The 230686-nt window shown below is 70.6% G+C and carries 167 protein-coding genes, 1 other RNA gene and 1 pseudogene (2 of these 169 only partly in view); 88 read left to right on the top strand and 81 right to left on the bottom strand.

Translation table 11 applies throughout. The annotated features are described in order from the left end of the window. The 7 genes from pheT to infC form a co-directional block, all read right to left on the bottom strand. A protein-coding gene (pheT, locus tag G6O68_RS01060; protein ID WP_165243891.1) for a phenylalanine--tRNA ligase subunit beta crosses the window boundary here: on the bottom strand, positions 1-374 show its beginning. It extends 1648 nt beyond the left edge of the window; the window shows 374 of its 2022 coding nt (coding positions 1-374); it begins with the start codon at positions 372-374; the stop codon falls past the left edge of the window. Positions 375-378: 4 nt separating this feature from the next. Next, positions 379-1950: an APC family permease gene (locus G6O68_RS01055; RefSeq protein ID WP_165243889.1), complete on the bottom strand. Its 1572-nt coding sequence runs from the start codon at positions 1948-1950 to the stop codon at positions 379-381. A gap of 11 nt (positions 1951-1961) precedes the next feature. Continuing rightward, positions 1962-2198, bottom strand: coding sequence for a hypothetical protein (locus tag G6O68_RS01050; protein ID WP_165243887.1), 237 nt, complete (start codon positions 2196-2198; stop codon positions 1962-1964). A gap of 73 nt (positions 2199-2271) precedes the next feature. Then, the gene (gene pheS / locus G6O68_RS01045; RefSeq protein WP_165243885.1) at positions 2272-3279 is read right to left on the bottom strand and encodes a phenylalanine--tRNA ligase subunit alpha; all 1008 of its coding nucleotides are present in this window, start codon (positions 3277-3279) and stop codon (positions 2272-2274) included. 11 nt (positions 3280-3290) lie between these two features. Beyond that, a complete protein-coding gene (gene rplT / locus G6O68_RS01040) occupies positions 3291-3689 on the bottom strand; it encodes a 50S ribosomal protein L20 (RefSeq protein WP_165243883.1) in 399 nt (132 codons plus the stop codon). Between the two features lie 111 nt (positions 3690-3800). Further along, positions 3801-4103 carry a 50S ribosomal protein L35 gene (gene rpmI, locus G6O68_RS01035; protein WP_165243881.1) on the bottom strand — a complete coding sequence of 101 codons (303 nt, stop codon included), beginning with the start codon at positions 4101-4103 and terminating at the stop codon, positions 3801-3803. A gap of 292 nt (positions 4104-4395) precedes the next feature. After that, complete coding sequence (gene infC, locus G6O68_RS01030) at positions 4396-4908, bottom strand: translation initiation factor IF-3 (protein ID WP_206107997.1); 513 nt, start codon at positions 4906-4908, stop codon at positions 4396-4398. Between the two features lie 345 nt (positions 4909-5253). Between infC and G6O68_RS01025 the strand changes: the two genes are divergently transcribed. Then, positions 5254-6228, top strand: a complete 975-nt coding sequence (locus tag G6O68_RS01025; RefSeq protein WP_240910896.1) for an NAD-dependent epimerase/dehydratase family protein — start codon at positions 5254-5256, stop codon at positions 6226-6228. Between the two features lie 79 nt (positions 6229-6307). On the opposite strand, the gene G6O68_RS01020 is transcribed toward G6O68_RS01025, so the two are convergent. Then, on the bottom strand, positions 6308-7390 hold the full coding sequence (locus G6O68_RS01020) for a peptidylprolyl isomerase (RefSeq protein ID WP_165243879.1): 1083 nt from the start codon (positions 7388-7390) through the stop codon (positions 6308-6310). A gap of 311 nt (positions 7391-7701) precedes the next feature. On the opposite strand from G6O68_RS01020, the gene G6O68_RS01015 reads away from it, so the two are divergent. After that, positions 7702-8679 (top strand): serine hydrolase, encoded by a 978-nt coding sequence (locus tag G6O68_RS01015; RefSeq protein WP_165243877.1) that lies wholly within the window; start codon positions 7702-7704, stop codon positions 8677-8679. Between the two features lie 36 nt (positions 8680-8715). Here G6O68_RS01015 and G6O68_RS01010 read toward each other — a convergent pair whose 3' ends face one another. The 5 genes from G6O68_RS01010 to G6O68_RS00990 all read right to left on the bottom strand — a co-directional run bounded on the left by G6O68_RS01010 (position 8716) and on the right by G6O68_RS00990 (position 12420). Continuing rightward, positions 8716-9120: a hypothetical protein gene (locus G6O68_RS01010; protein ID WP_165243875.1), complete on the bottom strand. Its 405-nt coding sequence runs from the start codon at positions 9118-9120 to the stop codon at positions 8716-8718. A gap of 16 nt (positions 9121-9136) precedes the next feature. Further along, complete coding sequence (locus G6O68_RS01005; RefSeq protein ID WP_165243873.1) at positions 9137-10123, bottom strand: GNAT family N-acetyltransferase; 987 nt, start codon at positions 10121-10123, stop codon at positions 9137-9139. 73 nt (positions 10124-10196) lie between these two features. Then, positions 10197-10505 (bottom strand): Rieske (2Fe-2S) protein, encoded by a 309-nt coding sequence (locus G6O68_RS01000; protein ID WP_165243871.1) that lies wholly within the window; start codon positions 10503-10505, stop codon positions 10197-10199. 156 nt (positions 10506-10661) lie between these two features. Beyond that, positions 10662-11537, bottom strand: a complete 876-nt coding sequence (locus G6O68_RS00995) for an RING finger protein (protein ID WP_165243869.1) — start codon at positions 11535-11537, stop codon at positions 10662-10664. A 118-nt stretch (positions 11538-11655) separates the two neighbouring features. Then, positions 11656-12420 carry a 4'-phosphopantetheinyl transferase family protein gene (locus G6O68_RS00990; protein WP_165243867.1) on the bottom strand — a complete coding sequence of 255 codons (765 nt, stop codon included), beginning with the start codon at positions 12418-12420 and terminating at the stop codon, positions 11656-11658. A 142-nt stretch (positions 12421-12562) separates the two neighbouring features. Between G6O68_RS00990 and G6O68_RS00985 the strand changes: the two genes are divergently transcribed. Beyond that, positions 12563-13333: a class I SAM-dependent methyltransferase gene (locus G6O68_RS00985; protein ID WP_165243865.1), complete on the top strand. Its 771-nt coding sequence runs from the start codon at positions 12563-12565 to the stop codon at positions 13331-13333. Between the two features lie 44 nt (positions 13334-13377). Here the strand turns inward: G6O68_RS00985 and G6O68_RS00980 are convergent, their stop codons facing one another. Beyond that, positions 13378-13782 (bottom strand): hypothetical protein, encoded by a 405-nt coding sequence (locus G6O68_RS00980; protein ID WP_165243863.1) that lies wholly within the window; start codon positions 13780-13782, stop codon positions 13378-13380. A gap of 168 nt (positions 13783-13950) precedes the next feature. Here G6O68_RS00980 and G6O68_RS00975 point away from each other — a divergent pair, with 168 nt between their 5' ends. After that, positions 13951-15369 (top strand): APC family permease, encoded by a 1419-nt coding sequence (locus G6O68_RS00975; protein ID WP_165243861.1) that lies wholly within the window; start codon positions 13951-13953, stop codon positions 15367-15369. A gap of 1 nt (position 15370) precedes the next feature. Here G6O68_RS00975 and G6O68_RS00970 read toward each other — a convergent pair whose 3' ends face one another. From G6O68_RS00970 to G6O68_RS00960, 3 genes are read right to left on the bottom strand one after another with little or no spacing between them, the layout of a single operon-like run. After that, positions 15371-16804, bottom strand: coding sequence for a BNR-4 repeat-containing protein (locus G6O68_RS00970; protein ID WP_206107981.1), 1434 nt, complete (start codon positions 16802-16804; stop codon positions 15371-15373). Positions 16805-16862: 58 nt separating this feature from the next. Continuing rightward, entirely contained in the window at positions 16863-18089 is a 1227-nt protein-coding gene (locus G6O68_RS00965) for a hypothetical protein (protein WP_165243859.1), read from the bottom strand. 9 nt (positions 18090-18098) lie between these two features. Beyond that, a complete protein-coding gene (locus G6O68_RS00960) occupies positions 18099-19445 on the bottom strand; it encodes a hypothetical protein (protein ID WP_206107980.1) in 1347 nt (448 codons plus the stop codon). Between the two features lie 162 nt (positions 19446-19607). On the opposite strand from G6O68_RS00960, the gene G6O68_RS00955 reads away from it, so the two are divergent. Then, positions 19608-21002 carry an SGNH/GDSL hydrolase family protein gene (locus G6O68_RS00955; protein WP_165243857.1) on the top strand — a complete coding sequence of 465 codons (1395 nt, stop codon included), beginning with the start codon at positions 19608-19610 and terminating at the stop codon, positions 21000-21002. 2 nt (positions 21003-21004) lie between these two features. Here the strand turns inward: G6O68_RS00955 and G6O68_RS00950 are convergent, their stop codons facing one another. After that, a complete protein-coding gene (locus G6O68_RS00950; protein WP_206107979.1) occupies positions 21005-22480 on the bottom strand; it encodes a hypothetical protein in 1476 nt (491 codons plus the stop codon). Positions 22481-22511: 31 nt separating this feature from the next. Beyond that, positions 22512-24305: a glycoside hydrolase family 15 protein gene (locus tag G6O68_RS00945; protein WP_165243855.1), complete on the bottom strand. Its 1794-nt coding sequence runs from the start codon at positions 24303-24305 to the stop codon at positions 22512-22514. A 227-nt stretch (positions 24306-24532) separates the two neighbouring features. Here G6O68_RS00945 and G6O68_RS00940 point away from each other — a divergent pair, with 227 nt between their 5' ends. Beyond that, positions 24533-25927: a Gfo/Idh/MocA family protein gene (locus G6O68_RS00940; RefSeq protein WP_165243853.1), complete on the top strand. Its 1395-nt coding sequence runs from the start codon at positions 24533-24535 to the stop codon at positions 25925-25927. 293 nt (positions 25928-26220) lie between these two features. Here the strand turns inward: G6O68_RS00940 and G6O68_RS00935 are convergent, their stop codons facing one another. The 3 genes from G6O68_RS00935 to G6O68_RS00925 all read right to left on the bottom strand — a co-directional run bounded on the left by G6O68_RS00935 (position 26221) and on the right by G6O68_RS00925 (position 29107). Further along, positions 26221-27534, bottom strand: coding sequence for a lactate racemase domain-containing protein (locus tag G6O68_RS00935; RefSeq protein ID WP_240910894.1), 1314 nt, complete (start codon positions 27532-27534; stop codon positions 26221-26223). A gap of 120 nt (positions 27535-27654) precedes the next feature. Continuing rightward, positions 27655-28056: an Imm7 family immunity protein gene (locus tag G6O68_RS00930; RefSeq protein WP_165243851.1), complete on the bottom strand. Its 402-nt coding sequence runs from the start codon at positions 28054-28056 to the stop codon at positions 27655-27657. A 259-nt stretch (positions 28057-28315) separates the two neighbouring features. Then, positions 28316-29107, bottom strand: a complete 792-nt coding sequence (locus G6O68_RS00925) for a hypothetical protein (protein WP_165243849.1) — start codon at positions 29105-29107, stop codon at positions 28316-28318. Positions 29108-29684: 577 nt separating this feature from the next. Between G6O68_RS00925 and G6O68_RS00920 the strand changes: the two genes are divergently transcribed. Continuing rightward, positions 29685-29957 carry a hypothetical protein gene (locus G6O68_RS00920; RefSeq protein ID WP_165243847.1) on the top strand — a complete coding sequence of 91 codons (273 nt, stop codon included), beginning with the start codon at positions 29685-29687 and terminating at the stop codon, positions 29955-29957. Between the two features lie 34 nt (positions 29958-29991). Here the strand turns inward: G6O68_RS00920 and G6O68_RS00915 are convergent, their stop codons facing one another. Next, entirely contained in the window at positions 29992-30840 is an 849-nt protein-coding gene (locus G6O68_RS00915) for a DedA family protein (RefSeq protein WP_165243844.1), read from the bottom strand. Positions 30841-31191: 351 nt separating this feature from the next. On the opposite strand from G6O68_RS00915, the gene G6O68_RS00910 reads away from it, so the two are divergent. The 6 genes from G6O68_RS00910 (at position 31192) to G6O68_RS00885 (ending at position 37784) form a co-directional block, all read left to right on the top strand. After that, complete coding sequence (locus G6O68_RS00910) at positions 31192-32763, top strand: CARDB domain-containing protein (RefSeq protein ID WP_165243841.1); 1572 nt, start codon at positions 31192-31194, stop codon at positions 32761-32763. A 313-nt stretch (positions 32764-33076) separates the two neighbouring features. Then, positions 33077-33862 carry an alpha/beta hydrolase gene (locus G6O68_RS00905; protein WP_165243839.1) on the top strand — a complete coding sequence of 262 codons (786 nt, stop codon included), beginning with the start codon at positions 33077-33079 and terminating at the stop codon, positions 33860-33862. Positions 33863-33942: 80 nt separating this feature from the next. Next, entirely contained in the window at positions 33943-35190 is a 1248-nt protein-coding gene (locus tag G6O68_RS00900; protein ID WP_165243837.1) for a hypothetical protein, read from the top strand. A gap of 142 nt (positions 35191-35332) precedes the next feature. Further along, entirely contained in the window at positions 35333-36346 is a 1014-nt protein-coding gene (locus tag G6O68_RS00895) for an energy-coupling factor ABC transporter permease (RefSeq protein ID WP_165243835.1), read from the top strand. Continuing rightward, positions 36336-36959, top strand: a complete 624-nt coding sequence (locus G6O68_RS00890; RefSeq protein ID WP_165243833.1) for an energy-coupling factor transporter transmembrane component T family protein — start codon at positions 36336-36338, stop codon at positions 36957-36959. Before G6O68_RS00895 ends, G6O68_RS00890 begins: the two co-directional genes overlap by 11 nt. Positions 36960-36962: 3 nt before the next feature. Continuing rightward, on the top strand, positions 36963-37784 hold the full coding sequence (locus G6O68_RS00885; RefSeq protein ID WP_165243831.1) for an energy-coupling factor ABC transporter ATP-binding protein: 822 nt from the start codon (positions 36963-36965) through the stop codon (positions 37782-37784). 22 nt (positions 37785-37806) lie between these two features. Here G6O68_RS00885 and G6O68_RS00880 read toward each other — a convergent pair whose 3' ends face one another. Next, positions 37807-38139, bottom strand: a complete 333-nt coding sequence (locus G6O68_RS00880; RefSeq protein ID WP_165243829.1) for a hypothetical protein — start codon at positions 38137-38139, stop codon at positions 37807-37809. Positions 38140-38173: 34 nt separating this feature from the next. Here G6O68_RS00880 and G6O68_RS00875 point away from each other — a divergent pair. Continuing rightward, positions 38174-39507 (top strand): annotated as a pseudogene (locus tag G6O68_RS00875) (IS701 family transposase). A gap of 49 nt (positions 39508-39556) precedes the next feature. Here the strand turns inward: G6O68_RS00875 and G6O68_RS00870 are convergent. Further along, entirely contained in the window at positions 39557-42706 is a 3150-nt protein-coding gene (locus G6O68_RS00870) for a serine/threonine-protein kinase (RefSeq protein WP_165243827.1), read from the bottom strand. 289 nt (positions 42707-42995) lie between these two features. On the opposite strand from G6O68_RS00870, the gene G6O68_RS00865 reads away from it, so the two are divergent. After that, positions 42996-44150, top strand: coding sequence for an HD-GYP domain-containing protein (locus tag G6O68_RS00865; RefSeq protein ID WP_240910887.1), 1155 nt, complete (start codon positions 42996-42998; stop codon positions 44148-44150). A gap of 60 nt (positions 44151-44210) precedes the next feature. Here the strand turns inward: G6O68_RS00865 and G6O68_RS00860 are convergent, their stop codons facing one another. After that, a complete protein-coding gene (locus G6O68_RS00860; RefSeq protein ID WP_165243823.1) occupies positions 44211-52322 on the bottom strand; it encodes an MG2 domain-containing protein in 8112 nt (2703 codons plus the stop codon). 462 nt (positions 52323-52784) lie between these two features. Here G6O68_RS00860 and G6O68_RS00855 point away from each other — a divergent pair, with 462 nt between their 5' ends. After that, entirely contained in the window at positions 52785-54716 is a 1932-nt protein-coding gene (locus tag G6O68_RS00855; RefSeq protein WP_261345581.1) for an LEPR-XLL domain-containing protein, read from the top strand. Positions 54717-54776: 60 nt separating this feature from the next. On the opposite strand, the gene G6O68_RS00850 is transcribed toward G6O68_RS00855, so the two are convergent. Both G6O68_RS00850 and G6O68_RS00845 read right to left on the bottom strand, forming a co-directional pair. Continuing rightward, positions 54777-58700, bottom strand: coding sequence for a serine/threonine-protein kinase (locus tag G6O68_RS00850; RefSeq protein ID WP_165243818.1), 3924 nt, complete (start codon positions 58698-58700; stop codon positions 54777-54779). Beyond that, positions 58697-59305: an RNA polymerase sigma factor gene (locus G6O68_RS00845; RefSeq protein ID WP_165243816.1), complete on the bottom strand. Its 609-nt coding sequence runs from the start codon at positions 59303-59305 to the stop codon at positions 58697-58699. Before G6O68_RS00845 ends, G6O68_RS00850 begins: the two co-directional genes overlap by 4 nt. A gap of 285 nt (positions 59306-59590) precedes the next feature. On the opposite strand from G6O68_RS00845, the gene G6O68_RS00840 reads away from it, so the two are divergent. The 3 genes from G6O68_RS00840 to G6O68_RS00830 are packed head-to-tail and all read left to right on the top strand — an operon-like array spanning position 59591 to position 62002. Next, positions 59591-60934 (top strand): AGE family epimerase/isomerase, encoded by a 1344-nt coding sequence (locus G6O68_RS00840; protein WP_165243814.1) that lies wholly within the window; start codon positions 59591-59593, stop codon positions 60932-60934. 7 nt (positions 60935-60941) lie between these two features. Then, the gene (gene pdxH, locus G6O68_RS00835; protein WP_165243812.1) at positions 60942-61580 is read left to right on the top strand and encodes a pyridoxamine 5'-phosphate oxidase; all 639 of its coding nucleotides are present in this window, start codon (positions 60942-60944) and stop codon (positions 61578-61580) included. Then, positions 61577-62002, top strand: a complete 426-nt coding sequence (locus tag G6O68_RS00830; protein WP_165243810.1) for an STAS domain-containing protein — start codon at positions 61577-61579, stop codon at positions 62000-62002. The genes pdxH and G6O68_RS00830 overlap by 4 nt, the downstream gene beginning before the upstream one ends. Before the next feature lie 18 nt (positions 62003-62020). Here the strand turns inward: G6O68_RS00830 and G6O68_RS00825 are convergent, their stop codons facing one another. From G6O68_RS00825 to G6O68_RS00815, 3 genes are read right to left on the bottom strand one after another with little or no spacing between them, the layout of a single operon-like run. After that, on the bottom strand, positions 62021-62794 hold the full coding sequence (locus G6O68_RS00825) for an amidohydrolase family protein (RefSeq protein WP_165243808.1): 774 nt from the start codon (positions 62792-62794) through the stop codon (positions 62021-62023). Continuing rightward, positions 62791-63573 carry an amidohydrolase family protein gene (locus G6O68_RS00820; protein ID WP_165243806.1) on the bottom strand — a complete coding sequence of 261 codons (783 nt, stop codon included), beginning with the start codon at positions 63571-63573 and terminating at the stop codon, positions 62791-62793. Before G6O68_RS00820 ends, G6O68_RS00825 begins: the two co-directional genes overlap by 4 nt. Positions 63574-63590: 17 nt before the next feature. Further along, positions 63591-66554, bottom strand: coding sequence for a PVC-type heme-binding CxxCH protein (locus G6O68_RS00815; RefSeq protein ID WP_165243804.1), 2964 nt, complete (start codon positions 66552-66554; stop codon positions 63591-63593). Positions 66555-66813: 259 nt separating this feature from the next. Between G6O68_RS00815 and thrS the strand changes: the two genes are divergently transcribed. The 10 genes from thrS to G6O68_RS00765 all read left to right on the top strand — a co-directional run bounded on the left by thrS (position 66814) and on the right by G6O68_RS00765 (position 77406). Next, a complete protein-coding gene (gene thrS / locus G6O68_RS00810; protein WP_165243802.1) occupies positions 66814-69024 on the top strand; it encodes a threonine--tRNA ligase in 2211 nt (736 codons plus the stop codon). Then, a complete protein-coding gene (locus G6O68_RS00805) occupies positions 69014-70003 on the top strand; it encodes a threonine/serine dehydratase (RefSeq protein ID WP_165243800.1) in 990 nt (329 codons plus the stop codon). Before thrS ends, G6O68_RS00805 begins: the two co-directional genes overlap by 11 nt. A gap of 27 nt (positions 70004-70030) precedes the next feature. After that, positions 70031-70372 carry a hypothetical protein gene (locus G6O68_RS00800; protein WP_165243797.1) on the top strand — a complete coding sequence of 114 codons (342 nt, stop codon included), beginning with the start codon at positions 70031-70033 and terminating at the stop codon, positions 70370-70372. 524 nt (positions 70373-70896) lie between these two features. After that, on the top strand, positions 70897-71343 hold the full coding sequence (locus G6O68_RS00795) for a hypothetical protein (protein WP_165243795.1): 447 nt from the start codon (positions 70897-70899) through the stop codon (positions 71341-71343). After that, positions 71340-72260, top strand: a complete 921-nt coding sequence (locus tag G6O68_RS00790; RefSeq protein ID WP_165244589.1) for a DUF1559 domain-containing protein — start codon at positions 71340-71342, stop codon at positions 72258-72260. Before G6O68_RS00795 ends, G6O68_RS00790 begins: the two co-directional genes overlap by 4 nt. Positions 72261-72318: 58 nt before the next feature. After that, a complete protein-coding gene (locus G6O68_RS00785) occupies positions 72319-73029 on the top strand; it encodes a PepSY-associated TM helix domain-containing protein (protein ID WP_165243793.1) in 711 nt (236 codons plus the stop codon). Positions 73030-73147: 118 nt separating this feature from the next. After that, the gene (gene dcuC / locus G6O68_RS00780) at positions 73148-74452 is read left to right on the top strand and encodes a C4-dicarboxylate transporter DcuC (RefSeq protein ID WP_165243791.1); all 1305 of its coding nucleotides are present in this window, start codon (positions 73148-73150) and stop codon (positions 74450-74452) included. Between the two features lie 138 nt (positions 74453-74590). Then, positions 74591-75088, top strand: coding sequence for a YajQ family cyclic di-GMP-binding protein (locus G6O68_RS00775; protein WP_165243789.1), 498 nt, complete (start codon positions 74591-74593; stop codon positions 75086-75088). Positions 75089-75248: 160 nt separating this feature from the next. Beyond that, positions 75249-76430, top strand: a complete 1182-nt coding sequence (locus G6O68_RS00770) for a hypothetical protein (RefSeq protein ID WP_165243786.1) — start codon at positions 75249-75251, stop codon at positions 76428-76430. A gap of 433 nt (positions 76431-76863) precedes the next feature. Continuing rightward, entirely contained in the window at positions 76864-77406 is a 543-nt protein-coding gene (locus G6O68_RS00765; RefSeq protein ID WP_165243784.1) for a hypothetical protein, read from the top strand. A 173-nt stretch (positions 77407-77579) separates the two neighbouring features. Here the strand turns inward: G6O68_RS00765 and G6O68_RS00760 are convergent, their stop codons facing one another. Together G6O68_RS00760 and G6O68_RS00755 are read right to left on the bottom strand one after the other, a co-directional pair. Then, positions 77580-78155: an REP-associated tyrosine transposase gene (locus G6O68_RS00760; protein ID WP_165243782.1), complete on the bottom strand. Its 576-nt coding sequence runs from the start codon at positions 78153-78155 to the stop codon at positions 77580-77582. Between the two features lie 111 nt (positions 78156-78266). After that, on the bottom strand, positions 78267-79220 hold the full coding sequence (locus tag G6O68_RS00755; protein WP_165243780.1) for an aldo/keto reductase: 954 nt from the start codon (positions 79218-79220) through the stop codon (positions 78267-78269). 210 nt (positions 79221-79430) lie between these two features. Between G6O68_RS00755 and G6O68_RS00750 the strand changes: the two genes are divergently transcribed. The 4 genes from G6O68_RS00750 to G6O68_RS00735 all read left to right on the top strand — a co-directional run bounded on the left by G6O68_RS00750 (position 79431) and on the right by G6O68_RS00735 (position 85286). Beyond that, complete coding sequence (locus tag G6O68_RS00750) at positions 79431-80087, top strand: HAD family hydrolase (RefSeq protein ID WP_165243778.1); 657 nt, start codon at positions 79431-79433, stop codon at positions 80085-80087. A gap of 17 nt (positions 80088-80104) precedes the next feature. After that, positions 80105-80815, top strand: a complete 711-nt coding sequence (locus tag G6O68_RS00745; RefSeq protein WP_240910886.1) for a CAAX prenyl protease-related protein — start codon at positions 80105-80107, stop codon at positions 80813-80815. A gap of 22 nt (positions 80816-80837) precedes the next feature. Then, positions 80838-82049 carry a rhomboid family intramembrane serine protease gene (locus G6O68_RS00740; RefSeq protein WP_165243776.1) on the top strand — a complete coding sequence of 404 codons (1212 nt, stop codon included), beginning with the start codon at positions 80838-80840 and terminating at the stop codon, positions 82047-82049. A 267-nt stretch (positions 82050-82316) separates the two neighbouring features. Next, on the top strand, positions 82317-85286 hold the full coding sequence (locus G6O68_RS00735) for a zinc-dependent metalloprotease (protein ID WP_165243774.1): 2970 nt from the start codon (positions 82317-82319) through the stop codon (positions 85284-85286). 113 nt (positions 85287-85399) lie between these two features. Here the strand turns inward: G6O68_RS00735 and G6O68_RS00730 are convergent, their stop codons facing one another. From G6O68_RS00730 to G6O68_RS00720, 3 genes are all read right to left on the bottom strand, one after another. Further along, positions 85400-85699, bottom strand: a complete 300-nt coding sequence (locus G6O68_RS00730; RefSeq protein ID WP_165243772.1) for a hypothetical protein — start codon at positions 85697-85699, stop codon at positions 85400-85402. Between the two features lie 137 nt (positions 85700-85836). Then, on the bottom strand, positions 85837-86931 hold the full coding sequence (locus G6O68_RS00725) for a heparan-alpha-glucosaminide N-acetyltransferase domain-containing protein (RefSeq protein WP_165243769.1): 1095 nt from the start codon (positions 86929-86931) through the stop codon (positions 85837-85839). A 47-nt stretch (positions 86932-86978) separates the two neighbouring features. Further along, the gene (locus tag G6O68_RS00720; protein ID WP_165243767.1) at positions 86979-89522 is read right to left on the bottom strand and encodes a heavy metal translocating P-type ATPase; all 2544 of its coding nucleotides are present in this window, start codon (positions 89520-89522) and stop codon (positions 86979-86981) included. 419 nt (positions 89523-89941) lie between these two features. Between G6O68_RS00720 and G6O68_RS00715 the strand changes: the two genes are divergently transcribed. Continuing rightward, positions 89942-90292, top strand: coding sequence for a hypothetical protein (locus tag G6O68_RS00715; protein WP_165243765.1), 351 nt, complete (start codon positions 89942-89944; stop codon positions 90290-90292). A gap of 157 nt (positions 90293-90449) precedes the next feature. On the opposite strand, the gene G6O68_RS00710 is transcribed toward G6O68_RS00715, so the two are convergent. Beyond that, on the bottom strand, positions 90450-90989 hold the full coding sequence (locus tag G6O68_RS00710; protein WP_165243763.1) for a DUF3568 family protein: 540 nt from the start codon (positions 90987-90989) through the stop codon (positions 90450-90452). A 371-nt stretch (positions 90990-91360) separates the two neighbouring features. On the opposite strand from G6O68_RS00710, the gene G6O68_RS00705 reads away from it, so the two are divergent. After that, complete coding sequence (locus tag G6O68_RS00705) at positions 91361-93247, top strand: 30S ribosomal protein S1 (protein WP_165243761.1); 1887 nt, start codon at positions 91361-91363, stop codon at positions 93245-93247. Positions 93248-93325: 78 nt separating this feature from the next. Here the strand turns inward: G6O68_RS00705 and G6O68_RS00700 are convergent, their stop codons facing one another. Next, positions 93326-94594: a DNA methyltransferase gene (locus G6O68_RS00700; protein WP_165243759.1), complete on the bottom strand. Its 1269-nt coding sequence runs from the start codon at positions 94592-94594 to the stop codon at positions 93326-93328. Between the two features lie 580 nt (positions 94595-95174). Here G6O68_RS00700 and G6O68_RS00695 point away from each other — a divergent pair. After that, entirely contained in the window at positions 95175-96011 is an 837-nt protein-coding gene (locus G6O68_RS00695) for a sigma-70 family RNA polymerase sigma factor (protein ID WP_165243757.1), read from the top strand. Here G6O68_RS00695 and G6O68_RS00690 read toward each other — a convergent pair. Beyond that, positions 95911-96768 carry a hypothetical protein gene (locus G6O68_RS00690; RefSeq protein ID WP_165243755.1) on the bottom strand — a complete coding sequence of 286 codons (858 nt, stop codon included), beginning with the start codon at positions 96766-96768 and terminating at the stop codon, positions 95911-95913. The two genes, G6O68_RS00695 and G6O68_RS00690, sit on opposite strands and share 101 nt — an antisense overlap. A 438-nt stretch (positions 96769-97206) precedes the next feature. Between G6O68_RS00690 and G6O68_RS00685 the strand changes: the two genes are divergently transcribed. Next, a complete protein-coding gene (locus G6O68_RS00685) occupies positions 97207-98193 on the top strand; it encodes a HEAT repeat domain-containing protein (protein WP_165243753.1) in 987 nt (328 codons plus the stop codon). Between the two features lie 453 nt (positions 98194-98646). Further along, a complete protein-coding gene (locus G6O68_RS00680) occupies positions 98647-100221 on the top strand; it encodes a hypothetical protein (protein WP_165243751.1) in 1575 nt (524 codons plus the stop codon). Positions 100222-100365: 144 nt separating this feature from the next. Here the strand turns inward: G6O68_RS00680 and G6O68_RS00675 are convergent, their stop codons facing one another. The 8 genes from G6O68_RS00675 to G6O68_RS00640 form a co-directional block, all read right to left on the bottom strand. Then, a complete protein-coding gene (locus G6O68_RS00675) occupies positions 100366-100818 on the bottom strand; it encodes a hypothetical protein (protein ID WP_165243749.1) in 453 nt (150 codons plus the stop codon). A 69-nt stretch (positions 100819-100887) separates the two neighbouring features. Continuing rightward, positions 100888-101598, bottom strand: coding sequence for a metallophosphoesterase (locus tag G6O68_RS00670; RefSeq protein ID WP_165243747.1), 711 nt, complete (start codon positions 101596-101598; stop codon positions 100888-100890). Then, positions 101595-104222 (bottom strand): DEAD/DEAH box helicase, encoded by a 2628-nt coding sequence (locus tag G6O68_RS00665; protein WP_165243745.1) that lies wholly within the window; start codon positions 104220-104222, stop codon positions 101595-101597. Before G6O68_RS00665 ends, G6O68_RS00670 begins: the two co-directional genes overlap by 4 nt. Positions 104223-104345: 123 nt before the next feature. Continuing rightward, positions 104346-106505: a YXWGXW repeat-containing protein gene (locus G6O68_RS00660; protein ID WP_165243743.1), complete on the bottom strand. Its 2160-nt coding sequence runs from the start codon at positions 106503-106505 to the stop codon at positions 104346-104348. A gap of 182 nt (positions 106506-106687) precedes the next feature. Next, the gene (locus G6O68_RS00655; RefSeq protein ID WP_240910885.1) at positions 106688-107491 is read right to left on the bottom strand and encodes an ExeA family protein; all 804 of its coding nucleotides are present in this window, start codon (positions 107489-107491) and stop codon (positions 106688-106690) included. A gap of 17 nt (positions 107492-107508) precedes the next feature. Further along, the gene (locus G6O68_RS00650) at positions 107509-108300 is read right to left on the bottom strand and encodes a CpsD/CapB family tyrosine-protein kinase (RefSeq protein ID WP_165243741.1); all 792 of its coding nucleotides are present in this window, start codon (positions 108298-108300) and stop codon (positions 107509-107511) included. Further along, positions 108287-108604 (bottom strand): hypothetical protein, encoded by a 318-nt coding sequence (locus G6O68_RS00645; RefSeq protein ID WP_165243739.1) that lies wholly within the window; start codon positions 108602-108604, stop codon positions 108287-108289. Before G6O68_RS00645 ends, G6O68_RS00650 begins: the two co-directional genes overlap by 14 nt. Positions 108605-109111: 507 nt before the next feature. Then, entirely contained in the window at positions 109112-110659 is a 1548-nt protein-coding gene (locus G6O68_RS00640; RefSeq protein WP_165243737.1) for a hypothetical protein, read from the bottom strand. A 580-nt stretch (positions 110660-111239) separates the two neighbouring features. Between G6O68_RS00640 and G6O68_RS32275 the strand changes: the two genes are divergently transcribed. The 6 genes from G6O68_RS32275 to G6O68_RS00610 all read left to right on the top strand — a co-directional run bounded on the left by G6O68_RS32275 (position 111240) and on the right by G6O68_RS00610 (position 123720). Beyond that, positions 111240-111959, top strand: coding sequence for a hypothetical protein (locus G6O68_RS32275; RefSeq protein WP_206107978.1), 720 nt, complete (start codon positions 111240-111242; stop codon positions 111957-111959). Between the two features lie 432 nt (positions 111960-112391). Beyond that, positions 112392-113888 (top strand): matrixin family metalloprotease, encoded by a 1497-nt coding sequence (locus tag G6O68_RS00630; protein WP_165243735.1) that lies wholly within the window; start codon positions 112392-112394, stop codon positions 113886-113888. Between the two features lie 129 nt (positions 113889-114017). Continuing rightward, a complete protein-coding gene (locus G6O68_RS00625; RefSeq protein WP_165243733.1) occupies positions 114018-116414 on the top strand; it encodes a hypothetical protein in 2397 nt (798 codons plus the stop codon). A gap of 239 nt (positions 116415-116653) precedes the next feature. Further along, positions 116654-118888, top strand: coding sequence for a glycogen debranching protein GlgX (gene glgX, locus G6O68_RS00620; RefSeq protein WP_165243730.1), 2235 nt, complete (start codon positions 116654-116656; stop codon positions 118886-118888). A 104-nt stretch (positions 118889-118992) separates the two neighbouring features. Then, the gene (gene treY, locus G6O68_RS00615; protein WP_165243728.1) at positions 118993-122076 is read left to right on the top strand and encodes a malto-oligosyltrehalose synthase; all 3084 of its coding nucleotides are present in this window, start codon (positions 118993-118995) and stop codon (positions 122074-122076) included. A gap of 66 nt (positions 122077-122142) precedes the next feature. After that, complete coding sequence (locus tag G6O68_RS00610) at positions 122143-123720, top strand: sulfatase family protein (RefSeq protein ID WP_206107977.1); 1578 nt, start codon at positions 122143-122145, stop codon at positions 123718-123720. Here G6O68_RS00610 and treZ read toward each other — a convergent pair whose 3' ends face one another. Continuing rightward, the gene (gene treZ, locus G6O68_RS00605) at positions 123721-125661 is read right to left on the bottom strand and encodes a malto-oligosyltrehalose trehalohydrolase (RefSeq protein WP_206107976.1); all 1941 of its coding nucleotides are present in this window, start codon (positions 125659-125661) and stop codon (positions 123721-123723) included. Between the two features lie 262 nt (positions 125662-125923). On the opposite strand from treZ, the gene G6O68_RS00600 reads away from it, so the two are divergent. The 7 genes from G6O68_RS00600 (at position 125924) to rpoN (ending at position 134529) form a co-directional block, all read left to right on the top strand. Next, positions 125924-127282, top strand: coding sequence for a hypothetical protein (locus tag G6O68_RS00600; RefSeq protein ID WP_165243724.1), 1359 nt, complete (start codon positions 125924-125926; stop codon positions 127280-127282). A gap of 515 nt (positions 127283-127797) precedes the next feature. Further along, positions 127798-128931: a prenyltransferase/squalene oxidase repeat-containing protein gene (locus G6O68_RS00595; protein ID WP_206107975.1), complete on the top strand. Its 1134-nt coding sequence runs from the start codon at positions 127798-127800 to the stop codon at positions 128929-128931. A gap of 802 nt (positions 128932-129733) precedes the next feature. Next, an RNA gene (gene ffs, locus G6O68_RS00590) (signal recognition particle sRNA small type) lies at positions 129734-129831 on the top strand. Between the two features lie 126 nt (positions 129832-129957). After that, entirely contained in the window at positions 129958-131814 is a 1857-nt protein-coding gene (gene dnaX / locus G6O68_RS00585; RefSeq protein WP_165243722.1) for a DNA polymerase III subunit gamma/tau, read from the top strand. 101 nt (positions 131815-131915) lie between these two features. Beyond that, positions 131916-132257 carry a YbaB/EbfC family nucleoid-associated protein gene (locus tag G6O68_RS00580; protein WP_165243720.1) on the top strand — a complete coding sequence of 114 codons (342 nt, stop codon included), beginning with the start codon at positions 131916-131918 and terminating at the stop codon, positions 132255-132257. A gap of 1 nt (position 132258) precedes the next feature. After that, on the top strand, positions 132259-132864 hold the full coding sequence (gene recR / locus G6O68_RS00575; protein WP_165243718.1) for a recombination mediator RecR: 606 nt from the start codon (positions 132259-132261) through the stop codon (positions 132862-132864). Between the two features lie 210 nt (positions 132865-133074). After that, positions 133075-134529, top strand: a complete 1455-nt coding sequence (rpoN, locus tag G6O68_RS00570; RefSeq protein ID WP_165243716.1) for an RNA polymerase factor sigma-54 — start codon at positions 133075-133077, stop codon at positions 134527-134529. A 75-nt stretch (positions 134530-134604) separates the two neighbouring features. Here rpoN and G6O68_RS00565 read toward each other — a convergent pair whose 3' ends face one another. The 9 genes from G6O68_RS00565 to G6O68_RS00525 all read right to left on the bottom strand — a co-directional run bounded on the left by G6O68_RS00565 (position 134605) and on the right by G6O68_RS00525 (position 144959). Next, on the bottom strand, positions 134605-135066 hold the full coding sequence (locus G6O68_RS00565; RefSeq protein ID WP_165243714.1) for a helix-turn-helix domain-containing protein: 462 nt from the start codon (positions 135064-135066) through the stop codon (positions 134605-134607). 466 nt (positions 135067-135532) lie between these two features. After that, the gene (locus G6O68_RS00560) at positions 135533-136540 is read right to left on the bottom strand and encodes a polyprenyl synthetase family protein (protein ID WP_165243712.1); all 1008 of its coding nucleotides are present in this window, start codon (positions 136538-136540) and stop codon (positions 135533-135535) included. A gap of 32 nt (positions 136541-136572) precedes the next feature. After that, a complete protein-coding gene (moaC, locus tag G6O68_RS00555) occupies positions 136573-137067 on the bottom strand; it encodes a cyclic pyranopterin monophosphate synthase MoaC (protein WP_165243710.1) in 495 nt (164 codons plus the stop codon). A 117-nt stretch (positions 137068-137184) separates the two neighbouring features. Then, the gene (locus tag G6O68_RS00550) at positions 137185-138789 is read right to left on the bottom strand and encodes an ArnT family glycosyltransferase (RefSeq protein ID WP_165243708.1); all 1605 of its coding nucleotides are present in this window, start codon (positions 138787-138789) and stop codon (positions 137185-137187) included. Between the two features lie 244 nt (positions 138790-139033). Beyond that, positions 139034-139609, bottom strand: a complete 576-nt coding sequence (locus G6O68_RS00545; RefSeq protein ID WP_165243706.1) for a helix-turn-helix domain-containing protein — start codon at positions 139607-139609, stop codon at positions 139034-139036. Positions 139610-140235: 626 nt separating this feature from the next. Further along, positions 140236-142278, bottom strand: coding sequence for a flagellar basal body P-ring protein FlgI (locus G6O68_RS00540; protein WP_165243704.1), 2043 nt, complete (start codon positions 142276-142278; stop codon positions 140236-140238). 231 nt (positions 142279-142509) lie between these two features. Further along, positions 142510-143247 (bottom strand): HAD family hydrolase, encoded by a 738-nt coding sequence (locus G6O68_RS00535; RefSeq protein WP_165243701.1) that lies wholly within the window; start codon positions 143245-143247, stop codon positions 142510-142512. After that, positions 143244-144617, bottom strand: coding sequence for a phosphoglucosamine mutase (gene glmM / locus G6O68_RS00530; protein ID WP_165243699.1), 1374 nt, complete (start codon positions 144615-144617; stop codon positions 143244-143246). The genes G6O68_RS00535 and glmM overlap by 4 nt, the downstream gene beginning before the upstream one ends. A gap of 141 nt (positions 144618-144758) precedes the next feature. Beyond that, positions 144759-144959 carry a hypothetical protein gene (locus G6O68_RS00525; RefSeq protein WP_165243697.1) on the bottom strand — a complete coding sequence of 67 codons (201 nt, stop codon included), beginning with the start codon at positions 144957-144959 and terminating at the stop codon, positions 144759-144761. A 275-nt stretch (positions 144960-145234) separates the two neighbouring features. Between G6O68_RS00525 and G6O68_RS00520 the strand changes: the two genes are divergently transcribed. From G6O68_RS00520 to G6O68_RS00510, 3 genes are all read left to right on the top strand, one after another. After that, entirely contained in the window at positions 145235-146473 is a 1239-nt protein-coding gene (locus G6O68_RS00520; RefSeq protein ID WP_165243695.1) for an FG-GAP repeat domain-containing protein, read from the top strand. A 121-nt stretch (positions 146474-146594) separates the two neighbouring features. Beyond that, the gene (gene pyrE / locus G6O68_RS00515; protein WP_165243693.1) at positions 146595-147176 is read left to right on the top strand and encodes an orotate phosphoribosyltransferase; all 582 of its coding nucleotides are present in this window, start codon (positions 146595-146597) and stop codon (positions 147174-147176) included. A 46-nt stretch (positions 147177-147222) separates the two neighbouring features. Beyond that, the gene (locus G6O68_RS00510) at positions 147223-147900 is read left to right on the top strand and encodes a hypothetical protein (protein ID WP_165243691.1); all 678 of its coding nucleotides are present in this window, start codon (positions 147223-147225) and stop codon (positions 147898-147900) included. Positions 147901-148022: 122 nt separating this feature from the next. Here the strand turns inward: G6O68_RS00510 and G6O68_RS00505 are convergent, their stop codons facing one another. Next, positions 148023-148223: a hypothetical protein gene (locus G6O68_RS00505; RefSeq protein WP_165243689.1), complete on the bottom strand. Its 201-nt coding sequence runs from the start codon at positions 148221-148223 to the stop codon at positions 148023-148025. A 912-nt stretch (positions 148224-149135) separates the two neighbouring features. On the opposite strand from G6O68_RS00505, the gene G6O68_RS00500 reads away from it, so the two are divergent. The 4 genes from G6O68_RS00500 to G6O68_RS00485 all read left to right on the top strand — a co-directional run bounded on the left by G6O68_RS00500 (position 149136) and on the right by G6O68_RS00485 (position 154661). After that, positions 149136-152030: a RecQ family ATP-dependent DNA helicase gene (locus G6O68_RS00500; protein ID WP_165243687.1), complete on the top strand. Its 2895-nt coding sequence runs from the start codon at positions 149136-149138 to the stop codon at positions 152028-152030. A gap of 25 nt (positions 152031-152055) precedes the next feature. Next, complete coding sequence (locus tag G6O68_RS00495) at positions 152056-152736, top strand: MgtC/SapB family protein (protein WP_165243684.1); 681 nt, start codon at positions 152056-152058, stop codon at positions 152734-152736. 23 nt (positions 152737-152759) lie between these two features. After that, positions 152760-153821, top strand: a complete 1062-nt coding sequence (locus tag G6O68_RS00490; protein ID WP_165243682.1) for an esterase/lipase family protein — start codon at positions 152760-152762, stop codon at positions 153819-153821. An 81-nt stretch (positions 153822-153902) separates the two neighbouring features. Further along, entirely contained in the window at positions 153903-154661 is a 759-nt protein-coding gene (locus G6O68_RS00485) for a sigma-70 family RNA polymerase sigma factor (RefSeq protein ID WP_240910883.1), read from the top strand. A 50-nt stretch (positions 154662-154711) separates the two neighbouring features. On the opposite strand, the gene bcp is transcribed toward G6O68_RS00485, so the two are convergent. After that, positions 154712-155176 carry a thioredoxin-dependent thiol peroxidase gene (bcp, locus tag G6O68_RS00480; RefSeq protein WP_165243680.1) on the bottom strand — a complete coding sequence of 155 codons (465 nt, stop codon included), beginning with the start codon at positions 155174-155176 and terminating at the stop codon, positions 154712-154714. A 207-nt stretch (positions 155177-155383) separates the two neighbouring features. Here bcp and G6O68_RS00475 point away from each other — a divergent pair, with 207 nt between their 5' ends. Continuing rightward, a complete protein-coding gene (locus G6O68_RS00475; RefSeq protein ID WP_165243678.1) occupies positions 155384-157012 on the top strand; it encodes a dipeptidase in 1629 nt (542 codons plus the stop codon). Between the two features lie 100 nt (positions 157013-157112). Then, positions 157113-157535, top strand: a complete 423-nt coding sequence (locus tag G6O68_RS00470) for an archease (RefSeq protein ID WP_165243676.1) — start codon at positions 157113-157115, stop codon at positions 157533-157535. Positions 157536-157846: 311 nt separating this feature from the next. Here the strand turns inward: G6O68_RS00470 and G6O68_RS00465 are convergent, their stop codons facing one another. From G6O68_RS00465 to G6O68_RS00450, 4 genes are all read right to left on the bottom strand, one after another. Beyond that, complete coding sequence (locus G6O68_RS00465) at positions 157847-158839, bottom strand: carbohydrate kinase family protein (RefSeq protein WP_240910882.1); 993 nt, start codon at positions 158837-158839, stop codon at positions 157847-157849. A 141-nt stretch (positions 158840-158980) separates the two neighbouring features. After that, positions 158981-159613 (bottom strand): SGNH/GDSL hydrolase family protein, encoded by a 633-nt coding sequence (locus tag G6O68_RS00460; protein ID WP_165243674.1) that lies wholly within the window; start codon positions 159611-159613, stop codon positions 158981-158983. A gap of 94 nt (positions 159614-159707) precedes the next feature. Continuing rightward, entirely contained in the window at positions 159708-161717 is a 2010-nt protein-coding gene (ftsH, locus tag G6O68_RS00455) for an ATP-dependent zinc metalloprotease FtsH (protein WP_165243672.1), read from the bottom strand. Between the two features lie 141 nt (positions 161718-161858). After that, positions 161859-162398 (bottom strand): hypothetical protein, encoded by a 540-nt coding sequence (locus tag G6O68_RS00450; protein WP_165243670.1) that lies wholly within the window; start codon positions 162396-162398, stop codon positions 161859-161861. Positions 162399-162640: 242 nt separating this feature from the next. Here G6O68_RS00450 and rsmG point away from each other — a divergent pair, with 242 nt between their 5' ends. Then, positions 162641-164089, top strand: a complete 1449-nt coding sequence (gene rsmG, locus G6O68_RS00445; RefSeq protein ID WP_165243668.1) for a 16S rRNA (guanine(527)-N(7))-methyltransferase RsmG — start codon at positions 162641-162643, stop codon at positions 164087-164089. Between the two features lie 150 nt (positions 164090-164239). Here the strand turns inward: rsmG and G6O68_RS00440 are convergent, their stop codons facing one another. From G6O68_RS00440 to G6O68_RS00430, 3 genes are read right to left on the bottom strand one after another with little or no spacing between them, the layout of a single operon-like run. After that, positions 164240-164770: a MogA/MoaB family molybdenum cofactor biosynthesis protein gene (locus tag G6O68_RS00440; protein ID WP_165243666.1), complete on the bottom strand. Its 531-nt coding sequence runs from the start codon at positions 164768-164770 to the stop codon at positions 164240-164242. A 25-nt stretch (positions 164771-164795) separates the two neighbouring features. Beyond that, entirely contained in the window at positions 164796-166220 is a 1425-nt protein-coding gene (locus G6O68_RS00435; RefSeq protein WP_165243664.1) for a DUF1501 domain-containing protein, read from the bottom strand. Between the two features lie 19 nt (positions 166221-166239). Beyond that, entirely contained in the window at positions 166240-169548 is a 3309-nt protein-coding gene (locus tag G6O68_RS00430) for a PSD1 and planctomycete cytochrome C domain-containing protein (protein ID WP_165243662.1), read from the bottom strand. 263 nt (positions 169549-169811) lie between these two features. On the opposite strand from G6O68_RS00430, the gene G6O68_RS00425 reads away from it, so the two are divergent. From G6O68_RS00425 to G6O68_RS00415, 3 genes are all read left to right on the top strand, one after another. Beyond that, positions 169812-171185: a HEAT repeat domain-containing protein gene (locus tag G6O68_RS00425; RefSeq protein ID WP_165243660.1), complete on the top strand. Its 1374-nt coding sequence runs from the start codon at positions 169812-169814 to the stop codon at positions 171183-171185. A gap of 73 nt (positions 171186-171258) precedes the next feature. Then, complete coding sequence (locus G6O68_RS00420) at positions 171259-172212, top strand: uracil-DNA glycosylase (protein ID WP_240910878.1); 954 nt, start codon at positions 171259-171261, stop codon at positions 172210-172212. 151 nt (positions 172213-172363) lie between these two features. Then, positions 172364-175528, top strand: a complete 3165-nt coding sequence (locus tag G6O68_RS00415) for a serine/threonine-protein kinase (protein WP_165243658.1) — start codon at positions 172364-172366, stop codon at positions 175526-175528. Between the two features lie 16 nt (positions 175529-175544). Here the strand turns inward: G6O68_RS00415 and G6O68_RS00410 are convergent, their stop codons facing one another. The 9 genes from G6O68_RS00410 to ptsP all read right to left on the bottom strand — a co-directional run bounded on the left by G6O68_RS00410 (position 175545) and on the right by ptsP (position 189040). Next, the gene (locus tag G6O68_RS00410; protein ID WP_165243656.1) at positions 175545-175952 is read right to left on the bottom strand and encodes a hypothetical protein; all 408 of its coding nucleotides are present in this window, start codon (positions 175950-175952) and stop codon (positions 175545-175547) included. Positions 175953-176029: 77 nt separating this feature from the next. After that, entirely contained in the window at positions 176030-176458 is a 429-nt protein-coding gene (locus G6O68_RS00405; RefSeq protein WP_165243654.1) for a hypothetical protein, read from the bottom strand. A 93-nt stretch (positions 176459-176551) separates the two neighbouring features. Then, the gene (gene ligA, locus G6O68_RS00400) at positions 176552-178573 is read right to left on the bottom strand and encodes an NAD-dependent DNA ligase LigA (protein ID WP_165243652.1); all 2022 of its coding nucleotides are present in this window, start codon (positions 178571-178573) and stop codon (positions 176552-176554) included. Positions 178574-178625: 52 nt separating this feature from the next. After that, complete coding sequence (locus G6O68_RS00395; protein ID WP_165243650.1) at positions 178626-182312, bottom strand: c-type cytochrome; 3687 nt, start codon at positions 182310-182312, stop codon at positions 178626-178628. 68 nt (positions 182313-182380) lie between these two features. Next, positions 182381-183964 (bottom strand): hypothetical protein, encoded by a 1584-nt coding sequence (locus G6O68_RS00390; protein ID WP_165243647.1) that lies wholly within the window; start codon positions 183962-183964, stop codon positions 182381-182383. A gap of 18 nt (positions 183965-183982) precedes the next feature. Beyond that, positions 183983-184756, bottom strand: a complete 774-nt coding sequence (locus tag G6O68_RS00385) for a cytochrome b N-terminal domain-containing protein (RefSeq protein WP_165243645.1) — start codon at positions 184754-184756, stop codon at positions 183983-183985. 36 nt (positions 184757-184792) lie between these two features. Further along, the gene (locus G6O68_RS32270) at positions 184793-186436 is read right to left on the bottom strand and encodes a Rieske 2Fe-2S domain-containing protein (protein ID WP_206107974.1); all 1644 of its coding nucleotides are present in this window, start codon (positions 186434-186436) and stop codon (positions 184793-184795) included. A gap of 372 nt (positions 186437-186808) precedes the next feature. After that, the gene (locus G6O68_RS00375) at positions 186809-187213 is read right to left on the bottom strand and encodes an NIPSNAP family protein (protein ID WP_165243643.1); all 405 of its coding nucleotides are present in this window, start codon (positions 187211-187213) and stop codon (positions 186809-186811) included. 51 nt (positions 187214-187264) lie between these two features. Further along, positions 187265-189040 (bottom strand): phosphoenolpyruvate--protein phosphotransferase, encoded by a 1776-nt coding sequence (ptsP, locus tag G6O68_RS00370; RefSeq protein ID WP_165243641.1) that lies wholly within the window; start codon positions 189038-189040, stop codon positions 187265-187267. Positions 189041-189488: 448 nt separating this feature from the next. On the opposite strand from ptsP, the gene G6O68_RS00365 reads away from it, so the two are divergent. The 6 genes from G6O68_RS00365 to G6O68_RS00340 are packed head-to-tail and all read left to right on the top strand — an operon-like array spanning position 189489 to position 197571. Then, positions 189489-191168, top strand: coding sequence for an Hsp70 family protein (locus G6O68_RS00365; RefSeq protein ID WP_165243639.1), 1680 nt, complete (start codon positions 189489-189491; stop codon positions 191166-191168). A 54-nt stretch (positions 191169-191222) separates the two neighbouring features. Next, positions 191223-191885, top strand: coding sequence for a Uma2 family endonuclease (locus G6O68_RS00360; RefSeq protein ID WP_165243637.1), 663 nt, complete (start codon positions 191223-191225; stop codon positions 191883-191885). Positions 191886-191888: 3 nt separating this feature from the next. Continuing rightward, on the top strand, positions 191889-193976 hold the full coding sequence (locus G6O68_RS00355; protein ID WP_165243634.1) for an Hsp70 family protein: 2088 nt from the start codon (positions 191889-191891) through the stop codon (positions 193974-193976). Then, the gene (locus G6O68_RS00350) at positions 193973-194881 is read left to right on the top strand and encodes an FHA domain-containing protein (protein WP_240910876.1); all 909 of its coding nucleotides are present in this window, start codon (positions 193973-193975) and stop codon (positions 194879-194881) included. The genes G6O68_RS00355 and G6O68_RS00350 overlap by 4 nt, the downstream gene beginning before the upstream one ends. A 6-nt stretch (positions 194882-194887) precedes the next feature. Further along, a complete protein-coding gene (locus tag G6O68_RS00345) occupies positions 194888-196363 on the top strand; it encodes an FHA domain-containing protein (RefSeq protein WP_165243632.1) in 1476 nt (491 codons plus the stop codon). Continuing rightward, positions 196360-197571, top strand: a complete 1212-nt coding sequence (locus tag G6O68_RS00340; protein WP_165243630.1) for a vWA domain-containing protein — start codon at positions 196360-196362, stop codon at positions 197569-197571. The genes G6O68_RS00345 and G6O68_RS00340 overlap by 4 nt, the downstream gene beginning before the upstream one ends. On the opposite strand, the gene G6O68_RS00335 is transcribed toward G6O68_RS00340, so the two are convergent. Further along, positions 197561-198793: a DUF362 domain-containing protein gene (locus G6O68_RS00335; RefSeq protein WP_165243628.1), complete on the bottom strand. Its 1233-nt coding sequence runs from the start codon at positions 198791-198793 to the stop codon at positions 197561-197563. The genes G6O68_RS00340 and G6O68_RS00335 overlap by 11 nt on opposite strands. Positions 198794-199129: 336 nt before the next feature. Here G6O68_RS00335 and G6O68_RS00330 point away from each other — a divergent pair, with 336 nt between their 5' ends. Next, entirely contained in the window at positions 199130-200176 is a 1047-nt protein-coding gene (locus G6O68_RS00330; protein ID WP_315852126.1) for a DUF1559 family PulG-like putative transporter, read from the top strand. Here G6O68_RS00330 and G6O68_RS00325 read toward each other — a convergent pair. Continuing rightward, a complete protein-coding gene (locus G6O68_RS00325; RefSeq protein WP_165243626.1) occupies positions 200170-201498 on the bottom strand; it encodes a replication-associated recombination protein A in 1329 nt (442 codons plus the stop codon). The two genes, G6O68_RS00330 and G6O68_RS00325, sit on opposite strands and share 7 nt — an antisense overlap. Positions 201499-201796: 298 nt before the next feature. Between G6O68_RS00325 and G6O68_RS00320 the strand changes: the two genes are divergently transcribed. Then, complete coding sequence (locus G6O68_RS00320) at positions 201797-204649, top strand: hypothetical protein (RefSeq protein ID WP_165243624.1); 2853 nt, start codon at positions 201797-201799, stop codon at positions 204647-204649. Positions 204650-204961: 312 nt separating this feature from the next. Continuing rightward, the gene (locus G6O68_RS00315; protein ID WP_165243621.1) at positions 204962-205603 is read left to right on the top strand and encodes a hypothetical protein; all 642 of its coding nucleotides are present in this window, start codon (positions 204962-204964) and stop codon (positions 205601-205603) included. Between the two features lie 225 nt (positions 205604-205828). Here the strand turns inward: G6O68_RS00315 and wrbA are convergent, their stop codons facing one another. After that, entirely contained in the window at positions 205829-206446 is a 618-nt protein-coding gene (gene wrbA, locus G6O68_RS00310; RefSeq protein ID WP_165243618.1) for an NAD(P)H:quinone oxidoreductase, read from the bottom strand. A gap of 145 nt (positions 206447-206591) precedes the next feature. On the opposite strand from wrbA, the gene G6O68_RS00305 reads away from it, so the two are divergent. Both G6O68_RS00305 and G6O68_RS00300 read left to right on the top strand, forming a co-directional pair. After that, entirely contained in the window at positions 206592-207014 is a 423-nt protein-coding gene (locus G6O68_RS00305) for a winged helix-turn-helix transcriptional regulator (RefSeq protein WP_206107973.1), read from the top strand. 95 nt (positions 207015-207109) lie between these two features. Beyond that, entirely contained in the window at positions 207110-208318 is a 1209-nt protein-coding gene (locus tag G6O68_RS00300; protein WP_165243615.1) for a sialidase family protein, read from the top strand. Here the strand turns inward: G6O68_RS00300 and G6O68_RS00295 are convergent. After that, positions 208272-210002: a hypothetical protein gene (locus G6O68_RS00295; protein ID WP_165243612.1), complete on the bottom strand. Its 1731-nt coding sequence runs from the start codon at positions 210000-210002 to the stop codon at positions 208272-208274. The genes G6O68_RS00300 and G6O68_RS00295 overlap by 47 nt on opposite strands. A 180-nt stretch (positions 210003-210182) precedes the next feature. On the opposite strand from G6O68_RS00295, the gene G6O68_RS00290 reads away from it, so the two are divergent. The 5 genes from G6O68_RS00290 to G6O68_RS00270 all read left to right on the top strand — a co-directional run bounded on the left by G6O68_RS00290 (position 210183) and on the right by G6O68_RS00270 (position 215468). After that, entirely contained in the window at positions 210183-210812 is a 630-nt protein-coding gene (locus G6O68_RS00290) for an RNA polymerase sigma factor (protein ID WP_165243609.1), read from the top strand. Continuing rightward, complete coding sequence (locus G6O68_RS00285) at positions 210805-212493, top strand: serine/threonine-protein kinase (RefSeq protein WP_165243606.1); 1689 nt, start codon at positions 210805-210807, stop codon at positions 212491-212493. Before G6O68_RS00290 ends, G6O68_RS00285 begins: the two co-directional genes overlap by 8 nt. Next, positions 212490-212771, top strand: a complete 282-nt coding sequence (locus tag G6O68_RS00280; RefSeq protein WP_165243603.1) for a tetratricopeptide repeat protein — start codon at positions 212490-212492, stop codon at positions 212769-212771. The genes G6O68_RS00285 and G6O68_RS00280 overlap by 4 nt, the downstream gene beginning before the upstream one ends. A 57-nt stretch (positions 212772-212828) precedes the next feature. Beyond that, on the top strand, positions 212829-213665 hold the full coding sequence (locus tag G6O68_RS00275; RefSeq protein WP_165243600.1) for a hypothetical protein: 837 nt from the start codon (positions 212829-212831) through the stop codon (positions 213663-213665). Between the two features lie 114 nt (positions 213666-213779). Next, the gene (locus tag G6O68_RS00270) at positions 213780-215468 is read left to right on the top strand and encodes a permease (RefSeq protein WP_165243597.1); all 1689 of its coding nucleotides are present in this window, start codon (positions 213780-213782) and stop codon (positions 215466-215468) included. 27 nt (positions 215469-215495) lie between these two features. Here the strand turns inward: G6O68_RS00270 and G6O68_RS00265 are convergent, their stop codons facing one another. Continuing rightward, positions 215496-216989 carry a DUF1501 domain-containing protein gene (locus G6O68_RS00265; RefSeq protein WP_165243594.1) on the bottom strand — a complete coding sequence of 498 codons (1494 nt, stop codon included), beginning with the start codon at positions 216987-216989 and terminating at the stop codon, positions 215496-215498. An 18-nt stretch (positions 216990-217007) separates the two neighbouring features. Further along, on the bottom strand, positions 217008-220469 hold the full coding sequence (locus G6O68_RS00260; protein WP_165243591.1) for a DUF1553 domain-containing protein: 3462 nt from the start codon (positions 220467-220469) through the stop codon (positions 217008-217010). A 206-nt stretch (positions 220470-220675) separates the two neighbouring features. On the opposite strand from G6O68_RS00260, the gene G6O68_RS00255 reads away from it, so the two are divergent. From G6O68_RS00255 to G6O68_RS00220, 8 genes are all read left to right on the top strand, one after another. Beyond that, a complete protein-coding gene (locus G6O68_RS00255) occupies positions 220676-223249 on the top strand; it encodes a c-type cytochrome (protein ID WP_165243588.1) in 2574 nt (857 codons plus the stop codon). A 286-nt stretch (positions 223250-223535) separates the two neighbouring features. Further along, positions 223536-224510, top strand: a complete 975-nt coding sequence (gene cysK / locus G6O68_RS00250) for a cysteine synthase A (RefSeq protein WP_165243585.1) — start codon at positions 223536-223538, stop codon at positions 224508-224510. 4 nt (positions 224511-224514) lie between these two features. Then, complete coding sequence (locus G6O68_RS00245; protein WP_240910875.1) at positions 224515-224988, top strand: Mov34/MPN/PAD-1 family protein; 474 nt, start codon at positions 224515-224517, stop codon at positions 224986-224988. A 91-nt stretch (positions 224989-225079) separates the two neighbouring features. Beyond that, on the top strand, positions 225080-225535 hold the full coding sequence (gene ndk / locus G6O68_RS00240; protein ID WP_165243581.1) for a nucleoside-diphosphate kinase: 456 nt from the start codon (positions 225080-225082) through the stop codon (positions 225533-225535). 36 nt (positions 225536-225571) lie between these two features. Continuing rightward, positions 225572-225880: a hypothetical protein gene (locus tag G6O68_RS00235; RefSeq protein ID WP_165243578.1), complete on the top strand. Its 309-nt coding sequence runs from the start codon at positions 225572-225574 to the stop codon at positions 225878-225880. 59 nt (positions 225881-225939) lie between these two features. Further along, complete coding sequence (locus G6O68_RS00230) at positions 225940-226161, top strand: hypothetical protein (RefSeq protein WP_165243575.1); 222 nt, start codon at positions 225940-225942, stop codon at positions 226159-226161. Between the two features lie 214 nt (positions 226162-226375). Beyond that, the gene (locus tag G6O68_RS00225; RefSeq protein ID WP_165243572.1) at positions 226376-227158 is read left to right on the top strand and encodes a hypothetical protein; all 783 of its coding nucleotides are present in this window, start codon (positions 226376-226378) and stop codon (positions 227156-227158) included. A gap of 579 nt (positions 227159-227737) precedes the next feature. Continuing rightward, a protein-coding gene (locus tag G6O68_RS00220; RefSeq protein ID WP_165243569.1) for an outer membrane protein assembly factor BamB family protein crosses the window boundary here: on the top strand, positions 227738-230686 show its 5' portion. 1572 nt of this gene lie beyond the right edge of the window; the window shows 2949 of its 4521 coding nt (coding positions 1-2949); its start codon is at positions 227738-227740; its stop codon lies off the right edge, out of view.

Raw genomic sequence — 230686 nt, 5'->3', positions numbered from 1 at the left:
AGCCGACGCCTCATCCACCAGGGGCTCTCGCCGACCTTCACGCCCGTCATCACGCGGGCCGTGAACCTCGGGCAGAGGTCGGCCGCCTCGACCCCGACACCGGCGAGCCTCTCGACGGGCTCGCCCGAGGTCCTCGGGGCGGCGGCCGGGATGCGGAGCGGCTTTTGGAAGAGGACCGAGATCTCGCGCGCCACGCCCAGGTGGCCCAGGCAGTCCGAGCGGTTGCTGGTGACCTCCAGGTCGATCGCCAGGTCGCCCCCGACGTCGTCGGTGGACTCGTGGTTCAGCCCGGTCAGGGCCAGGCGTTCGGCGAGGGCCTCCACGGGCATGTCGAGGCGGACGTACTCGGTGAGCTGGTTCCAGCTGACGATCATCGGGCTATTCGCTCGCGGGCTCGGGGCTCGACGGGGGCGTCGGGGATTTCGTCGTCGCGCTCGACGACCGGGCTCGGTCCCACAGGTAGTAGGCCGGCAGTCCCGCCATCACGATCAGGAAACCGACGCCAGAGGTCAGGGGCTTCAGGTAGAGGAAGTCGGCCACCAGCAAGGTCGCCAGGGCGATGTAGACGACCGGCGGCAGCGGATAGGCCCACGTCCGGTACGGCCGGTTCAGGAACCCGGCCTTCCTCCTCAGGACGATCACGGCGGCGACCATGACGAGGCAGAACGTCAGGTCCACCGGGATGATGTATTCCAGCAACTCGCTGTAGAGGTTGCCATAGACGGGCTCGCCGCTGACGGGGTGGGGCGTCACGGTCGCCGGCAGCGTCAGCAGGCAGGCCCAGATCCCCTGGGCGTACAGGGCCACGGCCGGGACGTGGTTGGCGTTGGTGCGGGCGGCCGCCTGGAAGAACAGGCGGTCGCGGGCCATCGCGTAGAAGACCCGGGCGCCCGCCAGGATCAGGCCGTTGACGCAGCCGAAGGTGGAGACCAGGATCGCCGCGGCCATGAGATAGCGGCCGCTCGGCCCGACCGCCGCCTCCATCGCCGCCGTCCCCACGCGATCCTGCGGGGCCCCCTGGATCTCCGGAAAGCTGAGCGAGACGAGGTAGGCCACGTTCGCCAGGATGTAGAGGACGATTACGACCGACGTGCCGAGGAAGAGCGCCCGGGGGAGCGTCTTGCCGGGATCGCGGGCCTCCTCGCCGACGAAGGTCACGTTGTTCCAGGCGGTCGAGGAGAACAAGGGGCCGATCATCGCCAGGCCCAGGAGCAGGACGACCGCGCCGAAGCCGTCGAACGGCAGGGGCTCGACGTAGTGCGCGGCCGGCGTCCAGCCGTTCGCCCAGGGGTCCCACCACGACGAGGTCCAGGCCGCGGCCTTCCCGCTCGCGCCGAGCAGGATGCCGACCAGGATCAGGCCGACGAGCGCGGCGGTCTTGGCGAAGGTGAACGAGTTCTGGATGAGCTTCCCGAGCTTCAATCCCCGGGTGTTGGCGACCGTCAGGACCAGGATCACCATCGCGGCCACGGCTTGCTGGCTGGAGAAGCGCAGGGCGTAGCGGCCGAGGCGGAGCGCGGGGAGCGCGTTCTCGGCGGAGACCGACGGGATGAAGACGCCCAGGAACTTGGCGAACGCCACGGCGACGGCGGCGATGGTCCCGGTCTGGACGACCAGGAACAACGACCAGCCGAACAGGAAGCCGACGACCGGGCCGTACGCGGTGCGCAGGTAGTAATACTGACCGCCGGCCTTGGGCATCATCGCCGCAAGCTCGGCCGAGGAGATCGCGCCGGCGACGGTCATCAGGCCGGCGAGGGCCCAGGCGGCGAGGAGCCAGCCGGGGGCCCCGACGAGGCGGGCCGACTCGGCGGAAGTGATGAACACGCCCGAGCCGATCATCGAGCCCATGACGAGCATGGCGGCGTCGAGCACGCCGAGGTCCCGGACCAGGGCCGGGGCCCGCCTGGCTCGGGCGGGCTTCGCGGGTTCGGGCTCCTCGGTCGTCATGGAGTCGACGCTCAGCCTTCCTGCTTGACGTATTCGGTGACGTCCGTGATCGCCTTCGTCAGCGACTGGCGCCGCCACTCGGTCAGCGCGGTGTCCATCGCGGCGGCCAGGCGGTTCGCGAGCAGTCTCGCGGCCTCCTTGGGATTCTGGCCCTCGGCGCGGACCTCGGGGAAGTCGTGGTGATGGACGCAGACGCCGTGCGAGGTCGCCCCGGCGGTCACGATCAGCGTGTCTTTGACGTCGTTCATCGGAGAGGCCCCTTGCTCGTTCGGTATGCCTTGCGAAGGGACCCGACGCTGCTTCGGGCCGGGCGCCGGGCGCTCAGAACTGGTCGAGGAAGCGGACGTCGTTCTGGTAGAGGAGGCGGATGTCGTCGATGCCGTGCCGCCGCATGCAGAGACGTTCGATGCCCAGGCCGAAGGCGAAGCCGGTCACCCGTTCGGGGTCGTAGCCGACGGCCTTGAAGACGTTGGGGTCGACCATGCCCGCCCCACCCATTTCAACCCATCGCCGGCCGCCGTGCCAGAGCATATCGACCTCGACGCTCGGTTCCGTGAACGGGAAGAACGAGGGTCGGAAGCGGATCTGCACGTCCTCGCCCAGGTAGCTCTTGGCGAAGAGCCGGAGGATCGTCTTGAGGTCCCCCATGGTGACCCCCTCGTCGACCATCAGGCCTTCGATCTGGTGGAACATGAACGAGTGGGTCGCATCCACCGTGTCGGGCCGGTAGACCCGGCCGATGGCGACGACCCGCACCGGGGGCGGCTGCGACTCCATCACGCGGATCTGGATGGTGCTGGTCTGGCTGCGCAGCATCGTCCCTTCGGACAGGTAGAAGTTGTCCAGGGGGTCGCGCGCCGGGTGGACCGGGGGGATGTTGAGGGCGTCGAAGTTGTGGCGGACGTCCTCGACTTCCGGGCCGCGGGCGACGGCGAAGCCGAACCGGCCGAAGATGTCGATCAGCTCGTCGGCCGTCTGCGAGAGCGGGTGACGGTGGCCGAGCCGGGGTGCGACCCCCGCCAGGGTGACGTCCACGCCGCCGGCGGCGACCGCGCGACGCTCGACGCGGGCCCGTGCGGCGTCGAGCGCCGCCTCGAGGGCCTGCTTCACGCCGTTGAACCGGCGGCCGTATTCCTTCTTGACGTCGGGCGCGAGCGTCTTCAGCCGCTCCTGGGCGGCCTTGACTCGGCCCTGCTTCTGGCCGAGATACTCGATGCGCGCCGCCTCGACGTCGTCGGGAGACCCGGCCGACCCGAACGCGCGAACGCCCTGCTCCTGGAGCCTGTCCAGCTCCAGGAGGGCGGGTTCCAGCGATTCCGTGGGGCTCATCGCAGCTCGATTCAGGCGGTCTTGGCCTGCTGACGGGCCTTGACCTGGGCCTCGTGCTTGTCCAGCTCGGCGCGGACCTTGGCGACGATGGCGTCGAAGGTCTCGGAGTCGAAGATGGCCAGCTCGGAGAGGCTCTTGCGGTCGAGGCTGATGTTCGCCAGCTTCAGGCCGTGGATCAGGCGGCTGTACTTCAGGCCGCGCATCTCGGCGGCGGCGCTGAGGCGGATGATCCAGAGCTTGCGGAAGTCGCGCTTCTTGGCCCGGCGGTCCCGGAACGAGAACATGCCGGCGCGGAGGAGGGTCTCCTTGGCCGACTTCAGCAGCCGCCCGCGGCCGCCGACGAATCCCTTGACGGCCTTGAACAGCCGGTTCTTGGCCTGACGCCGGGCCGCACCTTTTCTTGCACGCATGATTCAAAATCTCGCTGAGGGGCGCGACGGGATCCGGCGCCCGCTGAAAGGACTCGGGAAATCGCTCGGGAGCGGTCGCTGGGTCGGTTCTGCTCGGACGGGACGCTCAGGTCACTCGGCCACGGGGGCGGCCGCGGCGCCTTCGGCCTCGAGGCCGTTCTCCGCGGCCAAGGCGGCCAGGCGGGCGGCCTCGACGGCCTGCGGGTTGGTCGAGATGCGACGGCGGAGGGCCTTGCGGACGCGGCTGGCCTCGGCCGAGACGCCCAGCCAGCTCTTCTTGCGGAGCCGGCGGATCTTCTTCCCGCTCTTGTGGCTGTTCAAGTGCGAGGACCCGCAGCGCTTGTGCGAGACCTTGCCGGTGGCCGACACCTTGAACCGCTTCTTCATACCCTTGTGGGTCTTCAACTTGGGCATTGCGCTACCGTCCTGTCACCAGTATGTTTCGGTCGTCGCCCGGCCGGTGGTCGCCGGGGACGCCACGCCGCCGCGGAGTCGCCCCGCGTCGGGGGTCGGATCGGGTCGTCCCGCCCCGGCTGGGGGAGGCGTTGGGGGCCCAGGGCCGGCGCCGGGGGGACGCCGATCGGGTTCCGACGGCGGGCAAGCGGCCCATCGTAACAGAAGGCCGCCGCCGTCGTCCAGCCGGGCCCGCCCGGCACGCGTACGAAATCCGCGACGGGCGGGTCGGCGATCGAGACGGTCCCCGGGGTTACGCCCGGGGGGCCAGGATGGCGGTCATCCTCCGGCCTTCCATCGAGGGGGTCTTCTCCAGCTTGCCGACCTCTTCGAGGGCGTGCAGGACCTCGTCCATCACGCGCCGGCCCTCGTCGATGTGCGCCAGCTCGCGACCCCGGAAGAGCACGTTGACCAGCACCTTGTCCTTGGCTTCCAGGAACTCGCGGGCCCGCTTGACCTTGACCTCGATGTCGTGGTCCCCGGTCTTGGGGCGGACCCGGATCTCCTTGATCTGGACCTGGTGCTGCTTCTGCTTCGTCAGGCGTTTCTTCTGGGTGTACTTGAACTTGCCGTAGTCGATGATCTTGCACACCGGCGGCCGCTCGTTGGGGGCGACCTCGACCAGGTCCATCCCCACCTCGCGCGCGGCCTCGAGCGCCTTGTTCGTCGGCATGACGCCCAGCATGGCGCCTTCCGCGTTGATGACCCGCACGGGGGAGATGCGGATCTGCTCGTTGACCCTCAGTCCTCGCTCGATCGGTCCGATGACGTCCTCCTCGGGGACGGATGACAGAGATCGCCTCGCGGCGCGGGGGCCGACGCAGGCCCTCCCGTTTCGGACGGGCGGGCGGCCGGCTCCGAACGACCCCGGATGCGGCCCCCACGGCCGTCCGACCGGTCGTCACAAGGCAAACTAAACGATTATGCGCCGATCGTCCAGATGTCAACCCCGCATCCTCGATCGGTTCCCGCTTTTCCCCGCCCGGCCGGGCGTCCAGGAGCTTGGCGCGGCCTCGTCGATGCCGTACAACGCCCGATGGTGCCTCGTGGCCAGGTCCCGCGAGCCGGGGCTCGCGCCTGGCCCGGGACGACGCCGAAAGGAGCGAGCGGATTGAAGGTCTTGATGACGGGCGGCTACGGCTGCATCGGTTCCTGGGCGGCCAAGCGGCTGGTCGAGGCGGGGCATGAGGTCTGGATCTATGACCTCGTCGAGGATCCCCACCGGCTCGACCTGATCCTCGACGCCGAGGGGAGGGCGAAGGTCCGATTCCTGGCCGGCGACGTCGCCGACCGCGCGGCCGTGCGCCAGGCCGTCGAGTCGACCGAGGCGACCCACATCCTCCACCTCGCCGGGCTCCAGGCGCCCACCTGCCGGGCCGACCCGATCCGGGGGGCGATGGTCAACGTGATCGGCACCCTGGCGGTCTTCGAGGCCGCCGCCGACCTCCGCGAGCAGGTCGCCCGCGTGGTCTACGCCAGCTCGGCGGCGGTCCACGGCCCCCCCGAGGAGGGCTCGAACGGGCCGCTGGCGGATCGGATCCGCCTGGCTCCCCTGACCCACTACGGCGCGTTCAAGGTCTGCAACGAGCTGAACGCCCGGGTCTACTGGCTGGATCGCGGGGTCGTCAGCGTCGGCCTGCGGCCGTGGACGGTCTACGGCGTCGGCCGGGACTTCGGCATGACCAGCGAGCCGACCAAGGCCATCAAGTCGGTCGCGGTCGGCCGGCCGTACCGGATCAGCTACGGCGGCTACCAGGACCTGCAATACGTCGGCGACGTCGCCGACACGTTCATCCGGGGGCTGGAGGCCCCGTTCGAAGGGGCCGAGGCGTTCAACCTCCGGGGCGCGGTGGAGCCCATCGAGGCGTTCGTCGAGACGCTGGTCCAGGTGGTGCCGGCCGCCGGCCCGCTCGTGAGCCACGGCGACAAGCAGCTGCCGATCGCCCCCAGCCTGGACGACTCCCGGCTCCAGGCCGCACTCGGCCCGATCCCACGCACGTCGTTGCGGCGGGGGATCGCCGAGACGTACGAACGCTTCGCGACCCTCCACCGCGAGGGGAGGCTGGATCTCTCGGACCTGGGCTGAACGTCGAGCGGCCCCGTCCCGCGTGGGGAAGGGGCCGCTCGGATCGCGTCGCTTGGGTGGCAGGGCGGCGACGGGGGGTTTACTCGGCCTTGGCCTTGGGGGCCGCCTTCGGGGCGGCCGCCGGGGCGCCGGCCGGAGGCTGGGCGGGGATCGGCGGGAAGAGGTCCTTGGGCATGGGCTTGACCTCGATCTTGGCCGTCTTGCGGGCCTCGGTCAGCAGGCCGCGCTGCAGCTCCGCGGCGTAGCCCGAGGTGATGTAGGGCTTGTTCTGCTCGAAGTCGACGGGCTTGCCTTCCTTGCGATCGGTCACCTGGATCAGGTGGTAGCCGTAGGGGGTCTCGACGGGCTCGGAGACGGAGCCGGTCTTGAGCTTGAAGGCGACGTCGGTGAACTCGGGGATGAAGCCGCTGTTGAGGTTGAAGTAGTCGAGGTCGCCGCCGGCCCCCCCCTCGTTGGCCGGGTCCTGCGAGTACTTGTCGGCGGCCTGGGCGAAGGTCAGCTTGCCGCCGTCGATCTCCTTCTTGACCGCCAGCAGCTGCTGCTTGACCTTGGCCTTCTCCTCGGGCTTGGCGTTGGGCTCGGTCTTCAGCAGGATGTGGCTGGCCCGGACCTGGGTGCCGCTGAACAGGTCGTTGTTGGCGGCGAGGTACTTCTTCAGCTCGGCGTCGGTCGCCTTCGCCTTGACGTACTCGATCCAGCGCAGGCGGTCCTCGATCTCCTTCTTGATCTCGTCGAGCGAGAAGCCGTTCTCCAGCAGCGAGGAAGCCAGGTCTTTGCCCTCGGCCTTGAGCCCCTGCTCGAGCTTGCCGATCTCCTCCTGGACCTGCTCGGGCTTGATCGCGATCCGCTGGCGGTTGAGGAACTGGGTGACGAGCTTCGTGTTGACCAGCGTCTCGACGGCGTCGCGGTAGACCAGCTCGCGATCCTCGGTGGCCGGGATCGGGTAGCGGGTGATGACGTTGAAGACCTCGCCCTTGGTGATCTTCTCGGTCGCCCCGTTGTAGTCGACGGTGGCGACGACCTCGGCGGGATTGGCGACCATCGGCGGCGCGCCGGCGTTCGGCTGGGCGGGGGCGTTCTGAGCGACGGCCGGTGCGGCCGCGAGGCTCCATCCGACGACCGTCGCGGCGACGGCCAGGCTGGCGAAGACGATCCTGCGCATCAAGGGCTCTCCGTACTCTCAGGCGAGGGACCGACCGAAGCCCGGGGGCTCCATCCGGTCGGGCCTCCTCCTCGGTCGTTCGGCCGAGACGACGAGCCGGCCGATTTTCCGGATTATAACGATTCCCTCAAGTTCCGCCGCGCGAATCGACCCAGAAAGCCGCGAGGCCGTCGTCCTGGCGAAGCGGGCCGAAACCGTGGGACATCTGGACTGCGTCGGGGGTTGCGGCTGGTCGAGCCTTGTTCGATGATGGCGGCGCCGGGGGAAGGCCGCCCCGCGATTCAGGCCCAAGGGTTGGAGGGGATCGACCGGTGTTGGTGCTCATGCCGAACTCGCCGCGAGGCGTCCACAGACCGCTGCGCCGGGCCTTCTGGGGCTTGTTGATCGCCGCTCTCCCCGCGATCCACGCCGAGGAGCCTCGCACCGCGACCGCTCCGCCGACGTTCGACCGCGTGGTCGAAGGGCTCGCCCCGGGCGTCCGCTACGGGATCGACGTCTTTCAGGTCCCGCAGGCGGGGGCGGAGGCTCGAAGCCTCCGCAGGCAGGCCGACATGGTGCTGCCGACCGCCAGCGCGATCAAGACGGCGATCATGATCGAGCTGTTCGCGAAATTCCCCGACGGCCTCGACGCGCCCGCCCCCGGCCTTGATGCCATCCTGAAGGACGACCATCCGGCCGTCGCCCACTTCGATGCGAAAGGGCGCGACGAGATCCGAGCCGGGCTCTCGGGCGCGAGCGTTCGACGGATCGGCCGGGTGATGCTGGGCTCCGAGGGGGCGACGAACCTGGTCTACAACGCGGCCTCGAACGCGGCGATCGCGCTGCTCGGCGGCCCCGACGAGACCACCCGGCTGATCCATTCGCGAGACCCGGCGTTCGCGCCGATCGTGGTCCGCCGCTACATGCTGACCGACCGCAAGGTCCGGGGCGACAACGAGTCCAGCGCAGAGGGCCTTGCCGCGGTGCTCCGCCGGCTCGCCTCGCGCGAGATTCCGGGCCTCGACGCCGCCACGGTCGAGGCCTGCCGGACGGCCGTCGAGGTCTCCGACGACCCGGGCCGAGGCCGTCGCCGTTTCAAGGACGGCGCGCTCGACAGCTCGCCGATCACGCGCGTCTCCACCGGCTGGTACGAACGTCCCGACGGCCCGCCGATCGTCTACGTCGTGATGCTCGCCCAGGATGATCCGGGCGCCGTCCCTCCGGCCGAGTCCGCCGCCGGGCTGCAGGAGGCCGCCAGGCGGATCGCCGAGGCCGCAGTCGACGCCCTGCGCGGCCCGTCGACCCCTTGAACCCATCACGGAGGCCGACCCGGGCGAATCCTGCGGTCAGGCGAGGACGAGGAGCAGGAACGCCGCCGTCCAGGCGACCGTGCGGACCCAGTTGGTCGCGACCAGCCGGCGGATCACGGCGACGTCGCGCCCGCCGGCCTGGAGGGCGTCGTGGCCGGGGATCGCGAGAGTGATCGTGGCGATCCACGCCACGGCGACGGCGACCGCCGCGAGCGTCCGAGGGAGATTCGGTCGGTCGTAAACGAGCCATCCCAGCAAGGCGGCCTGGCCGAGCATCAGGGGGCCGACGATCCAGGTGATCGCGCGGGTGTAGCGGGAATGCCAGGCGACGAACCCTTCGGGAGCGATCGCCGCAAATCCCGGATAGACGATGAGCTGGACCATCCAGATCAGGACCACGAGCGCGAAAGAGGCCAGGCGGCTCGCCTCGTCCATGGTCATCGCGGGCGTCCTCGGATCAGGGACGGGAGCGGTCGGGGAACGGCGCGGGAAGCCGGAAGACCGTGGATTGCTCGACGGGCTCGAAGTCGAGCGCCTGGTACAAGGAGAGCGCCTGGTCGTTGTCGGCGAGGGTCTGGACCTCGACGATCCGGAACCCACGCTCGCGGGCCTCGCGGACGACCTCGCCGAGCAGGAAGCGGGCGTATCCCTTGCGGCGCTGCTCCGCGGCGACCTCGACGCCGAAGACGCCGAGGCGCGTCCGGCCCTCGTCGCGGCCGAACCAGCTCATGTCCCAGGTGCGGGCCCGGGCGACCTCGTCGCCGTCGGGCCGGGTGCGGAGGCCGACGCAGATCGGATGAAAATCCCCGAGCGCGAGGCTCTCCCACCACGATCCGGGGAGTCGATCCTCGTCGTACTCGACGTCGAGTTGCCGCCGGAGGATCGTAGCGCGGGGGTCGCGAGGGTCGGGCCGGCTCAGGTCGAAGTGGAGGTGGACGGCCGTGCCGATCGGCTCGTAGCCGAGCGAGCTGAGCGCGGAGGAGAACTGGCTGTGGCTCGACGGCACGCCCGCGGCCTCGCTGCCGCCGTAGAGGCCCCAGTAGAAGGGGTTGAGGGGGTATCGACCGCCCCCGTACACGACCTTGGCCCCCTTGCGACGGAGGTAACGCTCCGCCTCCACGACGAGGGCCTCGGCCACGCTCGCCTCGCCGTCGCCCGGCTCGACCGCCAGCATCGCGATGACGCCCAGGTCCCGGTCGAGCCGGAATGGGATGGCGGGATCGCTCTCGTCGGGCCCGAATCCGGCGTGCACGAAGCCGACGGCTCGGCCGTCGCGCTCGGCGATGATCAGGCCCTCGGGGTCGAACATGACTGGATTGAAGGCGTGATCGTCCAACTCGTGGACGCAGAGGGGGCGCGCCGCCGCGGACTCGGGAACGGCGGCGTTCCAGAGCTTCACCAGGGCCGGCGGGTCGGGATTGCGAAAGGGTCGAAGGTGAATCACCGGCCGAAGTCGCGGGGTTCCAGGTCGTCGAAGAGTTGGGCCGGCGAGGCATGAGCCGGGCCGGTCCGGCGGGTCAAGGCACGAGCACCAGGACGTCCTCGCCTTCGACCTTGACCTCGAAGACGTCGATCTTGATCTTCGGCCCCAGCGGGGTCTTGCCCGTCTGGACGTCGAATTCCCATCCATGCCAGGGACAGGCCACCATGCAGCCTTCGAGCGGGCCGTCGGCCAGCGGGCCCCCCTGGTGGGGGCAGATGCCGTCGATGGCGGCGATCCGGCCCTCGACGTTGAACAGGGCGTAGACCCGCCCTTCGAACTCGACTTCCTTGGAAGCGCCAACGGGCAGCTCCTCGCGGACGGCCATCTTCACGAACTTCGGCATACGGGCGAACCCTCGACGTCTCGGCCGGCGTCCCGGCGACACGCCGGATTTCCGCCGTCCCAGTTTACCACAATCGCGCCCCGGCGGGAGGGCTCGAATCGGCGCAAGGCCTCCAGGGATCAGTACGCCGAAACCGCCGGGGCGGTCGGGAGTTTCTCAGATCCGGGGGGGGAGGGATCCGGTCGCCCCCAGGGCGGACGGGGCGTGCGGACGGCCGATCTTGCCGCCGCACCCGTAGATCGAGCACCAGCCGACGAACTCCCAGCAATCGCGATGGTGCGGGGCGCCGCACTTCACGCAGACGACGATCGCGCCGGCGTCGGCGAGTTCGCCGCAGACCTTGCAGACGGGCGGGCCCTCGACGGCGTCCGGCAGCCCGTCCCCCTCGATCAGCGTGACGCCCTCGCTGACGCGTTTCCGTACCCCCTCGCGAAGCGCCTGATGGATCGTCAACGTCTCGGAAACGGCGGCGAACAGGGAGTCGGCCTCGTCGCTCAGGTCGCGGTCGAGCTGGATCAGCAGGCGTTCCGGGCTGACGGCCAGCGCGAGCCCGCCGGGGGGGACCAGGCGCTGCAGCCCTTCGAGCGACCAGCGCGTGGCGGGCGACAGGAAGTCCCGGGCCATGTCCGGGTCGTTCGCCTGGACGGCGAAGGCGCCGTCGAACTCGCGGTCGCCCAGCAGGATCGGCTGGGTCCCTTTCGTCTGCGGGCGGGGCCGCCGGGAGACCAGGGGGATCAGGTCCAGGCGGAACGGGATCCCGCGCCGGAACCGCACCACGACTCGCGTGCTCGTCACCCCCGGGCGGCGGGCCGAGGCCGGGGCGAGGCCCACGCGGACGAGGTCCTCGCCGTGGGGGAAGCTGACGATCGGCGAGTCGGCCAGGCCGCGAGTCTCGTAGCGGCCGCCGTGACGGCCGGCGAGGCGTCGTAAGGCGCGGTAGCGCGAGCCGGTCGCCCACGCCGCGAATTTGGCCAGGACGCGGATCAGCCCGTAGGCCGCCAGGACGCACAGCGCGAAACCGATCAGGCCCATGCGAGGTCGTCGCTTTCGTCGGCTCGGAGATGAGATGCCGCCGCAACGCGACCGCCATTTTACGGCCCGAAGGCCCGGCCCGGCAACGCGACAATCGCCGAAACCCGACGCCGCTCGATCAATCCGCCGCGACGGCCAGCGTGGCGACGTATCCCGGGGCCGGGGCGACTTCCCACAGCGTCCAGCCCTGGACGATCGGCCAGGGCGAGCAGGGCCGGAAGGCCTCGGCGGGGGGGGCGGAGCCGAACAGGGTCTCGAACTCGGTCGCCAGCCCGGCCAGGCCCACCCCCTGCGCCTTCACGACGGCTTCCTTGCGGGTCCATCCCCGGATGAACGCGGCGGCCCTGCCCTCCTCGTCGTACCTGAGGAACTCGGCGACCTCGTCGGCGGTGAAGTAGGACTGTACGATCCGCTCGGCCTGCTGGATCGGACGGGTCTGTTCCACATCCACCCCCAGCTCGCTCGCCCGCGAGACGGCGATCAGCGCCATCTCTCCCGAGTGGCTGACGTTGAACCGCCAGGGCGGGGGCCCGTCGCCGCCCGGCCCCGGCAGGGTCGGCTTGCCGCCGGGGCCGACCCGGAACCTCAAGGCCGGAGCGGGGACGCCCATCAGGCCGCCCAGGATGGTCCGCAGCGCCCCCCGGCAGCGGACGAAGCGGCGGCCGTCGCGAGGGCGGACCAGTCGCTCCGCGCGTGCCCGTTCGTCGGCCGAGAGCCACTCCCACTCGGGCGCGTCTCGGAAGGCGTCGCCGGCCCCTCCGGCGGCCAGGTCGACGCGGTAGACGTGGACTTCCCGCTCGACCGGCTGGCGGGCGAGCCGCGCGGCGACCTCGTCGTAATCCAGCAGGAGCGGAGGCGACCACGATCGGTTGGTCTGCGGCATCGGACGATTCCGGGGATGGGCCCGCTCCCCGGCCCCGGCGAGAAGTCGGCGGCGGGCGAGCCTCTTGTATCAGAACCATCCCCTGGTATTTAGTGGAAGTCGAGTTGCCAGGGTCTACCCCCTTCCGACCGAGAGGCCTCGCATGGAAACGCTTCGGACAGCGGACGGATTTCGACGAGCGGCCGTCGCCGCCCTGATCGGCCTGGCGTCGATGGGCGTGGTCGGGAGGGCCCAGGACGCCCCCGCCAAGGAGGAGGCGCCGAAGGCCAAGGTCGATCCCAAGATCAATGAGCAGTTCCAGAAGCGCGGGAACGCCAAGGGCTTCATCGAACGGTTCGAGTCGCACGACCGCGAAGTCTTCGCGAAGCGCGACGCCATCGTCGCGTCGCTCCACCTGAAGCCGGGGATGGCCGTCGCCGACGTCGGTGCGGGCTCGGGCCTGTTCACGCGGCTGTTCGCGGAGAAGGTGGGGCGCGAGGGCCGGGTCTTCGCCGTCGACATCTCGAAGGAGTTCCTCGACCACATCGCCGAGGAATCGAAGAAGCGCGAGCAGTCCCAGGTGAAGACCGTCCAGGGGTCGCAGGACGCGACCAATCTCGCGGCCGGGTCCGTCGACCTCGTCTTCCTGAGCGACGTCTACCACCACTTCGAGGACCATGAGAAGATGCTGGCCTCGATCCACCGGGCGCTCCGCCCCGGCGGGACGCTCATCCTCATCGAGTTCGACCGCGTGGAGGGGAAGAGCAGCGAGTTCGTGCTCAAGCACGTCCGCGCCGGCCAGGCCGAGTTCACCAAGGAGATCGAAGCGGCCGGATTCGCCGTGGACGCCAAGGCGCCGCGTCCCGAGCTGTCGGAGAACTTCTTCGCACGCTTCCGCAAGATCGACGAGAAAGCCCCTGCGACCACGCCGTGACCGGGAAGCCGGGTCGGGGACGGGGGGAGGGCCCGCCCGGCCCTTCAGGATCGATCGGGATCGGCGAAGCCGCTCTCGCGACGCAGGTGATTCCAAACCTCGACGAACGCCTGGGTCTCCGCGTCCCGCCAGGACAGGCCCGCGTCTTCCAGTTCGTTTGAGCGCAAGCCCCACCGCTCGCGGGCCTCGAGGGTCCACGCGGCGACAACGCTGCGATAGGCCAGGGGGTGGAAGACCGGCGGGGGCGGCGTCCGGTCGGCCGGCTCGGGCCGCAGGGCGGGCGCGGCCTTGCGCGGCCGACGGAATCGGACCTCGGGCGGTCCCTCCGCGGGGGGGGTAGGAACTGTTAGAGTGACGCCCTCGGCCGCCGGCATGTTCAACCGACGCTGGACTCCCCCCCGACGTCGCAAGGCGGTGGAAGCTCGCTTCAACGCACCGAGTTCACTCATCGAACGCCTCCTCCCGGTTTTGCGGTTCGTCGTTCGTGACGCCGATGGCGTTTCCCTCGCCGCCTGAATTGTATCCCAACCCTCACTAGGGTTCAAGTGTCCACCAATCTGCTTCTCCCTCCTATTTCTAGGATACCCCTGGAGCAGTGAACTTTTATGGGAATCGCGATGCCCGATCCTGAAGACCTGTCCGGCGCCGACGACTTTTCCGATTCCGCGGCCTCCGAGGCCAAGATGCCCGCCGAATTCGGCGTCTGGATGGCGGTGTTCGTGGTGGTCGCCAGCATGGTGGGCACGGGGGTGCTGTCGACCTCCGGATACACCATGGCGCTGGTGGGCAGCAACCAGCTGATGCTGGCGCTCTGGGTCCTGGGGGGCGTGATCGCGATCTGCGGCGCGTTGACGCTGGCCGAGCTGTCGGCGGCCCTTCCCAAGACGGGCGGGGACTACGTCTTCCTGTTCGAGGCCTATGGGCCGCTGGCGGCCTTCCTGTCGGGCTGGGTGTCGTTCCTGATGGGATTCTCGGGACCGAGCGCGACGGCGGCCTATGGCTCGGCGAAGTACATGCTCGCGCCGCTGCGGCTCACGGGGCAGGACGCCATGCTGGCCGAGCGCGGGCTGGCCACGGTGGCGATCCTGATCTTCGCGGCGATCCACGTCTCGGGGCGGCGGCGGACCTCGCTCGTCCAGGGCTGGATCACCGGGCTGAAGGTGGCCGTACTGCTGGTCCTGATCGTGGGCGGGCTGGCGGTCGGCTGGCCGAACACAGCGAACCTGGCCGACGCCAAGCCGATCGACGCCGGCCTGGCGAAGACGATGCTCTTCTCGATGGTGTTCATCTACTACGCGTACACCGGCTGGAACGGTGCCTCGTATCTCGCGGGGGAGATCCGCGAGCCGCAGAAGGTCCTGCCCCGGGCGATCCTGATCGGCACGGCGATCGTCACGGTCCTGTACCTGGCGGTCAACGTCGTCTACGCGCTCGCCCTGTCGGCGGCCGACGTGCAGGCGATCGTGGCCGACCCGGCGAACACGCAGGGGCTCGACGCGGTGGCGCCGATCGCCGAGATCGCGACCCGTCGGCTCTTCGGCGAGAAATGGTCGAACCCGCTCAGCGTGGCGGTCGGGCTCATGATGCTCTCGTCGCTGAGCGTTTATATGCTGCTCGGCCCGCGCGTGATTTTCGCGATGGCGAAGGCCGGGCAGTTCCCGTCGATGGCCGCCCGGCTGACCCAGCGGACGCAGACGCCGGCCGTGGCGACCCTCTTCCAGATTGCCGCCACGCTGGTGCTCCTGTGGACGGGCACGTTCGAGAGCCTGTTCGTCTATGCGAGCGTCGGCCTGTCGCTCTTCTCGCTGCTGGCGATGAGCGCGATCTTCGTCCTGCGGGTGAAACGACCGGACCTCCCGAGGCCGTTCCGGACGCCGGGCTACCCGGTCACGCCGGCCATCTATCTGGGGCTGACGGGGACCCTGCTGGTCGCGGCGTTCATCAGCTCGCCGGTGGTCTCGACGATCTCGCTGGTCAGCATGCTCGTCGGGATCCCGGTCTACTACCTGGCGCCGCGACCGGCCAGGGCGGCCTGACTCACCACGCGACCTCCTCGGGCGCCTGGTGCTCCGCCGTCATCTGGATCGGCAGGCGGCGGACCCTGGCGCCGAGGCGGTCGGTGAAGTACACGCTCGACTCGGACCGTTCCCGGGCGTCCCCGTCGGCCCAGATCGCATAAAAATCGGGATGGGCGTTCAGGGGCCGCCTGGCGTAGGTGTGGTTGCGGACCGGGTCGGCGGTGAGCTGCTTCACGCGCGTCCAACTCGCGCCCTGATCGGCGCTGGTCCACATCACCATGTCGCCGCCGGTGCCAAACGGCTGCGGGCCGGGCTCGGTCGGGGCGATGACCCGCCAGAGCCCGTCCGGCTCGATGGAGAGCGAGCCGTGGTCGTAGTTGTGGTCGGACGTGGTGAACGGACGGACGACCCACTCGCGGCCGTCCCACCGGGCCGTGTGCCACTCGTGGGGGCCTTGCTCGGGGCCGGGGAGGTGCCCCTTGCTCGTGAGGTAGAGGACGACCGGCCTCCCCTCGGCGTCGAAGTTCAGGTCCTTGAGGTAGACGAGCTTCCCTTCGGCCTGGTAGTCGCGGACGAGCGCCGGGTTGTCGGGCTCGGTGAGGGGCAGGGGGACCGGCCGGCCGTCGGCGCGGGTCCAGGACGCGCCGAAGTCGCGGGTCTGGAGATAGTAAATGTTCGTCCGGGCGTCGAGGCCAAGCGGCTTGGGGTGGAAATCGAAGACCGTCGCGACGGTCCCTTCGCGGGCCCAGGTCACCTGGTAATCGCCCTGGTCGATGTGGGCGATCGGCGTCGGCTCGGCCCATTCGCGGCCGTCGGGGCTGGTGGCGAAGCGGAGCCCGCGGCCGGACTTGTACTTGGTGTGCGGGAACAGGAAGCCGCGGCCGGGGACGTACCAGGGATGCCCGTAAGAGAAGTTGGTCTCGACGACCTTCTCGAACGCGTCGATCGAGCGCGGGGCGACGCTTCGGTGGATGAAGGACGGCCTGGCCGTGCCGTGGGCGTTCGAGAAGATCCAGAGATAGCCCTCGGCGTCGATCGCGAGGCACGGGTTGTCGTGCGCGTCGCCCGTCTTCTTGTCCAGCAGGATCGCCGGCCGGGGGACGGTCCCCGTGGCGTGGTCGTAGTACGAGACCATGTGCAGGATCGACTTCCGCGCCGGGTCGGCCCCGCCGTAGACGAAGAACGTCCTGTTCGAGGGCGCGTCGTAGATCGCTATCGGCGACTGCTGCTGCGGGTAGGTTGCCAGGCCGCCGCTGTACTTGAACTTGTATTCATCCTTCGTCGCGCCGATCGAGTACCAGCAGCCGACGTACCCCTCGGCGCGGGCCAGCGTCCGAGGTTCGTCGGCGGCGATCAGGGCGGCGAGCAGGAGCGAGGTGAAGAGAGACAAGGCGGGTTCCTCCTGGGCGCGGAACGAGCGATCGACCTTCATCCGTCGATGAAGGATGCTCATCCCGATCGGGGTTCGCGGTCGTCCCCTTCGTCCGGCGGGACGCGGGGACGACCGAGGTTCAGGTCCGCGCGAACAGGGATTCGCGGGGCGATTCGTACCGGACGGCCAGGTGGGGCGTTTCGAGCGGCGTCTGGCCGTTCATCCGGGAATCGAGGCAGCTCTCCAGCATACCGCAGACGAGCATCGTCCGCTCGACCGGGTACGCGGCCCGGCCCGTCTCGATCATGCGGACGACCTTGTCCATCAGCTGGGCCGAGTAGGCGACGTTGGGGGTGGGGGGCAGCAGGAACTGCATGGAGAGCGGATCGGGCCGGCCCTGGACCTTCACGGCCAGGTTGTAGTCGGCCAGCACGCCGTTGAGCATCAGGAGCGTGGCGCGCGTGCCGTCGACGTACTCGATGAGGTACGCGGCGGGATCCTGGGCGATGCGCGCGATCTCGTCCCCTTCGGCGAGGGCCTGGGGGCGGCCGTCCTGGACCGACAGGCCCTGGAGCGAGTCCGACCGGGACAGCGCCGCGCCCAGCAGCTCGCGCGACCAGCGGCCGTCGTCGGCCGCCTTCCAGACGGCGTCGCCCACGACCATCTGCACGCGACGGACGCCCGTCTCGCCGCCGCGACGACGCTCCAGCACGCTCTGCATGGCCTCCAGGGCGTGGTAGTCCATCGGGTCGGAACCGCCGACCCCGACCATGACGGCGTCCTCGACGACCGCGCCGAGGGGCAGATCGACCGAGGGGAGCCGCCAGGTCACCGGCAGCGACGAGCCGGCCAGGAACGGGAAGTTCAGCCGCTTCGAGGCGTCGACCATGGCCTTCGCCTTGGTGAAGCTGTACGACAGGTGCTTGTCGTTGAAGACGGGCACCGCGCGGCCGTCGGCCTCGAAGACGTCGGCCGCCTGCTTGAAGAACTCGTAGCGGGGGTAGAGGACCTGCCCCTTCTCGTTGCGCGGGTATTCGCCGTGCTCGCCGATGATCAGAACGGCGTCGACGGCCAGCTTCTCGCCCCCCTGGCGGAGGGCCTCGGCGATGGTCGGGTAGACCTTGAACCCGAAGGTCGCGGCCCGCTCGGCGCTCTGGTCGTCCTCGGGCTTCTGGTCGACGTAGAGCGAGACGACGTCGATCGCCGGCTTCTTCCAGGCCCCGTCCATGGGGTAGCCGACGAGGAAGCGGTCGCCCATGTGCTGGGCGTGCGACAGGTATTTCCAGACGGTCGTGACGATCGCCAGCCGCTTGCGTCCGGCGGGGGGCGATTGCGGAGCGTCGTCGATCGGCTTGCGGCTTCGCATGGCTCGGGCTCAGCTCCTCATGTACTGCGATTCGACGGGCGCCTGATAGGTGATCGCCGCCAGGTCCGGGGTCTCGGCCAGGCGACGCTTCTCGGCCAGCAGGTCGACCGCCGTGCAGAGGACGCCCGAGGTCAGCAGCGTCCGCTCGACGGGATAGGGCGCCTTGCCGGTCAGGAACATGGCCTCGATGTGGTTCGCCAGCGGGCTGAAGAAGTTCGGCAGGGTCTGATTCGGCGAGATCCCGCAGAGGTAGAGCTGCGTCGAGTGGATCGCCGGGTCGGCCGCCAGCTTCAGGGCCACCGTGAAGTCGGCCACCAGGCCCGACATCATGAACAGGCTGCCCACCAGGCCGTCGTTGTAGTGCAGGCGATAGAGCAGGGGATCGGCCGCGATCTTCGACGCCTGTTCGAGCGTCGGGAAGGCGTTGCCGTAGCCCTCCATCGGCGAGGTCAGCCGGAAGCTCCGGCAGAGGCAGGCGTCGAAGAGGGCCTTCGTCCGCGCCGAGCCCCCCTGGGCCGGGTCGAGCGCCTTCCAGACGTCGGCCCCGCGCAGGACCTCGACGGCCCTGACGCCGGTCTCGCCGCCGCGGCGGCGCTCGACGAAGCACTGAAGCGATTCCAGGCCGTGGAAGTCGTAGCTGTCCACCCCGCCGTACCCGACGCAGACGGCCTCCTCGATCGGGGCGTCGGTCGGCGTCTCGTACTCGGGGATCCGCCAGGTGACCGGCAGGGACGAGCCGGCCAGGAACGGGAAGTTCAGCTCGCGCGAGGTCGCGACCATCTCCTTCGCCCACTCCCAGTTCCAGGACAGGTGCTTGTCGTTGAAGACCGGGACCGACCGGCCCGACTTCCGGAAGACGTCGGCGACCTGCTTGAAGAACTCGTAGCGGGGGTAGTGCATCCGGCCGCGATCATCGCGGAGGTAGTCGCCGTGCTCGCCGATCAGGACCACGCCGTCGACGTCGAGCGTCGGGCCGCCCCGGGTGAGCGCCTCGGCGATCGTCGGGTAGACCTCCAGGCCCGGATGGCGAGCGACCCGTTCGTCGGTGAGGTCCCCCTTGGGCCGCTGGTCGACGTAGAGCGAGACGACGTCGATCGCCGGCCGGTGATGCTTCCCGCCCCAGCCGTAGCCGTCCATGAAGCGGTCGATGATCCCCTGGCCGTGCGAGGTCTTGTAGTAGCAGGTGGCGACCGCCGCGATCCTCGGCCGGGGCTTCGGGACTGCCTCGGCCGCCGGCTGGGCCGCCTCGGCCCGCGCCCGGGCGACGCCGACGGCGCCGACGGCCATCGCGCCCATCGCGGCGCGTCGAGTCCAGGCGAGGGGGGGATCGGGCTCGGGTCCGTTCGCATCCATCATGGGTCCTCCAGCGGCGTCGGCGGATGTTCAACGCCTGTATAACACCCCGGCGAGGCGGAGTCCAGGAGGCGAGTCCTCGACCGCCAAGCCAAGTTGCCTGAAAAGAGGTTAACGGCTATGGTGCGGCCCGGTCTGTCGAAGAGTGACGGAGGAGCCGTGGCCATGGAAGAATCGCAGGCGTCGATGATCGGGCAAGGCGCGAAGCCGCGGACGCGACGCGACGGCCCCGTTTCGGCCGACACGGCGACGGGCCCGGCGAGGCCCCGTCGCCTGGCGCGCCGCAAGAAGTTCGCATTCGCCGCGATCCTGCTGGGCCTGGCGTGGGCCTCGTGCGAGCTGGCGGCCTGGCCGCTGTTCCGGCTGGCGACCGGCCAGCCCTTCTCCTGGACGGCCCTGCAGGACGAGCGTCGGGAGCGGGCCAACCGGCCCCCGGGAATCGGCGGGGCGATCTCCTCGCAGGTCCACCCTTACGTCGGCTACGTCCGCGACCCCCGGCCCGACAGCGGGATCGTCCGCGAGAGCGACGGCCGCACGATGCCGGTCTCGAACTTCGGCTACGTCGACGACAAGGACCCGATCCACAAACGCGGGCCCGGGAAGCTGATCGTCGGGATCTTCGGCGGCTCGGTCGCCTCGTACTTCGGGGTCAACGGCGTGCATCGGCTGGAGGAGGCCCTACGCCGCTCCCCCGAGTACGCCGACAAGCAGTTCGTGTTCGTCAACGCCGCCCTCGGCGGCTACAAGCAGCCGCAGCAGCTGACCACCCTGGCGTATCTGACGGCCCTCGGGGCCGAGTTCGACGTCGTCCTGAACATCGACGGCTTCAACGAGGTGGCACTCCACGAACTGGAGAACTCCGGGCACCACGTCTTCCCGGCCTTTCCCCGAAGCTGGCACGCGCGCGTCGGCGGCAACGACCCGGCCAGCGGCTCGGCGCGGGCCGAGCTGAACGGACTGGAGGAGCGGCGGAACGCCTGGGCCCGGTGGGCCTCCTCGCCGCCGTTCCAGTGGTCGATCCTCGCCAACCTCGTCTGGAAGCTCCAGGACCGCCGCCTGGAATGGGCGTCGTACTCGATCGTCAAGGGCCACCAGGAGCTGCAAAATCGGGGCGGGCCGTACGTCGCCACCGGACCCGCGCGCGAGTTCGCCGGCCGCGACGAGCTGTTCGAGCACCTGGCCTCGATCTGGTCGAACAGCTCCCGGGCCATCGACGCCCTCTGCCGCCAGACTGGGACCCGCTACTACCACTTCCTCCAGCCGAACCAGTACGTCGCCGACTCCAAGCCGATGGACCCCGCCGAGAGGAGCCTGGCCTTCAACGCGGAGCACCCGTACCGGAAGGGCGTGCAGGCCGGCTACCCGCTCCTCCTGCGGGAGGGTCGCGGGCTTCGCGAGCGCGGCGTGGCCTTCCACGACCTGACCGCGATCTTCCGCGACCATCCCGAGTCGCTCTACATCGACGACTGCTGCCACTACAACCAGGCGGGCCTTGAGATCCTGGCCGAGGCCGTCGCCCGCGCGATCCTCGACGATCCGGCGGCCGCCCCGAAGCCCTGAGGTCAGTTGTAGGTGAAGTGGACGGAGGTCGTGCAGGCCCTGTCGACCGTCACCCGGACCCAGTGGGCCGAGTAGCCGTCGGGGAAGACGTGGAAGTCGTACCCCTTCGGGGGGACCGTGATCGACCGGTAAGTGTTCCACGAGCCGTCGCCCAGGAAGTCGACGTCGACGGTGTACGTCACCGGATGCGGCGAGTCGTGCGACAGGTGGAGGACCTTCTTGTCGAAGCCCGTCATCAGGTAGGGGTCGGACACCGCGCCGTCCTCGACGGGATCGTTCCACCAGGGGCCCCCCCAGCCGGTGGGCTTGCCCATCTTCCAGAGGTCGTCGATGCTGCCGAACCAGAGCCCGGACTGCGGCTGGCCGACGCCGTTGTCCGTCTGATCGCTCGCCAGCACGAACAGCCCGTTCCAGTGGACGAAGTCGGGGACCACCCGCAGGTGCGCGGCGATCGGCCGGACGCCCCAGAGCTTGCCGCCGTAGTGCTTCCAGGGCATGTCGTAGAAGAGGCCGAACGCGTCCATCAGGTAGCGTTCGGTGGAAGCCTCGCGGATGCGCATCCATTCCGTGCACCACTGGTGGTCGAAGGTCTGGCTCGACTTGGGGAGCCGATACCGCGACCATCCTCCGCGGTCGAGCACGCGGAGGATCGCCGACCGCTTGTCCCACCCGAGCGCGTACAGCGGGTCGTCGGGAGAGTAGCGGCCCGCCACCTCGACGAACGGGTTCTTCTCCAGGATCGTCCACTTCTCGCCGTCCCACTCGGCGAGCCGGCCGGCCTCGCGGTCTCCCAGGAACTCCTTCTCGTCGTACGAGTTGTTCGCGACCACGAGCCGCCCGTGGGCCGTGTGGGCGCCCTTGAAGTGCTTGTAGCCGTCGATCCCCAGCTCCTTGATGAGGTCGAAGAGCTGTCGGGACTGCAGCGTGTTTAGGTCGGTCTCGAAGAGGAGGCCCTCCGTCGTCAGGAAGTAGACCTTGTTCTCCGGGTCGGTCAGGTGCCTGGCCGTGGCGGTGAGCCGGTGCTTGGCCAGCTCCTTGATGGTCCGGACGTTCCCGTGCTCGTCGATCAGGTGGGGGCCGAGGATCGCCTGGTTCGTGCCCCAGTGGATCATCCGATTCGCGAAGGTCCCGGTGACGGACTCGGGATGCAGCCGGAACGCCATGTCCTCGCGGATCTCGAAAAGGCCCAGCCCGGAGCCGGCGATGTGGGCGACGTAACCGACCGCCCATAGCCGGTCGGCCCAGGGGATGAGGGCCCCCACGCCGGTCTCGGTCCGGCTCCCGGTCCCGGGCGCCTTGATCGCCATGTGCGGGAAGACGCCGCCGACGTTCAGCTCGGAACGCCGCCAGGCGAATCGGAGGTCCTCGGGAGGAGCGACGGCCTCGGCGGCCTGCGGACCCTCCTGTGCCGTCAGGCGGGGGACGACGAGAGTGAGGGCCGCGAGGAGGCAGCCGAGGAAGATCGCGGACGGTTTCATCGGGGTCCTCCCAGCGGAGCAGTCGGTCGGTTCAGTCCAGGGGCCGCGACGCGCCTTCGCGCCCCGCCCGGTGGAGATGCCAGGCGGTGTTGACCAGGCCGAGGTGCGAGAAAGCCTGGGGAAAGTTCCCGAGCTGGCGTCGGGCCTTCACGTCGTACTCCTCGGCGAGCAGGCCGACGTCGTTGCACACGGCCAGGACGCCCTCGAAGATTCGCTTCGCATCGTCGAGGCGCCCCATCAGGGCGTAGTTGTCGGCCAGCCAGAACGTGCAAAGGAGGAAGGCCCCTTCGGTCCCCTCCAGGCCGTCGACCCCCGACTCGGTCCGGTAGCGGTCGACGAAGCCGCCGTGCATCAGCTCCTTCTCGATCGCAGCGACGGTCCCCACCAGGCGCGGGTCGTCGGGCGGGAGGAAGCCGACCTCCATCATGACCAGGACGCTGGCGTCGAGGTCTTCCGAGTCGTACGACTGCGTGAAGGCGTTGCGGCGCTTGTTGAACGACCGGTCGCAGATCTCGGCGTGGAGCTTGTCGCGAAGCTCCCGCCAGCGGTCGACGTGGCCGGCGAGGCCGAATCGCTCCACGTCCTTCACGGCCCGGTCGAATCCGACCCAGGCCATCAGCTTCGAGTGGGTGAAGTGGCGGCTCTCGCCCCGGACCTCCCAGATGCCCTCGTCCGGCTCGCGCCAGACCTGTTCCAGCCGGGCCAGCAGTTCGCGCTCGATCCGCCAGTCGTCGGCCTCCGCCGACATGCCGTAGTGGCGGGCCAGGTGCAAACAGGCCATCGCCTCGCCGTAGACGTCGAGCTGGAACTGGTCGTAGGCGCCGTTGCCGATGCGGACGGGCCGGGAATCCTCGTAGCCGGGGAGCCAGGGGAGTTCGGTCTCGGGCAGCCGACGCTCGCCGGCCAAGCCGTACATGATGTGCACTTCCTCACCCTTGCCGGCGACGGCGCGGAGCAGCCACTGCCGCCAGGCGTCGGCCTCGTCGCGATAGCCGCTCTGGAGCAGGGCGGTCAGGGTGAAGGTCGCGTCGCGGAGCCAGCAGTAGCGGTAGTCCCAGTTCCGGATCCCGCCGATCGTCTCGGGGAGCGACGTGGTGGGGGCGGCGACGATCCCGCCGGTCGGCTGGTAAGTCAGGGCCTTGAGCGTGATCAGCGAGCGGATGACGGCCTGGCGATACGCGCCGCGGTACTGGCAACGGCCCGCCCACTCCTCCCACCAGCGGGCGGTCGCCTCGATCGCCGCGACGGGATCGACCGGATCCTTGATCGCCAGGTGGGACGGGTGCCATGTCAGGACGAAGGGGACCTTCATCCCCTCGTGCACCTCGAACTCCGCGCGGGCCGTCCAGTCCTCGATGGCGACGGGGGCGGGGCCCGACAGGTGCAGGGTCTCCGGGCCGCAGACGGCGATCACGCCGCGCCCGTCCTCCGAACGGACCCACGGGGTCGCGCTGCCGTAGTCGAACCGGGGGCGGAACTCGGTGCGGAATCGGACCGCGCCGCGACGGCCCTCGACCATGCGCAGCACGTCGGCCGCATCGTCCAGCATCGACATGCAGTCGACGACGACGGCCTCACCGTCCTCGGTCTCGTACAGCGTCTCCAGGATCAGGGTGTCCCCCCGGTAGGAGCGGGTGATCCGCTTCGGCTCGGCCACGGGCGCGAGCAGCCAGCGGCCGTGGTCGGGCGTCCCCAGGATGGCGGCGAACGCGGCGGGGGAATCGAACCGCGGGAGGCAGAGCCAGTCGAGCGAGCCGTCCTTCGCCACGAGCGCCGCGGTGCGGCAGTCGCCGATGAGCGCGTAGTCTTCGATCAGCTTGGCCATGGGGATTTCCGGATGGGTACGTTGCGAGGGAGCGGGAACAAAATGGGCCTCCCTGGGAGCACATCTCGGGCCGAGCCATCGCAACCGGGCCGACGGCGCGGCAGAACCCGGTCGCGGACGGCCTCGAACCGCCGGGGAGTCGCTTCCGGACGCGGGGGTCGTTAAGCTGGATACGGCGGGATTCGCTGATGAGACGCCCCGCCGGAGAATCGACGAACTGGAGATTGATGATGCGACCTCGCGATGAAAACACGCGCCGGGGGTTCCTGAAGACGGCGACGGCGGCCTCGGCCGTCACGATCCTTTCCCGAAGCCCCGAGGCCGAGGCGGCGGCCGAGGCCCTCGCCGGGGCCGGGCCGAACGACAAGGTGCGGATCGCGACGATCGGCATGGGGATCATCGGCTTCATCGACACCGACTGCGCCCTGAAGGCCCCCGGCGTCGAGCTGGTCGCCGCGGCCGACCTCTACGAGGGCCGCCGGACGCGGGTCAAGGAGAAGTACGGCGACCACGTCGCCACCTGCGTCGACTACCGCGAGATCCTCGATCGCAAAGACGTCGACGCGGTCCTGCTGTGCGTCCCCGACCACTGGCACGCCAAGATGTCGGTCGACGCCATGAAGGCGGGCAAGGCCGTCTACTGCGAGAAGCCGATGGTCCAGACGCTGGCCGAGGGGCCGGACGTCATCAAGGTCCAGCGGGAGACCAAGGCCGTCTTCCAGGTCGGCAGCCAGTTCGCCAGCTCGGTCGTCTTCGAGAAGCTCCACGAGATGATCGCCGCCGGCGCGATCGGCAAGCTGAACGTGGTCGAGGCCCGCTACAACCGCAACTCGTCGCTCGGCGCCTGGCAGTACACCCTGCCGCTCGACGCCTCGCCCGAGACGGTCGACTGGGACCGCTTCCTCGGCCAGGCCCCCAAGCGGCCGTTCGACGCCACCCGCTTCTTCCGCTGGCGGAATTACCAGGACTACGGCACGGCCGTGGCCGGCGACCTGTTCGTCCACCTGCTGACCGCCATCCACCGCGCCACCGACTCGATCGGCCCGAACAAGGTCGCCGCGATGGGCGGCCTCCGCTACTGGGACGACGGCCGCGACGTCTACGACGTCATCCTCAGCCTGCTCGACTACCCGGCCGTGGAGGCCCATCCCGCCTTCACCGTCTCGCTCCAGTGCGACTTCGAGGACGGCGGCGGCGACGCCACCTTGTTCCGGTTCGTGGGCGACGAGGGGGTCATCTCCACCGACCTGGCCTCTCTCAAGCTGGAGCGGACCGGCATCACCTGGCCGACTCCCGAGCAGGAGCTGAAGGGCTACAACTCCGTGCAGACCTTCTCCCAGGCCCAGCAGGACGCGATCGCCGCCAAGCTGGCCGCCGAGCCGAAGAAGGACCGCAAGAAGTCGGCCTACGACGGCGCCCAGACCTTCAAGCCGCCGGCGGGCTACGACCCCCGCTTCGACCACTTCGTCAAGTTCTTCACCTCCGTCCGCCAGGGCGAGCCGGTCTACGAGGACGCCGTCTTCGGCTACCGCGCCGCCGCCCCGGCCCTGCTGTGCAACACCAGCCTTTATGAGAGCAAGCTCATCGGCTGGGACCCCAAGGCGATGAAGGTCACCGGCTGACGCCCACGGCCGGCGGAGATTGGGTTCGTTCGCGCACGCCCGAGAACGAACCCAATCGACGCAAACCTTTTTCGCGGAATCTCTTAAGCTCATACCCCGGCTTCCCGAATTGGCTTCGTTCGGCGCGTTTTCCCACCCGGGAATCGGCGAAGATCGGCGTGAGTCGACGCATCGCGCCTCCCCGAAGGCCCGCCCGAATCCGCCGACGCGAACGGTCAGCGCGCACGAGGGCTCAACGAGAGGATGGTCCGCGATCGCCGCTTCGGGATGGCGGACGCGCGATTTCGACGGAATCACCGAGGTGCTCGGCGGCCTCGGAGGCTCTCCGGGAACAACGCTCGCTGATCGAGGCCGCCCCGGTCGTCGAACGGGATCGGCAGGAAGTCGGTCTCGAAGTCCAGGCTGGGGTGGGCTTCGACCTCAGCGGCGAGTGGTCGGGTGACCCAGAGCGTCGTCAACTCCAAGGTGTTGGGGATCAGGGCCATCCGCGCCTCGGCCGGGTCGATCCGCCAGCAGGTGTCGAGGCAGGCGGAGACGACCTCGCGGTCCGTCGGCATCGCCAGGGGGACGCGGGCGCGGGCGAGGAAGTTGCTGGTGAAGCTGTTGACCCAGATCGGCGTGGGGTCGATCGCCCGCACGAGGCGTTCCGTGGTCAGGTCCGCAAAGCCGACCCCGAGTGCGTTGCCTCGGGATTCCTCGGAGACGTCGAGCACCGCCAGCCGGGTGATGACGGGCGCGGGGTGGTCGCGCGTCGTCTCGACGCGGAGCCGGCCGATCACGTTCGGGTCCATGCCGGTGCCGCTATAGTTCTTGCCCAGCTCGCCGACGATCAGGACGTCCAGCTCGGCGAACGGGAGGCCGGGCATGAGCGAGCGGGCCTCGGCGAGCAACGTCGGCTCGACGGCCAGGATCTCCTCCGGCTCGACCGCGACGATCCGCGCGGGGCGGTCGTCGGCGTTCTCGACAATCGCCAGGCCGAGCGCGACCGGTGTCCTTTGCAGGAGGAAGGCCCCGACCTCGGGCAGCAGCTTGACGAGCCCGGGCAGCCCCAGCTTGTGGACCTGCGCCGCCCCCTGACGCTTGCCCAGGCCGATGGCCAGCATCTTCAACAGGCCGCTCTCGTAGTCCCCCGTGAACGACGTGTGGGGCTTGATGCGGTTGAGCACGACGATCCCATGGGCGTCGAACGCGTTGCGGTCGAAGTGGATCGGCAGGCCGAACGCGTTGGTCCCCAGGACGACCGTGTCCATCTCGCAGCGGACGGGACAACCGACGCTCGCCTCGGTCACGCCGAGTTCCGCCAGCAGTCCGCGCTGGCCCTCGGCGGTCCCGCCCCCGTGGCTCCCCATGGCCGCGACGACGAACGGCCGGAAGCCCAGCGACCGCAACGCCTCGATGACCGCCCGGACGATCGGGACGAGGTCGGCGATCCCCCGGCTGCCGACGGTGACCGCGACCCTCCCACCCGCCGGGACCCGAGCGACGATCCCGCTGCCGATCACGACGCGGGCCGCGGCGGCGGCCGGGTCGTCCACCTCAGGATGGTTGAAGTTCTGTCTTACCTTGGCAATCGGGGGGAAGTTCATGTCATGGGGACTGGTCGACACATGAGGTTCTCGTCGAACTCCTCCCAGTGCCGCCGGTTGATCAGGATGATGCCGGTCTCTCGATCTCATGGAACCGCCGGTCCCGTTTCAGGACTCATTCTTCGTTTCGCCCGGCCAGGCTCAATCCTCGACGTGGGGGGTGATCGGCGAGAGGAACGGGTCGAACCGGTCCTGGAGTCGGCCCCGGGCGACGACGATCGCCCGATACCCGTCGAATCGATCCCGCCCCGGTTCCTCGTCGTCGTACCAGTAGACGAGCCCATGACTGCCGGGCAACTCGGTCGCGATGTGACGAAGCACGTGGAGCAGCGAATCATGCTCCTCGCCACGGTGGTTCGCGCTCCCCGAGCACTGGAATACCAGTGAGAGGTTGACGGCCTGGACGCTCCCCTCCGCATTTGGCTTGCAGGTCAGCCGCTCGCCGATGAGGCTCCGGAGTTCGCCCGCCTTTCGCTCGAGAGAGCCGCAGTCCGATTCCTCGGTCGACTCGCTCAAGACGATCCAGAGGTGATAGCCGTACAAGGTCGCCCCCGCGATCGTAACACCCGGCCGCCCGGACCGGGCCGTTGTCGGCCCGAGGTCCTGACCGAAACCGGAGCCCGCGAGGACATCCTCGCATCCGACCCCCTCCCCGTGCCAGACGAAGCACTGCGGGCCGCGAAGGAATCAAGGGGGCGAGTTGAGCGGTCGCATCACGGTTCGAAACGCCGAAGCCCCTCGCACGTCGGTGACGGCGAGGGGCTTCCTGGCGATTAGCGGGTCGCGGTCGCGACGGGGGGCGTCAGGCGTCGCGGCGGTTGCGGCGGCGCTGGACGATCCCGGCGGCGGCGATGATGCCGGCCCAGGCGAGGACGGTCGACGGCTCGGGGACCGGGACCTCCTGGATCGGGCCGCCCTCGGAGGCGTAGGCCGAGGGGTAGACGATCTGGGGGTTGGCGTTCTGGAGGCTGACCAGCTTGTTGGTCCACTTCTCGGTGGTCAGCACGACGATCGTGCCGCTGGTGGCGCCGGCGCCGAGCGGGTCGCTGGCCTTGTTGGCGTCCAGGTACTGGAAGGTCAGGGCGCCGGTCTTCTCGCCGGGGAGCCAGGCCACCGAGCTGGGGATCTGGATGCCGGCCATGTTGGCGGCGGCGACGGGCGTGCTCAGGCCGCCGACCGTGCCGTCCTTCACGACGAAGACGGCGCTGCCGGGGCCGCCGGTGCCGAGCAGGTCGGCCCGGGTCGGCGTGGAGTTGAACTGCAGCGAGGCGCTGTTGACGGAGCTGGGCTCGCCGCTCTCATCCTTCACGTCCTTGACGCCGAACTGGTAGGCGTAGGCGTAGAGGCCGGCGTACGCCCCGGTCCCTTCGAGGACCTGAGACTGCACGACGCCCGTCAGGGGCGTGTTGATGAACCGGTACTCCGCCGTGATCGGCGGGGCCTCGGCGATGGGCTTGAACAGGCTGTTGAAGTCGGAAGCCGAGATCTCGGGGGCGTCCAGCTGCTGGACGATCGGGGCGGCCTTGGCGTCCGAGCCGGCCGCGCTGAGCAGGAGCCCGGCCCCGAGGGCGAGAGCAAGCGAAATCTTGTTCATTCGAGTCGATCTTCCAGGGTTGATCCGGGCCGTCCGTCGCAACACGGACGGCCCCGTGCGAGTCGATCCATAACTCGCCGACCGGAGAACGTCTCCGGGCGGTACCCGCGCGCCGCTGTCGGGTCGAAGCGGGTCGGGAGGAATCGAACCGGCGATCCCCGCCGCGACTCCCCTCTACTCAATGGCAGACCGCAGTCCCGCCGACGTTGTTGGATATCATCGGGCTGAGACGAAGGGGGAAACTATCAGGAAGGCTCAAGTCGGTCAACACGACTTTAAGCATCCAGCCAACGCCCGCAATCCGGGGGATTTTTGGGGTGCGCCGAAGCGAATCGAAGAGGCTCCGAGGCCGAATCGATGCGGCTCCAGGCCCTTGCCGGGGGCCTTTTTCGTCAGATGACGCGCGTACGGCCGGCTTTCGGCGTCACGGCCCCCGGCTCGCCCCGAACCTGTCCTGGGCGACCGGCGGACTCTCGCCCACATCACCCCGCCATCCGACGACCGAGGATGCAGACTCATGAAGGACCACGCCCCGCCCTCAGGACCGCCTCCTCGGAGCATTCGTCTGCGAGCCACCGTGCGGTCCGTGATGGTCTGGGTGGCCCTCGGCTCCCTGCCGATGGCGTACACGGGTACCTACCACCGCCTCTCGCGGCGAGGGATGCAGGAGGCCCGCGAGTTCGGCCTGCCCGGCTTCCTTTACGTCCCATTCAGGGAGGCCGCCGATTCCGAGGACCTCACACGCCAACAATTGCTGGCGATCCTTTACGCGCCGCTGAACTGGATGGATCGGGCCTTCTTCGACGCGCCGGGCCCGGTCGTCTGCGTCATGTGGCGTCTCAGCGGGTGAGCCGAGGGCCGAGGCCTCGCTTCCACTCCCCGCGTCAGGCGCGGGAAAGCGGGGGCGACTCGCTCTCGCGAGGTGCGGCCAGCGGGGATCGCGCGGCCTCCGTCGAGGCCGGGAAGGTGGACGGCCCGGGATGGGCCGCCTCGCTCGTCGCGGTCGGGCTAGGGGCAGCCACGGTCGGGGAGGGCGGCGGCGCGGGCTCGGTCGCCGTCGGGACCGGGGTGGCGGCGTCCGGCTGGACTTCGAGGTCGTCGGGGGGGATGGGCAGGTCGTCCTCGGCCACCAGCACGGGGGGACCGACGGGGAGCCCGGCCCGCTGGTGTCCTTTGTAATGGCGGTACATCAGGAGGCCGGCGACGCCGACCGCGATGGCGATCGCCAGCCACTGCTGGGCCTCGTGCAGCCCCTTCTCGATCTGGTGGGCGAAAAGATAGCCGAGCCCGAACATCAGGCTGGTGCTGAGCAGGGCGGCGACGAGGTCCGTCAGCAGCAGCTTGAGCGGGGGGAGCTTGAGGATTCCCGCGGTCAGGTACGCGGCCGTCCGGAAGCCGACCGCGAACCGGCCCAGGATCAGGATCTTGAATCCGTGGCGGTGGAAGTAGCCCTTGATCTGCGCCTCGCGGGGCTTGGTCAGCAGTCGGCGCGTCAGGCGGAGGCTGAGGACCCGCTCGCCGAACCGGTATCCCACGATGTAGACCAGGAAGTCGCCCAGGAGCACGCCGAGCATGCAGGCCGAGAACGCGATCGGGCCCGACATCTTGCCGTTGCGCGACAGGATCGCCGCCAGCAGGACCGGGGCCTCCTCCGGGATGGGCAGGAAGCCGCCCGCCACCAGGGTCAGCGCGATCCCGATGTACCCGAGTTGTCCGATCAGCTGCTCCGTCAACCCCGGCTCCTGACTCCGTCGACGCGATCCGCCCCGGCGCGAGCGCGGGCTCGCGTCCAACCCTTTGGTATCACAACGCGGCCGGTGCGTCGAGGCCCGACCCGACGGGGCGCGCGCCCGCGATCCGGCCCGGGGCGGCCACGGCGAGACCCCGCCGAGGTGGGCCGAACCGCCTTGACCGAGATCGCGGCCGGGGGTATTTTGCCCACGGCCCAGGATGGGTTTCGATCATCAGACAGCCGAGCCGCCTCCCCCCCTTCTTCGTCGATCGGGAGGCCGGCCGACGGCGAGGGGGGCCGCCCGCCCGTTCGGGCCGCGGTCCCGCCGAGGTTCTCAAGGAGGAGGACGAGCATGTCCGACAAGCGACGATCCGAGGGACGTCGACGCGCCTGGGGGCGCGGGCCGATGATCCTGCGATTCGACTCCCTCGAGAAGCGGGAAGTCCTGTCGGCCGCCGGGCATGGCATGCCCGACCTCGTCGGTTCCTCCTTCGTGGCGGTCCAGAACGCCGACTGGGGCGAGACCGTGACCGCCACCGGCCAGATCACCAACCAGGGGGACGCCGACGCGACCGGGTCCTTCAACGTCGCCATCTACGCCGGCAGCCGGTCGACGATCGGCCGCTACTCGGTTTACCTGGGAGAGGTCACGGTCCCCGAAGGCCTCGCCGCCGGCCAGTCCGTCCCGTTCACTACGACCATCAAGCTGCCGTCCAACCCGGTCCCGGGCATGGGCTCCTCGGGTCTGCTGAACCTGGGCCTCAAGGTGGATTCCCAGCGGAAGGTGGCCGAGGCCAACGAGCGGAACAACGCCGGCGTCGGCCCCGGCTACGACCAGGCGGTCGTCTCGATCGCCCCCACGCAGCCGGCCCAGCTCATCGCGACTTCCGTGGGGACCTACCCGACGTCGGCGATCTGGGGCAAGTCGCTCTCGGTGACCACGCAGATCACCAACCGTTCCTACGGGGCCGCCCCGGCGACCCGGGCCCAGGTGATCCTGACGCCCGCCGGGCTCCTCCAGGGGACCGGCTCCGACGTCACCATCGGCAGCATCACCGTGCCGGCGATCCAGCCCTGGCAGACGGTGAACGCCGAGCGGACCTTCACGCTCCCGCCGCTTCCGCCGGTGCTGCTGGCCGGCGCCACCGACTTCACTCTGACGATCCTGCCCGACGGCGACTTCCTCACGAACCCGGTCGGCCCGCACTTCGCGATCGGCGGCATCGGCGTGGACCAGGCGTCGATCCACATCTACCCGCCGGCCGGCGAGTCCGCCGCCCCGGTGCACGAGACGCTCCCCGACCTCGCCGTGGGGACCGTCTCGCCGTCGAGCGGCGACCTGGTGTGGGGGGGGAGCTTCGACGTCAGCACGAGCGTGCAGAACATGGGGACGATCGACCCCGGGCCGTTCCGCGTGCGCTTCCTCCTGGTGGGCCCCAGCGGCAACACGACCCGGACGATCTTCCTCGGCGACGCCGTGATCCCGGGCCTCGCGCCGGGGTATCTCCAGCCGATCACCCAGACCGTCTCGCTCCCCAGCCGACTCCCCTCGGGGATCCTCCTCGACGGGATGGGGACCGCCAAGATCGTCGCGATCGCCGACCCCGAGAACGCGATGAACGAGACGTTCAAGAACAACAATACGGCGACTTCGGCCCCGGTTTCGCTCCGTCTTCTAGGTGCCAGCGGGACGTCCTTCGTCCCCAACACGCCGGATCCGGAAGTGCTGCTCACGGTGAATCGCCCGAGCCTCGCCAAATACCAGAAGGCCCAGAAGCTCGCCCAGGCCGCCGCGAACACCCAGAACGGCCAGGCCGCGCCGACCCGCAAGCTGTTCCGTCGGCCGCCGCCGAAGGTCAGCAGCGACCGGGCGCTGGGGATCTTCCCCAAGTCCATCGGCACGTTCTTCGACGACCTCTTCTGATCCGGGCGACCCGAAGCCGCACCCCGATCGCCGGGTCTTGCCCAATTCCCGCAGGTTCCGGACGAGCGTCAATCGACACAACCCTGGCAGATTCCATGGATTCGGCGGTCGCTCGGATCGCATTCCGGGAAACTTGAGACAAAATGGAAAATAGCTAGGCGGTTTGTTGAAGAGCGGTAAGATCGCGAGTATGCTTGCCTCGTCTGATCCTTCCTTCATCGTAGGAAGGGTTTGTCAGGCCCGGCGTCCGGTCTCCGCCCAGGGTCGGCATCGGTCGACTTCTCCTGAAGTCTTGCTCACTGAGGATCTTACGATGGCCCAGGACCGGACAGACGCACAAGGCTCCTCGACCGCGGCGCGGACGGCGACGCTCGCCGACGCTCGCTTCGTGCCGCGCCAGTATGAGCCCAACTATGCCTACCCGCTCCTGGTCCTGCTCCACGGCAAGGGTGGCGACGAGGATCAGCTCATCCGGGCCATGCCCGCCCTGAGCCGTCGGAACTATGTCGGCCTCGGCCTTCGCGGTCCCGTCCCCGTCATGAAGCGGGAGCGGCTGGTCGGCTATTCCTGGGGCGGCGATTTCGAGGTCCCCGAGCGTTCCTGCTTCCGGCGCGGCCCGGACCTGGGCGAGGCCGAGCGATTCCGTCGGGCGATGTTCGAGCCCGAGTTGGACCCGATCACGCGGCTCGAAGAAGGCCTCTTCGCCAGCATCCGCGAGACCCGGAGCAAGCTCCACGTTCATTCCGAGCGGATCTTCCTGGTCGGCTGCGGGGAAGGGGCGGCGGCGGCCTACCGACTTGGCCTGAGCTTCCCGGACCGGTTCGCCGGGGTCGTGGCGATCAACGGCTGGCTCCCCGGGGATTTCCGGCCCCTTGCCCGGTTCGACGCCTGTCGCGACTTCCCGGTCCTGGTGGTCCATGGCGCCTGGAACGCCCGCGTGCCCCTGTCTCGCGCCCGCCGCGAGGTCTCCACGCTCCGCGCCGCCGGCCTGCGGGTCGCCTTCCAGTCATACCCCTGCAACCACCGCCTGGATCAGGACATGCTCGCCGACGTCGACAACTGGCTCATGACCCGCTGCACCGGCCAGCCCGCCATCTGATTCCCCCCTCGCCGCGGGTTGGTGTACAATGGGACGCCGAGCCTCGGACGTCCCGCCCAACCCGGAGAGACTCCCCCGACATGGACGGCGAGTTCGCCTGTCCCGAGTGCGGCCAGACCGTCAAGGTGCGACGCCTCGGGCCCGGGCGGCAGGTCCGCTGCGGATTCTGCAACCGGCTGCTCGAGGTCCCGTTCCTCCCCCGCGTCGACGGGGGATGGAAACGCACCCGTTTCACCCGGCCGCGGTGGGTGCCCTGGGCCTGGTGGACCCTCGCCCTGGCCCTCATGGGCGTCGTCGGCACGGCCGGCGTCCAGCTCCTCGTGCGCGGCGAGCGGGCGGCGCGGGTGCGAGCGATCGATCGCCTCATCGAATCCTCGAAGGCCCACGAGGCGGAGGGCCGGCTCGACCTGGCCCTGATCGACCTCGACTCGGCGCTTGAGGTCGCCCCCGCGATCGGCGAGCCCCTGGACGATGCCAAGTCCGTCCGGGAACGGCGTCGGGACCTGGCGCGCCGGGACGTCGGCGAGGTGCTCCGCAAGCTGGAATCCGAGGCCGACGCGACGAAACCCGTCGGGGGGTGGTTGAATCTCGTGGCCCGCGTCGGCGCGGATCGCGACCTCGCCCCGATCCGCAAGGAGGTCGAGTCGCGGTTCCTCGAAGTCCTGAACGCGTGGGTCGATGAGGCCGCCCGCCGCGCCGCCAAGGAACCCGACCCGAATGCGGCGTTCGTCCTCTGCGGCGAGGGCGCCGATCTGGCGATCCACCTGCCGCCGCCCGATCAGGAAGCGGCCCAGGCCCGCCTCCGCGACATCGTTGCGGCGCTCGTCGGCCGCTCGGGCGTGGTGGTCGAGTCCGCGCCGGGGGAATACGTCGTCGGGACGCCCGCCGGCTACGACCAGACGTTCCGTCCCCAGGCCGTCGAAGCCCTCCGGGCGAAGGGCTACCTCCCCCCGCCGAAGACGAGCCGCTGGAGCGACCTCTGGTCGGCCGCGCCGTATCGCTTCGTCTACACGATCCGCGAGCGATACGAGGGGACGTATCTCGGCACCCAGAACCGCCTCGCGCGCATCGAGGCTCGTCTGACGCTCGTGGACCGGGGCCGGGAGTCCTGGTCGACCCAGCCGAACGCCCGCACGATCGTCCCGGTCCCGAACCTGCCGTCCTACCTAGCCGGCCGGCTGGCGCTGAGCCAGGACCGCAACGAGGAGGCCGAGCGGCGGCTCTACGACAACGCACTCTCCCAGATCCGCGACCGCTTCCGCCACGCCCTGGCGATCATTCCCGCGCGGCCCTCGACGGCCGCGGTCGGGAGGTCCGGCGGCGGCTGAATCCCGCCCCGGCTCGGCGGTCGCGGTATGATGTTTTGACCGGACGCCATACCGTCGATTATGATTTCGAGGGCCGCGATCGGGCCGGAGCCCATCCGGGCGGGCCGTGGAGCCGCCTTTCCGTTCGGGACCAGGACGCGCCATGCACATACCGGACGTTCTCATCAATCCCGGGCCCTCGATCGCGACGACGGCCGTGGGTGCGGCGGGCCTGGCCTACGCGCTGCGCCGGGTCGAGGAGCGTCACGGCCCTCGGGCGACCTCGCTGATGGGGATGTCGGCCGCCTTCGTCTTCGCGGCGCAGATGGTGAATTTCCCGGTCGGCCCCGGGGTCTCCGGGCACCTGCTGGGCGGCGTGCTGTCGGCCGTGATCCTGGGCCCCTGGGCCGGCGCCGTGGTGATCGCCGCCGTGCTGATCGTCCAGTGCCTGCTCTTCCAGGACGGCGGCGTGACGGCGCTCGGGGCGAACTTCGTCAACATGGGCCTCATCGGAGCGGTGGGCGGTTACGCCATCTACGGGCCGATCCGACGCGCGCTGGGGGGACGTCGGGGCATCCTGATCGGCTCGATGATCGCCGCCTGGTTCTCGGTCCTGCTCGCCGCGGGTGCCTTCACGATCGAACTGGCCGCGGGGGCGGGCCGGGAGGACTTCTTCCGCGTGCTGAGCTGGATGGCCCTCGTCCACGCGGCCATCGGCGTCGGCGAGGCCCTGATCACGGGCCTGGTGGTCCGGGTCGTGCTCCTGACCCGACCCGAGTTGATCGAGCATGAAGGGGAGGGCCGAGACGAGGCCGACCGGCCTTTCGCTCGCGCGCCGGGATGGGCGTCGACCATCGTCGCGGGGCTTGGGGTGGCGCTCGGGGTCGCGGTGTTCGCCTCGCCGTTCGCCTGGGACCGGCCCGACGGCCTGGAGTTCGTCGGCGAGAGGCTCGGCTTCCTGCCCGAGCCCGAGGCCCCGCCGATCCTGGCGGCCCCGATGGCCGACTATCAGGCGCCGGTCCCGCCCGGTCTGGGCGTGGTCGACGAGGTGAAGCTGGCCACCGCCGCCGCCGGCCTGGTCGGGACGCTGGTGGTCTTCGCACTGGCCTGGACGATGTCGCGCGTCTTCGTAGCCGGCGACTCCCGGCCGGACGGGGTGATGGTCGATGTCGCCTGACGGCCCGCTCCATCGCCTCGACGCGCGGGTGAAACTGATCGCGGCCGTCGGCTTCGTCGTCGCCGTCGTCGCCCTCCGGCCGGGCTCCTGGCGGCTGCTGGGGGGCCTCGCCGCGATCCTGGCGGTGATCGTCGCGGCGTCCGGGGTCTCCCCGATGCGGCTGCTGACGCGTTGGCTGGGCTTCGCCGTCGTGGTCGGCTTTCTGGCGGCGTTGACGTCGCGGAGCCTGGCCGAGCGGACCGGGCTGAGCCCCGCGCTGGTCGTCGCGGACCTCCTGGCGCGGAACAGCCTGGCGATCGTCATGATGATGGTCCTGGCCCACGTCACGCCCTGGACGAAGCTCCTGGGCGCGATGCGGCGGCTGGGCCTGCCCGCGGCGCTGGCGACGACGCTCGCTTTCATGTACCGCTACCTGTTCGTCCTCCGGGACGAGCTGGACCGCATGACCACCGCCCGCCGCGCGAGGAGCTTCCGGCGGACCGGCCTGAGCTTCGGCACGCTCGCCGGGCTGATCGCCGCCCTGCTGTCCCGCGCGCTGGAGCGTGAGGAACGCGTCTTCGAGGCCATGACGGCCCGGGGCTGGGACGGCACACTCCGCACCCTGGACGACTAACCCGTGGCGACGAACGACGCCGATCCCGCCCCGGCCGTCCGCCTTGGCGGCCTGACCTACGACTATCCCGACGGCCGCCGCGCGCTCGACGGGGTAGACCTGGCGATCGCGTCCGGCGAATCGACGGCGCTCGTCGGGCCCAACGGCGCCGGCAAGAGCACGCTGCTCCTCCACCTCAACGGGTTGCTCCCCGGCCGGCGGAAGTGGGGCCGCTCCAACCCCTCGGTCTGGATCGACGGGCTCGACGTCGCCCGGAACGCCGCGGCGGTCCGGCGCAAGGTCGGGCTGCTATTTCAGGATCCCGACGACCAGCTCTTCTCGACCTCGGTCCTCGAGGACGTCGCCTTCGGGCCGCTCAACCTCGGCCTCGGCAAGGCCGACGCCCGGCGCGTGGCGCTCGAATGCCTGGCCCGCGTCGACCTGGAGCACGCCGCCGAGCGGCCCCCCCACCACCTGAGCTTCGGCGAGCGGAAGCGCGTCTGCCTGGCGGGCGTCCTCGCCTGCGAGCCGTCCGTCCTGGTCCTCGACGAGCCGACCGCGAACCTCGACCCGCGCGCCCGGCGGCGCTTCCTCGCCCTGATCGCGTCCCTGCCCGTGACCAAGCTGATCGCCACGCACGACCTGGAGATGGTCCTGGAGATCTGCCCGCGGACGGTCCTCCTCGACGCCGGCCGGATCGTCGCCGACGGACCTTCGCGGGAGATCCTCGACGACGGCCCGCTGCTGGAGGCGCACGGCCTGGAAAAGCCCCTCAGTCTGGCCCTTTCGAGCCTCGACCGGCCTCACTGCACTTTCCGGGATTTTGTGAATGGTAAGGACGAATAGGCCCCTGACCGGTACCGCCCGGTCAGGTCCCCTGTTCTGGATCGGGATAGAGTCTCTGCGACGAGGCGCACCACCCTACGATGAGGTCCATCGTATCCAGGATCGCGTCGTAGCCGGTCTCATCATCGTCGCAGGCGTGCCGCTCGCGAGCGGCATCGAAGAGTGAGAGGAGTTCTGCCTGCGACATCCCGCCGTCTCGTAGCTCTCGGGCGAGTTCCGGCAGGCTGCCCTTCGGCGGCACCGCCGCGAGGGCAGCCTCCACGCGATCCATTGGCGAAGCTGGTTTCATAAGGGCGAGCCCAACGAGCATCGGATAGACGAGGGCCGGCCCGACCGGGACGATGGCGGTTACCATGCCAGCCAGACACCCCGAGCGGAGCCGGCCCCCGATGACATCTTCTCACCCGACCCCCGCCCCGTGCCAGTGGTTCACCCGGCTCGCCGACGCCCTCGACCGCCGCTCCGCCCCGAGGCTCGCTCGCCTGTTCATCGGGGCCGTCCTGGCCCGGGGCCGGCGGACTGTCACCACATGGATCTGGCCGGCAAGCTCAGCGGTCAGTACCAGCGCTGCTACGTCGCCGTCGCGGCGGCCGGCAAGCGGGCCGATCGCATCGCCCGACGCCTGCTGACCGAGGTGGTCCGGCCGCTGCTCAAGGGGGCCACGCGGCTGACCCTCGCCCTGGACGACACCCCCACCAAGCGATATGGCCCGCAGGTGCAGGGCGCCGGCGTCCATCACAACCCGACCCCCGGCCCGGCCGGATCGCCCTACGTCTACGGGCACGTCTTCGTCGTCCTGGCTCTGCTCGTGGCCCATCCGGCGTGGAGAGTCGTCGCCCTGCCGCTGCTGGCCCGGCTCTACGTCCGCAAGGTGGACCTGCCGGGCCTCGATCCGAAGCATCGGCCCGCGTTCCGCACCAAGCTGCAACTGACCGTCGAATTGCTGCGGTGGGCCAAGCCGTGGCTGGACCTGCTGGGGTTGCCGATCTGGGTGGTCGCCGACGGCGCCTACGCCAACAAGGAGTTCCTCAAGCCGGCGAAGGCCCTGGGCATGACGGTCGTCAGCCGGCTCCGCAAGGACGCCGCCCTGCGGAGCGTCCCCGGCCCACGGCCTGCGGGCAAGCGAGGCCGCCCCCGGACCTACGGCCCGGACGTGATTGAGCTGGCCAAGCGGGGTGGCCAAAGGCGCGGCTGGTCCACTGAGACGCTCACCCTGTACGGGGTCGCCACGGTCAAGAAGCACAAGACGTTCCTGGCGACCTGGCGTCCGGCCGGCGGGGTGATCCGGGTGGTGCTGGTGGACGAGCCGACCGGCTGGCGGGCGATCTTCTGCACCGACACCTCGGCGAGCGTCGCCGACATCCTGGGGACGGTCGCCGACCGGTTCAGCCTGGAGATCACCTTCCGCGAGGTCAAGCAGGTCGTCGGGGCGGGCCAGCAGCAGGTCCGGTTCTTCTGGGCGAACATCGGGGCGTTCCACGTCTGCCTATGGACGTTCACGATGACCGAAGTATGGGCCTGGGGTCGGAAGGAGGAGGAGGAGTTAGTAGACCGCTCGGCCTCGTCGTGGGATAAGGCGTCACGCCGTCCGAGCCACGCGGACAAGCGGCGGGCCTGGCGTCGCGAATTGCTGGGAGAGGAGATCCGTGCGACTCTACGCCCGGGGGCTACCGAGGCAGAAATTCAGGCCACCGCCGAAAGGCTGCTCAGCCTGGCCGCATGACATATACATTCACCCGGAAAGTGCAGGCCTCAGTGAAGGGTCCGAAATTTCAACGGCCGACGGCCGACCCATCCATGACCTTGGCGAAGTCACTCCGCCCGCGGAGGGCCGCCAGGTCCGGGTCGGCGGCGGCCGCCTCTTTGGGGAATCCGCCGAGGATCGCCCGGCCGAGCAGGTCGACCGCCCGCGCGAGGTCGGCCTCGTCGCCCGACGCCCGCCCGAGGATCGTCAGGGTGCAGGCCGCGTTGTAGAGGCGGTTGGGGGTGGGCCTCCCGACCAGCCGCTCGACGTCGTCGAGGGCACCGCGATCGCCGCGGCGAGCCCGCTCCAGCGCCCGCAGCTCCACGGCCTCGAACAGGTCGGGTTCGGCCTGCAAGGCCCGGTCCAGGTGATCCAGGGCGGCGGCCGGGTCGGACTCCCGGATCGTCCGGGCCATGCCGTAGTGGGCCATGCCGTGGCGAGGCTCGTCGGCCAGGACGGCCGCGAAATCCTCCTTCGCCCCCTTCGGATCGTACTGGAGCCGGACGAGCCCCCGCGCCGTCCGGACCGCCGCATCGCGAGGCGAGCGGGACAGGAGGTCCGCGTACAGCCGTTCGGCCTCGGACGTCTTGTCCTGGCGGGAGAGGGCGTCGCCGAGCGCCGCCAGCACCCAGCGATCGCGACGGCCTCGGCCGAGGCCGAGCCGCAGGTCGGCCTCGGCGGCGGCCGCGTCGCCGAGTTCCAGCTCGACCATCCCGCGGTCGACGCGGGCCTCGATGAAGTCGGGATCGATGGCGAGCGCCCGGGAGTAGGCGTCGCGGGCCTCGGCCGGCCGCCCGGCGCGGGCCAGCGCGAGCCCCCGATTGAAGTGGCCCCAGGCGAATTCCGGGCGGCTCACGGCGCAGGCGGTGAAGTCGCCGGCGGCCTCGGCGAACCGCCCCTGCTCGAAGTGGCAGTGACCCAGCCCGAACCAGGCCCAGAACGAGGTCACGTCGAGGGCCAGCGCGCGACCCAGGGCTTGCTCGGCGCCGGCCACGTCGCCGGTCGAGAGCAGGAACATCCCCAGGTCCGTCCACTCGTGGCAGGTCGAGGGGATGCGCGACTCGGCCTCGGCGCGGTCGGCCTCCGCACCCGGGCCGTCCCCCAGCGCCGCGCGGTAGCGCGAACGCTGGCGGAACAGGATGGAAGGCGCCGGATCGAGGCTCGCCTGCAGCCGGTCGAGCCTCGCGATCGCCCTGTTCAGGGTCTCGCGGCGGCGTTCCTCGGATCCCCGCCGTCCCGCCAGGACCACCCGGGCGTGCACTTCCTCCAGGACGAGGTCGGCGGCCGCGAGCCGCACGGCGGCCTGCTCGTCCGTCGTGAGCCTCCCGACCCAACTCGCCCCGCCCTTCCACCCCGGTCCCGAGCCTTCGGTCCCGACGGCTTTCAGGGTCGACGCGGCGAGGTCGACGCCGCGTCTGAGCCGTGCGTCCTCCTCGTCGAACGTGTTGAGCAGGAAACGGCATTCCAGGGCGTCGTGCAGGAAGGCCCGGAGCTTGAGCCTCGCCTGGAGCCCCTGCATCGCCTCATAGGTCTGGATCGCGCAGACGACCGTCACTCCAAGGAGGACGGTGCACGCCAGGGCCGTCGAGGTCGACGAGCTGAGCGCCGGATGCCGACGAGCCCACTTCCGGCCCCGCTCGACCAGGCTGGGCTCGGGCGCGTGCTTCATGGGCAGGTCGTCGAGGAAGCGGCGCAGGTCCTCCGCGAGGTCCCCCGCGCTCCGATGCCGCCGGGACGGATCGGGGTCGAGGCACTTCGCCGTCAGGGCCGCGAGGCTGGGGGGGACGCCGGGGACGCGGGCTCGGAGCGAAGGGGGGGGCCGTCGTCGCTCCTCGACCATCCGGCGAAGGGCCTGGAGCGAGCTGCCGACGCGAGGGACCGCCTCGAAGGCCGGCTCCCCGGCGATCATCTCGAAGAGGATCAGGCCCAGGGAGTAGAGGTCGGATCGCTCGTCGACGGCGTCGGGAGGCGTTGTGCCCTCGGGGTCGAGCGCGTCCAGGTGTTCGGGGGCCATGTAGGGGAGCGTCCCGCCGAGCATCGCCCGGGCGACCGTCTCGTCGCCCGGGTCGGCGCCGTCGGAGTCGACCGCGAGGTTGAAGTCCAGAAGCATCGGAGTGCCGTCGGCCGCGATCAGCACGTTCGAAGGCTTCAGGTCGCGATGAAGGAGGCCCCGCGAGTGGGCATGCTCCAGGCCCTCGGCCAGCCGGGCGACGATCCAGACCGAGGCCCGCACCACGTCGGCCCCTCGGAGGAACCGTCGCGAGGGCTCCATGTCGTCCTCGGGCCCCGAGCGGCCGGAACTCGCGCGGTGGGCGCCCCGGTCGAGCATCCCACGCAGGCGGGCGAACCGCCTCGAGGGGCGATCGCACGGCTCAGCTTCGGCGGGGCCTCGCGAGCGGGCCGCCGGGGGATCGATGCGGAGGGAATGCCCGTCTCGCGACAGCGTCCGCGAGCCGGACCGCGGGCGTTGGGGAGGCCTCCGGCTCGCGGCGAGGCTCTCCTCCACATGCGAGGGGAAACGTCGGCTGAGCTGGTCGAGGGCCTCCACGAGGCTCCGCCCCTTCGCGTTCGACGCCCGGGAGGCGTGCGTCTCCTCCATGACCTGGGCCAGGTTCGCCCCGCCGAGGAACGGCATGCAGAGCAGGCGAAGCCCGGTCTCCGGGTCGTCGCGCACCGAGTGGACGGGCACGATGTGGGCGTGCTGGAGCCGGGCCAGGATCTGGGGCTCGTCCCCTTCGGCCGCCGAGATCTTGAGGGCGACGTGCCGGCCGCCGAGGCTCGCCTCCTCGGCGAGAAAGACGCGGGCGAAGGCCCCCCGGCCCAGCTCGGCGATCAGGCGGAACCCCGCGACCTCTTCGCCGGGCCGGGGCAGCTCGACGGTCGCGCCCGACGGGCGGGAGGCCCGCCGGGGGCCCTCGCCGTCCCGATACTCGATCGTGTCGGGTACGGCCCCGAGATCGACGGCGGGGGATCCGCCGGCGGAGCCCGCCCGGCGTTCGCTCCGGTCCTCGACGCCCTCGATCTCCCCGGGGCGCGACGATCGGCCGCCGGGCTTGACGTGCGGCCCGGGGGCGCCGACCCGAGACGGGCGGAAGGATTCGATCGATCGGTCCGATTCGAGATCCCAGGCTGCGAACAGCGCCTCGTCTTCCCTCTCGCTCGAGCGGTCGCCGGCCATGAGTCTGGGGCCCTCTCCAACGGGAAGGTCTTGCGACGGGGGGCGTCCCGTCGTCCGCGACCCGGGCCGGATCCCCGACGATCCGGAAGGTCGACCGCGCGATCTCCCATCCAATCCACTAGGCTTCGCCGTGCGGGTTGTCCAGGGCGTGTGGCGTCCGGGCGACGCGCGGCCGGGACGGGCCGGGTTTCCCGACGCCGCGGCGAGACGTGTCCTAAGCTTCTCCGTGGGTGACGGAAGTCCGATCCCCCGTCGGGGGTCGAGCCATGGGCCGAGGGGAGGATCGAACATGCACGCGGAACCCCAGGAGCGGGCGTCACAGGTCGACCCCTCCAGGATGATCGACGGCGCGGAAGGCTCGACGACCGTGGAGGAGGGGGAGCACGTCGTGATCGGCCGCTTGATCCGCCGGCTCAAGATCTCGGACGCCCCGTCGCGGTTCCAGACCCTGGCGACGAACGTCCTGCGAGCGTCGCTGGGCGTGGAGGCGACCGCGTGGGTGCCGGCGAGCGATTACGAGGAGGTCATCGTCAGCGGGGAGGTCCTCGGCGTCTCGGCCTCGGACTATCGACTGCTCGCGGCGCCCTTCGCCCGGGACGCGGTCCAGATCGTCGACGACGCCCAGGCGGGGCCGGCCCCGGCACCCGAGTCGGTGCGGAGCTTCGCGGTCGTCGCCGCCGGATCGGCCGGGGCGCTGGTGGTCGTCAATCCCCAGTCGGGCCAGGCCATCGGCCCGCTGGAAGTCGAGCGGGCCCAGTACATCGCCTCGCTCATCGCCACTCAGGCGAACAACGCGACGATCTACGCGGAGCTGAAGGACCTGCTCTTCGGCATCATCCGCGCGCTGACGACCGCGATCGACGCCAAGGATCCGTACACCTCGGGCCACTCCGAGCGGGTCGCCCGGATCGCCGTGCGGCTGGCCCAGGAGCTGGGGATGCCGCCGCAGAAGCGCAGCGACCTCTACCTCGCCGGCCTCCTGCACGACATCGGCAAGATCGGCATCGACGACGAGGTGCTCAAGAAGACCGGGCCGCTGACGCCCCAGGAATATCACCGCATCCAGGAGCATGTCGAGATCGGGGTGACGATCCTGCAGGACCTGAAGAAGCTCCGCCACATCATGCCGGGGGTCCGGCACCACCACGAGAGCCTCGACGGCTCGGGCTACCCGGACCACCTGGAGGGGGACGAGATCCCGATCGAGGCCCGCATCCTGGCCGTCGCCGACTCGTTCGACGCGATGTCGAGCAACCGGCCGTACCGCCGGCGGCTCTCGCCGATGCAGATCGACGAGATCCTCAAGAAGGGCCGCGGCGTGCAGTGGGACCCCGCCGTGATCGACGCCCTGTTCGCCTGCCGGATGGATGTGGAGGCGATCCGCCAGAAGGGCCTGGGGGAGAGCCTCATCGGCGCCGTCGACGTGACCCTGGGACGGCGATGACGCGCCGAGCGACGACCCGGCCCGCCCACGCGAGCGGGGCGGGCCGGGTCGTCGCGATTCTCAGCGGAATTCGCCGGCCGCCGCGCCCGGGGCCTTTTCCGGCGGGACGACCTGGTAGCGGTTCTGGAGCCGCTCGATCTGCTTCATGCTGTTGCTCTGATTGAGCATCCGCAGGTTGGCGTCGAGCGACTGGTTGGGATCGCCGGGCTTGCCGGCCTGGAGCTGCGGCCTCCCCTCGGCCGGCTCGTTCGCGGCCGGCGGCGTCCCTAGATGGGTCGTCCCCCGGTGGAACGCGTATTCCGAGGCCCCCTTGCGGACGACCACGGTGGCGGCCCCGTTCAGCCCCTCGGCCGAGTAGACGCCCCGGAGGTCGGTCTCGCCGGACTGGAACTCCGGGTCGGCCGAGCCGACGACCTTCACCTGGACGCGGCTGGCGGGCGACTTCGAGCGGGCGTCGCGGACGACGACCCGGACGCGGCCGGGCGCCGCCTCTTCCAAAACGTCCACTTCCAGGGGCGACACCAGGACCACGCCCGAGGCGTAGAGGTCCCCCCCCCGGATCATGACGAGATACGCGCCGTTCTTGGCGAGGGGCAGCTCGATGACTTTCGTCCTGTCCTCGTAGTCGTCGCCCGACCCGAGCGTCACCGACTGCTCGAACAGCGGCGTGATCCCCGCCAGGTCGACGCCGGCGATCGCGTCGAGGTTGCGTCGGGCCAGATAGAGCTGCATCAGGTCGACGGGGTGGACGGTCACGTCGACGCGGGCGACGTTGCGGTAGGTCAGCGTGATCCGGGCCTTGCCGTCCAGGGCCGGGGCCGCCCCCTCCTCGGGTGCGACCGCGATGTTGCGGAGACCGCCCCCCGCCGCCACGGCCGGCTCGGCCGGGGGCCGGACCACCGTGACCTCGTCGACGCGGAGGCTCTTCCGCGTGTAGTACGCGACGGCGTCGGCGGCGTCGGTGAAGCGGTCGGCCGCCTGTCGGTAGTAGTCGAGGGCCCGGGCCGGCATGCGGCGGGCGTCGAAGATCTGGCCCAGGATGTAGATCGCCTGCCACTTGTTCGGGCTGGGCGTCTCGACGCCGGAGGCGTCCTTGTACGTCGCTTTGGCGATCGCCTCGGCCAGCGTCACGGCCTCGTCGTAGCGGCCCAGGTGGAAGTCCGCCAGGGCCTGGCTGTACTGGAAGCCGTCCAGGAACGGGCTCCTGGGGTACATCGCCGCGTAGCGCGCCGCCGCCTTCACGGCGCCGTCGTGGTCCTCCAGCTCCAGGAGAGTCCCCAGCAGGGCCAGGCTGGCCTCGTCGGCCGTCGGGTTCGTCGGCGACTGGGCCAGGAAGGTCTGGATCATCCGGGCCGATTGCAGCAGCAGCCCCGACCGCGTGACGCCGGCCGCGGCGAGCTTCCGCCGCAGGACCGGGTCGTCGACGGCCCGCGCGGCGGCGTCGGCGACGATCTGCGAGAGGCCGAAGAAGTCGGCCTCGATCGTCGGCGTGTTCGGGTACCGCCGCCAGAGGTCGACGAGGTACGTCGCCGCCTCCAGGGGCTCGCCGCGCTGGCGGAGCAGCTCGCCGACGCGGGCGTCCTCGACGTACCCGGCCTCGATCAGGCCCCGCCAGACGATCATGGCCCGCTCGGGCTCGTCGATGTCGCGGTACGCCTTGCCGATCACCTGCAGCTGGTCGAACGTCAGGATCAGCTCGGGCGAGCGTTCCTTGACGACCTCGAAGTACCGCACGATCTTGCGGGCGTCGTAATTGGCGACGGTGATCAGCAGGAGCATCCGCGAGGCGTCCTTGGCCACGTCGTCGCGCAAGGTCCAGTCGTTGAACAGGGCTTCGAGCGGCGCGGCGGCCTCGGCGAGCTTGCCGCCGTCGAAGAGGGCCTTACCCCGCGCGTACAGCTCGTCGGGCGTCGTGCGGATTTGGTCCCCATTCGGCTCGCCGGGGGCGAGGACTCCGAACGAGCCCGGCTCGCCGACGTGGAATCGGCCCGGCTCGTCCGCGCTCCGGACCGAGGTCGGCAGCGTCCGGTACTTGCCGGGGAGCACGCCGAAGACGTCGTACTGGAGGCCGCCGGGGTTGCGGTCGGGCGGGAAGTAGAACGTGAGGACGCCGTCGGCGAGCGTGAACGAGGCGGCCGAGCTGACGACCGAGCCCTCGATGAGCGTCGTCCCGGCGGGGAGCCGTTCCTCGACGATCAGGAAGTCGCGCTCCCAGTCCGGCGTGTCGGACGGGATGTTGCGCCAGACGACCAAGCCGACGCGGGCCTTGCCGCCGAGCGTCGTCTGCGTCGCCACGTTTTCGAAGGTCGCCGGGTTCACCGCGACTCCGAAGCCGACGGGGAGCTTCCTGCCGTCCAGCTCCGGGTCGGTCGGCCAGTAGACGCGCCTGTCGACGATCGCGGGGCGGCCGTCTCGATTCTGGTCCGGCCCGAACTCGCGGGTGAAGCCGGTCAGCTCGACGGCGTAATGGAACGTGCCGCGGCCCTCGATGGCGAAGGCGACGCGGTTGGCGTCGTTCGCCTTCACGGCGTCGACCGGCACGGCGACCTCGACGGCCTCGGCCGCGCCGGCGACGTCGATCTCGGAGACCTTGCGGTCGTTGACGGTGATCGTCAGCTTGTAGCGGCCGCCGCCCTCCGGGCCCTTGCCGTGGAACGCGGCGAGCGCGGCGACGGCCGGCCCCCGGGCCTTGCGGGGATTCCAGCCCAGGCCGGAACGATGGGCCTCCAGCGAGTCGACCCCCTGGGCCAGCTCGGGAGCCTGAGGGCGGGTGCGGGCGTAGGCTAGGCAGACGAGGGCCGTGGTCTCGGCCGTCGAGCGCAGTCCGGCCGACTGGCCCGAGCCCTCCCACGAGAGCATCGGCCGACGGCCGGGCGCGGGGGTCTCGGCCTTCGCCTTCGGGCCGAGGATCGCCAGCGCCTCGCCGGCCAGCTCGGGCCTGCCCAGGTTGGCGAAGGTCAGGGCCAGGTAAGCCAGGGCGCCGTTCGAGAGGTTCTGACGCTCGCGGTTCAGGCTGTTGGCGGCCTCGAAGCCGGCGAGCTTGCGGAGGCTTAGGGCGTGGAGGATCGCCGCGCGGGCGTCGCGGTCGCGGGGGTTGGTCCCGGTGATCGCGGAGTTGAGCCAGGCGGCGGCCCGGTCGCGCACGCCCGGGTCGGGCTGGAGCCCCAGGTCCTCGGCCGAGGCCAGGGCCCAGAACGCCGAGGCCGACGTGAAGCGGTCGCCGCCGGCGACCTGCGCGTTGTTCTCGGGCCGGTCGGGCGCGGCGGCCATCCACCCCCAACTCCCGTCCTCGCGCTGGGAAGCGGTCAGTTGCGAGACGATGCCCCGGATCCGATCGACCAGACGGCGGGCGTCGCCCGAGTCGCCGGGCCGGACCTTGCGGAGGTACTGGAGCGCCGAGGTGGCCGCGAGCAAATCCGCCGCGCGGTCGGCGGTCGTCTCGGGGGCGAAGCCGTTCCAGGCGACGAGTTTCGCGGCGTCGAGCGGGCGGACGCCGTCGCCCAGGGCCGCCTCGACGATCATCCGCTCCAGGCTCGGCGAGACGACGATCCGCATCGCCGGATTCTCATACGAGCGTCCCTGAGGAAGGCCGACGAACACCGTGGCGCCGTCGCCGCTCGACCCCGAGGCCGACGCGAAGGCCTGCACTCCCCAGGGCCGCACGGGCAACTCGGCCGCGACCTCGTCGGATTTCTCGCCGAGGGTCGCCGAGAGCGTCAGCCGCATCGGGCCTTCGCCGGCCTCGACGGGATCGAACAGCACCTCGTCGACGCCGTCGCCCTTCACCTCGATCGTCTTCGGGAAGACCTGCGAGCGGCCGCCGGCCGCCACGGCGAGCTTGAGTGTGACCGGCCCCGCGACTCCCACATGGTGGAGCCGTGCGAGGAACCGCGGCGCGTCGCCCTGCGTGAGGGCGGGCGGCACCTTCAGGTCGACGAAGAAGTCCTTGCGGACCTGGACGGTCGAGGCCGCCTCGCCGACGAGGGTCTCGGCCCCGGTGACTCCCTTCGCCGTGATCCGGTACTCCGAGAGGGCCGACGGGGCGGGGAAGGTCACCTTCGCCCTGCCGTCCGCCCCGGTGACGACCGCCGGGTTCCAGTAGGCCGTCTCGGCATGCCGCTCGCGCGGGGCGGCGGACTCTCGGCTTTTCACGAAATCCAGACCCAGCGCCACGTCGCCGTGATTCTTGGCGTAGAACGCGAAGTTCTCCGCCTTCGCGTCCGATCCCAGGGCCTGTCCCGCCTGGGTCATGAGCCCAGGCATGTCTTGCTCGGACCAACGGCCCGCCTTGTCGCGATCCTCGGCGAGCGCCCCGCCCACCCCCATCATCCCTCCCCCTGCCATCGTTCCCCCGCGCGCCGGGGCTTCCGCCGGTGCCGCGGCCATCGGGGCGAGGACTGCGAGCTTGCGACGCATGACCTCCTGGCTCTCGGCGTTGGCGAGCGCCGCGGCGGCCCGCTCGGCCTCGTCGACGATCGCGCTGGCGACGGCCGTGGTGTCCGGGGCGTAGCGGAACGTGTTGGTGGAGGAGACGGCGAAGGCCCCGATTCGCGTCTGATCGTAGAAGAAGCGGCCGATCGGCGGGTGCGGGTCGGCGAAACGTCGCAGCAAGGCCTGATCGACGACGGCGAGCGACACCTCGGCGGCGACCGGGCGGCCGAGCTGGTCGACGGTCGTCACCTCCAGCTCGACCGGCTCGCCGGGTCCGACCCGCGGCTTCGTCGGGGCGACGGTCACGCGCAGGTCGCGTTCGACCGCCAGGTCGAGCCGCGCGTGGTCGAGCTTGTCGCGCCACATCCGGGTCGCGGTCAGGGTGAAGTTCGGGAACTGCGGCCCCTCCACATCCCAGCCGACCGCGTTGTCCCCCTCGGCCAGGGTCACGATCTTGTAAGTGAGGATGCGGTCTGCGTCCCACGTCAGGAGGGCCGTCCCGGCGCGTCCGCGGCTGTGGAGGTTCACCTTCGCCGGCTCGCCGACCTTGAATCGGGTGCGGTCGGCGATCAGCCGCAGGGTCGTCTCGTCGTCTTTGCCGGAGACGTAAAGGCTCCGGTCGGCGACGATCGCGTTGCCGAATCGGTCGGTCCCTGCGACCCGAACGAGGAACCGGCCCCCGCGCTCGTCGTCGGCGCGGAAGGCCACGGAGCCGAGTCCCAACTTATCGGTCGCGACCGGCTTCCGCTCGATTTCGCGCTCCACGGCCCGCCCGTGGTCGTCGACGATCTTCACCAGGGCCGCCGAAAGCTCCTGCGCCATGGGCTCGCCCTGGGCGTCGGACGTCCGCACCGTCACGTCGAACGTCTCGCCGCCCAGGTAGACGTCGCGAGTCGTCTCGACCTGGATCGCGAACGCCTTGACCGCCAGTCGCAGGGCGCCGACGGCCTGGACGCCGTCCTGCGGGAGGTTCGCGACCAGCCGCAGCCCTTGCTCCTCGGCGTAGCCCTCGGTCGGGAAGGCGACGTGGAACTTGCCTTCGCCGTCGGTGGAGCCCCGAACCGTCCGCCCGTCGGGGAGCGTTACCTCGACGGGACGATTCGCCGCCGGGACGCCGTAGTGGAAGCGGGCGATCACGTCGGCCTCGACGGTCTCGCCGCGGTAGTAGACGGTCCTCGGCAGCGCGATCGTCAGGTCGATCGGCTGGAGCTGATACGACTGGACCTCGAACGCCCCGGCGAACTCGCTCTTGCCGGGCTGGAACACGCGGAGCTGGTAAGTCCCCACCGGGGCCGAGGAGTCGAGCGGAACCGTCTCGTGGAAGGTGCCGAACTCCGAGAGGGTCACGTCGCGGGCGACGATCCGCCGACCTGCGGCGTCGATCGTCTCGAACCGATAGACCGTGCCGGGGACGTTGGCGTATTGCCCGTCCTTCGTCTCGCGGACGACGCCGCGGATCTGGACGGTCTGGCCGGGCCGGTACGCGGGGCGATCCGTGTCGAGGTAGGCCCTCGCGGCCAGACCCTGCGAGACGCCCGCCTGCACGCCCAGGTGGGAGCCGGCGACGTGCGGGCCGTCGACCACGAGGTAGGTGAGGCGGCAGCCCCCTTCGCGCGGGGGCTTCCAGTCGTGGAGCAGCACGCCGTCGGGGCCGGTCGCGGCTTCGAGGACGACCTGGCCGGCGTCGGCGACGAGCACGCGCGCGTTGGGCCGACCCTTGCCGGTCTTCATGTCCTGGGCGAAGACCAGCACCTGCTCGCGCGAGGTCTTCACGATCGCGTCGAGGTCGCTGGCGACGACCAGCGTGGTCGCCTGGAGCGACTTCTGGTCCGTCACCTTCACCACGTAGACCCCCGGCGATTCCAGCTTCGTCAGCGCGTAGTCGGTTTCGACCGGCTTGAGGCGGGCGAAGCCCGGGACGTCCTCGGTCCACTCGGCGTCGGGGGCGACCAGGCCGATATCCAGGGCCTCGACGTTCTCGAAGCCGTGCTTCTTGCGGAAGTACGACTCGGCGTTGAGCTTGTACGCCGTGAAGGTGAGCCGCTCCAGGTTGCGGGTCGCGATCTTGAGGACCGCCGTCTCGCCGCTCCGGAACCCGCGCGGGGTGACGACCGTCAGCGCCTTGGTCTCCATGACCGCGATCCGTTGCGCGGCCTGGGCGGCCCAGGGCTGGACCTGGATCTTCTTGTAGCCTTCGACGGCCTCGGCGAGCATCCCTTTCTCAACCTCCAGGATGGAGGAGGCGAGGAACTGCGCGTGGGCCGCCGGCTCGGTCCCGGGGAACTTGCCGAGGAGCGTCGACCAGGCGGCGACGGCCTGGTCGAACTGCTTCTCCGGCAGGTGGCTCTGGCCGACCTGGAAGAGGATCTCCGGCACGCGCGGGTCGAGCGGGTTGCCCGCGACGAAGGCGGACCAGAGGGCGCGGGCCTCGGCGTATCGGCCGAGGCGGATCTGGTCGTCGGCCTTGCGCAGCCCCGCCTCCAGGATCGACCGCTGGGCGTCGGCGCTCCGGGGGCCGTTCGGGAACTTCGCCAGGTAGCCCTCCCACGCGGCCACCGCCTCGTCGAAACGGCCCTGGCCCAGCAGGATCTCGCCCGAGAGGTAGGTGGCCGTCATCGACAGTTCGGCCAGGTCCTTGCGGGCTTCCTCGGATTCCGCCTTGAAGCCCTCCCCGTTCAGGAAGCTCGCGAAGGCGGCCAGGGCGGCGTCGCTCTTGCCCCGCGCTCGCTGCGACTCGCCCACGTCGAACGCCGCGCGGACCGCCCGGGGATGCGCCGGATAGGCGGCGAGGAACCGCCGGAGCGCGGCGACGCCCAGGGTCAGGCTGGACTCGTCGGGGGGGGCCGGCACGCCGTAGGTCGCCGGGATCTGGGCGAGGGCCAGCGCGCGGGCCTCGTCGTCGGCCCGGGTCCTCGCCTCGGGCTTCATCGCCTCGACGTCGCGAGCCAGGTCGGTCCAGGCGAGGCGGGCGTCGACCGGGCGGCCGGCGTCGCGAAGGGCCTCGCCGAGAGCGAGCCGGACGGCCGAGCGACCGGGGACGTCGGGATAGTCCTTCAGGCGGGCTCCCAGCTCCTCGACCGCACGGGCGTGATCGCCGATCAGCCGGCTCGCCTCGGCGATCTCGACGGTCAGCCCGGCCTTCGCGACGGCCCCCTTGGCCAGCAACCGGGCCTGGATCAGGAGTTCGCGCGCCCCCTGGGGATCGGGGGGCGTCACCGGGTCGTCGGGCTTGAGCAGGCCCCGGGCGAACGCCTTGTAGACGTCGGCCAGACGGTCCTTGCGCTCGTCGGCGAGGAGCGGGAGGGCCGAGGCCCTCGCCAGCTCCTCGGCGCGGGCCGGGTCGCCCGACGCCAGCTCCAGGTTCGCCAGCTCGTAGCGGATCTTCGGGATCCAGACGCTTCGGGGATGCGCCTCCATCGCCCTGCGGAGCGATTCGCGGGCCGGGTCGCGGCGACCTTCCAGGCGATCGGCCACGGCGGCGAGGAATTCCAGGTACGCCTGCTCGTCGTCGTCGGTCGCCTTCCCGCGGAGCCCGGCGAGGGCCGCGCGGGCCTCGGCGAACTTCTTCTCCTGCAACGCGGCGACCACATCGCCCGGGATCGCGGGCGCCGGGGGCGGGGGGCTCCCCTTGGCCTCGGATCGGGCCGGCGTCGGGACCGGGTCGTCGGCGAGGGCCGACGCACCGGCGAATCCCGCCGCGGCGATCAAGAACCCGACGAGTGGCAGACGTCTTGGCGTCAAGGGACCAGCCTCCACGAGTGGAAAGGACAAGGGACGACCGTCGCCCGGATGCGCCACGCACCATCACGCGGGCGACGAAAGCCTTGAAACGGGAGCCTTGATGCGACCTTTGATGACCCCGGAAGGCTCGAAGTTCCGGACGGATCATCCCACGTCGGGGTTCGAGGCGTCTCGGATGTTCCACGTTTGAGACGCGGATTCCTTAGGCATGAGACGTCGGCGACCGGCCTGATGGAGCGCTTGAGCCGTCGAAATCCGGAAATCCTCAAGAAATCGACGCGACCTGTCGCCGGAAGTCGCCCGATTTCGAGGTGGTCCTATAAGGCGAAGAGTCTCGCCGAGGCGCGAGCGGGTGGATGACGTTTCCGAACAAACCTCGCAACTTCGCTCGACAAGCAGGAAGCAAACTATAGAATCCGTTTCCGGTCCAACATTGTGACGGAAGCATGCCGATGGAGACCGATGGTGGCGACAACCGTGCATGGACCATGGCACCAAATAGGCCGGCTAGGACGCCGATCGCGCCATCGTTGCACGCCCACCGTCCTTCGTCGCCCACCTAGTCTCGGCAATCTGGAGACTCTGGAGCCCAGGATGCTCCTGAGCGCGGACGTCGGATCGACGGCCTGGGGCCCGACGAGCCTCGCCTGGCCTGCGTCGCCTCCGGCCGGCGCGGGCTTCGTCCAGTACCTGCCATGGTTCCCATCGTCCCCGGTTGGATCGGCGGGGTTCGGTCCCTTTCAGGTCGCGAGTCAGGCCGATGGAGGTCGCGGCGAGGAGGAGGCGGCTAATTATCCGCCGGCCCCGGGATCCAACGCGCCGGATTTCCCGCCGGCCGAGTCCATCGCGGCCGTTTTTCCACCGGCGCCCCCGCCCCCGCCGATCCTGCTCAACCAGCTCGCCGCCGCCCGAAAGCAGCAGTCTGAGCTGTTCCTGGAAGATGCGGCGGGCAACACGTGGTCCTCGATCCAGGGTCCGCCCTTCGACCAAGCCTTCCTCACCGGCGCGGAGGGCGGCCGGGCGGAGGAATTGCAAGGTCCTCCCGCGGAATGGCCTTTCGACCCCCCGGCCGAGATCCAGTACGGCCCTCCGACGCCCGAGGAGATGGCCGTCACCCCCAGGGTCCCCTGGACCACCGACTACACCGTCAACAGCACGCTCGCGGCCGGCGAGTACTCGACCTCGTTTCGAATCCCCGTCGGGCCGGTGACGAATCTGATCAAGCTGGCGGTGAGAGCCGAAGGTCGAGACGAGGCCTACGGAGGGCCCAGGCCCCCGACCTTCAAGGTCGATCAGATCTACCTCATGGGCCCCAACGGCAAGGTCCTGGCCGCCATCGCCGGCGTCGCCTCCGTGACGGACGAGACGGGGCAGAGCCTGCTCGTGACGATCCATGGAGCCCCTCGGGGGGGCGAACTGTTGGTCCGCGTGATCCAGACCGACGGCTTCCCACCGATCGACGGCGGGGGCGATCCCGCCGCGCCCGGGGGGAGCGACGAGGCCCCCCCCGCATCCTGGAGCCCGGGCCCGTTCGAGTTCAACGTCCAGCGGAGCGACGCCAGCCCCAGCCCCAAGGACGAGGGGGGCCGGACCTTCGCGTCGGTCGGCACGATCGGCGCGGGGACCTCCTACGTCATCTATCTCCCGACCGCGACGCACGAAGGGGTCACGACCCCGTCGGCCGCGGGCGGGGCCTCGACCTCTGAGGACGGCGGCGGGGCGACGTCCGGCGGCCTGGTCGCCGACGCGGACCGATCGGCCGAGGCGGCGACGGGGCCGGACGAGGTGGAGATAGCCGACGAGGAGGAGGCCCCCTCGGTCTTCCTCGGTCCCCTGGTTTCGCGCACCGCCGCGGCACTCGGGCCGGCCCTGGCGACCGAGACCGACGACCCCACCCCATCCACGGCGCGCGGCGGTCGTTCCGGCCCCGACGCGGCGGACGTGCTGGGCGATCACGACCTGGGCCTGTATCTCGGCTTCGCCTCCTCCCGCGCCCGACGCGCGGCGGCCGACAGGGCCGACGCCGTCGCCGACCGAGAGCGGGGCGGGGACGACGCGCTCGCCAGCCTCCGCGGCGCGGGGGGCGTCCCCATCCTGGTCGGCGGCTTGGGCCGCAACGACGCCCGCAATGAGGCCGAGGCCCTCGCCGAGAACCTCCAGCGGCAGGCCGAGATGGACGAACTCATCGTCGACGCCCTGGAGGCGGACTCCGAGCTGGAGCCCGACCCGCGAAGGGCCGAAATCGCCCGCGCGGGCCTGGCCACGCGGGCCGTCGGGTTCCTCATCGGCCTCGGCCTGGCGACCGGCCCGCTCTATCCCGACCTCGTCGCCTTCGCCCGCAAGAAGCTCGTCCGCAAGTCCCGCCACGCCCGCCGTCGCAAGCCCGCCCGCTGACTTACGGGACTCGGCCGGCGGCGACGACGAACCGGTCGACTCGACGCGACTCGACCCGGCTCAGAGGGGCCAGGTCCAGGATTCGAGGAGCTCGTCGAGCCAGGGCAGGGGGCGGCCGCGCAGGCTCCACGCCGATCGTCTCGCCAGGGTGAGCCAGCGCGGGAACCGGTCGGGCCGGTCCCGCAGGCAGCGGGCGTAGGCGATCAAGACGCCGAGCTCCGTCTCCGTGTCGTCGCGCGCCCACGAGGCGGCCTGCTCCAGGTCGACCAGGGCGGACTCGATCCAGGGGTCGGGCAGGGCGAGGTAGCAACGCGCCCGGCCGAGATACGCGGCGGAAGACTCGGGGTCGCGGCGCAGGACCGAGGTCCATTCCCGGGCGGCCTCGTCGACCCGGCCGAGGACGCGAAGCGCCTCGGCCCTGCGGGCGCGGGCGAAGGTCCCGCCGGCGCGGGCGATCGCCAGCTCCAGGTCCTGGAGCCCGGCCGCGGCGTCCCCCCCCTCGACCCGAAGCGTGCCGAGAAGCTCCAGCAGGCCGGCGTCGTCGGGCGCAAGCCCCAGGCCCTCGTCGACCTCCGCCAGCGCCCGGGCGCGGTCCCCGGCGCGGCGTGCGACCCGAGCCGCGATCAGGTGGGCGTCGGCCGAATTCCGGTTCGATGCCACGAGCGCCCCCTCGGCCGCGCGCAGCGCCTCGCCATGACGGCCCAGGGCCGAAAGGATGACGGCGCGGGTGGTCTGGGAGCGATAGGCCGACTCCGGCCTCCCCTTCGCCGCCTCGGCGATGCGCGTCTCGGCCGTCAGCAGGTCCGACCGGAGCGACGCGCCCCCGAGGGGGAAGCGGGCCAGTTCCTCGGGCCGGTCGAGCTGGAGGTCCTCGTAGCGGCCGGCGGCCAGCAGCGCGCGATCGACGAGCCGGACGCGGGAGGGCGTGGGGTCGAGCCGGAGGGCCTCGCGGGCGTCGGCCAGGGCCTCGTCGTCGCGTTCGAGCATCATGCGGACGACCGCGCGGGTCGCCAGCAGGTCGCTCCGCGCCGGGCCGCGACGCTCGCTCGGGATCAACTGGTCGAGCGCCGAGGCGGCCGCGCCCGGCCGCCCTTCGCGGAGGTCCAGCAGCGCCCGGCTGAGCCGCGCCACCGAGTCTTCCGGGTCGATCGACAGCACCTCGCCGTAGCCCGCCTGCGCCTGCTCGACCGAGCCCGACTCGGCGTCGAGGTTGGCGAGGTTCAGCCGCGCCGCCCGGCCCAGGTCGTCCGTCGGGTCGGCCCGCACGACCTCGAGGTACTGGGCGCGGGCCCCGGCGAAGTCGCCGAGGGCCTGGTGGATGTAGCCCAGCTCCAGGCGGACCTTGAGCGATTCCGGCCGGTCCCCCATCAGGGCCAGGGACCGCTCCAGGTCCTCGACGGCCCAGTTCCACCGGCCCTTCTTGCGATAGAGCCGCGCCCGGCTGAAGAGGACCCAGGGGGAATCGGGCTTCACGGCCGCGGCCACGCTGTACGAGTCGAGGGCGTCGTCCTCCCAGCCCCCCTCGTCTTCCAGGTAGCCGAGATAGAACTGATACCAGTAGTTCGACCAGTCGATCCGCACGGCGCGCTGGAGCCATTCAATGGCGCGGTCGGGGTCGCGGCGGCTGGAGTTGAGGATCCCCCACTGGAAACAGGCGAGCGCCGACTTCTCATCGCCGACGCGGGGCTCGGCGATGGCCGACGGAGGCCGGCATGGTCCTTCGAGCCGGGCCTGGAAGCGGTCCCGAAGCTCGAGCCACGGGCCCGCGGGTGCGACGAACCGGAGCGCCTTGTCGCAGACCTCGACGGCCGCCGCGGCGGCCTTGCCGCCGTCCGGCCCGACCGGCGAGCCGACCGCCGGGAGCGCCGACTCGACGCCGACCATCCAGAGGAAGAGCAGCTCGTTCACCTCGGATTCGAGGCGTGCCATCTCGTCGGCGTCGAGCATGTTCAGGTTGTGCCGCAGCGTGGTCCAGTCCTTCTGGCCCAGGACGAAGAACGGCTTGAGCAGGCGTTGGAGTTCCTCGGCCGCGCCGGCCCGGTCCCCGCCGATGCCGACGAACCGCATCCGCAGCGATTCCGAGGCCTCGTGGACGGCCTCGGCGTCGCGGCGGCGGGAGGCCGACCGGTCGGCGAGCTTCTTCTTCTCCTTGGCCAGCTCTTCGAGACGTTCGAGATCGCTGTAGGCGTCGGGCTCGGCGAGCCGGATCCGCATCCGTTCGGCCAGGTCGCGCGCGTTCCGCCAGTCGAAGACCCGGCCGACGAAGCCCTGGTCGGGCCCGCCGGCGAACTGCAGCGCGGCTTCGAACTGGAGGGCCGCCTTGTCGTACTCGCGACGCTCCAGCAGGTCGTCGCCGCGCTTGAGCCGGAGCCCGGCCTGGGCGAAGCGGTCGGTCCGCTCGATGCTCAGGTTGATCGCCGCCGCCCCGGCCGCCGCGCACGAGAGCAGCACGAGGGCCGCGGTGACGAACCGGATGCGATTGCGGCGGAGCCGGCGGGCCGCGCGGCTCCAGACGGGCTCGCGCGCGTAGGCCAGGGGGAGGTCGTCGGCGACGGCCTGGAGATCGATCGCCAGCTCTTCCGCCGACTGGTAGCGGTCGGCCGGGGCGGGGGCCAGGCAGCGCCGCAGGACGGCCCGGAGGGGGGCGGGGACGGACGAGCCGGCGGGGAAGAGGCCGCGGGGCTCGCGGCGTTCGTCGGCCGCGAGCAGCAGGGCCTCGACGACCGAGCCGGACTTGCGCGGGGGGGCGAACGGCTTCTCGCCGAACACGGCCTCGTAGAGCATCACGCCCATCGAGAAGACGTCGGAGCGGGCGTCAATGGCGTCGCCGCGGGCCTCGGCCAGGCCTTCCAGGTGCTCGGGCGCCATGTAGTCGACGGTGCCGCCCAGGCTCGCGGTCGGCCGGCCCGGCTCGTCGGACGGGATCGCCTCGTGGGCCAGGTTGAAGTCCAGGAGCATGGGGGTGCCGTCGGCCGCGATCAGGACGTTGGACGGCTTGACGTCGCGGTGCAGGACGCCCCGGTCGTGCGCGTGGCCGAGCGCCTCGGCGAGCCGGGCGCCCCACCAGGCCACCGCCCGGGCGAAGGACCGCGCGGCCAGCGACTGTCGCCCCGTCGACGGCCCGGAGGGGGCGCCGTCGGCGGGCTCCAGGCGGTCGAGCGCCTCGACCAGGGCCGCGCCGGCGGGGGGCTCCCCGCCCCCCGCCCGCTCCACCTCGGAGAGCACCCGCGCCAGCGTGACCCGGCCGAAATAAGGCATGCAGAGCAGGTGGAGCCCGGTCGCGGAGTCGACCCGGTGGGAGTGGACCGGGACGATGTGGGTGTGCTGGAGCCGCGCCAGTGTCTGGGGCTCGCGCGAGCCCCGGAGGCTGAGCTTGAGCGCCACCAGCCGGTCGGCGAGCTGGGTCTCGCGGGCGAGGAAGACGCGCGCGAACGAGCCCCGCCCCAGCTCCTCCACGAGCTGGAACCCGGCGATGGCGTCGCCCGCCTCGGGGAACCGGGGCCGGGGGGCGTCGTCGTCCTCGGCCTCCAGCGAGGTCGATTCGCCCTGGAAGGCCGACGTGGAGGCCGTCCCCACGAGCTTGTGGATGTCCAGCACCCGCCGCAGGGGCTCGGCGTAGGCGGGGTAGCGGCCGAGGAAGGCGTCGGCGTCGGGGGCCTCGCCGGCCTCCTCGCGGAGGCAGAACTCCTCGTAGATGAGGGCGACGATCGTGTCCTCGCCCAGCTCGGGGAAGTGGTCGGCGTACCAGTCGGCCGAGGGCCGCTGGCCGGACTCCCAGCGGAGCGACATGTCGGTGCGGAGCAGGGCGAGCCGGGCCCCGGGGAAGCCGCCGGGCTCCGACCAGCCGGCGAGGAAGAGCCGGGGGTCGGGCCGCGAGCCCGACGCCTCGGCGTCGCGCCAGGCGCGCTCGTATCGTCTCGTGAGGCGGGCCGCGGAGGGCGTCGAGGCGTCCTCCCACGTCCGGCCCCAGGCGCCTACGCTCATCCGGCCGGCTCCCACTCCGACTCCATGCGCCGCCTCAGCTCCTCGAGCACCCGCTGCACGGTCCTCTCGCTGACGCCCAGGCGGTCGCCGATGTCCCTGCTCGAAAGGCCCTGCGCCTTGAGCTCGAGGATCGTCCGCCGCTCCTCGGGCAGGAGTGCGTGCAGGCGATCGAAGACCTCGTGCGCCTGCGCCACCTCGCTCGGCGAGTCGATCGGGTCGGCGACCTCCCTGGGGCGGCGGCCGTCGCCCCAGAGGGGCTCCTCCCGGTGCATGTCGTTCTTCAGGCTGGCGGCGCGGCGATACTCGTCGATCACCTTGTTCTTCGCAGCCCGAGCCAGGAAGGCGACAAGATGCCGCGAATCCTCGAAATCCGTCGGCGCGTCGCGCATCCGCCGGAAGAAGCTCCCCCAGACGCTCTGCAGGAAGTCCAGGGAGTCGAACCGCGAGCGCAGCAGCCGGGGGAGCTGACGCCGCACCACCAGCCGGACCTCGGGCTCGAACCTCTGCAGGAGCTCGCGGGCGGCCCCCTCGTCCCCCTGCTGGATCCGCCTCAGGAAGTCGGCCAACTGGCTGTCTTCCCGCACCGAAGGGTCGCCGACCGACATGGATTCGCCTCCTCGGCCCGGCCGGGCGATCAGTCCCGGCGTCCCGTCCTGGATCCCAAGCACCGGCTCGCCCCGGCCCAGGGCGCTGATCGGTCGCCCCAGGCTAACCTCCGGCCCTCGCCGTTGACAAGCCGTCCCCCGCGTCCGCCGGGGGGGACGGCGCGGGGCGAAACCGCCTCGCCCGTTGCCCTCGACCTCCCCTTATGGCGATAATCCGAATTCGTGAGCCGTCGCGACGGACGATTTCCCGCCCGCCGCCGCCGGCCCGGGGGGATCGAGCCGCCGATGCAAGCCGAATCGAGGACGCGGAACCTGGCGATCTTCGCCGTCGCCGCCGCGCTGTTGCCGATCTTCGCCGGGGCCGACGGTCCGGCCCCCTCGCCCCCGACCGCCGCGAAACTCCGGGGGATCCTGGCCGCCGAGATGGCCCGCTGGCATCCGGCGGCCGTCGACCGCGAGGTCGGCGGATTCCACCAGGAGATCGACCGAGACTGGACCGTCCGGCCGGATCGGTCGAAGTTCCTCGTCTACCAGGCCCGCATGACCTGGACGGCCGCCGCCTTCGCCGAGTTCGACCCCTCGCGACGCGACGAGTATCTGGGCTACGCCCGCCACGGCCTGGCGTTCCTGGACGGCGTGATGCGCGACGTGGAGCAGGGGGGCTTCCACTGGATGCTCGACGCCGACGGCCGCCTCGACCCCGCGCTGGGGGACGAGAAGCACGTCTACGGGACCGCGTTCGTCGTCTACGCCGCCGCCAAGGTGCGGGCTGTGGGGGGCGACGAGCTGGCCCTGAAAGTCGCCCGAGACGCCTTCGACTGGCTCGAAGCCCACGCCCACGACCCCCAGCACGGCGGCTGGTTCGAGGCCGTCCGACGTGATGGCACGGCGATCACCGGCTACGACCCGGCCGCCCCCGTCGCGAAGCGCCAGGACCGACTGGGGGTCTACTACGGCTACAAGACGATGAACTCCCACATCCACCTGCTGGAGGCCCTGGCCGAGCTGGCGAAGGTGGACGACCGGCCGATCGTCCGCGAGCGCCTTCGCGAGGCGTTCCACATCGTCCGCGACAAGATCGCCGTCGAGCCCGGGGCCCTCAACGTTTACCTCACCCGCGACTGGCGGGCGGTGCCCGCGCACGACTCGTTCGGCCACGACGTCGAGACGGCCTACCTGCTGGTCGAGGCCGCCGAGGCGCCCCACATGCCCGACGACGAGGCGACGTGGAAGGTCGCGCGGGGCCTCGTGGACCACGCCCTGGACTGGGGCTGGGACGAGGAGTTCGGCGGCTTCTACGACAAGGGAGACGCTTTCGCCGCCGCCGCGTACGACCGCACCAAGGTCTGGTGGACCCAGGCCGAGGGGCTGAACGCCCTGGCGATGCTCGACCGCAAGTTCGGCCGCCAGACCGATCGCTACACCGGCGCCCTCGCCGCGCAGTGGGGGTTCATTGAGCGGAGCCTCATCGACCCCGAGTTCGGCGGCTGGTACGCCGAGGCCGAGCGCGACGGCCGTCGCCGCGGCGACGGCGCGAAGGCCAGCCCCTGGAAGGCCGACTACCACACGTCGCGGGCGCTGATGAACGTCGCGCGGCTTTGGGAAGCCCCGGAAACCCCCGGAAAGTGAACGACCGATGAGCCTGTCCGAACTCCGTCAAGAGTATGCCCGGCATCGCCTGGACGAGCAGGACCTGGACCCCGACCCGCTCCGGCAGTTCGAGCGCTGGTTCGCCGAGGCGCTGGCCTCCGGCGTCGTCGAGCCCAACGCCGCGACCCTCGCCACCGCCACGCCCGACGGCCGCCCTTCGGCGCGGATCGTCCTGCTGAAGGGCTGCGACGCGCGGGGCCTCACCTTCTTCACCAACTACGAGAGCCGCAAGGGGCGCGAGCTGGCCGCCAACCCCCGCGCGACGATGCTCTTCTTCTGGAAAGAGCTGGAGCGTCAGGTCGCGGTCGAGGGCGCGGTCGAACGGGTCTCGACCGAGGAGTCCGAGGAGTACTTTCACAGCCGTCCCGTCGGCTCGCGGCTGGGGGCCTGGGTCTCGAAGCAGAGCCGGGTGATCCCCGGTCGCGAGCACCTGGAATCGCTCTTCCGCGAGTACGAGGCGAAGCACGCCGACGGCGCCGTACCCCGCCCCGACTACTGGGGGGGCTTCCGCGTCCTCCCGGACGCCCTGGAGTTCTGGCAGGGGCGACCCAGTCGGCTGCACGACCGGCTCCGCTATCGCCTGAGCGACGCCGCCGCCTGGACGATCGAGCGGCTCTCCCCATGAACCGCGAAGCCCCCCGAGAGGCCACGGCCTTGACCACGAACGTCACGGGCCCGCGCTGCCCGGCCTGCGGCGAACCCCTCCCGATCGACGTCCCCGACGCTCCCTGCGGCCGATGCGGACGGGGCGTCTGGTTCGCCTGGGACGACGACGGCGACCCCGTGGTTCGCCCCCGGGGGGACCTGATCCAGGCCCACCCGCTCGATCAGTTCCTCCAGGCCGTCGAGCTTCGCCCGGGCGAACGCCTGGTCCTGGACCTGCGGGACGTCCACTACATCGCCAGCGAGGCCCTGGGTCGCCTGCTCGCGCTCCGCAAACGCGTCCTGGCCGCGCAGGGGCGGCTGACCCTCCGTCACATGGACGCCGACCTGATGGAGATCTTTCGCGTCACCCGCATCGCCTCGTTCTTCGAGATCGAGCCCTGAGCGCGGGCGACGGACCGCTCAAGGGGCCGGCAGGATCCGCCGGGCGTTCCCCCGCGTGAGCGCCTCGGCCTGCGCGGCGGACAGGGCCGACTCCTTGAGCTGCAGGTGCGCCGCCTCGGGGACGTAAAACGGGGCGTGCGAGCCCAGGAGCAGCCGGTCGATGCCGACCTGCGCGACGAGCCGCTTGATCCCCTCCAGCCCTTCGAGCATCCCGACGTCGACCCAGACCTCGCCGGCCGCCAGGAGCCGCCGAAGCGGCTCGCCGGACACCGTCCGCAGGGCGTTGAGCAGGACGACCCTCGGCTGCGAAGGGCGGGCGAGCAGCGGGATCAGCGGGGCCGGGTCGGTCCTCGGCAGGGCCTTCAGGAGCGGGTGCAGGGTCCGCTCGTCCTCCATCCGGACCGCGATCTGGACGACCAGCCCCCGCCCGCCGGCCTCGTCCAGCAGCTCGGCGAAGGCGGGGACGTCGAGGCCGTAGCCATGGTAACCGGGATGCAGCCGGACGCCGGGCATCGCGTGGACTTCCTGGCACCGCCGTAGCTCCTCCCGCCAGTCGGGAAGGGTCGGGTCGACCGCACCGAACGGCCGCAGCAGGCCGTCGCCGTGGCGGCGGCAGGTCTCCGCGGTCCGCGCGTTCACGGCGGCCAGGTCCCGGTGAAGCAGGGCGTCGAAGCTGCCGGCCCAGGCCTCGGTCACGCCCAGGCCCCGAAGCCGCGCCACGAGGGCCTCGGGCTCGTCGCACGGGAGTCGGCGGAAGGGGTAGCGGGAGAGCGACACGTTGACGTCGATCATGCCTCGATCCCCTTGGCCTGGAGGATGGGCCGGAGCAGGCGTCGGAGGTTCTCGCCCAGGACGAGCCGGCGGTCGGCTTCCGAGATGTCGGCCCCGTGGACCTTGGCGAGCTGGGTGGCGAAGCTCCGGCCGGGGGCGTCGCTGCCGTACAGGACCCGTTCGGCCCCCAGCTCGCGGACGGCCGCCTCCACGATCCCGGCCGTCGCGTCGACGCCCCCGAGGTCGACCGCGACGTTCGAGGCCGACCGGACGGCCCGGACGCCCAGCTCCCACTGGCCGCCGACGTGGCCGCAGACGAGGGACGCCTCGGGATGCCTGGACGCCAGCGTGGCCAGATCCATCGGGGTCGATTCGCCGGGCAGGTTGCCCTGGGCCTTGATCCAGGTGTGCTGGAACACGAGCGCCTTGAGGCCCTGGGCGTGGAGGACGAGGGCGTCGGCCTCGGGCGAGTCGCATCGCCCGGCGACCCAGAGCTTGAGGCCCACCATCGGCCCGTCGCGGACGCAGCGGTCGATCTCGCGGAGGCTGGCCTCAACGTGGTTGACGCTCACGTAGACGAAGCCGAAGGCCCGGTGATGCCAGTGGTCGAGCGCCTTGAGCACCTGGTCGTTCTGCCGCGTCAGGTCGGCCGGCGAGGGGTCGTAGGACCAGGGGTCGCCCATGAAGACGACCAGGCGGTCGATCCCCATCCGGTCGGCGGCCACGATCAGGCGGGCGATCGACTCCTCGGGTGTCTTCTCGCCGCTGCCGGCGAGATGGGTGTGGACGTCCCAGATCATTCGCGGAGCCCCCGAGTTCAATCCTGGATCCGCAGGAGGAAGGCGATCAAGTCGGCCATCTCCGTCGGCGTCACGGTCGTCTCCAGCCCCTCGGGCATCAGCGACTTGCCGGTGCCGGCGATCTCCGCGACGTTGCGGCGCAGGAGGGTCTGCTCCAGCCCCTCGCGGCCCCGCAGCGTGACGCTCGCGGGGGTCTCGGCGGCGACGAGCCCGGAGGCGACCCGGCCGTCGTCGAGGGCCACGGTGTATTCGAGGAACTCGGGCGAGACCTCGCGATTCGGGTCGAGGATGCTCCTCAGGATCTCCTCGGCCGTGCGCCGGCGGACCCCGGCGAGGTTGGGGCCGACCGCGTGGCCGCGCTCGCCGACCTTGTGGCAGGAGAGGCATTCGCGGTCGAAGACGGCCCGGCCCCGATCGGGGTCGCCGGGCTTCGCCAGGGCCGGGAGGAACTTCGCGACCGCCTCGGCGCGAGGGCCGATGGACTCGGCCGCGAACAGGGCCTCGGCGCGGGCGCGGACGGCGGGGTCGGCGTCCTTCAGGAGCAAGGTCCGGCGGGTCGGCGGGATCTGCCCCGGCGCGACCGTCCCCGCCTGCACGGCGTCGAGCAGCGGGCCGAGCCAGGTCCGACGGCCCAGGAGCAAAGCGACGACCTCCGCCCGCAGCCCCGGCGTGTAGCCCTTCCACGGCCCGAGCAGAGTCGCAGCCACCTCCGGCCGGTCGAACCCGGCGAGGGCCTTCACCGCCGCCGATTGCAACGCGGGGGGCTCGCTCGGCCCGATCAGCGGGGTGAGGACCGCTGCGGCCCGATCGTAATCCGACTGGCCGAGGATCGCGGCGGCCCGGGCTCGCCGGGCGGGGGGCTCGGCTCCGTCGGAGGCGATCGTCGCGGCGTCGGCGAAGAGCGCGTCCAGCCAGGCCGCTGAGGGAGGGGCCAGATCCGCCAGCGCCGAGAGCCGACGACGATTCCGCGACAGCCCGTCCCCCAGCCCGAGCGCAACCTCCACCGCCCCGTCGTCTCGCGCGCCTAGGGCCAGCGAGGCGAGGACCCGGCCGATCTCGTCGGCCCGCCCCCGGGCGCCGACGACCAGGGCGAGCGACCGCAGGATGGGGGCGCCTGGCCCGGCGGCGAACTCGGCATCGTCCCGCAGCCGCTCGAACAGGCCGGCCGGATCGACCGTCGCCGAGCTGAGGACTGCCGTCCGGATCCAGGGATCGGCCGCGTCCCGCCGCGCGATCTTCGCCAGGGCCGGGGCGACCCCCTCGCCGGCGATCTCGCCCAGCGTGAACGCGACCTGGAAGCGGACCCTGGGGGCCGAGTCGTCGGCCAGGGCCAGGACCGCCGTGCGAAGCTCCGACGCGTCGCCGAGCCGAGGCTCGGCCAGCAGCACGGCATGCTCCCGGACGTGCGGCGAGGCGTCACCCAGGGCCGCCTTCAAGTCGTCGTCGCCCAGCGCGTCCAGCCCCGCCAGCGAGTACAGGGCGTGGAGCCGACCCTCGGCCCGCGTCGAATCGCGGAGCAGGGCCTTCAAGAGCGGGACGGCGGCGGCGTCCTGACGCTCGAAGATCAGCCGATGGGCGGTTTCGCGGTGCCAGCCGTTGGGGTGCTCCAGCAGGCTCACCAGTTCGGCCGTGCCGGCGGCCCTCAGCTTCGGGGTCGGCCTGCGCGCGAAGTTGGGCGGGGACAGGCGGTAGATCCGGCCCCGGTCTTCGCCGCTGCGGAGGTCGAGCCGCTTGAGGATGTCCTCGGGGATCGACCAGGGGTGTTCGATCGTCTCGCGGTACATGTCCAGGACGTGCAGGGTCCCGTCGGGGGCGTTCACGAAGTTGACCGGGCGGAACCAGGTGTCGGTCGAGGCGGCGAACTCGACCTTGTCGTCGGCTCGGCGGGCGCGGAAGGTGACGCCGTCGGGCTCGACGGCCATGCGGTGGATCAGGTTGTTCGCGACCTCGCCCAGGAAGAGCTGGCCCCGGTAGGCCTCGGGGTAGGCGTCGCCGCGGTAGACCGTCAGGCCGCTCGACGACGTCAGGCTGCCGCCGGCCACCAGCTCGCTGCGGGGCATCGCCTTGCCGACCTCCGTCCAGCGCCTCGCCCGGAGTTCGCGCCAGGGCTCGGGGGGGCTGATGCGGAACATCGGCACGGCGTCGCCGGCCTCGGCCGCGTCGTTCAGGACGCGGGGCGTGGGGAGGAACAGGTTGCGGGCCAGGTAGCGCGCCGGGAGGACGACGTGCTCGGCCGGGTTGCGGATATCGCAGAGGAAGCGGTTCCCCGAATCGTCGAAGGTGTTCCCGAACCGCGCGCCGCCCGAGAGGACCTCGACTCCCGCGTTCTCGGGGTCGAACCGGAAGTCGCGGCGGGCGACGTCGACCCCAGTCCCTTCCGGAGCGTCGGCCGCGCGGATCTTGCCGCCGTTGCTGGAGCCGGCGCCGTAGACCTTGTGGTCCAGGCCCCACTGGAGGTTGTTCATCACCGCCTGGACGTTGTACTTGCGGAAGCCGGTCAGGACCTGGCGGCGCTCGTCGGCCCTGAGGTCGCCGTCGTGGTCCTTCAGATACCAGACGTCCGGCGTCGCGGCGACGAAGACGCCCCCCTTCCAGACGGCGACGCCGGTCGGCCACGACAGCTTGTCGGCGAAGATCTCGGCCCGGTCGAAGACGCCGTCGCCGTCGTCGTCGACCAGGATCCGGACGCGGCCGACCGGCGGGTCCTGGTTGTCGGCGAACGGCCGATCCTTATCGGCGTCGACGTGGGGGTAGTCGGTCATCTCGACGACGTAGAGCCGACCGTCCTCGTCGTAGGACGCCGCCACGGGGTCCATGACCAGGGGCTCGGCGGCCAGGAGGTCGAGCCGGAATCCCCCCTGGACGCGGAACGACTTCGAGGCCTCGGCCGGATCCAGCGGCGCGAAGCGAGGCAGCGGCTCGTCGGCCCCGGCGAGGCCGAAGGCTAGCAGGGCGAGCCCCGCCCGGAGGCGTCGATTCATGAGTCACCCGGCATGGACGCGGCGTCGAGGGTGGGACTGGGATCCGGGGCCGCGACACCGGACCCGCCAGACCAAGGAAGGTAACCCGGGCCGTCCGGCCTGGCAATCCGCAAGCCCGGCCGTCGCCGTCGCCGGCGGCCGCCGACCCCCTTGACATTGTGCGGCGGTCGGCCCGTCGGGTACGCTTGGGGGCTTGTGGCGAGCGCGGGGGAGGCCCCGGCCCGCGCGGGGTTCGGGGAGAGCGGAGACTCGGTCGAAGATGCTCCAGATCAAGCTGCCGGATGGGTCGGTCAAGGAATATCCCGAGGGGACCAGCCCGCGCGAGGTCGCCGCCGGGATCGGCAAGCGGCTGGCCGAGGCGTCGGTCGCCGCGGTCGTCGACGGGACGATCGTCGACCTGGACCGCCCGCTGGAGAACGGCGACCCGACGCGCGAGGCGATCGAGCTGCGCCTGCTCACGTCCCGCGACCGCGAGGCGCTGGACGTGCTGCGGCACTCCACCGCGCACATCATGGCCCGCGCGGTCATGCGGCTGTTCCCGGGCGTCCGACTGGCCTTCGGCCCGACCACGACCAACGGCTTCTACTACGACATGGAGGTCGACGGCCGGAGCATCTCCGAGGACGACTTCCCGGCGATCGAGGCCGAGATGGCCAAGATCACCAAGGACGCCGAGCCCTTCGAGCGGTTCAGCCTGCCGGCCGACAAGGCCCGAGAGTTCGTCGCCGACCTCGGCCAGACCCTCAAGGTGGAGCACATCGACGAGGAGCTGGCGAAGTTCGGCGTCCTCAGCTTCTACCGCCAGGGGGAGTTCGTGGACCTCTGCCGGGGGCCGCACATCCCCAACGCCGGCAAGGTGGGGGCGTTCAAGCTCCTCTCCATCGCCGGGTCGTACTGGAAGGGGCGGACCGACCGGCCGATGCTCCAGCGGCTCTACGGCACTGCGTTCTTCGACAAGAAGGAGCTGGACGCCTATCTCGCCCAGGTCGAGGAGGCCCGCAAGCGCGACCACCGCAAGCTCGGCAAGGAGCTGGGGCTGTTCACGATCTCGCAGCTGGTCGGCCCCGGCCTGATCCTCTGGATGCCCAAGGGCGCCGTCATTCGCGGCCTGCTCGAGACCTTCATGAAGGCCGAGCTGATCAAGCGCGGGTATCAGCCGGTCTACACCCCGCACATCGGCAAGGTGGACCTGTACAAGACCAGCGGCCACTATCCGTACTACAAGGATTCGCAGTTCCCGACCCTCAAGATGCCGGCCGACGCCTCCGCCAAGGAGCTGCTCGACGGCCTGATCGCCGGCAGCCTCGACGACGACGCCCAGCGCGTGCTGCTCGGCAAGGCGGGCATCCCCGAACGCCTACCCGACGCCTCGTCGGAGACGAAATTCACCCGGCCGTTCTTCGAGATGAGCGTGGCGGAGCGGATCGGCTACCTCGAACAGACCTGCGAGTTCGAGGAATACCTGCTCAAGCCGATGAACTGCCCGCACCACATCCAGATCTTCGCCGCCCAGCCGCGGAGCTACCGCGAGTTGCCGCTGCGGCTGGCCGAGTTCGGCACCGTCTACCGCTACGAGCAGTCGGGCGAGCTGTCGGGGATGACCCGCGTCCGGGGCTTCACCCAGGACGACGCCCACCTGTTCTGCACCCCGGAGCAGGTCCGCGGCGAGTTCCGGTCGACCATGGAGCTGACCCAGCACATCCTCGGGTCGCTCGGCCTGACCGACTACAAGCTCCGACTCTCCAAGCACGACCCCGAGGACCCCAAGTACCAGGGGGCCGCCGGCGACACCTGGCGCCAGGCCGAGGAAGACATCCGCTCGGTCCTCGACGAGATGGCCCTGCCGTACGAGGAGGCGGCCGGCGAGGCGGCCTTCTACGGCCCCAAGGCCGACTTCATCGTACGCGACTGCATCGGCCGCCAGTGGCAGCTCGGCACGGTCCAGCTCGACTACGTACTCCCCGAGCGGTTCGGCCTGGAGTACATCGGGGCCGACAACCACCCGCATCGGCCGGTCATGATCCATCGCGCGCCGTTCGGCAGCATGGAGCGGTTCATGGGGATCCTGATCGAGCACTTCGCCGGGGCCTTCCCGCTCTGGCTCGCGCCCGAGCAGGTCCGCATCCTGCCGATCTCCGACAAGGCGGCCGACTACGCGGAGAGCGTCCTCAAGCGGCTGACCGACGCCGGCTTCCGCGCCTCCATGGACCACCGCCCGGAGAAGATCGGGGCCAAGATCCGCGACGCCCAGCTCGACAAGACCCCCGTGATGTTCGTCGTCGGCGCCAAGGAGGCCGAGGCCGGCAACGTCGCCTACCGCGACCGCGTCGCCGGCGACCTCGGCGTCATGAGCCTCGAAGACGCCCTCGCCCGCGTCCGCAAGGAGGACGACGAACGCACCTTCCACCAGGCCGCCCCGCTCGCCCCGGCGACGACAGGCGAGGAGTCGGGCGCCAACCATGAGTATTGAGGCCGCGCCGGCCGCCGTACCGATCGGCGAGCCGCAGATCCGCGAGGCCGTCGAGCGGCTGAAGCCCTGGGCCCGCGTCACGCCCGTGATGACCTCGCGGACGCTCGACGAGCGGGCCGGCTCCTCGGTCTTCCTGAAGTGCGAGAACCTCCAGCGCGTCGGGGCGTTCAAGTTCCGGGGGGCGATGAACGCCCTGTTGCAGCTCGACGACGCGAGCAAGGCGGCGGGGGTGGTGACGCACTCCTCGGGGAACCACGCCCAGGCGCTGGCCCTCGCGGGGAAGCTGCTGGCGATCCCGGTCACGGTCGTCATGCCCCGCACCGCGCCCGAGATCAAGAAGGCGGCGACCGCCGGGTACGGCGCGTCGATCCGGCTCTGCGAGCCGACCCTCGCCGCCCGCGAAGCCGCCGTGGCCGACGAGATCGCCCGCAAGGGGCTGACGCTCGTCCATCCGTTCGACGACTGGAACGTCATCGCCGGCCAGGCGACCGCCGCCTGGGAGTTGCTCGACCAGGCCGGCCCGCTCGACGCCGTGATCGTGCCCGTCGGCGGCGGCGGGCTGATCGCCGGGACGGCCCTCGCGGTCAAGGCCCGGTCGCCGCAGACGCTCGTGATCGGCGTCGAGCCCGAGCGAGCCGACGACGCCCGTCGCTCGCTGGCCTCGGGCCGGATCGAGCCCTCGGGCGACCCACGGACCATCGCCGACGGCCTTCGCACCAGCCTGGGCGCACGCCCCTTCGCCGTCGTCTCCCGCCGGGTGGACCGGATCGAGACCGCGAGCGAGGCCGGCATCCTCGACGCCCTCCGCTTCCTCTGGGAACGGCTCAAGATCGTCGTCGAGCCCTCCAGCGCCGTCGTCGTCGCCCCGATCCTGGAACGCCGGCTCGACCTGCAAGGCCGGCGGATCGGCGCGGTGCTCAGCGGCGGCAACGTCGACGTGGGCCCGTTCTTCCAGACCCTCGCGGCCCAGTGGCTCTGATGCTCGGCCACCGATGAAGTTCGACCCGTGGCAAATAAGTCGCCCACTTCTCCACTCCACCGCCTCCTGAAGATCCAGCCCGGCCTGGCTCCGAAGTGGCTCAGCCCGCGCAACTCCTGCGAGGGCTTCGGCCTCCTGGACGTGCTCGCGGCGACGCCGCTCCTCGCCGCCATTGCACTCGGCCGACGACATGGCTGGGGGCCGGGGCTGCTCGCCGCCGCGCTGTACCTGCCGATGGCCTGGCTCTCCGAGCGATTCAACTCCGCCGAGCGATGGGGCCGCGCCCGACGCCGGCGCGGCGAGTGCCCCTCGTGTGGACGGGCGGGGATCGGGGCGGAGACTCCGTGCGAGTGCGGCCAGGCCGCCTGAATTCGCGGCCGATAGAAATCTCCCATGCGGCAGGGCGCCAATGCTTCCAGACTCACCAGTTCGCCCCACCGCGAGGTGCCGGAAATTGGCTTCGTTCGCGCCGACCGAGAATGGAACCCATCTGCCGCAAGACCTTTCTGGATTGAAGCTTGGATTCGATCCAGGGCCACCTGGATTGGGTTCGATCGGCGCGCTTTCGCAGGATTTCTGGCGACATTCGCTCGGCCCGATTCCACCGGCCGATGATCCCGAAGCGCGGCATCCCTGATGTCACGATGGTCTGGGAAAGCTCGGCGTAGCCGGTTGTTGCCGAGAGGCCACGGGTCGATGTCCGCCAGCCGGCACCGTCCATGGAGTGATAAGAAGAACGAGGGGCGATCGGCGTCGGCCCGCTTGACTCGACTCCGCGTCTCCCCGTAGACTAAGCCTGTTGACATTGAGTCGCAGTCCCACAAAACCCCCATGTCTTCAATCACGCGTCGGTCCTGGAAGCCCCGCCCGCCGCATGGAGGATCCTCGACGCGATGACCGACGCCGGATTTGCTCGCGGTCGCGTCGTGGTCGCGATCCTGACGTTGGCGTGCCTCGCGGGTTGTGACGACCGACGCCCCCCGCTGACGCCGCTCCGGGGACGCCTGCTCTTCAACGACATGCCCGTCGCCGGGGCCGAGCTGGTCTTCCACCCGCAGTTCGACGGCCCGGGGTGGCGGCCGACGGCCGTGACCGGCGAGGACGGGACGTTCGAGGCCGGCACGCTGGATCCCGGCGACGGGGCCCCCGAGGGCGCCTACAAGGTGACGATCGTCTGGCATCCGATGGCCGGCGAGGACGGCGAAGACCAGGGCCCCAACCTCCTGCCCGAACGCTACTCCCGAGTCGAGAGCACCGACCTGCAAGTTCAAGCCGGCCCGGCCTCCGCGGAGCCCCCCACGCTCCGGCTCACGGGCCCTTCCCGAGGAAAACGACGATGACGCGACGCCGCGACGCCTCCGCCCCCCAGGGATTCACGCTGATCGAGCTGCTCGTCGTCATCGCGATCATCGCGGTCCTGATCGCGCTGCTGCTCCCGGCCGTTCAGGCGGCCCGCGAGGCCGCCCGCCGGATGCAGTGCGTGAACAACCTCAAGCAGATCTCGCTGGCGATGCTGAACCTGGAGACCAGCCAGGGCCACCTCCCGTTCGGCGACCGTCTCAGCGACACGAACGTCAACAAGGTCGGCCCCGGCGTCCAGATGCTCCCGCACGTGGAGCAGGCCGTGCTCCACAACACCTACAACATCGCGATGAACTGGTACGACGCCGGGAACGCCACCACGGTGAAGACCCAGCTCGCCGTCTTCGTCTGCCCCTCGACGCCCAGGGCCGACCGCTCGTTCTCGGCGACCGAGGGGGGGGTGCCGTTCACCGCCTCGGCCGCCGACTACATGGCCCCGAGCGGGATCGGCAGCGGCGAGAAGACCTATCTGGAATCGCTGGGGATGGGGATCGGCGACGACAAGGCGATGCTGACGAAGAAGGTCAAGACCGCGAACTACCTCCAGCAGGTGACCGACGGCCTGTCGAACAGCGTCATGTACATGGAGTGCGCCGGCAAGCCCGAGGTCTGGCGGTCCGGCAAGACCACCGGCGGCGTCAACGTGAAGACCGGCTGGGCGAGCCACGCCACCGGGTTCGACCCCAAGCTGTTCGTGCAGGGGGGCTGCGCGGGGATCGGCTCGTGCGCGATCAACTGCTGCAACGACCAGGCCGTCTACGCCTTCCATCCGGGCGGGGCCAACGCCAGCTTCGGCGACGGCTCGGTCCGGTTCCTCAAGGCGACCATCTCGCCCCGGACCTTCGGCGCCGTCCTGACGCGGGCCAACGGCGAGATCATCGACGCGCTCGACTGATCGATTCGGGAAGCCGACCGCCGACGCGCCCATCCGTCCCACCGACCGAGAGAGCACGATGTCGAAGAAGCCCGCCTCCGCCAACAAGAACTGGCTGCTGGTCAAGTTCCGCGAGTGGCATTCGTGGGGGGGCCTCTTCCTCTCGCTGTTCATCCTGGTGGTCGCCGCCACCGGGCTGCTGCTCAACCACAAGGATTTGTTCTTCCACCGAGCCGAGCCGAAGAAGGGCCCGACCGGGGCCCTGACCGCTTCGTTCGACTTCACGGCCCTCCCGGTAGGCTTCGCCCGGGCGCTGGAGCTGTCGCGTGAGCACCTGGGGGACGGGCCGTTCGAGAAGATCGAGCTGAAGGACGAGCGCGGAAGGCTGGTGTACAAGGTCTCGCAAGGCGAGGGTCATGAGGTCCAGATCGACGCGACGACGGGGGCCGTCTCCTCGAAGTACGGCATGAGCCTCGACGCCCGCCAGGCGGGGGTGATCAACTGGGCGAAAGTGGTGGACGACCTGCACTCGGGCAAGCTGTTCGGCACGGTCGGCAAGCTCGTCGTGGACCTGACCAGCGGCACCATCATTTTGCTGACGCTGACGGGGATCTACCTCTGGGCCGTGCCCTGGATGCGCAAGCGGGCGAGCGCCCGCCAACGGCTCGCCGAGCCCGCCCGCGCCGTCGCGGCGACGACCCATCCGGCGCTGCAGGACCTGGCGGCCCGCCGTGCCGCGCGCCTGGAGGCGGCCCGGGCCGCGGAGCCGGCCGAGGCGGCGCAGGTCTGACGCTCGGCCGGGGAGAAAGCCGACGGCGGGGCGGCTCGCCCTTGTGCGGGGGCCGGTCGGGCCGCAAGATCGGGGCGATGCCGTTTCCCCGGTCGTGCGCCCCGAGATCGAATCGTCCATGACAACCCTCGCCTGGATCGCCGTCGTCGACCTCGCCGCGGTCGTGTTCCTGACGGTGCGCCGCGTCGACGTCCGCCTGGTGCTCCTGCTGGGGGCGCTCCCCTTGTTCGCGGCGGCGGCGGGGCCGGGGATGGTCGAGATGACGGCCAAGGTCGCCGCCGAGATGGCCAACCCGGCGACCATCGTGCCGATCGGCTCGGCGATGGGGTTCGCCTACGTCCTGCGCGTGACGGGATGCGACCGCGAGATGGTCCGCCTGCTGCTTCGGCCGCTGCGGCGGGCCCCGGCGTTCCTCGTGCCGGGGGGGATCGCGGCGGGCTACCTCGTCAACACGACGATCGTCAGCCAGGCGGGGACGGCGGCCGTGCTGGGGCCGATCCTGATCCCCTTGCTGCGGGCCGGCGGGCTCGACGCCGCGACGGCCGGCGCGGTGCTCCTGATGGGGGCGTCGATGGGGGGCGAGCTGTTCAACCCCGGCGCGGTCGAGATGCGGAAGCTCTCCGAGCTGACCGGGATCGCCGGCCACGACGTGGTCTCGCGCCAGGCCCCGCTCAACTTCATCGCCTGCGGCGCGGCCCTGCTGACCTTCTGGATCCTCGCCGCGCGACGGGCCGGGGCGGGGGAGGGGGTGGAGCCGGAACCGGCCGGCTACGGCCTCGAAGAACCGCGCGTCAATGTGTTCAAGGCGATGATCCCGGTCGCGCCGCTGGCGATCCTGTTCGTCGACGGGGCGATGGGCGACGCCTCGCCCCTGGCCGAGTTCGCGGGCCCGTCGAAGATCCTGTCGGCGATGCTCGTCGGCGTCTCGCTGGCGTGGGCCGCCGCGCCGAGGTCGGGATCGCGGCTGGCCCACGAGTTCTTCGAGGGGGCGGGGTACGCGTACACGCACGTCATCTCGCTGATCGTGGCCGCCTCGACGTTCGCCGAGGGGGTTCGACGCAGCGGCCTGATCCAGGTGCTGGTGCGGCTCCTGGCCGATCGCCCGGGGCTCGCGCCGGCGGCCTCGGCGCTCCTGCCGTGGGGCCTGGGGGTGGTGTCGGGGAGCGGGATCGCGCCGGCGGTGGCGATCATGGAATTCTTCGTCCCGGCCGCCGAGCAGCTCGGGCTCGACCCGGTGCGGATCGGCACGCTGGCGGCCCTCGGCGCCCATTTCGGCCGGACCATGAGCCCGGCGGCGGCCGTGGTCGCCATGTGCGCGCGCCTCGCGGACCAGCCGGGGACCAGCCTGATCCGCCGGGTCGTCGCGCCGCTGCTGGTCGGCCTGGCGGTGATGATCGCCGTGAGCGTCCTGCGGATCTTCTGAGCCGCCTACCCCCGCGAGACGCGTCGACGCTCGTCTTGCCGCCGTCGCGTCAGATTGGTATTCGTAAAGGTTTGCGCGAGCCCGCGGGGGCCGTGCGCATCGACTTGACACGCCAGCCCGAGGGGAGCCGCAGCAGCCGTGGCCGACAACCATTCGTTCGACGTGGTCAGCGAGATCAATCAGGTCGAGATGCACAACGCCGTCACGCAGGCCCAGCACGAGTGCACCGTGCGGTACGACTTCAAGGGGACCAAGGCGGCGATCGAGTACAACAAGAAGGACAACACCCTGACCCTGACGGGCGACCACAAAGGGCAGCTGGAGACCGTCCTCCAGGTCCTCAAGGAGAAGATGGCCAAGCGCGGTGTGCCGGTGAACGCCGTGGTCCGCGGCAAGCTGGAAGAGGCCACCCACGACTCGGTGCGCGAGACGATGACGATCCACTCCGGGATCGAGTCGGAAGACGCCCGCAAGATCGTGAAGGAGGTCAAGCAGATGAAGATCAAGGTGCAGGCCCAGATCATGGACGACAAGGTCCGGATCACGGGCAAGAAGGTGGACGACCTCCAGGCGGTGATCGCCCACCTGAAGGAGAACGGGCCGGAATACCCTCTCCAGTTTGTCAACTTCACCTGACCAAATCGACCGCACCGCGCCGGCAAGGTCGAGTGCCCTGCCGGCGTCCGCGGTGTGAAGCGAAGTCCTCCCGACGCCGATCTCCTATGGTCGGCGGAACAGATCCGGGCTCGCGGAACGGCGAGAGGCCGCCCGGACGGATAATCGAGGAGGACGACGGATGGGCTTCCTGAACGGACGAATGACTTTCACCCGGTTCCGCGTGGGCGGCCCGTCGCCGCTGCCGTTCTCCGAGGAGACGCTGGAGAAGCTGGAAAGCCACAAGATCGGCAAGCACAGCCCCGCCGAGCCGACCGACGGCGTCAGCACCGGCTGGGGGGGCGGCGGCCACGTCCTCGACGTCAATTTCGACCTCGCCAAGAACCTCATCAACGACGCCCTCCACGCCTCGATCCGGGTCGACACCGACAAGATCCCCGGCACCCTGCTGAAGGCCTACACCCAGATCGAGCTGGACGCCCGCGCCGCCATGAACCCGAGCGGCACGCCGACGAGGGCCCAGCGCACCGAGGCGAAGGAGGCCGCCAAGGCCCGCGCCGAGTCCGAGGCCTCCGACGGCCGGTTCCGCCGCAGCAACCACTACCCGATCCTCTGGGACGGCCGCCAGGAGATCCTCTACGTCGGCTCCACCAGCTCGAACGTCGTCGAGCGGGCCACGGCGCTCTTCCGCGAGACCTTCGAGCGTCCCCTGGAGCCGATCACCGCCGGGTCGCTGGCGATGGGCTCGCACGAGTCGCTGGCCGAGTCCGACCGGGTCGCGCAGAAGCTCGGCGAGGGCTCGCTGAACCTCTACGGCGGCGACAGCGGCGACCAGCTCTCCACCGTCGCCTGGGCCGAGAAGGCCCCGAACATGCTCGACCACCTGGGCAACGAGTTCCTGGTCTGGCTCTGGCACCAGCTCCAGAACGAGAGCGACACCATCCCGCTCTCCGACGGCACCGAAGTCGCCGTGATGCTGGCCAAGACCCTGACCCTGGACTGCCCCCGCGGCGAGACCGGCCGCGACAGCCTGACCGACGACTCGCCGACGCGGCTCCCCGAGGCCTTCCGCGCCCTGCAGTCCGGCAAGCTCCCGCGCAAGGCCGGCCTGATCGTCGTCCGCCACGGCATGCAGTACGAGTTCACCATCCAGGCCGAGAGCCTCGCCGTCACCGGCGCCCAGCTCCCGAAGCCCGAGGAACGACTCGCCCCTTACGAGGCGAAGTGCGAGCGGATCGACGGCCTCCGGCACTTCGCCGAGACGCTCGACCTCCTCTTCGACGCCTACCGCGCCCGCAAGACCGCCAACTCCTGGGCCGAAGAAGTCGGCCGAATCAAGCGCTGGCTCACCGCCGCCGCCTGACCTCCCGAGACGCGGGCGAAGGCCGCCGGGGTCGTTTGCGACCTCCTCGGCCCCGCAGCCTCCGCCCCGATTTGAGCCACGAGGGGAGGAGCCCGACGCGCAAGCGGACGGCACATCCTTCCTCCCCTCGTGATGCTCCTTTTCGAAGTTTGGCAGTCCCTCGTGCGGACGACGAACTTCCGCATCATTCGCCGGCCAAGTCCAGTAGGGTGGGCACCGCCCACCTGCTAGGCCGTGGACTAATCCCGGTCGGCGGTGCCCACCCTACATGGCTGAAGTTATGGGGATAGATGGGTGACACTGCCGGTCTTCAGCATGCGCCATCCCCCGAATTTCGTGGGTGAAACCCTGAGAAGGCAACATTCGCTTGCCTTCGTGCGGAAGCAGGCGTACACTGTACGTCGATATCCTACACGCCTTGGAGACCACATCCATGTCGGAGCCGTTCGAGCCGTTCCCCGAAGTGATGTATCTTGGGCATACTCGTCTTCAGGGGCTCTGCGATGAGTGGTGCAGCACCCCTCAAGCTCAAGAATGCGGCGTGGGGGCCGTCACCATATCGCCGGACTGTCGGAGCTTCAGTCCAGCCCTCCAGGCGAACGGGGCATGGGGGGACGGAAAGGGGACCTCGCTCCATTTCCCCTTCGACCGCCTGCTCCATTACATCGTTGACCATGGCTGCCCGGAAGAGCAGCGAGCGACCATCAAAGATCGGTTGCGGATCTTGCGGCAGAGGGTAGGTCCGAATCTCTTCCAGAACTACCGGGTCAATAACGAAGCAGTGCTCATGTCGGTCCGCTGCCCGGTGTGTCAGAAGTTCCTCGTGAGCACCCTGCGTTTACTCGTCATCCAGGCTCGAACTTACCCGTGGACGGGCGACGAAGAGGTGACATGCCCTGGATGCGGGGTCGATGTCGCCATCAGGCCGGACAACGTGCTCTGGGCCATCGACCCGGAACAGGCGAAGGAAGCGTAAGTCCGGTCGTTTCGGCGTCTGGGGTGGACTTAGGATGGCTCGTCGGACGGCGTGGCCGCACTCGTTCCGACACCTGGGAGAGCTTCGTCGATGGACCCAAGCACCACTACCGTACTGACAGCCTTGGCTTCCAACGCCGGCAAGTCCAGCAGGGTGGGCATCGCCCCCCGGGGTCATTCGCCGGCTATTTCCTCGACTTGCTGATTGGGCTTCAACACTGGCGTTCGGCCGTCGCAACTACAACCCCAATGCTTGGGGTAGAGACCGGCTTGGACCCAACGGTCGAAGCTCGAGTACGGCCAGAGGTGGGGACACGACGTCAACCCGTGCCGCACTGGATTGTAATGGATGTACTCCATGAGGGCTTCGAACTCCTCCTCGCTCTCGACGGTGTGCTCCCAGAACCGCCGCTGCCAGACGTCGCTTTCGCGGTGGCGGTGCCTCGACCGACTGGTGCCGACGCTGGCCACCCCGCGCCCCTGGAGCGATCGGGTGAACAGGACCTTCATCCGGCCGACGCGGCGCGAGTAATCCGCGTCACCCCGGGGGAGTGACCAGAGGAAATGCGCGTGATCCGGGAGGACAACCGCCGCGGGGATGCGAAATGGTGTCTCGCACATCACCTGCCCGAGCGCCTGCCGCAGCCTTGCCACATTCGCCGGTCCGTCGAGGATCGGCGCGCGACGGTACGTGACGACCGTCAGGAAGACGGTGCCACCCGGGACGTAAGCGCGACGGTAGTTGGGCAACGTCCGCCCCTCCATTCCGGGGCCTCAAAGCGGTGGGCGGTGCCCACCCTACAAGGCTCCCCTCGTGATGCTCCCTTTCGACGAGGCGGCCGGACGCTCAGGCGGACGGCCTCACGCGCCGGCCTCGTCCAGCTTCCGGATCGCCCCGGCGTCCAGCTTGAGATCCACGGCCTGGATCAGGTCGTCGAGCTGTTCGACGCTCGTCGCGCTGGCGATGGGGGCGGTGATGCCGGGGCGGGCGATGAGCCAGGCGAGGGCGACGCTCGCGGGCTTGGCGTTCAGGGCGGCGGCGACCTCGTCGAGCGCTTTGACCACGCGGAAGCCGCGGTCGTTGAGGTACTTCTTGACGTTCCCGCTCCGCGCGGCGGACTTGGACAGGTCGGCCTCGCTCCGGTACTTGCCGGTCAGGAAGCCGCTGGCGAGCGAATAGTACGGGATGACGCCGATGTTCTCCCGGCGGCAGAGCGGCTCCAGCTCGGCCTCGTAGCCGGCTCGCTCGACGAGGTTGTAGTGGGGTTGGAGGCACTCGTATCGCGGCAGGCCGTGCTCGGCGGCGATCTTGAGGGCCTCGGCGAGCCGCGCGGCGGTGAAGTTCGAGGCGCCGATGACGCGGACCTTCCCCTGCTTGATGAGGTGGTCGTAGGCTTCCAGCGTCTCCTGCTGGGGCGTGCCGGGGTCCTCGTCCTTGTGGGTCTGGTAGAGGTCGATGCGGTCGGTCTGCAATCGCTTCAGCGAGTCCTCGACGGCGCGGAGGATGTAGGCCTTGCTCAGGCCCTTCTTGCCGTCGCCCATGTCCATGCCGACCTTGGTCGCCAGGACGATCTGGTCGCGCTTGCCGGACTGCCTGAGCCACCTGCCCAGGATGGTTTCGGACTCGCCCCCCTGGTTGCCGGCGGCCCATCGGGAGTAGACGTCGGCCGTGTCGATGAAGTCGAGGCCGGCGGCGACGAAGGCGTCGAGGATCCGGAACGACGCCGCCTCGTCGATCGTCCAACCGAACACGTTGCCCCCCAGGGCGAGCGGGACGACCTCCAGCTCCGAACGGCCGATCTTCCGCTTTTCCATCTGCGACTCCTGCATCAAGGTGGCCTGGCCGGCGTCCCCACGCCCCGGGCGGGGGACCTCGCGCCATTCTAGCGCGCCGGGGAACGCGCCGCGGTCTCCCGTGCACAAACCATGCGGTGATGCGAACCGACCGGCGAGACGGTAAGCTTTTCGGATCGACCGCCCGGGGATGGGCGGGAGGCTTTCCGGGTCCGGGGAACTCCGAGGACGATGCAAGCAACGATTGACGCCGTGGCGTTCGACCTCGACGGCCTGATGTTCGACACCGAGGCCCTCTTCTTCCGCGTCGCCTGCGAGGCGCTGGAGGCCCGCGGGGCTCGATTCACGGCCGAGATGATGGCGGCGATGATCGGCCGGCGCGCCGTCGAGGCCGGGCACATCCTCCAGACGATGAGCGGGCTCGACGCCGACCCCCAGGAGCTGCTGGCCGACGTCCGCGAACGCTACCTCGCCGTGCTGGACACCGACGCCGCGCCCACGCCGGGCCTGCTGACGCTGCTCGATCGGCTGGAGCGGGGCGACGTGCCGAAGGCCGTCGCCACGTCCTCGAAGCGGGCCCACGCCGAACGGCTGCTGGGGGGGCACGGGCTCCGCGAGCGGTTCGCATTCATCCTGGGGTCGGAGGACGTGGAGCGGGGCAAGCCCGAGCCGGAAATCTACCTGAAGGCGGCCGAAGGTTTCGGCGTGGCCCCCGAACGTCTTATGGTGCTGGAGGACAGCCCGGCCGGCGTCGCCGCGGCGCGCGCGGCGGGGGCCTTCGTGGTAGCCGTGCCGCACACGCACAGCGTTGCCGAGGGCCTCGGCCTGGCCGACCTGATCGTCCCCCGTCTCGACGCCCCCGCGCTGCTCGAGCGGCTGGGCGCCTGATCGCAAGGAGAACCCCGATGTCCGCCCCGGTCGAAGCCCCCCGCGAGACGTTCGACGCGCTGCCCACGGTGACACGCGACTTCATGCCCTACATCGCGCCGATGTTCGCCTACGTCGCACTCTCCAGCCTGGAGGGCTACCTGCCCGGCCCGGGCTGGTACCCGCCGGCCTACGCGGCGAAGGCGGCGGTGGTGGCGGCGATCATGTGGTACTACCGGACGACCTGGAGCGACCTTCGTCCCGCGCCTGGGGTGCGGGACGTCGCCCTCGCGGTGGCGACCGGACTCGTCGTGGTCGGCCTCTGGATCGGGCTCGACGGGCTCTATCCCGACCTGCCGTTCATGGGGGGCGGGCGTCAGGCGTTCGATCCCGAGGTGCTGAGCCCGGCGGCGCGGGTGGGCTTCATCCTCGTCCGGATGCTGGGGCTGGTGCTGCTGGTGCCGGTGTTCGAGGAGCTGTTCTGGCGGTCGTTCCTGATCCGATGGCTGATCGACCAGGAGTTCTGGAAGGTCCCCATCGGCCGGGTGACCTGGACGGCGGCCCTCGTCAGCGCGGGGGCGTTCGCGCTGGCTCATCCCGAATGGCTGCCGGCGTTCCTGACGGGCCTGCTCTGGGCGGGACTGCTGGCGTACACGAAGTCGATCTCGGCGTGCGTGATCAGCCACGTCGTCGCGAACCTGGCGCTCGGCGTCTACGTGATCGCCACCAGGTCGTGGAAATACTGGTGAGCCCCGGTCGAGGAGGGCCAGCATGATCATCCCCTGGGGGACCGACGCCCCGATCTACCACCGGCCGATCGCCACGGTCGGCGTGATGGTCGCCTGCGTCCTGGCGTTCGCGGCCGACCCGTACGGCCGGCACACGGAGTGGATGCTGGAGCTGGGCGGCGGCGTGCATCCGGTCCAGTGGGTGACGAACATCTTCCTCCACGCCGGGATCATGCACCTCCTGGGCAACCTGCTGTTCCTCTGGGCCTTCGGGATCATCGTCGAGGGCAAGCTGGGGTTCTTCGGCTTCCTCGCGGTCTACCTGGCGATGGGGGTTTTCCAGAGCGGCACGATCCAGCTCCTGGCCGACCCGGCGGGGAGCCACCACATGCTGGGCGCCTCGGGCGCGATCTACGGCCTGATGGCGCTGTGCATGATCTGGGCCCCGCGCAACGACCTGTACTGCCTGGTGATCCTCTCGGGCTTCATGCGTCTGCTGGTCTTCCAGCCCGAGATCCCGATCATCTGGTTCGCGGCGTTCTACATCGCCTGGGAAGTGCTGACGGCGAGCCTGGTCTCGGCCGTGAGCCAGTCGCTGGCGGTATCGTCGGCCCTCGCCCACGCCACGGGGGCGATCGCGGGCGTGGGGCTGGGACTGATCCTGTTGAAGCTGGATCTGGTCGATTGCGAGGGCTGGGACTTGCTCTCGCGCATGAAACACGGCCGGACCGGGACGATGCACCGGCCGACCAAGCGCAAGCCGCACCAATCGCTCGTCGAGAAGGTCCAGAAAAAGGTGTCCAAGGCCCGGAAGGCGAAGGCGGCCGGCGAGGCCCCGGACGTGGTGGCGCTACGGACGCTCCGGGCGCACCTGGACGCTGAGGAGACCGAGGCGGCCATCGGATTCTACCGGGCCACGCGACGCCGGTTGAAGGGCTGGCGGCCCCCCGACCCCGAGCGCGTCGACTTGATCAAGGCGCTGGCCGCCGCCCAGGCCTGGGAGGACGCCGCGGGGGTCATGCAGGCGTATTTGAACGAGTCCAACCTCCCTTCGCCGAAGATCCGCCTCAAGCTCGCCGAGATCCTGATCCGCCGCCTGGAGCGCCCAGTGGCGGGGCTCCGGGCCCTGAACCAGATCCCCGAATCGGCCCTCCCCGCGAATCTGGTCGACGCTCGCCGCAAGCTCGTGGCGATCGCCGAGCATCTGCGCGAGGAGGGAGTCCTCGAACTCGACGCCGAGGTTCAGCCCATTTGAACCCTCCGGGAGCCCTCGGCGTATCTCCTACAATCGCCAGGCTCGCCCGAAACGCGCCGGATCACGCCTGAACACCGGCTCCCGAGCTTGCAAACTCCGAAGGCGTTCGGCAGGATGAAAGGGTCGCACGCCCTGGGGAGAGCGGGCCGGTTCTCACGGCCTTCCGGCTTTCCCCCAAGGCGGACCCTCTCCCCCTCGTCGGCCGCCCCCGGGCGTCCTTGCGCGACGGCATCAAGATTCTTCATCTCACGGTTCGAGGAGGGCTTCATGACGCGCATCGGTCGTTTCGGGGTCTTGACGTCCCTGGCGCTGGCGGCGTTCCCGGCCGCGAAGGCGCAGGAGGGGACGACGGACGCCCCGTCTCAAGAGGCCGCCAAGCTCGACGTCGGCGAGGCCATCGCCGCCGCTCGGGCCGCCCAGGGCGGCGGGCGTCCGGGCCCGCAGGGCAACTTCCGCGACTTCAACGAGGTGACCAAGGACGCCGAGAAGATCGACGGCCTCTTCACCCTCTACAAGACCGGCGACCACCTCTACGCCGAGATCCGCCCGGACCAGTTCAACCAAACGCTCCTGGTTCCGGTCACGATCGCCAAGGGGATGGCCAACGCCGGCATGCCGGTGGGGGATGACGACCTCGTCCTGATCTTCAAGCGGGTCGGCGACCGCATCCAGGTCGTCCGCCGCAACATCCACTACAAGGCCCCGGCCGGCACGCCGATCGACAAGGCGGTCAAGCAGAACTACACCGACTCGATCCTGATGGCCCTGCCCATCGTCACGGTCAACATGATGCGGGGGGGCACCCCGCTGATCGACCTGTCCGACGTCTTCATGACCGACTTCGCCCAACTCGGCCTGGGTTCGATCGACCGTTCGCGGAGCACCTGGCAGAAGGTCAAGGGGTTCCCGAACAACCTCGAACTGCAGCTGGAGACGACCTACTCCGGCCGGGGCGGCGGGCGCGGCGGCGACGGCGGCGTGGCCGACCCGCGCGGGCTGACGGTGGTGATCCACTACAGCATCATGAAGACCCCGGACGCCGGCTTCCGCAGCCGCCCGGCCGACGACCGCGTGGGCTACTTCCTCTCGGCCGCGAAGGACTTTGGCAGCAGCAGTCAGGACGGCAACTTCGTCCGCATGATCTACCGCTGGCGGCTGGAGAAGTCCGACCCCAAGGCCAAGCTCTCCCCCCCCAAGAAGCAGATCGTCTGGTACGTCGAGGACAACGTCCCCCAGGAGTACCGGCCGTACGTCGAGGAGGGGATCCTCGAATGGAACAAGGCGTTCGAGAAGATCGGCTTCAAGAACGCGCTCGCCGTCCGCTGGCAGGAGGAGGGGCGTGATGATTTCGACCCCGAGGACACGAACTACTGCACCTTCCGCTGGGTCGCCAGCGAGTCGGGCTCGGCGATGTCTTGTGTGCGGGCCAACCCGCTGACCGGCGAGATCATCGACGGCGACGTGATCTTCGACGCCAGCTGGATCCGCCACTGGAAACAGGAGTACGCCCTGCTCGTCGGCAGCACCACCGCGATGGGCGGCGAGCCCCAGGTCACGCCGCTGGCCCTGGGCGAGGTCGTCAGCCCGATCCTGGCCTCCAAGATGGGATACGGCGTGCCGCAGGCGTCGTCCATGCCCGGCCTCGACCCGCTCAGTCGGCTCCCGGGCCAGATGGTCCCCGAGCTGATCCCGGCCGACCAGAGCCTGCTCCAGTGGCAGCTCGCCCGCAGCTTCGCCCGCAACGCCCAGGGGTTCTGCCAGCGCCACCAGGGGTTCACCCAGGACCTCAGCCTGGCCGCGATCTCCCTCTCCGGCCCCCAGGCCCCGACCGCCTCGCCCGACGCGCCCAAGGACGGCGCGAAGAAGGACGAGGCCCCCAAGCCCGAGGAGAAGAAGAAGCCCGAGATCAAGGATGAGCTGCCCGAGGAGTTCCTCAGCCAGGCGATCAAGGACGTGGTGATGCACGAGGTCGGCCACTCGCTGGGCCTCCGCCACAACTTCAAGTCCAGCACCATGCTCACCGCCGACCAGCTCAACGACACGGCCGTCACCCGCGAGAAGGGCCTGGGCGGCAGCGTCATGGACTACAACCCGGTGAACATCGCCCCTCGCGGCAAGAAGCAGGGCGACTACTACTCCACGACCCTCGGCCCGTACGACTACTGGGCGATCGAGTACGGCTACAAGCAGGTCGACGGCGACGAGGCGGGCGAGCTGAAGAAGATCGCCGCGCGGGCCGCCGAGAAGGACCTGATCTACGCCACCGACGAGGACGTCGTCCTCAACGACGACCCCTACGTCAACCGCTGGGACCTGGGCTCCGACCCCTGCCAGTTCGCCAAGGACCGCATCGAGCTGGCGAGCGAGCTGCTCAAGGACCTGGACGAGCGCGTCGTCAAGGACGGCGAGTCCTGGTCCCGGATGCGCCGGGCGTTCAGCGTCCTGCTCAACCAGTGGGGCAACGCCGCGACGCTGGCCTCGCAGTACGTCGCCGGCCAGTCGGTCTCGCGCGATCACAAGGCAGACAAGGACGCCCGCGACCCGATCGAGCCCATCTCGGGCGACAAGCAGCGCGAGTGCCTGAAGTTCGTGTCGGAGCAGATCCTGACCGACAAGCCGTTCACCTTCTCGCCCGCCGTCATGCGGCGGCTCGGCAACGAGCGCTGGATGCACTGGGGCAACGAGGGCCTCTTCTCGGGCCCGAACGCCGACATCTCGGTCTATGAGCGGATCCTGGGCATCCAGCGCATCGTGCTGGGCCACTGCCTCGGCGCGTCGACCCTCTCGCGGCTCCAGAACCAGGAGCTGCAGGCCAACCCCGGCTCCTCGCCGCTCCGCGTGGACGAGGTCTTCCGGGCCCTGACCGACGGCGTCTGGGCCGACCTGGACAAGCTGCCGACCAAGGACGAGAAGGATCCCAAGCCGGGCCTCTCCACGGTCCGCCGGAACCTCCAGCGCGAGCACCTGCGGCGTCTGGGGACCATGGTGATCGGCTCGGGCGGCGGCGGAGCCGAAGGCCCCGCCTACGTCGTCCTCTACGGCCGAGGCGGCGGATCCGTCCCTGCCGACGCCCGCTCGCTGGCCCGCCTCCACCTCAAGGAGATCGCCGGCAAGATCGCCAAGGAACTCGACGCCAAGGGCGCCCAGCTCGACGACACGACCCGGGCCCACCTGGAGGAGAGCAAGGAGAAGATCGCCAAGATCCTCGAAGCCCGGATCGACACCCGCGACCTCTGATCGAGCCTCGATGAGTCGACGTCAACACTCCGGGACCGACCCGCTGGCCAGCCAGGCCGCGGGGCGGTCCCGTTTTCGTCCTCTCGTTCCCGTCCCCAGTGGCGACGGGCCTGTCACTCGACTCGGACGCACTTTCCGAAGATCGAGCTGGCGGAGATCCAGCCGTTGATCCTCCCCCGGTTGTTCCCGATCTGAAAGCGACTCCCCTGGATCGCCTTGACCAGGTGGAGGTATTCCCTCCCGTTGACCTTGCACAGGACGATGTCGCCCACCGTCAAGGTGGCCGGGTCGATCGGCTCCACCGTGCAGAGCTGTCCCGATTCGATCTTGCCCTGCATCGAGTTGCCACGGGGGCGGAACTGCACAGCTTCGCCCTGTGTGAGGCCAGCAATGTAGTGCGATGCCCAGCCCATCCTTCGCTCCCTCGGAGTCGTCCCCACGCCCCAAGAGTGTAGCGGGCCGGCAGATCCCGGAAGAGAAATCTAACCCTCGAAGGGCCATCTCAAAGCCCCTTCCTCGGTCGCCACCCACTGGTGGAAGACGATCCCGCTCACAGCTTGAGGAACAGCCGGTTATTTTCCAGGTACCGAATCAGCCCCCAGCAGATCGCGAAGTAGAGGAGCGTCCCAGCGATCGCATACCAGAGGGGCGCGTCGCGCGGGAGATAGGGCCGCACGGCCGCCGCGACCATCCCATGCAGGATGTACGCCGCCAGGGCGTTGGTCCCGAAGGTGCGAAAAAGGCCGATGGACCAGCCCAGGGCGTCGCATGCGAGGACGAACAGGGCGTAGACGGCCAGGGAGACCCCGGCGGCGAAGGTCATGTACGAGACGCTCCCCGTCCGCTGGCTCATCGTCCAGAGGTCCACGACGTACCCCTCGGCCGGCGGCGTGAACGGCGGCGCGGCGAGGCCCCGCATCGAGGCGAGGCCATAGCCCGCGAGCATCATCACGGCCCCCCAGGCCAGCAAGGTCGGCACGGCGGACGCCCGAGGGCGTCCGGAGTCGTCGCGGGCGGCGATCGCGTCGTAGGCCAGCGTGCCGGCGAGCATTGGGATCGCCCAGCTCAGGATGCCGAGCCAGCCGCCGTCGATCACCGGGGTTTTCCAGGCGTAGTCGAGGTAGAACCACTTCGAGAAGACCAGGTGCAGGATCGCCCCGCCGATCAGGTACAGGACCCGGGCCCGCGCCGAGGACGCGACGACGGGCAGGATCCAGATCGAGGTGATCGCGATCTGCACGAGCGTCTGGCAAAGCTCGCGGCGGAAGGCGGACGCCAGGAACCCCGAGACGCCTAGCGACCGCAACTCATCCCAGGTCTTGACCTTGCCGTCCAGGTGATAGAGCAGGAAGCCGACGAGGATCAGCCCCAGCGCCCGCCGCACGACGGCCAGGGACGCCTCGCGCCGACCCAGCTCCGCCAGCCTGCGCAGGAAAGTCAGCCGGTACGAGAACCCCACCGCGAAGAAGAACTGCGGCATGATCGTATCGGCATAGCTGCAATACGTGTTGTGATGCTTGAAGATCGGATGGAAGGCGTCCAGCCCGCCGACGAAGTTCACGAGCAGCATCCCGGCGACCGTGTAGCCCCGGAACTGGTCCAGGGACGCGATGCGCCCTCGCGAGGCCGGCGGCTCATCGCCCATACAGCGTTCCGTTCCGTTTCGACCGGAGGAGCGACGGGCGCCCGACCTCAAGTCCCGGTCGACTCGTCGAGGTCGAGCCTGGCGAGCCAGCCGGAGCGGGCGACGACCGTGACCGAGCTGAGCGACATCGCCAGCGCGGCGATCATCGGGCCGTATCGGCCGAAGAGGCCGAGGGCCGCCAGGGGAATCCCCAGGGTATTGTACGCGAACGCCCAGAACAAGTTCTGGCGGATCGCCCGCAGCGTTTCCCGCCCCAGCACGAGCGCCCGGGGCACCGCCTGGAGGTCCCCCGAGGCCGCCACCACGTCGGCCGCCGCCTTCGCCAGGTCGGCGCCGGTCCCCAGCGCGATCCCGACGTCGGCCGCCGCCAGCGCGGGGGCGTCGTTGAGCCCGTCGCCGACCATCGCGACCCCTCGTCCCTTCAATTCGTCCCGAATCGCTCCGATCTTCGCGGCCTTCGCGTCGGGCAACACGCCGGCGATCACGCGATCGGCCGCCAGGCCCAGTTCGGCCCCCACGGCGCGGGCCGTCGCGGGGTTGTCGCCGGTCAGCAGGAACACGTCCATGCCGCGCGTGCGAAGCGCGGCCACGACTTCGCGGGCGTGCGGCTTGAGGCGATCCGCCAACGCCGCCGCCCCGACGGCCTGGCCGTCGACCGCCGCGCAGAGGACCGTGCGCGCCTGATTCTCCCAGGCCTCGGCGATCGGGTCGAGGGCCGACACGTCGACCCCCTGGCTCGTCAGCAGGGCCCGCGAGCCGACGAGCACCTTGCGGCCTTCCACGGTCGCCGAGACGCCCCGCCCCCGGATCGCCCGGAAATCGGTCGCGGCGCGGCCGTCCCCCCGGCCCTCGAAGGCCCTGGCGAGCGGGTGCTCGCTCGACGACTCCGCCGCCGCCATCAGCGCGACGACCTCGGCCTCGTCCCAGCCGGGCAGGGGGCGGGCCTCGACGAGGCTGGGCCGGCCCTCGGTCAGGGTGCCCGTCTTGTCGAAGACGATCGCGCCGAGCCGGTCCATCTTCTCCAGCGAAGACGCCTCGCGCAGGAACAAGCCCGAGCGGGCGCCCCGGCCGGTCGCCACGGCGACGGCCATCGGCGTCGCCAGCCCCAGGGCGCACGGGCAGGCGATGATCAGCACGGCCGCCGCGTTGAGCACGGCCCGCCCCCAATCGCCGGTGGCGAGCCCCCAGCCCAGGAGCGTCGCCGCCGCGATCGCGAGCACGACCGGGACGAAGACCGAGGAGACCCGATCGGCCAGTCGCTGCACCCCCGCCTTCGATCCCTGGGCCGCGAGGACGAGCCGGACCATCTGCTCCAGGGCGCTCTCCTTGCCCAACCGCCTGGCCTCGACGACCAAGGAGCCGTCGCCGTTCATCGTCGCGCCGGTGACGCGGTCGCCGGGCCGCTTGGCGACCGGGATCGACTCGCCGGTGAGCATCGACTCGTCGACCTCGGATTCGCCCTCCAGCACGTCGCCGTCGACCGGGACGGCCTCGCCCGGCTGCACGCGGACCCGATCGCCCCGCTTCAGGTCGGCGATCGGCACTTCCAGGAACCCGCCCGACTCGTCGAGCCGCCTCGCCGTGCGGGGGGCCAGGTCCAGCAGCCGCTCCACCGCCGCGCCGGCGTTTCCCCGGGCGCGGACTTCCAGGAACTTGCCCAGCGTGATCAGGGTCAAAATCAGGCCGGCGTCCATGAAGAAGTGGGCCTGATGCACCTGGCCTCTCAGCAGGTGGAAGAGGCTGTAGAGGAAGGCGGTGGACGTCCCCAGGGCGATCAGGGTGTCCATGTTGGTCGAGCCCTGCCGCAGGCGTTTCCAGGCCCCGGCGATGTAGGGGCCGCCCAGGAAGACCTGGAGGAACGCCGCCAGGCCGGCCATCGTCCAGCCGACCCAGGCCGCATGATGCCAGGCCGGGACGACCATCGAGCCGATCGCGAGCGCGACCAGCGGCACGGTCGCGACCACGCCCACGACCAGCCGGCGCCGCCAGAGGGCGACGCCGGCCGCCCGCTCCTCGCGGAGCTGCGCGGCGGCTCGGGCCCCGAACATCAGGTCGTCGCGCCGGGCCGAGTACCCGGCGACGGCCGCGGCGCGGGCCAGGGCGTCGACTTCGACCCGGGCCGGGTCGACGATCACCGCCGCGCGTTCCGTCGCCAGGTTGACCCGAGCGTCCTCGACCCCGGGCACGTCCTTCAGGGCCTTCTCGACCCGGACGACGCAGCTGGCGCAGTGCATGCCGCCGATCGCCAGGTCCCACTCCTCGCGCGGCTCCTCCAGGGCCGAGTGGGCCGCAGGCGCCGTCGGGTCCACCTTCGGGACGAGCCCGCCGATGCTCACGAGTTCGGGCGAGGGGGGCGGCGGCGGGGCGGTCGCGTCGTCGGTCTCGTAGCCGGCATCCCGGATCGCCCTGGCCAACGCCTCGCGACGCGCCAGGTCGGGATCGACGGCGACCTCGGCCCGTGCTCCGGCCAGGTCGACGACGGCCGACGCCACCCCCGGCGTCGCCTCGAGCGCCTTCGTCACGGCGCGGACGCAATGGCCGCAGGTCATCCCCCGGACGGGCACTTCCCACGTCTCCGTGGCGCTCGACATGGCTGGTCCTCGCATCGGATCCCCTCGACTTCGCGACTCGCCCGCGAGCCGTCGGGGCGGCACGACCCGCCCGAGGGCCATTATAGGGCGTGCCCGCCCCGACCCCACACGCGCGAACCCCTCGGATGTCGCGCCCCGGAGTCGGCACGCGCGAACAAGAGGTTTCATGAAGGGATCAGTAAAATTAAACCAATGCTGCGGGCCGGCTCGAGCGGCGTCTAGTTTGGCCAATCGAGTGTCACTCGCTCGGGCTCGCCGGGAGCGAATGCGGGATGTCCGCACGGCGCGTCGGGAACGCGACGACCCCGAGTCGGCGGCGACGGAGCCCGAGTGGCCGCGTCCCGGCGCCTCGTCCGGGTCGCCCCGAGGGGCGGCGGACGCGGGCCGAGGCTCACGCCGGACGCCGCCCGGGACCCGGCGTGGGCGAGAAATCGGACCGCGAGTCGCCTGAAGAAAAATCAAAGGGAGGGTTGACTCGCACGCGGATTGGTCGTATTTTGACGTTCGTTCGCGACATGACGACGAAAAAACATCAACAATGTGTCATGCCGTTGCACCTGCTTGTTCCGATTTCATCCTTTCATCCCTCGCACCGCACGCCGCTTCCAGGCGTCGCGGATCTCGACTCCAAAGCTCAAGGTTCGATTCCAGGCGGCAAGGATGCGCTCGTCCGGTTCGACCTTCCTTTTGAGGGGCTTCCGCCGGCCTCGCCGGGGGCGTCCCCTCACGTTCGGCCACACGGTCCGGATCCCGATTTCACAAGGATGTGACGATCGGCCCGGACCGCAGTGGGCCAACGATTCGCCTAACTAAGCGACAACGTAAGAGCCGCCGGACTCCGGCGGCTTTCGCGTTTCGAAGGCGTTCGAGGGTCGGGACCGGCGGCGGGCGATTCGCGTCGCGGCGACTTCGACTCGCCGCGATCGATCAGGGGACGACCCGATCGGTGTAGGCGGCGTCGGCCTGGTCGCGGAGCATGACCGAGTCGGGGATCGCGGTCCGGGAGAAGAAGGGGTTGGAGCCCGGGGTGCTGGGGGCGGAGTCGGGGATGGGCTCGGGATCGCTGTGGCCAAGGCGGACGGCGGTGCGGTCGAGGATCGCGCGAGCGAGGGCTTCGTCGCCGAACCAACCCACGCGGACGGAGGCGTGCGAGGTCCCGCCGAGCGACCGGATCGTGACCGAGGCGGAGCGGTCGTCGGCGGTGACGGCCTGGTAGCGGACGACGGTGCCGTCGCGGGCGGGGCGGATCTCCTGCAAGCCGAGGTCGCCGAGGGCCTCGGCGACCGCCGGGACGACCGCCGACGGGGGCGCGGCGAAGGTGCGCGAGCCCTGGCCGGCGGAGAACGCGAACTCCTGGCTCTCGGGCGAGGGGGGGGGGACCCGGGGCGTCGTGAGGGCGCACCCGGTCGAGAGCAACAACACGCCCATGCCCGCCAGCCGGGCCCGCCTCGTCGCGCGACGTCTCATCCGTGGACACCTCGGCGGCGGCGCAGGTCGCCGGCCGTCCCCCGCGTTCGGCGGGGCGGGGGCCGGTCGCCTTCCGCTCGACGGGCAGGCTATCGCGGGCCGCGGGCGGGGTCAAGGCCGCCCGGACGCGGGCCCTTCTGCAAGAGCCGGGCCGAATGCGGTTGTCATCGACCCGGCTTCCCTGATACGATTCGTCAGAGTCCACCCATCCGGCGCGTGTCGGGTGGTTTTTTGTTTTTCCGGCTTTCGCCCGTTCCTCTCGAGATCGCGCCTCTCGCCCTTCGCGGGGCGTCGCGCGAGTCGTGGGGAGGCGGCGAGTCCGCCGCGGCCGCGGCTCGGCCCCGGGCGGAAGACATCCACGAATCGAACACATGGTAGATCGCAACCTCCTGCGTGAATTCGACATCAACGAAGACGAGCTGTCGTCGGTGCTCACCGCCGAGGACGGCTCGAAGTCCCTCGAAGACTTCCTGGGCGAGGGCCAGAGCTTCGAGATCGGCGGGATCGTCTCGGGCAAGGTCATCGAGATCGTCGGCGACCAGGTCGTCGTCGACGTGGGATACAAGTCCGAAGGCCTCGTCTCCCTGAACGAGTGGGAAGACGAGCCCGCGCCGGTGCCCGGCGACGAGGTCGAGGTCCTACTCGAAGGGATGGAGGACGAGACCGGCGAGATCGTCCTCTCCCGCAAGAAGGCCCACCGCATGCGGGCCTGGGAGATGGTGATCGCCAAGTACCACGAGCTCGACGTGGTCAAGGGCAAGGTCACCCGCAAGATCAAGGGCGGCCTGCTGGTCGACATCGGCGTCAACGTCTTCCTGCCCGCCAGCCAGGTCGACATCCGCCGCCCGTCCGACATCGCCGACTTCATCGATCAAGAGATCGAGTGCATGATCTTGAAGATCGACGAGTCCCGGCGGAACATCGTCGTCAGCCGCCGCAAGCTCATCGAGATCACCCGCGAGCAGCAGAAGAAGGCCCTGCTCGAGGAGATCGCCGAGCGCCAGGTCCGCAAGGGGACGGTCAAGAACATCGCCGACTTCGGCGCGTTCGTCGACCTGGGCGGCATCGACGGCCTGCTGCACATCACCGACATGAGCTGGGGCCGGATCAACCACCCCAGCGACATGCTCAAGATCGACGACCAGATCGAGGTCATGGTCCTCCACGTCGACAAGGAGCGCGAGAAGATCGCCCTGGGCCTCAAGCAGAAGAGCGCGAGCCCCTGGGAGAACGTCGCCGACAAGTACCCGGTCGGCACCCGCGTCGTCGGCGAGGTCGTCAACGTCATGTCCTACGGCGCCTTCGTCAAGCTCGAAGAGGGCATCGAGGGCCTGGTCCACATCTCCGAGATGTCCTGGACCAAGCGCATCAACCACCCGAGCGAGCTGGTCAACACCGGCGACAAGATCGAGGTCGTCGTCCTTGGCATCAACAAGGACAAGCAGGAGATCTCGCTCGGCATGAAGCAGACCCAGGTCAACCCTTGGGACCAGGTCGCCAACAAGTATCCGCCGGGCACGATGGTCGAGGGCACCGTCCGGAACCTCACCAACTACGGCGCGTTCATCGAGATCGAGGAGGGCATCGACGGCCTCCTGCACATCTCCGACATGAGCTGGACTCGCAAGATCGGCCACCCCAACGAGGTGCTCGAGAAGGGCCAGCGCATCAGCTGCCAGGTGCTCAACGTCGACCAGGACCGCAAGCGGATCGCCCTGGGGCTCAAGCAGCTCAAGGAAGACCCGTGGGAGACCGACATCCCCGGCCGCTACGAGCCGAACGACGTGGTCAAGGGCAAGGTCACCAAGCTCACCAACTTCGGCGTCTTCGTCGAGCTCGAGCCGGGGCTTGAAGGCCTGCTCCACATCTCCGAGCTGGCCGACCACAAGGTCGACAGCCCCGAAGAGGTGGTCAAGGTCGGCGACGAGATCGAGGTCAAGATCCTCCGGGTCGACCGCGGCGAGCGCAAGATCGGCCTCTCCCGCAAGAAGGCCCACTGGTCCGGCCGCGAGGACGAGGAAGGCGAGACGACCGGCGAGGGCGGCGAGTCCCAGGCTCAGGCTCCGAGGGAGACCAAGGAGAACAAGGAGCTCAAGGGCGGCCTCGGCGGCGGCGGTCCCCTCTTCAGCATCGGCGGCTCCACCCCGGCCCCGGCCGAGTCCGAGTCGTCGACCGAGTCCGAATCGTCGACCGAGTCCGAGCCGTCGGCCGAGGCCGAGACCCCGGCCGAGCCCGAGACCGAAGTCCAGGAAGACTGAGCGCGGCCGACCGGCCTCGCCCACTCCCTACGTCGTCATCGCGAACGCCGCCCCGGGATCTCCCGGGGCGGCGTTTTTTCACGCGCCCGAAGTCGATGCCTCGGGATCGCCCGCGGCGTGCTCTCGCAGACGCCTCGCGATCGCGGCGGCCGGGGCCTCGATCACCTCCACCCCCTCGGGGACCTGGCCCGGCGCGACCGGCTCCCGGACGACGAGGAACATCCGCGAAGCCCGCGCCGAGGCGCCCGCCCGGCGGAGCTTCGCCGCCGAATCGGCGAGCGTCTCCCCCGGGCGCTGGACGCGCACCGCGACCGGGCGGCCGTCGTGCGGCTCCTTGAGGATCGCGTCGATCCCGGCGTTGCGATGCACCGGGGCGCAATCCAGGCCGTCCAGCAGCGCGAGGCTCGCGGGGTCGGCCGTGCGGTACGCCTCGCGTCCGCGTTCCATGAGCCGCGAACGGCTCCGGACCGGCCGCTCCAGCCTCGACCGCGTCAGCGCGACGGCCTGCTCCGAAAGGTCGATCCCGATCGCCCGCCGACCGAGCGAGGCCGCCGCCACCAGCGCGGTCCCGCTGCCGCAGAACGGGTCGAGCACGACGTCCCCGGGCCGGCTCGCCAGCGTGACGATCCGCTCCAGCAGCGCGAGCGGCTTCTGGGTGGGATAGCCCGTACGCTCGCGCGCCTTCGGGTTCAGGTACGGGACGTCCCAGACGTCGCCCAGCGGGACCCCGCGCTTGGGGCCCGCGGGGACCGGCCGGCCCTGCTCGTCGCGCTCGTAGACCGCCTTCCTCGAGCCGTCCCTCCGCCGCCGCTGGAGGAGCTGGTCGACGTTCGTCGCCGGCGAGTAGGGTTCCCAGATCGGGTTGAACACATAAGATTCGGTCTTCGTGTAGTAGTGGATCGTCTGGTGAGCCGGCAGCAACGCCGACGATCCGCTCGACCACCGCCGGTAATGCCAGATGATCTCGGACCGGAAGCGCCCCGGTCCGAAGACTTGATCCAGCAGCCCCCTCGCGACGTGCCCGGCGTCGCGGCCGCAGTGGAAGAAGAGGGAGCCGGTGTCGGCCAGCACCCGCCGGACCTCCTCCAACCGCACCAGCAGGAACGCCGCATAGGCGTCGGGCGATTCCCAAACGTCGTCGAACTGGTACGCCGTCGCGCGGTCGCGGGCCGTGAGGCGATGCACCCGCCCGGTGTGGAATGGGGGGTCGAGATAGGCCAGGTCGACCGTCCCCGATCCCAGGGCCTTCAGATGCTCCAGGCAATCGCCCTGAAGGATCTTCCAGGGCCGGCCGGAACCCCCATCATAAACGCAAGCATCATAGCACGCATTCAACTTTTCTTGCATCCATCTTGTAATTGTTTTTTTGGCCTGCGTAATCTTAGTAAAGCTTACTCGGCCCCCGCAGTCGGCAAACTCCTGGCACTCGTCCCAGATATCGACGTCAGCAAATCCCCCCGAACCCCCATGTCCCATGCATTTACAATTTATCCTAGTTTTCCAATACTCTCCCAGCTTATCATCCAACCGTCGACGATCCGATATTTCGTCTGTCAAGCCGAGAGCGGCGGAGTCGCGAGGGCGTGCAGCGGGAAGCGGAGAGCGAGCGGGGTACGGCCCGACCTTGAGACGGCGGCGGCCGGGCGACACGCCCGACGGGCCGGCGAGGGGCTGGGAGACGTCGCCGGCCGTCGCAACACGGCCTTGCCGTCGGGATTTGTCCGCGGACGCCGCCCGGATGCGGGGATGTATTCCCCGAATCCAGGAGGTCGGCCCGGGAGTCTTCGCTTCGAACCGTCGCGCCTTCGCGGGGCGAATGGCCCCCTGCGGGCATCCTCCGACCGCCCCGCCGTCTCGGCTTCGTTTCTCGTCTACCGACTCGGGGACGTGAGCGGACCTTGTTACGACCGACACAACGAGGATCTTCATGGCCCGGATTCGACGACATCGCCGTGACACGGTGCAGAGCCCCCTGGAGACCTATCTCCGGGAGATCAACGAAGTGGCCCTGCTGACCGCGGACGAGGAGAAGCAGCTCGCGTATCGGATCGCGGACGGGGACGACCTCGCACGCGACCGGATGGTGCGGGCGAACCTCCGCCTCGTCGTCAACATCGCCCGGGGCTACGTCGGCAAGGGACTGGCCCTGCAAGACCTGATCGAGGAGGGCAACCTCGGCCTGCTTCGCGCGGTCGAGGGGTTCGATCCGGCCGTGGGGACCCGGTTCAGCACCTATGCCAGCTACTGGATCAAGCAGTCCATCAAGCGGGCGCTGGTGAACACCGCCAAGCCGATCCGCATCCCCGCCTACATGGTGGAGCTGCTGTTCAAGTGGCGGCGGACCTCGGCCGAGCTCCAGGAGACCCTGGGACGCGCCGCGACGGTCGAGGAGATCGCCAAGATCCTCAAGCTTCCCAAAAAGAAGCTGGCCATCGTCAAGAAGGCGATCAAGGTCTACAACCTCGTCCCGCAGACCGACCAGCCCGAGAATGGCTGGAGCCTGGGCGAGATGCTGATGGACGAGCGCACCCGCGCCCCGGACGTGGAGATGGTCGAGGCCGACAACCTCCGGATCGTCATGAACCGCCTGGACGAGATGGACAAGCGCGAGGCGACCGTCCTCCGGATGCGCTTCGGCCTGAACGACGAGACGCCGAAGACGCTCAAAGAGATCGGCGAATCCCTCGGGCTGACGAGGGAGCGAGTGCGGCAGATCGAGAACGAGGCGCTAGGTAAGTTGTCGGCGCAGATGCAGGCCGACTGAGCGACGCCGCGAGGGCCTGCCGGCGTCGGCAGCGTCGCCGACGCAGGGCGCGGGAGGCGAGGCAGCCCCCGCCGCAAGTGGCCACGAAGATCAGCAAGGTGGGCTCGGGGACCGGGATCGGGGCGTTCTCCGCGCGAGACGCCCGGAGGCTCGTGAGCGGGCGACCGCCCGAGAAGTCGGCGGCGAAGGTCCCCTGAAACGTCCCGCCTCCCTGGGGCGTGATCCGGAAGTACGCTTCCGGGCCGAACGCCCTCGCGAGCTTGCCCCCCGTCACTTTCAGGCTCAGGTCGAAGACGCCGGGGCCTCCGGCGGCCTTCTCGCCGAAGGACTGGGCCCCGAAGGCGGTGGGGCGGCCGGTGAGCAGCAGGCCCTCATAAACCTGGCCGCCGATCGTCACCGAGCCGTGCAGCTCGAAGTTGTTGTCGGGCTCGTCGACGAGCCGCCCCTCGCGGTCGAGGGTGAGCTGGAGCGTCTCGTTGAGGGTCCCCTCGTCGTCGGGCATCACGTCGATCATGTGTCGCCCACCGGGGCCGAGCGTGATCACGTGAGGCGCGTTCGTGACCCGAAAGACGCCGGTCTCCGAGCGGGGATCGTATTCATAAGTCTGCTCGCCCGCCATCTCCCCCGCGATGCTGGGATAGGTGCGGAACCCGTGCGGGCGGATCAACTCGGCTCTCGCGCCGGAGCCGAGCACCCCGAGGGGGAGCAGGAACGCGGGTAAGATCCATCGTCTGATGTCGATTCGCATCCGGTGCATGGCGACGTTCCTTCGTACGCTCGCATCCCACGAGCGCGACCTGACCTCCTGGTGATTCGCATCTTGCTGCATTCTCGGGCCGACCGCCGCGCCGAGGCGCGAGGAAGGACCGAGGAGGGTCGTCGGGGCCCGGATCGGGATCGAGGAGTCAGGTCGAAGGTGGGCGTCCGGGCTTCAGGCGTCGAACCCCGGCGACCGCGCGAACGGCCTACCCAGGTTCTGCGACGACGGGATTAAAGCCCGGACCGCCCGACCTGTCAATCCCGGATTCTCGATCGCCTTCGCCCATCCGTCGCGATCGATCCGGCACGCGCTTGCCCGAGGCGGTCGACGGCACCTACACTCGGGGATGGCCCGGAGCGAGTCCGGCGCCTCCCCCCGACGGTCGACTCCCTTCAGCGAGGCGTCGTCGCGGACGATCCCGCGGCGACGAGCAGCATGCCCTCCCCGAATCCGCCCATCGATCCGGGCGAACCGCCGGACCTGCCGCCGGTCGAACTTCCATCGTCCGGCTTCTTCGCCCGGCTCTTCCTGATCCCGGCCGGGGTGGTCCTGGCGGTCGTGGCCGTCTGGCTGCTCTTCGGCAGGCTGGCCGGGGGCGGTCGTGATGCGCTCGCCTACGTGTGGGAGATCCGCTCGGGTGCGGCCGGCTGGCGATCGGCCTACGAGCTGGCGACCCTCATCGGCAACGATCCCGGCCTGGCCCGCGACCCGGAACTCCTGGGCGAGCTGACCGCGATGCTCGAAGACGAGCTGACCGGAGCCTCGGAGCCCGAAATGACGCGATACCTGGCTCTGGCGCTCGGGACGTTCCAGACGCTCGACGCCCGGTCGACCGACGGCCGCGCCGTCGACGCGCTCGCCACGCTGGCCGTCGCCCTCGACGCCCGGCAGGTCGAGCCCGTGCGGCTGGCCGCCGCGGCGAGCCTCGCCCGCCACGCCGCCCGGCTGGCAGGGAAGCTCGATGAGGCGCATGTCATCGACGCGCTCCGCGGGGCGGCGAGGGCCTCCGACTCCCCCGAGCTGCGCCGCCTGGCCGTGTTCGCGCTCGGCTTCTGTGGAGGTCGGGGCGCGACCGAAGCCCTGGCGGATCGGGCCCGGGACGACCCCGATCGTTTCGTGCGCTACAACGCCGCGATCGCGCTGGCCAGGCGGGGCGACGCTTCGGCCCTCGGCCCGCTTCGCGAGATGCTCGCGACGGAGGAGCTTCGCGAGGCCGTCCGCGGCCCTGAACTCGCGGACCTCTCGGATCTGGTCGACACGATCCAGGTCCAGGCGGTCGAGGCGCTCGCGGGTTCGGGCGAGATCGGGACCTTCGCGGGCCTGCGACCCGAGCTGGAAGCTCTCGCCCGATCGGGCTCAACCCCGCTCCGACGCTCGGCGGGGCAGGCTTTGCAAAAGTTGCAATCGGGCCGCAAATTGTAAATATTGCAAACCGCCTTCGAGCTTGAGGCTTTGTCTCGAATCTCCGCACGCGGAACGCGGGTTTTGCGTATAGTCCTGATGGGGGAGGCGTCGAACCGAGTCGCCCGACGGCGCGCGGATTGCTCCCCTTCGCCTGACGGATACACTCCTTCCCCTCGATCCAGACGTTGCGATCGCTAGAGGAGGACCCCGGCCTCCGGGAATTCCCACCAAATCCTAAAGTCGCGAAAATGGTGGGTGTTATAATCGACTGCGTGGGGTCCTGAGGGGCCGCGAACGTATTGATTTCGGCAGAACACGGTGGGCCTCTTGAGGGAGTTTTCGAGGGGCCCGAGAGTTTGACGTCGGGAGGGCTATCTCAGGGACGAGACAGCGACTCCCTCGGGGCTGGCCGCCGGTCCGCATCGGACCGGCGGCGAGGTGGAAGCCCGAGGATCCGCCGAGGAGTTTCGCATGTTTACGTCCTTGAAAGCCGGGCGGCTCGCCGCCGGCATCGCCGCGGCCCTGCTGTCGGGGTACGCCTCGCCCGCCTGGGCCACCTACGGAGGCGGGGCCTGCCACTCGTGCGCCCCGGCCCCGGTCGTCGCCACTCAGCTGAGCGTGGTCGCCCTGGCCCCCCAGGTGCAGACCGTCTATCAGACGGTTTATGAGACCGTCTACGAGAACGAGCCCGTCACCGTCATGGAGACGCGGTATCGCACGGCCTACCAGACGGAAAACTACACCGTCATGCGGCCCGTGACCGAGACCTCGTACGTCCAGCGCAAATACACGGTCTCCAAGCCCGTGTACCAGACCGTCAATCAGGAGCGCAAATACACGGTCATGAAGCCCGTGTATCAGACCGAACGGCGCGAGCGTCGGTATACGGTCACCAAGCCCGTGTATCAGACCGTCAATCAGGAGCGCAAGTACACGGTCATGAAGCCGGTGGTGCGCACCCAGCAGATGGAGCGGCGCTATACCGTCGCCAAGCCGGTCTACCAGACCCAGAAGATGGAGCGGCGGTACTCGGTCATGAAGCCGGTCTACCAGACCGAGCGTCGCGAGCGCCGCTATACGGTCTCCAAGCCGGTCTACCAGACGGTCAACCAGGAGCGACGCTACACGGTGATGAAGCCCGTGACCGAGACGGTCATGGTCGATCAGCCGTACACCGTCTGCCGCCCGGTCACCACGGTCCGCCAGGAGGTCGTCGAGACCGGCTACTTCGAGCGTCAGTACACGACCATCCCCGGGCCGGTCGTCGAGCGTCAGGTCCGCGTGCCGGTCAGCGAGTGCGAGCCCTGCGGTTACGAACGGCCTCGCGGCCTCTTCGGCTGCCTGCACAAGAAGAAGGTGACCGCCACGGTCGCCGTGCAGTGCCCGCCGCGGACGGTGAGCCAGCGTGTCTTCGTCTCGCGTCCCGTCACCCGCGACGTCTCGGAGACGACCTACGTCCGCGAGACGATGGTCCGCCAGGTCCCCGTGACCCGCTGCCGCTACGTCGCCGAGGAACGCGTCGAGTCCACGCCCGTGACAACCTGCCGCTACGTCGCCGAGGAGCGGGTCGAGCCCTACGAGGTCCAGACCTGCCGCTACGTCGCCGAGGAGCGGGTCGAGCCCTACGAGGTCCAGACCTGCAGCTACGTCAACGAGGAACGGGTCGAGCCCTACGAGGTTCGCACCTGTGACATGGTGGCGGAGGAGCGCGTCGAGTCGATCCCGGTGACGACCTGCAACTACGTCGCCGAGGAGCGGGTGGAGCCTTACGAGGTCCAGACCTGCCGCTACGTCGCCGAGGAACGCGTCGAGTCGATCCCGGTGACGACGTGCAGCTACGTCGCCGAGGAGCGGGTCGAGAACGTGCCGGTCGTCCAGACTCGCATGGTCGCGGAGACCGCCAGCCGCCAGGTTCCGGTCTGCGTGGCGGAGCAGGTTCCCGTCGCGACCAATCGCGTCGTCGCCCGCTACGTCCCCAGGACCGTCGCCGTCCAGCAGTACACGACGGTCCCCGTCGTCGTCCCCACCTGCCTCACCTGCTTCTGATCGAAGCGAGAAGAAACCGAACCGCCCCCGGCCGCGACGCCGAAACCGTCGCGGCCGGGGCGAATCGCGAAGGGCGACGCCCTCCCGGCTCCGGGAACGGCGTCGCCTTTCGTGGTTTCCGGCTTCCTCTCCCCCCGGGCGGGTTCAGTCCTGGAGCGTCAGGTCGATCCGGGTGGGTTCGCCGCCGATGTGGACGGTGATGATCGGCCGGGCGGGGTCCATGTACTTCGCCGGCACGTCATAGCCGGGCGGGGGCGCGGGCTTCAGCGTGTTGGAGTCGATGTAATGCGGGGGCCGGATGTAGAGCTGATAGCGGCCGGGCTGGAGGGGGACGTCCAGGCGGGACGAACTGACCTCGAATCGACCCGTCGGGTCGATCGGGCCGACGCCCCAGGTCGTCACGTCCTCGGCGACGGGCATCAGGATCACCGTCCCCTTGGTGACCGGTCGGCCGTGAGCGACGACCCGGCCCCAGATCGGCTCGGATTCCCAGGGCCACAAGCCGCAGCCGAGCGGCAGGAAGCCGAGGGCGGCGACCGCCGCGGCGAGGATCCGGCTTCGCCGTGGTCCCCGAATATCGCGCACGAGGGTTGTCATGACGGGGCCTTCTTCAAACGGTCGCGAGCGGGACCAGAGCCTTCATCCTAAATCGACCGATCGGCCCGATCAATCCACCCGCGCGGCGGCGGGGCGGAGTCGCTCGGCCAGGGTGGCGATGGGCCCGAAATCGAGCAGGCCCTCGCCGGCGGCGACGACGCAGCGGAGCCCGGCGTCGGCCCATGCGGCGGGCGTCGCCCCGCCGACGACGTCGAGCCCGGCGGCGTTGGCCGAGAACGCGGGCAGCACGATGAGGCTCGGCCCGACCAAGTAGCAGGGCGAGGCCAGGCCCGAAGCCCGGAAGATCGGGTGATGATGGCCGATCACGGCGCGTTCGCCGACCCTCGGGCGGTCGCCGTGCTGGACCGTCCAGCCGGCGACGCATTCGCTCGGGCGGATCGCCGGAGGTCTCGGCGAGGCGGCCAGGCTGCGATCGTGATTGCCCAGGGTCACGACGAGGTCGACGCCCCGCGCCGCCAGCCAGTCTCCCAGCCGGGCGACGTCGGCGGCCGTGCGGGCGCACGGGCGGGGCGATTCGACGAGGTCGCCCGCGACGATCAGCCGTCGGATGCCGCCCCGGGCGAGGAGCCGTTCGAGCCGGGCTCGGGTCTCGGCCAGCGAGTGGGCCGGGATGCAGTCGCCGGCCGCCCCGCGCGCCCACTCGTATCCCAGGTGGACGTCGGCGACGACGGCGGTCGCCGCCTCGGGCCGGATCGCCGCCCCCTCGGGGCTGAGCAGCCAGCCCTCGTGCGGGTGGCACGCCGCGTCGTCGGGGTTCACGACGACCCTCCGGCCGCGGCGGTCATCCGGGCGTGGAGCCGCCGCAGGGCGTCGGCCGGCGAGTCGTACTGCATCGGCTCGTCGCCGCCGGGGGCGATCCAGGCGGTCGCGAACGGGGAGGGCGCCGTCAGCCTCCGCAGCCGGATCGTCGGCCGGGTCTCCAGCCACCGCAGCGCGGCGGGGACGTCCAGCACGTCGTGGAGGATCTCGCGGCGGGTCTCCCGGAGCAGGGGGTGGTCGGGGCAGGCCGCCTTGACCAGCGGGTAGAGCCGGGTCGAGACCCAGTTCATCCCGCCGACCCGCACCCGCTTGCCGGGCTCGGGATTGCGCAGGACCATCATCGCCGTCGACGCCACGTGCCGGAATCGGCGCGCGGCCAGCTCGCCGCGGTCGACCCCTTCGAGCACGTCGTCGGCCAGGCGGTCGAGCGACGCTATCTCGGCGAGGTCGGCCTCGTCGATCCGCACGTCGTCGGGCAGGCGGATCGTCCAGCCCAGGTCGGCGGCCTGGAACGTCGCGTCGCGGCCGAACCGCCTCCCCAGCCGCGCCGAGACGGCCCGCCCGAGGGCCTCGCTCGCCGAGCGGTTCAAGGGGGCGTGGAAGGCGTAGGTCCATCCCGGTTCGAGGGGCGTGGGGAACTCCTCGATCAGGAGCGAGTCGACGCCCGGCGTCTCGCTCCAGCGGTCCTGGGCCTCGATCAGCTCGGCGACGACCTCGGCGGCGCGGGCGTCGAGGTCCAGCGTCGCGGCCAGCCAGGCGCGGAAAGCGTCCGGGCCGTCGCAGGTGGAGCGTCGCGACGCCTCGCATCGCAAGGCGGCCAGCTCGGCGGCCAACTCGGTCGAGAGCGATTGGCGGTCGCTGTGCCAGACGGGGAGCGCCCCGGCCTCGCCGCCGACGAGCTTCGCGTGAAGGACCAGCCCTTCGAGCCGGCGAAACTCCAGCGTGCGGCCGTCGAGCACGAAGCGGTCCCCGGGCGAGAGGCGTTCGGCGTAGGCCCCCTCGACCGTGCCGATCGACGCGCCGTCGGCGACGACCGCCGCCGACTCCTCGGCGTTGATCGTCCCCACGTTGCTCCAGAACCAGCGCTGGACGCGGCGGTTGCGGACCCCGAACCAGCCGTTGCGCTTCCAGATCCGCGGCGCGGTCCAGCGAGGGGTCGCGCCGGGCTCGGGCTCGAAGGCGCCCGAGGGGCCGGACAGGTCGCCGGCGAGGAAGTCGAGGCAGGCGAGGAAGTCCTCGCGGCCGAGATCGGCCGTCGGCCCGGCCTTCCGGAGGAGGGCGTACGCCGCGTCCACCGAGGTCTCGCCCGTGCAGGCCATGCCGATGAGCTGCTGACAGACGACGTCGAGCGGCGAGGCCACCGGCCTCAAGGGCTCGATCGCACCGGCCCGCGCCGCGCGGGCGGTGACGGCCGCCGCGGCCACCTCGGCGGCCGTCGCCGCCAGGATCAGGCCACGCGCCCGGCCGCCGACGTGGTGGCCCGACCGACCGATCCGCTGCACGCACCGCGCGACGCCCCCGGGAAGTCCGATCTGGACCGTCAGGTCGGCCGTGCCGACGTCGACGCCCAGCTCCAGGCTCGTGCTGGTGACGACGGCCCGGAGCTTGCCGGCCTTGAGGTCCTCCTCGACGAGGCGTCGACGCGTCGCGTCGAGCGCCGAGTGGTGGACGGCGACCTCGGTCTCGCCGTCGAACGCCCGGCCCGCCTCGCCGCGCCGGGGGGGCTCGTTGCGGAGGTCGTGGGCGACCTTCTCGGTCATCGGCCGGCTGTTGGCGAAGACGACGGTCGTCCGGTTCTCGCCGACGACCTGTCGGATCCGTCGGAGCAGGCGGCGATAGGTCAGGCCCCGATGCGGACCCTCGCCGGGACGGAGCAGCGACTCGACGGCGATCTCCAGCGGTTGGGATCCCGACGGGCGCGGAGCCTCGACGATCCGGCATGACCGCGAGGGCCCGACGAGGAAACGGGCGACGGGGTCGGGGGGGCGGCAGGTCGCCGAGAGGCCGACCCGGGTCGGCTCGGCCCCCGAGGCGTCGGCCAGCCGCTCCAGGGAGATGGCCAGGTCGGCCCCGCGCTTGGTCGCGGCGAGGGCGTGGACCTCGTCCACGACCAGATGCGAGACGCCGGCCCAGTGGTCGGCCCATCCGGCCTGGCTCAGGAGGAGCGACAGGCTCTCGGGCGTGGTGATGAGGATGTGCGGGGGCCCCTCGCGGTGCTTCCGACGCTCATAAGCCGACGTGTCGCCGGTTCGGACGCCGACCCGGACGGGACATTTCGCCAGCCCCATCAGCCGCTGGACGCCGCGAAGGGGGACCGACAGGTTCTTCTCGACGTCGTACCCCAGGCTCCGCAGGGGCGAGACGTAGACGCAGCGCAGGCCCGGCTTCAGCTCGCCGGCCTCGTGCTCACGCAGGAGCCGGTCGACGATCGCGAGGAAGCCGGCGAGGGTCTTCCCGGTCCCCGTGGGCGAGATCAGGAGCACGTTCTCGCCCGACGCGATCGCCGGCCAGGCGAGGCGCTGGGCCGGCGTCGGGCCGGCGGGGAAGGCCTGGGCGAACCATCCCCGCGCCACGTCGCCCAGCACGTCGAGGGCCGCTTCGGCGTCGTCCTTGCCGTCGGTCATGGGAGATCCTGGGTTGCCCCGCCCGGCTCCTGTCGAGGGCGGGTCGTCGACTTTCGTCCAGGTCCCCATCCTATCCGGTCGCGGCGGTTTCGGGAACCGCCGCGACCGGAGGGATCGGTCGGATCAGGGATTTCGTCGTGGTCCGTCCTCGGCGTTGCGACGCGCCGCGGCGGCGCGAGCGGCCGGGCCTTCGGCGCGACGTTCGGCGGCGGCGGCGCGGGCCGCTTGGCCTTCGGGGCGCGGGGTCGGCGGGGGACGCCGCGGCAGGGAACGCGGGGGCTGGGCGTGCGGCGAGAAGCCGCCGGGGACGGCGCCCGGTCCGGGCCGAGGGACGGGAGAGCCGTCCTCGCGCAGGTGACGCGGCGCGAACGGCCGGTCGGCGGGCGGAGCGGCGGGCGGCGGCCGATTCGCGAGGGGCGCGGGACCGGCGCCGTTCCTGAGGTGCGCGGGGGCCGGCCTCGACGCGCCGGGCTCGACCTGATGCCTCGCCAGGGGCGCGGCGGGGATTCGCCCCTGCGGGGGCGTGACGGACGCGGCCGGACGCTCCCCAGGGATGGGCCGCGCCGGCCCCCGGGGCGTCGGCGGCTCCCGACGCTCCGTGCGCGCCAGCGGCGTCGCCCGTCCGAGGTCCGGCCCCTGGCCGGGACGTGCGACGGGGCCAGGACGGGGACCGGGGTTTTCGACGTTCGCGCCGGCGACGTGCCGGGGGAGGGCCGGACGCGCGGGATCGCCGACGGTCGGCGAATTCGGGTGCACGGGACGCACAAGGCCGCCTGGGCGTCCGCGCTGGTCCGGCGCGAGGCGGGGGGCGGAGACCGGCGACGCCGGCATCGCGAACGGCCGGGGGCGAGCCTGCGCGAGTTCCTGCGCCTGGGCCGGCCGAGGCCCGCCTGGTCCCGGGCCCGGGCCGGGTCGCGGCGCGGCTTCCAGCTCGCGACCGGCGCGCTGGACGCGGAAGTCGGTCACGGCGCGGGAGCGAGCCTGCCAATTGCGGCGGGCGTCGACATCGAGCCGCTCCATCCTCGCCACGCCCGGTTCGGGCCGGCGCATCGCGACCTGTTCGATGGGACGGCCGATCATCGAGGCGGGGCCGGGACCGGGCCGTCCGCCTCGGCCCTGGTTGATGATCGTGACGTTGTTGGTGATGTTCACGTTGTTCTGCACGATCCTCGTCTGCTCGATGTAGGTGCGGGGCGGACGCATCGCGATGTTGTCGCGACGGAGGATGTAGTCGTCGCGGCAGCGCGAGGCCCAGCCGGGATTGCTCCGCACGTTGACCGAGGCATAGAAGGTGAACAGCGGGTCGTAGTAGGCCGGTGGACGCGGGCCGGACTGGTACGTGAACGAGAACCACGGGAAGACGCCGACCGACAGGAAACGGGTGTCGTAATAATCGCCGAAGCAGTAGTGGTTGTAGGTCGGCTGCACGAACAGGTTGGCGACCAGGCCGGGCGAGGCGATGGTGATCGTCGGCGTGTAGACGTACGCCGGCTGCAGGTAGACCGGCCGGGCGTAGTACACCGGCGCGAACAGGATGCCGCGATCGACCAGGGGAAGGTCCCAGTAGCCCTCGACGAACAGGCAGCCGCCGGGGGTCCAGACGTAGTGGGCGGGGACCCAGACCCAGGTCGGCTGCACGGCCGCCCAGAAGCCGGGCCTCCAGACGTAGCGGGCCTGTCGCCAGAACCAGCAGCCGGGGCTCCAGAAGACCTCGGTCGACGGCCGGGGGATGTTCGGGCCGAGTTCCAGGCTGGCGGGGGGCTCGGGGAGGTAGGCCGCCTCGCCCTGGGCCAGTTGCACGTTCGCGTCGGCCGGCGCGGCGGACTGGCCGACGGGGATCCAGGCGCCGGGAATCCACTGGGCGCCGTTGGCGACCGGGTTCCAGTAGCCGGGGACCCACTGGCGTCCGGGCGGGGGCTCGCGCCAGATGCCGCTCACCCACACGAAATCCTCGCGGCCCTGGTCCCAGCTCCAGTATCCCGGCATCCACTGCACCTGATCGCCGGCCGGCTTCTGGTCGGGAGGCATCTCCTCGACGGGGTCCGGCGGCGTCCGGGGGACGACCAGGCCCGGCCTGGGATCGTTGACGACCGGGACCGCGAAGGCCTCGTGGACCGGGCCTCGGGTCAGGACCTCGACGCCATCCGGGGCGTCGGCCGTCGCCGGCCCCTGGGCGCGGGCCGTCGCGTAGATCGCGGAGAGCCCGATCAGCCAGACGGCGGCCAAGGTGCGAGCCGTCCGCCCGCCCCCGCCCTGGTTGCATCCTCTCGATGTCTGATCCATCCCTGCGCTCCTGGCGTCGGAACGTGATGACCGGCCGTCGGACGCCTGCGAGTCGCTTCGCCGTCCGACCGATCCTTCGCCCTGACTATGAAGGACTACGCGGCCGCCGTGCCGCGCGAGGGCGGTTGTACCAGAATCCGGGCGTCCCGTCCCGGTCGGCTGGCGACGGATCAACATCAGGATCAGGCGGCCAGCGGGTCGGCCTGGAATTCGCGGGCTGCGATCGAGACGATCCGAGGGTCGACGAGCGGCTTCCCCTCGGCGTAGGCGATGAGGAGGCCGAGGTCGGCGAGGTGGTTCAGGCGCCTGGGGACGCCCAGGGCAGCGCGGTGGAGATCGGCGAGCGCCTCGGGGGTGAACAGCGGCTCGACCCCGCCGGCCGAGGCGAGGCGCCCCCGGATGTAGGCCGCCGTTTCCGCCTCGGTGAACGGAGGCAGGAGGCTGCGCGCGGCCAGGCGATCCTGGAAAGCCCCGGGGAGTTGGAGGACGACCTCGCCCGTCCCCACCAGCAGGAGTGAGAGTTCGGGCAGGCCGCCGGACTGGAAGTTGAGCAGCAGCCGGAGGGCTTCGAAGACCGAGGCCTCCTGGATCAGTTGAGCCTCGTCGACGATCAGGAGCGGCCGGGCCTTGCGAGCGGCGAAGTCGGCCAGGGCCTCGCGGAGCTTACGCAGGGCCGAGGCCATCGACGGGGCGTCGACGGGCGCGCCGGCCAGTTCCTCGGCGAGGTGGACGAGGAGGTCGTGGGCCGGCATGGCGGGGAAGGTCAGGTGGACCGTGGGCGCGCCGACGTCGGCGGCGAGACGGCTCGCCGCGAGGGTCTTGCCGGAGCCCGGGCCGCCGTAGAGCAGGGCGGGGCCCAGCCCGTGCTCCAGCCCGTAGCGGACGCGACGCAGGGCCGCGTCCCGGCTGGGGAGCGGGACGTAGGCCGTGGCGAGCGCGGTCTCGCCGAACGGGCGCTGGTCGAGGCCGTAATGGGCTTCGTACACGGGGCCTCCCGGCGGGTTCAGGCGAAGGTCTCGGCGAGCCCGAGCAGGGGGACGCCGCCGGCTTCGAGCACCTCGCGAGCCCGCAGCAGCGAGCGCTCGCCGGTGGCGTCGCGGCTGTGCACCAGGACCGCCGCGTCGACCGAGCGGTGGAGCACGGCCGCCGAGAGCCCGGCGAACAGCGGCCCGCCGTCGACGAGCACGAGGTCGAAGTCGCGGCGGAGCTTCGCCATGGTGCAGGCCCACGAGGCGCTCGCGAGGAAGTCCCTCGGGCGCGAGGCCGCGGCGCGCATGGGCAGGACCCACAGACGATCTCCGGGCGACTCGACGAGGGCGTCCTCGACGGACTTCCCGTCCTCCACCACGTCGTCCAGCCCCACCGTCGGCCGGAGCCCCAGCGATCGTCCGAGCATCGGCCCGGAGAGGTCGGCGTCCACGAGCAGGGTCTTGATCGGCCGCTTCGCCAGGGCGCGGGCCAGGGTCAGCACGAGCGTCGTGCGGCCCTCGGCGCGATGGCAGCTCGTGAACAGCAGGACCTTCACGCCCTTCTGCTCGCGAGCCTGGAGGATGCGGTCGGCCATCAGCCGGAAGCGATCGCCCCACGAGCGTTCGAGCACGTCGACGACCTCGGGCCATTCCAGCACGCCGCCGGACGGCGGGGCCGGCGGGAGGTATACCTGCGACGGGCGAGTCGGGGCGGGCCGACGCGCGGGCCGATGGGGCGAGGGGACGGCGGCGGCGGAAGGGGCCCGGCCGACCTCGCGCCCTTGCTGCGCGTAGGCGCGGGAGAGGGCCTCGTCAACTTCCCTCATGGGACGCCTCCTCGCGACGTTCGGCGGGCAGCAGATAGCCGGGAAAGACCACGGGACTTTCGGGCTCGGCCTCGACCGCCCCGAGAGGCTTGATCGAGAGCCGGATCCGCAGGGGACCGGGTTGGTCGTCCTTTTCCAGGTCGTCCCGGACCGGCGAGGCGACCTCGGCCGCCGCCAGGTTGCGGGCGGGGGGGACACCCCACGCTCCGACCGCGGTCACGATCGGCGCGAACGCAAGGCAGACGCAGGCCGCCACTCGGATCTCGCGACGGAGCCGGCGACGGGGCCGCGGGGAACTCGTCATCGACCGCGATCGCGACCGTTCCGCCCACCCACGTTCCCAGGCCTCGATCGATGAGGGATTTCGGCGGATGGGGCCGACGTCCGGAACGCGAATCAGCTCCAAGCCCCACTCAAACCCGCCGTCGTCGAACCGGGCGGTCGCGTCGCTGGGGGGTACGAGGATTGGAGTCATGGCGGTCGGCCTCGGTTCGATCGAGTGGGTAGTTCCGGCTGAGGGTTTGAGAGGGCGTCCGGGCGTCGCCTTCGTTCGGCTGGAGTGCGGCCCCGGAGAGACCTCTCGCGATGGTATAAGGATCGGCCCCGGCGGCGGCGAACTTGAACAGCCGTGACGAAAATACCGAAGCGCGAAAGACGTCCGATTCCGGGGCCGGCGCCGCCGCGCCGAAGGCGTCGGATGTGCGGATCACGCGGACCGCCGGCTTTCGAAACCGGACCGCCCGGCCGGACCGGGCGAGGTGCCTGGATCCGGTCGGGCGGTCGAAGTCGGCGGGACGTGGGAGGCCGTCGGTCAACGGCCCCGGAAGAATCCGAGGAAGCCGCCGCGACGAGCGCCGCCGTCCGTGCCGCCGTTGGACCCGGCGAACATCGGCGCGGAGACGCCGGGGAGCGTGCGGCCGGCCTCGTACTGGGCGACCGGGAGGAACTCGGGGGCCTTGCCGGCGAACCGGGTGCTCGACCCGCCGTTGGCCAGGTCGAGCGACTGGACGTTCGCGAGCGTGACGTACGGGTTGTGGCCCGCCCACTGGGAGTCGAGGACCTGGAGGACGTTGAGGGGCGCGAACAGGGCCTCGCCGCCGACGGAGATCCAGTCGGCCGCGGCGGGGTTGGTCTCGTCGACCCGCCCGTCCAGGCCGTACACCAGGTTGTACTCGTAGTGCACCACGCGATCCTTGTCGTCCTGGCCGTTGAGCGAGGATCCCGAGTTGGCGTGGACCTGGATGTTGATCTTCACGGCGCGGGGGCCGCGGCCGGGGATCGACTTGTATTCGGCGACGTACTTATAGATGGCCTGGTTCCAGACTTCGGCCTCGGTGCCCCGGGGGGGGAAGGCCCGCATGTTGGAGAGCAGGGCGATCCGCTCGCCCCGGATGTGGGTTTCGTACATGGCGTGGACCCGCGAGACCTTCCAGTCGGTCGGGTCCGGGCCGGGGCGGGGGGGGCCGGACGGGATGTCGGTCGCGTAGTCGCCGATGCGGTGGTTGAGGTGGTTCTCGCCCAGCTCGGCGTAGAGCGCCTTCAGCTCGTCCTTCGTCAGGCCCGTGCCCGGGGCCGGGATCGGGTCGTTGAAGCGGATCGACGCCACGGCGCCGCCGAGGCAGTGGCCCGGCCAGCGGCTGATGTCGTTGTTCTGCGTGTTGACCGCCTCCCAGATCCGCGCCGAGGTGCCGAAGAGCTGGTCGTACTTCAGCAAGGGGGAGGGTGTCTGGAAGAGGGTGTTGTTGGGGCCCAGCCAGTAGAGGTCGTCATAAAGGTTGGGGAACCAGGTCGCGTCGTCGCCCGCCGCCGGCGTCGTCTCGAGCAGGCCGTTGCGGCCGGCCATGACGATGTCCTTGCCCGGCTCGATGTAGCCGCCGGGGCTGGCGACCCAGACGTCGTCGCCCTTGAGCTGGATGGTGTCGACCCGGGCGTTGCCGCCGGCCCAGGGCTCGTGCAGCGAGTCGGCCTTGGTCGGCCAGTAGTAGAAGTTCCAGGGCTTCTTCAGGCTCTGGGCGTTCTGGATGAACTTGGTCTCGACCTTGTAGGGCTTCTTCGCCCCGGTCACCTTGAAGGTGAACCATCCCTGCTGATCCTCGCCGACCTCCTGGCCGTTGGCCCGGACCGCGCCGTTGGGGCCCTTGATCTCCTCGACGACGCCCTCGGTCGCCTTGATGGTGAGCTCGCCGCCGAACCGCGTCGGGACGTACACCCCGTAATAATGCTCGCCTTCCCTGGCTTCGAGCGAGCCCCCCAAGGGGACGGCCACGACTCGCTCTGTGGCGTCAGCCCGGGCGGACGCCCCATAAAGGGCGACGACCACCCCGAACATCGCACCACCGAGCCGGATGCCGATACGCATGCTGCCTCCCGATACCGGTGTAGAGTTGATGACGCTGTATCCTAATAGTGCAAAGCCCTCGCGAGGACCACCATGTCCCCGTCAGGTAAGGGCTCGTACTCGTCCGCCCCAACAAGACAGCGGCTCCTCACCGAACTTCATCTTGGTTCGGCTTCGAATCCGTCGGGGGACGATCCCATTTCTCCCAGTTCAAGCACCCACCCTCTTGAAACTCGTCAAAGCCCCTAGAGCCCCCCAAGGCGTCATGCTCTCGATTTTCTCAAGATGACTGAACGAGCCGGGAGTCGATGCCGATAACCTGCAGTGGCCACCGCTGGGGTGGAGCATGGACAACGGCCATGATGACCGGTCCTTGCCTCCCGCCACTGACCGAGGCCTGCCGGGCTGTCTCCCGACAACGGAACGGGGACAGGCTTCATCATCCGACCTTCGGGGAGGAAGTTGAAGAACGAACGGGCGGTGGTGTCGGCGATTGGTCGATTTCGACATCGTCCGAAGCCGGACCACCAGCGGGAATGACTGCTCACAAAGTCGATCGAGACGTCGACCGACGACCTCACTCATCACAGAGGACATCGCGATGACCAGTGCGGTTCTAGTTGTTGCCCTGAGTGTCTCGGGCCAACTGTTCCATGCCAGCAACCAGGGTGCTCCGAGCAAGGTCGCCCCTGCTCCCCAGGCCCCTGCGAAAATCGCCCCGGCCCCCCAGGCCCCGGCCAAGATCGCCCCGGCCCCCCAGGCTCCGGCGAAGATCGCCCCGGCTCCTCAGGCCCCGGCCAAGATCGCCCCGGCCCCCCAGGCTCCGGCGAAGATCGCCCCGGCTCCTCAGGCCCCGGCCAAGATCGCTCCGGCCCCTCAGGCCCCGGCCAAGATCGCCCCGGCCCCCCAGGCCCCGGCGAAGATCGCTCCGGCTCCTCAGGCTCCGGCCAAGATCGCCCCGGCCCCCCAGGCCCCGGCGAAGATCGCCCCGGCCCCCCAGGCCCCGGCGAAGATCGCTCCGGCTCCTCAGGCCCCGGCGAAGATCGCTCCGGCTCCTCAGGCTCCGGCGAAGATCGCTCCGGCTCCTCAGGCTCCGGCGAAGATCGCTCCGGCTCCTCAGGCCCCGGCGAAGATCGCTCCGGCTCCTCAGGCCCCGGCGAAGATCGCTCCGGCCCCCCAGGCCCCGGCGAAGATCGCTCCGGCTCCTCAGGCCCCGGCGAAGATCGCTCCGGCTCCCCAGGCCCCGGCCAAGGTCGCCCCGGCTCCTCAGGTCGCCCCGGCCCCCCAGGCCCCGGTCAAGGCTGCTCCTCAGGGTTATTGATTGGTCCCTTACGGGTCGAGTCACCAGGCCAAGCATAGAACGTCGGGCGTCGCGTCTCAATTTGGGACGCGGCGCCCGCGTCGTTTTCCGTCACCTGACTCCGCTGCCACCGCATTTCTTCCCTTCGCCCTCGGTCACAGACAGCGACCCGCACATTCTTGCGGCCTCGCCGGCTGACCCACTCACCCCATCTTTCGGGGACTTTCCGCCTCAGTGCGGATCCCAGGTCGCACGAAATCATCCAACGATGAAATCGGCGGAAATATTCACGCTTTTTCTGACGCACCGTCAGAATGCGACCTAGGGTTGTCCTCAGAGGTTGCATCATAGGCGCCGGGATCCGGAGAGTCCGGAAATTCGTCGAGGCTTCCGACTCGCGCCTGCAGGGATCGACGCGACCTGAGTTCCGCAACTCAAAGGAGTGCTTCGAACATGCAATCATCCCGAAATCGTCCGCTCCCTGGCCGTTCGTCGACGCCCGACCGCCGTTCCCGGCCGAGGCTGGAGGGGCTCGAGGAGCGGATGCTCCTTTACTCCACCCTCGGCGGCGACTGGGTTTACGGATCGAGGATCACCTACAGCTTCGTCCCCGACGGCACGTCGATCGGCGGCGTCCCCAGCAGCCTCTTCCAGTCGCTCAACGCTCGCATGCCCACCGCGACGTGGCAGAGGGAGATCAACGCGGCGGCGGCCGTCTGGCAGGCGGTGGCCAACGTCAACCTCGTGCAGGTCTCGGACAACGGCACGGGCATCGGCGCGCCCGGGAATCAGCAGGGCGACAGCCGGTTCGGCGACATCCGCATCAGCGCCATCCCGCTGTCGTTCGGCACCCTAGGCGCCGCCTACTCTCCCCCGCAGATCAACGGCGGCACGCTGGCCGGCGACATCGTGTTCAACTCGACCACGAGCTGGATGGTCGACGCCCACTACGACCTGATGACGGTCGCGATCCACGAGTTCGGCCACGCGCTGGGCATGGGCCACTCCGACATCGGCAGGGCCGTCATGTATTCGTACTACACGACGGTCAAGCAGACGCTCCACACGGACGACGTCGACGGGATCCGTTCGGTGTACGGCTCCCGCCAGCCGGACTACTGGAACAGCAACGGTCGCAGCAACTCCATGTACTGGCAAGCGGTCAGCCTGGACGGATCCCAGAACGCCGCCAACCAGATCACGGTGGCGAATCTGAACTTGACCAGCCCCGGCCAGACCGAATGGTTCTGGGTGGTGGTCCCCCCGACCAACACCGGGAGTGTCACGGTCGCGGTCCAGTCGACCAACCTAAGCATGCTGACGCCGAGGGTGACCGTCTTCGACGCCTCGCTCAACTCTCGTGGCGACGCCTTCGGGAGTTCCAACAGCACCACCGCGCAGCTCACGGTCCCGGGCGTGACCGCCGGCCAGGGCTTCCTCGTGCGGGCGACCGCCTGGACGGGCGGCTCGACCGGTGCCTTCGCGTTCCAGGTCAACTTCGGTACGACCCCCCTGACCCCGGTCGCCCCGCCCTTCACGACCGTCGCCAGCCAGACCGGGACTGGAGGCGGCCTGAACACGATGACCGACGGCCACGCCGAGGGCGAGGAACACGAGCACGAACACGAGCACGGGCTCGGCACCGTCAAGATCGGCCATCTCAGCGGGCTCGGCGACAGCCTGCACGAGCCGGGCGTCGCGCCGATCTCGCCGACGGCCGCGGGCCTCCTCGCCGCCGGGGCGAACTCCAGGCCGCCGGGCAAGGTCGAGTTCCGCCTGGTGACCGCGGCGGCGGCCGACGCGTCGGCCTTGGGCGGGCTGTCGGGCTTCACCCACGCCGTCTCCCCGGCCTGGGGGTTCGGCCCGATGGACGACGCCTCGCCCGCCTGGGAGTTCCAGGGCGGGTTCGCCGGGTTTTCGACCGTGAGGCGGAGAAGCCCCGCCCGATGACCCGGATCCGCGGCGAAGCGGCGGGCTCCATGCGACTCGCCGCCGCCGACCCGCGGATCCTCGACCGCGACGGGCCTTCGCCCTTACAGCGGTGGACGTGTCGAGAGTCGCTCGGAAGGCGGTGCAACCATGAGCAAGCGGCTACTCGGACGCAAGAAACGATACGGGATCGAATCCCTGGAGAGTCGGCGGACGCCCTCAACGGCGTCCGCCCCCATCGCCCTGGTCGCTTCGGCGGCGACCGGGGGCGCGGTCGCGCCGGCCTTCACGACGTCACCGGCCGACGGCGAGGCCGTCGAGGCCTCGAGAGCGCCGGACGTGCTCGTACTCCGGCTTGAGGGCGCCGGGTCGTCGAGCCTGACCTTCTATGGGATCGCGCTCTACCGCGTCGAGGTCGACGGGACGGAGACCACGATCCTCGACGGATACACCGACGTCGAGGCCCAGCTCGATCCGGCGACCGGGACGATCAGGATCGAGCTGGGAACGCCCCTCGACGTCGGTCGCTATCGCGTCGTCCTCGACGGCGGGAGCGGGCTTTCGCAGAGCCTGGCCCAGGGGCGCTGGGATTGGACCCAGGACCAGACGCTCTCCCAGTTCGAGGTCACGCGAGAGTCCGAGCGCGGCAAGGGGGTCGAGAACCTCGGCGCGATCGGCCCGAAGCTCCGCGTGGCGACCGGCTCGCTGCCGGAGGGTGCGGCGGGGGAGGCGTCGTATCGCATCCAGCTCGCGGGCAACCAGCGACTCTGGCGGCTGGGGCTCCAGCTCGACGCCGGCCGGATCGGGAGCGACCTGCTGGCCTCGATGAGCCTCTACGACGCCGCCGGCCGCCTCGTGGCGTCGGCCCGCGTCGGGGGGGCCGTCCCCCAGGGCGTCCCCAACGACCCGTACCTGTTCGTCGGCCTGCCGCCCGGGGAGTATCAGGTCGTCGTCTCCAAGACGGCGGACCAGCCCGGCGGCGATTTCCGGCTGAATCTGGTCGCCGACCCGGCGACCGAGCCGACGCGCGTGACCGAGTTCACGGTCGACCGGACGAACGGGGCGCCGACGGGCTTCTCGATCGCCTTCTCGTCGCCCATCAATCCGGGCCGCCTGACCCCGGACGCGATCCGCGTCGTCGACGCGACGGGGGCGGTCCACATCGCCCGCCTGTCGAGCCTGGACCCGAGCTTCGCCCGGATGAGCTTCGCCTTCGAGGGCGCCTTGCCGGTCGGTGAGTACCGATTGCTCGCGGAGGGGGACGAACCGCTCGCGGATCTGGTCGGCCGGATCCCGACGGTCGACGGCCTGCCCTCGGCGACCCTGGCCCGCTGGACGGTGGACTCCAATGATTCGTCGACTCGCGGCAAGCCCTCGCGGACCGCTTACGGCCGAGGCGACCTGGGGCTCCGGCCCAGGACGTCGGCCCTGATCCCGCTGACGATCACCGCGGAAAGTTCGCTGGCCTTGCAGACGATCACGACCGGGACGGTCTCGGTCGAGGTGCTCGGGAGCGACGGCTCGACGATCCGAGAGTTGGGCGTCGATTCGTCGAGCCGCGAATACGCGATGATCCTGCCGGCCGGCTCCTACGTCATCCGGCTGACCGCCACGGGACGCGGCCCGGCTCGGTTGTCCTGGCGGATCGACCTCACGAGCACCCCGGCCTCGTATTTCATCGGCAACGCGATCGGGAATCGCGGGATGATCGACGTCCCCATGCGGAGGGATGGGGGCGAGGCCGGCCCGCCTGCGGCACGGACGGGGGCCGCTCCGACCTCGACGACGCCGCGCATGAACTCGACGGCGGCGACGGTCGCGGCGGCCTCGGGCCGGATCGACGGCGCCTATGCGGCGGGTTCGCTCGCCGCGGCGACCGGCTCGACGCCACTGGGGATGCCTTCGACGAGCCGCGACGACGTCCCGGTGGTCGGGCCGACCGTCCCGGGGGGCGGGACCGCCGTCGCCTGGGCCGCGCCGACGGGCCGGGGCCGGGCCATCTCCACCCTGATCCTGAGCCTGAACCAGCAGGCGGACGACGGCCTCGACCGAGGCCCCGCCGGCCTGCCGGAGCCGAAGGCGCAAGCCCCGACGAGCGACGAACCCGTCGCCCGTGCAGCCGGAGACGGCCAAGGCGAAGGCGGAGGCGACGCCTCGGCCCTCCGCCAGGCCGAGCGAGCGGCCGGGCTCTTCCCGGAGGGCTTGCGATGGCTCTTCGACGGACCCGAGGCCGCGCCGACGCCGACCGCCCCGAGCGTCGGAAACCTCGTCTCCCGGGCCGTCGAGCCGGGCGAAGCGGGGCCCCAGGGGCCAGACGGCGCCTCCGACGGCAAGGTCGAGCGGGCCTCGCTCGAGGTGCCGCTCAGCGTGCTCTTCATCACGACCTCCACGTTCCACCTCCGGCGGGCGGCGCTCCGATGGTGGCGGAGGCGCAAGGCCGCGACCGCCGGGCCGCTCGCGGTCCCGGAGCCGAGGCTGTATCGCGGGCCGCGTCGCATGGTCCCCTCGGCCGGCCGTGAACGGTCGGCCGAGCCGCGACGGGGTTGACCCCCGGCCGGCCCCGGCCTCGTCCCGGGTCGAGGGGGTTTCGCGAGGCGGTCGCCGGCCGGGGCCTCGGCACCGCGGCGGGGCGGCATGGGGATCGGCCCCCGAGGCTCCTGGCGCGGCGGCCCGTGGTTTGCGGCGCGCGGTTTGCCTACAGTGGTGGCCGAGCCTCGGCTTCGGCGGGACGACCAAGTCGGGTCTCGCGCCGACCACCCCCTCCGCACACCCACAGGAATCCTTTCATGCGCGTCTGGCCTGGCCGACCATTCCCCCTCGGAGCGACCTGGGACGGAGCCGGAGTGAATTTCAGCCTATTCGCCGAGAACGCCACCCGCGTGTCACTCTGCCTCTTCGACGGGCCGGACTCGACGCGAGAGTCGGCGACGATCACGCTGCGGGAGCAGACCGCCAACGTCTGGCACGTGTACCTGCCCGACGTGGTGCCGGGCCAGCTCTACGGGTATCGGGTCGACGGTCCGTTCGACCCGACGAACGGCCACCGGTTCAACGTCCACAAGCTGCTGCTGGACCCCTACGCCAAGGCGATCGGCCGCGACCTGGAGTGGGACCCCTCGCTGTTCGGCTACCCGCTCGACTCGCCCGAGGCCGACCTGGCCTTCGACGAGCGCGACAGCGCCGAATTCGCCCCGCTGGCCGCCGTGGCCGACACCTCGTTCGTCTGGGGCGACGACCGCGCGCCGCTGACCCCCTGGCACAAGACGTTCATCTACGAGGTGCACGTCAAGGGCTTCACCAAGCTGATGCCCGAGGTCCCCGAGAAGGTCCGGGGCACCTACGCCGGGCTCGCTTCCGAGGCCGCGATCGAGCACATGAAGTCGCTGGGAATCACGGCCGTAGAGCTGCTGCCGATCCATTATCACATCGACGACCAGTTCCTCACGGACAAGGGGCGCGTGAACTACTGGGGCTACAACACCCTGGGATTCTTCGCCCCCGACCCCCGCTACTCGACCCAGCCGAACGACCCGCTGGCCGCCGTGCGCGAGTTCAAGATGATGGTCCGCGCCCTCCACGCGGCGGGGATCGAGGTCATCCTCGACGTGGTTTACAACCACACGGCCGAGGGGCAGCAGCAGGGGCCGACGCTCTCGTTCCGGGGGATCGACAACGCCGCCTACTACCGCCTGAGCCCGGAGGACCCCCGCTACTACATGGACTTCACCGGCTGCGGCAACACGTTCAACATGAGCCAGCCCCACGTGCTCCAGCTCATCATGGACAGCCTGCGGTACTGGGTCGTCGACATGCACGTCGACGGCTTCCGGTTCGACCTGGCGAGCACGCTCGCCCGCGAGCTGTACGAGGTGGACCGCCTCGGGGCGTTCTTCGACATCATCCACCAGGACCCGATCCTCTCGCAGGTGAAGCTGATCGCCGAGCCCTGGGACGTCGGCCCGGGCGGTTATCAGGTCGGCTACTTCCCGGTCCTCTGGACCGAGTGGAACGGCATGTACCGGGACAACGTCCGGCGGTTCTGGAAGGGGGAGGGCGGCACCGTCTCCGAGTTCGCCACCCGCCTGACCGGCTCCAGCGACCTCTACCAGCAGTCCGGCCGCGCCCCCCACGCCAGCATCAACTTCATCACCTGCCATGACGGCTTCACGCTCCGCGACCTCGTCTCGTACAACGAGAAGCACAACGAGGACAACGGCGAAGACAACCGCGACGGGGCCAGCAACAACGATTCCTGGAACTGCGGCGCCGAGGGGCCGACCGACGACCCCGCCATCAACGCCCTGCGCGAGCGTCAGATGCGGAATTTCATGACCACCTTGATGCTGTCGCAAGGGGCCCCGATGCTCCTGGCCGGCGACGAGATCGGCCACACGCAGAACGGCAACAACAACACCTACTGCCAGGACAACGAGCTGACCTGGCTGAACTGGAATCTCGGCGACGACCAGAAGCGCTTCCTCGACTTCACCCGGCGGGTCGCCGAGATCTGGCGCGAGCACCCGGTCTTCCAGCGGCGCAAGTTCTTCCAGGGCCGCGCCCTCCGGGGCTCGGAGATCAAGGACCTCTCCTTCCTCATGCCCTCGGGCGAGGAGATGAGCGACGAGGACTGGAACGCCGGCTTCGTCAAATGCCTGGGCGTCCGACTGGCCGGCGACCTGATCGGCGACGTCGACGAGCGCGGCGAGGGAGTCGTGGACGACACGGCGCTGATCCTGCTCAACGCCCATCACGAGTCGATCCCGTTCACCCTGCCGACCGCCAAGGACGGCCACGTCTGGCGACGGGTCCTGGAGACGTACGAGGACGACCAGGAGCCCTGGATCGGCGAGGGTGGCGTGGTGTATGACCTGAAGGACCGCTCCATGGCCGTGTTCTTCACTCGCGACCTGAGCGAGACCCAGCCCGACCTGTCCGCCAAGCAGGTGCAGGTGCTCCGCCGCGAGGCCAACACGCCGTCGCCGGCCGTTCCCTCGGCGCACAAGACCTCCCACGAGGTCTGAGGGCCCGGACCGTCGCGAGAATCACGACCGAGTGCGGCGGGGCGGGCTAAGGTCCCGCCCCGCCGCCATTTCCCGGCCGACCATCCCGATCGGAGGAATCCCACATGGAAGCGACCCCGCCCACCCCGGCCGCGCCCGAGCCGGACGCCCCGGCTACCTACGCCCGGGGCCTGCTCGCCGCGGCGTTCGAAGAGATCGAGCGCCGCCGCGTCGTGCCGACCGCAACCTACCGCGTGCAGCTCCACGCCGGCTTCCGATTCGAAGACGCCCGCGCGATCGTCCCCTACCTCGCGAAGCTGGGGATCACCGACCTCTACACGTCCCCCTACCTCAAGGCGGCCCCCGGCAGCACGCACGGATACGACATCACCGACCACTCCCAGCTCAACCCCGAGATCGGCGGCGAGGCCGACCATGAGGCGATGCTCGACTCGCTCCGCGAGCACGGCCTGGGACTGCTGCTGGACGTCGTCCCCAATCACATGGGCATCCTCGGCAACGAGAACCCCTGGTGGAACGACGTCCTGGAGAACGGCCAGGCTTCGGTCTACGCGAACTCCTTCGACATCGACTGGGCCGCCCCCGCCCGGCCCGAGAATCGCGGCCGCGTCCTGCTCCCGTTCCTGGGAGGCCTCTACGGGGACGTCCTGGAGGCGGGCGAGATCAAGCTCGGACGCGAAGGCGGGTCGTTCCACGTCGCCTACCACGAACATCGCTTCCCCCTCGACCCGAGCAGCTACCAGGCGATCCTGGAACTGGCCCTCGAGCCGATCCTGGCGGCGACCGGCGCGGAAGATCCCGGCGTGCTCGAATTCCAGAGCATCCTGACCGCCGCCCGGAACCTCCCCGCCCACTCCGAGACCGACCCGGCCCGCATCGCCGAGCGGCACCGCGAGAAGGAGATCGTCAAGCGCCGGCTGGCCTCGCTGTTCGAGGAACAGCCCGCCGTCGCCGAGGCGGTCGACGCCGCGCTCGACGTCCTCGACGGGACGCCCGGCGACCCCCGGAGCTTCGACGCCTTCGACGCCCTGCTGGGCGCCCAGCCCTACCGCCTTGCCTACTGGCGCGTCGCCTCCGACGAGATCAACTACCGCCGGTTCTTCGACATCAACGCCCTGGCCGCCCTCCGCGCCGACCGGGAGGAGGTCGTCCGCGCGACCCATCGCCTGGTCCTCGAAATCGTCGCGAGGCTGCCCGGCGCCGGCCTTCGGATCGACCACCCGGACGGCCTCCTCGACCCGCAGCAGTACCTCGACAGGCTCCAGCAGGCCCTCGTCCTCGTCGTCGCCCACCGGCTCCACCAGGAAGGCCAGCACGCCGAGGCCTTCGCCTGGGCGGACGTCGAGCCCGCGCTGCGCGAGGCCCTGGCGGCCTCCGACCCGCGAGCGGGCCGTCCTCCTCGGCTCTACGTCGTCGTCGAGAAGATCCTCGCATTCGACGAGACCTTGCCCGAGGGGTGGGCCACCCACGGGACCTCCGGATACGACGCGCTCAACCGCATCAACGGCCTGTTCGTCGACGTGTCGAGCGAGGCGAACTTCACGCGCCAGTACGAAGAGCTGATCGACGACGCGACGCCCTACCGCGACATCATCCTGGAGAAGAAGCAGCTCATCATGGACGCCTCGCTCTCCAGCGAGCTGCACGTCCTGGCCAATCAGCTGGAGCGGATCGCGCTGCGGGACCGTCGCGCCCGGGACTTCACGCTCAATTCGCTGCGCACGGCGCTGCGGGAGGTGATCGCGGCCTTCCCCGTCTATCGCAGCTACATCACCCGGGAAAACGTCTTGCCCAAGGACCGGCAGCTGGTGGGGCGGGCCGTGGGCCGCGCCAAGCGCCGCAACCCGCTCCTCAGCCCGGCGATCTTCGACTTCCTCACCCGCGTCCTCCTGGAACGCCCCGAGGGCCCCGATGCCCACCTCGACGACGAGCCCTCGCGGGCCGACTTCGCGGGAAAGTTCCAGCAGGTCACCTCGCCCGTCACGGCCAAGGGGATCGAGGACACGACTTTTTACATCTACAACCGTCTGATCGCGCTGAACGAGGTCGGCGGCGAGCCCGACCACTTCGGCGCCTCGCCCTCGTCGCTCCACCGCTGGTACGCCCGCCGGGCCCAGACGCATCCGTACGCCCTGACGACCCTCTCCACCCACGACACCAAGCGGAGCGAGGACGTGCGGGCGCGGATCGACGTCCTTTCGGAGATCCCCGAGGAGTGGTTCGACGCCTTCGTCCGGTGGGCCGACCTCAACCTGATCCACCAGCGGACGCTCAGCGACGGCAGCCGCGCGCCCGGGCGGAACGAGGAATTCCTGCTCTATCAGACCTTCCTCGGCGCCTGGCCCGTCGGCGAGGCGGACGGCGACGCGCTCGCCGCGTTCCGCGACCGCACCCGGGCCTACATGGTCAAGGCCAGCCGCGAGGCCAAGGTCAACACGAGCTGGCAGAACCCCTACGAGGAGTACGAAGCCGCGCTCGACGGCTTCATCGTCGACGTCCTCGACCGGTCGAAGAACCCCGCGTTCTTCAAGAACTTCCTGCCCTTCCAGCGGCGGGTCGCCCTGCACGGGAGGGTGAACGGCCTGGCGCAGTCGCTTCTGAAGATCGCCGGGCCGGGCGTCCCCGACACCTACCAAGGGACCGAGCTCTGGGACTTCAGCCTCGTCGACCCCGACAACCGCCGGCCGGTCGACTACCAGGCCCGCGAGGCCATGCTCGACGAGCTGATCCGCCGCGCCGAGGAGGCCGGCGACGATTTGCCCGCCCTGGCTCGCGACCTGGCCGAGAACTGCTCGAACGGCCGGGCCAAGCTCTACCTCCACTGGCGCGCCCTTCAAGCCCGAAAGCGGTCGCCCCGCCTCTTCTCCGAGGGCGAATACACGCCGCTCCAGGCGGCCGGACGCCACGAGGCCTCGATCTTCGCCTTCCATCGCAGCCACGAGGGCGCGTCGGCGATCGCGGCCGTCCCTCGGCTCTCGACCCGACTGTCCTTCGACGGCCAGACGCCCCTCGGCGAGGCGGCCTGGGGCGAGACCGTCGTCCGCCTGCCGGCCGAGGCCGCCGGCCGCCGCTACCGAGACGCCTTCACCGGCGCCGTCGTCACGCCCGAGGACCAGGAGGGGACTGTGCCCGTCCCCGCCGCCGTCCTGTTCGCCTCCTTCCCGGTCGCGCTGCTCGTGGAGGAGTGACCCGCGCCCCGGTATACTCGGCGGACCCGGCCGTATGACCCGCGTCTCCGTCCGTCGAGAACCCCCATGATCGAACGGCTCTCCATGCTCGTCCGAGCCGCGGCGACGGCCGCCGCGCTCGGCCCCTGGCTCGTCGCGACGGCCCCCGGCCAGGAAGCCGCGCGACGCCCCAACATCGTCTTCCTCTTCTCCGACGACCACGCCTACCAGGCCGTGGGCGCCTACGGCGACCCGCGTAAGCTGATCGACACGCCGAACCTCGACCGCATCGCCCGCGAGGGGGTCCGGTTCGACCGCTGCCTCGTCCCCAACTCCATCTGCGGGCCGAGCCGCGCCACGGTGTTGACCGGGAAATACAGCCATCTCAACGGCTTCTACAACAACAGCAACAGCCGATTCGACGGGGCCCAGACGACCTTCCCCAAGCTGCTCCGCCAGGCCGGCTACCAAACGGCGGTCGTGGGCAAGTGGCACCTGGTCTCCGAGCCGACCGGGTTCGACTACTGGAACATCCTGCCGGGGCAGGGGATCTACTACGACCCCGACATGATCGAGATGGGCGTGAGCTCCCGACGCACCGGCTACGTCACCGACGTGGTCACCGACGCCTCGATCGCGTGGCTGGAGAAGCGCGACAGATCGAGACCGTTCCTCCTCATGTCCCAGCACAAGGCCCCGCACCGCCCGTGGTCGCCCGCGATCCGTCACCTGGGCCATGACGGCGATCGGACCTACCCCGAGCCGCCGACGCTCTTCGACGATTACGCCGGCCGGACCCTCGCCGAGCGCGACCAGGACATGACGATCGCCGGCACGATGACCCCGAACGACCTCAAGCTCAACGACTTCAAGGAACGCTTCTCGCCCGAGCAGCGCGCCGCCTGGGACGACTACTATCGGCCCCGCAACGAGGCGTTCCGCAAGGCGGGCCTCCAGGGCGACGACCTGATCCGCTGGAAGTACAACCGCTACATGCACGACTACCTGGGGTGCATCAAGGCCGTCGACGAGAACGTCGGCCGGATCCTCAAGTACCTGGACGACGAGGGGCTGGCCGAGAACACGATCGTCGTCTACGCCTCGGATCAGGGGTTCTATCTCGGCGAACACGGCTGGTTCGACAAGCGCTGGATCTTCGAGGAGTCGCTCAGGACGCCCTTGCTCGTCCGCTGGCCCGGCGTCGTGAAGCCCGGGAGCATCGAGCCGCGAATCGTCTCCAACGTCGACTTCGCGCCGACCTTCCTGGAGGCCGCCGGCGTGCCGGTCCCGCCCGAGGTCCAGGGCCGGAGCCTGGTCCCGCTGCTCCGGGGCGAGGCCCCGCCGGACTGGCGGAAGAACTTCTATTACGAGTACTTCGAATACCCCGAGCCCCACCACGTCCGGCCGCATTACGGCGTCGTCGACTCGCGCTACAAGCTCGTCCGGTTCGACGGCCCCGACCTCGACGCCTGGGAGCTGTTCGACCTGAAAGAGGATCCGAACGAGCTCCGGAACGTCCACGACGACCCGGCCCGCGCGCAGGTCGTCGCCGAGTTGAAGCGCGAGCTGGAGCGGCTCCGGCGGGAGTTGAAGGTCCCGCCGAAGCCGCCCCGCGAGGCCTACGGCTCCAGGCCTTTCGAAGGGGCGTCGAAACGCGGCCGTTGATCAATCGTCGGACCGAGCCGCCTTGCGGCGACGACGCAAGGCGGGGTGGACGTCGTAATCCTGGACCTCGGTCGAGCCCATCTCGGCGACCTCTGGACGATCCGGGGCCGGGATCGGGGCCAGGACGACGGCCGAGTGCCCCGGGGCGCGCCAGGGCTGGTCGGCCTCCAGCGGCGGGATGCCTGAGCCGCCGTAGAGGGGATGTTCGCTGAACCAGACGACCGACCAGTCGTGGCCCGGCGGGGGGGCCAGCAGCGGCTCGGTATTCGCCGCCGGGTAGAGATCGCGGCCCAGGTTGACGAGGATCAGGCGGCAGTCGGGGGATTCGCCGAAGAAGCGGATCACGAACGCCTCCGGACCGATGATCGAGCCATGGATGCGGGTCGAATCCTGGGCGCGGAAGATCGGATCCTCCCGTCGCATTTTCAACAGGTCGCGGATCAGCCGAAACTCCGGAGCCTGGCGATAGTCGTCGGGCTCGATGAGCTTCGATTCGAGGAAGGTGGACTCGGCGGTCGGGTCGAACAGGTGCTCTCGGAGTTCCGGGAGCGTCGTGCTGCCGAAGCCGGCGAGTTCCTCACGCCTCCCATCGCGGACGGCCGCCGCCAACTCCTCATGATGGTCGCAGAAGTAGAGGAAGGGGCGTTCGCTCCCCAGCTCTTGGCCCTGAAAGAGCATCGGCGTCTGCGGCGACAGCAGGTGGAGGGCGGTCATCGCCCGGTAACGGCCGGGGCTCGTGAGCGATTTGAGCCGGGACCCCCGCGCCGAGTTGGCGACCTGATCGTGGTTCTCCAGATAGGTCAGGAAACGCTCGGCCGGTACGTCGAGGGCGAAGGTCCCCCGGCGCTTCTGCTGCCACTTGACCACCTGCCCCTGAAACAGGTATCCCCACTTCACGGCCGAGAGCAGCTCCTGCGGGGTTCCGCGGTAGTCGGCGTAATAGGCCTCGGCGCGTCCGGTGGCGGCTACCCGCGCCGCGTGGTGGAAGTCGTCGTTCCAGGCGGCGTCGACCCCGCATCCCCCTTCGTCCGGGGCGCGGATCATCCGCACGTCCTGAGCCTCGTTCTCCGAGAACAGGATGATCGAGCGGCCGCCGGCGGCCTCGCGCGCCAGGCGCGTCAGCGTCGCGACGATGTGCTCGCCCGACGCGTCGTGGATGGCGTGAGTGGCGTCGAGCCGCAGGCCGTCCAGGTGGAACTCCTCGATCCAGTAGGCGGCGTTCGACGCGAAGAACTCGCGGACCGGGCCGGAGCCCTCGCCGTCGAAGTTCAACGAGTCGCCCCAATCGTTGGAACGATCGTTGTGCAGATAGTCGGCCGAGAACGTCGAGTGATACGCTCCGTCGGGCCCGAGGTGGTTGTAGACCACGTCCAGGATCACGGCGAGGCCCAACGCGTGCGCCCGGTCGACGAACCGCCGCATGGCGTCGGGCCGTCCATAGACGTGATAGGGGGCGAAGAGATCGACGCCGTCGTAACCCCAACCGAACGCACCGGCGAACTCCGCCACCGGCATCACCTCGACGACCGTGACGCCGAGGTCCACCAGGCGGGGGAGCCGCTCGACGGCCGCGTCCCAGGTCCCCTCGGCCGTGAAGGTGCCGATATGCAGCTCATAGAGCACCTGCCCGCGCAGCTCCACGCCCTTCCAGGCCGCATCGCTCCAGGCGAACGCCGCCGGGTCGACGACCTCCGAAGGGCCGTGCACCCCTTCCGGCTGGAACCGCGAGGCGGGATCGGGGTAGGGGCCTTCGCCGTCGAGCCGGTACTTGTAACGGGTGCCCGCCGCGAGGCCGGGGGCGAACCCGGAGTGATAACCCTCGGCCTCGGGCTCCAGCCCGACGACCGTCCCCTCGGGCCCCTCGACGACGACCTCGACCCGCTTCCGGCCCGGTGCCCAGACCCGGAAGTGGACGCCGCCGTCCTGGATTTCGGCACCCACAGGGACCCGTCGATCGATTTCCGTCCGTCCGCTCGCCGCATTGGTCTTCGCGATCATGAAACCTTCCCGTGGCCCGCGCGGTCGCCGGGCCCCCAATCCGAGTCGTAGTCCTGGTCATTTCGACGATCCGGCAGAATCGACCGACATCGTAGGCAAGTCTCGTACCCCCCGATTTCCTTTGACGACGCCCCATTGGGGAACGACGATCGAGTTGCGTCGCGGCGCCACCTCATCGACTCGACGATCAGACAAGGACCCGACGATGCGTCAGCCGGTCTCGCCCCTCTCCGCGTGGCTCATCCTGACGCTCGGCCTCGCCGGATGCGGGTCTCCGCCGATGGTCCAGGTCGAGACCGTCGTCCATTCCGACGGCTCCTGCGATCGGTCGATCTGGCAGCCCAGGGATCAGCTGCTCCCCGACGGGGCCTTGCAGCCGCCCTGGAACGCCCGCTGGTCGTCGGTCGCCGATGCGGCCGGGCCGCCCGCGTTCCCGGACGAGGGATCGGCCAGGACCGGCATCCCTTACTTCCATGCCCGGGGCTCGTTCGCCGCCCCGGAGGCGATCCCTTCCCACTTCCGCAAGTCGATCGAGGGGCGTCCCGAGTTCGGGGCGAGCGAATTGACCCGATCCCTCGAACGCGAGGACTTCGGCCTGTTCGCGGAGTATCGCTGGCGCGAGACGGTGACGAACAACGTCACCCGACACGACTTCGAGGAGGCCCGCGACGCCCTCCTGGACGTCGGCCAGGCGTGGGCCGTGGCGGGGGCCCGCTCGGTCTACGGCGCGGAGTTCGACGTCTCCGCGGCGATCTCGGAGTTCGACCGGCGAGGCCGCCCGTTCTTCCGGGACCTGTTCGACGCCTGGTACGCGGCCCTGGCCGCGGGCGACGCCGAATCGGCTTCCAGGGTCCTGAGCGAACGGTTCGTCCTCGCCGTGGAACGGCAGGGCGTGGGACTGTACGACGCGAACGGGGCCGTCGTCTCCGCCGAGGAGGGGACGCGACGCATCCGCGAGCACCTGGCCGGGCGGATCGCCGCGACGTTCCGGCGCCGAGACGGGACGCCCCCGACCGCCGAGCAGGTCGAGGCCGTGCTCGCCAGCCCTTCCGGCCCGCCCTACGCGTCCGCCTGGTCGACCTACCTCGCAAGCCGCAAGGAGGAGTTCGAAGCGAAGATCGTCCCTCTGCTCGTGCGGACGACCGGCTTTTACGCCTACCCGCCGTTCCTCCAGCCCCCCGGCCCCCGCTTCGCCTTCTCGGTCAGGCTGCCCGGCGAGGTGGTCGTCGGCGCCGAGACCAACGGCGAGGTCGAAGCCGAAGGACGGGTCAACTGGCGCTTCGACTCCGGCCGCCTGTTCCCGGGCGGATTCGCCATGACCGCCCGCAGCGTCGAGATCGACGCCGCGGCCCAACGCCGACTGTTCGGCCGGCTGGCGTTCCCGGACGCGCGGTCGGTCCAGGGCGTCCGCGACCTGCTCGCCGAGGACCCCGGTCTCGTCGACGTCGTGCTCCGGGCCGCCCGGGCCGGCGATCCGCGGTTGCTGGACCCCGCGTCGGAACAAAACGAGGGACGAAAGATGCGGCTCGCCCGCCTCAAGGAACTCGTCGACAAGACTCCTTGAGTGGGCGAGCCGCCGTTCTCGGGACGGCGAAGCCCCTCGACGCAGGCCGGGAGACCGGAGCGGGAAAGGGGCGGGCCGGATGATCGGGGTGCGTTCGTCGGGCGTCGGCCTGGTCGCGGACGACGGCCCGGGCGCTGCTGGTTTCAGGCTCGGCGATCTTCAGCCGGACGCGGACGGACCTCCGGGTGGTTCGGCCTAGCGTCGTCGCTTGAGCCACACCATCCATACCGACCGATCGCGATTTTGGGACATCGTTCCGGCTGACGGCCGAAAAAACGCCTGGGACGGCCGAGAATTCGCCGCGCGGCGGGCCCTCGCCGGATGATCGAACTGCGAAAACCCTGCGTTTTCGGGCCTCGAAAGGTATCCGAGCCACGGCGCCCGAAGTGCGATAGGGTGGATCGAATCGAGCACCTGCTCGGGGCAAGCCCTTGGCGCACCGACGCCGGACGGGATCGAATTGCGATCGGCCCGCGCGTCATTCCGATCACCCAGCGATCAAGCGAGACTCCGCAATGAATCTCAGCAACCGTCGAGCGTTCCTGGAGAATTCGGCCGGCCTGGCGGCCCTGGCCCTCCTCCCCGGCGCCCTGAGCGGCCGGGCCCGCGCCCAGGAGGCAGCGCCCTCGGTCGACGCCCTGGCGGCGAAGGCCGTCCGCTTCCTCCGCTCGCGGCAGGACGGCGACGGCGTCTGGTCGGCCGACCGCAAGGAGCCCGGCATCACCGCGCTGGCGGTCACCGCGCTGCTGAAATCGGGGCAGGCGGGGCCGGCCGACCCGGCGGTGGTCAAGGGGCTGTCCCACCTGGAAAGCTTCGTGAAGCCCGAAGGGGGCCTCCCCGACGCCGCGCACGCCAACTACGCCACGGCCGTCGCCCTGATGGCCTTCCACCACGCCAACGCCGACGGCCGCTACGACGCGATCGTGAAGGGCTCGCAGGAGTTCCTGAAGGATCGCCAGTGGGACGAGGGCGAGGGCAAGACCCCGGCCGACCCGTTCTACGGCGGCTCGGGATACGGCGGCCGCAACAATCGGCCCGACCTCTCGAACACCACGTTCATGCTCGAAGCCCTGCGCGAGTCCGGCGTCCCCCCCACCGACCCGGCCTTCCAGCGGGCCCTGGTGTTCCTCTCGCGCTGCCAGAATCTGGACTCCGAGTTCAACGACCAGCCCTGGGCCAAGAAGGTCAACGACGGCGGCTTCATCTACACGCCGGCCAACGGCGGGACGAGCGTCGCCGGCCCCGACGATGACGGCGGCCTGCGGTCCTACGCGTCCATGACCTACGCCGGCCTCAAGAGCCTGATCTACGCCGGCCTGACCCTGGACGACCCTCGCGCCAAGGCCGCGCTGGAGTACATCAAGAACAACTACACGGTCGACGAGAACCCCGGGCTCGGCCAGCGTGGGCTCTATTACTACTACCAGGTCTTCGGCAAGGCCCTCTCGCTGCTGGGCTCGGACACGTTCCAGGACGCGGCGGGCGTCTCCCACGACTGGCGGGCCGACCTCGTCGCCGCCCTGGCGAAGCGGCAAGGGCCGAACGGCGAATGGGTCAACGCGAACGACGCCTTCATGGAAGGCGACGCCAACCTCGTCACCGCCTACGGGCTGATGGCGCTGGCCTCGACGCGCCGGAAGACGGCTTAAGGCGGGATTCCCGGCCTGCGGGGCGGCTCGGGGGGTCTTGTCGCTCCCGTCCCGTCGGCCCCCCGAGACACTCCGCATTCAACTCCACCGATGCGAGATGGAAGGTCTACGGGTGCCACGGCTTCGCCGAACCCGTGTCACCCAGGATCAGCCCTCTCGAAGACCCCGTGTCGGTGGTGTTGAGCGAGGAGTGCCCCTCCCGAACGGGAATTCCGGCGTATCTTGTCGGGAATCCGGTGCATCCTGGGGGTAGGGGCCCTTGCGCCCGGCTCTTTCCCAATGCGACCGATTGATACAACGCCAAGGCGGTCCCGGACTCCAGCGTTCGAGGACATTCCCCAATCCCCCTTAAGAAGATGCCACGGAAGATCATCGTGTGCCATAAGCTCAGAGAAGCCGGGGCCGGCCTGGGATCTCGGCGAAGGCTCGGAGCCGGTCCGAGGCCGATCCGCTGGTTCGGACAACCCGTGGCATCCGAGATCGCCCCCCTCAAACGATCTCCCGTCGGGAAGGTTGAGTGAGAAGTGGTCATTAGCGCCGAACGAAGCCAATTCTCCACTCGGCGTAAACGTCGGAAAAACAGGCGATTAGGACAGAATAACGGGCTATTCGTCGGCGACGAACGAACCCAATCCCGAAGCCAATTCCCGCATCAAGTGGGCGAGCCGCCGGGTCGCCGCGGGGAGGGTCGCCGGCAAGCTTCGAGATGTCTCGGCCGACGGTTGGCCTTGCGTCGCGGGGGGGAGTTTCGGATGATGGGTGTTCGCCTGATACCCGTCCGCGGCGGGGGTCCGGGCGAGCCGGGGGGGACCCGGGCAATGGGGGTTTGTGAACCTGGTCAGGGCGGGAACGCAGCAGCCATAAGCATCACCCTCATGTGCGCGGGAGAACCTCCCCGGCTCACCCAGGCCCCCGCAAGGCGGGCGGACCTGACGGACGGATCCGAAACACGAGCGCGACGTTCGGGGCAGGACGCCCGGCCCGACCTCGACGCCCCGCGATACCGGAACGAGGGAGCGTCGGCTCGTGTCGCAAGGCCCCGCCTCCACAAAGCGAGCCGACTCTCAGGCCGAACCCGACGGACCGGCTGAGAACTACACGGTCGTCGCCCGGCGTTATCGCCCCCAGCGATTCGAAGACGTTGTCGGCCAGGACCATGTCGTCCAGGCCCTGCGCAACGCCATCCGGCTCAATCGGTTGGCCCAGGCCTACCTGTTCTGCGGCACCCGGGGCGTCGGCAAGACGTCGATGGCGCGGATCTTCGCCAAATGCCTGAACTGCGTGAACGGGCCGACCGAGGAGCCCTGCCAGGTCTGCGACGTCTGCCAGGCCATCTCGGTCGGGCAGGACGTCGACGTCATCGAGATCGACGGCGCCAGCAACAACGGCGTCGAGCAGGTCCGCGAGCTTCGCCAGAACGTCTCGCTGCGGCCCAGCCGATCCCGTTTCAAGATCTACTACATCGACGAGGTCCACATGCTCTCCACCGGCGCGTTCAACGCGCTGCTGAAGACTCTGGAGGAACCCCCGCCGCACGTCAAATTCTTCTTCGCCACCACCGAGGCGAACAAGATCCCGATCACCGTCCTGTCGCGTTGCCAGCGCTACGATTTCGCCGGGATCTCGCCCGAGGCGATCGTCGAGACGCTTAAGGAGATCTGCGACCGCGAGAAAATCGAGTCCGACCTGGACGCCCTCCAGATCGTCGCCCGCCGCGCGGGGGGCTCGATGCGCGACGCCCAGTCGCTGCTCGAACGCATGCTCTCCTCGGGCAGTCCCCGTCTGACCCCGGACGTCGTCCACGCCTTGCTGGGGACCGCGAGCGACGAACGACTGCTGGCGATGATCGAGGCCCTGGCGGGGCACGATTCGGCCGCCGCCCTGACTCTGCTGGATCAGGCGACCACGGAAGGGGTCCAGGCGACCGAACTGCTGGCCGGGACGATCGACTTCCTGCGCGATGCCATGGTCCTCGCCATCGGGGCCGAGTCGTTGACGCTGACCGTCGCCCCGAAGCAGAAGCCGAGGCTCCAGGCCGCCGTGGATCGCTGGTCCACCGACGCCATTCTGGCGGCCCTGCAGATTCTCGCCGAGGCGCGTGCGCGAATGCGCGGCGTTTCCCACGGCAGACTGCTCGCGGAGCTGGCTCTGGTCCGAATCACCAGGCTGGAAAACCTCGACGAGCTGAGCGAGGTGGTCCAAAGGCTCAAGGCCCTGGAGGGTGGATCTTCGCCATCGCCTAAATCGCCGGCAACCAGCGCCAAAAAGAAGCTCCTTCACACCGACTCGGCCGCACGCCTGGAGTCGGGAATCGGCAAGCCGACGAGTTTCCCAGCTTCGCCCGAGCCCATTCGCGTGGCCGAACCTTCCCCGTCTCGCCCGGCCCCACGCCCCGAAGAACCGCAAACACCTATCGAGGCCAAACTTGCGGCCGAACAGAGCCGGCGTGCCGAGGAATTGCCGCCACTGGACCTGGAGATCATCCAGCGGATCTGGCCCGACCTGCTGAAGAAGGTCGGCGCGAGTCTGTCCTGGCGGCTCAGCCAGGCCCAGCCCATCGGCGTCGACGAGCCGGGCGTGCTGGTCATCGGGGCCAAGCCGGGATACAATTCGGTGGCCGACCCGTGCGGGACCGACGACGCCCGGAAGCGCATCGCCGAGTGCTTGCAGTGGCTCCTCCAGCGACCCTTGAGCGTCCGCTACGAGTCGTCGGAAACCGCGGCAGCCCCTGCCGATGCGCCCGAGAGCGGGCCTCGGCGGCTCGAACAGCTCATGACCGACCCTCTGGTCCAGAAGGTCGTGGAACTTTTCGAGGCCCGGGTGAGCCATTTCGAGGCCGAGACCCGACGCGAAGGCGACGACTCCGCGACGGCCGACCTCTGAGTCGCCCCCGGAGCCGGTGATCTGGGCGACGACCCCGACGGGTCGGCCGATCTCGTTTCGAGCCTGTCCTCAGCACGCCGACCACAAGGGGGCGACGTTCCGTGTTTGGCAAAATTGGCGACATCGCGGACCTCATGAAGAATGCGGGCAAGATCCGCGAATCTATGGCCAAGGCCGCCGAGGCCCTCGGCAACATCGAGGCCCAGGGCGAGGCCGGCGGCGGCTCCGTGACCGCCAAGGCCAACGGCCGCATGGAAGTCGTCTCGATCCGGATCGACCCCAAGTTGGTCGCCGACGGCGACGTGGAGTTGCTCGAGGATCTCGTCGCGGCCGCCGTCAATTCGGCCCTGGTCAAGGTGCGCGACAACGCCGCCCAGTCCCTGACCTCGCTTTCCGGCGGGCTCCCGCCGGGGCTCTTCCCGGGCGGGGGGGGAGGCTCCTGAAATGGCCGGCTACGGCGCGGCGCTGGACCGCCTGACCACGACCCTCGGCCGGCTCCCCGGCATCGGCGCCAAGTCGGCCGAGCGGCTGGCCCATCACCTGCTCAAGTGCCCGGTCGACGAGGCCCTGGAGCTGGCCGAAGCCATCCGGTCGGCCAAGGAGCAGGTCCGGCACTGCGGGCGATGCTTCCACCTGACCGAGGTCGAGGAACCGCTCTGCTCCATCTGCCGCGACGAGCGACGCGACTCCTCGCTCGTCTGCGTCGTGGAGCAATCCCGCGACCTCCTGGCGATCGAGAAGTCGGGGTCGTATCCCGGCGTCTACCACGTCCTCCTGGGCCGGCTCGCCCCCCTGCAAGGGATGGGTCCGGACCAACTGACGATCGCCGCGCTGGAGGCTCGCGTTCGCGAGCGGACCGTCCGCGAGCTGATCATGGCGACGAACCCCAACCTGGAGGGCGACGGCACCGCGCTGTACATCGCCCAGCGGCTCCAGGAAGAGCCCGTTCGGATCACCCGGCTGGCTCGAGGACTGGCGTCCGGCAGCACCCTGGAGTTCGCCAGCCGCGACATGCTGGCCGACGCCCTCACCGGTCGGCAACCTTTCTGACGCGTCGCAACCGCCGCATCGCCGGGTAGTTCCGGCGCATCATGAGGGATGCGCCGGTCGCCTTCCGGTGACTTCGCGTGGGTCCACCCTTGAAGCCCGCGACCGCGCGGCATAATACTTGCTGGAGTACATCACGCCGAGATGAGCGTCGGCCGGATGCTCACCGTCTCGGCGTCGCCGAGGGCCCGTCGGTACTGAGGAAATTGGATCATGCGGCTTGATACCTCTCAGCAGATGCGAACCGAGATGCGCCTCCGCATGGCGCCTCGGATGATCCAGTCGATGGAAATCCTCCAGTTGCCGATCATGGCCTTGCAGGAGCGTATCGAGCAGGAGCTGAGCGAGAATCCGGTGCTGGTCGACCTCCGCGAGTCGGCGTCACCTTCCGAGGACGGCGAGGAGGCCGCCGGGCCGGCCGTCGCCGAGCCGGCGGAACCCGAGCCGAACGAGTTCGACAGCCTCATCAACCTCGACGAGAACTGGAGCGAGCTGTACGACGAGGGCCCACGCCGCAGCCGAGCCTCGCTCAGCGAAGAGGGCGACCGCAAGCTCGACGCGATGCAGAACATGGCGTCGCGGCCGCGCTCCTTCCACGACAGCCTGACCGAACAGCTCGGGTTCTTCGACTGCGACTCGGTCTTGCGCGACCTGGCCGAGTACCTGATCTACAACCTCGACGACAACGGCTATCTACCCAAGAACGTCACGCTCCACGACGTCGCCCGCGACTTCGGCCGCGACGTAACCGTCGAGCAGGCCGAAGACGCGCTGCGGATGGTGCAGAAGCTCGACCCGCCCGGAGTGGGAGCCCGCGACCTGAAGGAGTGCCTCCTCCTCCAGCTCACCCCGGACATGCCCTGCCACGACATCCTCCGCACCCTGATCACCCACCACATCGACGACCTGCAGCACAACCGTCTGCCCACCATCGAGAAGAAGACCGGCCTCTCGATCGAGACGATCAAAGGGGCCATCGAGCACCTGCGGCGGCTCAACCCCCGGCCCGGCTCGTCGTTCACCCTCACCGAGAACACCCAGTACGTCGTCCCCGACCTGATCGTCGAGCCCAACGAGACGGGCACCTACGACGTCCGTCTCGTCGACGAGCACACGCCGAACCTCTCGATCTCGCGCTACTACCAGAAGCAGCTTCGCAACAAGGGGACCGACCCCGCCGCGCGCGAGTTCATCCAGAAACGGATCCAGTCGGCCCGCTGGCTCATCGAGTCGATCGAGCAACGCCGGAACACGCTGCTGAAGGTCGCCCGAGCGATCATCGAACACCAGAGGCCCTTCCTCGACAAGGGGCCGGAGTTCATCGAACCGCTCAAGATGCAGCAGATCGCCGACCGCGTGGGGGTCCACGTCACGACCGTCAGCCGGGCGGTGGACGACAAATGGGTCCAGAGCCCGCGAGGCATCTTCCCCCTCAAACGCTTCTTCGGCGGCGGGACCGTCACCGCCGACGGCGAGGAGATCGCGTGGGACACCATCAAGCAGAAGCTGCTCGAGGTCGTCTCCAAGGAAGATAAGTCGAACCCGATGTCCGACGAGGAGATCGTCGACGAGATGGGCCGGCACGGCCTGAAGGTCGCGCGACGCACCGTGACCAAGTATCGCCAGGCGCTCATGATCCCGTCGAGCCGTCAGCGCAAGCAGTTCTGACGGCGACGTCCGGGCCCCTCGCCCGCCGGGTCCTTGGACTCGGCCGGCGGGGTCGGCTGCGAGAGCCTCCGGCGTTCAGGCCGACGCGGAGGCTGTCGAGCGCGTGAGGTGGGTGCCGTTGCTGGAGAGGTTGGGACGGGACTCGGACTCGTCATCCAGCCGCTCGATGACGGGCTTGGAGGAGGCCCCGATGAGCCGAGCCATGGCCACCTCGTAGCCCAGGATGCGGACGATCTCCAGCACACGCTGGGCCTCCTCCGCGCCGATCCTGTTGCACAGACCCAGGAGCTTGTGATCCTCGGCGGAGACGGCGTCCTCGGGGCGGGCGGGCTCGATCTCGATCTGGTCGTCGGCCAGGTAGTCGAGCGAGACGCCGACGGCCTGGGCGAGCCGGAGGGCGTTGTCGAGGCCGGGTCGAGATTTCCCCTGGAGGATCCGGGAGATTTCCGAGTCGCTGACCTGGGAGAGCCTGGCCAGTTTCTGGCCGTTCAGGTTCCGGATCTTCATCAGCATCTGGAGCTTCTGCTTCAGTTCCATGACTCGACCGCAAGCATTCTCCCCGATGCGGGGGTCCTTGGTTTCCGTTACCGCAAGATCCCGACGAAAACACAAACACCAAATCGGGGCCGGCGTCGAGGTCTCGGGCCGCCTGGGGGGCGGCGGACCCCCGGGGCGGGGGCTTTGACGTCGTGCCTGGGGCGAGGGGCGACGACGGACTGTTGGAAATCCCGCCGACGTTTTCCGATCGCGTCTGCGCCTCATGATAGCCTTCGGCGCGAGGCTTGCAATCAAAAAGCGTTAAATAATCGCCAAGGCCGTACGAACGTTCCGGCGACGTTCGTGGCCCTGGCGGAGCCGGAGCCGCTCGCCTTCCAGTCCGAGGCTGGAAAGGCCGCCGGCCGCTTCCGACCTTGCAAAGATCAACGACTGTTCAACTTTTCGGGTCACGCAAACGGGATGACGACCCCGGGACGGAGGGGCGTGGCGGTCTGGCCCGATGCACTCAGGACGAGCGGCGGACGACGTATTCGGCCATGGCGACCAGGACGTCCTTGTAGGCGGAGGGGCCGACGACTTCGAGGGCCCCGAGGGCGGCGTCGATGTGCCAACGCGCCTTGGCCCAGGCGTAGTCGAGCGCCCCGGACTCTTCCAGGAGGGGCTGGAGACGGCGGCGGGAATCGGCCCGGGCCTCGCTCAGGAGCCGCCGCGCGACCTCCACGGCGTCCGGGGCGCCGATCTCCAGCAGGCGGATCAGGGGCAGGGTGAGTTTCTGCTTCTCCAGGTCGGTCCCCAGGCTCTTCCCGGTGGCGCGCTCGTCGCCCCAGATGTCGAGGACGTCGTCGGCGATCTGAAACGCCATCCCGATGTGACGTCCGTAGGCTTCCAGGGAATCGACGACGGCCTCTTCGGTGCCGGCGTAGTGGGCGCCCAGCCGGCAGGAGACGGAGGTGAGCGCGGCGGTCTTGCCGGCGATGATCTCGAAGTAGGAGGGCTCGTCGAGGTCGAGATTGCCGCGGTGGTGCAACTGCTGCATCTCCCCCTCGCAGACCTCGATGGCGGCCTGGCCGACCCACCGGCAGGCCAGCGTGGAGTCGAGCGACGCCGCCAGATGGTAGGCGTGCGCGAAGAGGTGGTCGCCGAGCATGACGGCGGTCTCGTTGCCCCACTCGGCGTTCACCGTGGCGGCGTGGCGTCGCACCATGGATTCGTCGAGCACGTCGTCGTGGACGAGGGTCGCCGTATGGACCATCTCCACGACCGCCGCCAGGACCGGGTGGGCGGGCGTGGTCCGGCCGCAGGCCCCGGCCGTGAGCAGGACGAGCGCCGGGCGCAGCCGCTTGCCCTGATAATCGCCGCAGTGCTCGACAAGGGCCTGCACGAACGGGAAGCGGCTCCCCAGCTCGTCCTGGAAGATCCGCTCGGCGTCCGCCATCTCGGCCTGGATGGGCGCGAACAGGCGTCCGAGCGTCCGTCGGCTCTCCTCGGCCTGCAGCCCTGATGGTCTCGTCATGCCCGTCTCCACTCCGCTTCGTCCGTCGTCCGTCACGCGTCGGCCCGTCCCGATCCGTCCCGCTTGTAGCCGCCTCGCACGCCCCCGGTCTTCTCCTCCAGGCGCACGCGCTCGATCACGATGCCCCGGTCCACCGCCTTGCACATGTCGTAGATCGTCAATCCGGCGACGCTCACCGCAGTCAGCGCCTCCATTTCGACCCCCGTCCGGCCGTGGACCTTGACGGTCGCCACGATCGCCACGGCGTCGGGCGGCTCCGGCGTCAGTTCGACCTCCACCGAGTCGAGCCCGATGGGATGGCAAAGTGGGATCAGGTCGCCGGTCCGCTTCGCCCCCATGATGGCCGCCAGCCGGGCCGTCTCCAGGACGTCTCCCTTGGCGGCCTTGCGATCGAGGATCAGCCGCAAGGTCGACGCCGCCATGCGGACCAGTCCGCTGGCCTTCGCCGTGCGCAGGGAAGGCGGCTTGGTCGAGACGTCGACCATCCGGCTCGCCCCCTCCCCATCATAATGACTCAGCTCCGCCATGCGGCCCCCGGAATTTCGTTCAATTCGTTCTGAACGTATTCTACGAAGTACCCCGACGACGGCTAGAGGGTGTCCCCTGAATCTTCATGCAAGGTGCCCGCGGGCCGTGAAGGGACCTCACGGCGAGGGCTCGGGACGCTTCGAGACACTCCAGAGCCCGGAGAGCCAGACGCCCTGGCGGCTTCGCGCGGCGACTCGTCGGGCGGAGGGGTCGGCCAGCAGCCGGGTGAGCTCAGGGCTCCAGTAGGCCCGACGCCGGGAGACGAGGATCCAGTCGGCCTCGGCGACCGCCGACTCGTCGCGGATCACCACGTCCCGGCGCACCAGGGCGGCGGTCGTCGTGGCGACGCCCTGGCCGGGGTAGAGCGTCGGGGCGAGCGCCACGACCTGGCCCGGCTGGACCCGGCGGGCCAGCTCGTCGAGCAAGACTCTATCGACCGCGTCCCCCCAGTAGGTCGGCTCCAGGCCGAGTCGCTCGGCCCCGGGCAGCCCCCCCACCATCAGGTTGTAGTAGCTGAGGCCGAACGGGTGCATCGTCGCCGTCCCGCCCCCCTGGGTCAGCATCAAGGCGACCAGCCCCACCCGGCCCGCCCTCGATCCCCCCCAGCGACCCCAGGCGGCGGCGAAGCCGAGGCCGGCGAGCATCGCCCACGCGGGGAAGATCAGCAGGAACAGCCGCTCGCCGTCGTAGACCGGGCCTTTCAGGCTGAAGAGGAGCAGGAACAGGAGGATCGAGCCGGCGAGGAGGCCGGGGAACGGGTCGTCGCGACGCCCCTTCCAGGCGCGGGCCAGCCCGAAGGCCGCGAGGGCGTGCAGCAAGACAGGGACGGTGACGGCGAAGTAGACCCAGGGATAGTGCCAGGGGATCTCGCGGTCGGACCAGATCCGCCCCAGGTACTCGACCCGGAGCGACGTGCGGACGATCCCGGTCCCCCAGAACGCCCCCCAGCGCGAGAGCGTATCGTGCCAGAGCCACGGCCAGCCCGCGACGAAGGTCGCGACGCCCACGGCCGTCCAGCCCGCGACCAAGCCGAGGGCCCTCCCCGTGCCCAGCCGGACCAGCGCCCAGGCCAGAATAAGCGGCGCGAGGAACCAGGCGTGGATCTTGGTCAGGAGCGCCATGCCCCAGAGCAGGCCGGCCGCGAGCATGGCCGGCAGGGGGCGTCGCGCGTCGACCGCCCGGGCGGCGGCCAGGAGCGCCAGGGTCCAGAAGAGGGCGAGGAACGTGTCGAGCGCAGCCAGGTGGGCGTGGGAGAAGACCCGGGGCATGGCGATCAGGGACCAGGCCGACGCGACCCCGGCCGCGAGCCCCCAGCGTCGGCCGGCCTCGGCGGCGATCAGGCCGACGAGCCCCGCGAAAGCCAGGGCCGGCGCGACCCGGCCCGAGAGGACGTGAAGCCCGGTCGGGTCGGGCCCGAAAATCCAGTCTTCGAACGGTTCGAAGGTCTTCGAGGCGATCCCCAGCAGCCAGCGGCCCAGCGGCGGGTGCTCGGCGTTGTCTCGGAACAGGGCGTCGACGTTGGCCCGTTCGAAGAACCTCCATCCCGACCTCGCCAGCAGGGCGACGTAGTCACGCCCCGGGCGGACGTCCAGCGGTTCGTCGATGGTGAGGCCCGGCCCCCGGAGGGTCGCGAGCGTCAGGATCGCGGCGACGAGGCCGGCGGACAGGCCGAGGCGGCGGGGCGTGATGCGGTCGGCTCTGGTGCCCGGCGGGTTGCGCATCGCGTCGGCGTCTCGTGGGGCGTCGCCTCGTCCGGCGTGGTGGGGGAGAGCGTATCGTAAAGGTCGGCGAGGCGGGCTGACCAGGGGGGCTCCGCGGAAAAGCCGGCGAGCCCGGGCCGCCCGCCTCCTCGACCCGGGCTGGGTCGGGGGGGCGGGCCGCTCGGGCTCGACCGTCCGGAGAACCGTGGCGGCGGTCGGCGTCGGGTCCCCGGGACGACGCGCGACCTTCGGCGATTCGATCTGATCAGGGCTCTTCGGACTTCTTCTGCGAGATCAGCCGGCGGATCCGCTCGGCGAGCAGGGCCCCGTCGAACGGCTTCTTGAACCCGTCGTTGAATCCGAGCGAGAAGATCTCCTCGCCGGGCTCGTCGGAGGTCAGGGCCAGGAGGATGGTGGACTGGTGGTCAGGGCTCTTGCGCAGGTTCTGCGCGATCTGCCCGGCCTCGATCCGCCCGAGGGCCATGTCGATGATGATGCAATCGGGATGGAAGCTCTCGGCGCGGATGCCGGCTTCGAAGCCCGACGCGGCGGTCTCGATCCGGAAATCGTCCCCTTCGCGGAGATGATCCCGGAGGACCGACTGGAGCGGGGCGTCGGCCCCGACGACCAGGATTTTGTTATAGACCTCGGCCTCGAGATCGCCCAAGGGCATTCCATGCTCCTTGAGAAACCGCAGGAGGTGTTCCCGCGGAATCCGGCGATCCTGAGAGCCGGGGATGCGATATCCTCGCAAGCGTCCGGAATCGAACCACTTGCTCACGGTCCGAGGCGCGACTTTGCAAATCTTCGCGACCTGGCCGGTTGTAAACACCTTTTTCATCTCGAGGACTCCACTCGCCCTGATGGGTGCGAGGCCACGGAGGCTTCCTCCTCCCTCCGGTAGGAACCACGTCGGGCCGGCGACGGCTGGGCTCCATCCCGGCGATCGGCCTTCCCCGTTTCCGGGTCGTCCATTCGCCAGGGCCGAGATTCCATCCAATCGCTCCAACCCTTCCCCCGTTCTTTATCGCCTGAAGGGCCCGCGTTCCTGCAACTCGAATCAAGACTCAAGTTTTGGTAAGCCGCGGCTCAGGTCCGGCCCCCCCACCATCGCTGGCGGAAGTTCCCGCAACCCTCCCCCCGGGCCGTAAAGCCGGTGGGCCTCCCGCTCCCTAGGGAGCGAGAGGCGGTCCGAACCCGCAACCATCAAGGGCGTCGCTCGCTTCCTTGCCGTAGCGGACCTGACCGTCAAGACTAATATTCGAGCCGCGACGCCTGGGACTTTAAGGAGGGCGACGAGTAGTCGTCGCAAACCGGGCGGTCGACGAGGTGGCGCGGGTCGCGAGGGGGTCGCGGCCGGCGCGTCGGCGGGGGTGCCGGGGGGGGCGGGAAGGGGCCTGCGGGCCCCGCGCCGGACGACGGCGGGCGTCGGACCGGCTCGGGGCCGCGAGCGGGAGCGGGGGCGGCTTACTGGCCGCGGCGGCGGAAGACGTCGAGGATCCGGGGACGGCCCCCGGGACGGGACGATTCCTCCTCGGACGTCGCGGCGAAGCCGCCGGTCTTCTGGAGCGCGTCGTCCTTCTTGGCGACGGGCCCGTCGCCGGCCGGGGCCTTCGCCTCGTCGGCGTCGACCTCGGCGTCCTTCCCGTCGTCGGGCCTGGAGCCCGGGAACTTGGGTTCCTTCTTCGCGGTCGAGCGGTCGTCGTCGGGCTCGCCCCGGCCCCGGGTGAACATGCGGCGGAGGAACGAGCCGGAGGCCGGCTTGACCTCGTCGTCGACCTTCGGGGCGTCGTCCTGGCCCAGCAGGGCCTTGTTCAGGTACTGCATGTTCGCCTGCGGGACCGAGTCGACGTACAGGGGCCCGGGGAGGTTCTTCTGCTTCTCCGCGGCGTCCAGGATCGCGACGATCTCGGGGTAGGTGGCGCCGAGTCGGGCGACGTGGCGGAGGACCTCGCCGATCTCCAGTGAGCTGCGGACCTTGACGTCGGAGCCGAAACGGCTGGGGACGATCTTGGAGATGTCCACGGCGTCGTCGTGGTCGGCCGCGTTGAGCAGGATGTCGCCCTGGCCGAGCACCAGCGGCGGGAGCAGGTTCTGGCCGCGGCCGAAGACCACGATCTCGGATCGGCGGGATCGCGAGACGTGGACGACCGCGGGCCCCTCGGAGTCGACGATGTAGAGGGCGAACGGGTCTTCGGCGCGGGGCCGGCTGCGGGAGATGATCGTCATCGCCATGGCGTCGGAGCCCTCCTCGTCGATCGGCTCGTCGCCCGGGGGGTCGTCGAGGATGCGGACCTGGCCGAGCATGGCGTCGGTCGGGTCGAGGGTCCGCAGGGCGTTGAACGCCCCGTAGCGGACCTCGATGTCCGTCTCGTCCATCAGGTGGCGGAGGCGGATCCGGGCGGAGTCGTCCTCCATGGCGGCGAGGGCGGCCAGGGCGTAGGCCCGGTATTGCTTCATCTGGATCGCGGTCTCGCCCAGCACCTTCACGCCGCCTGGCTCGTCGAGGTACGCGAGGGCCTCGGCGGCGAAGAAGCGGACGTGGGGGTCCTCGCTCTGGAGGCCGGCCTCCAGGGCCTGCGAGGCCGACGGCCCGAGCGCCTCCAGCTTCAGGGCGGCCACGCCGGCCGTCTTCGGGTCCAGCAGCTCGCGGGCCGTCGCCTCCAGCCGCTTCTCGCGAAGCTCGGGGGTGTCGACCATCGGCAGGAGCTGGACTACGCGGAAGTAGCGCTCCTGATTCTGGTGGTAGACCGCCGGGACGCGAAGCTCCAGGTAGGTGTCGGTCTTGGCGGTGCTGGCGCCCTTCTGCTGCCCGCGCTCGTTCTGGTGGAATCGCTCGTTGACGACCTTCTCCACCATCCCGGCGTTGCGGATGAGCTGGCGGTTCTCCTTCAGGACCAGCTTGTACGGGTGGTCCTTCTTGGCCCGGCCGCCGCCGAGGACCCGGCCCGCCTTGGGGTTCCCCGGATTCTTGGAGTCGCCGATCATGACCGGGCCCGAGGCCGCGGCCAGCTCGGTGCCGGTCTTGGGGCTGCCGCCCGCGATCATGACCTCGCGGAGCCTCGTGTTCATCAGGTAGCCGCCGGCCAGGCTCTTGACCGAGCTGGCGGGGGGCAGTTCCAGCTCGACGTCGAAGCGGTCGCGCGGCGAGGCCCCGGTGGGGATCTTCATCCGCACGATCACGAGCGCGAACTGCTTGCTCTCCAGCATCTTGCTGGGGTACTCGATGCCGGCCTTGCTCATCTCGTCGACGAGCTGCTCGCGGTGCCACGACGGCGGGGCGTCGCCGCCGGTGCCGTCCAGGCCGGAGACCAGCCCCACGCCCTCGACGGAGGTCTCGCCGTTCTGGAAGACGTACGCCAGGTCGCCGACGGATTCGTCGACCTTCGGGGCGCCCTCCGCCGCGGCCTTCTTCTTCAACGGCCCCGCGCCGACCTGGTTGCCTGCCAGGGCCGCGACCGCGACCAACGCTCCCAACGCCCAGGACGCCCTGGGGATTGTCCGACGCATGGACCTGCCTCCTTGCCTACCGCTCGGGGAGAACCCCCGGACTCGCCTTCAAGAGATGAAGAAGACGCGTCACTCGCGCAAGAGCGCCCGCCCACGTCCCTGTGGCGCAGGCGCCGCGGGACCGGATCGGGCCCACGATCGCCGGAATCTAGTCCGACCCGGAGGACCCGTCAAGGCGAAGTCCAGACCAGGGGGAGGGTCCGGCCCGTGCGTCCTTCGCGTTTCGCCGGATCAGCCCTTCGAGGGCCGGCCGGGGCGGACGACGTCCCAGCCTCGCGAGCGGGCGAGCTTCAGGAGCCGCGATCCGGGATGGACCACGACGCCCCGGCCGACCCGATCGAGCAACGCGCGGTCGCTCCAGTTGTCGGCGTAGGCCGCGGCCTCGGCCATCGGCAGGTCGTAGCGAGCGGCCCATTCCTCGGCCCAGAAGAGCTTCCCCTCGCCGTAGCAGGGGGGCCCGCCCCCGACGCCGACCAGCCGGCCCTTGTTGATGACGACCTTCGTCGTCAGGGCGTCGGCGCAGCCCAGGAAGATCCGCAGCGGCTCGATCACCAGGCCGGGGGACGACGACACCAGCACCAGCGGCGTCCCCATCTTGCGGAGGGCGTTGAAATGGTCGACCACCCCGGGGTAAAGCCGCGGCTTGACGTGCTCGGCGAAGTTCTCGTAGGCGATCCGTTCCAGCTCCACGACCGGGATCGAAGCGATGCTCTTCAACCCGTAGGCGATCAGGGCCCCGTAGTCGAGCCGGCCGAAGCGATGCTGGAGCCCGTGGTACAGGGCCCGCAGCAGCGACGAGCGGCGCAGCAGCCCGCGCCTCATCAGGATGCGGGCGAAGAGGTACGTCGTGGTCTCGGCGAGGAGGGTGCCGTCGACGTCGATGAACGCCGCCGACGGGGCCTTGTCGAAGGTCGGCCAGCCGCCTTCGGGGCCGGCACCGGCACCGGTCGAGGCCGCGATCGCGGTCATGATCGACCTTCCTCGCTTACCTGGCGGCCGACGCGGTCGGCCAGGGCGCGGGCGTCGGACTCCTTGCCGGCCTCGGCGATGACGCGGACGATCGGCTCGGTGTTGCTCGCCCGGACGTGGACCCAGCGGTCCGGCCAGGCGAGCCGGAGGCCGTCGCGACGGTCGACCTCGGCCCCTTCGTACGCGGCGGCGATCCGCTCCCAGAGCCCGGCGATCGCGTCGGGGCCGAGCCCGGGGGGCAGGGGGTACTGGTCCTTGACCATCGCGAACCGCGGCAGCTCCTCCACCCAGGCCGAGAGCGGCTTGGACTCGGAACTCGAGGCCAGCAGGTCGAGCGTCAGCGCCATGCCGACGAAGCTGTCGCGCACCAGGCCGACGCGGGGGTCGATCACGCCGCCGTTCCCCTCGCCGCCGATCACGGCCCCGTTCGCCAGCATCGCCTCGACGACGTGGATCTCGCCGACCGGCGTGCGGATCACCGGGCATCCCCGGTCGCGGGCCAGCGCCTCGGTCGTCATGGAGGTCGACAGGTTCAGGACGACGGGGCCCGTCTCCTGGCCGAGCCGGCGCAGGGCGGCCAGGGCGAGCGTCAACTCCTCGCCGATGTAGCGGCCCCGTTCGTCGACGAGGGCCAGGCGATCGGCGTCCGGATCCTGCGCGAAGCCGACCGCGGCGCCGACGGCGGGGACGACCTTCGCGAAGTCGGCCAGGTTCCGGGCGGTGGGCTCGGGCGTGTGGTCGTAACGGCCGTCGGGCTCGCCCCCCAGGACGATCGAGCGGCATCCCAGGCGTTCGAGAAGGGCCTTGCCCAACCTCCCCCCCGCGCCGTGGCAGGCGTCGAGGGCCACGGTGAACCGGCGGGCGCGGATGGCGTCGACGTCGACCACGCCCAGCACCCGCTCCAGATGGACCTCGTCGGGCTCGTCGAGGTTGCGGATCCGCCCCAGGCCGTCGAACGGGGCCCAGGCGAAGTCCTTGCGCTTCCAGCGATCGAGCACGCCCCGGCCCGCCTCGGGGCTCAGGACCATGCCGGCGGGCTGGAAGAACTTCAGGCCGTTGTACTCGGGCGGGTTGTGCGAGGCCGAGATCTGCACGCCCCCCGCCGCGCCGCGTTCGCGGACGAGTACGCCGACGGTCGGCGTAGCGGTCGCGCCGACCTTCCAGACCTCGCGGCCCGCGCCGGCGATCCCGGCGGCGACCGCTGCTTCGAACACCGGGGCGGTGAGCCGACCGTCGTGGCTGAGGACGATCGCGCCCGGCTCGCACTGGCTGGCGTAGGCCGCCGCGAATTCCAGGGCCGCCGCCGGGTCCAGCCCGTCTCCCACCCATCCCCGGATGCCCGAGACGCTCGCGATCCGCGTTCCCTTCACGACTCCGCCGTCCTTCCCGCTTCCTCGATGCTTGCTCGCTGATGACGCGGCGGAGACTCTCGCGCGACCCGCCGCTCGATCAGTCCAGTTTACGCGCCGAGGGCCGACGATGCACGGGACTCGCGCCCTCGCGCGGCCGGCTCAGGCGGCGTGCAGGCCGATGCCCAGCAGGATCAGCCGCAGGGCCTCCCGCTGCTCGGCCGTGATCCGGTCGTCGCGGCGGAGGGCGTCGACATCTTCCAGGCAGCGATCCAGGGCCGGGCCCACCCCCGGTCGGGCGGCGTCCCTGGCGATACGCCCCACGCACGCGACCACGCGATCCGGACAGTCGTCGGCGATCATCCTGGCGTCCTCCTCCGTGAGATCTCAAGCCGGGCTGAAACGGGAGGTCCAAGTCCCCGCGGCCGCGCTCGGGCGACGAGCGTCGCAGGGCCCGATTCGGTCCTCCGGTCGTGTGCGCAGGATGCCCCGGCGGGCCTCGGCTGTCAAGGGAAAGAGGCCGCGAAGGCCGGCCGCCCCGGGCCCCCGGGCCTTGCCCCTTGGTCCCCACTCCTCGCGGTGATAGCCTGGACCGCCCGAAGCCCCTGATCGACGACCGACTTCGTAGAGCCATGATCATGAGGACGCCCCACCGGAAGGACGCGACGAAGCTCGGCCTGGCGCTGCTCCTGCTCGGCGGCCTCGCGCCGACGATCCGCGCCCAGACCTTCCACGCCACCAGTTCCGGGCCCTACTTCGTCTCGGCTTCCGACCTGGACGGCGACGGCGCGCCGGACGCGATCCTGCCGTGCCGGGGCGAACTGCTCCCGCCTACCGAGCCGCGCCCCGGCAACGACGTGTTGACCGTGCTGCTCACCGAAGGCTCGGCCGAGCCGCGGGTCCGTCGCGACTTCCCGGTGGGCTTCGGGCCTTACACGGCGATCCCGGCCGACCTCGACGGCGACGGGCGGCTCGACGTCGCCGTGGTCAACTTCCAGGCGAACGACGGCCGCGACCTGTCGATCCTGTGGGGCGAGGATCCGCCCTCGCTCCTCAAGGCCGCGGAACACGTCCGCATCGAGGGGGGGCCCTTCCGCTACGAGAAGAGCTTCGCGGGCGACGGGGCGCCGGCCTACGCCGCGCCGGGGCTGACCTCGATCGTCGCGACGGACGTCGACCGGGACGGGAGGCTCGATCTGGTCGCGGTCGCCTGGTCGAGCGACTTCTTCGTGGTCCTCCGGAATCGCGGCGACCGGACGTTCGCGCAGCATCGCCGCGACCTCATGCCCGGCCCTCGCGACGTGGTCGCGGCCGACTTCTCCGGCGACGGCGTGGCCGACCTCGCCTTCACGATCTACTCCTCCAACCTGGTGGAAGTCTGGCGAGGCGACGGGGAGGGGGACTTCGCCCGCTGGCGGATGTTCCACTCGAACGGGGCGGTCCCCTACCACCTCAGGAGCGGGGACGTCGACCGCGACGGCCGCGTCGACCTGGTGGTCGGCAACCGCGGCGTCAGCGACAACGTCGCGGTCTTCCTCAACGCCCCCGAGGGCTTCCGGTTCGCCGGAAGTTACACGCCGGGCACGCCGAAGACGGGCGAGGCCACCGCCGACGAGATCCGCGACGTGCTCCTTTACGATGAGGACGGGGACGGCGTCCTCGACCTAGCCGCCGCCTGCCACCTCTCCCATAAGCTCGTCCGCTGGCGGGGCTCGGGCGACCCGGCGTTCGGGGCCGGATTCGTCGACCGCGACGTCGTCGAGTTCCCCGGCCGGGGCCCGAGGTCGCTGGTCGCCCTGCCGGGCGGCCTGGGCGTCGCGTTCTACGACGTCAGCAAGTTCGCGGTGGTCCCGCATCGGCCCGACGCCGCCCGCTGAGGCCGCGACGGCCTCCGTCGAAGTCGTTATAATCCCGCCTATTCGACGGACCGGGGCCCCGCGGCCGCCGGCCCGGCGACCCTCACCCGATGAGACAAACCCAGGAAAGGACCCGTCGCCCATGGCGGTGGAATGGAACGAAGGGCATCGCGGATCGCTCGTGGAACTGCTGAAGCGAGACTCCCTCCGCGTCGGCCAGTTCACGCTGGCGAGCGGCCGCAGCTCGCATTACTACATCGACGGCCGCAAGGTCACCCTCGGTGCCGAGGGCGCGCGGCTGATCGGCCGGGGCGTCCTGAAGGTGCTGGACGATCATCCCGAGATCGCGGCCGTCGGCGGCTTGACGATGGGCGCCGACCCGATCGTGGGCGCCGCCCTGGCGCTCGCGCCGGACCTCGGCAGGCCCGAACTGCGGGGGTTCCTCGTCCGCAAGCAGGCCAAGGGGCACGGGACCGGGAACCTCGTCGAGGGGCCGCTGGAGCCGGGCTCGACCGTCGCGATCGTCGACGACGTGGCCACGACCGGCGGGTCCTCGCTCCAGGCGGTCGACGCCGTCGAGGCGCTCGGCTGCAAGGTCGCCGTGGTGATCGCCGTCCTCGACCGCCTCGAAGGGGCCGCGGCGAACTTCGCCGCCCGCGGCCTGGCCTTCCGCAGCCTCCTGACGATCCGCGACCTCGGCGTCGAGCCGCTCCCGCCGGCCTGAACCCGGCCGACGGCTCTTGGGCCACGATTCAAGGACGAACCTCGGGATGGAATCCAGCCTGCATCGCAGCCTGAAAGAGCACTTCGGGACGCTCCGCGGCGGCCGTTGCGAGGTCGCCGTGGAGGGCTTCCGGATCGACGCCGTGGACGCCGAGGGCACCCTGATCGAGATCCAGTCGGGGAGCCTGGGAAGCCTGAGGCCCAAGTTGGGACGGCTGCTTCCTCACCATAGGATGCGCGTGATCCGGCCGATCGTCCTCCGCCGCACCGTCGTCCGCCGGGATCGCGCCGAAGGGCCGGACCTCTCACGCCGCCGCAGCCCGCGTCGAGGGAGCCTGACGGACGTCTTCGACGACCTCGTGGGGCTGGCCCCGTTCCTCCCCGATCCGAACCTCGGCGTGGATCTCCTGGGCGTGGACGTGGAGGAGGTCCGCGTCACGCGACGCCGACGGCCCGGCTATGTCGTGGTCGATCGTCGCCTGGTCGAGATCGTGGAGTCGTCGCGCCTGTACTCTCCGGTTGATCTCTGGGACCTTCTTCCTCCCGGATTTCAACCTGGAGATCAGTTCACGACCGCCGACCTTGCTCGCAAATTGGGCAGGCCGCTCTATTTCGCCCAGCGTGTTGCTTATTGCCTGCGCGTGGCCGGGGCGGCCGAGACGGTGGGGAAGCGTGGCAACAGCCTCATCTACCGCGCCGTGGGCGACGTCGCGGCCTTGACTTGAGCGACGGCCCGCACGCCTGACCACATGCAGGGCGTGGTGATCCTGGGGAGGGATCCGGCCGTAGAACCCTGTGCTTAGGGTCCACATCGACCCAAAGGGCTCTCGACGAGGTGGGGGTGAGGTCAGATCTTGGGATTGGCGACGGCGAGGGAACGAGAGGCAGGGCCCTGGTTCGGGGCCGAGGTCGTGGCGAGGCCGCCGTTGTAAAGCAGCCGGAGATTCCGGCGAGCCCGATCCCAGAGCCGTCCTTCCAGATACTCAAGCCCCTCATGGAACGACCCGACGGTTGAGCCCTGGGGGTGAGAGGAAGTGGTGGAATTCATGATACTGCCCATCGTCCTTAAGTTCTTCGACAATCTCGATTTCCTGGCATTCAAACCGAAGCCTCAGAGGCGGACGCTCGGGCTTCTCAGGGAGTCGACCCGCCCCAGATTTCTTCTCGGGACGATCACTCCTGACATCACTTCGGGAGCCTTGGACCCGCGTGGGGGTCTCTGCGAACTGAAAGAGGCGACGCTCCTCGGGACGAGGGGCGGAGCCGATCGGTGGTCCGCGCATCAGGCGAGTACGAACGCCTCGCGTGACGGGATGGCGAAGAACGGCCTCGATACAAAGCCGACGATCGGGGCTGAGGCGTCAACAGGAACAAGATGTCGTTCCATCCGTCGTGCCACGAGAAGCCGCATGGGCCAACCTCCTTGCCTGGCGTTTACGCTGGGCCTTCGTCAGAGCCGCATCGTCCGGGTTCGCGTTGAAGCCGAGGAGCATCGCCACCTATCCAGAACCGCTAGGAGGGGGGGGGTCGGTTTGAGGGAGCCGTCGGGGGGGAAGGCCGTCTCCACCCCTAAGGACCCGTCACCGAGAGAGCAAAAATCGCGCCTTAGAGTATTAAGAAGGCCAAACCTCCTCAGCCGCCTCGCCCGACCCCAGCGTCGGGGCTTAGAGAGGAGAGTTGGGCCCCGACCTCTACTCGGAGTCGGAGAGTCGGCCGCCGCGATCGACGACTGCGGGCGACTTGAAGGCAAAATTTACAAGCCCGCAACGCCCCTGTCAAATAAAAAACCATCGAATTCACCAATCTCAAAAACATCAGAAACGGCATCCTGGCCGCAGCGGGTCGGGGGCTGACGCAGCGGCCTCTCGGCCGTTTATAATGTCGTGGAGGGCGGCGGCGGCCGTCGGGTTCGCGGCGCGGAGGGGCGTCCGTCCCGCGCGGTCCTCGGGGGGCGGCATCCATGAGTCTCGTCGGTGGGCCGGTCGATCTGGAACACGCGCTTCGCGAGCGGTTCGGCCTGCGCGAATTTCGGCCCGGCCAGCGCGAGGTCATCGAGGCGGTCCTGGGGGGCCGGGACGTGCTCTGCGTGATGCCGACCGGCGGCGGCAAGAGCCTCTGCTACCAGCTCCCCGCGGTGGTGGTCCCCGGCCTTACGCTGGTCGTCAGCCCGCTCATCGCCCTGATGAAAGATCAGGTGGACGCCCTGGCCCAGCGGGGGGTCAGCGCCACCCTCCTGAACAGCAGCATCGACCCCGCCACTCAGCGGCAGCGCATGGCCGAGATCGAGGCCGGCCTCTACGACATGGTCTACGTCGCCCCCGAGCGCTTCCGCAGCGGTCGGTTCACGGCGATGCTCGAACGGGTCCGGCCGGCCCTCCTGGCGATCGACGAGGCCCACTGCATCAGCCAATGGGGCCATGATTTCCGCCCCGACTACGCCCGCCTCGGGGACGCCCGGCAGCGGATCGGCTCGCCTCCCTGCATCGCCCTGACGGCCACCGCCACCGACGTGGTTCAGCGCGACGTGGCCGAGCAACTGGGCCTCCAGGACCCTCGCCTGTTCGTCACCGGGTTCGACCGGCCCAACCTCCGCTACGTCGTCGCCCGGACCGGCCGCGACGAGGCCAAGCTGGAGGAACTGACCCGGACCCTCCGGCGGTTCCCCGGTCCGTCGGTCATCTACGCCTCCAGCCGGGCCCGCTGCGAGACGGTAGCCGGCTACGTCGCCAAGGAGCTGCGACGCGAGGTCGTCGTTTACCACGCCGGCCTCGACCGCGACGCCCGGGCCCGGGCCCAGGACGAGTTCATGAGCGGCGAGGCCGACGTGGTGGTCGCCACGAACGCCTTCGGCATGGGGGTCGACAAGCCCGACATCCGGTCGGTCATCCACTTCAACATGCCCGGAACCATCGAGGCCTACTATCAGGAGGCCGGTCGCGCCGGCCGCGACGGCGAGCCTTCGGTCTGCGTCCTCCTGTACTCGGCGGGGGACCGCCGGCTCCAGGAGATGTTCATCGAGAACGAGTATCCGCCCAAGTCGATCGTCCACCAGGTCTACGACTTCCTCAGGACGCTGGATGACGACCCGATCGAGCTGACCCTCGGCCAGATCATGGAGCGATCCGGGGTGGACGTGAAGGAGTCCGGGGTCGGCGCGGCGCTGAAGATCCTGGACGACGCCGGGGCGATCGAGAAGTTCTCGCCCCGCGAGAACATGGCGATCGTCCGGTTCAACCTGGAGGCCGAGGAGGCCGAGGGGAGCCTGGTCGAGCGGGTCAGCGCCCAGGCACCGGTGAAGCGGGCGGTCCTCGCCGGCCTGGAGGCCCTGACCCGGGGCCGCGTCGGCGAGCCCTGCTACTTCCGGCCCGACGAGCTGGCCGCCGCCCTGGGGATCGACCGGCCCGCGCTCAATCGGGCGATCAAGGGGCTGACCGCCGAGCTGCCGATCGACTTCATCCCGCCGTTCCGGGGCAACGCCCTGCGGGTGGTCGACCGGAACCGCAAGCCACGCGACCTGGAGATCGACTTCCGCAAGCTGGACGTCCGCAAGCGGCACGAGTACGAAAAGCTCGACCGGATGACCCAGTACGCGATGAGCCCGATCTGCCGGCGATCCCTGATCCTCAGCTACTTCGGCGAGCGGGCGAACCTCTCCGAGCATTGCGGCGGCTGCGACAACTGCCGCGCCGAGGAGGGGGACGGCCGGGTCGACGTCACCGTCGTCGACGCACCGGAGGCGCGCGAGACCATCCAGAAGGTCCTCTCGGGAGTCGCCCGGGCGAAGGGGCGATTCGGCAAGACGTCGGTCGCGCAGATGCTCGCTGGGTCCGATTCCGAGCGGATGGGCCGCAGCGGACTGCAAGCCTTGAGCACCTTCGGGATCCTCCGTCAGAGCGGCCTGACGCACCGCGAGATCGCCGACGTCATCGACGCCCTGGGGGGCGCCGGGCTGGTCGAGAGCCAGGCGGTCGACGGCTTCAAGCCCGTCGTCTCGCTCAGCGAGGCCGGCTGGGCGTGGCTCCGGGACCGCGAGGCCCCGCCGCTCTCCCTGGCCCTCTCGCGGGAGGCCGCCCGCAAGTTCGCCGCCGTCCACGGCCTGGCCGCGCCGGCCGGGGCTTCGGCGTCGTCCTCGTCGCGGTCGTCCGCCACCCCTCGCGAGCCCTCGGACGCCTCCGACCTGAGCGGGGACCCGCTCTGGGAACGCCTCAAGGCGCTCCGCCAGCAGTGGGCGAAGGAGGCCAAGCAGCCGGCCTACTGCGTCTTCACCAACCAGACGATGGAGGCCCTCGTCCGCCAGCGTCCGGCGACTCCCGCGGCCCTGGGCGAGATCAAGGGGCTCGGCCGGGCGCGGGTCGAACGCTACGGCGACGCCATCCTGGAAGCCGTCGCGGCGGCCCCGGCCGGGGACGGGCCGGCGGCGGTCGAGGTCCGGCCCCGGCCCCGCGCGAACCTCGTCGAGGAAGCCCCCCGCCCCCGAGCCGCCGCGCCTTCGACGGCCTGGGTGCCCGGCGTCGAGGAGCGACAGGTCCCGCCCGACCAACCTCCCCCGCTCCCCGATCCCGCCCCCGCCGCGCGCGTCTCCACCGAGGAATGGACCTGGCGGCTCCTGGATCGGGGCTTCTCGATCGAGGAAGCCGCGGCGATCCGGGGGCTGGACCCGGCGGTCGTAGCCCGTCATCTGGCCTGGATGGTGCGACGAGGATCGTCGCTGGACCCGTCGGCGTTCGCACCGGCCGCGGTCGTCGCCGAGTGGGACGCCTGGGCGGCCTCCCATCCCGACGGCGAGGCCCCCGAACGACCGGCCGACCGCGTGCACCTCTGGCCCCTCTTCCGCGCCTGCCGGACCGGACGATGACCAACAAGGTCGAGGAAGGTCGACGATGACGACGTGGGAGCTGCTGATCCGCCTGACGGTCGCCGCCGCGCTCGGCGGGGCGGTCGGCCTGGAGCGGCACCGGGCCGACAAGGCCGCCGGGCTCCGCACCCACATGCTCGTCGGGCTGGGCTCGGCCCTGTTCATGATCGTCTCGACGGGCGGGTTCGAGGAGGTGCGGGGCCGTCACCACGTCCAGCTCGACCCCTCCCGGGTCGCCTCGCAGGTGGTCACCGGGATCGGCTTCCTGGGCGCCGGGGCGATCCTCCGTCGCAACGAAGCCGTGCTAGGCTTGACCACGGCGGCCAGCGTGTGGACGGTCGCCGCGGTCGGGCTGGCGGCCGGCGGCGGCCTTTACCTGGCGGCGGTCGCGACGACCGTCGTGGCCCTGGTGGTCCTGACGGGCCTGCGGTGGGTCGAGGATCGGGTCGGCGTCAGGCCGTTCCCCCGAGCGATCTCGATCCTCGTCGAGGATCGCGAGGCCGCCGCCCGGGTGGTGGACTCGGCGCTGGTCGAGCCCGGGCTGGCGGTGCGGGACTTTCGGGCCCGCGCCGACGAGACGGGCCGAGGAGTCCGCGTCGTGGCGACCCTGGACCGGATTTCAGACGAGGGCCTCCTGGCCCTGGCGATGCGGCTGCAAGGGACCGAGGGGGTCCTGGACGTTTCCTATGAAGGAAGAACGCTATGAGTCGGCGGATGAGGATCTGGGCCTTGGCATGGCTGGTCGCCTCGGCGGCCTGCTCGGGATTCACCGAGACGCGGGGGGAGGACGCGCCGACGACGGGTCACGCCGCCGGCGTCCCGACTGCGACCCGCGTCCCGATCCGATATGAGTCCATCGGCCTCTCGACTCCCTCGCCGTACGCGCCGGGGAAGATCCCGGTCGTGCTCGTCCACGGCTTCTGGATCGGCCCGCAAATGTGGGCCCCCCTGATTCGGACCCTGGAGTCCGACCCCGCGTTGGCGTCGAAATTCCAGTTCTGGACCTTCGGCTACGCGAGCGGCGACCCGCTCCCGTACTCGGCCTATCGGCTCCGCAACGCCCTGGAGGAGGCCCGGAAGCGTTTCGATCCCGAGAGGCGGGATCCGGCGTTCGACCGGATGGTGCTCATAGGCCACAGCATGGGGGGCATCCTGGCCAAGCTGGCGGCCGTCGACAGCGGCGACCGCTTCTGGCGGCTCGCCAGCGACTCCCCGCCGGACCGGCTGGTCGGCGAACCCGGCGACGCCGAGCTGGCCCGGGGCTCGCTGGTCTTCCGCGCCCGGCCGGAGGTCCGCACGGTCGTCTTCATCGCAACCCCGCACCGGGGCGGCACGCCCGACCAGCGCCTGCTCCACGACGTGGCGACCCGCCTGGTCCGCCCGCCGGACCCGCTGCTGAAGGCGTACCACCGCCTGATCGCCGCGAACCCCCCGGACTTCTTCAAGCCCACGTTCCGGCTGGGCCTGCTCACCAGCATCGACCAGATGCGCTGGGACTCGCCGACGCTCGCGGAGCTGCTGGCGCTTCGGCCGCCGCCGACCGTGGCGATGCACTCGATCATCCCCATCAAGAACGGGCCCCGCGGTCCGGGCGGCGACGACGGCCTCATAGGCTACCTGAGCGCCCACCTCGACGACGTCGCGTCCGAGACGATCGTCCCCGCGGGCCATTTCTGCGTGGAGAGCCCCGAGACGGTCGCCCGGCTCCGGGCCATCCTGATCGAGGCGGCCGCCCCCCGGCCCGTCGAGCAGGCCGGATTTCAACTTGCGGTTCCCCCGGACGTTCGGTAGAACCAGACTAGGAATCGCCCCATCTCGGGTTGATTTTCGGCGAGGAACGCCCTAACGATCGTCTTGTTGAAGGACGACGGCGTGACTCGCATACCCGGCACGATGCACCCATCCGCACCGATCATCATGAAGGACGACTTCAAAAATCCCGCACTCGCCTCGCAGCCGATCGCCGAAGGCGGCTCCGGCGTCGTGGTGACGCGCTCATACAAGGCGAAGGCCGGGCCCGCCGCCATGGCCCTGGTCATCGGCCTCGCCGCGCTGACCGCCCAGGCGTCCGAATCGGACATGGTCCGCGACATCCAGCGCTACTGCACGGTCTGCTGGCGGAACGCCCGGCTCGACCCCCGGCTGTGGGACGACTGCACCCAGGAGGTCTGCTGCCGCCTGCTCACCAAGGCTCGCGACGGCCGCCTCGACCTCGGCCAGGTCCTCTCCGACGACACGCCCGAACGCCGCGAACTGGTCCGCGCCATCGACATGGTGCGCAAGCGCGTGCAGCGGACCAAGCGCCACCAGCCGATCGACGCCCTCGCCCTGCCGGCGCCCGACGCCGACCAGCGGGATCGCGAGCGAATGGAACTGGGCGAGATCCTCGAAGCGGCCCGACGCGCCGTCCTCTCCGCTCGCCAGGACCGGATCGTCGAACTCTGGATGCGCGGCTGGTCCGTCCCCGAGATCGGCGCCGACCTGGGCATGCCCGTCAACCGCGTCAGCGACGAGAAGTACAAGGCCCTCCGCAAGCTCGAAGCCCACCTCCGCAGCGGCCACGACGAGCTGGAAGCCTTCGCCCAGACCCAGGCCCGGGCCGCCGAGAACCAGCGCCGCGAGACCGCCTGAGCTTCACGCCGCCCCTGCGGGCGAGGGCCTCGGCCCTCGCCCGCTCGGCTTCACTTCAGTTCCCGTACGGCCTCAAGCACCGCCTCGGCGTGGCCGGGAACCTTGACCTTCGGGAAGACCCGGGCGACCTTGCCGTCCCGGTCCAGGACGAACGTGGTCCGCTCCACGCCCATGTACTTCTTGCCGTACATGCTCTTCTCCTTCCACACGCCGTAGGCCTCGCACACCGTCTTCTCGACGTCGGCCAGCAGGGTGAAGGGGAGGTCGTACTTGGCGACGAACTTGGCATGGGAGGCCGAGGAGTCCGGGCTGATCCCCAGCACCGTCGCGCCGGCGGCCTCGTAGTCGGGGAAGCCGTCGCGGAAGCCGCAGGCCTGCTTCGTGCAGCCGGACGTGTCGTCCTTCGGGTAGAAATACAGGACCACCGGCCCGCCCTTGAAGGCGGAGAGTTGGACGGGGGTCCCGTCCTGATTCGGCAAGCTGAAATCGGGGGCGGGCTGTCCCTCGGTGATCATCGGGCGGTCCTTTTTCGAATGATGGTCCAGGAATCCCGGGATGCTAGCAGCCCCTCCAGGCCCCCTCAAGTCGAACCTGAGGAGGAAGCCGCGGGGGTTGTGCTCCTCGCCGCCTCGACCTATCCTCGGGATGCTCCGCTCGCCAGGGTCGCGGCCGGCCCTGGCGAGCGGTCGCATTCGCGGCCTATCAGACACAGAGGTGGATCCATGACGGGCGTCCGGAATGTCCTGGTGTGGGCGGTCGTCGCCTCGGCGACGGCGAGCGCGGCTTCGGCCTGCACGAACATCCTGGTGGGCCGCAAGGCGTCACGAGACGGCTCAGTCATGATCACCTACTCCTCCGACATCACGATCATGCCCCGGCTCTTGCGCATCCCCGGCGGGGAACACCCGGCGGGCGAGACGGTCGAGGTCAAGGGCTGGGAGACCGACGACGTCCGGGGCCGCATACCCCAGGCGTCGCGCACGTACACGGTCGTCGGCCTCATCAACGAGCATCAGGTCTCGATGGGCGAGACCACCACCGGCGGCCGTCGCGAGCTGCGCGACCGGAAGGGCCTGCTCGACTACGACGCCCTGATGCTCCTGGTCCTCCAGCGCGCGAAGACCGCACGCGAGGCGATCGCGCTGGTCGACGCGCTCTGCCGCGAGCACGGCTACGGCAGCTCGGCCGAGACGCTCTCGATCGCGGACAAGGATGAGGCCTGGATCATGGAGCTGATCAACAAGGGCCCGGACCGGAAGGGGATCGTCTGGGTCGCCGCCCGCGTCCCGGACGACTGCATCACGGCGCACGCCAACATGAGCCGGATCACCACGTTCCCCCTGGACGACCCGGAGCACTGGCTCTACGCCCCGGACGTGATCTCCTTCGCGATCGAGAAGGGTTACTACGACCCCAAGTCCGGCGAGCCGTTCCGCTACCGCGACGCCTACCACCCGGACCACGGACCTTCCGCCCGACGCGCCTGCGCCGGGCGGGTCTGGAGCGTCTACCGCCGCTCCGCCCCCTCGGCGAGCTTCTCCGACGCCTGGTTCCGGGGCGAGGAGGGGGCCGAGGACTACCCGCTGTTCATCAAGCCCGACGAGCCGCTCTCGGTCCACGACGTGATGGGCCTTATGCGCGACCACTTCGAGGGCACCCCCTACGACATGACCCAGGGAGTGGACGCCGGGCCGTTCAACAGCCCCTTCCGCCTCCGGCCCCTGGTCTTCCACGTCGACGGCAAGGAGTACATGCACGAGCGGCCGATCGCGGCCCCGCACGCCGGCTTCACCGTGGTCCACCAGAGCCGGGCGAGCCTGCCGGACGCCGTGGGCGGCGTGACCTGGTTCACCCCGGACGACGCCTCGACGTCGTGCTTCACCCCGCTGTACTGCTCGATCGAGGCCCTGCCGCCCTCGTACGTGGCGGGCGACTACCAGAAGTTCTCGTGGCAATCCGCCTTCTGGATCATGAACCTGGTCTCCAACCTCGCCTACGACCGCTGGTCCCACGTCTTCCCGGACGTCCAGGCCGCCCAGGCCAAGCAGGAAGGGGCGATGCTCAAGATGCAGCCGATCATCGAGGAAGCCGCCGCGAAGCTCGTCGCGACCGACCCGGCGCTGGCGCGGTCGTTCCTGACCTCCTACAGCACGTCCACCGCCGAGAACGTCTTCCACGGCTGGCAGGCCCTGGCCGAAACCATCCTCACCCGGCACGTCGACGGATACACCAAGGACGCCGAAGGAGAGGCCCGGGAGACCGGATACCCCGAGGAGTGGCTTCGTCACATCGTCGAGAGTCGCCCCGGCCGGTTCACCGTCCCCGCCAAGATCGGCCTGACCGACTACTGACCCAGCACCCAGCAGGCCGCGGCGAACCTTGGGATCTGACGCGAGGTCCGATCCAGGCCCTCCCGATCGGGCGGAGCGGAAGAGTTGGGGGAGGATGGGCATGGGACGCGTGGAAGTCTTCGAGCATACGGCCGACCTGGGGCTTCGGGTCTTCGCCGACGACTTGGCCGACCTCTTCCGGTCCGCCGCCGAGGGGCTCTTCGACGTGGTCACCGCCGATCGATCGACCATCGAGACCCGCGCCGAGGAGACGGTCGCCCTGACCTCCGATTCCCCCGAACGGCTCCTGGTCGACTGGCTCAACGAGCTGATCTTCCGCGTCGAGACCCGCCACGCGCTCTACGGCCGCTTCGACGTGATCGTCGCCCCCGACGGCCTGTCTCTGACCGCCGCGATCGCCGGGGAGCCCATCAACCCCGACCGCCACGAACTCGACCACGAGGTCAAGGCCGCCACCTACCACGGCCTGATCCTGGAACGCCGGGACGACGGCTGGTTCGCCGAGGTGATCGTCGACATCTGATACGCCCAGGCCGCCCGAAATCGGCTTCGTTCGCACCGCCCCGAAAACGAACCCATCGGCCGGAAGCCGAATCTCTGCAACATCTTAACCGAGGAAAACGGCACCCAGGAATTGGCTTCGTTCGGCGCGCTTCGCCCGGTTCTTCGCGACCGGCGAATCGCCGACGAGCGCGGCGGTTTGCGGAACGTCCCAGGATAACAGTGGCCCCGATTCGCCGAACGGGGACGCGGAACGCGAACGAGGCCCCGCGACGGCGGTCGCGGAGCCTCGATGGGGAATCGGCTTCGTCCCGGAGTGGGCTCGGGGCCGGGTCAGCTGACGGCCAGGCTGTCGATCGGCAGGGAGTGGCGGGCGAGGAACTCGTCGGCCTCGTGGCGACGGAAGACGCCGGGGGTTGCGCCGACCTGGCGGACGCAGCTCGCCCCCACGGCGCTGGCGAGGGTGAGGCAGTCCAGCTCGGACTTGCCTTCGAGCAGTCCGACGATGTAGCCGGCGTTGAAGGCGTCGCCGCCGCCGGTGCCGTCGACGAACGTGACGGGGAACGAGCCCATGCGGACCTCGTTGTCGTTCGAGAGCGACACCAGGCCCCGGTCCCCCATCGTCACCACCACGCGGCGGGCGCCCATGTCGCGGAAGGCGCGAGCCTGGCGGATCGGGTCGTGCTCGCCCAGGATCAAGGCCGCCTCGTCCGTGTTCGGGACGAAGACGTCGGTGTAGGGGAGGACCTTGCGCAGGGGCTCGATGTAATCGCCGGGGCCGGGGGTGACGACGTCCAGGATCGTGTGCCCACCGGCCTGCTGGACCTTGGCGAAGCGCTTCGCCAGGCCCTCGCCGTCGAGCTGGGGGAGGATCAGGAAATAGCCGATGTGGAGGACCTTGGGGGGGACGGCCAGCGCGGCGTCCATGTCGGCCGGGACGTAGCCCCGGTTCGCGCCCAGGGTGTGGATGAACCGGCGGTCCTCGTCCTGGACGTTGACGATGAGCGTCTGGCTCGTCTCGCGCTCGGGGTCGATCTTGATGTCGTCGGTGCCGACGCCGCCGGATTGGAGCGACTCGACGATGAACCGGCCGAAGGCGTCGTCGCCGATGCGGGCCGAGACCGACACCGGCACGCCCAGCCGGCCCAGGGCCATGCTCGTGTTGGCCGCTCCGCCGCCGATGTTCAGGTAGAGCTGGTCGACGGCGATCAGCTCGCCGGGCTTCGGCATGTGGGAGATCGGGGGCGTCAGGTGGTCCACCAGGACCATGCCCGCCGAGACGACGGGGGGCCGAGAAGTCGAGGACGGAGAGGGAGGCGTCGGCACGGCTGGATGATCCCTGGGAAGGAGGGCGGGAGGAATCGGGGCCTCAACGGTCGGACCTCGGATGCGTCGAGGCCGGTTCCACCATACCAGCGGACGCCCGCGCCGCAAGGCGCGACCCGTCGCGTCGGGGCGGTCGCCCGGTCAGACGACGACCCGGCGGGTGGTCCCGGGCCCGTCCGGGTCGGCCAGGGCGCGGACGACGGCCCCAGCGATCTTGCCGCCCCCACGGCCGGACGGTTCGATGGGGGAGAGGATCGAGTAATCCGCGGCCTCGGTGCAGATCAGACGGAGGTCGATCACCGTCAAGCCGGCCGCGAACGCCTCGCGCAGGATGATCTCGTTGAACAGGCGCAGGCCGGCCTGATCGGAGCGTTCGAGCCCCGGGATCGCGTCGTAGACGGTGCAGGCGAACGTCGGCAGGTCGAGGGCCAGCACGCTCCCCAACATCCTCCGATATTCGCGCTGAAAGGTCTCAGCGATGTCCGCCAACCGGGTCAGCGCGTCGGGGAACGAGGAAACGGGCTCGCGCGCGATCATTCCCGAATACCGCAGCGCGTCGTTGCCGCCGACGCTCACGACGAGATGGGAGGCGTCGGCGGGCAAGCGGGCCAGCTGGCCGGGCACCTGGGCCGTGACCGACCCGTCGACGGCGAGCAGCGACGCCTTCCAGCCGGCCGGGAGCCCCCGGCGGAGGTGGTCGACGACCGAGGGGGCGTCGGGGACGTAGCGGGCGTTGTCGAAGATCGAATCGCCGAGCAGGACGAGGTGGGCCATCGCGGCGGGCCTCCCGGGGGAAGTCGAAAGCAAGCCGCCCCGGCGGGTGGTCTCCCGCCGGGGCGGCTACGGGTCGATCGCTCGAGCTTCCGATTCAGCTCGGGTTGTCCAGCGACGCCACCACCTCGCCGCCGTCCGGGGCGGCGGCGCCGGCGGCCTCGGGCTCGACGTGGCCGGAGCGCTTGCCGATGAGCTGGGTGATCTCGGACTCGGTGAGGACTTCCTTCTCGATGAGGGCCTCGGTCAGGCGTTCCAGCTCGTCGCGATGCTCCTCCAGGAGGCGGAAGGCGTGCTCCTCGGCCTCGCGGAGGATGCGGGCGACCTCCTCGTCGATGATCTGCTGCATGTGCTCCGAGTGGTCGCGAGGCTCGGACATCTCGCGGCCGAGGAACGGGTGCTCGGAGCTGGAGCGGAACGAGACCGGGCCCACGCGCTCGCTCATGCCCCACTGGGTGACCATCTTGCGGACGAGCCGCGTGGCGTGGTCGAGGTCCTGGGCGGCGCCGGTGCTCAGGTCGTTGTAGATCAGGCGCTCGGCGGCCCGGCCCCCCATCGCGTTGTACAACCGCGCCTTGATCTGGCTCTCGTTGTAGCTGACGCGGTCTTCCTCGGGCATGAACTGGGTCACGCCGAGGGAGCGGCCTCGGGGGATGATGGTGACCTTGTGCACCGGGTCGGACCGGGGGGTGAGCCAGGCGACGAGGGCGTGGCCGACCTCGTGGTAAGCGGTGGCCCGTTTGTCGCGGTCGGTGATGACCTCCTCGCGCTTGGCCCCGAGGACCACCTTGTCGAGCGCGGCCTCCAGGTCCTTGTCGTCGACGGCCGCCTTATCCTCGCGGGTGGCGAGCAGTGCGGCCTCGTTGACGAGGTTGGCCAGGTCGGCGCCGCTCATGCCGACGGTGTTCCGCGCGATCCGGCCGAGGTCGACGTCGTCGGCGAGGGGGACATTGCGGGCGTGGACCTTGAGGATCTCCAGCCGGCCCTTCTTGGTCGGCAGGTCGACGGTGACGTGGCGGTCGAACCGGCCGGGGCGGAGCAGGGCGGGGTCGAGCACATCGGGCCGGTTGGTGGCGGCCAGGACGATGACGCTCTCGCTGGGGGAGAACCCGTCCATCTCGGTGAGGATCTGGTTGAGGGTCTGTTCGCGCTCGTCATGCCCGCCGCCGAGCCCCGCGCCGCGGACCCGGCCGACGGCGTCGATCTCGTCGATGAACAGGATGCAGGGGGAGTTCTCCTTGGCCGTCTTGAACATGTCGCGGACGCGGCTGGCGCCCACGCCGACGAACATCTGGATGAACTCGGACCCGGAGATCGAGTAGAACGGCACCCCCGCCTCGCCGGCCACGGCGCGGCCGAGCAGGGTCTTGCCGGTGCCCGGAGGGCCGATCAGGAGCACTCCCTTGGGGATCCGGCCCCCCAGGCGCTGGAACTTCTCCGGGCTCTTGAGGAATTCGACGATCTCCTGGAGTTCCGCCTTGGCGTTCTCCAGCCCGGCGACCTCCTCGAACGTCGTCCTCTGCTTGGACTTGTCGTGCCGCTTGGCGGGGCTCTTGACGAAGCTGCCGAGGATGCCGCCGTCGAACTGGTCGCGGGCCCGGCGCATCATCAGGTAAATGAAGCCGAGGATCAGGAACGTCGGCAGCAGGAGCATCAGCCAGACGACGCCGGTGGCCTGGTTCGCCGGGCTGGGCTCGATCCGCACCCGGTCCTCGGGCTTCTTGCCCTTCTTGCGAAGCGCCTCGACGACCGGCTGGATGGAGTCTTCCGACGGGAAATAGGTGATGAACTTCCGGACTTCCACCTCGGTCGCGGAGGTCGGCGACGGCTGATACGGCCGCGCCTCGCGCAACTCGCCGCGCGCCTCGGTCCCCATGAGCGAGAGGGCCTTCACGTTGTCCTGGTCCACCTGGTCGAGGAACCAGGGGTTGTAGGGGACGGACGTCTCGGGCTTGGGGATGAACTGCCAGAAGATGAAGGCGAATCCCCCGAGGAGAATCACCCAGAGCCAAGGGGGCGTCGGCGGGCCCGCGGCCCCGTTGGGCTTGCGGGCGGGAGGGGGCGACGGCCGGCGCGGGGGCTCCTGCTGCTGAGGTCGGTTCTCCATGCGGTCTCACTCTATAGAACCAAGGCGACGCGTCACAACATCCGGGAGGCCCCGGCCCGGCCCTTCCCGGTCGTTCGGGGGGACTCGGGGTACGGCGACCGACGGGCGTTCATGGAATTGTAGCGGAAAAGCGACCGAAGGTCAGGGGGTAGCGGGGCCGGGGGGTTCCGGGGAAGCCGTCCCGAGCCCCGCCGCGTCGGCGGCGACCTTCAAGGCGTATCCTCTCCGCATGCCGTACCAGAAGGCGAGCGACGCGATCGCGCTCGTGAACAGCACCCGGGAGGCGGTCTCGTTGGGCCGTACTTCGTCGCGCCTCTCGATCAGCACGCGATCCTCAAGAGTCTCGCCTCCCGTCATCAAGTCGTCGACCGCGGATTGGACCGCTGCCTCGGTGGGAAATTGAGTCCGGTATCTCCGAACGAGGATCGCAGCGGCTCCGGGCTTCGCCTGGAATTCCCGGGGTTCACGAAGCTCCCCATGGGCTTCCAGGCCGTTCAGGATCAGGCTCTTGACGTTCCCCTCCTCGACCTGATCGAGGAACCAGGGATTGAACGGCATGGTCGCCGCATCGGGGATGAGTTGCCAGAAGAGGAAACCCAGGATCAGCAGGATCGCCCAGGTCCGGGGCCTGGGGAGGATCCTCAGAAAGGCGAGCCGCCGCGAGATCTGTCGTTTATCCACGAGCGAACCATCTCCTGCGACGTTGGCAAAAAGGGCGGCCCAGACGAGACGATTCTACCGGACGGGCGAGACGAAAACAGCCGACGCTCGGCATCGAGAGGCTCCCGCGAGTCGGCCGACTCGCCGGCCGAGCCGTTCCGGCGGCTCTTGACGTCGTCGCTTCGACGCGGGGCGGGTACGATGGAGCCGCGCCCGCGACGCGACGGGCATTCGTGCGGTTCGAGCGGTTGGGGGAGGCGTCGTTGAGACCTGGACGTGGCGGCCTGGAGGCCCTCTTGCGCGATTGCGGCGTGGAACTGGCGTCGGACCAGTACGACGCCCTCTGGACCTATCACCAGATGCTCCGCGCGGCGAATCCGGCGTTGAACATGACGCGGATCCACAACTTCGAGAACATGGTCCTCAAGCACTACGTCGACAGCCTGCTGGTCCTCCAGTTCGTCGACCTCCCCTCGCCGCTGATCGACATGGGCTCCGGCCCTGGGCTGCCCGGCGTGCCGCTCAAGATCGCCCGGCCCGAAGTCCACATGATCCTGTGCGAGCCCCGGTCGGCCCGCGCCGAGTTTCTGGGGCAGGTCTGCGAGCGGCTGGGGTTCGAGGGCACCGAGGTCTACGCCCACAAGCTGGGGCCGGATTACCCCGGAAAGGTCCGGGGGATCATCACCCGGGCGGTGGCCTCGATCCCCGAGACGTTCGAGCGGGTCGCCGCGTGCATCGAGCCCGGCGGCCGGATGATCTTCATGAAGGGGCCCGGCTGCGACCCCGAGATCGAGGAGGCCGACCGCGACTGGAAGGCCCAGTTCCGCCTGGAGGCCGACCACGCCTACTCGATCCCCGGCACGACCCACGACCGCCGGCTGGTCGTCTACGAGCGGACCGACGCCGACCCGCCGCTCTCCTCGAGGGACGCCCCGGCGCGCGCCGCGCGGGCCTTCGAAGGGGTCGTCCGCGAGATCACCAGCGAGTCGAACGCGACGTTTCGCCAGCTCTCCGACCTGCTGACCGGCCGGGGCGTCCGCAAGCACGGCCAGGCGATTCTTTCGGGCCCGAGGATCACCGCCGAGGTCGCCGAACGCTTCCCCGACCGCGTCGTCGGCTGGATCACCGACTCCGAAGGCCCCCCCCCGGCCGACGCCTCGTGGACCTGGCACCGCCTGTCGACGCCCCTGTTCAAGACCCTCGACGCGGCCGGCACGCACGCGCCCCTCCTGCTCGTCGTGGCCCGGGCGATCCCTTCGTGGTCGGACGCCGATCCCTGGCCTGAGGGCTGCACCCTGTTCGTGCCGTTCCAGGACCCGGAGAACGTGGGCGCGGTGATCCGGTCGGCTGCGGCCTTCGGCGTCCCGCGCGTGGTCCTCCTGCAAGAAGCGGCCCACCCGTTCCACCCCCGCGCCAGCCGCGCCGCCGGCCCGGCGCTGTTCCAGACCGAACTGATGACGGGCCCGTCGATTCGCGAGCTGCACTCCTCGACCCCCTTGATCGCACTCGACGCCGCCGGCGAGGACCTGGACGCCGAGCCCTTCCCGGCGACCTTCGGCCTGGTCGTGGGCGTCGAGGGCCCCGGCCTCCCCGAGCACTTGCGACGGGGGCCGAGGCGGCGCATCCCGATCGCCGAGGGCGTCGAATCCCTCAACGCGGCGACGGCGACGGCCGTGGCGCTCTATGCGTGGTCGCGGCGGGCGCGGGGCTGATCCGCTCATCACGGACTTCCTTCTCCCCTGGTGGGAGAAGGACGATCGGCGACGGCGTTCGTGCTCGTCCCCCCCTCATCCGGCCCTTCGGGCCACCTTCCCCCGCCAGGGGGGAAGGACTTTATGATTTCATGCCTGGATAGATCGACGTCACAACTTCCGCGCCTCGCGGACGAGGTGCGGGAGTTCGGGGAGGATGATCCGGGTCATGGCCAGCTCGACGGCCGCGCGGGAGCCGGGCATGACGAGGACGACGGTCCGGTCGACGAGGCCGCCGACGGCGCGACTGAGGATGCAGGCGGGGCCGATCTGCTCGTAGCTGAGCATCCGGAACAGCTCGCCGAAGCCGGGCAAGGGTTTGGTGAGTAAGGCCGAGACGGTCTCGTACGTCTGGTCGCGCGGGCTGATCCCCGTGCCGCCGGTGAGGAGGATCGCGTGGACCTCGGGCTCGCCGGGCCGGGCTCGCGAGTGGGCCTCCAGGAAGCCGCGCTGGGCCTCCGGCTCATCCGGGACGATCCTGCGGACGACGACGCGATGGCCGGCCGATTCGGCGAGTTCCACGATCAGGGCGCCGGACGAATCCGTGGCGGTCGTCCTCGTGTCGGAAACCGTCAAGACGGCCAGGTTCAGCGAGGACGGCGCGTCGGCGCGATGCTCGGCGACGGACGGGCTCGGATTCATGGCGATCCTCCTGGATCGGGCCTGCCTACGCCACCACCGAGCGGACCACGTTGCCGTGCACGTCGGTCAGGCGGAAGTCGCGTCCGGCGTAGCGATAGGTCAGGCGCTCGTGGTCGAAGCCGAGGAGGTGGAGGATCGTGGCGTGCAGGTCGTGGACGCTCACCGGGTCCTCGACGGCCTTGAAGCCGAACTCGTCGGTCGCGCCGTGGATGGTGCCGCCCTTGACGCCGCCGCCCGCCATCCAGACGGAGAAGCCGTAGTGGTTGTGGTCGCGCCCGAGCGCCGCCTGGCCGCCGGCGTTCAGCTCGACGGTGGGGGTGCGGCCGAACTCGCCGCCCCAGACGACCAGCGTGTCCTCGAACATGCCACGCCGCTTGAGGTCGGCGATCAGGGCGGCGATGGGCTGGTCGATGTCGGCGGCGTGGCTGCGGTGGTTGGCCTCGATGTTGGCGTGGTCGTCCCAGGGCTGGCCGGCGCCGTGCCAGAGCTGGACGTAGCGCACGCCCCGCTCCAGCAGGCGGCGGGCGATGAGCGTCTGGCGGCCGTGGACGGTGTCGCCGTACATCTCGCGGACGGCCTGCGGCTCGCGGTTCACGTCGAAGGCGTCGGCGGCCTCCATCTGCATCCGAAAGGCCGTCTCATAAGACTGGATGCGGGCGTCGAGCCGAGGATCGTGGCGTTCGCGGCGGTGCTCGGCGTCGAGGGCCTTGAGCAGGTCGAGCTGCCGGCGCTGGGCCTGGTGGGAGGCGTGAGGGCTGCGGATGTTCTCGATGAGCTTGTCGACCTCGCGGTGCTTGGGGTCGACGAACGTCCCCTGGTAGACGCCGGGGAGGAAGCCCGAGCCCCAGTTCTCGGCGTCCTTGATCGGGAAGCCGTTCGGGCACATGGCGAGGAAGCCGGGGAGGTTCTGATTCTCGGTCCCCAGCCCGTAGAGCACCCACGCGCCGACGCTCGGCCTCGGCAGGACCGAGTCGCCGCAGTTCATCAGCATCAGGGACGGCTCGTGGTTCGGCACCTGGGCGACCATCGAGCGGATCACGGCGATGTCGTCGATATGCTCGGCCGTGCGGGCGAACAGCTCGGAGACCTCGATGCCGCTCTCCCCGTAGCGTTTGAACTTGAACGGGGAGGGGAACGCCGCGCCGGTTTTTCGTTCGGTCGTCAGGTTGATCGGGATGGGCTGGCCGGCGTATTTCGTCAGGGCCGGCTTGGGGTCGAACGTGTCGACCTGGCTGGGCCCGCCGTTGAGGAAGAAGTGGACGACCCGCTTGGCCTTGCCCGGGAAGTGGGGGGACTTCGACGCCAAGAAGCCGGCCGGCGAGGCCTCGGCGGCCAGCGCGCCGTCGTCGGAGAGCACGCCCCCGAGCCCGAGCGCGCCCAGCCCCAGGGCCGAGCGCTGCAGGAGCGTGCGGCGGCTGAACCGGGGCGTCTCGCGAAGTTCGTCGTTCATCGGCGGGTTCCTCTCGGTCTCAATCGACGAAGGCGAACTCGTTGGACATCAGGAGCACCTGGGCGAGCTGCTCCCAGGGGCCGAGCGATCGCGGCGACGGCCCGACGAAGTCGCGGCGGGCGTCCCACGAGGCGATCGCGGGCGACTCCGCCCGGACGACGCGGACGACCGGGGCCCAGAGGTGGTCGTCGCTGTTCAGGTTGTCGCGGACGTCGACCACGAAGTCGATCGTATCGCCCGGCTCGACTTCCACCGACTCCGCCGAGAAGTCCTCGCGGCCGTCGTGCACGGCGGCCGACTTGAGCACGCCTTGGCGGCTGTGGACGAGCCAGCCCCGCACGCCGTCGCCGGCGGCATGCTCATGGATCAAGGTCGAGGTGACGGCGACCTCGCCCCGGATCGGCGAAGTCCAGCGCCGGAAGACCGAGCGCGCGAGGTCGTCGCCGGGGTGGCCCCCGTCGGCGGTGATCCGGGCCCAGCCGAGTTTGGCGTCGGGCCAGGCGGGGCCGCCCCCCCAGCCCTCGCCGTTGAAGTGGGGCAGGGGGGTGAACGCCTTCCCGTTCGGGCCCGAGGCGGGGTCGACCGGGCCGAAGCCGTAGGTCCAGGCGAGCGTCTCCGGGGGCGGGCCGGCCTCGCCCGCGGAGGCGGCCGAGACGACGAAGGCGACGGCCGCCGCGGCCTGCTCGGCGGTCGGCTCGCGCTGGTAGACCCGGCAATAGAGCGCCCGGACGGCAGCCTCGGGGTCGTCCTTCGGCAGAGCGGCGGCGATCGACCGGGCGCGGTCGGCGACGAACGGGTGGTTCAGGCTGAAGAGGGCCTGCTGCGGCACGGTGGTCTCGCTGCGGGCCGGCGTGTGCAGGTCGGGGTTGGCGAAGTCGAACGTGCGGAAGACCTCCGCCAGGAACTGGCGGTCGACCAGCCCGTAGAGCGTGCGGCGCGCGTTCGGCGCGGCGTCGAAGAGGGCCGCGGCGCGGCCGCCCGGCCGCTCGTCCAGGTCGCCGGAGGCTGCCAGCAGGGAGTCGCGGAATTCCTCGAACGTCAGGCGATGCGGGTTCGACCGCCAGTGCAGCCGGTTCTCGGGGTCCGCCAGCTCGGCCCGGGCGCGGGCCTCGGGATCGGCGGGGCCCTCGGGGCCGCGGCGATAGGCCGACGACAGGACGATCAGGCGGTGGATCGCCTTGGTGCTCCACCCCCGCTCGACCAGCCGGCTCGCCAGCCAGTCGAGCAGCTCGGGGTGGCTGGGCGCCTCGGCGCGGAGGCCGAAGTCGCTGGGAGTGCGGACCAGGCCGGCGCCGAAGTGCCGCGCCCAGATCCGGTTGACCCACACGCGGGCGGTCAGCGGGTTGGACGGGTCGACGATGGCCTTCGCCAGTTCGAGCCGGCCGCTGCCCCGCTCGAACGGCGGGGCGTCGGGGCCGGCGACGACCTGGAGGAAACGCCGCGGGACCTCGTCGCCCGGGGTCGCGGGGTTGCCGCGCTTGAAGACGCGGGCCTCGTCGATCTCGGCTCGATCGGCCAGGGCGACGGCGAAGGGCGGGGCCGGGGGCTGGATCAGCCAGCGGTCGACGTCCCCCTGGAGTTTCCACATCGCGTTGATGGTGTCGGTGTCGAAGTACCATTCGCTCGACACGATCGGCTCGTCGGGCACGCGGCAGGGGGAGTCCTCGGCGTAGAGCACCTGGCGGAGCGCCTCGGCTTCGGGGTCGGGCAGGGCCGTCGCGCCGGGGGACGCCGCGAGTGCGGCTCGCCAGGCTGCGTCGACCTCGGCGAACAGCCCGGCGTAGCGCGCGGCGGCCTCCCGGATCGTCGCCGGAGTTGTGGCGAAGGCCGACGCGACGCGGACGTTGAGCGCCGTCGCGCCCGGCGCGGCAGGCTCGGCGAGCGCCCGGGGGGCCTCGGCGGCGAACGAAGCCTCGGGGATCGCCGCCAGCCGGCGCCAGGGGCGGAAGATGGGGTCGTCGGCCCGGGCGCGATCTTCCAGGTAGGCCGACCAGCGGCGGGCGAAGGCCGGCACCACGTCGTCCTTGCCGACCACGATGTCGAATCCCTCCTGCGGCACCTGGCTCATGTCGAGCTGCAACAGCAAATACTCGGCGACCTTCCCCCGCGCCCGCTCCGAGGCCGTCGCGCGGCTGGCGGCCATGCCGTCGCGGAGGGCGTCCTGACGCTTGCGCAGCTCGGCCTCGAACGCCTCGCGCTCGGCGCCCTGGAGCGCCGGCTCGCCCAGGCGGACGAATCGCTCGGTGCAATTCATGAACACGCCGTAGAGCGAGTAGTAGTCGGCGGTGGGGATCGGGTCGTACTTGTGGTCGTGGCAGCGGGCGCAGCCGACCGTCAGGCCCATCGTGCCCCGCGTCACCACGTCGATCCGGTCGTCGATCACGTCGCGGGTGACGCCCAGGAACCGCCGGCCGATCGTCAGGAACCCCATGGCCGCGAGATCCGGGTCGACCGGCCCGGCCTGCTGGTCGGCGGCGATCTGATCCACCAGAAAGCGGTCGTACGGCATGTCGTCGTTGAACGCCCGGACGACCCAGTCGCGGTACGTCGGAGCCTGGACCAGGAACCGTTCCTCGCGGGCGTAGACGTAGCCCTTGGTGTCCGAATACCGAGCCACGTCCAGCCAGAGCCGGCCCCAGTGTTCGCCGTAGCGTCGCGAGGCAAGCAGGCGGTCGACGAGCTTCTCGTAGGCGTCGGGCGACTCGTCCGCGGCGAACGCCTCGACCTCCTCGATCGTCGGCGGCAGGCCGGTCAGGTCGTAGGAGACGCGGCGGATCAGGGTGCGGCGGTCGGCCTCGGGCGCCGTCGCGATGCCGTCGGCGTCGAGCCGCGCCTGGACGAACGCGTCGACCGGGGTGCGGACGCGGGACGGGTCGGAGACGGTCGGGACGGGCGGGTCGACGACGGGCTGAAACGCCCAGTGCCGCGCCCAGGCGTCCTTGCGGGACGCCACGGCGGGCGACGAGCCTTCCGGCCAGGGCGCCCCGGCGGCGACCCAACGCTCGAGGGCGGCGATCTGCTCGGGGGGAAGCTTCCCCTTCGGCGGCATCTGGAGGTCGCCCGTCTGCCGGACGGCCTCGATCAGCAGGCTGTTCGCGGGATCGCCGGGGACGATCGCCGGGCCGGTGTCGCCGCCCTCGATCAAGGCCGCGCGGGCGTCGAGCCGGAGCCCGGCCTTCTGCTTCTCGGGGCCATGGCAGGACTGGCAGCGTTCGACCAGGAGGGGCCGGACCTGGGCCTCGAACGCGTCGTCCCCGAGGGCGGGAGTCGCGGCCAGGGCCAGCAGGATTCCCGTCCAGGCGAGGCCCCTCGGCCGATCGGCGGTCATGGCGCGTCCCCTGCGTCCCGAGGCGTCGGATCGTCCACGTATCATGTCCAAAGTGTATTCAACATTCGTCGGGATCGCAACGGATGGACGCGGCCGGCGAGCGCCCGGCCTCGCGGATCGCCCAGCTTGCCCGCTGTGACGCGACGGCCGCGTCGAACCTCGCCGGAGCTCGGATCGAAGGTTGTCGAGGCGTCATCGCCGCTTCTACAATGGACGGAGGTGGGGGTGCTCGGCGCGGACGTCGGCGGGGAAGCGAGGTCGCCATGGATCGAGGAACGCGGGGCGTCGGTCTTTCGATCCTGCTGGCTTTGGCCGTCGGCCCCGCCCGGGCCGACGTGATCGTCCTGCGGGGCGGGGGCCAGGTCCAGGGGAAGGTCGTCCCCGACCCGGAGGCCAAGAAGGGCGAGCGCGTGCTGGTGGTGCTGCCTCGCGGCAAGACCCCGCTGTCGCTCCGCAAGGACCAGATCGTCGAAATCCTGGCCAAGCCCGGCCCGCTCGACGAGTACGCGACCCGCCGGGCGAAGCTCGCCCCCACCGCGAGGGCCGACTACGACCTGGGCGCCTGGTGCGAGGCGAACGAGCTTCCCGACCTGGCCGAGGTCCACTTCGAGGCCGCGCTCCGCCGCGACCCGGAGTTCGCCGAGGCCCGGACGAAGCTCGGCCACGTCGAGCAGGACGGCCGTTGGCTCTCGCCCGACGAGCAGCGCAAGGCGAAGGGCCTGGTCCTCCACAAGGGGCGCTGGGTCACCGAGGACGAGAAGGCCAGGGACGACGAGGAGGCCCAGAACACGGCCGGCTTCGCCTCGTGGGTCCGCCGGATCAAGGTGCTGGCCCAGGGCGTGCGGTCGGACGACGCAGCCCGCCGCCGCGAGGCCGAGACGCAGCTCCTGGAGTTGCGCGACCCGGAGGCCGTCGGCCCGCTGGTCAAGGTGCTGGGCTCCGAGGACGAAGACCTCCGCTCGCTCCTGGCGATGGCCCTCGGCGAGATCCCCGGCGAGGCCGCCGCGAAGGCGCTGGTGGACCAGCTGCTGGGCGAGGCCGAGGACGCCGTGCGGGGCGTCGTGCTCGACCGGCTGAAGCGCCGGGAGGAGCCGATCGTCCCGAACCGGCTGGTCCGCGCCCTCAAGTCGTCCGACGTCCGGGTGATCAACCGGGCCGCCTGGGCGCTCGGGAACCTCGACGTGTTCTCGGCCGTGCCCCGGCTGCTGGACGTGCTGGTCACCTCGGAAGAGCGGGTGGTGCTGGTCCCGACCGGGGGCGCCGCGTATCCCAATCGCGGGCCCGATCCGCTCATCGCCTTCAACGGCAGCTCGGCCGCCTACATGTCGGGCCCGGTGGTGGCGCCGGGGGCGGTGGCCTACGGGGCCTACGTCGTCCCGTACACCGTCGGGATCGACCCGTATAACGGCGCGCCGATCGGGGCCGGGAACGCGCCGGGGTATACCGGCCCGGTCGGCGCCGATCGGGGACCTCAGCCCGCCCTCATGACCTACACGTCGCGGAACGTGGAGGTGCTCGCGGCGCTGAACCGTCTCACGGGGCAGGACTTCGAGTACGACGTGGCCCGCTGGCGCGCCTGGGTCGCCCGGTCGTTCAACCCCCGTCCCGCCCCCGCCCGCCGCGTCCCGCAGCCCTGAGCCTGGCTTGATCGATCGCGGGCCCCGGCGTACCATTCGGGCTCGACGATCCATCGGGACGAGGGAGGCGGCATTGATCGAGGCTGACGCCGCGGCGGCGACGGATTCCGACGACGATTACGACGCCGAGCGCCTCCGGCTGATCCGCGAGGTCCGACAACGGCTCGAATCGCTGGCACGCGCCGGGGTCGATCTCCTGCCCAGGTCGCCCGAGCGCCCGCACGTCCCCAGGTCGGCCGTCGCCGCCCGGGTCGTCGTCGAGCCGCCGCCTGCCCCGGAACCGGCGGCGCCCCCGCCCGCCGCGACGCGGCCGGAGCCCGCCCCGCAGCCCACGACCACACCCACGACCAGGACCCGGCCGGCGCCGACCCCGGCCCCAGCGGCCCCAGCGGCGGCCTCGCTGTTCGGCGCGACGGAGTTCAAGTCGCCGTTCATCGAGCCGGCGGACCGGCCCGCGGCGTTGGCGCTGCTGGCCGAGGAGGTCGCGGGATGCGTCCGCTGCGCCGAGCTGGCGGCCTCGCGGACCCAGACCGTCTTCGCCGACGGCAGCCCGACGGCGCGGCTGATGTTCATCGGCGAGGCCCCCGGCGCCGACGAGGACCGTCGCGGCGTCCCGTTCATCGGCAAGGCCGGCCAGCTCCTCACCGACATGATCACGAAGGGGATGGGCCTGCGCCGCGAGGACGTGTACATCGCCAACATCCTCAAGTGCCGCCCCCCCGAGAATCGCGACCCGCTGCCCCACGAATCCTCGAACTGCTTCCCCTATCTGGAACGCCAGATCGAGATCGTCCGCCCCGAGTACCTCTGCCTGTTGGGACGGATCTCCGCCGGCACCCTTCTGAACACCGCGCTCAGCATGGGCCGGCTCCGGGGCCGCTGGCACCGCGTCTTCGGCATCCCCGCGATCGCCACCTACCATCCCGCCTACCTGCTGCGCAACCCCGCCGCCAAGAAGGACGCGTGGGAGGACCTGCAAATGCTCATGCGAGCCATGGGCTTGGTCGTCCCGAAGAAGAAGGGCTGACGCCGGCCCCGCACGTCGACGTCGAATTGCGAACCGTCGCCATTTTCCGTCCCGACCCGCGTTCGTACGGATGCTAGAATCGTCCGTTTCGATCCACGAGCGCCCGGTCGGTCGACCGCGGGCCGATCGCGACGCGGGGGACGCCCAGCCGATGAGCGAGGAATGCAACGAGCAGACCGAGGGGCCCTCCCCTTCGAAGCTGGACCAGTTCGCCGAGGCCTGCGCGCGGTTCGAGTCCGCCTGGCGGCGGGGCGAACGGCCCCGGATCGAGGAGAGCCTGGGCCTCGACGCGATCGACGGCGACGAACTGCTGGAGCAGCTGCTGTCGCTGGAGGTGTCCCTGCGGGTCGAGGCCGGCGAGCCGCCGTCGCCGGACGAGTACCTTGCGCGGTTCCCCGGCTCGCGCGGGATCGTCGAGGCCGCGTTCGCCGAGCAATCGACGGCGGGCGAGGCCGCCGCCGCCCCGCCGCCGTCGACTCCATCGAATCCGCCGGGCCGTCCGCCGGAGGCCCCGCCGGGAGGCGGGTCGCCGGGGGGGTCGTCGCACAACCTGCTGATCGGGATCCTGGGGCTCCAGAACGGCTTCATCGACCACATCGCCCTGATCGCCGCGATCCAGGAGTGGTCGGCCGACAAGCGACGGCCGATCGGGGCGATCCTGCTGGAGACGGGCAAACTCGACACCCCGACGCTGGCCCTGCTGGAAGCCCTGGCGACCGAGCATCGCCGCCGGCACGGCGACGACCTGCCGAAAAGCCTCGCCGCGTTCGGCGCGATGGCCCCGGTCCTTCGAGCCGTGAAGGGCCTGGGCGACGAGGAGGTCGCGGCCGGCCTCACCGTGAAGGCCCCCTCCGGCCGGGAGGACCCCGACGCCACGACCTCGATCACGCCCGAGGGCGGGGAAGAGGCGGCGGACGAGGACCTGGCGGGCGAGGCGTCGGCCTCGCGGTTCCAGGTCCTGAGCTTCCACAACGCCGGGGCGCTCGGCAAGGTCTTCCTCGCCCTGGACAAGGAGCTGCACCGCAACGTCGCGCTGAAGGAGATCCAGGAGAAGCACGTCCACCACCCGGTGAACCGCGACCAGTTCGTGCTGGAAGGGATGGTGACCGGGGCCCTGGAGCACCCGGGCATCGTGCCGGTTTACAGCCTGGGCAAGCGCCGGGACGGCCGCCTGTTCTACGCGATGCGATTCATCCAGGGGCCGAGCCTCACGGACAAGCTCAAGCAGCTCCACGGCTCGGACAAGGCCAAACCGCTCGCCGAGGGGGAGGCCCCCCCCACGCTACCGAAGCTGCTGCGCCACTTCGTCCAGGCCTGCCAGGCGATGGCCTACGCCCACAATCGTCGGATCCTGCACCGGGACCTGAAGCCGGATCACGTGATGCTGGGCCCCTTCGGCGAGACCCTCGTGGTCGACTGGGGCCTGGCGATGACCTTCGACAAGCGGGAGGGGGAGGGGGCCGGCGACGATTCCCTGAAGCTGCCGATCGGCCGGGATTCGGCCTTCAGCGCCGACGGCGTGGTGGTGGGGACGCTCTCGTACATGAGCCCGGAGCAGGGCCTGGGGCTGCGGGCGAAGATGGGCCCCCGGAGCGACGTCTTCGCCCTGGGAGCGATCCTCTACGCCATCCTGACCGGACGGGCCCCGTACGCGGACAAGGACGATGCGATGAGGCTCGCCAAGGTCCGCCGCGGCGACTTCCCGAGGCCCTCGGCGGTCCGCCGCGACGTCCCCCCCGCGCTGGAGGCGATCTGCCTGAAGGCCATGCAGTTCGACCCGGACGACCGCTACGAATCGGCCGCCGGGCTGGCGCGCGACGTGGAGCACTGGCTGGACGACGAGCCGACGCTCGCCTACCCCGAGCCGTGGAACGTCCGCGCCGGCCGCTGGCTGCGGCGGCATCGCACGGCGGCCGTCGCCGCGGCGACCCTCGCCACCTGCACGCTCCTCGCCCTGGCAGCCCTCAACGTCCAGGCCCGCCGCGCCAACGCGACGCTCTCGCAGAAGAACGACCAGCTCATCGCCGCTCGCGACGCGGCCGAGGAGGCCCGTGGTCAGGCCGTGGAGGCCCGCGAGGAGGCCGAGACGAACTTCCGCGACTCGCTGGCGGTCGTCCAGAACTTGCTGATCCCGGTCGCCGCCGAGGACCTGCCCACGCTGCCGGGGACGACCGCCCTACGCCGAACCGTGGCTTCCGAGGCGACGAAGTTCCTGGAGAAGCTCTGGAAGCAAAAGCCCGAAGATCCCGGCGTCCGGGTCGTCGCCTCGAGCGGCTACCGCGAGCTGGCGAACATCCTCAGGCTCCTGGGACGTGACGACGGCGCGCCGTATCGGCGCGCCGTGGGACTTCTGGAGCCGATCGTGAAGTCCCGGCCCGACGAGCCGAGCTATCGCGACGCCCTGGCCGAGACGCTCCAGGACTACGCCGGCTCGCTCCAGCTCGCGGGGAAAGAAGTCGAGGCCGGGCCGCTCCTCCGGAGGGCCCTGGAGTTGACGATCGGTCTTCGCGAGCAGTTTCCGGACTCCCCCGCCTACCTCCGCACCGAAGCCCGGGTCCATAACTACGTGGCGAACCAGCGGCTGGCCGTCGGCGACTTCGCTGAGGCCGCCCGACTGGCCGAGAACGCCGTGCGGATTACGAAGGACTTCGCCGACTCCGACAAGGCGTTCCCGAACGACCACCTGGAAATGATCCTCTACCTGGACAGCCAGGGCGAGGCGCTCCTGGGACTCGCCCGACCGGAGGAGGCGGCCGCGGCGCTGGGGGAGGCGATCCGGAGAGCCGAGGCCCTGTCCCTCCAGGCCCCGACGGACGACGTTGGGTTCGTCAAGTCCCAGGCCCTCATGAAACGGGCGCGGGCGCTCGCCGCGATCGAAGGCCGGGGCGACGACGCGAAGGCGACGATCGACGAGGCCGTCGCGGGCTTCGATCGGCTGCTCCGCCTCTCGCCCGAGATCGTCCTCTACACCAAGATCCTCGCGGAGGCCCACCTGGACCGCGCCGCCCTGCACGTCGGCCGTCAGGCCCCGGCCGAGGCCCGCAACGACCTGAACCGGGCGCTGGGGCTGGCCGAAGGGCTGCTGCGGGCCTCCCCGAAACGCCCCGCCTACTCCAGCCTGCTGGGTCGGGTCGTCGGCCGCCTCGGATTGCTGGACGCCGCGGCGGGCGACCCGCAGGCCGCCCGCCCTCGACTGACTCGCGCCGTGGAGCTTCTGGACGTCTCGCTCGCGGCGAACCCGAAGAACCCGGCGGACCTCAAGGCCCGCGCGGAGTTCGACGAGGCGATGAAGGCAGCGCCCGACGCCCCAGAGTGATGACGGGGCGATTCATTCAAGCCACGAGGGCGGGCTCGGTCGGCGCGTCGGGGTCGTCCCCCGGCAGGTCCTCGGCGTCCGAATCCGTCTCGTCGATCACGACTTCCTCCGGCTCGCCGGCCGGGGGGGTGTTGGTGATCGTCACCTTCAGATTGGCCGTGACCCCCAGGATGTCGGGGTCCTTGGGCTCGTCCAGGACGTCGCCGTTCGGCTCATAATAGGGGACGATGACGACCAGGACGACATGGTCCGAAGCGCCGCCGAGATTGACCTTCCGGTGCTGCACCGCGTCGACGCGCCGGCCCTGACTCTCCACGAAGACCTGCGCCGCCCCGACGTCGATCCTCCCCCTCTTGACCGTCACAGTGGCGATGGCCTTCTGAGCCTCGAGGAAGAACTTGACCCCTGCATTCCGCCTTGCCATGAAATCGTTCCTTTCGCGGTAGTTTCGCTCTCGCATCCCGGGGTAGTTCGAGGACGTTCCTCTTCTGTCGGAGCCCCTCACGCATAGAGGTCGATCGGCCCGTCCAACGGGGGGTTGCCGCCCTGGTTCGGGTCGGGGTCGTCGACGATGATGGGCAATTCCTCCTCGTCGTTGGTCCCCTCGGGGGTGTTCTTGATCGTGATCTTGAGCTGGGCGGGCGTGCCCCTAGGGTCCTCGACCTCCTCGCACTCGTCGGTGAAGGCGCCGAGGGCGTTGGCGTACTGGAAGGTGGCGAGCATCAGGCGGAAGGGGCCGGTGCCGCCCGGGTCGACGATCTTCGCCCGCCCCACGCCGACGGACCGCTCCGATCCGTCGGGAAGCTTGGCCAGCATCTGGGCGGTCCTCAGGACTCGAAGCTTGTTCGGGCTCGGGTTCCTCAGCACGCCGATGACGACGATCTTTCGCTGGTTCAGGAAGAACTTGACCGCGACGGGGAGGCTGGCCATGGGATCCCCCTTCTGTTCCTAGCTCCGGTCGACGACGCCGCGAGGGGTACGCGGCTCGCCGGGTCGTCCTTACAAAAGTCTCGTCGCGCTATCTCAGGCCTCTCCCGCCAGCCGCTCGAACTCGGGCTCGTCGAGGATCGTCACGCCGAGGTTGCGGGCCTTCTCCAGCTTGCTGCCCGGATCGGCACCGGCGAGGACGAAGCTGGTCGACTTGGAGACCGAGCCCGTGACCTTGCCGCCCAGGCTCTTGATGAGCGTCTCGGCCTCGTCCCGCGTGCGCTTCGGGAGGGTCCCCGTCAGGACGAACGTCTTGCCGAGGAACGGGAGGTCGGCCGAGGTCGCCGCGACCGGCGTGTAGGGCTGGGGGTCCACCCCGAGCGCCGTCAGCTCGTCGAGCAGGCGCTGGTGGTCGGGGTCCTGGAAGAACTCGTGGACGCTGGCGGCGACCACGGCGCCGATTTCGGGGACCGCCTCCAGCTCGGCGAGGGTCGCGTTCCGCAGCTCGCCAAGGGTGCGGAAGCGGGTCGCCAGGACCTCCGAGGTCCGCACGCCGACGTGTCGGATCGCCAGGCCGTTGATCAGGCGGTCCAGGGTCTTGCGCTTGCTCTGCTCCAGGGCCGTCGTCAGGTTCTCGGCCGACTTTTCGCCCATGCGTTCCAGGTCGGCGAGCGTCGCCGTCTCGAGCCGATAGAGGTCCGGAATGCTGCGGACGAGGTTGCTGGTCACGAGCTGGTCGACGAGCTTGTCGCCGAGGCCTTCGATGTCCAGGGAGTCGCGGTGGGCGTACTGGCGGAGGCGGCGTTCGAGCTGCTTGGAGCAGGCGGAGGGCTTGTTGGAGCAGCGGTAGTCGACCTCCCCCTCGTCGCGGACGACCGGGGCCTCGCAGCTCGGGCAGCGGTCAGGAAACTCGAACGCGACCTCGGCGCCGGTGCGAGCCTCGACCTCGACGCGGACGACCTGGGGGATGATCTCGCCGGCCTTCTGGACGACCACCGTGTCCCCCTCGCGGACGTCCTTGCGGCGGATCTCGTCCGCGTTGTGGAGGGTGGCGCGCTTGACGGTCGTGCCGGCGAGCCGGACCGGCTCCAGCTCGGCGACCGGCGTCAGCTTGCCGGACTTGCCCACCTGCACGGTGATCTTGGTGACCTTCGTGATGGCCTGCTCGGCCTCGTACTTGAACGCGATCGCCCATCGCGGCGACTTGCTCCGCGCCCCCAGGCGGTTGCGCTGGCCGAGGTCGTCGACCTTCACGACGAGGCCGTCGGTCTGGTAGTCCAGCGTGTTCCGGCGGGTCTCCCAGGCCCGGGCGTGCTCGATCACCTCGTCGATCGAGTCGTACCGCGCGACGTGCGGGCTGACGGGGAGGCCCAGGGCCTCCACTCGCTTCAGCACGTCGAAGAACGAGGCCTCGTGGACGCCCCGGTGCTCCCCCAGGCCGTGCCCGATGAACCGCAGCCGACGCTGGGCGCACAGGCGGGGGTCCAGCAGCTTGAGCGAGCCGGCGGTGGAGTTGCGGGGGTTCTCGAACGGCTTCTCGCCGGCCTCCTTGCGGATCGCGTTGAGGCGGGCCAGCTCGGCGTTGGTCATGTAGACCTCGCCCCGGACCTCCAGGATCTCGGGGGCCTCCCCCTTGAGGGTCAGGGGGATCTCGCGGACGGTGCGGAGGTTGGCCGAGACGTCGTCGCCCCGCTCGCCGTCGCCCCGGGTGGCCCCGAGGACGAACCGACCCTTCTCATACCGGACCGAGACGGCGACGCCGTCCACCTTCAGCTCGACGACGTAGCGGACGACCTCGCCGGCGTTGAGCCCGCGACGGACGCGCGCGTCCCACTCGCGGACCTCGTCGAAGCTGTACGTGTTGTCGATCGAGAGCATGGGCGCGGCGTGGACGACCGTCTCGAACTGGGCCAGCGGCGCGCCGCCGACGCGCCGGGTCGGGCTGTCCTCGACGACCAGCTCGGGGTGCTCGGCTTCGATCTCGGTCAGTCGCGCCAGCAGGCGGTCGTACTCGCGGTCGCTGATCTCGGGCGCGGCGTCCAGGTAATAGAGCCGGTTGTGCCGCTCGATCTCGACGCGGAGCGACTCGGCCTCGCGTTTCAGGTCGTCCATGGTCATCGGCTGGGCCTCCGTTCCCCGCCAGTTTATCGGATCGAAGGGCCCTCGACGATCAGGGCGAGGCGCCCGCCGAGCCGACGGCCCGGCCCGACTCTTCGGACGGGGCGGCCTCTGCGGCCTCGATCAGCCTCCGTTCGACGAGGCCCGCGTAATTCAGCAGGGCGTCGCGCATGGCCCGGATCATCTCCAGCGGCTGATTTTCGAACGTGGGCGGCGGCGGCATCTGCGACGGGCCCGTCGGCGCGATGTTCTGCGGCATGCCGGTGAACGGGACGAGCCGCCGGGGGTTGGCGATCCAGTGTTCCAGGTATTCGGGCCGGAAGCGGTTCGCGACCTGGCGAAGCTCCGGGCCGTTGACCACATCAACGCCGCCGCCGTCCGGCCTGTACGGGCCGACGGCGTGGCACTGGATGCACGGCGAGCCGCGGGCGGCCATCATCGAGAAGCCGGCGTCCAGGTAGTTCGGGTGCATTTTCTCCCGCGCGGCGACGTACCCCTGGAGCTGGTGCGGGATCGTCTGATAGGGGAACTCGGCGCCGTCGACCGCCGCGAAGTAGTCGGCCAGCCGTTCGGTCTCGCGGCCGACGCTCCGGTAGTGGTAGCGCGGCATCCGGAGCTGTGCGGCGGGGCGGATCGCGTACGGGTCCTTCAGGTAGAGCGACGCCCAGGGCGTCTGGACCTTGAGCCCCTCGCGGATCAACGGCGGCGGCAATCGGTTCCAGGCCGAGTCGTACGGTTTCCCGGTCTCCTCGGCCTGATGGGCGGCGAACAGCCAGGCGAAGCCGCCGCCGCGCGCCGGCTCGACCTCGACCTTCGTCCGGTCGAACGTGAGCATGTCGCCGACGTGGAAGGTGTAGCCCCGGATGACGACCGGCTTCCAGACCTGCACGCTGACCTCGTCGTCCAGCTCGTCCATCGCCATGCCCTCGACGACCACGGCGGAGCCGTCGTCCGGGTCGACCCGGAGCGAGGCCTCGATGGACTCGTCGTCGAGCTTCGCCGCCGGGTCGTGGGTCGTGGCGACGAGGAGGTCGGGCGAGAAGTCCGAGGCGCGCGCCTTGTACGAGGCCCGCAGGTTGGTGCGGAACGCCGGCAGGGCGTCGGCGACGGCCGTCCCGGCGGGTATGCGGTACTTCGGCATCTCCAGGACGTGGCAGCCGGCGCATTGGTAGCGTTCCAGGATCTTCGCCCCCTCGGCGCGGGCGACCCGCGCCTCGTCGTAATGCGTCCGCGCGACGTAGCGCGGGTGGACGCGCTCGCCGGTCAGGCCGAGGACGAAGGTCATCACCTCCTCGATCGCCTTCGGGTCGTCGGCCCAGGCGAACTCGGGCATCCGCAGCCGGTCGTCCCAGCCCTTGTAGAGCGGATCGCGCTTGAGGTGGTCGAAGCTCCTCGGCCGGTGAAGCTTCTGGAACAGGAAGCCGACGCGGCTGCGACGCGCGATCTGGTCCTGATAGAACGGGTCGACCCCTTCGCGGGCGCCGGAGGCGTCGGCGGGGGCATCGCGGATCAGGTCGTCGACGTGGCCGAAGTCGAGCTGGGCGAGGCTCTTGGCGCCCCAGGCGGTGAGGGCGACGCCGATCGGCTTGGCCTTCTCGAAACCGGGGACGTCGTGGCAGCCGAAGCAGCCCAGGCGGCCGATCGTCTTCTCGCCCAGGAACAGCAGCTTGTCGTCGGCAGGCAGCCCGGCGACGAACGCAGCGACCTCGCCGAGCGAGACGCCGACTGCCTCGCCGCCCTTCTTCCAGCCCCCCTTTTTGACGTACAACCGGACCAGCTCGTCGACGGCGTCGCGGATCGGCGGGGCGTCGGCCGGCGGGGCGTCGACCTTCACGGGCCACCCGCCGGGGACAGACTGGAGCCACGCGGCGACGTCGGCGGCCTCCTGCTCGGTGAGTTGCAGGTCGGGCATGAGGCTGTCGGGGTCGTGGACGCCGGGGTCCTTGAGCCAGCCCGCGAGCCAGGCGCGACCCTGCTCGTCCGACGGGAACTTGGCGGCCACGTTGACCAGGTTCGGCCCCATGGCGGCCTTCGCGTGGTCCCGCGCCGATTCCGGGAAGACGGACGGGTCGAAGGTCTCGTCGGCGACGGGCATGGAGGCCGGGTCGACGGCCTTGCGGTCGCGGAGGGCGACCTCGGCGTCGGGGCCCTCGGTCCGGTACGGGCGGTGCTGATGGCAGGCGAGGCAGCCCTTCCGGAGGAACGTCGACTGGCCGCGATCGGGGTCGGCCTCCTCGTCGGGCCGCTCGGATTCGGCGGGGGGTTCGCTGTTCGCGAGCAGGTAGCGGACCATGCCGTGGACCTCGGCGTCGGCCTTCGGGGCGTCTCCGGGAAGGTCGTCGGCGAGGCCGTAGTAACGCGGCATTCGGGAGTCGGGTCGGAAGGCGTGGGGGTTCTTGATCCACCGAAAGAGCCAGTCGGGGGAGACCTTGGCGGCGATCTTGCGGAGGCTCGGGCCGACCCTCGGCTCGTCGGCGAAGTCGGGCCCGGGGGACTCGCCGCCGATCTCGTGGCAGCCGAAGCAGCCGTAGCGGGCGATCCGTCGCCGCCCGGCCTGGAGCTTCTGGGCCTGGGGGACGTCGGTGACGTCCTGATGGCACTTGAGGCAGCTCGACTCGGCGAACCGCGAAGGCAACATCGGGAAGTCCCAGTGCTCGACGGGCTCCCAGCGGTGCTCGGAGCGCCAGCGGCCGGCCTCGGCGGCGTCGTCGGGCGTGTGCGCGGCGTGCGTGAAGTCGACGGCCGAGCCCTGGCCGCCGTGGCAGATGGTGCAGCCGAACTCGTGGGCCGGATGGGGGCCGTTCGCGTCCAGGTAGAGCCCCGCCCGCATAGCCTTCCCCCTGGCGTCGGCGGCCGTGGCGCCGCGATCGAGCGACGGGTGGGAGGCGAAGACCGGAGGTGTCGGTCGGCCCTCGGGGTCGACGTCGTAGCCGGGGCGGTCGATCCCCTGGTGGCAGGTGGTGCAGCGGTCCTGGCGGGTGACCTCCTTGAAGTTGTAGTCGATGGTGAGCTGCGGCAGGGTGATCTGCTCGATCTTCGTCGGCGGCGCGGCCATGTCGACGCCCGGCAGGCCCCGGAGCCAGGCGAGGAGGCCGAAGTTGCGGGCCTCCTTCTGCTCGATCACGCGGCGGACGCGGTCGACTTCGCGGGTGAGTCGGGCCTGCTCCAGCTTGAGCGACTCGACGTGGCCGCCGAGGGCTTCGCGCTCGGACTGCTTGGTCGCGAGGGCGGCCCGGGCCTCCTGGTCCTCGCGCGCCAGGTCGGCGAGACGGCGCTCGGCCTCGGCGACCTCGGCGTCGAGGAAGTCGCGGGCGCGGCGGGCCTCGCCGCGCTCGATCAGGCCGTCATAGATCGTGCGGAGGCCGTCCAGCTCGGCCTGCTTGAAGCGGCGAGCCTGGCCGGCGGCCTCGGCGCGGCCGCCGAGACGCCCCAGCTCGGCGTCGGCCGCGGCCAGCTCGGACGATCGCCGGCGGGCCTCGGCGTCGGCCTCGCGGATCTTCGCCCGGACCGCGTCGATCTCGGCCCGACTCGACTCGGTGCGGCCGGCGAGCTTCCCGGCCTCGATCGCCCGGAGCTTGGCGGCTTCCAGTCGCTGAAAGTCGCGCTGGATCCGCTTCCACGGGCGGTCGTGGTCGGCCGCGATCATCCAGACGACGGCGGCGAGCAGGCCCACGGAGGCGATCGCGAAGATCCGATGGAGGGTCGGTTGGCTTCGGTAGGTTTCGTCGGAGGCCGGCATGGCGGGGAATCCTTCGATCGGCGGTTCCGCGTCGTCGCGGGCCGGGCGGGTGCCTTCGCGCCCTCGCCTCAGATGTTGAATCCGGGGACGGCGATCAGGTATTTCAGGTTCAAGGTCCAGCGGAGGATCATCTTGAGGGGCAGGCCGGCCATCAGCAGCAGCAGGACGACCGTCACCACGGCCCGGGTGCGGCCGGACCTCGCGGCGTAGTCCTTGAAGGCCGTCCTCAGGAGCAGCGTCGGCAGGGCCACGAGATAGAGGGCCAGGAGGGTGAGGCCGGGCAGCTCGCGGACCAGGGCCCACGAGGGCTTCGCCCGGCCCAGCGCCCGCACCCAGACGAGGTCGGACAGGTCGACGTTGTTGAGCGGGACGACCTTGTGGGGGTCCCAGCGCTCGTAGGGCCCGTAGAAGTTCCAGTTGGGCCCGCGGAGGAACGTCCCCAAGACGATCAGGACGATCCAGAGCACCAGGAACCCGAACTGGAAGACCGCGTACGCGAACGGTCGCGAGGCGATCGTGTAATAGCCCGCGCCGTCCTTGTTCGTGTCGAGGTAGGGGATCGCGCAGAGGCCGACGATGATGAGAACCGGCAAGGCGACGCCGGCCAGCCAGGGGTCGAAGTAGACGAGCATCTCCTGGAGGCCCAGGAAATACCAGGGGGCCTTCGACGGGTTCGGGGCCTCGGTCGCCCGCGCCGGCTGCTCCAGCGGGGCGGGGAGGGCCACGGCCCAGGCGATCAGGAACAGGGTCAGGGCGACCATGCAGATCAGCTCGACGTAGACCAGGTCGGGCCAGGTCAGCACCTTGTCCGGCTCCAGCTCCTCCAGCACGGGGAGCCCGGCCTCGCGGCGTGCGTCGTTGATGACGGCGCGGCGGAGGGCCAGCCAGGTGAACGCGGCCACCAGGACGATCATGCCGACGATCGGCACGTTGTCCGGCCGGGCGACGATCTCGCGGAAGTCGGCGTCGGTGAGGCTCAGGCCGAAGGCGAGGATCGCCCCGTTGGCGATCCCGAACGCGACCAGCCCGCTGGCGAACGCGCGACGGAACGCGAAGAGGCCGGCGAGCAGGAGCGTCGCCCCCAGGAAGAACGAGGTCGGCCCGGCGGCCGAATCGACCGCCGCGCGGACGAAGCCCGGCAGCACCAGCGTGCCGTTGAAGAGATACGTCAGGCCGATCGCCAGGTAGACCACCGCGATCACCGCGGCGACCAGCGACCAGAGCGTGCGATTGATCGGCCCGCCGAGCCCGACCGCCGGGATGTGGTCGTCGAGCGTGGGCCGGCCTTCCCGCTCGTCGGCGTGGACGCCGGACGACGCCCGGACCTCCGCGAAGTGCGCCGAGTCGGCCCCGGCCGCGAGCGCCAGCAGGCCGTTGGCCAGCGCGACGAGCCCGTAGGCCAGCGTCAGGCCGCCCGGCAGGAGGCCGCGGAGCGGGGCCGCGCCGAGGGCCAGGGCGTAGAGCGCGATCGAGGTCGGCGCGAGCCAGGCGGGGGGACGCCGCGTCCGGGGCGAGCAGCCCTCGCGCGAGGCCCCTTCGGAGACCATCTCGTGGTAGGCGAAGCGGCAAGCGGCCGCCGCGTTCAGGGTCGAGGCCAGCAGGTAGTACCAGGCCAGGCCGGCCAGGACGTCGGGGTTGGCGTCTTCGTGCATGTCGCGCTCGCGTTCACGTCACAGGGGGCCGCTGATCCCGCCGTCCTTCCGGACGCGCCAGAAGTGGACCATGATGAGCAGCGACGCGGCCAGCGGGATCGCCACGCAGTGGAGGACGTAGAAGCGGTTGAGCGCCGCCTCGCCGACGCTCGCCCCGCCGAGCATCGCGTACCGGGCGTCCGACGTCGGCGTGATCAGCTTCACGCCGTTGAGCGTCAGGAATCCGGAGCCGGGGCCCTCGACGCCCAGGCCCGGCGTCGCGCTCGCCATGTTCGAGCCGACGGTGATCGCCCAGACGGCGAGCTGGTCCCAGGGCAGCAGGTAGCCGGTGAACGACAGGAGCAGCGTCAGCACCAGGAGCATCACGCCGATGACCCAGTTGAACTCGCGCGGGGGCTTGTAGCTGCCGGTCAGGAAGACCCGGTACATGTGCAGCCAGACGGCGATGACCATGGCGTGGGCCGCCCAGCGGTGAAGCTCTCGGAGCACGCCGAGGGTGGTCACGTCGCGGAGGGCCAGGACGTCGTTGTAGGCGTGCTCCAGCGTCGGCCGGTAGTAGAACATCAGGAGGACGCCGGTGACGACCTCGACGAGGAACAGGAAGAACGTCGCCCCCCCCATGCACCAGGTGTAGCTGAGCGCGATCCCCTGCTTGCGGACGCTGACCGGGTGCACGTGCAGGAAGAAGTTCGACAGCATGACCTGGACCCGGCTGCGACGATCGGTCGGCATCGGGTGGCGGAAGAGGCTCTTCCAGGCCTGCGTCTTCGCGAGGCGTTCCAGGATCGGCATGGGGGTCTCGAAGGCTGGGGGCCGGCTCGGCCGGGGCTAGACGGCGAGGAAGCTGTCGGGGTCGGACCACTGGTCCAGGTCCTTGCGGAACGTCTGGCCCTTGTCCACGACGATCGAGCCGTCGTCGGCGAGGCCGATCTTGTAGCGTTCCAGGGGGCGGGGGGCGGGACCTTCGAAGTTCACGCCGTCCTTGGAGAACCCGCTGCCGTGGCAGGGGCACTTGAACTTCCGCTCGCCGGGGAGCCAGCTCGGCGGGCAGCCCAGGTGGGTGCAGTAGGTCTGCAGGGCATAGAGGACCTCCTGGCCCTTCGGGTCGCGGTCGCGCACGACCCAGAAGCCCCAGCGGTCCTTGAACCGCTCGCTGACCTCGCCCGGCTCGTAATCGGAGGGGAAGCCCAACCGGACCGTGCTGGGGGGCTCGGGGCTGGCGTTGGGGAAGAGGAACCGCAGGACCATCATCGACAGGAGGCCGATCGTCGCGGCCAGCGCCACCCAGGCGATCACGACCCACCACGACGCGTACACGAGCAACCCCCGGCGGTCGACCCGAACCTGAGACCGCGTCGGCCGTTCGAGCGGCGCTTCCGCGACGGCGGCGCGGGCGGCGGGATCGGGCGGGACGAACGTGGCGGGACGGCCCGGGGCCTTCGCGACGGCCGGCGCGGCGGCGGCCTCGGCGGCCTTCCGGGCCCCGGTGCGGCGGAGGGCCTCGGCGAGGTCCTTGGGATCGGTCATCTCGGCCAGCGGCGGCAGGACCCGATCGGCGGAGGCGGTCCGAGGCGCCGCGGGCGGCGCCGTCGCCGGGGCCGGCGTCGTCTCGGCGGCCGCGGGCGACTGGCCGCGCGCGGCGGCGAGCTTGTCCTTGACCGACATCGACTTCGCCGGCGAGGCGGCCTCGGTCGGGGGAGCGTCCGGGGCCGGCCCGGCGGGCGTCGACGCGGCGTCGGATCGCGCGGCCGCGAGCTTGTCCTTGACCGACATCGCCTTTCCGCCCTCGCCGGCGATCGGGGGGGCGGGCGACGCGGATGCGGGAGGGGGCGTCGGCCGGGCCGACCCGCCGGAGCGGGCGGCGGCCAGCTTCTCCTGCATCGAAAGCGGTCTCGCCGACGCCTCGCCGGCCGCCTCCGGCGCGGGCTTCACCGACGCCGGCGGCGGGGCGGACTTCCCGGATCGGGCGGCGGCCAGTTTCTCCTGCAACGACAACCGACCGGGGCCGGACGACTCGGCCGCGGGCGCGGCCGGCGGCGGGGCGGGGGCCGAGGGGGCGGCCGGCTGCTTGCCTCGGGCGGCGGCCAGCTTCTCCTGGAGCGTGAGCCGGGGGGGCGTCCCGCCCGGGAGAGCCTCGACCGGGGCCTTCGCCGTCGGCGCCGCGGCGGTCGAGCCCGTCGCGCGGGCCTCGCGCTCGGCCTGAGCCTTCGCCAGCTTCTCCTGGAGCGTCAGCCGGACTGGCGAGGGCGGGGGACCGGCGGCGCGGGCCTCGCGCTCGGCCTGCGCCTTCGCGAGCTTCTCCTGGAGGGAGAGCCGGGGGCGGGGAGCGCCGGGGCGGACTCCGACATGGGAGACGGGCGTCGGCGCGGGCTGCTCGCTCGGCGACTCGGCGGCCTCGGCGACCGGGGAGGGGGTGGGGCCTCCGCCGCGGGCGGCTTGCAAGATCTCCTGGACGCTCGGTCGTTTCGCCATCGTTCGTTTCCGGCCTATCTGGCTCGAATCACCGTCGCGGTCATGGGTCGACCTCGGCCCTCGCCGCGGCGGTCGAGGCGTGGGCTCGCCGCGAGGCTCTCGGGGCGTCGAGGACGTCCCCGAGAGGGGGGAGTCGGCCTGCTTGGGGGGGCCTCGTCGTCGAGGGCCCTGGGTCGGAATCTCGCAATCCCGACGACCGGTCCCTGGCGGCAAGCGGGGGCCGCCGGGGCCGACTCCGAGCGACCGCGAACCCCCGCCGTACGCCCCCGAATCGCCGTGTCGCGGCGGGGGCGTCGGACGAACACCAGCCTAGCACCGGAGGCCCTGGCGTTCAACTCCGCAGCGGCCGGGCGGGGCCGGCCGGGCGGCGGCTCACTTCATCGCGCTGTAGTCGGTCGGTTCGAGGAAGACGGACTCGACCTTCTCGACGAGGCGGCCGGCCTTCTCGCTCTCGGCCTTGGCCTTCTGCCACTCAGGGTCCTCGCCGAAGGCCTTCCAGGTCTTGGTCGCGGCCTCGCGGCTGGGAAAGGCGACGAGGTAGACGAGGGTCTTCGCCTTGCCGTCCTTGTCGTCCTGGGGCGTCCAGAAGCCGACCAGCTCGGCCCCGTGCTTCTTGAGGAGAGCGCAGGTGTGGTCGCGGAACCGCTTGTGGAGGTCCGCGAGCTTGCCGTCGGGGGTGTGGTAGGTCCGCAGCTCGAAGACCCGGGCCGGTTCGTCGGCGGCGACGGTCGCGGCGGTCCCGAACAGGAGCAGGGCGGCGGTCAGGGGGCGTAGCATCGCGGTCGTCTCCGGGGACGGACGAGGGGGGGGAGAGGGTCGGGTCGGGCCTCACGCCGAGTCGAGCGCCTCCAGGAGGGTGGAGACCTCGCGGAGCCGCTCGGACAGGTAGGTGCGGATCTCCTCGCTGGTGGAGAGCTGCATGACGTGGTGGGCGAACCTCTCGGCCTGCGCGGTGGTGACCGAGGAGATCAGGGCCTTGACCTGGGGGATGAACGCCGGGCTCATGCTGAAGCGGCGCAGGCCCATCCCGAAGAGGACCAGGGCCGAGCGCGACTGGCCGGCCATCTCGCCGCAGACGGTCACCGGGGTCCCGGTGCGCTGGCAGGCCTCGAGCACCATGTGGATCACGCGGAAGATGGACGGGCTCAGGGGCTCGCAGAGGTGGGCGACCTTGGGATTGTCGCGGTCGGCGGCGACCAGGTACTGGATCAGGTCGTTGGAGCCGATCGAGATGAAGTCGGTCTCGCGGAGCAGGGCGTCGATGCAGACGGCGGCGGCGGGGACCTCGACCATCACGCCGGTCTTGACGTCCTCGGCGAACGGAACGCCCTCGCGCTTGAGGTTGCTGCGGGCCTCCTTGACCATCGTGTTGAGCCGCCGCAGCTCCTCCACGGTGGTGATCATCGGGAAGAGCATCGAGACCTTGCCGTGCCGGCCGGCGCGGAGGATCGCGCGGATCTGCGTGACCAGGAGCTTGGGGTTCTCGAAGAAGATGCGGACCGACCGCCATCCCATGAACGGGTTGGGCTCGTTGCGACGGCCGAGGTAGGGGACGGTCTTGTCGCCGCCGAGGTCCAGGGTGCGGATCGTGGCGGTCTTGTTCGGCGAGTTCAGGACGATCTGGCGGTAGTACTCGTACTGCTCCTCCTCGCCCGGGACGTCGTGGTGGGTGAGGAAGAGGTACTCGGTCCGGAAGAGGCCGACCCCGGAGGCGCCCACGGTCTCGGCGGCGTTGGCGTCGGCCACGTTGTTGATGTTGGCCAGCAACTCGATCTGGGTGCCGTCGCAGCTCACCGCGGGCTGGTCGCGGTTGGCGACCAGGCTGTCCTTGAAGTTGAAGAACTCGCGCTGGACCTTGCGGTAGGCGGCGGTGGCCTCGCGGTCGGGGCGGACGATGACGTGGCCCTCGCGGCCGTCGACGACCATCAGGTCGCCGGCCACGACGTCGTTCATGATCCCCTCGACGCCCGAGACGGCCGGGATGCCGCGGCTCCTCGCCAGGATCGCGGCGTGGCTGGTCGAGCCGCCGATCTCGGTGACGATGGCGGCGATCGGCAGGTCGCCCAGGTTCATCGCCTGGCTGGGGAGGATCTCGTGGGCGACGAGGATGACCGGCTCCTCGCCGGGGTGCGAGTCGATCGAGCCGTTGCCGTTGTCGGCGGAGCCCGGCTTGTGGGTCAGGTGCGAGCCGATCCGGGTCATCACGTCGCGGACGTCGGTGATCCGCTCGCGGAAGTATTCGTGGTCGATCCGGGCGAACTGCGCCGCGTAGGCGTTCATCACGACCTGCAGGGCGGAGAACGCGGTCAGCTTCTGCTTCTGGATCCCCGCGTGCACGCGGGCGCCCAGCTCGGGGTCGTTGACGATCTGCAGGTGCGACTTGAAGATCTCGGCCGCCGGCGTCCCCAGCTCCAGGGCGATCCGCTGGACGAAGGTCTCCAGCTCGGCGGCGGTGTCTTCCACCGCGCGGTCGAACCGGGCGATCTCGTCGGGGATCCGCGCCGGGTCGTCGAGCGTCTGCGGCTCGCCGGAGCCGAGGACCGACTCCACCCGATAGGCCACGCCCACCACCACGCCAGGGCTGACACCGATGCCTTTATGCATAGCCGAATCGTCGTCCCGTCCCGGTTGGTGTCCCTGGGTCCGCCGCTTCGAGGCCCACGTCCTACCCGCTTAATTGAGCGAAACCCGGTCCAGGACGGGTCGCCGGGGTTCTCCGGACGCGGCCTCCGCGACGGGCGCGATCCAACGCCCCCTCTAGGGTAGGGATTCCCCCGTCGGGCGTCCAGTACCGATCGCCGGACGTCGCCAGGCCCCCGATCGCCTGGCGAGACCTGGCGGGCCCCGCCGATCCGGCTCGGTGGATCTCCGGGCGCTTCCAACGGGTCCCCGCGAACTTAATAATAAGGAGTCGTCCCAGAAGAATCGCGCGACGGGGGCGAAGACCACGACGGGCGGACGCCGCCGGCGCGGCTCGTCGCCCTTCCGCCGACGCGACGTCGCACCTCGCTCGATCGCCGACCCATCCGGATTCCCACGCGGAGCGCCAGCCATGTCTCAGGCCGAGGGTTTGAAGCGCGTCTTCGGGATCGACCTGGGGACGACCTATTCGGTCATCTCGTACGTCGACGAGCACGGCAAGGCGGTCGTGGTGCCGAACCAGGAGAGCGAGCGGATCACCCCCTCCGTCGTCCTGTTCGACGGCGAGTCGGTGATCGTGGGCGACACGGCCAAGGAGTCGGCCAAGGTGGAGCCCCACCGGGTCGTCGCGCGGGTGAAGCAGCACATGGGCGACCCCAATTTCGTCTTCGAGAGCGAGGGGAAGACCTACAACGCCGAGGACGTCTCGTCGTTCATCCTCCGCAAGGTCGTCGGCGACGCCGAGGTCGCCCTGGGCGAGCCGATTACCGACGTCGTCATCACCTGCCCGGCCTACTTCGGCACCCCCGAGCGCGAGGCCACCGCCAACGCCGGCCGCCTCGCCGGACTGAACGTCCGCGCCGTTTTGAACGAGCCCACCGCCGCCGCGATCGCCTACGGGCTGGAGCAGGCGTCGGACCAGACGGTGCTCGTCTACGACCTGGGGGGCGGCACGTTCGACGTCACCATGATCGAGATCAAGGACCGGCTGATCCGCGTCGTCTGCACCGGCGGCGACCACCGCCTGGGCGGCGCGCTCTGGGACGAGGCCGTGGTCATGTACCTGGCCGAGCAGTTCCGCGAGCAGACCGGCGAGGAGTCCGACCCGCTCGACGACCCCGAGGTCCTCAACGACCTGACCCTCCAGGCCGAGCGCGGCAAGAAGACCCTCTCCCAGCGCGACAAGGCCCCGTTCCGCGTGACCCACGCCGGCAAGCAGGCCCGCGTCGAGCTGGACCGGGCGAAGTTCGAGGAGGTCACGAAGCACCTGCTCGACCGCACGATCGAGCTGACCCGCGAGATGCTGGAGGACGCCCGCGCCAAGGGCTCCGCGGCCTTCGACAAGATCATCCTCGTCGGCGGCGCCACCCGCATGCCCCAGGTCCGCGACCGGATCGTCGCCGAGTTCAACGTCGAGCCCGAGACCTACGACCCCGACGAGGCCGTCGCCAAGGGCGCGGCGCTCTACGGGCTGAAGGAGTCGCTCCAGCAGGGGGTGCAGGGGATCCTCGCCGCCGACGCCGGGGCGGGCGGATCGGCCGACGACGACCGGGCCCCGATCGACCTGGCCGAGGTGCCGGAGGCGGAGGTGGCCGAGGCCCTCGACCGCCTGGAACGCCAACTCGGCTTCACGCTCACCGGCCCGGTCCGCGAGCTGGTCGGCACGAAGATCGTCAACGTGCTGTCCAAGAGCCTGGGCGTCGTCGCGCTCGACGACGCGCGCAAGGAGGTCGTCGTCTATCTCCTCCCGCGCAACACCGAGGTCCCCTTCGAACGCTCGACCGACTTCGGCACCGACGCCGACAACCAGGCGGCCGTCGACATCCGCGTGATGTCCGGCGAGCGCGACAGCCCGGAGCCGGCCGACTGCCAGGAGGTCGGCGTGGCGACCCTGAACCTCCCCGAGCGGCTCCCAGCCCACAGCCCGATCCGCGTCAAGTTCACCATCACCCGCGACGGCCGCCTGAACGTCTCGGCCGTCGACCTCACCGCCGGCGGCGCCATCGAGGTCGACTTCCAGACCGAGGCCGTCTCCGACTCCGAAGCCGTCGAGGAACGCTCCACGGCCCTGCGGCTGCTGACGGTGTCGTGACGACCGACGGCGTCGGGGGCGATGGGGGCGATGGGGGCGACGATCATGTCCACGGTGGCTCGAAAAACGGATGCCGGCTCACGATCGCGGGAGGACGGCGGCCGGCTCGTCCTGGGAGGCGTCTCCTGGGAGCAGTACGCATCGCTCCTGGAGCTTTTCGCCGATCGACGGCTTCGCATCACCTTCGACCGCGGGACGCTCGAACTCATGACGCCGCTCTCGATCCATGAACGTTACAAAATGCTCATCGGAAGGATGATCGATGTCATGACTATGGAGTGGGGCGTGCGGGTCGTCGCGATGGGCTCGACGACGCTCCGTCGCGAGGACGCCCGGCGCGGGCTGGAACCGGATCAATGCTACTACTTCGGAAACGCCGGCAAGGTCGCCGACTGGTCGCGCGTCGACCTGGACGTCGATCCGCCCCTCGACCTCGCGGTCGAGATCGACGTCACGAGCGATTCGTCCCTTCGCATAGGCGTTTACGCCGGTCTGAAGATCCCCGAAATCTGGCGGTTCGACGGCGAGCGTCTTCAGGTCCTCCGGCTGGTCGGCGAATCTTATCAGGCCGTCGATGCGAGTCTCGCTCTCCCGCTCGCGCCTCTCGCTGAGATCCCGCGTTTCCTCCAGAGGCATATGCTGGGCAACGACACGGCCTGGACGCTCGACTTCCGGTCCTGGCTTCGCGAGAACGTCCAGCACCCCGAGGAGGGCTGATCGATGGCCGCGTTCGTGGGGATCGACCTGGGGACGACGAACTCGGTCGTGGCGCGGCGGAACGCGTACGGGCGGCCGGAGGTGGTCGCGAACCGCGAGGGGGCGAACATCACGCCGTCGGTGATCTACTTCGGCGTCGACCCGCCGGCGGTGGGGCAGGAGGCGAAGGAGTGGGCCCGGCTGGGCGACTCCGAGATCGCCAGCTTCTTCAAGCCCCACATGGGGAGCCCGCTGTATCAGCTGGAATTCCACGGCAAGCCCTACTCGGCCGCCGACCTCTCCGCCCTGGTCCTCAAGAGGCTGAAGGAGGACGCCGAGGCCGCGATGGGCGAGGAGGTCGACCGCGCGGTGATCACCGTGCCGGCCTACTTCGGCGACGCCCAGCGCAAGGCGACGATCGCCGCCGGCGAGGCGGCCGGGCTCCGCGTCATGCGGATCGTCAACGAGCCGACCGCCGCGAGCCTCGCATACGGCCTCAACCGCTCCCAGGACGGGGACGAGACGGTCCTGATCTACGACCTCGGCGGCGGCACGTTCGACGTCACCGTCGCGCGGATCACGCCGGCGGACGTGGCCGTGCTCGCCACGGCCGGCGACCACGACCTGGGCGGCAAGAACTGGGACGACCGCATCGCCACGTTCCTGGCCGAGAAGTTCGCCGACGAGACCGGCTTCGACCCGCTCGACGACCCCGTCGCCCTGAACGAGGTCCTCATCCGCAGCGAGCAGGCGAAATGGACCCTCTCGGAGCGGAGCGCCGCCCGCGTGACCCTCCAGCTCGGCGCCGAGCGGAAGACGTTCGAGGTCACCCGCGACGAGTTCGAGGCCATGACCGCGCCGCTCATGGACCGCACGCGGAGGCTCACCGAGGAGGCGCTCGGCGAGGCCGGCCTCTCGTGGCACCGGCTCGACGGCGTCCTGCTCGTCGGCGGCTCCACCCGCATGCCGATGGTGCGGACGTACGTCGCGAAGATGGCCGGCAAGGCCCCCCGGACCGGCGTGAACGTCGACGAGGTCGTCGCCCTGGGCGCGGCCGTCCAGGCGGCGATGGAGGCCGGCGAGACCATCGGCGACGCCCTGCCGAAGTTCACGCTCGGCATGGGCGCGAGCCCCCCGCCGGCCCGCCGCGTGATCGACGTGATGTCGCACAGCCTGGGCGTCGTCGCCGTCTCGGCCGACGGCTCGGCCTACGTCAACGACGTCGTCATCCGCCGCAACCTGGCGATCCCCGCCGAAGACGTGCGCACTTATCTGCATGCGACCCATGGCGGCGAGAACGCGAAGCTGGAAGTCTACCTGACCCAGGGCGAGAGCGCCGCGCCGCTCGACTGCACGATCCTCGGCAAGTACGTCTTCCACGGCATCGCCGCGACCGACGCCGAGGTCGCGGTGGACGTCGGCCTCTCGTACGACGCCGACGGCGTGGTCCAGGTCCGCGCCACCCAGCGCGACAGCGGGCACCGATTGTCGATGACCGTCGAGCCCGTGCCGGACGATTTGTCGTGGCTCGCCGGCCCGCCGCGGACCGTCGCGGAGGACTCGATCGGCGGCAAGATCCGCGTCATGCTGCTGGTCGACTGCTCGTCCAGCATGATGGGCGACCCGCTGATCGAGGCCCAGAACGCGGCGCGCGAGTTCCTCGACCGCTGCGACTTCACCACGATGGAGGTCGGCCTGATCTCGTTCGCGACGATCGTGGCCCTGCAGGCCCCCGCGACCAGCAACGTCCGACGCGTGCACGCGGCGATCCACCGCCTGGAGGCCGAGGGGAGCACGAACCTCTCGGACGCCCTGGAGCTGGCCCGAGGCGAACTGGTGGCCGACGACGCCCGTCGCTATATCGTCCTGCTGACCGACGGCTATCCCGACGCCGCCGAGAGCGCGGTGGAGCAGGCCGAGGCCGCTCGGGCGCAGGGGATCGAGGTCGTGGCGATCGGCATGGGCTCGGCCGATCGCGAGTACCTGAGCCGGCTCGCCAGCAGCGAGGCCGCGTCGATCTTCGTCAAGGGGGGCGAGCTGGTGCAGACCTTCGGCCACATCGCCCGCGTGATCGCCGAGGGGGGCCGCTCCTTGAGGGTCCTGAGCCGATGAGCGCCGCATCGACCGCGAAGGCGCACGTCATGGCCGAGGCCGCCCGGACCGGCCGGATCGGGGCGAGCGCCCGGCAGGCTTACGACCTGGCGCTGGCGGGCGCGCTCGGCGGGCTGTTCGGGCTCTACCTCTACGTCGAGACGGTGGAGGCGAAATCGGTCTACGTCCGCGACGCCTGGGCCGGCGCGATCCTCGGCGGCGCGATCGGCTTCTTCCTCAACGCCTGGGGCCCGCTGCGCGACGGATCGTGGCGACGGATGGCCCGCGCCGCGGCGAGGGCCACGCCGGCCTCGGCGGTCGGCGGGGCCGTCGGCCTGGTGCTCGGCGAGTTCGTCATCGGCGCCTTCCAGGGGGGGTTGCTGGGGCGGGCGGCGTCGTGGACGGTGCTGGGCCTGGGGATCGGGCTGGGGCAGGGGATCGCCGACCGTTCGTTCCAGCGGCTGACGTTCGGGCTGATCGGCGGCGGGCTCGGCGGCTTCATCGGCGGGCTCTGCTTCGAGGCCCTCCGCATCGCGCTGGGGAACCGCTACGACCTCAGCCAGGCGCTCGGCGTGGTGATCCTCGGCGGCGGGCTGGGGCTGTTCCTGGCCCTGGTCGAGCAGGCCCTTCGGCGGGCCTGGGTCCAGGTCGCCAGCGGCCGGCAGGAGGGGCGGATCTACCTCCTGGCCCGTCCGACCTGCCGGCTGGGGCTCGACGAGAAGGCCGACGTGGGGATCTTCGGCGACCCGGCCGTCGAGCGGGCCCACGCCGAGATCGTCCGCTCGGGCGACGGCTACGTCCTTCGCAACCTCTCGCGTTCGGGCGCGACCCGCGTCAACGGGGCCCCCTGCGCCGGCGACCGCCGATTGGGCGACGGCGACCGGATCGAGCTGGGGAAGACCTCCCTGATCTTTCGACGGCGATAAGGAACCATGCCCACGACCGCTGCCAAGACCCGATGGAGCCTGGAGATCGCCAAAGGCCGCGAGCCCGGTCGGCGCTACGCGCTCGAACGCGACGAGACCACGATCGGCAACGGCCCCTGGGCCCCCGGCCATCTCAGCCTCGCCGACCAGGAGGGCGAATCCCCGCGTCGGATGGCCGAGCGTCAGGCCGCCCTCCGGCGCGAGAGCGACGGCCTGGCGATTCGCGACCTCGACAGCCCCGGCGGGACGTTCGTCAACCGCCAGCGGCTGTTCACCGGCCAAGAGCGGGCGCTCCTCCCCGGCGACGTCGTCCAGGTCGGCTCGGTCCAGCTCGTCGTCAGGCGTGAACAGGCGAGCAAGCCCGAATCCGAGAAGCCGGCGCGGCCCGCGGCGGTCGAGCCAAAAGGGCCGGCGAAAGCCACCCCGTCGACGGCCAGGCCGCCGGCCTCGCGCACGGCCCCCCTCGCCGCCCCGTACACCTTCCCCGACGGATCGGCGTCGCGCTCCTGGGACGACTTCCTGACGCTCTCGTCCCAGCGCTGGGCGATGATCCGCGACGAGCTGGCCTCAGGCCGCCTGGGCGAGCACCTCCGTCGCACGGGGAGGGACGACCTCCTGCCGCGCCGCGAACCGGGCTGGACGGCCGACGAGACGCTCGACGACTGGCTGGGCCGACTGCCGACCTCGCGATCGTCCGCGCCCGAGTTGGACGTCCATCCCGACTCCCTGGTCGTTCCCGTGTCGGCCGTCGGCGGCGTGACGCGGCGGTCGTTCCGGATCGCCAACGTCGGCTACCGGATCCTGCGGCCGACCGTCGCGATCGAGCCCGCCGTCGGCATGCCCGACGCGATCCGCCTGGCACCGCAACAGCGAGGCAAGGTCATCCTGACGATCGACGAGACCGAGGTCGTCGTCGAGATCGAGCCCCCCGAGAACGCCTTCGACGTCACGCTCGGCGCGATCGTCGTCTCCGCCGGCGGGAAGACCCGGCGCGTGGCCGTGCGGGTCGAACGGCCCCGGGTCGAGACGATCCCCCAGGGCCCCGACGCGGCCGTCGCCGGGCCGGGCTGGTCCCCGGCGGACTCGCTCGGAGAGCGGCTGGAGGGGCTTTCGCTCGCCCGACGGCTCTGGACGTTTCCCCTGGCGGTGTTGATCCTCCGGGGCCTTATCGCGCTGGGGAATCGACTCCCCTACCTCGCGAGCGGGGGCGATCCGCGGCTCCTCGGCGCCTCGGCGATGCCGGCGCTGGCCGGGGGGGTCGTCGGCTGGGCCGTGGGCTCGCGCGGGGGCGTCCTCGACGCGATCGCCTCGGCCTTCGCCGGCGCGGTCGTCGGCGTCCTGTCGTCGTCCCTGGTCTTCGCGACCGTCCGCAGCGTCGAGCCCGTCTTCGGCTCGCCGACGTTCGCGGCCCTGGCGCTGGGACTCGCTCTGGCGGGCGTCTCCTACCTCGCGTTCCCGCCGAGTCGGAAGGAGCAGCCATGAGCCACGGTCGGGCCGTGTTGAATTTCCCTTCCCTCCTGGTGGGGGAAGGTGCCCCGAAGGGGCGGATGAGGGGGACCAGCAAGGCGGACTTCTCGGAGCAGCAACGGCCTTTCGAGGTGCCCCCCTCATCCGGCCTTCGGCCACCCTATCCCACGAGGGGAGAACGGAGTTTCGCTCTGGTCGCGGCGCTCGTGTTCGCGCTCTCGTGCCTGAGCCTCGCCCGCGCGCAGGAAGCCGAGCCGAAAGCCGCCGACGACCTCTCGGTGGTCGTGACCGGGGCGAGCCAGGACGACTTCCCGCGCATCGGGGTGCAGTTCGAGCTGCGCCGGCCGGACGGGACGTTCGTCCGCGATGCGAAGCGGGACGAGTTCTGGGTGACCGAGGAGGGCCAGGAGCGGCCGATCCTGGAGTTCCAGGCGCCGCTGTCGACCGAGGAGGTGGCGACGACGATCGTCCTGGTCGTCGACCGCAGCGGCAGCATGAACGAGGAGGCGCGGCTGGCCTCGCTCAAGGCCGCCGTCGCGCGGTTCGTCGAGAAGATGCCGCAAGGGTCCAAGGTGGCCGTGGTGGCGTTCAGCGGCCAGGTGGAGCTGATCCGCCCCTTCACGACCGACCGCGAGAAGATCCGCCGGGCGGTCGACGACCTGTTCGCCGACGGCCCGACGCGGTTCCACGACGCCGTCGCCCTGGCGTTGGAGCTGCTCGCGGAGCAGTCGGGCCGTCGCGTTGTGATCGCGCTGACGGACGGACAGGACACGTCGAGCGCGACCACGCTCGACGAGAACGCCGACGCGGCGAATCGGCTCGGCCTGCCGATCTACACGCTGGGCCTGGGTGACGAGCGGGCCATCGCCGGACGCGAGCTGGAGCAACTGGCGAAGGCCACGCGCGGGGAGTACTACCCCTCGCGCCGGGCCGACGAGCTGCGGAAGGTATACGAGGCGATCGCCGAGCGCCTCGGCGCGGGGTACTCGCTCGTCTACCAGAGCGATCGGCGGATCCCGGACGGGACGCTCCGCCCGGTGCGGGTGTTCCACCGGGGGAGCCGCCAGGCCGGAGAGACGGCCGTCTTCATCCCCGGCATGGTCGTGCCGGCGGCGGGCTGGTCGCCCCTGTTCCTGGCGCTGGCCGCGGGCCTCGCCGCGCTGGCGTTCCTGCCGGCGCGGCTGAGGCGTTCGGATCCGGGATCGTCTCCGATCAGATCGTGATCACGTCGTGACGGATCAGCGCGCCCTTGCCTTCGAAGAGGTAGGCGCCCAGGCCGAGCGTCGCCGCCAGGGCGATGTGCTGCGGCTGGCGGACGTCGAAGCCCTCGATGCCGGTCGGGTCGAGGGCCGTCTTGCCCGAGGCGGCGACCGGCGGGAGGTTCTCCGCCTTCCGCTTGGCGTCGATGAGCTGCCACTCCACGCGGTCCAGGGCGACCGCGTCGGTGGCGAAGAGCAGGGCGTTGTTGTCCCAGGTCCAGCGGCCGTTCTGCACCGAGGTGGGCCCGCCGTGGAACACCCCGCGCACGCCGTCCATGATCTGGAGGACGAACTTGGACTTGAGGACGGGGTGGCTGACCACCTGGGGGATAAACTGGTTGCAGGTGTTGGTGAAGTGGTTGGCGTGCGACCGCGCCACGTTGTTCACGGAGCCGTGGCTGATGTTCTTCAAGGCGCCGGTGACGCCCGCCGAGCGGTGGTCCTTCAGGCAGGGGATCGCGACGACCTTGTTGACGACCTTGGTCAGCAGCTTGCCCAGGTGGGAGCGGTACTGCCTGTCGTCCTTCGGGTCCTCGCCGTAGTGGACGAGGTCCATCTGGATGAACGCGTCGCGATCGTAGCCGGCGATCGGGTCGTCCTTGAACCCTTCGAACTCCATGGCGATCTGGGGGGCCCCGGTGGCCGTCAGGCCCCCCCAGCGGATGCCGTCCGGCAGGATCTTATCGTATTTGGCGTCCAGCATCTCGGAGCGGAATCGCTCGTAGACGAAGATGTCGCGGGGCTTCACGCCGGCCGCCTTGAGGCCCTCGATCGTCTCCAGCACCAGCTCGTGCGAGGAGAAGGCGTGGGGGTAGCCGTTGGGGACGACCTTGATGCCGACGACGTCGCCGGGCTCGAAGAAGGTCTTCCACGCCTCGACGGCGTCGTCGGCGCCGGTCAGCGAGGTCAGGCCCTTGTCCAGGCTCGCCTTGATGGCCTCGCGGTCCTTCTTGCCCTCGCGGATCATGGCCGGGTTCTTGACCTCGACCACGCGGCCGGGATAGAGGCCCGGCAGGTCGAACTTGCTCTTCTCGGCCTTCGGGCCGTGGATCGTCGCGCCGGCGACGGCCGCGGCCTCGTCGCCGCGGGCCGACCTCCCGCCCATCGAGGCGGCCCCGACCGCCGCGGCCGCCGCGCCCAGGAACCCACGACGCTTCAAGGTGCCGCAAGGATAGCGATCGCTCATCAGGCTCTCGTCCTTCGTGTGAGGGTCGTTCGGGAGTTGCGCCGGGGCGCGAGGGCGAAGGCCCTCGCCGCGTCCATCCTGAGATCCGGCCGTCCGAGACGCGCGACCGCCGCCGGCCGATCCGGCCCGTCACGGTCCACGCGATCCAGGATATGTCGACCGATCGGCCCCGGTCCATCAGAAATTCCGGCCCGGTTCCGAGGCGGGCCTCGAGGGCGGGCCCTTCCCCGAAGTTTCCCGCGGGTTTCCTCGCTGATTCATAGAAGCCCGAGGACGTGGCGTTATCCTGGAGGCCCCCGGAAAACACCCGCCGCCCTCCAGCCCGAGGACCCTCCGCTGAGCAACCTTCACCGCATCGGCCGTCGCGCGCCCCGCGCGGGCTTCACCCTGATCGAGCTGCTGGTGGTGATCGCCATCATCGCGGTCCTGATCGCCCTGTTCCTCCCCGCCGTCCAGGCCGCACGCGAGGCCGCCCGCCGCATCCAGTGCACGAACAACCTGAAGCAGATCGGCCTTGGGCTGCACAACTACGAAGGCGTGGCGGGCGCGCTGCCCCCCTCGGGGGTCCTGAGCGGTAAGGGCAACATCGTGAGCACCTGGATCGGCTGGAGCGTCCACGGCCGCGTCCTACCGTTCATGGAAGGGGGCTCGACGTTCCACGCCATCAATTTCAACCATTCGGGAGAGAGCCCGCAGAACATCACGGTCGCCTCGCTGAGCATCGCCGCGTTCCTCTGCCCGAGCGAGCCCGACCCGCGCCCGGCCGCCGCGAACGTGGGAATCTCCAACGTCACGAATTACGGCTTCTGCATGGGCGACTGGTTCGTGTGGGGGGGCTTCGGCGGGCCCCAGAACCGCTGCGCCTTCGGCCCGAACCGGAGCCGACGCCTGGGCGATTTCGTCGACGGCCTGAGCAACACCCTGTTCGCCTCCGAGGGCAAGGCCAAGCAGCCCCTCTACCGGGACTGCGGCGGCCTCGCGAACGTGAACGACCCGTCGAACATCCCCGGCGCCGAGCGCTCGCCGCTGGACGTCGCGCCGGAATACGCGGGGGGCCGCTGCGAGTTCAAGACCGGCCACTCCGAATGGTCCGACGGCCAGGCCCACCACACGGGGTTCACGACCGCCTGGACGCCGAACAAGCGGTCGGTCGGTTCTTCCCCCGCGGGCCAGCCGCTCGACCTCGACATCACCGGCCAGCGCGAGAAGATGGGGGGGCCGACCTTCGCCGCCATCACCGCCAGGAGCCATCACCCCGGCGGGGTCAACGCCCTGATCGCCGACGGCAGCGTCCGTTTCATCAAGGACGGCATCGCCGGGCCGACCTGGAGGGCGCTCGGCTCGGTGGCGGACGGCGAGATCGTCGGATCCGACGCCTACTGACGCCGACCCGGAGAGTCGTCGCGATCGAAGTAGACCCGGCCGGCCAGCGCCTCGGGAAGGCAGGCCATCTCGCCCTTCGCGGCCGGGTCGTCGTGGACGTAGCGATAGCCCTGGCCGTAGCCCGACGCTTTCATCAGCGACGTGACGGCGTTGCGCAGGTGGAGCGGCACGGGCTCGCGAGCGGTGGCGGCGGCGTCGGCCGCGGCGGCGAAATAGGCTCGCTTGATCGCGTTGGACTTGGGGGCGTTCGCCAGGTAGATCGTCGCCTGGCTGAGCGGATAAAGCCCTTCCGGCAGACCGATCATCTGGACGATCTGCGCCGCGGCCGAGGCCTGGACGATCGCCTGGGGGTCGGCCAGGCCCACGTCCTCGGAGGCCAGGATGCAGAGCCGGCGGGCGATGAAGACCGGATCGGCCCCCCCCTCGATGAGCCGCGCCAGCCAGTACAGGGCGGCGTCGGCGTCGGAGTTGCGCAGGCTCTTGATGAGGGCCGAGGCCAGGTTGTAGTGGTCCTCGCCCCCCTTGTCGTAGGCGTATCGGGCGCGGCCGAGGGCCTCGACGAGCGTCTCGGCGTCGACCTGGCGCGAGCCGTTGGCGGCGGGGGGCGTCGCCAGGACGGCCGTCTCCAGGGCGGTCAAGGCGACCCGGGCGTCGCCGGCCGCGGCCTTCGCCAGGCGGCCGATCTCGGCGTCGTCGACCGTGGCGTGGAGGCCGCCGAGGCCGCGATCGGGGTCGGCCAGCGCGCGGCGGAGGATCGTCGCCACGTCGTCGGCGGTGAGCGGGTTCAGCGTCAGGACCCGCGAGCGGGAGAGCAGAGCCGAATTGACCTCGAACGAGGGGTTCTCGGTGGTCGCGCCGATCAGGATGACGGTCCCGTCCTCGACCGCCTGCAGGAGCGCGTCCTGCTGGCCCTTGTTGTAGCGATGGATCTCGTCGATGAAGAGCACGGTCCGCACGCCCCGCGACCGTCGGGCGCGGGCCTCGGCGACGGCCTCGCGCAGCTCCTTGACGCCCGAGAGCACGGCCGAGAGTTGCACGAACCGCGCGCCGCTAGGCCCGGCGACCAGCCTGGCGAGCGTCGTCTTCCCCGCGCCCGGGCCTCCCCAGAAGATCAAGGACGGGAGCGGCCCGCCCCCCTGGACCAGCCGACGGATCAGCCGCCCCTCGCCGACGAGGTGCTCCTGGCCGACGTACTCTTCCAGCGACCTGGGCCGCATCCGCTCCGCCAGCGGGGCGTCGGCGGCCGCGCCGAGGTCCGATTCCTCGGACCATTCCGGCTCGTCCGATCCCCCGAACAAGGAGCCCGTCGATTCGCGACGCATGAAGTCTCACCCTTCGCCAGCGTTCCACCCGCCGCCCCTCTCCAACCGTCCATTGTAGCACGGGGCGCCCGCGACGGCTCCCTGTCGGACCTATCCTGAGAGGCGCGACCCGCTGTCGCGACGTGCGGCGTCGGTCGATCGATTCAAGTCCATGAGATTCCGACTCGACCTATATTCCGGGGGCTGCACCCGGGGGGCGAACTCGCGCGGAGGGTTCGCGCGCATCTCGATGCCTGGTAAGCTCCCGAGAAGGTCGTGGCGAGGGTGGAGGGCGTTCCCGACACGGGGAGGTCGACGCATGGACGTGCTGCGCGCGGCGGGCGGGACGATCGTCCTGGGGCTGGGGCTGCTGGCGGGCGAGGCGGTCGGGCAGGTCGCGGGGAGGGGCACACCGGCCGTCCGCTGGGTCGGCCAGGACGGCAAGGACTTCGTCGGCCCGCACAACCGCGTCGAGCCGAGCGACGTGCAGGACGTGCACATCGCGATCGCCGGGCTGGACCCCCGCCGCGAGGTGACGTTCGTCGACCTGCTGGCCGTGGGCGGCGAGCACAACCAGTGGCAGTACAACGCCGATTCGTTCTCGTGGAAGGCCGCGCTCGTCCGCGAGAAGGGGTCGCCCCGGGCCGACCTCTACATCGAGCCCTCGGCGTACCGGGCCGCGCGCAAGTATGAGATGACGATCCGTTACGACGACGGCCGCGAGCATAAGCTCGCGATCCAGGGCCGCCAGGTCGACCCCGGCCTCCGCACGGCCGCCGCGGCGATGAAGGTCGTCTGGATGGGGCAGGACGGCCGCGACGCCGTGGGCCCCGGGCCGAGCATCGGCCCCGACGGGTTGCAGGACGTCCGCATCCGCCTGACCGGCGTCTCCAAGGCCGTGAAGATCAAGGCCGTCCGCATCGACGGCCCCGACGGCGCGAAGTGGGAGAGCCACGTCAACCCGGAGATGCTCCCCGCTTGCGAGTTCCGCATGGACCCCGCGAAGCCCGGCGAAGGCGACCTGTTCTTCCAGCCCGCCCGCGACCTGGCGGGCAAGTCGCTCGCGATCCGCATCCTCTACGAGAACGACACCGGAGACCGCGCGACGGTCGCCGCCGGCCGGATCGACCCGAAGAAGAAGATGCCCGACCTCCCGGCACCGGCCGTGCGTTTGGTCGAGGCGAAGGCGAAATGGCTGGGGCAGGACGGCGGCGACGCCGTGGGGCCCGGCGATGTCCACGTCGCCCTCGCGGGGCTCGACGCCCCTCGCGACCTCGCGGGCGCGGTGCTCACCGACTCGTCGCGGGGCTCGTGGATCTACCAGTCGCCCGGCTTCGACGCCCTGAAGTCGTCGCCCGAGTGGAACGGGGCCGAGGCGCTCGCCGTCCGGCCCGGCACCGGCGCGGGGACGTTCGACCTGTTCTTCCCCCCCTATCGCGACGAGACCGACGCCACGTTCACCCTCCGCCTGATCGGCCGCGACGGCCGGTCGACCTTCGCGCGCTTTCCCGGCGGCCCGTGCGACACGGACAAGCGCCTGCCCGCCCCGGACGCGGCCCGCCGCCAGGCGAAACCCGGCGACGACCTCCAGAAGCTCGTCGATCAGGGCGGGACCGTGAAGCTCGCCGCCGGGACGTATCGCCTCACCCGGACGCTGACGCTGAACAAGCCCGTCGTCCTGACGGCAGAGCCCGGCGCGACGCTCGTCTTCTCGCAGCCCCCCGGCGCGGAGCCGTGGACGGCGGCCGTGAAGATCCACAAGGGCCGGACGACGCTCGAAGGCTTCGCGATCCGCTTCGAGGGGCCCTTCCGCTGGGACGAGCAGGTCGGCTACGGCCCGGCCGTCATCGGCACCAGCGACACCCGCGACCCGGACCCCTGGGGGCGGAAGACGGGGATCGTGATCTCGAAGCTGGACATCGAGGGGCCGGCCTCAGCCGACCCGAGCAAGTGGACCGACGCGGTGAAGCTGATGCGATTCACCAACGCCAACGGCGGCCGCGTCGAGGGGAACAGGCTGCTCGGCGGGCCGATCGAGTTCTTCAACGGCCCCTGGAGGTTCGTCGACAACACGTTCCGAGGCGCCTCGGCGAAGACGACCTCCTCGGCGGCGATCGCCGGGCACTACGTCAACGACGTGGTCGTCCGGGGGAATCGGGTCAAGGCGGAGCCATCGGGCAAGCTCTGGCGGTTCCTCGTGCTGACGCACATGGCGCGGAACGCGGTGGTGGAGGACAACGTCGTCGAGGGCGCCGGCGAGATGGACGACGACGGCGTGCCGCGCGTGAATTCGCCCGAGATCATGCTGTCGGAGTCCTACCGGATCGGCTACGAAGGCGCGGTGCGCGCCGTCTCGCCCGACGGCCTCCTGATCCGCATCGGCGAGCGTCAGGGCGAGACGATCCACGCCGGCCAGTTCGTGGCGATCCTCACCGGCCCGGCTGCGGGGACGTACCGCCGGGTCTCGCAGCCGATCGACCAGACGACGATCGTGCTCGACGCCCCGCTCCCGAAGGAGACCGGCCACGTCTCCATCGTCGACGGCCTGCACGGACTCCGGTTCGCGAACAACACGGTCGACATCCGCGGCAGTTCCACGTCCTACAGCCTGATCCTGCCGGGGAACCAGTTCGGCACAGTGGTCGAGAAGAACCACTTCCTCGGCGGCGCGCAGGGGTTGAAGGCCGAGGCGTGCGCGTCGGAGGAGCCCGTCCACTGGGGCTGGTCCCACTGCCCGGCGATGGAGATGGTCATCCGGGGGAACACGTTCGAGGACGTCCGCGAAAGCCTGAGCCTGTTCGTGGCCCACGAGCCCAAGCACATCCGCTTCAATGCGGGCCGCGTGTACATGTCGGCGATCGTCGAGGAGAACGTCGTCCGCTGGACCGAGCCGTTCCTGCGACGGATCGCCGCCTCGCGGACGGCCGGCAAGCCCGGCGACCGCCCGCTGGTGGGGGTCGTCGTCGGCGAGCCCCACTCGCGCGACCCGAAGGAGCTGCGGGTGACCGCCGCGCGCAACACGCTCGACGCCCCCCCCGGCCGCCACCCCGGCCCCTCGCTGCTCATCCGCGCCGCCGACGTGAACGGGCGGCCGACGCAGGACAAGTCCTCCGACCTCCCCCGCGCCGACGCCCGCCCTGCCTCCGGGGCCTCGCCGGGCGTGCGAAGATAGCGAGAGCTTGGGTCGTCCGCGGTCGGCTTCCGGCCGCGCCGACCTCCTCATTCCCCAGCCTCGCCGCTATCGAAAGCCTCGAATCGGCGCATGCGGTGGGTCATCGGCCTCGCGCGACGAGCGTCGGCCGGGAAGCCGAAGGAATGAGCCGCAACTCGTCACCTCGGTCGTCGATTCGCGATGAAGAAAGTCTGGAATGCATCGAGGGCGCGGCACCGGTCGCCCGTTGGGTTTCGCCGGAGTGTGAACCGCTCGGCCCCGAGACGGGTCTTCCGTATCGAGTAGCGCGCCCGACGGAGGAGCCCGAATCCCATGAACGAGTTCCACCAGCTGAGCCGTCGCGACTTCTTAGGCCTGGCCCTGCTCGGCCCTGCGGTCGCCGCCAGGGCCGGGATCGAATCGATCGACGACCGGCCGATCTGCCACGGATCGATGCGCGACCTGATGTCGGGAGTCCTTCCCGCGGCCGACTGGCGCGCCCGGTATTACGCGTTGGTCGAGTCGGTCGACGCACCGGTGTCGCAGTGGCGGATGAAACGGCTGAGCGCCCTGGCGATGATTCATCGCCAGCCGCGGGTGGACCTGCCCGACCTGCTGCGATCGCACCGCATCGTGCGGCTTTGCGAGGCCGACCTCTCCCCCCGCTCGGGCGGGGCGGACGCGCCGTCCTGCTTCGCCGACGTGACCGTGTTCGCCGACGTGTCGAGCTGCGAGGCCGTCTGGCCGGCGCTGGAGGCGAGGATTTCGGCGGGAGAGGCCGACGCCCATCCTGGAGGCCTCGGCGACGCGGCCTGCGTGGGCAATGAAGTCGGCAAGTGGACGCTCTCGGGCAAGCTCTTTTTCCGACGCGCCAACGTCGCCGCCACCCTCTTCGTCATGCCCCGCGTGGCCGGCTACGAGGCCGACCGCTTCGCCGAAGCCCTTGATCGCCGGATTGAAGCCTTCTGCAGATGAGGTTCCGCCGGGACGACTGCGGCCGGGGATCCGGGTCGGCCATCCGGCTCCCGATCCTCGATCGCGACCCGTCCAGGCGGGCCTGTTCGACCCAGACCTTTCCGCGATGGTCGCACCGCTGGGGACGAAACCGCAGCGGGCGGTCGGCCGACGGGATCCTCGACCGCGGCCTCCCCCGATGGCGAGGACGACCACCCGCTCGGTCGTCCACGCACCCTCGGATCGTCACTTCCCCGCGAGCTTGGCGGCGATCTGGGCGGTGTGGCGGCCCTGGTAGCGGGCGATGGCGAGTTCGTTGGCGGTCGGGGTGCGCTCGCCGCGGGTGCCGGCGATGGTCGAGGCCCCGTAGGGGGTGCCGCCGGTGATCTCGTCCAGGTTCGACAGCTCCTTGGCGGCGTACGGGACGCCGGCGACGACCATCCCGTGATGGTAGAAGAAGGTGTGCATGTGGACGAGCGTCGTCTCCTGGCCGCCGTGCTGGGTGGCGGTCGAGGTGAAGGCCCCGCCGACCTTCCCGACGAGCTTCCCCTGCGCCCAGAGGCCGCCGGTGGCGTCCATGAAGGCCTGCATCGACGCCGCGGCGGCCCCGAAGCGGGTCGGCGTGCCGAGGAGCACGGCGTCGGCCTCCGCCAGCGCCTGAGGGTCGGCGATGGGGACGTGGGCGAACGACTTCTTGGCCTCGGTCGCGCCCATCTTCTCCAGGATCTCGGGCGAGAGCAGCTCGGGGACCTGCGCGAGCGTCACCTCGGCTCCGGCCTCCTTCGCCCCCTCGGCGACGGCCTGGGCGAGCTGATAGACGTGGGTGTAGAGGCTGTAGAAGACGATGTGCACCTTGACCGCCATGAAAGGCTCCTTGAACGAACATGCGACGTGGACGCGGCTCCCCCGCGCGAAGGATCTCGACCGGGCGGGCCTTCACTCGGGGCCCCACCAAGACTAGAGTCTCGGTATCCGCTGGCAAGTAGGCACCGAATGGATACCAAGGGCCATGACCATCCCGCTCCAGGCCGACCCCCGCCCCATCCCCGAACACGCGGGCGATCTCGGCCGGCCCGCGCCGTCGGCCTGCCCGGCGGCGTTCGCCATGGAGCTGGTAGCCCACAAGTGGACCATCCACATCCTGTTCGCCCTGCATCGAAACGGCGGACCGGTCCGGTTCCGTCGGCTCCAGCGCGAGACGGCCCCGATCACCCAGAAGGAGCTGACCAAGCGGCTCCGCGAGCTGGAACGCTCGGGACTGGTGCACCGCGAGGCCTTCGCCGAGGTCCCGCCGCGGGTCGAGTACCGGCTGACCGACCTGGGCCGTACCCTGATGCCGGCCCTGGCCGGGCTGCACGAATGGGCCCAACGCCACGGCGCGGCCGTCGAGGAGAACTGGCGGAAGGCCGCGACGTCGGGCCCGGAGGCCTGACGCGCCGGCGCCTTGCCCGTCCCCCGCCGACGCGCTAGACTCGGGGCCGTTGCACCTCCGCCTCTCACGCGGCCAGAAACGGGGACGAGACGACGATGACGCGATCGACGACGAAGGCTGTCGGATGGCTCTGGATCGCGGGGGCGCTGGGCGCGATGACCGCGTCGGCCGCGCCGCCGGAGCTGGTCAAGCGGGCGATCTTCGAGCCCGAGGCGAAGCACAACCACGCCTCCTGCGTGACCGAGACCCCCAAGGGCGACATGCTCGCCGTCTGGTACTCCGGCACCGGCGAGCGCCGGGCGGACGACGTGGTGATCCAGGCCGCCTGGCTCCCCAAGGGCGCCGACGCCTGGAGCCCCCGGTTCCAGACTGCCGACACCCCGAACTACCCCGACTGCAACCCGGCCCTCCTCTCGGCGCCGGACGGACGGGTCTGGATGTTCTGGCCCACGATCCTCGACCATCGCTGGGAGAGCGCCCTTCTCAAGTACGCCGTGGCCGATCCCTCGCAGGCCCCGCCGGGGCCGATCACGTGGGAGACCTCGAACGTCCTGCACCTCACGCCCGACGGCGCCAAGTTCGAGAAGGCCGTCGCCGACTCGGTCGCCAAGCTCACCGACGAGGAGCGGACCAAGTACGCCAAGGAGCTGGAGCCGTTCACCGCGCGGGCGTCCGACCTGCTCTACCAGCGCCTGGGGTGGATGCCCCGGGTCCGGGGGATCGTGCTTCCCTCGGGCCGCTGGCTCCTGCCGCTCTACTGCGACACCTTCTCCCTGTCGCTCATGGCCATCAGCGACGATCAGGGGAAGACCTGGCAGACCGGCGAGTCGACGGTGGGCTTCGGCGCGATCCAGCCCAGCGTCGTGCGGAAGAACGACGGGACCCTCGTCGCCTTCTTCCGCGACAACGGCCCGCACAACAAGATCCGCATGGCCACCTCACCCGACGAGGGGAAGACGTGGACCGACGTCGTCGACACCGACCTCCCCAATCCCGGCGCGGGGATCGAGGCGATCCGCCTGGAGAGCGGGGCCTGGGCGATGATCCACAACGACCTCTCGCGCGGCCGCCACTCGCTGGCCGTCTCCCTCTCCGACGACGAGGGCGCCACCTGGCCCGTCACCCGCCACGTCGAGCTGGACAAGCCCGGCTCGTCTTTCCACTACCCCTCGATGACCCAGGCCCGCGACGGCGCGATCCACGCGACGTACACCTACTCCCTCGGCCTCGGTAACGGCACGGCCAAGAAGAGCACGATCATGCACGCCACCTTCCCCGAGAGCTGGGTCCGGCAGGGCGACTGAAGCCGGCTTCGAACACCCCGAGCCGCCCTCGCCGAGGCGGCCCGGGGCGTCGACCGACCTCATCGCATCGACCCGAGCCGCGCCGGACGCGCGGCCAGGCGGGGCGAAGCGTCCACCCCTTCCGCGGCGTCCGCAGCCTCCTGGAGGGCCGCGAGCCGCGGCCGAACCGACGCGATCCTGCCGGCCGAGAGGTCCCGGGGTATCCGCCTCGGAAACCTCGGAGTTCGGGGGACCGGGACGGGTGAGGGCGCCGGCGCTTGCTGAGGCCGTAAAAGAAGTGGATCCGTGGGTCGGGGAAGGGTCGGGGACGGGGACGTGGTATCGGCTTTTCGGGCGGATCTCGCTCGATAGGAGGCTCGTCCACCCCATCAGCCACGACCTTGAGTCGCGCGACCGCGAACATGTATGGGGCCTCGGTCCTGAAGCCCGGCACGTCGTCCGAGCTGCCCATCACGACGATTTTGCCGTCCTCGGCCTGAAGCGCCACGGCGACGGCCTCGTCCGATCGCGGGGCGTTGCTCTCGCCGAAATCGACCGTAGCCCGACCATCCGAACTGAACGAGAGGTCGAGCGCCCCGGCGGAGGTCAGGCGGGCGACGGCGAAGTCCCAGCCGAAGGCACCCGTCACCCCGGCCGCATTGACGAACCCGGCGAGGATCACTCGGCCGTCGGCGTCGATCGCCACCGACCGCGCGGCGCTCGTATCGGCGAAGGCGATCACCGCCCGGCCGTCGCCGTCGAATGCGACGTCGGCGGTCCCATCCGGGCCGAGGCGGGCGACCGCGAATCCCTCGCCCGCCTCGCCCGCCACCACGATCTTGCCGTCCGCCTGGATCGCGAGGTCGTGGAGCACTTCGCCCGACACGCCGAAGTCGATGGTTGCCATCCCGGCGACGCCGAACCTCGTGTCGAGCGAACCCGAGGGCCCCAGCCGGGCGACCAGATAGCCTTCGGCGTATTCCAGGAGGCCCCCCCCGAGGCCCGTCGCCGCGACCACGATCGCGCCGTCGAACTGGACCGCCAGGGCGTCGATCCCGCGCATTCGCGGGGGCAAGGCATCGGAGCCGAGCCGGCCGCCGTCGCCGAACGAGGGGTCGAGTGAGCCGTCGGCACACAGACGGACCAGGATCGTCGCGCCCATCGACCGCGTCCGCTCGCCCCCGATCAGGATGCCGCCGTCCGGCGTCAAGGCGGCCCCCCCGACCGAGCTCGTCTCACCGACGACGACGACGCCGTCGGAGTCGAAGGTGACGTCGGGGGTGCCGTCGCGTTCCAGGCGCGCGATCGCGAACGACTCGGTGGATCCCCCGGTGGACCCGACGATCAAGATCTTGCCGTCGTCGCGGACGAGGATCTCCTCCCCTCCGCGCACACCGCCGGGGATCGGGATCGTGGTCGCACCTCCCACGCCGAACGACGCGTCCAGCGTGCCGTTGGTATTCAGGCGGGCGACGACGAAGGACTGCCCGTGCAGGTCCTCACCGGCGACGAGGATCTTGCCGTCGGCCTGGATGGCGGCGGCGAACGCGGTGGGCAGCTGCGGCGAGCCGTCCTCCCTGGGGGGCAGATCGATCAAGACGCGGCCGTCGCCGCCGAACGTGGCGTCGAGGGAGCCGTTCAGGAGCCCTCGCGGCTCCAGGGCCTGGAGTGCAGGGCACGCGCGGAACGATCGCGGACGCTTCATTTCGAGGTTGCCTCGCAAAATGCCGTTACATGTCGAAATCGGGTTGATTTCTGAATGCGTGCTGTTAGGTTTGGATGCCCAACCGCGGCGATCGGTGGCTTTCCTAGGCGGCCTGCGACCGCGGATCGCGCCGTCCCCATCGACATCTACGGCGAGCCTGAACGCGCCCGGGAGAAATCCATGCCCGACGCCGATCGGAAGTTCTCGGCCCATGACGAACCGTCCACCGACGGCATCCTGCTGGCGCGGGTCCGGGACTGGCGGGACGATTGCGCCTGGGACGACCTGGTGGGCCGCTACGATTCGCTGGTCCGCGGCTGGTGCCGCATGGCGGGGGTCGGCCGCGACGACCTGGACGACGTCGTCCAGGGGGTCTGGCTGCGGCTGGCGGGCCGCATCCGGGGCTTCGCATACGATCCCTCCAGGCGTTTCCGGGGCTGGCTCCGCCGGGTCGCCGCGAACGCCTCCGTGGACTTCCTCCGATCGCGTCGTCGCGCCTTCGTCGAGGTCCCGCTCGACCGGATCCCGGAGGCGGCCGCTCCGGAGGCCGGGCGGGGAGGTCCCGACCCTCTCGCCGAGCGGGGCCGTCGGATCGAGGAATCCGTGAGGGCCCGGTTCCACGAGACGTCCTGGGCGGCCTTCCGCCGCTGCGCGATCGGCGACGAGCCGATCGCCGACGTGGCGAGGGACCTGGGCATGCAGTACGCCGCCGTCTATCGGGCCGTCGACCGGATCAAGCGGAAGCTGGAGGAGGCGGGTCGGGCGGACATCGACGACGCGACGGCCCCGGGAGGCGACGGCCTTGACTGACGGATGTCCGCCCCCCGCGTCGCTCCGAGGACTCGCCGAGGCGGCGGTCCTGCAAGACGCGGACCTCGTGGTCGCGGCCCACGTCGAACGCTGCGACCGATGCCGGGACGACCTGAGTCGGATGCTACGCGAGACGACCGACGACGCCGCGACGCACGAGGCCGACCCGCAAGGGGAGGCCGTCCCCCTGCCTCGCATATCGGGCCTGGTCGACTTCCAGGAGATCGGCGCGGGGGGGGCGGGGGTCGTGTACCGGGCCCGTCGCGAGGGCCTCGACCAGTGGGTGGCGGTGAAGTTCCCGAAGGCGGGCTCGCGCTCGGGCGGCAGGCGGATCGTCCGGGAGGCGAGGGCGGCGGCCAGGGTGCGGCACCCGAACATCGTCCGGATGTTCGAGGTCGGCCTGGCGGAGGGCACGCCCTACATCGTCATGGAGTACTTCGAGGCGGGGACGCTCGCCGATCGGCTGGGGAAGGGGGGCGTGGTCGCTCCCGAGGTCGCGGCCCGGCTGGTGGTCCCGCTCGCCGAGGCGGCCGAGGCGATCCACCGCGAAGGCCTGGTCCACCGCGATTTCAAGCCGTCGAACGTGCTGATCCACGGCCCGAAGGGGGTCGCCCTGGAGGCCTGCCTCCCGGTGGTCGGGGACTTCGGCCTGGCGCGGGAGATCAGCGACGAGCCGACGTCCGACGGCCTGCACGTCCGCGGCGCCCCGGGCTACATGGCGCCCGAGCAGATCGAGTCCCCGCCCGAGGAGGTAGGCGAGGCGGCCGACGTCTTCGCCCTGGGGGCGATCCTCTTCCGGCTCGTCGCCGGCCGCCCCCCCTTTGCCGGCCGGAGCCCCCTGGAGACGGTCCGCTTGACGCTCGACGCCGAAGCCCCGGCCGTCGGTACGGTCGCCCCCGGCGTCCCCCGCGCGCTCGAGGCGGTGATCGCCGGATGCCTCCGCCGCCGGCCGAAGGACCGCTACGACTCGGCCGCTGCCCTGGCGGAGGACCTCCGGCGCTTCCTCGAAGGCCGGCCGGTCGCCGCCCGCCGCGTCTCTCGAAGGCTTTCGCGCCCCCGGACCCCCTTCGTCGCGGCGATCGCCGCCGCGTCCCTCGTCGCGACGGTCGCGGGCGACCGGGCGAGGGACGTCGGCGCGAAACGGCTCGACGCCGCCCCCGCCGCGCCGGCGGCGGCCCGCCGGATCGAGGCCGACGCGACGGCGGCGGCCGAGATCCGCGGCCGGACCGAGGCTGCTGCGTCGATGGTGCTCTCTGTGGGGCAGACGCCCGGCGACCCGCCCCCCTGGCACTTCCTCCAGGTGGCGGACCAGGCCAGGACGATCCTCGGAGCGTCGCGGCCGCTGACCGAGCGGGGATCGACGGACGCCCGCCTGCAGCTCGCCCGCGCCAATCTGACCTACGGGCTGAGCCTGATGGAGAATCGCCTGGGTCGATACGATCAGGTCGACATGCTGAGCGAGGAGGCGAAGCACGCGTGGGGCCGATCCTCCAACTCAGCCTCGACGACCCCCAGGCGCGCCGGGCGACGGCCCCGATCCTGTTCAATCGAGGGTCCGTGTTGCGCCAGGCTCGGCGGCACGACGAGAGCCTGCGGGCTTTCGCCCTCCACGTCGACCATCTCGCGCCGATCGTCGACCTCCCTGGCGCGATCGAGTCGCTGCTCCATTCCCGGGTCGTGAGGGCGCAGGTCCTCTGCGAGGCGGGCCGATTCGCGGAGGCTCGCCGGGCCTTCGCCGAGGCCCGCGACGCGATCCGGGCGGCCCTCCGGCGGACTCCCGATTCCGCGGAGCTGTGGCGATTCCTCGGCCAGGCCTACCACGGCGACGGCCGTTACGCCGAAGCCGTGGGGCCCCATCGCCACTCCCTGGCGCTCGCCCCCGACTCCACCTTCGACGGGAGACTGCTCGCGGAGTCCCTGCTCGACGCCGCCCGATGGACGTCGGACCCCGAAGCCTAGTCGCGCGCCCTCGACGAGGTCGACGCACTGGTCCGGGATCAGACGGAACGCATCGCGGTGGGCCGCTCGACCGCGCGCCTCCGGGGTCGTGAATCCGAGCTGGCCGCCTGGGCCGTGCTTGGGCGGAGGCTCGAGCGGGAACGCAAGCGGGAGGACTGGTCCGACTTCGCGGGACGGTTGGACGCGGCGATCGAGGCCGAATTGACCGACGTCGGGCCCCCGGTCGACGGCGGCTGGTTGGCCTCGGCGACCGAGACCATCGTCGTCGAACCCGCCTCGGCCTGGGCGCCCGAGGCGCTGATCGGCGGGAGATCGACCAACGCTGCCTACGCGGTTGAGTTCCTGGAGCGCGGCGTCGAGAGGCTGGGCCGGGAAGGGGGAATCGAAGGGCGGATTACGCTCGCGCACGGCCTCGCCTTCGCAGCCGCGGCCCGTCGGCAGGAAGGCGACCTGCCGCGGGCCGTGCAGCTCTGCGCGATCTCCAGGGCGGGGTTGGAGGCCCTGGCGCCGTCGATCCCGGAACGCCTGGTCGCGGCCCGACTGCATGCGCTCACATGGGCCTGGGCGCAGACGACGAAGGCCTGCTGGCAGGGGGGCGACATCGTCGGGACGTCCGAGGCGCTGGGGCCGACGATCGACGCAGCTCAGGCCCTAGTCGCGTTCGCGCCTCACGACCTGGGGGGGCGTAGGGGCCTCGACGGAGCGCTCGCCCGACTGTCCCGCTTCGCCTGCGAACGGGGCGACTTCCGAAAGTCCGAGGAGGCCCTGGAGCGTCGGCGGCCCCTCTGGGAGTCGGGGTCGGTCGAGGCCTTCAACCTGGCCGAGGACTTCCGCAAGCTGGCCGAGGCGAAGAAGGAGCACGAGGCCCGGGACGCGGACTCGCCCGCGCGTTAGACTGGCTCAGCCATCGCGATCATCCCGGCCCTCTCCTCGCCGTCGGAAACGTGGACCCTCCGCACGCGCGCCGGGCGGCTTTCGGCTTCCAACACGCCACGAGGGGACGCCGCCTTGAGCACCGCCGCCGCACCCGCACCCGCCCCCACTCGCGAAGACCGCGTCCGCTACGACTGGGCCCGGTCGGGCGACGTGAACGCCTTCTTCGGGCTGATGATCGACAACATCGGCGACATGATCCTCATGACCAGCCTGCTGGTCGTCGCCTTCGGGTTCCCGCGCGAGTTCGTGCTCACGCGGATGATCCCTGGGACGGCCGTCGGCGTGCTGGTGGGGGACCTGATCTTCACGGGTATGGCCTTCGCCCTGGCCAGGCGCACGGGCCGCTCGAACGTCACGGCGATGCCGCTGGGGCTGGACACGCCCAGCACGTTCGGCTCGGTCTTCCTGATCCTCGGGCCGGCGTTCGTCGCCGCGAAGGCCCGTGGGCTGGACGCCTCGGCGGCGGCCGAGCACGCCTGGTATCTGGGGATCGCCATGCTGCTGGCCTCCGGCCTGTTCAAGCTGGCCTGCGCCCCGTTCTGCGGCTGGATCCGCCGGGTGGTGCCGCGCGCCGGGCTGCTGGGCTCGCTGTCGGCGATCGCGCTGGTGCTGATCAGCTTCCTGCCGCTCCTGGACGTCGCGGCGCAGCCGGTGGCGGGGCTGGCCTCGCTGGCTGTGATCCTGGCGACGATGTCGGCCCGCTGGAAGCTCCCCGACCGCGCCCCGGGCGTCCTCTGCGCGGTGGCGGCGGGGTGCGCCATCTACTACGGGATGCACCTGGCCGGCCTCGGGCCCGGGGCCGAGGGGGGGCGTCCCGAGGGCTGGCTGCGGTTCTCGCTCCCCTTCCCGATGGCCGGCTGGTGGGCCTGGTTCCAGGCGAACTGGCGCGAGGCCGCGGGCTACCTGCCGGTGGCGATCCCGCTGGCCTTGGCCACCGTCGTCGGCGGCGTCGACTGCACCGAAAGCGCGGCGGCCGTCGGCGACGAATACCCGACCGGCCTGATCGTGGCCGCTGAGGGGCTGGCGACGCTCGTCGGCGGCGGCCTGGGGGGGGTGATCCAGTCGACCCCGTACATCGGCCACCCGGCCTACAAGGCGATGGGCGCCCGCGCGGGGTACACGCTGGGGACGGCCCTCTTCATCGGCGCCGTGGGGGTGTTCGGCTGCTTCGATTGGATCTTCTTCCTGATCCCCAAGGCCGTCGTCTTCCCGATCCTGGTCTTCATCGGCCTGGAGATCACCGCGCAGTCGTTCCAGGCGACGCCGTTCCGCCACTACCCGGCGGTCGCCTTCGCGTGCGTGCCGGCGCTGGCGTACCTGGCGCTGCTGGCGGTGAACCAGGTGCTCCCCGAGGTCGGCAAGCCGTTCGACCAGCTGCCGCCGAACGTCCAGCACTGGATCGTGTCGGTCACCACGCTCTCCGGCGGCTTCATCGTCACGAGCCTGCTCTGGGGCGCGGGGCTGGCGACCCTGATCGACGGCCGCGTCCGCGCGACGGTGGCCGTCCTGCTGTTGGGGGCGGCCTTCGCCTGGTTCGGGGTGATCCACTCCCCCTTGCCGTCGGGCGCGGTGATGCCGCCGGCCGCGGTGGTCGCCGAGCTGGAGGCGACTGGCCGAGGGGCGGCTTCGGCCTACCAGACCCCCTACTACTGGTCCGCAGCCTACGCGACGATGGCGCTGGCCGTGCTGATCCTCGCCCGGTTCGCCGAGAGGCCGGCGATCGAGCCCGATCCTCACGTCGCGCCGCCCAAGGCGGTCTGACCGGGGCTCGGCCCGGATCCGGCCGGCTCAGGCGAGGATTTCCTGGATCGGCCGGCCGTGGTCGATCTCCAGGCGGCGGCGGCCGGGGACTTCCAGGCGGCGGCCGTCGACGCCGAGGAGGTGGAGCACCGTGGCGTGGAGGTCGGTGACGTAGTGGCCCTCGCCCAGGGCGTGGTAGCCCAGCTCGTCGGTCTCGCCGTGGACGTACCCGCGCTTCAACCCGGCGCCGGCCATCCAGATGGTGAAGCCGTTGGGGTGGTGGTCGCGGCCGTCCGTCCCGCCGGCCCGTAGCTCCAGGCCGGGCGTGCGGCCGAACTCGGTGCAGAAGACGACGACCACCTCTTCCAGGAGCCCGCGGGCCTTCAGGTCCTTCAGCAGGCCGGCGACCGGCAGGTCGACCTCGGAGCAGAGCTTCGTGTGGTTCTCGCGGAGCTTCTGGTGCGAGTCCCACGAGCCGTTGGCCGAGGGGTAGACCTGCACGAACCGCACCCCGCGCTCGACCAGCCGCCGCGCCGTGAGGAGCCGCTGGCCGGCGACGCGGGTGGCGTCGCGGTCCAGGCCGTAGAGCCGCGTGGTCGCCTCGGACTCGGGCTTGAAGTCGAGCGCCTCGGGGACGGCCGCCTGCATGCGGAAGGCCAGCTCGTAGGCCTGGATGCGGGCGCGGAGCGCCTGGTCCTCGGGGTACTCGACGGCGGACAGCGCGTTGAGCCGGCCGATCAGCTCGTACTCGTGGCGTTGATCGGCCTCGGACTGGGTCTCGGGCCGACGGCCGAAGGGGAGGGGGTTGGCGGGGTCGAGGGCCAGGGGCACGCCCGAATGCTGCGGGCCCAGGTAGTAGGAGTCGATCGACGGCCGCAGGGTCGAGTTCCCCGGTCCGCCGACCACCGTGAACTTCGGCAGGTCGTCGTTGAGGCTGCCGAGCCCGTAATGGACCCAGGAGCCGATCGACGGCTGGACCTCGTCGAGCCGGTGGCGGCCGGTGTGGATCTGGTTCTCGGCCGCGTGGTCGTTGTCGGTCGTCCACATGTTGCGGACGAAGCAGAGGTCGTCCACGCAGGTCGCCAGGTGGGGCCACCAGTCGCTGATCTCGATCCCGGCCTGGCCCGCCTTCTTGAAGCCGACCTGCATGGGGTAGATGGTCGGATACACGTCGCGGACGTTGATCTCCGCCGCTTGCACCTGCCGGAACCGCTTCTTGTGCAGCGGCGAGAGGACCGGATTCTCGAACGGCGTCTTGTCGAACGTCTTGCCGGCGTGCTTCGTCAGGGCGGGCTTGGGGTCGAAGGTCTCGACGTGGCTGTAGCCGCCGGACAGGAAGATCCAGATGACCGACTTCGCCCTGGGCGCGAAGTGAGGGCGGCCGTCGGGGACCGGCCCGGCGGTCTGCTCGGCGGCCCTCACGACGCCGTCGTCGGCCAGCATCGAGCCCAGGGCGAGCCCGGTGAACCCCATGCCGAGGTCGGCCAGGAAGGTCCGCCGGGTGCGGGAGCAACAGCCGCGAGGGAACGCGCGATCGGTCATGAGTCGGTCCCAGCCGCGTCAGCGGATCGTCAGGAAGTCGTTGTGGTTGAACAGGGCCCGCGTCAGCGCCTCGCGGGCGCGCCCCCGGGCGTCGGCCTCGGCGACCCCCTGGTCGCGGAGCCGCTCCGCCTGAGAGTCGAGGAACCCGAGGCAGACATCGCGCTCGGCGTCGGTCGGGGCGCGGGAGAGGATCCGCTCGTACAGGGCCGCGACGACGCGTCCGGGGGTCGGCTCGGCCCGGCCGACCTCGGCGGCGAGCCGGACGCTCAGCTCGTGGATCAGCGGGTTGTTGGTCAGCGCCAGGGCCTGCTGGGGGACGACGCTGCGGGTCCGCCGGTAGCATTCGTTCGCGTCGGGGGCGTCGAAGATCGCGCCGAACTCGCTCTTGCCGCCGGACTCCGGGTGGCAGCTGAAATACAGGCCGCGACGCCGCGAGGTCGGCGCCTCGGAGTTCTCCAACTCCTGACCGCCCATCGTCTCGTCGAGCACCCCCGCGCAGGCGAGCAGGCTGTCGCGGACGGCCTCGGCCTCCATCCGGCCGGGGTTCATCCTCCAGAGGAAGGCGTTCTCCGGGTCACGGGCGGCGAGATCGGCGGCGTCCCCCTGGGCAGAACTCATGCAGTAGGTCCGGCTGGTGACGATCAGCCGATGGATCCGCTTCATGCTCCAGCCGGAGTCGACCAGCTCGGCCGCCAGCCAGTCGAGCAGCTCGGGATGCGTGGGGTCGGCGCCGTTGCGGCCGAAGTCGAAGACCGTGGCGACGAGCGGGGCGTGGAAGTGGCGCGCCCAGATGTGGTTGATCGCCACGCGGGCCGTCAGGGGATTCTCGCGGCCGACGATCCAATCGGCCAGCGAGCGACGGCGACCGGTGCTCTGCTTCGGATAGACCGGGCTCAGGGGCGTGTAGCGGCCCTCGGCCGCCGGGTCGACGAGGGCGGCGCGGGCCTTCGCCAGCGCGGCCTCGGCCTGGTCGCGCAGCTTGCCCGCCTCGGCGAGCTTCGCGCCGCGGGCCTTGTCGTCGGCGGGCCTGGCCTCGGCCTCGATCAGGGCCAGACGCCCTTCGAGACGCTTCGCCTCGGCGGCGTCGAGATCGGACTGGCGCTCGGCCCGGCTCGCGGCCTCGGCCGTGACGCCCTCGGCCGGAGCCAGTCCGTGCTTCGCCCGCTCGATCGATACGCGGGCCTCCAGGCTCGCCAGGCGGGAACGGGCCGCGATCAGCCGGGCCTCGGCGGACGCCCTCGGGAGTTCCCGGGCCTCGACCGCGCGCTGGGCCGCCTCCACGCGCCGACGCGCCACGTCGGTCGCCCCCGAGCGGTCGACGATCGAGACGAGGGAGGTCGCCGGCACCGATCCTCCGGGCGAGACGGACCAGCCGTCGCCGCCGATCACGTCGTCGCCGATCGCGTGCTTCGGGCGCTCGAAGTCGAAGCGGACGACCCGATCCGGGGCCGCGATCTCGATCGCGTCGAACGCCGCGACGCTCCCGGCCTGGGCGTCGAGCGTGATCGCCTGGCCCGGGGTCTCCGCCGGGTTCCAGGCGTTGATCGCGATGGGGACCCCTTCGACCAGGGTCGCGCCGTCGGCCGTGGAGACGACTGTCAAGAGCCCGCGGTCGGCCCCCGGCTCGAAGGCGATCCGCACGTCGAAACGGGACTGGCCCGCCTTGAAGTCGTAGCGGCCGGCGTCGAACTCGACGAAGCCGCCGGGGCGGTAGGCGACGATCCGGCCCTTGTTGAACCCGATGTAGCCGGCCGTCAGCCCCTTGGTGACGTCCCGCGCCAGCTGGAAGTTGACGTGGGCGTCGCTCAGGATCATCAGGCGGAAGGAGAGGGTCGTCCCGTCGCGGATCGGCCCCAGCTCCTTCACCCCGTTGTGCAGGATACGACGGCCCGTGGTGGCGTCGAGGATCAGCGACTGCCGCCCCTCCAGGGCGACGACCGCGCCGGCCGCCTCGGCGGAGGCGAACGCCGCTTCCAGGTCCGCCTCGGCCCGCGCCAACTCCTCGGTGAGTTCCGGAGACGCGTCCGAACCGGCCTCGACGGCCCGGGCCAGGTCGGACTCCGCCTGGCGGGCGGCCTCGCGACAAGCCGCGGCCTCGGCCTCGATCACGGCCGGACGCAGGCCCGGGTAGAACGCGACGGGCGCGAGTTCCACCGGCCGGATCGGCGGGGCCTCGCCCAGGAATGCGGGGACGCCGGGCTCGATCGCCCCCCGGCCCTCGACCCGGTTCCGCTCGTCGCCGCCGGTGTAGAACCACGTCGGCGCGTCCGCCGTCTTGTCGAAGATCCGTACGGCACCCAGGCGGACGACCTTGCGTAACGTCAGATAGTCGTATTCCTGGAAGGGTCCAGGATCGGCCTGGCCGACGACGCGGTCCTGGCGGATGCCGATCGGCTCGAAGAACGCGCGAAGGCGGAAGTAGTCGTCGTGGCGGATCGGGTCGTACTTGTGGTCGTGGCAGTGGGCGCAATTGAACGTCAGGCCGAGGAACGCCTTGGCGGTGTGCTCGACGTTCTCCCGCATCCACTGGTTGGGGTTCAGGGCGTACCAGTTGCGGATGAGGAAGCCGGTCGCGACGGCCGCCTCGTCGTCCTCGGGGGCGATCTCGTCGGCGGCGAGCATCTCGCGGACCATCAGGTCGTACCCCTTGTCGTCGTTCAAGGAGCGGACGATCCAGTCCCGCCATCGCCAGATCTGCGGGGCGCTGTTCCAGACGTCGGGGACCATGCGGCGGCCGAACCAGTCGCTGTAACGCCAGACGTCCATCCAGTGCCGGCCCCAGCGCTCGCCGTATCGCGGGCTGGCGAGGAGCCGGTCGACGACCTTCCCGTAAGCGTCGGGGGACTCGTCGGCCAGGAATTCGCGCTGCTCTTCGGGGGTCGGAGGCAGGCCGGAGAGGTCGAGGGAGACGCGGCGGAGCAGCGTCGCGCGGTCCGCCGGGGGCCGGGGCGAGAGATCGTGGGCCGCGTGCCCGGCGGCCACGAACGCGTCGACGGGGTTCGCGGCCCAGCTTAGGTCGGCGGTCGCCGGGACGGGAGGCCTGGCCAAGGGCCGGAACGACCAGTGGTCCCGGGGGCTGCGTTCGGGCTCCTCGCCGTCGGGCGAAGGCGCGCCGGCCGCGACCCATTCGCGAAGGGCGGCGAGCTTCTCCGGCGCGAGGGCGGGGGCCTCCAGCGGCATCCGCAGGGCCTCGTCGGTCTCCAGCACCCGTTCGAGGAGCGGGCTCTCGTCCGGGCTCCCCGGCTCGACCGCGGGCCCGCCGTCGCCCCCCTTGAGGACGGCGCGGCCGGTGTCGAGCCGCAGCCCCCCGGCCGCCTTCAGGGCACCGTGGCAGGCGTAGCAGTGCTCCTTGAGGATCGGCTTGACCCGGGCGAGATAGTCGGCCGCGCCGTCGCCACGCGCCTCGGGATTCACGCACGCCCCGCTCAGGACGAGCGCCGAGATCCAGGGGACGGACCGGAGGCGGGGAGGGAGCGGCATGGGCTTGCGTCCTGGGTCTCGGCCGGCGCGAGGAGCCGGCCGGGGTCGGGATCGGCCTGTTCAACCATTATTTAAACCCCATCGACGGCGATCCGTCGAGTCCCGTCTCCGGGGGGAGCCGGCTCGCGCCCGGCGAATCGGAGGGACTTCTCGTATCGAGGCGTCTCGTCAGGTATCTTCATGGGCCCATGTGGAAGGAGAGACTCATGCAGATCGCGTCATTCGACCTGAGATCGGCCGCCCTCGCGGCGCTCGCCCTGATGGGCTGGTTCGCATCCCCGCCCGCCCGCTCGCAAGAGGCCGCCTCCGGGCCGCGACGACCGGCCGCCGAGGCCGCCGGCAACGTACGGGTCGCGCCGGGCTTCAAGCTCGACCAGATCTATTCGGTCCCGAAGCAGACCCAGGGATCGTGGGTGGCCCTCTGCGTCGACCCGAAAGGCCGGCTCATCGCCGCCGACCAGAACGGCCTGCTCTATCGGATGACGCCGCCGCCGCTCGACGGCCAGGCCCCCGTCGAGCCCGAGCCGCTGGGCGTGGACCTCGGCGGGGCCCACGGCCTGCTCTACGCCTTCGACAGCCTCTACGTGATGATCAACGAAGGGAAGAGGGTCCACGGCCTCTACCGGGTCCGCGACACCGACGGCGACGACCGCTACGACGAGGTGAAGCTCCTCCGCGAGATCAAGGGGGGCGGCGAGCACGGCATGCACTCGATCGCCCTCTCGCCCGACGGCCAGTCGCTGTACGTCGTCTGCGGCAACTCGACGGCCCTGACCGAGGTCGACTCGTCGCGGCTCCCGCTCACCTGGGGCGAGGACAACCTGGCCACCCGCATCCCCACCGGCTTCATGGACGACTCGCTCGCGCCCCAGGGCTACATCGCCCGCACCGACCCGGACGGCGCGAAGTGGGAGTTGATCGCCGCCGGGCTGCGGAACCCGTTCGACATCGCGTTCGACCGCGACGGCGAGCTGTTCACCTACGACGCCGACATGGAGTGGGACATCGGCGAGCCCTGGTACCGCCCCACCCGCGTCAACCACGTGATCAGTGGCGCGGAGTACGGATTCCGCAACGGCTCGGGCAAGTGGCCCGCGTACTACCTCGACAGCTTCGGCGCGGCGGTCGACGTCGGCCCCGGCTCGCCCACGGGCATCACCTTCGGCTACGGGGCGAAGTTCCCGAAGAAGTATCAGGACGCCCTGTTCATCAGCGACTGGAGCTTCGGCAAGCTCCGCGCCGTCCACCTGAGGCCCGAGGGCGCCAGCTACACGGCCGAGGTGGAGGAATTCATCAGCGGCCAGCCGCTGCCGGTCACCGACGTCGTGATCAACCCCAAGGACGGCGCCATGTATCTGGCCGTCGGCGGCCGAGGCGCCCAGTCGGCCCTTTACCGCGCGACCTACGTCGGCGGCGAGGCCGAGACGCCCGCTCTCCCGCCGGCCGACCCCCAGGCCGCCGCGAAGCGCGACGTTCGGCGCAAGCTCGAAGCCTATCACGGCCGCCCCGTCGAGGGGGCCGTCGAGGCCGCCTGGCCCTACCTGTCCGACCAGGACCGGGCGATCCGCTACGCCGCCCGCATCGCCCTGGAGTGGCAGGACCCGTCGCAATGGCGGGCGAAGGCCCTGGCCGAGAAAGACCCCCGCAAGGCCATAGCGGCCCTCGTGGCCTTGTCCCGCTCGAGCGGCAAGGATCAGGCCCATCGCAAGCCGGGCGACCCCGAGCCCGATCCCAAGCTCCAGGCGGAGATCCTGGCGACCCTCGACGCGATCGACGCCTCGCAGCTGGCCCCGGCCGACCGCGTCGACCTGCTGCGCGCGTACGCCCTGGCGTATAGCCGCCTGGGACGGCCGATCGACGAGGCGATCGCCCGGTTGGTCGCGAGGTTCGACCCCATGTTCCCGACGAAGGCCGTGGAGTCCGACTTCCTCCTGGCCGAGATCCTCGCCTACCTCCAGGCGCCCACCGCCGCCGCGAAGATCATGACGGCGCTCCGCGAGGCAAACTCCCAGGAGGAGCAGATCCAGTACGCCCTGATCCTCCGCAACCTGAAGGCGGGCTGGACGCCGGCGCTCCGCGAGGAATACTTCCGGTGGTTCGTCGACGTGGCCGCGGGATACCGCGGCGGCAACACCTTCGCCAGCTCGCTCAAGACGATGAAGGACCAGGCGATCGCGGCGCTGAGCGATGAGGAACGGACGGCGCTGAAGCCGATCCTCAACGCCGCGCCGACGGGCAAGTCGCCTCGCGAGCTGCTGGCCTCCCGGAAGCTCGTCAAGAACTGGACCGTCGCCGAGCTGGCCCCGATCGTGGAACGCGGCCTGGAGGAGAATCGGGACCTGGAGCGCGGACGCCGGCTGTATGGGGCGGTGGCCTGCGCGACCTGCCACCGCTTCGGGTCGGAAGGGGGGGGCGTCGGCCCCGAGTTGACCGCCGTCGCCGGCAGGTTCGGCGTCCGCGACCTGCTCGAATCGATCGTCGAGCCCAGCAAGGTGATCAGCGACCAGTACGCGGCCGTCGTGATCGCCAAGACCGACGGCCAGGTCGTAACCGGCCGGGTGGGGAACCTCTTCGGCGACAACCTGAGCGTGATCGAGGACATGTTCGACCCCGGCCACGCCACCAACGTCAAGCGTGAGGACATCGAGGAGATGAAGGCCTCGTCGATCTCGCAGATGCCCGTGGGCCTGCTCGACAGCCTGACGGAGGAGGAGGTCCAGGACCTCGTCGCCTTCCTCCTGACCCGGGGCGACGCGAAGACCGCCGCCCGTCGGCCCTGACGCGACCATTTCGCACGCGGCGACGGCCCTCCCTCCGCGATCCCGGGTCGCGACGGGGCGGGGCCGTCGCGTCGGCTCTTGAGGCTCTCGGGATGTCGGTTTCGGATTTCGCGTCGCAACTGCCGCTCACGAAAAGCGATGAGAGAGCGACTCTTGCCTGGCGGTCGAGGTGGGGTCATACTGGCTTGACCGGAAAACTCGAGGGAAGCGTTGTGAATCGCGCGGCGAGTCGCAGCCGATCTTCAGAGGGTCAAGGATTGGCGAGGGAAGGTCGGGGGGGAAGGACATGAAAGCCGGGGAGCAGGTGCGGGCGCACGGTCGGATCTACGACGACATCACGCAGACCATCGGCGGCACGCCGCTGATCCGGCTCCGTCGGGTCGTCGACGGCGCGAAGGCGACCGTCGCGGCGAAGATGGAGAACTTCAACCCGCTCTGGTCCGTGAAGGACCGGATCGGCGTCGCCATGATCGACGCGGCCGAGGACGAGGGGCTGATCGACCCGGAAACGGTGATCATCGAGCCCACCAGCGGCAACACCGGCATCGCCCTGGCCTTCACCTGCGCGGCGCGGGGCTACCGGCTGATCGTGACCATGCCCGAGAGCATGAGCCTGGAACGTCGCCGACTGATCAAGGCGTTCGGGGCCGAGATCATGCTGACGCCGGCCTCCGAAGGGATGCCGGGCGCCGTCCGCAAGGCCGAGGAACTCCTCAAGACGTTCCCCAAGGCCTTCATGCCCCAGCAGTTCAAGAACCCGGCGAACCCCGAGATCCACCGCCGCACGACCGCCCAGGAGATCTGGCGCGACACCGACGGCGCGGTCGACGTCTTCGTCGCCGGCGTGGGGACGGGCGGGACCATCACGGGCGTCGGCCACGTCCTCAAGGAGCTGAAGCCGTCGGTGAAGGTCGTCGGCGTCGAGCCGGCCAATTCGGCCGTCATCTCGCAGTTCCGGCGGAACGACCCGATGCGGCCCGGCCAGCACAAGATCCAGGGGATCGGCGCGGGGTTCATCCCCGACGTGCTCGACCTCGGCGTGCTCGACGAGGTGCTGACCGTCCGCGACGACGACGCCTTCGAGACCACCCGCCGGCTCGCCCGCGAGGAAGGGATGCTCTGCGGGATCTCGTGCGGAGCGGCCGCCTTCGCGGCGATCAGCCTGGCGAAGAAGCCCGAGTACGCCGGCAAGCTCATCGTGGTCCTCCTCCCCGACCTCGGCGAGCGCTACCTGTCGACGCCCCTGTTCCCCGAGGCCTGAGCCCGTGGCGCGACCGGCCTTCGACCCCGAGGGCTTCGACGGCCCCCTGGAGATCCCCCCGGGCGTCGTCGAGGCCATGATCGCCCATTGCCGCCGCGAGGCCCCCCGGGAGTGCTGCGGCCTGCTGGGTGGCGTCCCCCCACTCGTCTCGTCGTTCCACCCGCTGCGGAACGCCGCGCCGAGCGCCGAGACCCGCTACGACGCCGACCCCCGCGACCTCATCGACGCCGTCGTCGAACTCCGCCGCCGCGACGCCGAGATCCTGGCCATCTACCACTCGCACCCGCGATGGGAGGCCGTCCCCAGCCGGACCGACCTCGAAGAGAACCACTACGGCGCCGTCCCGCGGATCATCGTCTCGCTGCTGTGCGAGCCCCCCGACGTCCGCGTCTGGCGGCTCGAGGCCGACGACTACCGGGAGCTCTCCTGGGTCGTGGGCGTCGACCCGGCGTTGCACGAGCCGCCCGCCGGCGAATAGACTACGTCGCGGAAAAATCCGTTTCCGACCGACGCACACCCCTTTGTTTCCCCTTAATGAAACGGCGCGCGACGCGCCGCGAGTCCCTCTCATGCAGAAGACCCTGATCATCTTCAAGCCGGACTGCGTCCAGCGCCGGCTGGTGGGCGAGATCCTCGCCCGGTTCGAGGCCAAGGGGCTGCGGGTCGCCGCCCTCAAGCTGCTGCAGGTCGACCGCGCCCTGGGCGAGAAGCACTACGGCGAGCACGCCGGCAAGCCCTTCTTCGACGGCCTGATCGACTTCATCACCGGCGGCCCGGTCGTCGTCGGCGTGCTGGAGGGGAACGAGGCGATCGCCGTCGTGCGCACCATGCTGGGCGCCACCAACGGGACCGCCGCCGCCCCCGGCACCATCCGCGGCGACTACTCGATCAGCAAGCAGAACAACCTGATCCACGGGAGCGACAGCCCCGAGTCCGCCGCCCGCGAGATGGCCCTCTGGTTCAAGCCCGAGGAGATCGTCGACTACGCGATCGCCGGCTCCCAGTGGGTCTTCGACGGCGCCTGACCGCAGCGGCCCCCGGCCGGACGAAAGGGTCGCCGCATGGCCCCGCACCCCCGCAAGGGCGACGTCCTGACGAACCCCTTCCACCTGGGCCTCCTGGCCGTGAGCGCCGCGTTCGTGCTCACGGCCCTGGCGTACCTGGCCGCCGGGCCCGCCCTCGACCCGGCCCGCTCCGCCCCCCAGGCCGGGGCCTCGCGGCGAGCCGCCCTCTGGCTCGACCGCTACGGCCCCCGGCTCCTGGCCGCCGAGTTGGCGCTGATGCTGCCCGCCTCGGCCCTGATGATCCTGATCGACGGCCGCCGCGACCGGGCGAGACGCCAGGCGCGCGAACGGCGGAAGTCGGGCTGACGGGCCGCCGGCGGGCCGGGGGCTTTCCCCACCACCCGATCCTGACCGGAGACGACACCATGCGCACGCGCAAGCTCTTCGCCCTGGCCGCCTCGATCGGCGTCGGCCTTCCCGGCTGCGGCGGCTCGCCCGAGGTGGGCGACGCCGTCGTGGTCCCGCCGGGGACCGCCGCCCCGGCCGAGGCCCCGGCGGAGACCCCCGCCGACCCCGTCGATCCCTCGGGCGCCCCCGGCGATCCCCCCAAGCCGGCCCCCGAGCCCGAGGCCCCCAAGGCCGAGTGACCGCGGCAGGCAAATCCCGCATTCCGGCCGCCGGGGGGGTGGCGCCTCAACACGGGACGCCCCGCCTGGTATCGTGGGATCACGGCGACCATCCGCCGCGGCGCCTCGCGTCGCGCCCCCGGGCCGAGACACCCTCCGGCCCGGTCGCCCTCCCCCGACGTATCCCGCCCGCGGATAAGCAAGCTTCTCACCGCTGAAGATGGAGGATCCCCTCATGTCTCGTGGAGCGCTAGTCCTCAAGAGCCTCGCCCTCGCCGTCGCGACGGCGGGCCTGACCGCCGCCCCGGCCGTCGCCGACGAGCCCGGCTCGATCAAGGGCCGCGTCGTGTGGGCCGGCAGCGACGTCCCGACACCCAAGGTCCTCGTCGAGAAGGGCAAGGCGACCAAGGACCTGGAAGTCTGCGGCGTCAACGGCCCGATCGTGTCGCAATCGCTCCAGATCGACCCCGAGACCAAGGGCGTCGCCGGGGCCCTCGTCTACCTCGCCAAGCCCAACGGCAGCAATCCCGCGGCGGTCGAGGCCCTGATGAAGGCCCACCCGAAGGCCGTCCTGGACCAGAAGGACTGCGAGTTCATCCCCTACATCCAGGGGATCTACAAGGAACAGCCGCTGGTCATCAAGTCGAGCGACCCGGTCAACCACAACGTCCGCTACAACGGATTCAGCAACGCCTCGCTGAATCAGATGCTCGGCGTCGGCGGCTCGATGGAGGTCAAGCTGGAGGCCGAACGCCGCCCCCTGCAAGTCGCTTGCGACATCCACCCCTGGATGACGGCCTACATCGCGGTCTTCGACCACCCGTACTTCGCCGTGACCGGCAAGGACGGCTCGTTCGAGATCAAGGGCGTCCCCGCCGGCGCGCAGAACCTCGTCGTGTGGCAGGAGAAGGCCGGATGGATCAACGAGGGCAAGGCCAAGGGTGCGCCGGTGACGGTGAAGGCCGGCGCGGCCACCGACTTCGGGGTCGTCAAGCTTCAGCCGAATCAGGTCAAGTGACCCGCGCGGGAGGCGGGCCCTCGTCCCGCCTCCCGGCTTCCGCCCCTCCCCACGCGAAGGCTCGCCCCCCGCTCGCGTGGGCCTTCCCCTCCACTTTTCGCGCGCCGGTCGTCCCGTTCGGGATCGCCCGCGTTCTGACGGGCGTCGACAAGGCCGGGTCCTCGCTGCTGATCGAAAGCGCGGGGATGCTCGACTTCTCCCGGGGCCGCCCGATCCCCGCCCGTACCGGAGCGAGCGCGTCCGACGAGGGCCTCCGAGCGGTCGTCCGTCCTGCCCAATCACGAGGCAACCGCAGGCCGCTTCGCCGCGAGATGTCGCTGATGCAGAAGGGCGATGCGCGCGGATCCGGCCGTTCCGGCCGCCGAATCGCGGGACATGGACGCTTGGTATCGGATTTGCCGCTGGGACTTGCCAAGATCGCGCAGTCTCAGCGTACAATAACCGGGCAAGAGGGAGGCGCCGGCCCGCAAGCCGCGGGCGGCGGACGAGGCGCGCCTTGCGATCGGCGAGCGGACGCGAATGACTGACTGACCTGTCGATCCGAATCCGATCACGACGATCGGCGAGAGGGGAGCGAGGATGACCTGGTTCCGGCTCGACCGGCGCGACCGCGCCGCGGCTCCGTCCCGAACCCTCGGAGTCTTCCTGTTCTGCGCGCTGGCGGCGACCGCGGCCCGGGGCCAGGTGCCGGGGAGGAGCGCCTCGAAGTTCTACCCGGACTCCAGCGAGGCGGCCGAATCGCTCCTCCGCAACGCGGCCAACCACGCCCGGACGGGCCAGTGGTCGGAGGCGGTGGCCATCTATCAGCGGGTCATCGACCAGTTCGGCGATAAGGTCGCCCGGCTCCCCCGCGACCTCGCCGCCGCGCCCGGCCGGCCCGGCGCGGCCCCGGCGATCGCGGGCCGCGAGGACGACTTCACGCTCTACGTCGACCTTCGCGCGTATTGCCAGCGGACCCTGGCCGGCCTGCCCGCCGAGGCCCTGGCGGCCTATCGGGCCCGCCGCGACTCGCAGGCCGAGCGCTGGTACGCCGAGGGGAAGGAGAGGCGCGACCCGACGCCGCTGCGGCGGATCGTCGACGAGGCGTTCTGCACCTCGTGGGGCGACGACGCGCTGGAACTCCTGGGCGACCTGGCGTTCCAGGACGGCCGATTCGGGGAGGCCGTCGCGATGTACCGCCGGCTCGCGCCCGACGACCCCGAGAGCCCGCTGAACTTCCCTCACCCCGACCCCTCCGTCGACCTCCCCCGGGTCGAGGCCAAGAAGATTCTCGCCCGCGCGGCGATGGGAGACGCCGAGGAGGTGGCGCGGGAGGTGGAGGGGTTCGCCCAACGTCGCGGCGCCGCCTCGGGCGCCCTGGCCGGCCGCAAGGGACCGCTCGCCGACAGCCTGGCCCAGGCGATCGCGGCCGACTCGCTGGCCCCCCCGGCGCAGAACGACGCGCGCTGGCCGACTTTCGGCGGAGCGCCCACGCGGGACAAGGTCCTGGCGGATGCGGTCGACGTGGGCTCGCTGCAATGGCGGGCGACGCTGGACAAGATCACCCCGAGCCGGGGCGGCTATCCCGGATTCCGAGGCCCCAGCCAGGGGGCGACCTTCCCCCCCGACCGCCTGCTCGGCTACCACCCGATCGTCCTGGGCGACCAGGTCCTGGTGGCCGACGGCTCCAAGGTGCTGGCGTACAACCTGAGCGACCGCCCCGACGCCTCGGGCGAGGAGGCGACGGCGAACATCGAGCCGGCCTGGAAGTACGACGCCGAGGGGGCCGACGCGATCCCCCAGGCGCGGCAGCCGGCCTGGACGGCGCCCCGCCACACGCTGACGGCCGTCGGCCGCCGGATCTACGCCCGGATGGGCCCCTCGGCCCCCGGGTTCCCCAACATGCCGAGGATGGCCATGCGCGAGGCCGGCGGCGGGGCCGGCCCGGGGAGCTACATCCTGGCCCTCGACCGCGACAAGCCGGGGGACAAGAAGCTCTGGGCGCGGCGCTCCAGCGAGCTGGTCCTCCCCGACCGGCCGGGCGACCAGGGGGGTCGGACCGTGGCCTTCGAGGGCGCGCCCGTCGCCGACGAGCGGAGCGTGTACGTGGCCGTGACTGACCGCCGCGAGCAGACCGCCACCTACGTCGCCTGCTACGACGCGGGCGACGGCTCGCTGCGGTGGGTCCGCTACCTGGGGGCCGCCGCCTCGGAGAACGACGCGTTCCTGGGGATGATGGGGGGCGGCTCGGGAGACCCCGGCAGCCGCCTGCTCACCCTCGACGGCCCGTCGCTGTATTACCAGACGAACCTGGGCGCCGTGGCGTCGCTCGACGCCGAGACCGGGGCGATCCTCTGGGTCGCCACCTATCCCCGCCACGAGACGGGCCGGGGCCCGGCCGGGGCCGAGCGCGACCTGAACCCGGCGGTGGTCCACGACGGCCGGGTGTTCGTGGCCCCCAGCGACGCCTCGGCGATCTTCGCCTTCGACGCCCAGTCGGGCCGGCTGCGATGGAAGACCGAGTCGATCCCGGAGGACGTCAAGATCGCCCACCTGCTGGGCGTCGCCAAGGGCCGCCTGGTGGCGACGGGCGACCGCGTGCTCTTGTTCGACGTCCGCGACGGCCGCCTGCTGCACGCCTGGCCCGACGCCGGCGGCCGCGAGGGGTTCGGCCGCGGCCTGCTCGCCGGGGGCCGGATCTACTGGCCGACCCGGACCGAGATCCACGTGCTCGACCAGGCGACCGCGACCCTCGCCGCGCCGCCGATCCGCCTGGCCGAGACCTATCGCACGACCGGCGGCAACCTCGTCGCCGGCGACGGCTACCTCGTGGTGGCGCAGAACGACGCCCTGGTGGTCTTCTGCCAGAACAGCCGGCTGATCGAACGCTATCGCGACGAGATCGCCAAGCGGCCCGACCGCGCGGATTCGCACTACCGGCTGGCCCGCGCCGCCGAGGCCGCCGGCGGGCTCGACCTGGCGTTGGCCTCGTACGAGGCGGCGGCCCGTCACGCCAAGCCGGCCCAGACCATCGACGGCGCGCCGCTGCTCGACGCGGCGCTCGACCACGAGTTCCGGCTCCTGCTGCGGCTGGCCGCCGACCTGAGACGCGACATGAAGCCCGAGGCGGCCCTGGAGCGGCTCGACGCGGCGGCGCGGATCGCCCGGACCCCCCAGGACCGGCTCCAGGCCCGGCTGACCCAGGCCGACGCCTACGCGGAAACGAGGCGTCCGGCCGAGGCGGTCGGCGTCCTGCAGCGGCTCCTGGCCGACGAACAACTGGCCTCGCTCACCGTCTCCTCCGACGGCGGCCGACGCGCGGTGCGGGCCGACCTGTTCGTCGGCGACCGCCTGGCCGAGGTCGTCCGCGAGGGGGGCCGGGGGGCCTACGCCGAGTACGACCGCCGGGCCCGCGAGACGTTCGAGAAGGGCCGCGTCGGCCGCGACGCCCGGCTCCTGGCCGAGGTCGCGCGGGCCTTCCCCGCCGCCGAGGTCGTCCCCGACGCGCTTTTGGCCCTGGGCGAGGTCCTGGAGGCCGAGGCCCGCCCG

Origin of the sequence: Paludisphaera soli (genome assembly GCF_011064595.1) — a bacterium.
In the GTDB taxonomy this organism is placed as follows: Bacteria; Planctomycetota; Planctomycetia; order Isosphaerales; family Isosphaeraceae; genus Paludisphaera; species Paludisphaera soli.
This window is presented reverse-complemented; position numbering and strand designations above follow the sequence as displayed.

What these genes read in the sequence shown, in the direction of transcription:
- G6O68_RS01055 (WP_165243889.1), bottom strand. Translation starts at nt 1,950, where the DNA reads ATGACGACCGAGGAGCCCGAACCCGCGAAGCCCGCCCGAGCCAGGCGG.
- G6O68_RS01050 (WP_165243887.1), bottom strand. Translation starts at nt 2,198, where the DNA reads ATGAACGACGTCAAAGACACGCTGATCGTGACCGCCGGGGCGACCTCG.
- pheS (WP_165243885.1), bottom strand. Translation starts at nt 3,279, where the DNA reads ATGAGCCCCACGGAATCGCTGGAACCCGCCCTCCTGGAGCTGGACAGG.
- rplT (WP_165243883.1), bottom strand. Translation starts at nt 3,689, where the DNA reads ATGCGTGCAAGAAAAGGTGCGGCCCGGCGTCAGGCCAAGAACCGGCTG.
- rpmI (WP_165243881.1), bottom strand. Translation starts at nt 4,103, where the DNA reads ATGCCCAAGTTGAAGACCCACAAGGGTATGAAGAAGCGGTTCAAGGTG.
- G6O68_RS01020 (WP_165243879.1), bottom strand. Translation starts at nt 7,390, where the DNA reads ATGCGCAGGATCGTCTTCGCCAGCCTGGCCGTCGCCGCGACGGTCGTC.
- G6O68_RS01010 (WP_165243875.1), bottom strand. Translation starts at nt 9,120, where the DNA reads ATGACCATGGACGAGGCGAGCCGCCTGGCCTCTTTCGCGCTCGTGGTC.
- G6O68_RS01000 (WP_165243871.1), bottom strand. Translation starts at nt 10,505, where the DNA reads ATGCCGAAGTTCGTGAAGATGGCCGTCCGCGAGGAGCTGCCCGTTGGC.
- G6O68_RS00995 (WP_165243869.1), bottom strand. Translation starts at nt 11,537, where the DNA reads ATGGGCCTGATCGGTTTCGCGCTGTGCGTCCTGGCGGCCTACGGGCTG.
- G6O68_RS00990 (WP_165243867.1), bottom strand. Translation starts at nt 12,420, where the DNA reads ATGCCGCAGACCAACCGATCGTGGTCGCCTCCGCTCCTGCTGGATTAC.
- G6O68_RS00985 (WP_165243865.1), top strand. Translation starts at nt 12,563, where the DNA reads ATGGAAACGCTTCGGACAGCGGACGGATTTCGACGAGCGGCCGTCGCC.
- G6O68_RS00980 (WP_165243863.1), bottom strand. Translation starts at nt 13,782, where the DNA reads ATGAGTGAACTCGGTGCGTTGAAGCGAGCTTCCACCGCCTTGCGACGT.
- G6O68_RS00975 (WP_165243861.1), top strand. Translation starts at nt 13,951, where the DNA reads ATGCCCGATCCTGAAGACCTGTCCGGCGCCGACGACTTTTCCGATTCC.
- G6O68_RS00970 (WP_206107981.1), bottom strand. Translation starts at nt 16,804, where the DNA reads ATGAGCATCCTTCATCGACGGATGAAGGTCGATCGCTCGTTCCGCGCC.
- G6O68_RS00965 (WP_165243859.1), bottom strand. Translation starts at nt 18,089, where the DNA reads ATGCGAAGCCGCAAGCCGATCGACGACGCTCCGCAATCGCCCCCCGCC.
- G6O68_RS00960 (WP_206107980.1), bottom strand. Translation starts at nt 19,445, where the DNA reads ATGATGGATGCGAACGGACCCGAGCCCGATCCCCCCCTCGCCTGGACT.
- G6O68_RS00955 (WP_165243857.1), top strand. Translation starts at nt 19,608, where the DNA reads ATGGAAGAATCGCAGGCGTCGATGATCGGGCAAGGCGCGAAGCCGCGG.
- G6O68_RS00950 (WP_206107979.1), bottom strand. Translation starts at nt 22,480, where the DNA reads ATGAAACCGTCCGCGATCTTCCTCGGCTGCCTCCTCGCGGCCCTCACT.
- G6O68_RS00945 (WP_165243855.1), bottom strand. Translation starts at nt 24,305, where the DNA reads ATGGCCAAGCTGATCGAAGACTACGCGCTCATCGGCGACTGCCGCACC.
- G6O68_RS00940 (WP_165243853.1), top strand. Translation starts at nt 24,533, where the DNA reads ATGATGCGACCTCGCGATGAAAACACGCGCCGGGGGTTCCTGAAGACG.
- G6O68_RS00925 (WP_165243849.1), bottom strand. Translation starts at nt 29,107, where the DNA reads ATGAACAAGATTTCGCTTGCTCTCGCCCTCGGGGCCGGGCTCCTGCTC.
- G6O68_RS00910 (WP_165243841.1), top strand. Translation starts at nt 31,192, where the DNA reads ATGTCCGACAAGCGACGATCCGAGGGACGTCGACGCGCCTGGGGGCGC.
- G6O68_RS00905 (WP_165243839.1), top strand. Translation starts at nt 33,077, where the DNA reads ATGGCCCAGGACCGGACAGACGCACAAGGCTCCTCGACCGCGGCGCGG.
- G6O68_RS00900 (WP_165243837.1), top strand. Translation starts at nt 33,943, where the DNA reads ATGGACGGCGAGTTCGCCTGTCCCGAGTGCGGCCAGACCGTCAAGGTG.
- G6O68_RS00895 (WP_165243835.1), top strand. Translation starts at nt 35,333, where the DNA reads ATGCACATACCGGACGTTCTCATCAATCCCGGGCCCTCGATCGCGACG.
- G6O68_RS00890 (WP_165243833.1), top strand. Translation starts at nt 36,336, where the DNA reads ATGTCGCCTGACGGCCCGCTCCATCGCCTCGACGCGCGGGTGAAACTG.
- G6O68_RS00880 (WP_165243829.1), bottom strand. Translation starts at nt 38,139, where the DNA reads ATGGTAACCGCCATCGTCCCGGTCGGGCCGGCCCTCGTCTATCCGATG.
- G6O68_RS00870 (WP_165243827.1), bottom strand. Translation starts at nt 42,706, where the DNA reads ATGGCCGGCGACCGCTCGAGCGAGAGGGAAGACGAGGCGCTGTTCGCA.
- G6O68_RS00865 (WP_240910887.1), top strand. Translation starts at nt 42,996, where the DNA reads ATGCACGCGGAACCCCAGGAGCGGGCGTCACAGGTCGACCCCTCCAGG.
- G6O68_RS00855 (WP_261345581.1), top strand. Translation starts at nt 52,785, where the DNA reads ATGGTGGCGACAACCGTGCATGGACCATGGCACCAAATAGGCCGGCTA.
- G6O68_RS00850 (WP_165243818.1), bottom strand. Translation starts at nt 58,700, where the DNA reads ATGAGCGTAGGCGCCTGGGGCCGGACGTGGGAGGACGCCTCGACGCCC.
- G6O68_RS00845 (WP_165243816.1), bottom strand. Translation starts at nt 59,305, where the DNA reads ATGTCGGTCGGCGACCCTTCGGTGCGGGAAGACAGCCAGTTGGCCGAC.
- G6O68_RS00840 (WP_165243814.1), top strand. Translation starts at nt 59,591, where the DNA reads ATGCAAGCCGAATCGAGGACGCGGAACCTGGCGATCTTCGCCGTCGCC.
- pdxH (WP_165243812.1), top strand. Translation starts at nt 60,942, where the DNA reads ATGAGCCTGTCCGAACTCCGTCAAGAGTATGCCCGGCATCGCCTGGAC.
- G6O68_RS00830 (WP_165243810.1), top strand. Translation starts at nt 61,577, where the DNA reads ATGAACCGCGAAGCCCCCCGAGAGGCCACGGCCTTGACCACGAACGTC.
- G6O68_RS00825 (WP_165243808.1), bottom strand. Translation starts at nt 62,794, where the DNA reads ATGATCGACGTCAACGTGTCGCTCTCCCGCTACCCCTTCCGCCGACTC.
- G6O68_RS00820 (WP_165243806.1), bottom strand. Translation starts at nt 63,573, where the DNA reads ATGATCTGGGACGTCCACACCCATCTCGCCGGCAGCGGCGAGAAGACA.
- G6O68_RS00815 (WP_165243804.1), bottom strand. Translation starts at nt 66,554, where the DNA reads ATGAATCGACGCCTCCGGGCGGGGCTCGCCCTGCTAGCCTTCGGCCTC.
- thrS (WP_165243802.1), top strand. Translation starts at nt 66,814, where the DNA reads ATGCTCCAGATCAAGCTGCCGGATGGGTCGGTCAAGGAATATCCCGAG.
- G6O68_RS00805 (WP_165243800.1), top strand. Translation starts at nt 69,014, where the DNA reads ATGAGTATTGAGGCCGCGCCGGCCGCCGTACCGATCGGCGAGCCGCAG.
- G6O68_RS00795 (WP_165243795.1), top strand. Translation starts at nt 70,897, where the DNA reads ATGACCGACGCCGGATTTGCTCGCGGTCGCGTCGTGGTCGCGATCCTG.
- G6O68_RS00790 (WP_165244589.1), top strand. Translation starts at nt 71,340, where the DNA reads ATGACGCGACGCCGCGACGCCTCCGCCCCCCAGGGATTCACGCTGATC.
- G6O68_RS00785 (WP_165243793.1), top strand. Translation starts at nt 72,319, where the DNA reads ATGTCGAAGAAGCCCGCCTCCGCCAACAAGAACTGGCTGCTGGTCAAG.
- dcuC (WP_165243791.1), top strand. Translation starts at nt 73,148, where the DNA reads ATGACAACCCTCGCCTGGATCGCCGTCGTCGACCTCGCCGCGGTCGTG.
- G6O68_RS00770 (WP_165243786.1), top strand. Translation starts at nt 75,249, where the DNA reads ATGGGCTTCCTGAACGGACGAATGACTTTCACCCGGTTCCGCGTGGGC.
- G6O68_RS00765 (WP_165243784.1), top strand. Translation starts at nt 76,864, where the DNA reads ATGTCGGAGCCGTTCGAGCCGTTCCCCGAAGTGATGTATCTTGGGCAT.
- G6O68_RS00755 (WP_165243780.1), bottom strand. Translation starts at nt 79,220, where the DNA reads ATGGAAAAGCGGAAGATCGGCCGTTCGGAGCTGGAGGTCGTCCCGCTC.
- G6O68_RS00750 (WP_165243778.1), top strand. Translation starts at nt 79,431, where the DNA reads ATGCAAGCAACGATTGACGCCGTGGCGTTCGACCTCGACGGCCTGATG.
- G6O68_RS00745 (WP_240910886.1), top strand. Translation starts at nt 80,105, where the DNA reads ATGTCCGCCCCGGTCGAAGCCCCCCGCGAGACGTTCGACGCGCTGCCC.
- G6O68_RS00740 (WP_165243776.1), top strand. Translation starts at nt 80,838, where the DNA reads ATGATCATCCCCTGGGGGACCGACGCCCCGATCTACCACCGGCCGATC.
- G6O68_RS00735 (WP_165243774.1), top strand. Translation starts at nt 82,317, where the DNA reads ATGACGCGCATCGGTCGTTTCGGGGTCTTGACGTCCCTGGCGCTGGCG.
- G6O68_RS00730 (WP_165243772.1), bottom strand. Translation starts at nt 85,699, where the DNA reads ATGGGCTGGGCATCGCACTACATTGCTGGCCTCACACAGGGCGAAGCT.
- G6O68_RS00725 (WP_165243769.1), bottom strand. Translation starts at nt 86,931, where the DNA reads ATGGGCGATGAGCCGCCGGCCTCGCGAGGGCGCATCGCGTCCCTGGAC.
- G6O68_RS00720 (WP_165243767.1), bottom strand. Translation starts at nt 89,522, where the DNA reads ATGTCGAGCGCCACGGAGACGTGGGAAGTGCCCGTCCGGGGGATGACC.
- G6O68_RS00710 (WP_165243763.1), bottom strand. Translation starts at nt 90,989, where the DNA reads ATGAGACGTCGCGCGACGAGGCGGGCCCGGCTGGCGGGCATGGGCGTG.
- G6O68_RS00705 (WP_165243761.1), top strand. Translation starts at nt 91,361, where the DNA reads ATGGTAGATCGCAACCTCCTGCGTGAATTCGACATCAACGAAGACGAG.
- G6O68_RS00700 (WP_165243759.1), bottom strand. Translation starts at nt 94,594, where the DNA reads ATGCAAGAAAAGTTGAATGCGTGCTATGATGCTTGCGTTTATGATGGG.
- G6O68_RS00695 (WP_165243757.1), top strand. Translation starts at nt 95,175, where the DNA reads ATGGCCCGGATTCGACGACATCGCCGTGACACGGTGCAGAGCCCCCTG.
- G6O68_RS00690 (WP_165243755.1), bottom strand. Translation starts at nt 96,768, where the DNA reads ATGCACCGGATGCGAATCGACATCAGACGATGGATCTTACCCGCGTTC.
- G6O68_RS00685 (WP_165243753.1), top strand. Translation starts at nt 97,207, where the DNA reads ATGCCCTCCCCGAATCCGCCCATCGATCCGGGCGAACCGCCGGACCTG.
- G6O68_RS00680 (WP_165243751.1), top strand. Translation starts at nt 98,647, where the DNA reads ATGTTTACGTCCTTGAAAGCCGGGCGGCTCGCCGCCGGCATCGCCGCG.
- G6O68_RS00675 (WP_165243749.1), bottom strand. Translation starts at nt 100,818, where the DNA reads ATGACAACCCTCGTGCGCGATATTCGGGGACCACGGCGAAGCCGGATC.
- G6O68_RS00665 (WP_165243745.1), bottom strand. Translation starts at nt 104,222, where the DNA reads ATGACCGACGGCAAGGACGACGCCGAAGCGGCCCTCGACGTGCTGGGC.
- G6O68_RS00660 (WP_165243743.1), bottom strand. Translation starts at nt 106,505, where the DNA reads ATGGATCAGACATCGAGAGGATGCAACCAGGGCGGGGGCGGGCGGACG.
- G6O68_RS00650 (WP_165243741.1), bottom strand. Translation starts at nt 108,300, where the DNA reads ATGAGGGAAGTTGACGAGGCCCTCTCCCGCGCCTACGCGCAGCAAGGG.
- G6O68_RS00645 (WP_165243739.1), bottom strand. Translation starts at nt 108,604, where the DNA reads ATGACGAGTTCCCCGCGGCCCCGTCGCCGGCTCCGTCGCGAGATCCGA.
- G6O68_RS00640 (WP_165243737.1), bottom strand. Translation starts at nt 110,659, where the DNA reads ATGCGTATCGGCATCCGGCTCGGTGGTGCGATGTTCGGGGTGGTCGTC.
- G6O68_RS32275 (WP_206107978.1), top strand. Translation starts at nt 111,240, where the DNA reads ATGACCAGTGCGGTTCTAGTTGTTGCCCTGAGTGTCTCGGGCCAACTG.
- G6O68_RS00630 (WP_165243735.1), top strand. Translation starts at nt 112,392, where the DNA reads ATGCAATCATCCCGAAATCGTCCGCTCCCTGGCCGTTCGTCGACGCCC.
- G6O68_RS00625 (WP_165243733.1), top strand. Translation starts at nt 114,018, where the DNA reads ATGAGCAAGCGGCTACTCGGACGCAAGAAACGATACGGGATCGAATCC.
- glgX (WP_165243730.1), top strand. Translation starts at nt 116,654, where the DNA reads ATGCGCGTCTGGCCTGGCCGACCATTCCCCCTCGGAGCGACCTGGGAC.
- treY (WP_165243728.1), top strand. Translation starts at nt 118,993, where the DNA reads ATGGAAGCGACCCCGCCCACCCCGGCCGCGCCCGAGCCGGACGCCCCG.
- G6O68_RS00610 (WP_206107977.1), top strand. Translation starts at nt 122,143, where the DNA reads ATGATCGAACGGCTCTCCATGCTCGTCCGAGCCGCGGCGACGGCCGCC.
- G6O68_RS00600 (WP_165243724.1), top strand. Translation starts at nt 125,924, where the DNA reads ATGCGTCAGCCGGTCTCGCCCCTCTCCGCGTGGCTCATCCTGACGCTC.
- G6O68_RS00595 (WP_206107975.1), top strand. Translation starts at nt 127,798, where the DNA reads ATGAATCTCAGCAACCGTCGAGCGTTCCTGGAGAATTCGGCCGGCCTG.
- recR (WP_165243718.1), top strand. Translation starts at nt 132,259, where the DNA reads ATGGCCGGCTACGGCGCGGCGCTGGACCGCCTGACCACGACCCTCGGC.
- rpoN (WP_165243716.1), top strand. Translation starts at nt 133,075, where the DNA reads ATGCGGCTTGATACCTCTCAGCAGATGCGAACCGAGATGCGCCTCCGC.
- G6O68_RS00565 (WP_165243714.1), bottom strand. Translation starts at nt 135,066, where the DNA reads ATGGAACTGAAGCAGAAGCTCCAGATGCTGATGAAGATCCGGAACCTG.
- G6O68_RS00560 (WP_165243712.1), bottom strand. Translation starts at nt 136,540, where the DNA reads ATGACGAGACCATCAGGGCTGCAGGCCGAGGAGAGCCGACGGACGCTC.
- moaC (WP_165243710.1), bottom strand. Translation starts at nt 137,067, where the DNA reads ATGGCGGAGCTGAGTCATTATGATGGGGAGGGGGCGAGCCGGATGGTC.
- G6O68_RS00550 (WP_165243708.1), bottom strand. Translation starts at nt 138,789, where the DNA reads ATGCGCAACCCGCCGGGCACCAGAGCCGACCGCATCACGCCCCGCCGC.
- G6O68_RS00545 (WP_165243706.1), bottom strand. Translation starts at nt 139,609, where the DNA reads ATGAAAAAGGTGTTTACAACCGGCCAGGTCGCGAAGATTTGCAAAGTC.
- G6O68_RS00540 (WP_165243704.1), bottom strand. Translation starts at nt 142,278, where the DNA reads ATGCGTCGGACAATCCCCAGGGCGTCCTGGGCGTTGGGAGCGTTGGTC.
- G6O68_RS00535 (WP_165243701.1), bottom strand. Translation starts at nt 143,247, where the DNA reads ATGACCGCGATCGCGGCCTCGACCGGTGCCGGTGCCGGCCCCGAAGGC.
- G6O68_RS00525 (WP_165243697.1), bottom strand. Translation starts at nt 144,959, where the DNA reads ATGATCGCCGACGACTGTCCGGATCGCGTGGTCGCGTGCGTGGGGCGT.
- G6O68_RS00520 (WP_165243695.1), top strand. Translation starts at nt 145,235, where the DNA reads ATGAGGACGCCCCACCGGAAGGACGCGACGAAGCTCGGCCTGGCGCTG.
- pyrE (WP_165243693.1), top strand. Translation starts at nt 146,595, where the DNA reads ATGGCGGTGGAATGGAACGAAGGGCATCGCGGATCGCTCGTGGAACTG.
- G6O68_RS00510 (WP_165243691.1), top strand. Translation starts at nt 147,223, where the DNA reads ATGGAATCCAGCCTGCATCGCAGCCTGAAAGAGCACTTCGGGACGCTC.
- G6O68_RS00505 (WP_165243689.1), bottom strand. Translation starts at nt 148,223, where the DNA reads ATGAATTCCACCACTTCCTCTCACCCCCAGGGCTCAACCGTCGGGTCG.
- G6O68_RS00500 (WP_165243687.1), top strand. Translation starts at nt 149,136, where the DNA reads ATGAGTCTCGTCGGTGGGCCGGTCGATCTGGAACACGCGCTTCGCGAG.
- G6O68_RS00495 (WP_165243684.1), top strand. Translation starts at nt 152,056, where the DNA reads ATGACGACGTGGGAGCTGCTGATCCGCCTGACGGTCGCCGCCGCGCTC.
- bcp (WP_165243680.1), bottom strand. Translation starts at nt 155,176, where the DNA reads ATGATCACCGAGGGACAGCCCGCCCCCGATTTCAGCTTGCCGAATCAG.
- G6O68_RS00475 (WP_165243678.1), top strand. Translation starts at nt 155,384, where the DNA reads ATGACGGGCGTCCGGAATGTCCTGGTGTGGGCGGTCGTCGCCTCGGCG.
- G6O68_RS00470 (WP_165243676.1), top strand. Translation starts at nt 157,113, where the DNA reads ATGGGACGCGTGGAAGTCTTCGAGCATACGGCCGACCTGGGGCTTCGG.
- G6O68_RS00460 (WP_165243674.1), bottom strand. Translation starts at nt 159,613, where the DNA reads ATGGCCCACCTCGTCCTGCTCGGCGATTCGATCTTCGACAACGCCCGC.
- ftsH (WP_165243672.1), bottom strand. Translation starts at nt 161,717, where the DNA reads ATGGAGAACCGACCTCAGCAGCAGGAGCCCCCGCGCCGGCCGTCGCCC.
- G6O68_RS00440 (WP_165243666.1), bottom strand. Translation starts at nt 164,770, where the DNA reads ATGAATCCGAGCCCGTCCGTCGCCGAGCATCGCGCCGACGCGCCGTCC.
- G6O68_RS00435 (WP_165243664.1), bottom strand. Translation starts at nt 166,220, where the DNA reads ATGAACGACGAACTTCGCGAGACGCCCCGGTTCAGCCGCCGCACGCTC.
- G6O68_RS00430 (WP_165243662.1), bottom strand. Translation starts at nt 169,548, where the DNA reads ATGACCGCCGATCGGCCGAGGGGCCTCGCCTGGACGGGAATCCTGCTG.
- G6O68_RS00425 (WP_165243660.1), top strand. Translation starts at nt 169,812, where the DNA reads ATGGATCGAGGAACGCGGGGCGTCGGTCTTTCGATCCTGCTGGCTTTG.
- G6O68_RS00415 (WP_165243658.1), top strand. Translation starts at nt 172,364, where the DNA reads ATGAGCGAGGAATGCAACGAGCAGACCGAGGGGCCCTCCCCTTCGAAG.
- G6O68_RS00410 (WP_165243656.1), bottom strand. Translation starts at nt 175,952, where the DNA reads ATGGCAAGGCGGAATGCAGGGGTCAAGTTCTTCCTCGAGGCTCAGAAG.
- G6O68_RS00405 (WP_165243654.1), bottom strand. Translation starts at nt 176,458, where the DNA reads ATGGCCAGCCTCCCCGTCGCGGTCAAGTTCTTCCTGAACCAGCGAAAG.
- ligA (WP_165243652.1), bottom strand. Translation starts at nt 178,573, where the DNA reads ATGACCATGGACGACCTGAAACGCGAGGCCGAGTCGCTCCGCGTCGAG.
- G6O68_RS00395 (WP_165243650.1), bottom strand. Translation starts at nt 182,312, where the DNA reads ATGCCGGCCTCCGACGAAACCTACCGAAGCCAACCGACCCTCCATCGG.
- G6O68_RS00390 (WP_165243647.1), bottom strand. Translation starts at nt 183,964, where the DNA reads ATGCACGAAGACGCCAACCCCGACGTCCTGGCCGGCCTGGCCTGGTAC.
- G6O68_RS00385 (WP_165243645.1), bottom strand. Translation starts at nt 184,756, where the DNA reads ATGCCGATCCTGGAACGCCTCGCGAAGACGCAGGCCTGGAAGAGCCTC.
- G6O68_RS32270 (WP_206107974.1), bottom strand. Translation starts at nt 186,436, where the DNA reads ATGGCGAAACGACCGAGCGTCCAGGAGATCTTGCAAGCCGCCCGCGGC.
- G6O68_RS00375 (WP_165243643.1), bottom strand. Translation starts at nt 187,213, where the DNA reads ATGCTACGCCCCCTGACCGCCGCCCTGCTCCTGTTCGGGACCGCCGCG.
- ptsP (WP_165243641.1), bottom strand. Translation starts at nt 189,040, where the DNA reads ATGCATAAAGGCATCGGTGTCAGCCCTGGCGTGGTGGTGGGCGTGGCC.
- G6O68_RS00365 (WP_165243639.1), top strand. Translation starts at nt 189,489, where the DNA reads ATGTCTCAGGCCGAGGGTTTGAAGCGCGTCTTCGGGATCGACCTGGGG.
- G6O68_RS00355 (WP_165243634.1), top strand. Translation starts at nt 191,889, where the DNA reads ATGGCCGCGTTCGTGGGGATCGACCTGGGGACGACGAACTCGGTCGTG.
- G6O68_RS00350 (WP_240910876.1), top strand. Translation starts at nt 193,973, where the DNA reads ATGAGCGCCGCATCGACCGCGAAGGCGCACGTCATGGCCGAGGCCGCC.
- G6O68_RS00345 (WP_165243632.1), top strand. Translation starts at nt 194,888, where the DNA reads ATGCCCACGACCGCTGCCAAGACCCGATGGAGCCTGGAGATCGCCAAA.
- G6O68_RS00340 (WP_165243630.1), top strand. Translation starts at nt 196,360, where the DNA reads ATGAGCCACGGTCGGGCCGTGTTGAATTTCCCTTCCCTCCTGGTGGGG.
- G6O68_RS00335 (WP_165243628.1), bottom strand. Translation starts at nt 198,793, where the DNA reads ATGAGCGATCGCTATCCTTGCGGCACCTTGAAGCGTCGTGGGTTCCTG.
- G6O68_RS00325 (WP_165243626.1), bottom strand. Translation starts at nt 201,498, where the DNA reads ATGCGTCGCGAATCGACGGGCTCCTTGTTCGGGGGATCGGACGAGCCG.
- G6O68_RS00320 (WP_165243624.1), top strand. Translation starts at nt 201,797, where the DNA reads ATGGACGTGCTGCGCGCGGCGGGCGGGACGATCGTCCTGGGGCTGGGG.
- G6O68_RS00315 (WP_165243621.1), top strand. Translation starts at nt 204,962, where the DNA reads ATGAACGAGTTCCACCAGCTGAGCCGTCGCGACTTCTTAGGCCTGGCC.
- wrbA (WP_165243618.1), bottom strand. Translation starts at nt 206,446, where the DNA reads ATGGCGGTCAAGGTGCACATCGTCTTCTACAGCCTCTACACCCACGTC.
- G6O68_RS00305 (WP_206107973.1), top strand. Translation starts at nt 206,592, where the DNA reads ATGACCATCCCGCTCCAGGCCGACCCCCGCCCCATCCCCGAACACGCG.
- G6O68_RS00300 (WP_165243615.1), top strand. Translation starts at nt 207,110, where the DNA reads ATGACGCGATCGACGACGAAGGCTGTCGGATGGCTCTGGATCGCGGGG.
- G6O68_RS00295 (WP_165243612.1), bottom strand. Translation starts at nt 210,002, where the DNA reads ATGAAGCGTCCGCGATCGTTCCGCGCGTGCCCTGCACTCCAGGCCCTG.
- G6O68_RS00290 (WP_165243609.1), top strand. Translation starts at nt 210,183, where the DNA reads ATGCCCGACGCCGATCGGAAGTTCTCGGCCCATGACGAACCGTCCACC.
- G6O68_RS00265 (WP_165243594.1), bottom strand. Translation starts at nt 216,989, where the DNA reads ATGACCGATCGCGCGTTCCCTCGCGGCTGTTGCTCCCGCACCCGGCGG.
- G6O68_RS00260 (WP_165243591.1), bottom strand. Translation starts at nt 220,469, where the DNA reads ATGCCGCTCCCTCCCCGCCTCCGGTCCGTCCCCTGGATCTCGGCGCTC.
- G6O68_RS00255 (WP_165243588.1), top strand. Translation starts at nt 220,676, where the DNA reads ATGCAGATCGCGTCATTCGACCTGAGATCGGCCGCCCTCGCGGCGCTC.
- cysK (WP_165243585.1), top strand. Translation starts at nt 223,536, where the DNA reads ATGAAAGCCGGGGAGCAGGTGCGGGCGCACGGTCGGATCTACGACGAC.
- ndk (WP_165243581.1), top strand. Translation starts at nt 225,080, where the DNA reads ATGCAGAAGACCCTGATCATCTTCAAGCCGGACTGCGTCCAGCGCCGG.
- G6O68_RS00235 (WP_165243578.1), top strand. Translation starts at nt 225,572, where the DNA reads ATGGCCCCGCACCCCCGCAAGGGCGACGTCCTGACGAACCCCTTCCAC.
- G6O68_RS00230 (WP_165243575.1), top strand. Translation starts at nt 225,940, where the DNA reads ATGCGCACGCGCAAGCTCTTCGCCCTGGCCGCCTCGATCGGCGTCGGC.
- G6O68_RS00225 (WP_165243572.1), top strand. Translation starts at nt 226,376, where the DNA reads ATGTCTCGTGGAGCGCTAGTCCTCAAGAGCCTCGCCCTCGCCGTCGCG.